The following is a 173,535-nucleotide window of genomic DNA, read 5'->3' as shown; positions in this document are numbered from 1 at the left end:
CAGCGCTGCGCGCTGTGCAAACGAACCACCGCGCTACGCGCGGATGACCGCGCTACGCGCGGATGACCGCGCTACGCGCGGATGACCGCGCTACGCGCGGTGGTTGACGCCGCGCTTCGCGCGGATGACCGCGCTACGCGCGGTGGTTGACGCCTCGCTTCGCTCAGCGTGACCGCGCTTCGCGCGGTCTGTCCGGCTCCGCCGGACCATCAATCCCTCCGCTTCGCTTCAGGATTGATGGTCCGTCACCGGTCCTGCTCCGCAGGAGCGGTGACGGACTGTAGGCCCGCGCTCCGCTTGGGCCTGGCGGTGCACTCCCTAGGGGGGTGCCTCGATTTCCTTCGGTGCCAGCGCTTCGCTCCGGAACGGGAGTGGGCGTATCCGCGAGTGCGGGCTGTACCCCTCAACTGGTAGTGGATCGTGCGCTGACCCACACTCGAAATGATGCCGGGGAGAGGACAAGCCGGGCTGAGCACGTGACGGGGCCGCCGATCGGTGTCAGCTCCCACCGGCCCAGCAGGGATGCCAGGATCACGGTCGCTTCAGCCTCTCCGAATTCTTCCCCGATGCACTTGGTGGCGCCCGCGCCGAAAGGCAGGTACGAGCCGCGCGTGGCCGGCGGGCTCGCGAGCCAGCGGTCCGGCTCGAAGCGGGCGGCATCGTGGTAAAAGTCCTCCCGGCGGTGCAGGAGATAGGGGCTGATCAGCACCATACTGCCCGCTTCGAGCCGGTGGCCGCCCAGTGTGGTGTCGTGCGTCGCGGTCCGCAGCGTCAGCCAGCCCGGCGGGTATAGCCGCAGGGTCTCTTTCACGACTCGGCCGGTCAGCCCCAACTGCGGCAGATCCGCGGCGCCCGCCGCCCGCCCGCCGAGCACCGCGTCCACCTCCGCCCGCACCGCGGCGAGGACGTCCGGCCGGCCCGACAGCAGGTGGACGGCCCACACCACGGCCGATGACGTCGTCTCTCCGCCGGCCAGCAGCAGCACGGCAACCTGGTCGGAGAGCTCCTGGTACGACAGCGCGTGACCTTCCTCGTCGCGAGCAGCCAGCAATCGCGACATCAGGTCGTCCTGCCCGGTACCGAGTTCGCTGTAGCCCTCGATGAGCCGCCGGACTTGGGTCTGCCAGTGGTCGAGGGCCCGTGCGTAGCGGCGGTTGCCCGGCGTGGGCAGCCGGCCGATGCCGGGCAGTGCCGCCCGGGAGGTGAGGCCGCCGAGGAAGACGTCGAGGGCGCTCCGCAGCTCCCGTGTCTCCTGTCCGCCCAGCCTGGACGAGAACAGGGCGGTGAGTGCCACGCCAGTGGTCAGTTCGAACATGGCTTCGGTGAGGTCAAGTTCCTGGCCGTCCTGCCAGTCGGCGGTGGCCGCCGTCACCTGCTTGCGCATCACCTCGACATAGCCGCTCAAGTGTTCGTGCCGGAAGGCGGGTTGCATCACCAGTCGCTGCCGGCGGTGGTCGTGGTATCCAGCGGTGGCGAGGCCCGCGCCCATGGCCTGGCGCACTTTGTCGTAGACGGGGCCGGTGCGATCGAACCGCCGGAAGTCGGTCAACACCTCGTGAGCCACGTCCGGGTGACAGGCCACGAACGCCCGCCACGGCCCGAGTCGCACCCGCGCCAGATCCCCGTACGCCGGCAGCGACTCCAAGAATCCCAGCGGGTCCCGCCGTAGCCGCAGGAGGTGGCCGACCACCGGCCGTTTTCCTGGCACTCGCGTGAATTCCGTACCGCCATTGCCCACTGTCAGGCTCCGTTTCCGCTCGAGTCGCCCGGGGCTCATCCGTCCCCGGTCTCCCGGGGCGGCCTGGTCCTCTTCTGTCGGTTCCGGCGGCGACGGGATGCCGCTACCGGAGTCGCTGCGACCGGAGCATAACCATGCCAGTAGGGGCAGTTGCGCCGCCGTCACCACGCGGTGGTGGCTCAGGGCGCGGTGGTGAGAGTCGCCGGTTGGGTGGTGGGGTGTGCGTGCGTCAAATATTGATGTGCGCTAGCCTCTGGACCCAGGTTCTGCACCCGGTGCATGTGCGGGTTTCCGCTTCGCCCGGGATGGGGCGGCTCAGGGCAGTGGTGGTGGACATGGAACCGCTTCCGCATCAGATCGAGGCATCCGATGCGGCGGTGCGGAGACTCGAATTGCAGCCGGGGCAGGAAATTCCTGTGCAGGGGCTTCGGACTCGGGTCATTGCGGCGACTGGTGAGAACTCTCGAATCTGAGACAGCGTCACTCACCATGAGATAACGCCCTCACGACAGCGTCCGCCCACCCGGTCTCCCACAACCGTTGAGGTGACCGATCCGGGTCAGCTCGCTGTGGGTGCCGGTGTGGTTCGCGGTTCATCGGCGAGCGCGGGGGTGTCGTTAACGCCCAGGCGGAGGTGTTCGACGTGGTAGAGGGCCTGGTCGAGGAGTTCCGCGACGTGGTTGTCGTAGAGGGCGTAGACGATGGAGCGGCCCTGGCGGGTGCCGGTGACCAGGCCGAGGTTGCGCAGCAGCCGGAGCTGGTGGGAGCAGGCGGACTGCTCCATGTCGACCGCCGCCGCCAGTTCGGTGGCGGGCAGGGGGCCCTCGCGCAGGCGGGCGAGGATCAGCAGCCGCGACGGCGTAGCCAGGGCCTGGAGGGTGGCGGCGACTTTCGGTGCGTTCTGCGCGGTGAGCGCGGCCTGCGGCACAGCGCTGTCGGTCGGGGTGTTCGCTCCGTGGCCCATGGGAACCATTGTACGGAAATGAACGAATGAATGACTGTTCATGTTTTCCTGTACGGTGAAGGCGTCGGACAACTCTCCTGAGAAGGGCTTGCCTCGCCATGTCCACCACCGTGACCAAGCCCGCGCCGGCTACCTCCGCCGGTATGCCGCCGCGGCGGCGTACCCGGGTGCTGGCGCTGCCGGAGGCCCGCTGGGCGCTGGCGGCGCTGGTGCTGTTCCTGGGTGCTCTGCCGCTGAACCTGCTGGGTGCCTCGGTGTGGTCGTGGGGTCCGCTGTTCGCCGCCGCCTATGTCTCCGGCGGCTGGGAACCTGGCTGGGCCGGGCTGAAGGCGCTGCGGGAGCGGACGCTGGACGTGGATCTGCTGATGGTGGTGGCCGCGATCGGCGCCGCGGCGATCGGCCAGGTGCTGGACGGGGCGCTGCTGATCGTCATCTTCGCCACCTCCGGGGCGCTGGAGGCGCTGGCGACCGCCCGTACAGCGGACTCGGTGCGCGGCCTGCTCGATCTCGCGCCGGCGACCGCGACGCGGATCAGCGATGGGGAAGATGAGGAGACGGTGGCCGCCGACCGACTCACGGTCGGCGACACCATCCTGGTGCGGCCCGGGGAGCGGGTCGGCGCCGACGGCCGGGTCCTGGACGGAGCGAGCGAGGTGGACCAGGCCACCATCACCGGCGAACCGCTGCCCGTGGCCAAGAGGTACGGGGACGAAGTCTTCGCCGGCACCCTGAACGGCACCGGTGCGCTGCGCGTCAAGGTCGAACGTGACCCGTCGGACTCGGTGATCGCCCGGATCGTGAAGATGGTCGAGGAAGCCTCCGAGACCAAGGCGCCCACGCAGTTGTTCATCGAGAAGGTCGAGCAGCGCTACAGCCTGGGCATGGTCGCCGCCACCATCGCACTGTTCGCCCTGCCGCTGGCTCTGGGCGCCGCGTTGCAGCCGACACTGCTGCGCGCGATGACGTTCATGATCGTCGCCTCGCCGTGCGCGGTGGTCCTGGCCACGATGCCGCCGCTGCTGTCCGCGATCGCCAACGCCGGACGCCACGGCGTGCTGGTGAAGTCCGCGGTCGTCATGGAGCAGCTCGGGCAGATCGACGCCGTTGCGCTGGACAAGACCGGCACCCTGACCGAGGGCGCCCCCCGCGTCACCGAGGTCCGCCCACTTCCCGGCTCGGACCTGGACGGCGACACCGTGCTGCGCCTGGCGGCAGCGGCGGAGCACCCCAGCGAGCACCCGCTGGCCCGCGCCGTCGTGGACGCCACCCGCACCCGCGGCCTGGACATCCCCGTAGCCATCGGCTTCACCTCCACCCCTGGAACCGGCGTCACCGCCACCGTCGAAGGCCGCACGGTTTCGGTGGGCAGTCCCGCCCGCCTGCTCGACACCGCGGAGAACAAGCCCGCAGCGGTAGCCGCCGCCGAGCTGGAGAGCGAGGGCCGAACCGCGGTCCTGGTGTTCGTCGACGGCATCCCGGCCGGAGTGCTGGGCATCGCCGACACGCTCCGCCCCGAGGCCGCCGCCACCGTCACCGCGCTGACCGCACTGACCGGGAGCAGCCCGATCCTGGTCACCGGCGACAACCCGCGCGCCGCCGCCCGCCTGGCCGCCGACGTCGGCATCACCGACGTCCGCGCCGGACTGCTGCCGCAGGACAAGGTCAGCGCCGTTCGGGAACTGCACGACGCAGGGCGGAAGGTGCTGGTGGTCGGGGACGGTGTCAACGACGCCCCGGCGCTCGCCACCGCCCACACCGGCATCGCGATGGGCCGCGCCGGATCGGACCTGGCCCTGGAGACCGCCGACGCCGTCGTCGTCCGCGACGAACTGGGCACCATCCCCACCGTCGTGGGCCTGTCACGCGCCGCCCGCCGCCTGGTCGTGCAGAACCTGGTCATCGCCGCAGCGTTCATCACCGGCCTGGTCGTCTGGGACCTGGCCGGCCACCTGCCGCTCCCGCTGGGTGTCGCCGGCCACGAGGGCTCCACCGTCGTCGTCGGCCTCAACGGCCTGCGCCTGCTCGCCGACCGCGCCTGGCAGCGCGCCTGAGCTGTCTCTGGTCGACGTGCCGACCATGCCGAATGTTCGGGGTCCCCGCACTGCCGCCGGCAGCCGTGACCAGGCGCTTGACCACGGCCCGCAGTCGGTCGGCCGTGACCGCCGCGGCGTCGTCGGCGGGCCCCGGCCGGACCACGTCCAAAACCTGCGTCCACGAGGTGCGGTCCGGGGGGAAGCGCGGCGACGAACGAGTACGGCCGGCCCGGCACCGCATGCTCCGATGAGCGGCCGTTGCGGCCGTGAACGAGGCAGAACAGCCGTTCCGGCGAGCAGGCAGCATCCGAACGCGGCCACGGCGAGACGTGCACAGTGAGCGCGAGCCGGGCCGGGCAGGACGCCTTCTCCGGCGGGCATCGCTCAGCTGGAGAACGCGTACCGGCCCCTGTCGGCCGGCCACGGAGGGGCGTGTGACCGACCGACCGTTCACTGGATCAGGTCAGTGTGCGGATGCTCGGGGGAGGCCGGGCAGACGTAGATCTGCATGTTGTCCGCGCTGCCTACTTCCACCTCTGTCGGCTGCGCGGGGTCCTGGCCCGCGTAGTGAGAGGCAGCCGCGGCGGCCCGGTCTTCCTGCGGCGCCCAGCTGGGGCCTTGGTCGCCGTCCCACTCCCAGGAGGCGATCGTCAGCAGTGGGACCATCTGCGCCTCGCACACAGCGCAGTAGCAACGGTACGGGTCGGTGCGGCCCCACGGGGGCCAGCCGCCGACCTTCCAGCCGGGTGCGTTGCCCAGATGGGTGGAATAGAACTCGCGCGGATCGTCGGCGTAGGAACTGTCGATGTCGGCCGGCTGCCACCTGTTCCAGTCATCCAGGATGAGCTGCAGCTCCGGGCTCAGGTCCAGGCTGTTGGGGTACTCGGTGATCTTTTCCGGTGCCAGTACGCATGGCTCCGGCACGTACCCCGGAAAGTCCGCCTCGTACGGTTCCGGTGGTGTGGCGAGTATGTCGCCGACCTCTGCGGCCGATCGCCAGAACAGTGCGGTCGAGGGCTTGTTGTCCGGTTCGTGCTCGTACGGGCACCAGAGAATCTGGAGCAGATCAGCCTGCCCGGGCGGCTGCAACAGCGGTATGTCACGCAGGAAGAGCTGAGCCACCGGCAGCATCGGGACCGGGCATTCGGCGGGCCCGGGAGGTCCGGCGTCGGAGCGTTCCGCGAGCCACGCGGCATTGCGCTCTTTGAGTGCCTCCTCCTCGGGCGTCAGCGTGGCAGCGGGGCCATCGGGGCGTCACCGGTGTTGCAGGCGTCTTTGGAGCCGCACTTCGGTCGGCGACTTGCGGAATCCCGTGTCCACGTGCAGATGCGCGTCCTCGCAGTGAGGCCATGGCTCCTCGGCCGGCCATAGCAACGGCCCGCCGACCGAGCTGTCCCTGACCGAAGGCGATCCCGGGCGCGGATGCAGCCGCACCGCAGGCCGCGCCAGAGAAGCCAGTTCAGGAAAGACCGCGCTCACATCCACAGGCCGTGGCGGAGTAGTACGTATGAAAACCATGCCGTTGATCTTGTCACCAGCCACCGACAGTCCCCTGCCGTCTCGACCCGCGCCGGCGTTCGACTGGCTACGACGCTCACAGTCCCGTCCCGATGACAACGGGCAAACCTACGGGGTCTCCGGGACGTTGAGGATCAGGTGGGAACCTGTTTTCAAGCCCAGCCCGTATTGATCTCCGCTTGGAGTGACGTGCGGTGATGGCTGTCAGGTCGCCGGGAGAGTTCGGGGCGGTGTAACGGGAAGGCCCTTGGGCGCGGACGGGTACCGGGCGCTGGTCTCCTACGGCGGGATCGCTCCGGGCTCCGGCAACCGGGGCGCGATCCTGGCCGTCGAGCAGGACGGGCAGCGCGGGGCGGACCCCGGCTGGTCGTGACCGGCGAGGTCACCGGTGGGTGCGACGTCGACGACGTCCACGACGTCGTCGAGCCGGACGTCGTGCGCGTCGAGCCCACCGGCTAACCCCGAGCGACCTCAGCAGTGTGCGCGGGGGTGTAGCGCTCGCCCGTCACCTGGTCGCTCAGCGGGTCCAGCGCGGCCAGCGCCTCGGCGTCCAGGGTGAGCTCCAGCGCGGCCGCGTTCTGCTCCAGCCGGGCCGGGCTGCGGGTGCCCGGAATGGTCGCCACCGCCACCCCGAGCCGCTCGGCCTGGGCGTGCACCCACGCCAGCGCCACCTGGGCGGGTGTGGCACCCAGCCGGTCGGCCACCTCACGCACGGTCTGCGCGATCTTCTCGTTGGCCTCGCCCGCCTCGCCGGCGAAGCGGGGGTTGGTGCGCCGGAAGTCCTTCTCGCCCAGCGCGGAGCGGTCCAGGGCGCCGGTCAGGAACCCCCGCCCCAGCGGCGAGTACGGCACCAGCCCGACCCCCAGCTCGGCCATCACCGGGGTGACCGCCTCGACGTCGCGGGTCCACAGCGAGTACTCGCTCTGCACCGCGGTGATCGGGTGCACCGCGTGCGCCCGGCGCAGCAGCTCGCCGTCGACCTCGGACAGGCCCAGATGGCGGACCTTGCCCGCCTCGACCAGCTCGGCCATCGCCCCGACGGTCTCCTCGATCTCCACGTCCTGGGGCGGGCGGTGGGCGTAGTACAGGTCGATCACCTCGACGCCCAGCCGCAGCAGCGAGGCGTCGCAGGCGCGCAGCACGTAGTCCCGGGCACCGCGGATGCGGCGTGCCCGGTCGCCGGCGCTGCGGTCGATGCCGAACTTGGTGGCGAGCTGCACCTGGTCCCGGCGGCCGTGGATGGCCCGGCCCACCAGCACCTCGTTGTGTCCGGTGCCGTAGGCGTCGGCGGTGTCCAGGAACGTGATGCCCAGTTCCAGGGCCCGGTCGATGGTGGCCAGGCCGCCGTCCCAGTCGGCGGCGCCGTAGCTCTCGCTCATCCCCATGCACCCCAGGCCCATCGCGCTGACGGTGAGACCGGGCGAGCCGAGCGTGGTTCGGGTGATCATGCGCGGATACTCCTCCTGCCCGGCGGACCGGGCGGTACCTTGAGGGCTGACGGACGCTTCCGACGCTAGGACTTGGAGCGCGCTCGAAGTCAAGCCGGAGGAGCGGCTCCCGCCGGCGGGTCAGGTCCCCTGGATGATCAGGTCCGTGGGATGCCTGCGGAGGGTGGGGGAGTGGGCGGCGGACGAAGCCACCGCGAGACGGTCAGGCGGCGGGCCGGCGGCCCTGGTTGTCGAGGTGGCGGCGGGCGGTCAGGCGTCAGGGTCGACTTCGGGGTGCGTGAACCGCACGGGCTTGCCCAGCGAGCGGGCGTAGGCGATTTCGGCTCGGGTGCTGTCTCCGATGTAGGCGCCGACGACGAGCACCTCGTCAGCGAGCCGGATCTTCGCCCGGTGCAGCTCGTCGAGTCGAGCCTTCAGCGCCTCGGCCTCGACAGGATCGGACCAGAGTTCGTGCGGCGACTTCAAGTCACAGCCAGGTTTGACGACGATCTTTCCGGCTTTGGTCTCCCGCAGATCGGCCTCGTTCATCTCGGTCATGAAGCGGGTGGAGCCGCAGATCGCGACGATACGCGGGATGCTCAACAGCTGCTTCGCGTCGGCGAGCTTCTCCTCGGGGGTGAGCGGTTCCGGGTACGACACTGGTTCCTCCTGGTGGTGTCCTGAGTGCCCGGCCTCTCAGCCGCGCTTCCGTGTCGGGGCCGGGCGAGCCTGCCGGAAGCTGGTTGGCTCTTGAGGTGAACATCCTCTGGAGGGTGCCCCGTTGGGCGGCTTGGAGATCGCGCTTCGACCGGCGAGCACCGACCAGCGACCGGCGCCAGCGTTCAGGGGCGGGGTGGCCCCTCCACCAGGCCGCGCTGCTCCAGGCCCAGGAGTGTCAGCCCCATCGCCCGCGGGGAGATCCCCTCGGCCCTGGCCGGGGAACCCACCGTGGACGCCGCGGCACGACTCGCGGTATCGACTGGCTACTCCTCGGGCTCCCAGGCGATCAGCTGCTCGAACACCTGCTGGTCGCCGTCGATCTTCAGGTCGCTCAGCGTGAGGCGGCCCCAGACGAAGAGGAGCAGCTGCTCGGCCGTGCCCGTGGCCGAAGCGGACGCGGGTGCGGCGTCGTCCGTGAGGGGTGCAGGCCAGGCGCCGGTTCCGTCCAGGGTGAGGAGCCAGGAGCGGCCCTCGGTGGCGTGGTAGTGGATGGTGGCGGCCTGGTGCGGCCAGGCCGCCGGGGTGGAGTTGCAGGTGTCGAGAAACTCCGCCACGCCGTCGATCGCGACGTCCGCCGGCATCGGCTGCACGGCGCCTGCGGCGAGTTGGGCGTCGTAGGTGTGCACCAGCACCTCGTGCACCCGGCGCCGGGCAACGCCCCAGGCATTCGCCGGTGACACGCCGGCGCTCCACCACGCCCAGCACTCGCGCTTCGGGCCGGCCTCGCGCAGCGCACTCAGCAGCAGCTCGTTCGACTCGGCGTACCAGGCGAGCAGCGCATCAAGCTCGCGCGGCGCCTCCGGGGCGTCCTTGGCCGGCGGAGCATCGGCCGGGCCCGCGGCGACGATCGCGGCCCACCAGCGCTGGCCCGTACCCAGGTGCTGCACCAGATCGAACAACGTCCACTCGGGGCAGGACGGCACCGGCGCGTCAAGGCTGGGCGCGGCGGCAACCGCACTCCGGAACGCGGCCGACCGCTCGTCGATCAGTTGCAGCAACGCGGAATACTCAAGACTCTCTGTCACATCGCATACCTATCAACCCAGATCAGCCGGCCACACCCCATTTTCCATGCTGTCAGCTGCGGGAGTTGAGAGCAGGAACACCCCGTTCCCGTCGGTCCTCCCCCGGGTCTGCGGGTCCGCGGCGCACGGTACGGCGATACGGGGTCACTCCGCCCAGTTCCAGAGCCGAGCACAGCTCCACCCGGTCCGTCCCCGCCTCACAGGCGATCCGGGCGGCGCCGGCGAGGACGTTCTTCTGCAGCAGGCTGAAGAAGGACTCCAAGGCCGCGTTGTCGCCTGCCGCCCCGACCCGCACTGTCGAGCTGACGATCCGGTGCCGGTCCAGCGCCCGGACGAACTTACGGGAACGAAATGGCGATCCGCGATCGTCGTGCGCGGGCGGTCCGCCTTCCTGACGCTGCCACGCTTCGTGGCGAACACGCTCCACCAGCGGTTGTCCCGGCAGATCCGCCACGCGGTCACTCCAGGTTCCCCGTGACCAGGGGCAGCCTCAGAGGCCGTTGCCATACCGATCAAGGAGGCTGTCGATCGATCGGGGGTCTCGATCGGGTGATCGCGGGCGCTGCCCGGCTTGAGAGCGGGGCCTGGCGGTATACGGGGAAATCCAGGGGAGCGGACGGCCGCGCGCTGCTACGGTCGGGCGCTATGAGCTGGCTCCCCGATGACTTCGTCCATCCCGTCCTGGTACCGCTGCCGGGCAGCGGTCATCACCTGCGGCCGATCCGGGAGGCGGACACCCCGCTCGACTATCCGGCTGTGATGGGTTCGCGCGAGCGGCTGTGGACCATCTTCGGCCCAGCCTGGGGCTGGCCCGCGGCGACCATGACCTATGAGGCCGACCAGGCCGACCTGTTGCGGCACGAGAAGGAGATCGCCGCACACCAGTCCTTCAACTACGCGCTGCTCGACGCGGCGGAGACAGCTCTGCTCGGCTGCGTCTACATCGACCCACCGGAGAGGGTCGGCGCGGACGGCGAGATCTCCTGGTGGGTGGTGGACGAGCTGGTGGGCAGCAAGGTCGAGCAGGCCCTCGACGAGTTGGTGCCGCAGTGGATCGCCGCCGACTGGCCGTTCGAGCAGCCGCGCTTCCTCGGCCGCGAGATCCCCTGGTCGGACTGGCTCGCCCTGCCGGAGCACCCCGACGCGTAAGTAGCTTTTGTCGTCAGGCTCCAGGCACTTGGTGCTCGATCGCGCCGAGCTCCGGCGGCCGACCGCCGCCTCCGGTAGGAGCGTCGGCGGTCGCGGTCCTCGGCGCGGCGACGGCCTTGCCCGGCGTCTACTCGCCTTCGCCGAGCCCCGCGTCCCGCTGTCCGCTGCCGCCCGCAAGGTCATCGACATCGTCGGCTTCGTCGACGCCGGCGATGTGGATCTGCTGCTGTAGGACCGCGGCTACTACGCCGCCCCCGACGGCCCGGCCGCCATACGGCCGTACGCCCTGCTGGGCGAAGCCCTCGCACGCGCCGGCGCCTTCGGCGCGGCCAAGCCGGCGGCGCGCACCCGCGAGCGCCTGGCCGTGCCGCGGCCGCGGCGCGGTGTCCTGGTCGTACAGGCGCTGCGGTGGTCACAGGAGATCCGCGACCCTGCCGACGTCGACATCACCGAGCTTCACCATGACCACGGAGCTGCCCGAGCCGTAGCCGGGCCGTCGACCTGATGCAGGCCGTCGCAACGAACGTAGTCGCCGGGTCCGTTCGGGTGAGGTGCCCCCACCGAACATGGGTCGTCCGCCACCGGCCCCGCCCCGGGGAACGCCAACCCACCTCGATCGAGGGCGGCTTGGGCCTCGCGGGCGGCGGGCGGTGGGGATTTTCCGCACCGGGAAAGTCTCTTGTCCGACTTGTTCACCGGCAACCAGAGTGACCGGTGCTCGCGGAACCTCCGGCAGTTGCCGCGTCCCTCGGACGCGGAGGTGACGGCCGGCCGGCGTGTCCTGGCGAAGGCAGCGCTTGACCCCAGGCGGCCGGCCGGCCGTTGTCCGCGGGCATCCCTACTACCAGCGGAGACCCACATGTCACTGCTCGGCCTCAGGCGCTCGCGCGCGGCGATCGCCGTCACCGCTCTCGCCCTACCGGTGTCCCTCGGCCTGTTCACCTCGCCGGCCCACGCCGCGTCGGGCTGCTGGGACGCCGGTTTCAGGAACAGCGGGTACGAGGCGTACTACTGCAACAACAAGGCGAACACGCCGCTGTGGAACAGCGAGTTCACGGCGGTCGTCGGCCACCTCACCACCACGACGTCGTGGTTCGCGTGCCGCATCGACTACGGGCCCTCCAACGGAGAAGGCAGTCCCCACCCCAACCGCTGGCTCTGGACCCTGGGCGACAACAGCAACGAGGCCTGGGGCTACGCCGACGACCGGAACATCTCCAGCGAGACGAACCCCGTACATGCCTGCTGACCGCCGACGCCCAGCGGGGCGGGCGCCCGGTCCCCCGTCAGGGCTACGCCGCCCGCGGCCCGGGCTGCTTACGTAGCGAGCCGCATCAGAAGGCGAACTGACCGCATGGGAACGAAAACGAACCGATCAGAGGGAGACGAGACATGAGGGTCCGTAAGCGTGCACTGGCAACGATCGTCGGCTTGCTGATGGTCGCCGGGGGAACGACGTTGGCAATCGCGCCCACGGCAAGCGCCACGAACTGCAAGGGATCGTGGTCCCCCACCGCCAATGGGGAGGGGAAGGCCCTGATGAATGCGAACCGCAATCTGAAACTGGGTCCATACGGTGACTGCACCAACGCCTTGTCGGTGGATCACGTCGTGTTCTGGCTCTGGTGCTACTACGACAACACGGTCGGAAACGAGTGGTGGTACGGCCGCGTGAACGGAATCAACGCCATGGGCTGGTTCTCCGCCGACGATCTCCAGATTCAGGGCTACGACGACAACGGGGACGGCTACGTGGAGTATCAAGTCTGCTGAGGGGTCGGCCTCTGCTGATCTCCGGCGGGCATCGAACAAGGACGTGGCCGGCGAGGTGGGTTGGGCACCGCACGCGGTGGGCCGGATGGGCCGCCCGCGCTGCCGAACGCGGCGCCAGGGGACGGGATGGGCAAAGGTCCCGCCCCGCCCCCTGGCGTATTTCCCGTCATATGATCGAGTTCAGCTGATCAGTTGTCGGCGCTCACGGGTACCGGCTCGCCGGCGCCCTTCTCCTGCGGCAGGCCGGCTATCGGACGGGTGCCGGAGGTGAAGCGGCCGAGCAAGCCCTCCAGCGAGAAGGCGCCAGCGCCGAGGACGGCGATGAGCAGGAAAGCCCAGCAGAACATGGCCGCGGGCTCGCCGTGGTTCTGGATGGGCAGCAGAGCGTTGCGCTGGTGAACGTCGAAGTACGCGTACGCCATCGAGCCGGAGCACGCCAGCGCGGCAATCCTGGTGCCGAGGCCGAGCACCACCAGGACGCCGCCGACCAGTTCGATGGCGGAGGCCCACCAGCCCGGCCACGCGAACGCGGCAGGGCCGGGGCCGCCGCCCTCCGGCCCGCCGAGCACACCGAACAGTGTCGCTACTCCGTGGCAGGCGAACAGCATCCCGACGACCATCCTGAATAAACCGATGACCACGGGACGCACCCGTTCCAGATCCAGCGGTTTCATGTGGCTCCTCATGTAAGGCATCCCCCGTTGGGGGACGGGAGTGGGGGGTTGCAGAGGACGCCGGAAGTTACCGGTGAGCGACCGCACCCGCGCAAGAACGCGTTTCCGGCCAGTTTTCGCGCGCCCGGCCCCCTAATCGGCCAGAAACCGCAGTGCGCCTGTCCCTCGGCGCTGCGCCGAGCACCGGGCGGTCGCGACCGGGAACCGTCGGTCGGAAGAGCGGCCATGTCCAAGGGACCACGGCGACACCGCCGCACCGGCCGGGTTCGGCCGCGCCGCTGGGACCCGGCAGGTCATCCGCGCGGGCCGGTCCGGTGTCCGCCACGCGTGAGCGGTGCCGGATGAAGAGGCAGCTCTCCGGCCCGGCCAGGGTCGGCCGGCACCGCACGGACGGTCCGATCGGGCCCCACCGGAACGATCGAAGAGCCGGTCCGCTTCGGCCCCGAGCGCGGTCCAGCCCGCATCGTGCACCGCGGCGACCGCCACGCCATCCCCGGCCTCACCCGCCCGCCACCACCGACCGGGCCCGCGCCATCCCCGAGCGCGGCAACGCGACAACGCCCCACCCCGCGGGCCGTTGCGCAGCCCCGCCCGGGGATACTTCTGGGGTCACTCCTGGGGTCGTTTCCGGGGTTGGGGTCACTTCTGGGGTCGCTCCGGCCTCTCCCCCGGCGCTGGGTGCTTCTGCGGCAGAGCCCGTTCGGCAAGGGCCCGGCGAACGCCGACCGCTCCTGCCGGACCTCCGCCAGGACGAAGCCGGGCGCCGGGTCGTGGTGCACAGGGACGTACCGGCCCCGGTCGCGTCACCAGTCGTGAGGCAGCCCCCGCCCAGGGGGCGTCGGTGGTCTCCGGCTCCCGACGGGCGAGCGGCCGCCCGGAGGTCACGGGTCACTGCGGTGTGAACTCGGGAAGGACGCCCTTGGCGAGTACGAAGCAGCCGTACGGCCTGTCTTCACCGGTGATGACGACGGCGAATGCGGCGCGGGCCCGTTCGTAGAACGCCTGGCGCTCGAGTGCTTCGACCGCGACGGCCCGGCCCGCCGCCTCGTCGGCGACGGCGAGGAACTGTGTTTGCACCGCCGGCCGGCTGTCGGCGTCTCCGACCACCCGCATCCGCGCGATGGGTTCGGCGACGAACGTGTCGAGCGGCAGGAGCCCGAGTACGGCCCGGCCCGCTGAGACGACGTCGGCACCGTCGAGACGGATCACGCGGTCGTTCACGGAGTGAGCGGGGAAGTTCCGGTCGACGAGCGCGATCGTGTCCCCGTGGCCCATGCGGGCGAGCGCGAAGAGCAACTCCGGGGTGAGGAGCGGGTCGAGCCCCTTGAGCATGATGGGCAGCCTTCTGTCGTGGTACCGGTCGGTGGTCAGTGTTCGGGTCAGTGTTCGGTGTCGGGAAGCGGCGGCGCGGCCCGGTGGCGCAGCACGGGCGGAGCGAGCAGTCCGCACGGCTCGGGTGCGGCGCGTAGGCCGGTGCCGGCGTAGTAGCGGTTGGCCGCCGACGGGGTGAGCCGGATACGCAGTTCGTTCGAGCCTGCTCGCAGGTGGCCGGCGGGGATCGTGAAGCGGTAGGGCGACCAGGCGCGTTCAGCGACCCTCGTTCCGTTCACGGACAGGGCGGCCCCTCCGGCGACGGCCGGGAGCGTCAGTTCCACCTCGGTCGGCGTGTCGAGCGTGAACTGCCGTACGTAGTCGGCGGCGCCCGCGAACGTCGAAAGGCCCTGGCGTTCCCAGCCGCGGGTGACCGCGATCTCGCGGCGCGTGCCGGCCTGCTCGTGGGCGTCGTCCGGGATCTCCAGGAGCCATTCGGCCCCGAGCACCTGCGGCCCCGACCACTCAGCACGGCCCTGGTGTCCCGGCTCGTCGACGGCCGGCGTCGGGCCGCACCAGGGTTCCGCGTCGGAGCGCACGCGCAGCAGGCGCAGGGCATTCGGCTCCAGCCGCCATACGACGGTGCCCTCGGCGGACCCGAGGCCGCGCACCGTCCCGTCAGCGGGCATCCACTCCTCGAGTTGCCAGGTCCCTTCGGGCAGCACGAGTTCCATGGTCGCCTCGGCTTCGGCTCCGGGTTCGACGAAGCACGCGAACCTGAACACGCCGGGTGACTCCTGCCCGCCGCGCCGGCGCACCGCCGACCTGTCCGGTGTGCGCACCTCGGGCACGCTCCCGTCGTACGGGGCGAGTCCGTGCAGCACCTCGCTGCCGGGGACCGCGGCGAACACCTCCACGGCCGGGGCGAGTTCCGCCCAGTCCGCCGCGGCGGTCTGCGGTCCGTGCTGGTAGACGGTGGGCGTCGTGCCGCTGGCGAGCACCCGTATCCCCGCTTCGGCGATGCGGCGGACCTGGCGCAGCACCGCGGCGGAGCGCAGCGTGGTCACGGCGGGCAGCACGAGCGCCCGGTACCGCCTCTCGCCGAAGCGGACCGCGCCCTCTTCCACGACGGCGGCTTCGAGGTCGCGTTCGTCGACGAGGTGGAAGCCGACGCCGGCTTCGGTGAGCGACCGCGCCCATTCGCCCGTCGCGGAGGCCTGCATGCCGAGCTGCCCCGCCGTCCACACCGTGCGCAACGGATAGAGGAGCGCTGCGTCGGCCCTGGGGGTCACCGGTTCCAGGAACTCGCTCAGACGGGCGCTTTCGAGCGCGAACCGCGGATGGTGATCGGCGAACCAGGGCTCGAAGTTGATCCCCGGTGGGAAGTCGAAGCGGGGATTGCTCAGCGATTCGTGGTCCGCGCCGTGACCGTGGGTCTGGTAGAACCCGTGGAAGATCATCTGCCGCATGCCTTGCAGATGGTGGTTGATCGCGGTGGTGCGCAGCTCCTGCAGGCTCAGCCCCCAGTGGCCCGACCACGGTGCGCCGCCTTGGGGCGGGGTCAGGAAGTACTGCTCGACCATCGTGCCGCTGCGGCCGTGGTGGCGGGCGACCGAGTCGCCGAACACCGGGCTGAGTTGCGTGAGGGCGTCCTGGGCGTCCACCGCCGTCAGGTCCCGGTATCCGTCCACGCCGAAGTGGTCGAGCCCGAAGTTCACGCGCAGGTCCCAGTCGGTGAACGCGGTGTCCAGCCGCCACCCGCCGACGTGCCCGAGCACCTCGTGTCCGGACTGGCGCAGACCGTGGGCGTGGCTCCAGGCACGGAGCCGGCCGAGGAAGGTCTCCATCGCGTAGGTGCTGAAGTGCTCGTAGAACTGGGCGCGAAGGGCCAGCCGTTCCGGATCGTCGCCTTCGAGTACCGCGGCGAGCACCTGAGGCGTGTGCTCGCCCCACCGTTCCCGGATCGAGGTGGCCAGGCGTGCGTGGAACGGCATTGCCGAGCGCAGATCGCCGGTGCGCGCCTCCCAGTCGTAGTACACGGCATGCGGCTGGTCGAAGAACATGTAGGCGACGGTGCTGCCGAAGAACTCGCCCAGAGCGTCGGCGAACGGCTGGTAGCCGGCCTCGATGAAGCGGTCGACGGCGACCGGATCGACCGGGTTGACCAGCCGGGAGGTGGCGCACCGGGCCGAGACGAACACGATCACCTCGGCTCCGTCCGGCACGGGTCCGGTGAGGTGGACGCGGCACCCGTCGGCATCGCCCTCCGTACGGTCGACGAGATCCGGCCGTTCGGAGACCTCGCCCCGCGGCGATGCCGTGACGAGCACGTACTCGGTCCGCCAGTCGGCCCAGGCGACCGCACCGCCCTCGTAGTGCCACCGCATCGCGGCCGGGCCCAGGTTCTCGGTCGCCGACCGGATCTTCCCGAGCGTCCCCCCGCTCTTTCCCGCGCCGATCCGCATCCAGAACAGGTGCCGCTCGCGCAGCTCGTCATGGCCGTCCACCGCGCGGCCCGCGGCGTGGCCGGTCTGCCAGTTGTAGTCGTCGTAGATGCCCACGATCATGCCGAGTTCCGCGGCTGTCTCGACGGCGCACCGGCAGGCGGCGAGGTAGTCCTCGTCCAGGTAGCCGGCGATCGGGTACGACAGGCGTGCCTGCACCTGGAAGCTGAGGATTCCGGCGTCGTGCATCTGCCGCACCTGGGCGCGGATCGTGTCCTTGTCGGGCAGGTGGTGCCAGAACCAGTAGGTGGCGGGAGAGTGCCACGGGTCGGGCTTCTGGAACCGCTCCAGTGCGGTCTGGCGTGCGGACACGGATGTCAGCTCCTCGGGTGGCGGCGGGGCGCTGTGGGCCCGCCGCCACCGGGTCGGTCAGTGTTCGGTCAGGTCGGCCGCGCCATGGCCGACGATGTCGCGGGAGGGCACCGCCGTCCCGGCGGTGCCGCGCGCGGCGCCGGAGTCGGAGTCGGTGTCGGTGTCGGTCGCGAGCGAGTGATCGGGCCTCGGGTCCAGGTGGAGCCCGAAGGTCAGCAACGCGTAGAGCCCCGCGCCGATCACCATGGCGATGACGATCCCGAGCCCGCTCGCGCCGAACACGCCGTCACGCGCACTCTGCGTGAGCAGGAATCCGGTGATCTTCGCGAAGTTCGGATCGGAACTGGTGACCAGGCCCAGACCCAGGAAGGTGGCGACGACCAGGCTGGCGATCGCCGTCCATCGCCCGTTGCGCCCGCCATGGCCACGCGGGTTGGCCATGGCGGTGTTCCAGCCCAGCCGGCGCTGCCGGACGAAGTCGACGAGTTGGATCGCGCCCATGCTTCCCATCATCACGGCGATGAGCGACAGGAACGACTGGAAGGTCGCGAGGAACGAGGTGGAGACGAACTCCAGGTAGAACGCGCCGGCCGCGATGATCGTCGCGTTGATCGCGGTGGTGGCGGAGCGGCGCAGCGGAACGCCGACCGACATCAGCGCGAGACCCGAGCTGTACATGCCGGTGATGGCCGCCGAGACCAGCGAGATGACGATCACGATGGAGAACGGAACGAAGAACCACATCGGCAGCAGCGCGGTCAGGGCCCCGATGGGATCGGCGGCGGCGGCGTTGCCGAGTTTCGGGTCCCCGCCGACCAGCAGCGCCCCGACGACGAGCATGATGACAACCGGCGTGGCCAGTCCGGCGACCGTCCATCCGATCACCCCGCGTGCCCTGCTCTCGCGCGGAAGATAGCGGGCGAAGTCGCCGCCGTAGTTCAGGAAGCCCAGGCCGACGAGCGTCATCGCCATGATGATGCCGCCGACGAACTCCAGCGCGCCGCCCGCGTGGGCCTCGCCGAGGTGCGACCACTCGATCTTGGGCAGCACGAACCCGAGGAACGCGAGGGTCATGACACCGGTCACCCACGAGATCCACACTTCGAGCTTCATGATCAGCTGGTGTCCGAGCACGGCGACCGTCATGGTCACCGCGAGCACGATCACGAACCACAGCGCCAGTGCGGGGGTGGTGCTCGAACCGTCGGACTTCGCGAACGCCGACGGCCACAGCTTCGCGAACAGATGAGCGCCGGTGTCGGACGCGAGGGTGATGATCGTCACCTTCCAGCCCATATTGGACAGGTAGGCGAAGAACGCGGGAATCCTGTTGCCCTTGATGCCGAAGGCGAAGCGTGTCTGCGTGAGCGTGGGCAGTCCCGTGCGGGGCCCGCCGACCGCGAGGATGCCGACGAGGGCGGCCGAGACGAGATACCCGATGGTTCCCGCGACGATCGTCTGCCAGACGTTCAGGCCGAGGCCGAAGACGAAGATTCCGTAGCTGACGCCGAGGATCGATATGTTCCAGGCGAACCACACGGGGAACAGGCCGCGGGGCTTCCCGCGGCGTTCGGAGTCGGGGACGGGGTTGACGCCGTTCGCCTCGACGGTGGTACCTCGTCGTCCCTGCTGAGCGACATTGCTCATGGACGTGCCTTTCGGTGGAGCTGCGCGGGCGCAGGGGTGGATCAGTTTCGGGACATCGCCGGTTCGCCGGCCATGAGCGCGTCGACGGTCTCCGCGCTCAACGCGGCCCCGCGGGCGCCGGGTGCGGTCACGGCGAGCGCGGCCGCGGCACATGCGCGCTCGGCCGCCGCGCCGAGGTCCTGACCTGCGGCGAGACCGGCGGCGAGCGCGCCGAGGAATGCGTCACCGGCGCCGACCGTGTCGATGGCGTCGACGCGGAACGCGGGCACGTGGGTGATGGCGCCCCGCTCGGAGACGACGGCGCCGCCGCGGCCGAGTGTGACGACGCAGTCGCCGAGGGCGCCGCGGTCGAGGATAGCGGCGACCGCTTCGGGGGTGGGCGGGGTCGGGCCGAGGCCGAGCAGGTCGGTGAGTTCCCCGGCGTTGAGCACGAGGACGTCGACGAGCGCCAGCAGCTCGCGGTCGAGCACGCGCGCAGGCGACGGATTGAGCAGCACACGCGCCCGGCCGGCATAGGCGCGAACGGTGGCCTCCACCACCGGGGCGGGCACTTCGTGGTTGGTCACCACCACGGCCGGCGGCTCCGTGCTCGTCGCGAGAGCGCGGACGTGCTCGGCTCGCAGCAGGTCGTTGGCACCCGCGTCGACGACGATGCAGTTGTCGTTCGGGCCGACCAGCAGGACCGCGGCCCCCGTCACGGTCTCCTCGTGCCGGAGGACCGGAGCGAGATCGACGCCCGCGGCGGCGAGGTCGGCCAGGGCGGGACCGGCGTCGCGCCCGACGCTGGCGAGCAGGGCCACCTGCGCGCCGAGGCGGCGGGCGGCGAGCGCCTGGTTCGCGCCCTTCCCGCCTCCGGCCTGGAAACTCCCGCTCGCGCGGACCGTCTCGCCCTCGCGCGGCAGGCGCTCGAGCCGGTAGCCGAGGTCGAGGTTGACGGAACCGACGACCAGCACTTCCCCACTGCCCGCCGAGCGGCCATCCGCCCGGCGCTCTGGTGGGGTATGCGGTAGATTCTCCTCTGGGAAATGCATTTCCAAAGGTAAACACGGAGCGCTCTCCCTCGTCAACAGTCACTGGCTGTGACCTCCCTGCTAGCATCGATCAGCCGGAACCGGAGGGATCAGGATGGGCGCACGGGTGAGCTTGAAGGACGTGGCTGCCCGCGCCGAGGTGTCGGTCACGACCGCGAGCCGGGTGCTCTCGGGCGTACAGCGCAACGTCGACCCGGAGCTCGCCGAACGCGTGCGCGTCGCGTGCGAGGTGCTGGGCTACAAGGTCAACGCGGCGGCCCGAGCGCTGCGGGTCCAGTCCATGGATGCGATCGCTCTGGTGGTGCCGGCCGTCGCGAACGCGTACTTCGCCGAACTGGTCTCGGCCTACTCACGCCGTCTCGGCCACCTGGGCAAGCGTCTGGTGACCATCGACACCGACGAGAGCCCGGAGATCGAACAGCGCCAGCTCGCCGGCATGGACCGCGTGCTCGTCGACGCGGTGCTCATCGTGCCCGCGGCCTACGAGCGCAGCGGCGCGGCGATAGCCGAACTCTCCCGCTCCGGCCGGGTCGTGCAGGTCGACCGCCGCGCGCGCGGCGTCGAGGCGCCGTCGGTGCGGCTCGACAACACCGCGGGGGTGCGCATACTCGTCGACCATCTGCGCTCGCGTGGGCGCCGCCGCATTCTGATGGTCGACGCCCAGGAGGACTCGTCCTCCAGCATCGAGCGCACCTCGGCGTTCCGCGCACTGGCGGGACCGGGAGACCGGGTGCTGGAGATGCCGAGTTTCACGGTCGCGAGCGGCATCGAGGCGGCCAAGCGCCTGCTCGCGGACCCCCATGAGCCCGACGCGATCATCTGCACGGCCGACGTGGTCGCGCTCGGACTGCTCACAGCGCTCCAGCACGCAGGCAAGCGCGTGCCTGACGACTACGCGATCGCGACCTTCGACGGAACCTTCGTCTCCGCGACGGCCGCACCGGGGTTGACCACGCTCGGCTCCGTCGCCGAAGGCATGGTCGAGGCATCCCTCACGCTCCTCGAAGGCGGCGGGGGCGACGTCGTGTTGACGCCGGAACTCGTGATACGCGGCTCGAGCGGCTGAGCCGCGATCCGCTGAGAGCGCGATGGCGCTCCGCAGCCGGGCGCCGGGGCCCTCGAAACATCCGCCAGGACCCTGTGCGCAGGGCAGGTCCAGGGCGGCGACGGAACTCGCGTCGCAGCGGGGCCGGCGCACCTGTGGCCGGGGCGTCAGCACGGCATCGACCGGCAGAGCGTGGCCTCACCGTGTGAGGCGAGCACTGGCTGGGCCGCCACGAGGCGCCGGAGGCCGAACTAGATGCCGTGCGGGCGGCCCGAGCCCGGTGCCCGCGGTACGGGTCACGGCCGGCGACAGCTCGCGTGGGCCCGGATGCGGGCCCGTGCCCGGGTGGGGGCCCGTGCCCGGGTGCGGGCCCGTGCCCGGCCGGTCACCTGGCGGCGGGCGGCGCGCCGGTCGCGGTCCTGCGCCATCCCCACCCGACCGGCGCCGCGGGAGTCGCGGACGACGTCGCCGCCGTTCCCCGTGAGACGCAGGGGCGGACCCGCTGCTGGACGAGCGCTACGACCAGCGCCCGCGCGGACAACAGGTGGGTGCCGGAACTGGCCGGCTGGGGTGGCGAGGGCGGTGCCGGTTCAGCGGGTACGGGCGGCGCGCTCCGCGTTCTTCTCCTTGATCCGCACCGCTTCCTTGCGGAACTCGGCCTGCACGGCGCGCTCCTGGACCAGCCACTCCGGCTGGTCCTGCTTCAGCGCCTCGATCTCCTCGGTGGTGAGCGCCTCGGTGACGCCGCCACGCGCGAGGCCCGTGATGGACACGCCGAGCTTCGACGCGACCACCGGCCGAGGGTGCGGTCCGTTGCGCCGCAGTTCCACCAGCCACTCGGGGGGCTCGGCCTGGAGTGCGCTCAGCTCGGTGCGGGAGACGACACCCTCCTGGAACTCGGGGGGTGTGGCCTGGAGGTACACACCCAGTTTCTTCGCCGCTGTCGCGGGCTTCATGGTCTGGGTGGTCTGCTGCGACGTCATGCCGTCAAGGGTAACGAGCGCGCGTGCCGCCTCCGACCACCAACGGATAACCTTCTGTGGTGACAGGTTCGGAAGTGCCCCCTCCTTCGTTTTCGTTCCGGCTCGCCTACGTTCCGGGCGTGACGCCGACCAAGTGGACGCGGATCTGGAACGAGCGCCTGCCGGAGATCCCGCTCACCTTGGTGCCGGTGAGCGCCGCGGAGGCGTTCGGCGTGCTGCGGGACGGCGGCGAGTCCGGCGCGGACGCCGGTTTCGTACGGCTGCCGGTCGACGGGCCGGACCTCAGCGCGATCCCCCTCTACACGGAGACAACGGTGGTCGTCGTCCCCAAGGACCACCTCGTGGCGGCGGTCGACGAGGTGACCTTGGACGACCTCGCCGACGAGGTCGTACTGAACCCTCTGGACTCCACCCTTGCCTGGGAGACCCTGCCGGGACAGCCCGCGAAGGAGCGCCCCGCCACCACCGTGGACGCCGTGGAACTGGTCGCGGCAGGCGTGGGCCTGCTGGTCGTCCCCCAGTCCCTGGCCCGGTTGCACCACCGCAGGGACCTCACCTACCGGCCGGTCCTGGACGCCCCCGAGTCCCGAGTCGCCCTGTCCTGGCCGCAGGAGGAGACCACCGACCTGGTGGAACACCTCATCGGCATCGTGCGCGGGCGCACCGTCAACAGCACCCGCGGTCGCCCGCTTCCGGCCCGGAACGCACAGGGCAGGCAGGGAACGCAGGGCACGCAGGGCACGGACAAGGGCAAGGGCAAGCGCCCCGACAAGGCGGCGGAAGGGCGCCGCAAGCCCGCGCGCGGCGGGTCGGGTTCCGGGTCCGGGTCCGGTTCCGGAGCGAAGCCCACCGGCAAGAGCGGCAGTACGGGCGGCGCCAGGCGCGGTAAACCCCGCCGCCGTCCGTAGCCCGTCCAGGTGCCCGGCCCCCGTCCCCCGTACGTCGGCGACGGCACGTACCGGACCGCGCCGCACTCCCCTCTTTCCAGACGGACGGCCCTGCCTCGATGTCGACTTGCGGGACGGCAATCAGGGGCGTGGCAGGTCACCGGCTCTCCCGGGCTCTCCGGAGCATGACCGGCCGCACCAGGAGCTACGTCGTGCAGTCGCCAGGGGCCTCGCGTACGTGCGGCTGACGATCTCGGGGCCGGCCCGGGGGCCCGTGGAGATCCGCGAGGAACAGCAGCAGTTACGAACAGGCCGCGGGCGCACATCGGGGCGGCGGTGGTTGTCACATGCGCGGACCGGGCGGTGTCTTCATGCCGAACAGCCCCACAGGGACGCATGCAAGGAGAGACACCATGACACTGCGACTGCCGAAGGCCGAGCTCCCCGCCGAGCTCGAGGAGAGCATGATCAAGCAACTGGGCGCCGTGCCCGAGAACGTCGAAGTGCTGTGGCACAGCCCTCGGATGGCCCAGGACAATCTGGAGTTCGGCGCCAAGGTGGGGGCGTGGGACGCGGTCGACCCGGGCCTGAAGTCGTTCGCGCACATGGCCGTCGCGTCGCAGGTCGGCTGCAGTTGGTGCCTGGACGTCGGCTATTTCCAGGCGCAGAACGAGAACCTGGACCTGGCCAAGGCGAGCCAGGTGCCGCGCTGGCATGAAGCGGACGTGTTCACGCCGCTGGAGCGCGACGTCATGGGGTACTCCGAGGCGATGACGAACACACCGCCGACGGTCACCGACGAGCAGTACGCCGCCCTTCTCGAGCGGCTCGGGACGTCGGCGATGGTGGAGCTCACCGCGTTCATCGCCTACGTCAACCTGGCGACCAGGGCCAACGTGGCGAACGGGGTCACCTCCCAGGGATTCTCCGACGCCTGCGAGACCCCGCTGGCCAACCGCCCGGCGACGACGTCCCGCGTAGGGTCCTCGCAATGACCGAGGACCCGTTCGTCGCCCACCGCAGCCTGCTGTTCACCGTCGCCTACGAGATGCTCGGCTCCGCGGCCGATGCGGAGGACGTGCTGCAGGAGACCTGGCTGCGGTGGGCCGACGTCGACCGGTCGCAGGTCCACGATCCGCGGGCGTACCTCGTCCGGGCCGTCACCCGGCAGGCGCTCAACCGCATACGCACGCTCTCCCGTCGCCGCGAGGACTATGTCGGCGAGTGGCTGCCCGAACCCTTGCTGACCCATCCCGATGTCGCCGACGACGTCGAACTCGCGGAGACGGTTTCCATCGCGATGCTGACCGTCCTGGAGACGCTCGGACCGGTGGAACGCGCGGTGTTCGTCCTCCGCGAGGTCTTCGACATGCCGTACGACGAGGTCGCCGAGGCCGTGGGCAAGACTGCCGCCGCCGTTCGGCAGATCGCCCGCCGGGCCCGGAACCACGTCGCCGCCCGGCAACCACGCGTCAGCGTGAGCCGGTCGGAGCACCAGGCCGTGGTGGACCGGTTCATCGCCGCTCTGCACACCGGGCGCATCCAGGACCTTCTGGAGATCATGGCGCCGGATGTGGTCTTCATCGCCGACGGCGGAGGACTCACGGCCGCCGCGCTGACCCCCCTCCACGGGGCCGAGCTCGTGGCGACCATGCTCGCCGGCACCGACCGGTCCAAGACCGCGACCACGCCGACGTGGCTCAACGGCAGCCCCGCGATCCAGATCGCATCCGACAGCGGACGGGCCGCGGTCAGCCTCGTGATCGAGAAGGGACGCATCACCCGGATCTACGCGACATCCAATCCGCAGAAGCTGACACGAATCGACAAACCCACTGATCTCATGAGGTAGACCGTGATGCGGGTGTTCCGGGCACGACACGCCCGGAACCCCGCCCACAGCGCCGTGGCAAGCCCTGCGGTGACGTCAGAACGCGTGGATACCACCCGACTGTGACACCGGGCGCCTCCCCAACCCGTGTAGGGCCGACGCCGCAGCTCGTGGATGAAGCCGGCGGCCCCAACTCGCCCTCTCCGCGCCACGGCCACGTGTCCCGATGGTCCAAATCCGGCGCCCTTCCGTACAGACGGCCTGGCCATCCGATCGGCTGCGCCACATTGGAGCGAGCGGATGCTCCGGGACCGGGTATCCGATCCGTCGCTGATCCTGCTACCGGACACGACGCCGCAGCTCCAGCAGCGGCCGTCGATGCCGCCGGTGCGGCCGCAGATCGCCCTCGGGCCGATGCTGAATGTCAGTGCCGAGTACTAGGGTCCGAGACCCGGCCGGCACCCCTGGTGGGCGCGTCGGGCATCTCATCAGGGCACCCCAGGAAGGCAAGGCCATGAAAGCTCTCCTCACGTCATCCGGTATCCAGAACCGCAGCATCCGCGGCGCGCTGGAGGATCTGCTGGGCAAACCGATCGCCGAATCCAACGCCCTGTTCATCCCCACCGCCGTCTATCCCTTCCCCGGTGGCCCCGGGATGGCCTGGCGAGCGCTCAGCGGCCAGGGTTCGTCGCTGCTGGCTGATCTGGGCTGGAAGTCCCTGGGGGTCCTGGAGCTGTCGGTGCTGCCGAGCATCGAGGAGGCCGCCTGGGTACCGACGGTGCGGGACGCCGACGCGCTGCTGGTGTGGGGCGGCGACCCCTTGTTCCTGGCCGGCTGGATGCGCCGCTCCGGATTGACCGACCTACTGCCGTCGCTGCGCCCCGAGGCGGTGTACGTGGGGGTGAGTGCCGGGAGCATCGCCGCCACCACCACTTTCGTCGAGACCTACGACGAGCCGCCCCGCGGGAACGAAGGGCCGGTGAGTTCGGAGAAGGTCGTCTTCGCCACGCCCGACGGGGACGTCGACCGGCTCCTCGTCACGGGCCGTGGAGCGGGGCTCGTCGACTTCGCGGTGATCCCGCACCTGGAGAACCCGCGCCATCCCGACGCCTCCCTGGCCAACGCCGAGAAGTGGGCGGCACACATTCCCGCCCCGACGTACGCGATCGACGATGAGAGTGCCGTCAAGGTGGTCGACGGCACCGTCGAGGTCGTCTCCGAGGGGCAGTGGAAGCTGTTTCAGCCCTAGCCGGCGTGTCTCATTCGAGGTCGTGCCCGCATCATGATCGGTCCAGCGTGCCCCCGACTCGTCGTCAGCCCTGACCGCCACGGGGTCGTCGGCCGCGCCGACTCGCGCGCCTCCTCGCGGACCTGGCCGACGCCACCACCCGGACCAGCACGTTCTGCGAGGCCCCGGGCCAGGTACGGCCGTGCGGAACCGGCGCAGTTGACCTGCGCCCTGCCGAACGGGCACGAGGGGACCGGCCCCGGCCGATTCTCTGACACGCTGCCACATGAGATTGAGGTGCATGTGATGCGCAGCTCCGAAGCGTCACCCGGCTGCGCACAAGCCCGAGTTGCTCGACGGCGACCCCGCCCCGGCCCCCGACGGCGCCGGCGAACGCGGCTCCGATCTGGACTCGGCGATGAGCCACGGCATCCCGAAACTGGCGGAGGCCGGCCACGAGTTCCCCTTCGTGATCGCCACCCCGCAGTGCCCCGAATCCAGCCAATGGATCGCCGAGGTGGACACGCTTGGCGGGCTCCTGGACGACGTCGCCGCCGACTACCGCATCGGTCCCTCCCGCATCTACGTCACCGGCCTGAGCATGGGCGGCTTCGGCACCTGGAGCCTGGCCGTCCGCCATCCCGAGCGCTTCGCCGCCATCGTCTCGATCTGCGGAGGTCTGCGGGACCGAGGCGTCGACCGCATTCGTCACCTACCGGTCTGGACCTTTCACGGCGAGGAGGACACGACCGTCCCGATCAAGTTCACCGAGGAGATCGTGGCAGGGCTTGAGGCCCTCGGCTCGGACGTCCGCTTCACCCGGTACCCGGGGGTGGGGCACGACTCCTGGACCCGGACATACGACGACCCCGATTTCTACGACTGGCTCCTCGCCCATCACCGCACCGACCGGGCTGGTGAGAGCTGACCGCGCGGTCATACGGAACAACCGTCAGGCGTCCACCGACTTGGTGGACGGCCGCACCACCACGGCAGCGATGGTGCGGGTGGCGACGTCGACCAGTCCGTTGTCGAGGTGGCTGGGAGCTGACCGTTGACCGGTGGTCAGGGTCTTCTGGTTGCGGGTAGCCGGGCTGGTGCTGTCATTCCCTGCCGGGCATCCGCTGACTGTCACCGTGAGCCCTGGCATGATGGGTGCCATGACGCTGACCCGAAAGGCCGATGGCGCGTAGGCCGCCCGGCGCCATCCGCGCTCAGCGGTGGCCGGCCCGCACCAGCATTCGTCCCGTCCGTCAGATTCCGGGCATTCCCCGCCGGACTCAGACAGCCATCAAGCAGATCGAAGCCCGCTATCTGGGGCACGGTGTTGTTGCTGACGCCCTGCACCAGTACGAGAGTTTTCTCCGCAGGCCCGGCCGGCACCTGTATCTGCCCTGGCACGATTGCCCTTGTTGCGACCCGTTGGACGCTCGGGACACCCTCGAAGAAGCGCTCCGTCGGCTCCCGCCCGCAGCGCGGGGAGGGCTGGGCGCTATCGTCGCCCGACTCGATGCGGAGTTCCTGCGTCGCACACTGCCCGATCCAAGGGCCGCATCCCTGAGTTCATGGCATGCGGCAGCGTGGTGGCGGCAGCGGATTCGGGAAATGTGACCGTCCTTCCACCCCCGGGCGACGTCCTCCTTGCCTGGGACGAGACGGACATCATCGAGCACGCGCTTGTCATCGCCCTCTATCACCGCCAACGACCTGCGGACGGGAAGCCGTTGGCGGACAGGTGCCGACCTCTCTTCGACGAGCTTCGTCGCGTCAGCTCGACGGAGCAGCCCGCGGTACCCGATCCTCGCGGGCTCGTCGCCGACAGCGTGCGGCTGCGGCCGGGCGGGTAGACCGCGTCCTGGTCTCGGGGCTCTGCACGTCCGCTGCCCGGCCTTCCGCCCGGTTCAGAGCGCTTCCCGTTCCTAGTCACCGCCGCCAGTGGTCCCCTTCAGGCTCCGGCGCCGCTTCCTGTCCGAATCCGAACGACGCACCAGATCGCCCGCAGCAAGCGTCACGGTCGCCACGCCGCGGACCCAGCGGGGCCCGCCGCGCTCCGCCCACACCACACATACGCACCCGCCGACGGCAAGCACCAGAACTCCGAGCAGCACCAGACCGACCACGATCTCCCCCTCTGTTGCGGTCATCCGCATGGTCCCGTCCATCGTCTCAGACCGGCCAGGAGATTGGCTGACACGCCGTTCGGGTCGATCGCGCGGAGCGGGCCCTATCCGATCCCAGCCGTTCCGCCGAGCAGGTCCGGAGCGGGTGAGCGAGGTTGTGGAGTTCGTTCACCTGCTCGTAGAAGTTCACGTTCTCCCGCGTCGGGCGGGCTCGCCCCCGGTTGGGGCCGTGGCCGACCACGGCGTACCGAAAGGACTCGACCGTCCGACCGTCGCGTCCTCGCTGTCCGGCCGGTCCCCCGCCGGCCAAGAAGCGTCGTCCGCAGCAGGCTTCGGCCCCCGTCGTCGCCGAAGCCGTCCTCACCCAGGAGAGGCGACGCTGATAAAGGCGCCGCGGCCGGCGGCGTGGGCCACTGGGCTCACTGAGGTTTTCTCAACGGAGATCACGTCCGCCGGCCGTTGAGGATGAGCGCGTCGGGAGACGTCCCGGGATTGACTCGTTGGGGTGCGGGTGGCAGCCTGCCAGCGATCGCAAACCGTCTGGTCAGGGGGGAGACCATGCCCTGCTTCAAAGCCGTCCTCCTCGACTGGGTCGGAACTCTCATCGTCCCGAAGTGGGGTCCGGGCCAGATACGGCCCAGGGGCGCCCAGTGGATCGAGCGGTCACTGCGGCACCTTCAACGCGATGTATCCGAGTCGGAGGTGCAGCGGATCAGCGCAGCCCTGAGTGTGGCGGGCCGGCTGTCGGAGGTCGAGCAAGGCTGGGCCGGAGCGGACCTTTCAGCCGCGGCACACTGTGAGAGCTACCTGCGGTGGGTGGACGCCGCGGGTATCGACTCGGACCTGGCCGACCAGATGTACGCGGCGCTGTCCGACGCCACCGACAACCCCTTTGCGGTCGATGCCGAGCCGACCCTCGCGGCGCTGAAGGCGGCCGGACTGAAGGTGGCGATCGTCAGCGACATCCACTTCGACATCCGCCCCGGCTTCATGAAGGCCGGCCTGGAGGAGTACGTCGACAGTTTCGTCCTCTCCTTCGAGCAAGGCGTGTGCAAACCCGACCCCGCTGTCTTCCGCGTTGCCCTTGACCAGCTCGGGGTGCGACCCGACGAGGCACTGATGGTCGGCGATCGCTCCAGCCATGACGGCGCGGCCGTCGAAGCCGGAATCGCGACGCTCCTGGTCCCGCCCTTGACGCACGTCACCGAGGAGCGGCTGCACCTCGTCCTCGCAGCCTGCGGCCTTCCCGTGCGTTGACGGGGCGTTACTCGTGGCATGGCATCGAGCGACCCATCGCGGATCGGCTACCGCGGGTCCGGTTGCGATCAGGCGTGAAGCCCCTGGTAGGGCAGGTCTCACCACAAGATCATGTCCGCAACCACCAGAGGCTTCGCGTTGGTCAACTATGGTGCCACGCTCGACGTTCCGCGCCACGTCGTGGAGTACCTGTCCCGCCCGCTGGCAGCGAACCGGCGGCGAATCGGCACTCCGCGCGGCAGTCCTGGAGCGCTGCCGACGCCAGGGCATGACCCACGTGGTCCTCGACGGCACCCTGATCGAGTCAGACCGCCTCGCTGGGGTCCGCGACAACGGCAACGACCTGTGGTTCAGCCAGAAGCACAAGGCATTCGGTGGCCACGTGCAGTTCCTGGCCGCTCCGGACGGCACCCCGCTGTGGGTCTCCGACGTCGAGCCGTTCCACGCCCGATCATCGCCGAGAAACCGTCACTGACTACCTGGCTTCCAATCCCAAGAAGCACGAGAACGTACGGCGCTGGCTCCACGTCGATCACGGTTCCCCGAACTCGGGCCGAAAGAGTTTCTCTCGGCGAACCGCCCAGCGTGTCGGCCGCCCTGACGGGCCGACAGTTCGATCGCGTCACGCGAAGCTCACTCATTCAGTCGATGGGCAGATTTCTCCCGGCCGCATATCCTGTGAGCGAATCAGTGCAGGGCAGGTTCCGGCCGGCTGTTCCGTTTCGCTCACCGCCACGAGCGAAATCATCGGCCACCACCAAGGGAGATCGCGCATGAACGACTCCGGCAACGCGCGCGAGGTGCCGCGCCGTCAATTCGTCGCGCTCTCCGGGGCCGTCGGTGCGGCGGCTCTCCTGGCCGGTGCGGGGCCGCTCGGGGGCGCCGCCTCGGCGGCCGACCCGGCGCACGCGGAGTCGCCGGCCGACTCCTGCCCCACCTCCCCTCCCGGGGCAGGTCCGAGCTCCTGCCCTCCGGCCCAGTTCCAGCCCCTCTGCGGTAAGCCCACCGACAAGGACCCGCTGTGGAACGACGTGCAGTTCTGCGTGCACGGGACCGTTCCGCCCCCGCCGCAACTCAAGCCCAACTGCCTCAAGATGAGCGCGGATTACATCATCCTGCACGGCATGCCCGAAACCCGGCACAACTATCTCCTGGTCCCCACGTGCCGGATCACCGGTATCGAATGCCCGTTTCTCGAGACCTCCGGTGCGGCGAACTACTGGGACGACGCGTGGCAGAACGCCCGGAGCGGCGGGAGCGTTCCGGTGCAGTACCCGAATATCGGATTGGGGATCAATTCGGCGCTCTCCCGCCAACTCCAGCAGTTGCACATCCACATGGCCGGCATCCGGCCGAGTACGCAGGCGCGGCTGCAGGACCTGGAAAAGATGTCCCGTATCGCCACTCAACCCTCGCACTGGGGTTCCCCGCAGTACCAAGCTGCCATCACCGGGGCCGAGGGCTCCGGAGACCGCACGTACCGGGTGCTCAAACTGCCCGACCTCGGGCAGAACCTCTTCACGCTGCTGTACCGGTACGTGGTGAACCCGGCTGGGCTGGACATGGCGAGGCAGACACTGATCGTGGTGCCGAAGATGACGGCCGCCGGGTTCGCCGGGTCCTTCTACGTCCTCAGCAGCGACGACTCGCTCCACGACGGCACGACCACGTGTGACCACCTGCTCGTGTACCGCTGACGCCGCTTCGGCAACGGCCTGCGGCCGGGCAGCGGCGGCCGTGGCCCTCGGGTCCGTACGGACGTGTGACGATGACGCGTATGTCGCGGTGGTGAGGCGGTGAGGCGGTGAGGCGGTGAGGCGGTCAACTGCCGGGCGGGTCGGCGTCGGTCGGTCCACCGTACGCTCGGCCGACCCGCCCGCGGCCCTACGAGTTGTACGGTTCAACGCTCACGGCAGGACCGACAGCTTCCCCACGTACGGCCGCGCGCACGCAAACGCAGGTGCCCCAGCACGCCGATCATCTCGACAAGGGAAACCAGGGTCGCCTACCGTGCGCGCATGGCTCTGCACATCACCGCGGACGACGTACAGCGCCTCATACGGGCCGACCCCGGCGAAGACCCCGGCCTCTACATCGTCACCGACGACGACGGCACCGAACACATCGCGGTGTGCCCCTGCGAAGGAACCCACTACGGCGCGATCATCAGCCGGACCGAGCTCATGGACCGCACTTCAGGGCACCCCGACACCACCGCCATCACCCAGTTCCTACCAGAACTACAAAACCGCACTGAAGCGATACATTCCGGCAAGACAGCCGACGCTTGGTGAGCCCACACCCGCAACGCCCCCACCAGGAAGCCCTCGTCACCGGCGCATGTCAACGGATGCGGCGGCCGGCTGCTGCCGGCGGGGTTTGCTCAGCGCAGGCGATGGTAGACCGCGCCGTCTTTGGTGCGCCCGAGGAAGCCCGCCTCGATCAGGTAGCGGCGCAGCGCGGAGGTGTCGTCGTGCACGGTGGCGATGGCCTCGTTCACCTCTTGCTCGGTGTAGTCACGGCCGGCCGTGAACAGGCGGGCGGTGAGGTAGTCGAGCAGTTGCTCGCGTCGGACGGGGCGACGCGGGATGGCGGTCAGCCGCCCGTGCGCGAACAGGTCGGCCACGCCGTGGGCCGCTTGGCGGACTTCGTCGTCGGTACTCACCAGGCCACCCTGCTGCCACCCGCCGCCGTCGGCAACGCATTTCCGAGCCGGCTCACGAACCGCGTCCGAACGCACACACGCCGCTCATCCGCCGCAGCCGCATGGGCAGAGCTCGGGGTCGGTAGCCGCACGCTCGTTGCGCTGGGGGCCAAGAGGTGTGCGCTGTCGGCGAATGAGGATTGAGGTGGGGGCGCTCAGAATCGGCTGGTGAGTCGATCGGAAGGAAAGAAATGCGCATTCGATCACGCGCGGCGCGGTGTGCCGCGGCTGCCGCTGTCACCGTCGGGGCAGTGACCGCCGCGACCGTCGCTCCGGCTTCGGCCGCGCCGTCCGGCATCAGCACGGGCGCCTGTCCCAGCAAGTACTTCTGCGCCTATCAATCCAGTGGTGACACCCATCCGTGCAAGTGGGAGGACGACGCCCCCGACTGGGACAACTGCTCCTGGGTGCAGGACGGGAAGTTCACGTACGCCGTCTTCAACAACGGCACCTCGGGCGCGGGTGTCACCCTGTATCGGAACCACAACTACAGTAGTCGCATCGGGAGTTGCGTTCCCCGGGGGAAGGTTGTCTACCTCGCCGACAACTACAGCCCCGGCTCATCGAAGTGGAACTGCTGACCGGTTGCCGAACGGTTCCCGGAGGGGGGACCCGGGGGGCAGATCAGGGTTCGGGGTTCCACAGGGGGTGACCGGGCCTGGGGCCGACCAGTTCGTCGAGGAACGCGTCATGCCCGCTGAGGGCGCGGTTCAGCAGGGCGACCATGCCCATGTCGTAGCGGTGCCAGTCCGCCTTGTCCCAGACCACGACCGGCCAGGTGTCCGGGTCCGCGGGCTGGGTCAGCCAGAAGCACTGCTCGCCGCCGACGCCGCCGCCCCAAGCGAGCAGGCCGCCGGGCTCGGGGTGGAAGGGGTACGGGAACGCGTCCGGGTACTTCTCCCGTAGGCCGCGCAGGAGGGCGCCGATCTCGGCGGCCGCGTCCAGCACGGGTCCCAGGGCGGCGATCCCGGTCCCGGTGCCGCACGGGGGCAGCGGGATCAGGGGGGTGAGCCGGCTGCCCACCGTCCCGGGCCCGTAGGCGTCGACGAACGCCCGGTAGTCGGCGGGCAGGTCGAGGCCGTACGCGGCCCGGGTGTCGGCCCAGGGCAGCGCCGGCCCGGCCGTCCCGGGCGCGGCCCCGGTGATCCGCGCGAACGCGGCGATGTCGTCCCGCACCACCGGACCACCACCTGTCAGGGACTGAGGTTCTTTCCGCCCTTCACATTCTGGACCGTGCCGCCGCCGGGCACCGCGAGCGGGTACGGATTCCCGCGGGAGTCCCAGGCGGTGATCTGGAAGGTGAACGCGTACGGGATCACCGCCGCGGTGTCCTTGTACTGGGCGGTCACCGTCATCCGTACGGTTCCGCGCTTGTTGAGGAAGGCGCGGACCGCCGTCTGGATGTCCGTCATCTCACCGACGTTCACGGGCGTGGCCCAGCACGGCGTGAGGTTGCGTTGGATGCCGCGGCCGCCGAACTCCTTGGGTATCAGGTGGCAGCTGTTGACCAGGACCCCCGGCACTCCCGGGAGCAGTGCCTTCGCGCGGTTGCGGGCCGTGGTCATGCCGGGGCTGTTGGAGTTGGAGGCGGTGCCCGTGCCCAGCGGATTCTTCAGGCACGCGGTGGCCGCGGTGGCCCGCTGGTGCGACCCGGTGGGGGCGTAGTAGATCCAGCCCGCCCCGCTGGACTCGGCGACGCCGGCCGGCGGACGCTGCGTCAGGCAGGTCGGCTTGCTGTCCGGCGTGGTGCTGGTCGACGGGGAGGGCGACGGCGAGGTCCCGCCGGAGACGCAGCGGGCGCCGACCTGGCTCGGGTCGGTCCACTGGTGGGTGCCGGAGCCATTGACGATGACGAGGCGGTCGACGCGGGGGCCGCCGCCGTTCGCCTCGCAGAGGCTGTCCCGCAGCTGCTGGAACTGCTGTCCTGTCGACAGGAGATGCTCCAGGTCCTGCGTGGTGGCCAGGTCCAGCAGCGGGCCCACGAACGGTTCGAGGTCGAGGCGCAGCACCCGTTCATATCCGGAGCGCACCCGCTGGCCCCCGCCGGCCGAGGAGTCCGGCTGCTCGCCGTTGAGTTGCGCGGCGCCGATGCGTGCCTGCGATCCGAGTTCGGCCGGGCTGCGGACCGTTTCCGTCTTCACGGCGCGTTTGGCCGGCCGGCCCTGCTCGGTGGTCGTGTAGAGGTAGTCCGCCGGGGGTGCCGCTCCTGCGGTCGTGGACGGCACGCTCCAGGTGACGTGTGCCTGCGGGTCGGCCAGGAGCAGAGCCGCGATCTGCTCCAGCACGCGCTGGTTCTCGACCTTGTCGGTGGTGGGGAGGATCGTCCGCAGGTCCTGCGGGTTGTCCAGCCGGCCGGAGTCGACGATCTCCCCCAGGTCGGGCAACTCGCCCTGGTCGTCGGCCCCTTCGAGCGCGTCGACCGACTTGCTGCCCGCCTCGGTGTCGCTCGTCGGCCGGTCCTTGGTCATCTGGTCCAGCAGTTTCGCCACGGTGGGCTTCAGGGGCGTGCCGACCGAGACGTCGTCCGGCTGGAGGTTGCGTGCGTGCAGCCGGCTGCCGACCTTCGGGTCGGAGCCGTACTCGGCGGCCGAGTACACCCAGGCGTAGTCGGTGTGGGTCACCGTCTTGCCGGGCGGGGCGATGTTGGGGCGGGAGCCGCTGACCGTCTTGGACTGCTTGGGCTGCAAGGTGCCCAGCGGGTGGGGCTGGTCGGGCACCTGCGGAAGGGTCAGGTAGAGCGTGGCCGCGCCCGCCTGGTCACCGCTGTTGGTGACCGTGAAGGAGTACGCGCACGGGTCGGTCGTGCACAGGTACGGCGAGTTGCTGGTGATCGTGAAGTCGGGCCCCATCGTCTTGGACGTCGCCTCGGCCGACGTGGCGGGCGGGACGGCGGTCGCCACGGCCGAGGCGGTGGTGGCGGGGACCGAGCCGGCCTGCTCGGTGGTGGCCGGCTTCGGCTCCAGCAGGAGGTAGCTGCTGTAGTCGCTGTCGTCGGCCGGCACGGCGTCCGTACGGGGGCCCGCCGGCACCGCCGCGTCCCCGGTGCGCCGGGCGGAGTGCCAGGTGGCGGACTTGACGGGGCTGTCGCCGCCGGGGTCGCCGCCGATGGCGAGGACGGAGTAGGGGGCCGCACTGGCGAGGACGACCGTCCAGCCCTGGGAGGTGTACGAGACCGCGTTGCGGCCCTGGAACGTCGCGCCGTCCTCCCGCACCGCCTCGGGGTCGGAGGTGACCTGGCGGACCAGCGCGGCGAGCGAGGCCGGCGTCAGCGAGCCGGCGTCCACCCCGAAGCCGTCGAGCATGTAGTAGCCGGAGCGCTTCTGCGGTGCCACCCAATGGCCGGTGCTGGTCAGGTCCGTGCCGAACAGGGGTTCCTGCTGTGCCCAGAACGCCGAGTCGCCCTTCAGGTAGAGCTGGTCGCCGGCCCACGCGAGGGTGGATTTCCCGGCCACCGGTTCGCTGAGGGTTCCCGACGCCTGTCCTGTGCTGGTGACCGTGAGGTTCGCCCGGGTCATGGACCGGTGCTCGGCCGGGGCGTAGACCATCGACAGGCTCACCGCGGGCAGGGCGCTCAACTCCCGTGCCGCAGACGCGCCCTGCCGGGCCGGTGACACGTGGGGAGCCGATGCCTCGTGCTTGGCGTCTCCGGACCCGCCCGATCCGCTGGACCCGCCCGGCCACAGCACGTAGAGCAGGCTCGCCAGTACGGCCAGTGCGACGCCCGTGGCCGTGAGGGACCGGGCGCGCGACTGCCGTAACCACTTGGCCACCGCGCGCGGGGACCCGGTCGGCGCGCCCGCCGTGGGCGGCCGGGCCGGCGGTGGAGGTATCGCAGGTGGCTGCGGCGGAAGCGACGGCCAGGGCGGCGTGGTAGCCGACGGCGGGTGCGGCGGGTGGGGCGGCCGGGGTGGCGGCGGGGTAGCGGCGGGCGGCTGGGAGGGGAAGGGCGGCGGAGGTGGGGGCGGCGCACCGGTCTCGTCCCGCGCACCGGACTCCGGCTGCTGCCCGTGGCCATCCGTCACAGCGACACCCCCAGTTGCTTCCGCCGACCCTGGAATCCGGGTACTCCACGTTACCGACGGAAGCACCCCTGGGGATGAACTTCCTTATGTTTCAGTTGACGACTTGAGTGACGACTCGGCCGATCCGGCGGGGGCTGCCCCCGTCGTCGTGCCCGGTCAGGATGCGCTCGGGACGGGGCGCTGGGGGCGGCCGTCGTAGGAGGCGAGGGGGCGGATCAGCGCGTTGTGGGCGAGCTGTTCGGTGATGTGGGCGGTCCAGCCGGTGATGCGGCTCATCACGAAGATCGGGGTGAAGGCCGGGATGTCGAAGTCCATGAGGTGGTAGGCGAGTCCGGCCGGGTAGTCCAGGTTGGGGTGGATGCCCTTGCGGTCGGCCATGGCCTGCCGCAGCGCGGCGTGCAGGGCGGCCAGGCGCGCGGCTTCGGGGTCGGTGGTGCGGGCGACGAGGCGGTCGGTGGCCTCCTGCATGATCGGGACGCGCGAGTCGCCGCGCTTGTAGACGCGGTGGCCGAATCCCATGATCTTGCGCTTCGAGGCCAGGGCGTCGTCGAGCCAGGCCCCCGCGCGCTGCGGGTCGCCGATCTCGTTGAGCATGCGCATCACCGCTTCGTTGGCGCCGCCGTGCAGCGGCCCCTTGAGGGCGCCGATGGCCGCGGTGACCGCGCTGTAGAGGTCGGAGAGCGTGGAGGTGACGACGCGGGCGGTGAACGTCGAGGCGTTGAAGCTGTGTTCGGCGTAGAGGATGAGGGAGATCTCGAAGCATCGGACCACTTCCGGCTCCGGTACCCGGCCGAAGCACATGTGGAAGAAGTTCTCGGCGTAGTCGAGAGCCGGGTCGGGCTGGATCGGGTCGAGGCCGCGGCGCCTGCGGTGGTCGGCGGCGACCACGGTCGGCAGTTTCGCCAGCAGGGCCAGGGACTTGGCGCGGTTGGCGGCCGGGCTGCCGTCGTCCTCGGTGGGGTCCTCGGCACCGAAGAAGCTGACGGCGGTGCGCAGGACGTCCATGGGATGGCAGGTCTCGGGCAGCCGGAGCAGGAGTTCGGCGGTGGTGCGGTCCAGCGGGCGCAGGGCACGCTCGCGGGCCCGGAACTCGCGCAGTTGCGCGCTGTCGGGCAGATCGCCGTACCAGAGCAGGTGGGCGACCTCTTCGAAGGAGCGGTTCGCGGCAAGGTCCTGGACCGGATAGCCGCGGTAGGTCAGGGAGTTCGTCTCCTGGATGACCGTGGAGATCTCGGTGGTGTCGACGACGACACCGGCGAGACCGCGGTGGATGTCCGGGACCGCGGACGAGGTCGCGGGCGGCGTCGCGGGCGGTGTCGCGGGCGGTGCGGTGCGGGGCATGGGGCCTCCAACGAGAGTGCGGCCGGGCGGGGTTCAGGTGCCGGGCGGGAGGGTGAAGTCGAAGACGGCCGAGTCGAAGGCCGTGTAGTCCTCGTAGCCGAGGACTTCGTAGAGCCGGGAGCGGGTCTGCATGCGGGGCAGCAGGGACTCCTGGGTGCCCTCGGCGGCCAGCGTGCGCAGGCCGTCCTCGATGGCGCCGCTCGCGAGGCGGAAGAGGGTGACCGGGTAGAGGGCGATGTTGTACCCGAGGTTCTCCAAAGTGGCCGCGGTCAGCAGCGGGCCCTTGCCGAACTCGGTCATGTTGGCGAGCAGCGGCACGTCGAGGGCTTCGCGGAACGCGGCGAACTCCGCCTCGCCGGCGAGGGCTTCGGGGAAGATCGCGTCGGCGCCGGCGTCGACGTACGCCTTCGCCCGGTCGATCGCCGCCTGGATGCCCTCGACGCCACGGGCGTCGGTACGGGCCATCAGCAGGAAGTCGCCGTCCCGCCGGGCGTCGGCGGCGGCCCGTACCCGCTGCACCATCTCCTCGCGCGTCACCAGTGTCTTGCCGTCGAGGTGGCCGCAGCGCTTGACGCTGATCTGGTCCTCCAGGTGCATTCCGGCCAGGCCCGCGTCCTCGAAGAGCTGGATGGTGCGGGCGGCGTTGACCGGCGCGCCGAATCCGGTGTCGGCGTCGATCAGCACCGGCAGGTCGGTGACGCGGGTGACCTGCTGGGCGCGGGCGGCGACTTCGGTCGAGGCGGTCAGGCCGATGTCGGGCAGGCACAGTTCGGCGGCAAGCACAGCGCCGGAGAGGTAGACCGCTTCGAAGCCGTGTTCCTCGATCAGCTTCGCCGAGTAGGGGTTGATCGCGCCCGGCATCCGCAGCAGCCGCCCGGAGGCGAGGTGCTGCCGCAGCGCGCGGCGGCGCTGGGCGGGTGTGGTGCGGGTGTGCAGCATCAGAACAGGCCCTTCGGGAGCCGCGCGTCGTAGGCGGCGACCGCGTCCGTGTCGACCGCCGGGAACAGGCCGGTCAGCGCGGCGCTGTCCAGATCGGCGAGCCGGCCGGCGGCGTCCAGGAACGCCTCCTGCGCGCCCGGCGTGGCCACGCCCTCGGTGAGAGCGCGGAACTTGCCCGTGTAGCCGGCCCGGTCGAAGGGGCGGGCGCCGGCGGGATGGGCGTCGGCGACGGCGAGTTCGTCCTCGATCACCGTGCCGTCGGTGAGCGTGATCACCACCCGCCCGCCGAACGCCCGGCGCTGCGGGTCGGGGTCGTGGTAGCGGCGGGTCCAGGCCGGGTCCTCCACCGTGGAGACCTTCTGCCACAGTTCGACCGTCTCCGGCCGCCGGGCGCGCTCGGGCGCGTACGAGCGCTCGTGGTGCCAGGTGCCGTCCTCCAGGGCGACCGCGAAGATGTACGGCACGGAGTGGTCGAGGGTCTCGCGGCTGGCGTGCGGGTCGTACTTCTGCGGGTCGCCGGAACCGGAGCCGATCACCTGGTGGGTGTGGTGGCTGGTGTGCAGCACGACGCCGGCCACGTCCCTCGTCGAGCCGATCCGCTCCCGCAGCCGGCGGGCGAGGTCGATGACCGCCTGGGCCTGGTACTCGGCCGAGTGCTCCTTGGTGTAGGTGTCGAGGATCGCCCGGCGCGCCTCGCCGGGCTCCGGCAGGGACACCGTGTACGAGGCCTTGGGCCCGTCGAGCATCCAGGCGAGGAAGCCGTCCTCGCCCTCGTAGATCGGGGAAGGGGCGCCCTCGCCGCGCATCGCCCGGTCCACCGCCTCGATCGCGGCCTTGCCGGCGAAGGCCGGCGCGAACGCCTTCCAGCTGGAGATCTCGCCCTTGCGGGACTGCCGGGTCGCGGTCGTGGTGTGCACCGCCTGCCCGACCGCCTGGGACACGACGCCGGCCGGCAGCCGCAGCATCGCGCCGAGGCCGCAGGCGGTGGCGGCGCTGAGGTGCGCCACGTGGTCGATGCGGTGGGCGTGCAGGCAGATGCCCTTCACCAGGGCGACGTGGATCTCGTAGGCGACGACGATCCCGCGCAGCAGGTCGGCGCCGGAGCGTCCGGTGTGCTGGGCGACCGCGAGCAGCGGCGGGATGTTGTCGCCGGGGTGGGAGTACTCAGCGGCGAGGTAGGTGTCGTGGAAGTCCAGCTCGCGCACCGCTGTGCTGTTCGCCCACGCCGCCCACTCGGGTGACACCCGCCGGCCCGGGTCGGTGCCGAAGACGCAGGCGCCGGGCGCCGCCGAACGCGCTGCCGCCCCTGTTCCGGCCGCCGCAGCCGCTGCCGCCCCCGTTCCGGCCACCGGGTGCGCGGCCGCCTGGGACCTGGCCACCGCAACCGGGCGGCGGCGCAGGGACGCGACCGCGACCGACGCGTTGTCGATCACCCGGTTGACGGCCATGGCCGCGGCTGCCGGGTCCAGGTCGGCGGTCTCCTGGGTGCCGGTCGCGACGGAGGCCAGCTTCCAGGCGAGCTGCTCCTCGCGCGGCAACCGGTCGGCGCTGGGATGGACACGTACCTGATGGTCGATCACGGGACTCCTCACGGTGTTCGTCGGACGGGACCGGCGACGCCCGGGAACTCGCTCGTCCGGCGCGGTCCCGTCGGCCTCCACCGCCGAGCATTCACCCGGCCCGCGGTCCGGGCGAGCGCTCCACATTGCTGAATCCGTACAGCCGCACCTTGCGGATCTGCGAATTCTGCGAAATGTGCGGATGGTATCTTCACAAGGACGACGGGGACGACGGGGACGACGGGGACGACGGGGACGACGGGGACGACGGGGACGACGGGGACGGCGCAGCGGCACCCGGCACGCGTCCGCCGCGGCGGAGAAGCGGGCGGAGGGCACATGGCGCGAACGGCCGGACGGAAGATCTACGCGCACGCCAAGCTGCGGCGGCTGCGTGCCGAGCGCGGCATGAACCAGGTCGAACTGGCCCGCGCGCTGGGCATCTCGACCAGCTACCTCAACCAGATCGAGCACAGCCAGCGGCCGCTGACCGCCCCTGTGCTGCTGCGGATCGCCGAAGTCCTGGGCGTGGAGCCGGAGTTCTTCTCCGAAGCCGCCGAGGAGCGGCTCGGCACCGACCTGCGGACCGCGCTCGGCGACGAGGCCACCGATGTGTCCGTCCCCGCCGAGGAGGTCGCCGAGGTCGTGCGCGACCATCCGGAGGTGGCCCGCGCCCTGGTGGCCCTGCACCGCCGCTACCGGGACGCAGCGGAACAGGTCGCCGCCCTCGCCTCCGCCGACGCCCCCGCCTCATGGATCAGCACCCTGCCGCCGGCCGAACCCCACGACGAGGTCCGGGACTTCTTCTACGCGCACCACAACCACTTCGGGCAACTCGACAGTGCGGCCGAACGCGCCGCCCGATCCTGGGGGCTGGACTCGGCGCGTACGGCGGCGGACGTCCTGCGCCGGCGTCTGGCCGAGCGCCATCACGTCACGGTCGTGCAGGCGACCCGCCGGCGGTCGGCGGACGTGCGGCACTTCGACGCGGCCCGCGGCCTGCTGATCCTCTCGCCGTGGCTGACCGACGGCAGGCAGGCGTTCCAACTCGCCACGCAGATCGCGCTGCTCGAACACCGCCCGCTGCTCGACACCCTCATCGACTCCGCCGACCTCACCTCCCCTCAATCCGAGGACCTGGCCCTGATCGGACTGGCCAACTACTTCGCCGGTGCGCTGCTGATGCCGTACACGGCGTTCCGCGCGGCCGCCGAGGAGGTGCGGTACGACATCGAACTGCTCCAAGCACGCTTCGGCGTCGGCTTCGAGACCGTCTGCCACCGGCTCAGCACCCTGCAACGCTCAGGAAACCGCGCCCGCGGAGTGCCGTTCTCCTTCCTCCGCGTCGACCGGGCCGGGAACGTCTCCAAACGCCAGTCCGCCACCGACTTCCACTTCTCCCGCTTCGGCGGCACCTGCCCGCTGTGGACGGTCTACGCGGCGTTCTCCTCCCCCGGCCGCATCCTCACCCAGGTCGCCGAAATGCCCGACGGCAAACGCTACTTCTGGGTCGCCCGCACCGTCTCCCGAGGCGGCGCGGGACACCACGCGCCCCGCGCCGAATTCGCCGTCGCCCTGGGATGCGAGCTACGCCACGCCCACCGGCTGGTCTACGCCGAAGGCATCGCGCTGGACGATCCGCGTGCCGCGACCCCCATCGGACTCGGCTGCCGGATCTGCGAACGCCGCGACTGCGCCCAACGCGCCAGGCCGCCGGCCGGCGGCCGGCTCGCGGTCGACCCCGACCGCCGCACCTACGTCCCCTACCCCGTGGAAAGCTCCGACAGCGCCACCTGACACCGCGAGGGGACGATCTCCGCTTCGCGGTCCTCGCCGTCGCGTCCCGGGTGGGGAGCCCTCAGTAACCGCTGGAGCCGAAGTCGTTCTTGTGGGCCTGGTAGTGAGCGTCGTTCGCGGCGATGACCCGGTCGACGGCCTTGGCCACGTCGCTCTTCTCCGGGGGCTGCCGACGCCGGTCGCTCGCCGGCGCCCCGAACGTCGGCCCCGAACTCCGGCGCCGGCTGCGGGCATTGCGCAGCTCGTCCCACTTGTGTGTCGGCCACCACCAGTCGGTGTTGTCCCAACGCCCCGGCACGCGGACGCGATGGTCGTGCCACTGGAACGGGCGCATCGCGGTGACGCGTCCGTCCGAGGCCATCCGTCGCAGCACCTCGCGGACGGCGTCGGCGGATGTCCTCCCGGCAGCCGGGGCGTCCGCGGCCAGGCCCCGCTCGACGTCGATCGCCGCCGCGATCGCGTCGGCCGACGCGGGTGTCTCCAGCGCCAACACGACGCGCACCACGACGTGTTGCGCGGGCCGATACCGCGGCTGCCGCACCACGGGGTCATCCGGTACCGCCTGCTGCGCGCGAGGCCGCAACCACCTCGGCATCCTCATGGCCCCTCCCCCTCCGGCGAGTCGACACCACTGCGTACCAGCGTAGCCCGCGCGTCTCACCCGGGGCCGTGTCCGCATGCCCAGGAATCAACCCTGACCCGTCGTCGAGGGGGACACTGGTCTCGTACGCACGGCAGCGCCGGCGTGCCGGGGGAAGGGGAGACGATGACTCGGGGAACGCGTGCGGACGAGGCCGACCGCGAGGCACTGGCGCGCGCACGGCGGGCGGCCGAAGAGCACCGCCTGGGCGGCCACGTCCTGACAGAGCAACTCGGCAGTCGTACCGGTGGACTCGGATGCGCCTCGACGGCACTGGCGGTCCCCCTGACGGTGGTGGGTATCGGCTTGCTCCTCGGCCCCTACCCCACGACGGCCCGTACGATCGCGGCCGTGCTCCTCGTCTGCGCGGTGGCGATCCCCGTCATCGGCATCCGGGCCGAAGGCCGGCTCCACCACCGCGACACACGGCTGCACATCTTCGACCACGGCCTCGTGGTCACCAGGTCCGGCCACCACGCCCTGTGCGCCTGGCCGGACCTCCGCATCGAGGAGCGCACGGAGCACGGGACGTACGGCAGCGGCGGACAGCGGTTCACCGCGCACTGGCTCCACCTGTCCGCCCACGGCGACCCCCTGTGCCGGCTCAACACCCGAAGCCCCGCCGCCCGGCACGTCACCACCGGGCACTGACGCCGCGGGCAGCGGCTCGGGCGCCGTCCGCGGTCAGCAGGGTCAGTGCCTCGGTCAGCAGGGCCACGACCACCGGATCGGCGACCAGGTCCGGGCCGAAGACCTCGGTGACCGCGAGGAGCCGGCCGACGACCTGGCCGGCCGAGGTGCAGCCCTGGACGGCGGTGCGCAGCTCGGGGGCGAGCGGGTCGTCCAGGTCGCGCGGGGCCCCGGTGTCGGTGCGGTCGGTCCACACCCAGCGCATCCAGGCCGCCACGGCGAACGCGGTGCGGCGCGGCTCGACACCGGCGGCCCGGCAGGCACGGATCGTGGCGAGCAGCCGCTGCGGGAGCTTCTGCGAACCGTCCATCGCCACCTGCGCCGTGCGGTGCCGCAGCGCGGGGTTGGCGAAGCGCCGCAGCACCCCGTCCGCGTACTCCCGCAGGTCCATACCGGCCGGCGCGTCGAGGGTCGGGATCACCTCCTCGGCCAGCATCCGCTCGACCAGGCCGGCGAAGCCGTCGTCGGCCACGGCCGCCGCGACACTCGTGTCGCCGGCCAGCGCGCCCAGGTAGGCCAGCGCCGAGTGGGCGCCGTTGAGCATGCGGAGCTTGACCTGCTCGTAGGGGTGGACGTCCGCGGTCAGTTGCGCGCCGACCGCCTCCCATGCCGGGCGCGGGCCGGCGAAGTCGTCCTCGATCACCCACTGGCGGAACGGTTCGGTGACCACGACACCGGCGTCCTCCACGCCCAGCAGCGCGGCCACCCGCTCCCGGTCGGCCTCGGTCGTGGCCGGCACGATCCGGTCCACGACGCCGCTGGGGAACCGGACCTGGGCGGCGATCCACGCCTGCAACCCGGCCGCCTCGGCGGCAGGCAGCAGGTCGACGAACTCCGCGACCAGGCCGCGCAGCGTGGCCCCGTTGCGGGGCAGGTTGTCGCAGCTCAGTACGGTCATCGGACCGGCGTCCGCGCGCATCCGTGCCTGCAGGCCCCGCACCAGCAGGCCCAGCGCGCTGCCCGGCCGGGACCGCGCCACGTCGGCCCGGACCCGGGCGTCCGCCCGCAGCAGCCGGCCGGTCGCGGGGTCGTGGCAGTAGCCCTTCTCCGTGACGGTCAGCGTGGTCACGTGCACCGCCGGGTCCGCGATCCGCGCCAGGACCTCGCCGGCCCGCTCCCCGGCGAACAGCACCTCCCGCACCACGCCGGACACCCGCGCGGACGCCCCCGCGCCGCTGTCGGCCAGCACCGTGTACAGCCCGTCCTGCGGGGCGAGCCGGTCGACCACCGCGGCGCTGCGCATGGTGACCCCGCAGATGCCCCACGGGCCGCCGGCCTCGACGATCGCGTCCTCGGTGAACGCGGCCTGGTGCGCGCGGTGGAACGCGCCGAGGCCGAGGTGGACGACGCCGGTCCGCAGGCCGCGCGGGTCCACCGGGGGCCGCAGCCGCCGGGGAAGGGTGTCCAGGGTGCGCAGGCTGAGTCGCTCGGCCACCTACATCACCGCGCCGAGCTGCCAGGGCGCGAACTCGTTGTCGCCGAAGCCGAGGCGTTCGCTGGCGGTCTCCTCGCCGGAGGCGACGTCGATCACCGCGTCGTAGATGCGGCGGCCGACCTCCTCGACGGTCACCGACCCGCCGACGATCCCGCCGCAGTCGAGGTCCATGTCGTCGGGCATCCGCCGGTACAGGTCGCTGGTGGTGGCCAACTTCAGGCAGGGCACGGGCTTGCAGCCGAACACCGATCCGCGGCCGGTGGTGAAGCAGAGCACGTTGGCCCCGCCGGCGACCATCCCGGTGACCGACACCGGGTCGTATCCCGGGGTGTCCATGAACACCAGGCCCGGGGTGCGCACCGGTTCAGCGTACTCGTACACGCCCGCGAGCGGCGCCTGGCCGCCCTTCGCCACCGCGCCCAAAGACTTCTCCAGGATCGTGGTGAGGCCACCGGCCTTGTTGCCCGGCGAGGGGTTGTTGTCCATGCTGGCGTCGTTCGCCGCCGTGTACCGCTCCCACCATTGGATTCGGTCGTACAGGCGCTGTGCGACCTCGGGTGTGGCGGCGCGGCGCGCCAGCAGGTGCTCGGCGCCGTAGATCTCCGGTGTCTCGCCGAGCACCGACACCCCGCCGGCGGCCACCAGCAGGTCGGACGCGACGCCGAGCGCGGGGTTGGCCGAGATGCCCGAGAAGCCGTCCGACCCGCCGCACTGGAGGCCCAGGACGAGCTCGGAGACCGGCAGCGGCTCGCGGCGGACCGCGTTCACCTCGGGCAGCAGCGCGCGGACCTGGGCGACGCCGTCGCGGACCGCCGCCCGGGTGCCGCCCGCGGCCTGGATCGTGAGCATCTGCGCGGAGCCGACGCCGTCGCGCGCGAAGCGGTCGGTCAGGTCGGCGACCGCGTTGACCTCGCAGCCGAGGCCGACCACGATGACGGCGGCGAAGTTCGGGTGCGCCGCGTATCCGCTGAGGGTGCGGCGCAGCATCTCCATGCCGCTGCCGTCGGGTGTCATCCCGCAACCGGTCGGGTGGGTCAGCGCCACGACGCCGTCGACGTTCGGGTGGTCGGCGAGCAGTCCGGAGCGGGTGACCTGGTCGGCGACCAGCCGGGCCACGGTGGCCGAGCAGTTCACCGAGGACAGGACGCCGATGTAGTTGCGCGTGGCGGCCCGGCCCTCGGCGCGGCGGTACCCGTCGAAGGTGAGCCGCAGGCCCGCGGGCAGTTCCGGCAGCCGGGCCACCAGGTCCGCGCCGGCCGCGTCGCGGGCGAGCGAGCCGATCCGGAGGTTGTGGGCGTGGACGTGCTCGCCACGGCCGACCGGGCGGCTGGTGACGCCGATCACCTGGCCGTACTTGCGGACCGCCGCGCCCGCCGGCAGGTCCCGCACCGCGATCTTGTGCCCGTGCGGCACCGGGTCGGCGACGGTCAACTCCAGTGCGTCCAGGGTCAGTCCGGGGTCGAGGGTGCGGAGTGCGACGGCGACGTCGTCGTCCGGGTGCAGTCGCAGCACCGCCGGTGCAGGGCCCGGGCCCGCGGTGGTGGTGCCGGTGGTGGCGCCTGTCGTGTTCATCGGCCTTCCTCGGTCATCGGTAGAGCCAGCAGCGGGCCCAGTGGCCGGAGCCGACGTCGATCGGTTCCGGCAGCTGCTCGGCGCAGATCGGCTGGGCGTGCGGGCAGCGGGCGCGGAACGGGCAGCCGGCCGCTTCGGTGGTGTTCAGGTCGGGCTCCCGCGCCGCGTCCAGGCGGTCGGCGCCGGTGACCGTTCCCGTGCCGGAAGCACCCGGCGCCCCATCGGTACCGTCGGCGCCGGCCGAGCCGTTCGTACCGTTCGTGCCGCCGGCGCGCAGGCGGTCCGGGTCGGGCGAGGCGGCGAGGAGCAGTTGCGTGTACGGGTGCCGGGCGTGCTGGGTGACCGCCTCGGCCGGGCCGCCTTCCACGAGTTGCCCGCTGTACATCACCAGGATGTCGTTCGCGACGTGACGGGCGCTCGCGATGTCGTGGGTGATGTAGAGCATCGCCAGGCCGTCGCGGTCCCGCAGTTCGGTGAGCAGGTTGAGGACGTCCAGACGGATCGAGACGTCCAGCATCGACACCGGCTCGTCTCCCAGCAGGACCGACGGGTCGGCCGCGAGCGCCCGCGCGATGGCGGCGCGCTGCCGCTGCCCGCCGGACAGTTCGTGCGGGTACTTGTCGATGAACTCGCCGCCCGGGGTGAGGTTGACGCGTTCCAGCAGCTCGACGATCCGCGCGTCGAGCTCGGCCGCCGGCAGCCCGCGGAAGTTCCGCAGCGGCCGCGACAGGATGTACCGCAGCCGGTGCAGGCGGTTCAGCGACGCGAACGGGTCCTGCATGATCATCTGCACCTCGCCGAAGTGCCGCCGCCGGTCCCGCCCGCGTGCGGCGTCGACCACCCGGCCCTCGAAGCGGATCTCGCCCGCCGTCGGCCGGTCGCCCAGCGCCAGCAGCCGGGCCAGCGTGCTCTTGCCCGAGCCGCTCTGCCCGACGAGCGCGAGGATCTGCCCGCGCCGCAGGGCCAGATCGACCCCTTCCACGGCGCGTACCACCTGGCCCCGGCGCCGCCCGTGCACCGGGATGTGCCGGGTGAGGCCCACGGCTTCGAGGATCGGGGCCGCCGGGCCGGGCGTGTCGCTGGTCATGGCTGCTCCTGTGCCCTCGGCCGGCCGGGTGGGGCGACCGGACGAACTCGCCGGTTCGGTCATGCGCGCTCCTGGATGTCGGTGGCCCTCGCGGCGGGCCCTGCCGGCGGCGGGGCCAGCAGGCAGGCGGCGCCGTGGCCGTCGAGGGTGAGCAGGGGCGGCCGGGTCGTCTCGCACCCCGCTTCCCGCTGCGGGCAGCGCGGATGGAACGCGCAGCCGGCCGGCAGGTCCCACAGGTCCGGCGCCGACCCGCCGATGGCCCGCACCGTTCGCTTCGGGCCGTGCAGGGTCGGCGAGGAGTCCCGCAGTCCGCGGGTGTACGGGTGCAGGGGCGCGCGGTGGATGGTGGCGGCGGTGCCCGTCTCGACCACCCGGCCCGCGTACATGATCATGATGCGGTCGGCCAGCTCGACGAGCAGCGACAGGTCGTGGGTGATGAAGACGATCGCGAACCCGAACCGTGCCTGCAACTCCTGGAGCCGTCCCAGGATCTGACGCTGCATCACGACGTCGACCGCCGTCGTCGGCTCGTCCATCACGATGATCTCCGGGTCGCACGCCAGCGCGAGCGCGATCGCCGCGCGCTGCCGCATCCCGCCGGAGAACTCGTGCGGGTAGCCGCGCGCCCGCTCCCCGGGGATGCCGACCAGCTCCAGCAGTTCCGCCGCGCGCTGCCAGGCCTGCCGGCGGCTCATCCGCCGGTGGGCGCGCAGCACGTCGACGAACTGGGCGCCGACCCGCATCACCGGGTTCAGCGCGGTCATCGCGCTCTGGAAGACGACGGCGATCCGGTCCCACCGCAGCGCGCGCAACTGCCGGGAGGACGCGCCGATCAGGTCCACCGGCGCCCCGCCGCTCGGGTGGTAGCGGACCTGCCCGCCGATGACCCGGGCGGGTGGCCGGTCGAGCCGGGTGACCGCGGTCATCAGTGTCGACTTACCGCTGCCGCTCTCCCCCGCGACGCCGAGGATCTCGCCGCGGTGGAGCCGGAAGCTGATGTCGTCGACGGCCAGGGCCGACCGGCCGGTTCCGTAGGCGACCGCGAGGCCGTCCACGTCGAGTACCAGGTCCGCGGTCATCGCGCCTTCTCCGGGGTGAGGCCGCCGGTACGGCGGGAACGGCCTGCGGCGGACCCGGTGCCGGCCCGGGCGCGCAGTCGGGGGTCGGCGAGTTCGTCCACGCCGAAGTTGATCAGCCCGGCGGCCGTGCCGACCAGGGCGATGCACAGGCCGGGTGGCAGGAACCACCACCAGGCGCCGCTCTGCAGCGCGCCCTGCGACTGGACCCAGTACAGCATCGTGCCCCAGCTGACCGTGCCCGCGTGGCCCGCGCCGATGAAGTCCAGTCCCGCCTCCGCCGCGATCGAGCCGACCACGGAGAACAGGAAGGTGGACGCGATGACCGGCGCGAGATGCGGGACCACCTCGATCAGCAGGACCCGCGCCCGGGACTCCCCGGAGTAGGTGGCCGCGGTCACGAAGTCCCGGCCGCGCAAGGACAGCGTCTGCGCGCGCTTCGCCCGCGCCCCGCCGGCCCAGCTGGTCAGGCCGATGATGACCGCGACGGTCAGCCAGCCGCCCCGACCGCGGGTGTAGCCGGCGACGAGGATCAGCAGCGGCAGTCCGGGGATGACCAGGAAGATGTTGACGAACGCGGTCAGGCCCGCGCCGGAGCGCCCGGTGCTGTAGCCGCTCAGCACGCCGAGCAGCACGGCGAGGACGGTGGCGATGGTGCCGCCGACCAGCCCCACCAGCAGGGATGTCCGCGTCCCGGCCACGAGTTGGGCCAGTACGTCCTGCCCGGAGGAGGTGGTGCCGAGCCAGTGCCCGCCGGACGGTGGTTCCAGGGTGCCGCCGGCGTGCAGCCGGGTCGGCGACTGGCCGAGGACGTGGCCGACGAGCAGCGGCCCGAACGCGGCGACCAGCACGAGCGCCAGCAGGATGAACAGCCCGCACCGCACCTTCCGGTTCGCGGGCAGGCGGACCGGGAGCCGGCGGACGCGGGCGGGGTCGCGGCGGACACGGGCGGGGTCGCGGCGGACACGGGCGGGGAGTCGACGGGTCATGACGCCGCCTCACGGGTACGGGGATCGAGCAGGACGTACAGGCAGTCCATGACGAAGTTGGCCACCAGGACCGTCATGGAGATCACCAGGAACAGCGCCTGCATCAGCGGGTAGTCGAGGTTGAGGATCGCCTGGTTCAACAGGCTGCCGAGCCCTGGGTAGTTGAACACCATCTCGGTCAGCAGCGAGCCGCCGACGACCAGCCCGATCGACACGGCGAAGCTGCTGATGCTGGGCAGCACCGCGTTGCGCGCCGCGTACGCGGTGACCACCCGAGTCTCGGACAGCCCCTTGGCCCGCGCGAGCAGGACGTAGTCCTCGTTCACCACCGAGGCCATCATGTTGCGCATGTGGATCAGCCAGCCGCTGATCGAGGTGAGCACGATGGTCGCCGCCGGGAGTAGCGCGTGGGTGAGCGCGCTGTTGACGAACGTCGCGTTGAAGCCCGGGGCGAGGTCGGGCCCGGCGCCGCCGGACAGCGGGAACCAGTCGAGCCGGAAGGCGAAGACGTACACCAGGATCAGGGCCGCCCAGAAGTACGGCAGGGAGTGCACGAAGATCGACAGCGGGCTGATGACCGAGTCGAGCCAGCCGCCGGGCCGCCGTCCGGCCAGCGCGCCCAGGGCCGTGCCGACGACGAACGCGATCACCGTCGAGACGCCGAGCAGCAGCACCGACCACAGGAATCCCGAACGCACCACCGTCGACACCGGGGTCGGGTAGAACGCGAGCGACAGACCGAAGTCGCCGTGGAACAGGCCGCCGAGGTAGGAGAGGTACTGCCGCCACAGCGGCTCGCTGTTGGCGCCGCCGAACAGCCGGTGGACCAGTTGCACCCGGTCGGGGGTGACCGGTCCGAGCTCGGACATCTTCAGCAGGATCGCCGCCGCCGGGTCACCCGGCATCAGCCGCGGCAACAGGAAGTTCAACGTCGCCGCCGCCCACCCCGCCACCACGTAGAACCCGACCCGCTTGAGCAGGACGCTGCCCCAGATCCGCCGGATCGCGCTGCCGGAGGCGCGGCCGCGGGCCGTGTGCGCCGCCGGGACCGCCGGGGCCAATGTCACGCCGCCCACGGCTACTTCTCGGCGTTCGCGGGCCGCAGCGACAGGAACAGCTTCTGCGCGTAGACGCCGCTCACCGCGCCGGGGTCCGGCGTCGTGTAGGGGTTCTTCTCGGTGGGCCAGCCGACGTACCGCGTCGTGGAGTACATGTACGGGGTGCCCTTGACCACGACCGGGATCGTGGGCACCTGCTCGGTCATGATCTTCTCCAGGGCCTGCGTGGCCTGTGTCTGGCCGGCCGGGTCCGCCTTCGCCAGGGCGTCCAGCGCGGAGCCGGTGGCCGGGTCCTTCCAGCCGATGATGCTCTGCGTGCTGTCCGGCGAGAGCATGCTCCAGTAGAAGTTGTAGAGGTTGGCGCCATAGGTGAAGGCGTCACCGAAGACCGCGTCGAAGTTGTGCTTGCCCTCGTCGGCGACGTACGCGCTCGGCGCCTCGCCGGGCACGCTCGCCTTGATGCCCAGTTGCGACAGCTGGTCGGCCAGTTCCTGCCCGTAGGCCATCGCGTCGGCGAAGGTGCTGACGGTCAGGATGCCGAGCGTCAACTGCTTGCCGTGGGCGTCGACCAGGCGTCCGCCCTTGAGGTGGTAGCCGGCCTCGGCCAGTTCGCCCAGTGCGGCCTGCCGGTTCCGGGTGAGCGGTTCCCTGTCCGCGGCCGGGATCACCGAGCCCCAGTTCTGCACGGTCAGGCCGGTCGGCCCGACGGCCTGGTAGACGCCGGGGTTGTAGGCGTTGGCGATCGCGCTCCGGTCCAGGGCCAGCGCGATGCCCTTGCGCACATGCACGTTGTCGAACGGCGCGCGCCGCAGGTTGAGCAGCAGCGGCTTCATGCTCGCGCGGATCGGCCAGAGGTGGTTGTGCGCCGGGTCCTTGTCGAGGTACTGGGACTTCATGTTCGGGATGCCCGCGTAGGACAGGTCCACCTCGTGGCGCACCATCTGCTGGGCCAGCAGGTTGGTGCTGCTGGTGGTCACGTAGTTGATCTGCTTCACCGGGACGGCCTGCCGCCAGTAGTCGGTGCGGGCCTTGAAGCTCACCTGCTGGCCGGTGACGCGTCCCAGGGTGTAGGGGCCGCTGCCCATCGGGGCACGGTTGATGTACGTGTCGGGGTTCCGGGTCGCCCACAGCTTGCGCGGGACGACCGCCACCCGGCCGATCTGCTGGATCTGGGAGTAGCCGGGGGCGGAGAAGTCCAGCCTCACTCCGTCGCCCTCGGCGACGGCGGTGGTCAGCGGCAGGGCGAGCAGCTTGTGCGCCTTCATGTACGTGAAGGTGAACACGACGTCGTCCGCGGTCAGCCGGCTGCCGTCCGACCACTTCGCGCGGGAGTCCAGCGACAGGTGCACCGAACGGCCGCCGGCGTCCCAGGTGTACCTGGTCGCCAGGCCCGGCATGAACTGGTTCCTGTCGGCGGTGTTGAAGTCGAAGAGCTGCTCGTAGATCAGGCCCGTCGTGCCGCGCAGCGCGTTGGGCGAGAACGGGTTGAAGTTCGCCTGCAACGTCGGCTGGGAGTACGCGGCGACGGTGAGCGCCGAGGAACCGGAGCCGGCTTCCTCGCCGGATGTACAGGCCGCCGTGCCGACGCCCAGCACCGCTATGGCGGAGACGATCGACGCGACGGTGCGCGTTCTTGCCAACACTCTGCCTCCTCTCGTCTTTCACCAGGCCGGATGCCCGTGGGAGGGAGCGATCTCGGCCGGAATGCAACGCATGCTGCCAACGATTGCAGCAACTGTCAATGCAATGTGCAGCAACAAGGAGCGGACCTCAGCGCGGATGACAACAAGCGATTGCAGTACACTGGCAGGCCCAGTAGAGAGCTCACCAGCGGAGGGGCCCCCATGACCGTGACCCTCGCGGACGTCGCGGACGCCTGCAATCTGTCGACCTCGACCGTGTCGCGCGCGCTGTCCGATCCGGGCAAGGTCAACGCCGCGACCCGCAGCCGGATCGAGCGGGTGGCGCGGGAGATGGGCTACGTCCCGAACCGGGTGGCCCGTTCCCTGGTGTCCGGGCGGACCGACACCATCGGGCTGGTCGTCCCCGACATCGCCAACCCGTTCTTCCCGCCGGTCATCAAGGCCGTGCAGGCGCGCGCCCGGGACAAGGGGTACTCGGTGCTGCTCGCCGACACCGACGAGCACGCCGCCGACGAGATCGATCGCGCGCGCAGCCTCGGCAAGCAGGCCGACGGGCTGATCCTCGCCTCGCCGCGCACGTCGCTGGAAGGGCTGCACCAGTTCGCCGGCGGCGGGCCGGTGGTGTTCGCCAACCGGGAGGTGCCGGGAGCCTCCAGCGTGGTGATCGACGAGGCCGAGGGGATGGCGCAGGCCGTCGAGCATCTGGTCGGCCTCGGCCATCGCCGCATCTGCTACCTGTCGGGGCCGCGCCGCTCGTGGTCGAACAAGCAGCGCCATGACGCGGTCGTGGCGGCCAGCAAGGAGTTCGGCGCCGACCTGCTGGAACTCGGCCCGTTCGAGCCGCAGATGCAGGCCGGGATGCGCGCGGCCGACGTGCTGCAGTCCGCCGGGGCGACGGCGGCCATCGCCTACGACGACCTGATCGCGCTCGGGGTGATGGCCCGGCTCAGCGAGCAGGGCATGACGGTCGGCCGCGAGGTGAGCGTCATCGGCATCGACGACAGCCCGATGTCGCAGACGGCCTACCCCATGCTCACCTCGATCCACGTCCCCGGTGTGGAACTCGGCACGACCGCGGTGGACCTGCTGCTCGCGCAGATCCGGGAGGCCGACGGCGACGAGCCGGCCGACGGCGCGGCTCCCGGCACCGCGCTCCGGCTGGAGACGCGACTGGTCATCCGCGGGTCGACCGGCCTGCCGGTCGGCTGACCGGGGCTCCGCCGGAACCGGTTCCGGCGGCACGGGCCCTGACCGCACGTCACGCTGCCGGCCCGCCTCAGGGCGGGCCGGCAGCGGCATCGAGCGGAGATCGGCGGCGCTCAGCGGACCGGGCTCAGCACCAGCCCGGTGTTCGGGGGCACGCTGATCCGGCCCGAGTAGCGGACGCCGTGCAGGTCCGCCCAGGTGCCGGGCAGCCGCAGGTGCCGCGTGACGGTGCTCGACGGGTTCACGACGGTCAGGCCCTGCTGGTAGCGGCGCAGCCACAGTCCGGTCCCGTGCCCGATCGGACCGGTGACCGGCTTCCCGAGGTCCACGTCCAGCTCGGGGATGTCGTTGTACTGGGCGTAGTCCTTCAGCCCGGTCATCACCATCATGGTCGGCTGCTCCCGGTACAGCAGGTAGTTGGCCACCACCCACTGGCGCTGCTCCCCCGACGCCTGGTCCCAGGTGTCGGTCGGCAGCTTGTTGTCGATCACCATCGACTTGCACCGGAACTCGCGGATCAGGTCGTACATCATCAGCCACTCGTCGTCCGTGACGTTCTCGGTCCGGTGGACGGTGAAGCCCTGCTCGTTGAGCCAGATGTCGGAGGTGGCGATGGCCTTGCGGGTCGCCGCCAGCCAGGCGGCCGTCTTGTCCTGGCTCGCGTCGTGCAGGCTGGCGTTGAAGGTGATGTTGAACGCGCCGGCGGCGCCGCGGGCGTGCAGTCCCCTGGACAGGGCGGACAGCCAGTCGTTGACGTAGCCGAAGAACGTCGCGTCGTCCGGGTCAGCGCTGAACTGCTGGACCCAGGTACCGCTGTCGTCGTAGTGGCCGCTCATCCCGAAGTCGTTGCGCAGGCCGATGTTGTCCACCGCGATCACCCGGTAGCCGGCGGCGATCGCGGGGTCGACGATGGTGGTGAAGTACCACTGCCGCACCTCGGGGTTGCCCATGTCCAGCGGGGTGTAGACGTGGTTGCCGAACTCCCACGCCGGTGTCGTGCGGTCCGCGGTGTACTCGATCCAGGACGGGTGGTTCGCGAGGAACCAGTCGTAGGTGTACGTACGCTGCGGGGCGTTGCGGAAGCCCGTCGCGTAGGAGCTGCCGACCACTCCGGCCGGCTGCTGCGCGACGAGCGACCCCCAGACGAAGTAGACGTGGCCGGCGTAGGCGGTGGGGTCGGTGACGCTGCGGTCGAAGACCTGCGCCTGCGCGACGCCGTGGTCCGGGGGGTCGGGAAAGGTCAGGCCCGCGGCCGGCGCCGGGCATCCGGCGGCGCCGGACGCCGGTACGGCCGATGCGGGGGACGCGGCCGGTGCCGGGGGCGCGGCGGATGCGGTTTCCGACACGCCGCCGGCCGCCGCTGCGAGCAGCCCGGCGATGACGGTCGCGAGTATGCGTCTGCGTTTCACGCGTGTTCCTTTTCTGTTGGTGCTCCGCGGAGGCGGGCGTCCGGTCAGGAGGGGCCGGCCAGGACGGTGCCGGAGTTGGGTTGCAGCACGATCTGGCCGGTGTGGGCGGTGCCGCGCAGGTCGGTCCAGGTGCCGGCCGGCAGGGCGGTGGTCGTCGCCTGCGTCGAGGAGGGGTTCACCAGCGCGAGCCCGCCGGTGTAGGAGCGTGCCCGCGCTCCGCCGGCGTCCGCGTACGGCGCGGCGGCGGGCGCCCCGATGTCGGTGTGCAGTTCGGGCCGGTCGAGGAAGACGTGGTACTGCTGGTCACCGCAGAGCGCGAGCATGCTCCGCTGCTCGCGGTACAGCAGGTAGTTGGCGATCACCCAGTCGACCTGGGCGGTGCTCGCGTCCGCGAGGTCGGCGGTCGCGGTCTGGTTGATCGAGACGTACGCGGTGCTCGGCGCGACCTGCCGTACGAAGTCGAACCGGTCCTGCCACGCCTGGTCGTTGTAGTTCTCCACCCGGTGTGCGGTGAAGCCCTGCTCGTCGACGTAGACGTCGACCAGGCCGACCGCCTGCAGCATGTCGGCGGTCTTCACCGACGCGTTCCAGGTGATGTTGGCCGCGATGCCGGCGCCGGCGGCGTGCAGCCGCCCGGCCAGGTGGTCCAGCCAGTCCAGCACGGCGGCCGCCCAGACGTCGTCCACCCGCGCCCCGCTGTACTGCTGCACCCAGGCGCCGGTCGCGTCGAAGTGCCCGCAGCTGCCGTAGCCGTTGAACGTCACGACGTTGTCGAAGCCGACGAGCGGATAGCCGGCGTCGATCAGCGGCTGGACGTAGGTGTCGTAGTAGTAGGTGCGGACGGCCGGGTTGGTGAAGTCGATCGGCAGGTAGGTGGTGTTGCCGAACTCGTAGGCCGGCGTGGCCTGATCGGCCTGGTAGACCACCCAGTCGGGGTGGTTGGCCTGGTACCAGGCCAGGTCGTGGCCGCGGTCGTAGTCGCGGAAGGCCGGCAGGTAGCCGCACGGGACGGCCCCGGCCGGCTGGGCGAGGCTACTCGCGCCCCAGACGAAGTAGGTCAGTCCCGCGTAGACCGTGCGGTCCGGGATCTGGTTGTCGAAGATCTGCGCGCGGGCGATTCCGGAGCCGGGCGGGTCCGGGAGCACCGGGCCGGCCGCCGCCGCGGCGGAGGCGGTCCCGGGCGGCTCGAAGGCCATCGCGGCCGCGGCCGCCGCCAGCGTCGAACCGGCCAGGAACGTCCGGCGGGTCATGCCCCGCCCGGTTCCGACATTGCGTCCACCACTCATACCGTGCCCCTTCAGGAGGGTCCTGCATACGCTTGCCGAGTTGTCACGGAAAGTCGCGGGAGACCAGCAGGGAGCCGGTCGCCTCGCTGATGTGACGGCAAGTTAAATCACTGCAAACGATTGTTGCAATAGCTGCACGCGGCTAAACTGCGCGGCGTGACGGCTCACCACGCACCCGCCCCGCCCCCATCCGGCAGCAGCGCGGCGGCTCTGGCCGCCCTGCTCACGGCCGATCGACCACTCACCTGGGTGACCGCCGGCGACAGCGTCGCGCAGGGCGCCCGCTGGACCGCCGGCGAACGCGACTACGCACAGATCCTGGAAGAGCGGGTCCGCTACGAACTCGCCCGCCATCGCGACGTGTTCGCGCGCACCGCGGTCAGCGGTTGGCGGGCCCGCGACGTCGCCGACACGCTCGCCCGCATCACCCGCCTGGCACCCGACGTCGTCTCCCTGGGTGTCGGTCTCAACGACGCGAAGCTCGGCCCCGACCACCTCGCGGACTTCTCCCGCACCCTGCGTGAGGTCATCGCGCGGCTGCGGTCGGCCGGTGCCCTGGTCCTCCTCCAGCTGCCCAACCCCGTGCGCCCGGACGCGCCGCCCGAGCAGATCGCCCCCCTGCCCGACTTCGTCGAGGCGATGCGGGAGGCGGGTCAGGCCACCGGCAGCGTGGTCGTGGACCACTACACGCCGTGGCTGCGCGCCGGCGACGGGTGGGCGCCCGCGCGGTGGATGGGCGACAGCACCCACCCCAACGGCCGCGGCCACCGGGTCATGGCCGGCGCGATCCTGCGCGCCGCCGGCGCCTGGGACGACGCCAGCGAATGCTGCGCGCTCGGCACGGCCGCGACTCCCCGACCCGTCCCCGCATCGCGGGACCAGAAAGGACCTCCTGTGACCACAAGGCGCTATGCGGTCTGCGGCCTGTCCAACCGCGGCCTGGCGGCGTTCGTGCATCCGCTGATGGGACTGACCGGCGGCCGCCTGGACGGCGTCCTCGGCTACGGCGGCGCCGGCGACGACCTGTCCGGCCACGGCACGGTGGTGGCGCTGGTCGACAGCGACCGGCAGCGGGTCGAGGAGTTCAACGGCCAACTGCGGGCCGCCGGGGTCGGCGAGCTGCCGTTCCACTCCCCCGACGGATTCGACCGGATGCTCGGCGAACTCGCCCCCGACGCGGTCATCGTCGCCTCCCCCGACCACACGCACGAGGCGTACATCGTCGCCGCCCTCGCCCGCGGCGTCGACGTGATCACCGAGAAGCCGATGGTCAGCACGGCCGCGGCGGCCCGGTCGGTGCTCCGCGCGGAGAGCGCGAGCAGCGCCCGGGTGAAGGTCACCCACAACCTGCGGTACGCCCGCACCCACCGGGTGATCAAGCGGATGATCCTCGACGGCTCGATCGGCTCCGTGACCCGGGTGACGCTGGACTACCACGTGGACCTGCGGCACGGCGCGAGCTACTTCTCCCGCTGGAACCGGCAGCGCGCCCACGGCGGCCTGGCCGTCCACAAGTGCTGCCACCACTTCGACCTCGTCAGCTGGCTGGTCGGCCAGGAGCCCCTGGAGATCTTCGGCTACGGCGCCCTCAACTACTACGGGCCGCGCAGCCCGCACCGCCCGCAGCAGGCCACGGCGTCCGGGCAGCCCGAACCCGACCCCTACCTGCGGGAGTTGCGCGCCACCGGCCAGCTCACCGACGACGGCGGCCAGGAGCCGCGGACCGGACTGTTCGGCCTGCACTACGCCGAGCAGTACCCGGCCGACCGCCCGATGTACATCTACGACGACGAGATCGACATCGAGGACACCTACAGCGCCGTGGTGAGTTACGCGGGCGGCGCGTCCCTCGCGTACTCGATCGACTTCTCCAGCACGTGGGAGGGGTACCGGCTCGGGATCAGCGGCACGCACGGCTCGATCGAGATGCTGCACGGGCGCGGGCTCGACGGAGAGCCGCTGCCGGGCAGCGACACGGTCGTGCTGGCGCCGCTGTTCGGGGAGCGGTCGACGGTGCACGTGGACGCGCCGAGGGGCGAGCACGCCGGGGCCGATCCGGAGATGCGCCGTGACCTGTTCGTCGAACAGAGCGCCGAGTCAAGGGAGTTGGGGCTGGCCGCCAGCAGCCTGGAGGGCGCGTGGGCGGTGGCCCTGGGCGAGGGGCTGTGGCGCTCGGTCGTCGAGCACCGGCCGGTCGGCGTCAAGGAACTGCTCGACTGAGCGGTCGCGGCGCAGGTCGGGCCGGCCCGCCCGGCCCGACCTGCGCCGCGACGCGCGGTGCCCGGCGCGCCGACGGTGGGAGTTCGTCAGCGTGCCGAGCACCTGGGGGTCCTGCCTGCCGGCGCCGCGCCGCGCTGCAACGGATCACCGGATCACCGGATCACCGAGTCACCTGGCCGCGGCACCTGCCGTACGCCTGTCGCCCTATCCCGCGGCGGCGAGTGAGTCGATGACCTCCTTCGACTCGGCCGCCGACTCCGCGTCGAGGAACAGGCGGGCACGGGGGGTGCGGCGCAGGATCGTGGACGGCCAGTCCGTCGTCGGGTCCAGCGTCAGGGTGCTCCGCACCGCCTGCGCCTTGCGGGCCTCGGGCGCGGCGACCTGCACGGTCCCCGCCGCCAGCAGCGCCGGGATGGTCAGCGAGATCGCGGTCGCGGGCACCGTGGAGCGGTCGGGGAAGTGTCCCTCGCCGATCTGCTGGTCGATCGAGCGGGTGGTCAGCCGGACGACCCGCGCCCATCGCGGGTCCTCGAAGTCGGCCTCGCCTGGCTCGTTGAACGCCAGGTGGCCGTTCTCCCCGATGCCCATGCAGGTGAGGTCGATCGGCGCCTCGCGGAGCAGCGCCTCGTAGCGGGCGCACTCGGCCTCGACGTCGCCGGCCATGCCGTCGATGTACTCGACCCCGGCCGGCTGGAACGGCTCGGCGATCCGCTCGCGTATCCACCGGCGGAACGAGGCGGGGTGCTGGTCGTCGACGCCGATGTATTCGTCCATGTGGAACACGGTGATCCTGCTCCACGGAATGTCCTGGGCCGGCAGCGCGGCGACGAAGGCGAGTTGCGAGTTGCCGGTCGCCATGATCACGCGCGCCGAGCCCCGCTGATCGACCGCCTGTCGCAGCACGTCGGCGGTGTGCCGGGCGGCGGCTGCCGCCATCTCGGCGGTGGTCGGGTGAATCTCCACCGGCAGGCTGCCGGCGCGGACGAGTCGAGCCGTGGTCAAGGGTTCCTCCTCGGAACGGGGTGCGGGCACCGCAAGGTTAGCAATCGCTTGCAGCAATGTCACTCCATCCATCCGCGAGGTCACCGGCGTCCGCGTCGAGTGCCCGCAGGAACCCGTTGAATCAGGAGGCCGATACCCACTACATTGCTGCAACAATTGCAGTGCGCCGCTCACCCACCCCTGAATCGAGGAACGATGACGCAGACACTCGAGGGCTTCGGCCCGGAAGGCGTGCCTCTGCGGGTGCGGTTCTCGCCGGCCGGCATCGAGGAGGTCAGCCGGATCGGCAGCGCGCCCGACCTGCTGCTCGCACCCGGCCTGATCGACATCCAGCTCAACGGCTTCGGCGGAGTGGACGTCAACGACACCGACGGGGACCGGTCGCTCGCCGAACTCCCGCCGCTGCTGTGGGCGCACGGCGTGACGACCTTCTGTCCGACGGTCATCTCCGGGTCGCGCGAGCGCGTCGCCCGCCTGCTGACCCGCGTCACCGAGGCACGTGCGGCCAACGCCGACTTCGCCGCCTGCGTGCCCGGCATCCACCTGGAGGGTCCCTACCTCTCCGCGCACGACGGCTACCGGGGCGCCCACGACCCCGATGTCCTGCGGGACCCGGACATCGCCGAGTTCACGGAGTGGCAGCGGGCCGCGGACGGCCTGATCAGGATCGTCACCCTGGCTCCCGAACGCGCGGGGGCCGAGGAGTTCACCCGGTACGTGACGCGGCGCGGGGTGACCGCGTCCATCGGGCACTCGGCCGCCTCCGCGGCGGACGTCGAGTCCTTCTGCCGGGCCGGCGGCCGGCTCTCGACCCATCTCGGCAACGGGCTCCCGGCGACCGTCGAGCGCCACGACAACGTGCTCTGGCCGCAGTTGGCGGCGTCCGGACTGTGGGCGACCTTCATCGCCGACGGCCACCACCTGCCGGCTCCGGTGCTCACCGCGCTCCTGCGCGCGAAGGGGCCCGGTCGCAGCGTCCTGGTCAGCGACGCCGTCACGGTCGCCGGCTGCCCGCCCGGCGACTACCGGACCGCGGTCGGCGGGAACGTCACGGTCGAGGACAGCGGCCGGGTCTCGCTGCGGGGAACGCCCTACCTCGCCGGCAGCGGCGCCTCGTTGGCCCAGTGCGTCAGGTGGGCCTGCGCCGGCGCCGGCCTGCCGACCGCCGATGCCGTCGCCATGGCCACCCGGCACCCGGCGGACCTGCTCGGCCTGGCCGACCGGGGCCGCCTGGCGGTCGGTGCGCGCGCCGACCTCGTCCAGTTCGAGCGCGACGGCGCCGGCCGGCCCGGCGCGGTCCGCACCACCGTCGCCGGCGGCGTCGTGCGCTACTCCGCCGCCTGAGGTCCGTCGCGTGCATCTCCGCGGCACCGGCCGCGCCGCCCGGCGCGCCACGCCACCACCGCCGGCCGCACCTCACCGCCGCCGGACCGCTCGCCGCGGTCACCGCCCGCTGCCGCGTACCGCGTTCCGGCTCCCGACGCCCAACTGCCCTGCCCTCCCTCCGCGTTCGGCGGCGCGATCAGCGACATCGGGCGCCGCGCACCTGGCAGGATGGCCACCGCGGGGTGCAGGTGCGCCGCACGCCTGACGACCGCCGCACACCTGGGAAGAGGGGCATCGTGCACAGCGCCGACCACCGCAGGGCCGATCCCGCATCGGGCGAGGAGGGCGCGGGAGCGGTCCTCGACGCTGGTGACGGCAGGACCGTGGTCACCTCGCCCCCGCCCTCCGTCCTCGGCGACGGCCCCGTGAGCGTGGAGTCGCTGCGGCACAACAAGGTGAACGCCGCCGTCTTCGGCATCTGGCGGGTGCGCGGTCCGCGACGATCGGCGGTGGTCAAGGTCGCCCGCCCGCCCGGCGTCGAGACGAGCAGGTACTGGCCCACCAGCGGCGACCCCGCGCACTGGAACTACTGGCGGCGCGAGGTGTCGGCCTACGAGTCGGGCCTGGCCGCCACGGCCTACCGCGACGCCGGCATCGTGGCACCGGAGCCGCTGAAGATCCACGCCCGTGCGGACGGCCTCGTCGAGGTGTGGCTCGCGGACGTCGAGGGCAGCGAGGGTTTCGCGTGGTCGGGGCCCCGGATCGCGCGCTTCGCCCGTGAGTTGGGCGCGGGCCAGGCCCGGTGGGCCGGCCGGGTGCCCGAGACCGCCTGGCTGTCGCGGGGATTCCTGGCGCAGTACCTGGCCGAGGGCCCGGCGCTGTCCGTGGACGTGCGGGACGCCGACTGGGACCACCCGAGCGTGCGGGTGTGGCCGGATCGGCTGCGGGCGGGGCTACGGCGGTTGTGGACCGGGCGGGAGCGGGTGCTCGCGGCGGCGCGGTCGGCGCCGCGCACCCTGTGCCACCTCGACGTGTGGCCCGCCAACCTCATCGACGACGCCGGCCGATCGACCCTGCTGGACTGGTCGTTCACCGGGGAGGGCGCGGTCGGTGAGGACCTGGCGAACCTGGTCCTGGACTCCTTCAGCGACGGGCTGATGGACATCGGCCTGCTGCCCGAGGTCGCGCAGGCCGCCACCGACGGCTACCTCGAAGGGCTGCGCGACGGCGGCTGGTCTGGTTCGGACGCCGATCTGCGCGGCGCCGTCGCGGCGTGCGGCGCGGCGAAGTACAGCTGGCTGGGCCCCGCCGTACTCGGCCGGGCCGTCCGCGACGACCTCGGCACGTCCTCCTACAACAGCGACGGGTCGGCCGCGGAGTCGGCCGCGCGCCTGACGCCGCTGCTCACCCTGATCGCCGAGTGGGCGGAGGCGGCGGGCAGTTGAGGCCCCGCTCGCTCCCCCGCCCCTCCGCCGTGCACGGCTCGCCGCGGGCCGCTTCGGCGGCCGCCACGATGCGGCGGGCGCGATGACCGGCCGACCCGACGGCACCCGGCCGGCGTTCGTCCGCCCTCGTCAGTCGGGTGCGCAGATGTCCCGCGCGGTGCGGGCCGCGCGCTGCGCGGTCAGGTCCAGGGCCTCCGCCGAGACGCCGAACAACCCCTGGCGCAGGAAGACCGCGATCCCGTGGGCCGCGGCGGCGACGCGCAGCAGCAGGTCGTAGGCCGCGTCGTCATCGGGGGCGAGTCGTACGGCGGCCGGCATCAGCGCGGCCAGCAGGTCCTCCCCCGCGGCGGCGAGTTCCGGGTGCTCCGCCTTGTCCAGCCCGGTGGAGAAGGTGACGTCGAACAGGGCGCGGTCCTCCGCCGCGAAGCGGACGTAGGCGGCCGCGAAGGCCGCCATCTGCTCCACCGGGTCGTCGGTGCGGGCCATCACCCGGGTGAATCGCTCGCGCTGTTCGCGGTAGCCGCGCTCCGCCAGCACGGCGAGCAGGGCGTCGCGGTCGGCGAAGTGCTTGTAGGGAGCGGCGGCGCTGACCCCGGCGCGGCGGCTGGCCTCGGCCAGGGTGAAGCCGTGGGGACCGCGCTCGGCGACCAGGACCAGCGCGGCCTCTTCCAGAGCGCGCCGAAGGTCACCGTGGTGCCGGCCGGTGGGCCGCTTGCCAGGGGGAGCCATGGCGGTAAGGTTAACAGCATTCACCAGGTAAAGAGGATTAACCTCGGAGGTGCCCGCCATGCCGTCCCCCGCCGCCCGCTTCCATCACGTCAGCCTCTCGGTGGCCGACCTGCCCGCCCAGGAGCGCTGGTACGGCGCCGCGTTCGGCCTCGACCAGGTCGAGGAGCGCGTCGACCTGCCCTCCGCCGGGGTGCGTACCGCCGTCCTGTCCGACGGCCGCGGCCTGCGCGTGGAACTGATCGAGCGCAGCGGGTCCCGGCCGGTGTCCCACCCCGATCCGATGGCTGCCGCGGCCGACCGGACCTTCGGCCATCTCGCGCTCCAAGTCCCCGACCTCGACGCGGCGTTCGCCCACCTCACCGGGGACTGCGGGGCGCGGACCGTCTCTCCCCCGGCGCCGGGCGCCACCGCGGGCATGCGCTACGCCTACGTCCACGACCCGGAGGACAACCTGCTCGAACTCATCGAGGTCCGGTAAGGCCGCGCGGGGCCGTCGGGGGCGGGTCGGCCGGGTCGCGCAGGGGGCGGATGATGATGTCGCCGCTGCCCTGGTCGGCCAGGGTGAGGGCCTCGGCGTGGTCGCGGGCCGCCTGCTGGAGCGCGTCGACCGCCGCTTTGGCCGCGGTGGCGCCGTCGCCGTGGCCGGTGCGGTAGAGCGTCCGCGTGATCTGGCTGCCGGTGACGGGCAGTCCGGTCACCGTGACCTGGTCGAGCCGCGCGGCGAGATACGCGGGCAGCACCGCCGCTCCGACCTGCCCCGCCAGCAACGCCTTGACGGCGATCACGTGGTCGGCGAGATGCTCGACCGAGGGCGTGACCCCGTGGGCGGCGGCGAAGCGGGCGAAGGCGCGGCCGCGCGCGGAGTGGGCCGGGGCGCTGATCCAGGGGCGGCCGGAGAGCTCGGCGGCGGTGGGCATGCCCCAGGCGGCCGGGACGACCACCCGGTACTCGTCCTCGCTCAGTACCTGCGCGCGCACCGCCGGCGGCAGCGGCAGCGCCGTGTCCCGGTCGTCCACGACGACCAGGACGTCCAACTCGCCCAACCGCAGCCGCCGCAGGCCCTCCGGCGGGGAGGTCTCGGTGAACCTCGGCTCGACCTGCGGGAACCACCGTTCGAGCAGCCGCAGCGCGGGCACCGCGATCCGGGCGAGCACTCCCGAGGGGGCGCCGATCTCCACCGGGCCCTGCACGAGCCCGCGGTTCGCCGTACCCAACTGCTGTGCGGCGGAGGTGAGTTCGTGGGCGATGCGCTCACCGGCCGCGGCCAGCAGCCGTCCGGCCGCGGTGAGTTCCAGCCGCGGGCCGGAGCGGTCCACCAGGGCGAGGCCGACCTCCCGTTCCAGGCTGGCCAGTTGCTGCGAGACGGCCGACCGGGTGTGCCCGAGGGCCCGCGCCGCGGGGGCGAGCCCGCCGTGGTGCGCGATCGCGTGCAGGACCAGCAGGCGCCTCGGATCGAGGTCCATCCGCGTGCGCCCTCCTCCGGCCCGGTCGCGTTCCTCCGACCCGGCTCCAACTCCGGCTCCAACTCCAGCTCCAGCTCCAAGTCCGGGTCCGGGTCCGGCTCCAAGCCCGAGCCCGAGTCCGGAGTTCGAGTCCGGCTCCAACTCCGGCGACATCGTGCCATGGGGTCGCGCCCGGCACCAGTTCCGCTGGCGGGGGGTGGAAAGCGCCGCTGTACGAGGGAGCTGCCCCGCGGGCGTACCGGTGCCAGACTTGCCGGCGACCCCAGGGCTCCGGCCGGCAACCGCCCTGGTTCCGCCCGCCCGGAAACGGGTCCCGCCCTGAGGAGGCCGCACATGGCACGTACCTTTCCGCCGCGCCGACGGACATCGGCCGCTGTCGTACTGGCCGTGGCGTGCGCGCCGTTGTCGGCCTGCGGCCCGGCCCACCACGCGGCCGCCGCCCCCGCCGGCTCCACGGCCCGGCCCAGCGCCGCCGCCAGCGCGGGGGGCTCGACGGGCGCGGGCGGCTCAGGCGGTGGCAGCGCCGGTAGCAAGCCCGGCGCCGACACCAGCTCCGGCGGCACCTCGTACGTGCTCACCGCCCCGCGGACCGCGGCCGGCTACCCGCAGGGGCAACCGTCGGCCGACGTCATCAAGCGGGTGAACAGCGACCTCCAGCAGTCCGCCAAGCAACTCGACGTGTCCGGCACGGCGGTCCACGCTTACTACGACGACCGCGCGGACGGCGCGTGGATCTTCTACAGCGGCGTCAACGGCACCGGCTTCGACCCCGGCCATCTGCACGACGCCCTCGACCGGCCCCCGGCCGTCAAGGAGGACGGCGCGGGCGACCGGGTCACCACCAGCGCCGCCGACGCCGACCCCGGACCGCACGGCGGGCGCGCGATCTGCAACACCTACATGATCGAGAACGCGATGCTCGCCACCGCGGCCACCACGTGCTCCTGGTTCACCCCGACCACGGCCGCCGCCGTCACCCTCGTCATCAAGGGGGACGGCACCAACACCAAGATCGGCTTCACCGCGGCCGACGTCGCCCCCGTCATGCGCGCCATCCGCGCGGCCGTGGAAAAGCCCCGGCCCTGACCCGGCGGGTGCGCGGTGATCGAGCCGGCCGGCCAGGAGTGCCGCCGACGACCAAGCGGCGCCCGCCAGTTGTCAGGGGCCGCCCGTGTCCGTGGCCACCCGTGTCCGTGGCTGCCCGTGTCCGTCTGTGTCAGTGGCCGAAGTCGAGGCTGTCCCCCGGCGCCGGCTTCAGTCCCAGATCCGCGGGCCCGATGCGCGTCGGCGCTGCGGTGCTGAGGCCGGCGGGTCCGCTGCGCAGCACCCGCACCGCGTCGTCGGCCGCGCTCGCGTACGACGTGCCGATCGCGAGTTCGGCCGCGCCGTCGCCGTTCAGGTCCTGGATCGCCAGCGTGGGCCGCGTCGAGAGGCCGGGCACGCTCATCGCGTTCTCGACGGTCAGGCCCTTCGGTCCGCCGCGCAGCACCAGTGCCACCATCGTGCCGTCCTTGGCCGGGACGGCGAGCGCGACGTCGGTGTAGCCGTCGCCGTTCACGTCACCCGTCGCCGGCGCGTACCCGAAGTCGCAGCGGGAGGGGTCCGGTGCACCGGGTAGCCCTGGTGTCTTCGCGCTGATCACGGTGGGCTTCAGGCCGGCGCTCTGTCCGCTCTGTCCGCTCTGTCCGCCGTACGCGACCATCAGCCGGCTGCCGCCCTCAGGCGTGGTCTCGTCGCCGATGCTCTCGCAGGTGAGGCCGACGATCACATCGGCGTAGCCGTCGTGGTTCACGTCGGACGTGAGGGTGGACGCGCCGTACAGGTCCTTGCCGTTCGCGTCCTTGAGGCGCGGGCCCTTCTTCAACACGCCGTCGGCCGCCCCGAGGTACACGACGGTGGCGCGGGGGGTCGGGGCCTCGTCCGCGAACACGTGCGACCAGGTGACCACCACATCGTCCTTGCCGTCGCCGTTCACGTCGCCGATCGCGGTGGGCCGGGCGGTGTAGTACGACGGGTTGTCGGGGGTGAGGTCGAGTGTCGTGGTGCGGGCGGGTTTGCCCGCGCGGGTGAACGGGCCGAAGCGGATCGTCGCCTGGCCGTCCGTGCCGCCGGTGGTGCCGCCGGTCGTGACGAGGTCCGCGTGACCGTCGCCGTCGAAGTCGCCGACGAGCGGTGCGGCGCCGGTCAGCTCGACCGCTCCGGAGAGTTCCTTCGTTCCGCCCCAGACCACGAAGACCGTACTGCCGCCGGCCTGCGTGATGAGGTCGCTGCGGCCGTCGCCGTCGAGGTCGGCCGTGACCGTGTCTCTGCCGAACCCGCCGCCGGTGCCCGCCTTGCCCAGGCCGAGGCTGTCCTGCGTGATCACCTGGTGGCGCCGGACGTCGGGGCCGGCCGCCGAGCCGTACACCACGGCCACGTAGCCGGCGGCGTACTTGCCGTTGACCGTGGCGGAGGTGTCGGTGAGGACGAGGTCGGCGTGGCCGTCGCCGTCGAAGTCGGGGTGGAGTCCGGTGGTGGCCGTGGCCGTGGCGGAGGGCGGGGCCGTGACGGCCGTGGTGGCCGTGCCGGTCGGGGACTCGCTCGGTGGGGCGGCGGAGCCGGGCCCGCCACCGGGAGCGCCGCAGGCCGCTGCCGCGGTCAGGGCCAGAACGGCGAGAAGTCGCTTCCGCATGCGGGTTGGACCCGGGCCGGCCCCGAAGGGTTGTGCGGGCGGCCCGGATCAGCGCTGGTCGCTAGCCGCGCGTCGCGATGAGTTCCGCGGCGTGCGGCAGTCGTACTGTCGAACCCGCTACCTAGGAGGAACCCCGATGCGCAAGGTGACCTATTCGATGGGCGTCTCGCTCGACGGCTACATCGTGGGGCCGGACGGCGACCTCGACTGGGGGGCGCCCGACGGGGAGCTCTTCCGCTTCGTCACCGACGAGTTGCGGGGTATCGGCGTCCACCTGATGGGTCGGCGCCTGTACGAGACGATGCTGTACTGGGAGACCGCCGACCAGGACCCGTCGCTCGACGACTCCATGCTGGAGTGGGCCCGGCTCTGGAAGCCGCTCCCGAAGGTGGTGTTCTCCACCACGCTGTCGGAGGTGCAGGGCAACGCCCGCCTGGCCTCCGGCGGCGTGGCCGAGGAGATCGCGAGGCTGCGGGCCGAGCCGGGGGAAGGCGAGATCGCGATCGGCGGTGCGGCGCTCGCGGCGCAGGCGGCCGCGGCGGGTCTGATCGACGAGTACCGGCCCCGGGTGCACCCGGTGCTGATCGGCGGCGGCACCCCCTACTTCTCCCGGCACGAGCACCGGGTGGACCTCGAACTCCTGGAGACCCGCACGTTCGGCTCGCGCGTCGTCTGCTTCCGCTACCGCGTTCCGCGCTGAGGGCGCTGCCGCGTATCCAGACGCGGCTCCCCCGTATCCGGGCGCGGCTGCCGTTGTCGTCCTGGCCGGCGGAGCACCGGCCCCGTACGGCTGTCCGGGCCTGCGTGGAGACAGGTGATGACGCCGGAGTGGACGGCGCCGGCCAGCCACCTGATCGGCACCACGGTGCGTCCACGGCCGGTGGGACATCCGTGCAGGACGACCATCACCGTGTAGAGGAAGAAGCAGGGACAGGTGAGATGGACGTACCGGGTGATGACCTCCCGGGTGGCCGGGTCCTGGGTGAACACCTCGGCGATCGGGCCGGCGGCGGCGACCACCGCGAGCGGGAGCGCGAAGGTGGCGCCCAGCGCGGCGAGCAGCGAGCAGCGAGCAGCGAGCAGCGAGCAGCGAGCAGCGAGCAGCGAGCAGCGAGCAGCGAGCAGCGAGCAGCGCAACCCTCGCGCACCCGGGCGTGCAGGCCCGCGGCCCGGTTGCGCGACGAACGTCGTCGGTGCGGACCACAGGTCCAGGAACGCCGTCGCGGTGAACGTCCAGAGCTGCCGATGGCGGGTGCGATGATCTTGCAGTGCCTCGGGGGATCTCGGCGCCGGAGCCGTCCTGGTCAGCCCCGTTCACCGGGCTGAGCCCGCGAGCTTTCGGGAAGCCGCTCGCCCAGCTGGGACGCGAGGGGGCCCGACGCGGCACCGCCGGACAGGCCCCGGTCCCGGCCGCTGGAGGACCGGGTGCTGCTCGTCGCCGCATACTGGCGCACCCACCGGACTCTACGACAACTCGCCCCGCTGTTCGGGGTGTTGAAGTCGCCGGCGGATCGGATCGTGGACCACACGGGGCCGCTCCTGGCACCGAACCAGCGGCCCGTCACGGCACTGTGCCCATCGTGGACGGGACGCCGGTGCCGGCCCGCGACCATCAGGTAGCGGAACAGTCGAAGCATCACCGCTGCTCAACCAAGCACCGGGTGGTCATCGACGCCGACGAGTACGACGCCGAGGTGGCCCGCGCCGAGGCAGATCACGGTGGTGCTTCCCGGCTTGACCTCGCGTCGTGGGCGGGGCGGCAGGTCCGTTTTCCCCCGGCGACCGGGTCGTTGGGCCGGGTGTGCCGTTGCCTGATACGCGGTGGGCGCGGATCGAGCCGTTGTTGCCGGACCGCGCGCCGAAGAGGGGTGGCCGTCACCGCGTCCGCCGGCGACCGTGACGTGAACGGCCGCCAGTTGTCGGCAGCGGCCGGGGAGTCGCCCGCTCGGGTGGAAGGATGGCGGGTCATGAGGTCGCGGATGCCGTTCGGGGACGAGTTGCGGGCTTCGCTGGGCTCGCCCGGGAGAGTACGGCGGCTGGGCAGCAGTCCGCGCTCGCGTGTGTGGCGGGTGGAGCTGCCCGGGGCAACCGCGGTGGTGAAGCAGATCGTCGGCGGTGCCGACGCCGAGGAGCGGTACGCCCGCGAGGTGGCCGCGCTGCGGCTCGCCGCCCGGGCCGAGCCGCCCGTGGTGCCCGCGCTGCTGGGCACCGATCCCAGCGAGCGAGTGCTGGTTCTGGAACATCTGGACCACCGGCACCCGTCCGGCGACTGGATCGTCGGCTACGCGGCGGCCCTGGCCCGGCTGCACGCCGCCGCCGGCCCCGAGGACGCCGGGGTGCTCCCCCGCTGGTCGGGCCCGGGCGCGGCCGACGTCGCCTCCTTCCTCGGGCTGGCCGAGGCGCTGGAAGCGGCCGTCCCGCCGGGGGTGTCCGGCGAGCTCGACGACCTCGTGCGGCGGCTCGGCCGGGCCTCGGGGCACGCCCTCCTCCACGGGGACCCGTGTCCCGGCAACGACCTGCACACCGCCGACGGGATCAGGTTCGTCGACTTCGAACAGGCGTCGACGGGCAGCGGAGTGGTGGAACTCGCCTACCTGCGCGTCGGCTTCCCGACGTGCTGGTGTGTCACCGCGGCGTCCGCCGAGCTGCTGGAGCGGGCTGAGCTCGCCTACCGTACGGCGTGGCGCACCGCGACCGGCACGGAACCGGACGGCGACCTCACCGACGCGTGCGCCGGCTGGCTGCTGCGGGGCGACGCGCTGGTCGAGCGGGCTCGCCGCGGCGCCGCCGACCACCTGGCCCTGATCCCGGACCAGGACTGGACGTGGGGCACCGCGACCGCCCGGCAACGGCTCGTCCACCGGCTCGGTGTCGTCGGCGCGCTGACCGCCGAGCGCGCCGACCTCAGCGGGCTGAGCAGGCTCAGCACGGAGATGCGCCGCCGCATGCTCGCCCGCTGGCCCGCCCTCGCTCCGATCCCGACCCGCCGCCCGTAGGAACCGGGCCCGTAGCTGCCGGCGGTCAGCCGCAAAGGGTTCGACGCACGCGGCGGCGCGGACGGGCGTCGCTCGATGTCTCGCCTGACGCGTCACCCGGCACCTTGTCCGGGGGCCCCTTGTCCGGTGGCACCTTGGCCGGCAGCGCGTCAACGGCCGTGCTCCCGGGTCAGCGGGCCTCGACCGGTCCCTGGGTGTCGAGCCGGTAGTCGGCGGTGCGGCTCGGGGCGTGGGGCGCGCTGATGTGCATCACCGTGTAGCCGCCGTCGAGCAGGCCGCTGACGGTCACCGTGGCCGCGTAGGGGACTTCGGTGCCGCTCGCGCAGTCCGGTACGCAGCCCACGGCCAGGTACTTCCCCGTGGCGCTGGCGGTCGGCCGACCCCAGTCCGACCAGACCAGGCTGCCCAGGCTGATCTTGCCGTCGCCGCACGCGAGGGTGAACGTCGTGGGCGAGGTGACCGGTTGCCCGCCGCAGCCGTGCAGCACCACCGGCGTGGCGGCAGGCCGCGTCGTGGCGGCCACGGTGCGCGGCGCCGTTGCCGGATGCGGTGACCCGCCGTCGGAGGAGGAACCCGAACCGCCGCAGCCCGACACCGAAGCCAGGGCCACTCCCGCGGCGCCAAGGGTGAACGTACGTCGACGCCACCCCTCGGTCATACGCATCATCCGCGCCCTTCCCCCGTTGCGATCGCCGATACGGCGCCGAGCGAGAACCAGCCCTCAGGATACGTATACGGGGCCGCCCGACGTGGCCGCCCTGCCCTGGCGCGGGGCCGGGGCCGAAGCCGAGGCCGTCGATGTGACGTGCGGCACCGTCCGGGTGCTTCGGGTCGGGCATGCGCGATCATGACCGGATGAAGGCGAGTTTCCTCGGTATCCCCGATCTGGTCGAAGTCCCGTCCGTGGCGGTCGTGGTCGACGTCATGCGCGCGTTCACGGTGGCCGCGTGGGCCTTCGCCCGGGGGGCGGAGAAGATCGTTCTCGCCGGGTCGCTGGACGAGGCCCGGGCGCTCAAGGCCCGCCACCCGGACTGGGCGGCGCTCAAGGACGGTCCGCCCGCGCCCGGCTTCGACCTGGTCAACTCGCCTGGCCTGCTGCGCTCCGTCGACCTGGGCGGACGGACCGTCGTGCAGAAGACCACCGCGGGAACGGTCGGCGCCCTCGCGGTCAAGGAGGCGTCGCTGGTGCTGTGCGCCGGGTTCGTGGTGGCGGAGGCGACGGCTCGGCTGCTGCGGGCCCGCGGCTGTGACAGCGTCACCTTCGTGGTCACCGGTGAGGACGGGCGCGCCGACGAGGACCTGGCGTGCGCCCAGTACATCGCCCGGCGGGCGACCGGAGCGGCGACGGACGCGGCCGCGTTCCTGCGCCGCGCCGCCGAGTCGCGCGCCGCCGCCGAACTGGCCGCGGGCGTACGTCAGGGCGTCCATCCCGATGACGTGGCCCTCTGCGTCGAGCTCGACCGGTTCCCCTTCGCCATGGCCGCGACCTCGGAGGACTCGCTGACGGTCCTGCGTCCCCTCCCCGTCCCCGTCCCTTCGCCGACGGACGCGGCCTCGACCTGACCCATCCGCTCGTCAGGGCATGTCGCCCTCCCAGTGCCAACTGCCCTCGCTGCCCGGCCGCGGCCCGTAGTACGCCCGCCCGCCCGGCCCGAACGCGCCGATCTCCGTGGGCAGCGCGACACCGCCGGACCGCTCCGCGTCTGCCAACCCGGTCAGGTCGAACAGCAGCCCGTCCAGCGGGCCGCCCACCAGCTCCACGTACCGACGCCCCGGCCGCGGCCCGGGATCGGGGTCCTCGTGATCGGCGCCGTACACCCGCCGCTGCATCCACCGCGCATCCATACCCACCACCTTCCCACCCACCACCGACAACCCCCGGCCCCCAGCCCGGCCCCGGCGCCCGTCCCGGAGGAACACCGGCGCCGGGTGGAAGCATGAGGGCGACTCACCTTCCGGCGGAGGAGTGCGCATACCCGCAACGGTCGAACTCGCGGCCGTCACCGTCGACTGCCAGGCCCCGGGCCCGATCGCGGCCTTCCACACCGGGCTGCCGCCGGGGGCGAGAGCGTTCGATCAGAGGCCGACTCGGCCTGGGTCGAGATCGCCGGGATACGTGGATCTTCCGCCGGGTCGAGGACTACCGGCCGCCGACCTGGCCCTCGGCCCGGGTGCCGCTGCGGATGCACATGGAGTTCTCCGTCGACGACCTCACCGCGGCCGAGGAAGAACTGATCGGTCTCGGCGCCACGGCGGCTGAGTACCCGTCGAATCGTGCGGCGGGACTCCTGGTGATGCTCGACCCGGCCGGTCACCCGTTCTGCATCAGCGAGCGTTCGGCGAAGCCGAACGGGCTGAAGGGCCGACCGGCTGACGGGCTGAGGGGCTGACCGGCCGACCGGCCGACGTAGGACGCTTCGGGCGACGCGGCGGCGGTTCAGGGCCCACCGACCGCGAGGTGGCGGCTTCGCTCCGGCCTCGGGGCTGCGGCCGGCGCCTCCGGGGAACCGGGGACGGTAGTCTCGGGTCATGCCCGGGATGTCGGTGGCGCGTTTCTACGACGAGTTGGCCGATGACTACCACCTGATCTACTCGGACTGGGACGCGAGCATCCGTCGGCAGGGTGCGGCTCTGGACGCCCTGATCGGCCGGGCGGGTGCGGACGTGCTCGACTGTGCGTGCGGGATCGGCACGCAGGCGATCGGGTTGGCGCTGCGCGGGCACCGCGTGACCGGGACGGATATCAGCCCTCGCGCCGCCGCCCGCGCGGCACGGGAGGCCGCGCGCCGGAGCCTGCGGCTGCGCACGGCCGCCGCCGACATGCGGCATCTCCCCTTTGCTGACGGCCGGTTCGACGCCGTCGTCTGCGCCGACAACTCGCTGCCTCACCTGTTGACCGGGCAGGAGGTGCGCGCCGCCCTGGCCGAGATGCGCCGCGTGCTGCGTCCCGGCGGCCTGCTGCTGGTCAGCACGCGCCCGTACGACGAGCTGGTGCGCGAGCGCCCGGCTTCGACTCCCCCGCAGGTCCACCGGATCGCCGAGGGCGACGGCAGCGGCGAGGAGCGGGCCGTCACCTTCCAGCTCTGGCACTGGCACGACGACGGCGAGCGCTACGACTTGGAGCACTTCCAGCTCGTTCCGGCGGGCGGCGAGTGGCGTGTCGAGGTTCGGCGGACCACCTACTGGGCGCTCCCCCGGAACCGGTTGGCCGGCTTCGCGGCCGAGGCGGGGTTCGTCGACGCCGGGTGGCGGTTGCCGCCGGAGACCGGCTTCTTCCAGCCCCTGCTGGTGGCCCGCGCCGGCGAGTAGGCGGTCCGCCGGGAGCGGGCAGCACGCCGGAAGAGGGCAGTACGCCGCCGGCAGCGAGCCCGCGGCGGTCAACCGGCCGCGGACCGGGGCCCGTTCCATGAACCTCCGGAATCGGACGGCGGCTCAGGGCAGGTGCGTGCGCGCCCACGTCCAGGTGACAAGCCGGTCCCTGACCGGTCCCGGCGGCACGAAGTCCACCAGCCGGTCCAGGTGGGCGGTCATGTTCTTGTGCCGTCTCAGTTCATCGATCTGCCCGACCGGGAGGTCACGCCACCGCGCGGCAAGCGCGACGGCCCGGTCGGGGTCGAGCGTGAGCGCCGCCAGCGTGTCGGCGGCGAGGACCGCGGGCTGCCAGTCCGGGTCGGTGTCGGGGCCGAGGTGATCGATGACCCAGGTGCGCAGCGCGAAGTTCTGCCGGGTCTTCCGGGCCCGGCTCCACGAACTGTCGCCGGGGAGGCGTGCGTTGGCGTGCAAGGACAGCTTGGCCCAGCGCAGCCGGGCCGGCCGTGGTTCACCGGATCGGTGGAGGTGGGCCTGGGCGACGACCCTGATCCGCTCCAGCTCGTGGCCTTGCCGCGTGGCCGTGAGGGCTTCGAGGCGGCCGACCGTCCAGGTACTGAGGTCCCGGACCGGCCGGTCCGGATCTGCGTCGCTGCTCAACGGTCCCCCGCTTCGGACGCCATCGAGGCCGGGAACCACCGTAGCCCTGTCGAAGATCCGCCGAGCGAACGCGGGGCCGGGGCGGCGGAGTTACCGGCCGGGCTTGTGGGCGAACACCCAGCGGTTGCCCTCCAGCGCGTCGTTCTGCTCGGGCAGCGGGCCGCGGCCGTGCTGGCGGGTGAAGTCGAAGGGGGTGCGGACCGTGGTGGACCAGCCCTTGGCCGCCAGGGCGCCCGCGGAGTCGGGTCGCGCCTGGCGGTCGAACAAGGTGAGCAGGTCGATGCCGATCTGCTGACGCGTCGAGAGGTAGATCGGGCTGTCGCGGTAGGCCAGCAGGTCCTTCTCCAGTTTGACCTCGAACGCCAGGGCGCTTCCCCCCGTGGTCAGTTGGTCCACGGTGTCGATCAGGTACGTCTCGGCGGCGTGGGGCAGGTAGAAGAGCACGCCCTCGGCCAGCCAGACGCTGGGGGCGGCCGGGTCGAAGCCGGCGTCGGTGAGCGCGGTGACCCAGTCGTCGCGCAGGTCGATCGGGATCGGGACGCGCGTCGCCTTCGGGGCGGCCGACAGTCCGGCGAGGACCTGGTGCTTGAACGCCAGGACGCCGTCCCGGTCGATCTCATAGACCACGCAGTCGGCCGGCCACTTGAGCCGGAACGCCCGGGTGTCCAACCCCGCACCGAGCAGGACCACTTGGCGGGCGCCGACGGTGTGCACCGTTCGGTGCACGAAGTCGTCGAGGACTCTGGTCCGCAGCCCGAAGTAGCGTGCGAACCGCCCCCACAGCGGGTTCGCGTCCCCGTCCCGAACCTGCTCGATACGCATCGGCCACTCCGCGCAGGCCGGCGCGGCCCGCACGAAGTGCTCCGCGTAGACGTCCTGGGCCAGGCTGTCCGGGCGGTGGGTCTCGATCGCGCGCGCCGCGGCGACCATGAGAGCGGTGAGGCCGACGCCTCCTTCCACGTCCTCCACCCCGGCGTCCTGCCGCGCTGTGCTGACCATGTGTGTGCTCCCTTGGTGTGAGTGAGAGTCCGGCGGACCCGCATGCCGGATGGTGGGCCGGCCACGGCGGCACGGCAGTACGGCACTTCGGCAGCACGGGAGTTCGGCACCTGGCCACCCGAACGTCGCGCCGCCGCAAGCAATGTGATAGGCCGTCAGATACGCGCGCCCCCGCTACCCCCGCCCCTCCGGGATCAGCACGGGCTTGACCACCCGCCCGGCGTCGCAGTCGCGTTCGGCCTCGTTGATCGCGCGAAGCGGATACGTACGGATCAGCTCGTCGAACGGGAACCGCCCGGCCCGCCACAACCCGACCAACCGCGGAATCAGCAGCCCCGGCACCGCGTCCCCCTCGCAGATGTGGGAGATCCGCCGGCCCCGGTCCAACGCCCCCACCTCCAGCGGCAGCGGGGTGTGCAGCCGCGCCACCAGCCCGAGGTGCCCGGTGGGGCGCAGCGCCCCCAGCGCGTCGTTGATCAGTCGGGCCGAGCCGGTGGTGTCGAGTGCGAACCGGGCCCCGCCGTCGGTCAGTTTGCCGATGCGGCCGGGCAGGTCGTCCACCTCGGCGTCGACCGGGACGGCGCCCAGCCGCTCCGCCAGGGCCAGCCGTTCGGGGTACCGGTCGACGGCCACGGCCACCGCCCCGGCGGCGGTGGCCGCCATCACCGCCGCCAGGCCCACCGCTCCCGCACCGAAGACCGCGACGCTCTCGCCCGGGCCCGCGCCGAAGGAGTGGAAGACCGCGCCGGCGCCGGTGAGGAACCCGCAGCCGAGCGGCCCGAGCAGCTCGATGGGCAGAGACGGATCGACCCGGACGGCGTTGCGGGCCGGGACCATCGCGTACTCGGCGAACGACGACTGCCCGAACCACCGGGGCGCCAACTCGCCCCCGGCCGCGTCCGTGAACCGTTCCGCGCTCTCCTTGCGCCCGCCGAAGAGGTTGAGCGCGGCGAAGGAGTCGCAGTACGCGGGGGCCGCGCCCTGGCAGTTCCGGCAGCGTCCGCAGGAGTCGAAGCTCAGTACGACGTGGTCGCCGGCGTTCAGGCCGGTGTCGGGACCGCCCGTCTCCAGCACCACCCCGGCCCCCTCGTGGCCGAGCACGGCCGGCAGCGGTGAGCGGCCCGCGGAACGCCGCACCGCGAGATCGGTCCGGCACATCCCGCAGCCCGCGACCCGTACCAGGACCTCGCCGTCGGCCGGCCCCGCGGCCAGGACCACCTCCTCCACGGTGAACGGGCTCTCGTACGAGCGCAGGACCGCCGCGTCGAACCTCAACGCCACGCCTACACCTCCAACGGGCGGTGCACGACGAACGGTTGGAGGTTCCCGTACAGCCCCCACGGCCCGCCCGCGACGCCGACTCCGCTGTCCTTGGTGCCTGCGAAGGGCTGGGCGAGGGAGAGTTCGGCGTGGTGGTTGATCCAGGCCGTCCCGCACTCCAGCCGTTCGGCCACCGCCTCGGCCCGGTCGAGGTCGGTCCCCCACACCGAGCCGCCCAGCCCGTAGCCGGTGGCGTTGGCCGCCGCGACGGCGTCGGCGAGGTGGTCGTAGGGCAGCACCGGCAGCAGCGGGCCGAACTGCTCCTCCAGCACCACCGGGCTGCCCGGCGGGACGTCGGCCAGCACCGTCGGGGCGAAGAAGTAGCCGGGCCGGTCCAGCCGGTGGCCGCCGGCCACGGCCCGGGCGCCGTCCGCCAGGGCGCGGGCCAGGTAGCCCTCCACCCGGGCCAGTTGGGGCGCGTTGTTCACCGGTCCCAGTTGCGTGCCCGGGTCGAGCCCGGGGCCGACGACGACGGACTTCGCACGCTGTGCGAGCGCATCGACGACCTGGGGGTAGAGCCGGGCCGGGGCGTAGACGCGTTTGACCGCCATGCAGACCTGGCCGCAGTTGCGGAACGCCGCCCAGAACAGCCGGTCGGCGATCCGTTCGACGTCCACGTCGTCCAGCAGGATGGCGGCGTCGTTGCCGCCCAGCTCCAGGGTGACCCGGGCGAGCGAGGGCGCCGCGCCGGTCGCGACGGCCCGCCCGGTGGGAATCGAGCCGGTGAAGGTCACATGGCGGATGCCCGGGTGGGAGGCGAGGCGGGCGCCCAAGGGTTCGTGGCCGGTGACGACCGTCAGGACGTCCTCGGGCAGGACGGCCGAGACGACCGCGCCCAGCAGCCGGGTGGCCAGGGGCGTGAACGGGGACGGCTTGAGCACCACCGTGTTGCCCGCGGCCAGCGCGGGTGCGAACTTCGCCGACGCGAGCTGGAGCGGGAAGTTCCACGGGACGATCGCGGCGACCGGCCCGAGCGGACGCCAGCGGACTTCGCTGCGCACCGGGCGGCCGTCGGTGATCGGCAGCCGCCCGGGGTCCAGTTCGGCGAAGTAGCGCAGCCGGGCCGCCGCGCGGGCGATCTCGGCGTACGACTCGGCCAGCGGCTTGCCCTGTTCGCGGGTCAGCAGCGGGGCGAGGTCGGCGCCGGCCGCCTCGACCGCGTCGGCCGCCGCGAGCAGCGCGCCGGCCCTGGCCGCGGGGTCGCGCCGCCAGCCGGGCCAGGCCGCGTGCGCCCGGTCGACGGCGGCGTCCAGTGCGTCCGGCCGCTGGTCGGGGGCCTCGTCGAACGCCTCGCCCGTAGCGGGGTCGACGACCGCGAAGCGCTCACCTCGGCCCTCCGGCGCGCGAAGGGGCTGGTACGTCGGCATGCCGGCGGTCAGCTCGCGGCGGCGACAGTGGCGACGGTGCCGTGCTCCCGGGCGTGCCGGTCCATCTCCGCCCGGAACGCGGCCACCAGATGCGGCTGAATCCTGCCGGTGTTGCGGTCGCCGCCCTCGCAGACCGCCCCGCGCACGCCCACGATGTCCGTGCCGATCCGGGTCAGCGCGCCGAGGTCCGCGACCTTGACGCTGCCCGCGAGGGCGGCGAGCAGTCCGGCGTCGTGCGCCCGCCGGACGAACTCGCCGCAGACGTCCGGCGGAACGTGGTCGAACAGCCCGCTCCCGTCCTTGATCGCGGTGTCGAGCATGGCCGCGTCGGAGCCGGAGCGGTGCGCGATGTCGGGCAGCGCGAGCGGGTTGACGCAGCCGATCCGGTGCGCGTCGGCGTAACCGGAGGCCACCACGAACGCGTCCGGCCGGTGGTCCTTCACCGCGCGGACGACTCCGCGCATCACCTCGACGGCCTGTGCGGGCGTCGTGCATCCGTAGAGGCCGACCTTGATGTACGACGCCCCGGACACCACCGCGCCGAGCGCCGCCTGGGCCACCGTGCCGGGCTTGTACGGCACGTCGCCCACGGTCGCGGAGACGGGCTTGTCCGCCGGGACCGCGCCGCGGATCTCCCGGATCACCCACGGGTAGTTCGCGCCGAGCGATCCCTCGTCGGGCTTCTTGACGTCGACGATGTCGAGGTGCTCGGCCGCCTTCGCGCAGTCGAGTGCCTCCTCGACGCTGTCCGGGGAGATGAGAAGCAACACCGTGGACTCCTTCTTCCTCGCATGGTCCACCTGCCACACGGCAGTGACGCTGAGCCGCCCGGATCACGTGCGGTCTGCTCATCATTACGGCGGCTCCCGGCCCCCGGCAGAGCGCGCAGAACCCGTACGGGTCACTGCCCGCACCGCCCCGCGCCCTCCAACGCGCCGTCCACGCCGGTCCGAACGGGCGGCGCGCAAACGGCGCTTGGCGACCGGCCCGCGGCTCGCCGCTCGCGGTCCCCTGCTCGCGGTCCCCGGCCCGCGCGGGTCAGTCCTTCGGGGTCGAGCGGGGCAGCCGGATCGCCGAGACGAGGAAGAAGATCCCGCCGAGCGCCGCGTAGCCGGCGAGGCTGGTCAGCGAGGGGTCGTCCTTCGAGGCGCTCGCGACGAACGACGCACCGGCCAGCACGGAGATGCCGCCGCTGGCGATCATGGCCCACTGGCCGCCCATCGCCCGGCGCGCGACGCCCACCAGGAGCTGGACCAGGCCGGAGACGATCGCCCAGGCGCCCCACACCCGCAGCACGTCGGCGACGCCGGAGGCGGTGGCGACCGCGACGCCGACGGCGGCGAGCGAACTGACGGCCATGTTGGCGTACAGGCCCTTGACCGGCCCGGCCTCATGGGCCGAGCGGGCGTCAACGACGGCCGCGACCACGTCGAAGGCGGGGTAGACGAACAGCAGCAGCTTCGCCCCGGCGGTGAGGTCGGAGCCGTACGCCAGCAGGAGCGCCGCCCACGCGGCGGCGAAGACGAAGCGGATGACGTACAGCCGGCGCAGCGCGGGCGTGGCGCCGAGGTGCTGGGCGGCGGAGGCGGCGGATGCCATGGGGTTCTCCAGTGAGTGGGAGGGGCACGGGGAGCGTTCGCCGAGCCTCCCCGCAGTGGTAGAGCGAACGTTCTCTCTATCGAGACGCAGCTTGGCACACCCTCGGCGGCGAACACAAGAGAGAACGTTCTACCTCAGCCCAAGAGAGACCGTTCTACCTGCTACGATGGGCAATATGACGCAGACGGAAACCGGCACCGGCACCGGCCGGAGAGTCTCCGAGGCCCGGGAGCGGCTGCTGAGGACCGCCGGGCAGCTCTTCTACGCGGAGGGCATCCACACGGTCGGGGTCGACCGGCTGGTCGCCGAGGCCAAGGTCACCAACGCCACCTTCTACCGGCACTTCCGCAGCAAGGAGGACCTGGCGGTCGCCTACATCGGAAGCGTCGACCAGGCGATCCGCGCCCAGATCGGCTCCCTGACGGCCGCGGACCTGCCGACCGACGACATCCTGCGGGGCATAGGCGCGTCCCTGGTCGAGCAGATCCGCGCGCCCGGCTACCGCGGCTGCGCGTTCCTCAACGCGGCAGCGGAGTTCCCCGCCCCCGACCACCCGGTGCACCAGGCCGTCGTGCAGCACCGCGAGTGGTTCCTGCAGACGATCACCGGGCTGTTCGCCGAGACCTCCGACGCTCCCGCCGAGCACGCCGGCCGGCACTTCGTCATGCTCCGCGACGGTGCGATGAGCGCCGGCTATCTCGGCGACCCGGTCCTGGCCGGTGAGACCCTGATGCGCGGCATCGCCGGACTGCTGCGGGTGCACACCGGCCGCGCTCGCGACGGCGCCGCCGCCCCCGCGCCCGCGCCCGGCCCCGGCCGGGAACCGTCGGCGGCCACGGCCCTCTCCGGCATCGACTGCGCGCCGCCCGGCCCGTAGCCGGTCGCCGGAACGGTCAGGCGCCCGCGCCGAGCAACTTCTCCAACTCGCCGGCCGAGTCCTCGGTCAGGCGGTAGAAGCCCTGGAGGCTGATCGAGCGTTCGAGGCGGCCGTCGGCCACGTACTTCAGAACGCGGGTCCGGCCGCGCCGATTGCGCCAGGTCAGCCGCTCCAGGAGGTCTCCCGGGACGGCGAGGTCGAAACGTACGGGTGTCGCCTCCACGTGGATCGCCGCCGCACCGCAGCCGTGGGCGCCCAGCATCGCCCAGTCGTCATGTCCGGGGAACGCGGGTTCGTTCCACGCGGCCGGCGCCACCCCGCAGCACTCGCGCCGCTCCAGGTCGAGCACGCGCATCCGGCTCACCACGTACACGACACACCGGTTGACGTGCAGCGCGTACACCTCGTCCCCGGGGCCGGCACCCGACCAGGCGGGCAGGGACGTGTGCACGCCCCCGAACGCGACCGGCGGCCGCTCCCCCACCCGCCCCGCGCGACGCAACGCGCGGCAGGTGTCATGGGTCCACAAAACGGTGAAGGCATCAGGCATACCGCCGATGCTACGAACCACCACCGACAGCGCCGCTTCCCCGCAAGTCGGGCCCGGGCAGAACCGGTTGGCCGGAGCGGGCCCGTCCCGCCACGGTGCGGCACATGGGGTGGAGACCATGGCGCCGCGACGGCCGCGCCTCGACCACGAGGTCCGGCCCGCGCTCCCCGCGGCGCGGCCTGACTGGTCCGCCCGCCCGCCTGAACCCACCCAGTGAGTTGCTCGGGAGCGGTCAGGGCCCACCACAGCCGGCGCCTCCCGCACCTGAGGGCGACCTTGGCGTGCCTGGTCGCAGCCGCTTGGACGACGACCGACCGGCTCGTGCGGTGGCTTGACGAGAAGGCCAACGCGACGCCGGAGACTGTGCGGCTGCTGTGGCTGCGGCTGCTGAAACTCTCGGAGGAGGTCGGCGAGGTCGCCCAGGCGGCGATGGGCGCCACGACGGCCGACCCCACGAAAGGACAGTTCGCACACGTGGGAGGGCGTCCAGCACGACCTGTGCGACGTCATTCTCAGCAACATGGCGACCCTGGCCACGCTCCCCCCGGACGCGGGCAAGGTGTTTCAGGAGCGGCTGGGCATCGTCGCCGCGCGGTCGCCGTCCCAGCCGGATACGGCGGGCACGGTCTGCACCCCGACTCCTGGTAGCCGCTGCTCGGGGCGGGTGAGGCGGCGGTTCCGGATCTGGCCCGCTACCGGGACGGTTCTTCTCCGTCCCCCACGGACTTTTCCAGGAGCGTGAACGACTTGGGCGTACCGCCCGGTTGCGGCTTGCCCTCCTTGCGTCCGACAACCCGATATCCGGCAGCGAGGTAATACGCGTTCAGCGGTGCGTTGTCGGCCAGGCAGTCCAGACGTACCAGCGGTCGGCCCGCCTCGGCCACGCGGCGCTCCGCGACTCGCAGAAGCCGCCGTCCCGTACCGGGCGGGACACTGCCGCGGTCCACCATCAGCCGGTGCACATAGCCGGCCGTCGACGGCTGCGGCCCCCATGCCTCCTCGTCCTGCCACCACAACTCCCAGGCCCCGACGGCACGCCCGGCGGCCTCCGCGAGCCATACCTCCCCGTTCTCCATGATCCGGCGGAAGTGATCCACGCCCAGTTCGCCGGGCCGCCACTGACCGGTGACGCCCTGGGCGAGCATCCAGTGGGCGGCGTCGTCGCGCAGGCGCACGACAGAGGCAAGGTCGGCGTCGGTGGCGAGGCGGAAGCGGAGGGCGTTCACGTCTCGATCTTCGCACGCGCGTTCCTGCAATCGGGCGTCCGAGCCCGAACTCCGGGTGACGGTCCGGTGGCCCCAGCCACAGTCTGTCGCAGCATCCAACTGGACCCCACCGGACCGCCGCGGGCTCGGTGCCTACATGGTTTCGAAGGTTCGGGCCGAGCGCGCGGTCTGGGACATCGGCCGACCGAGTTCAAGGTTCAGCGGTCTCCGGATCGCACGATCAGCGCTTCGACTCCGTCCAGCATGCGTGCGAGTCCGAACTCGAAGAGTGTGTCGAGTTCGAGGTCGAACTCCTCCTGGTCGAAGAGGGTGGACAAGGTCGGGTAGGACCCGGCGGTCTGGATCGTCTCCATCCGCGGCTCGTTGGAGGCCATCCACTCCTCGGGCGTCATACCGGTCTCCTGCCACGCCTGCGACTCCGACTCGACGGCCGCCGCCACGCCCTGGGCGTAGCCGATGAGAGCGAGGTGGACGTGGATGATCTGGGGCGGAGTCAACCCCACACCCTTCAGGGCGCTGAGGACCCGCTCGATGTAGCGCATCGCGTGGGGGGAGGCCGTCGGCCTGGTGAGAGCCGACATGGCTCGCGCCAGCCAGGGGTGGCGCCGGTACCGGCCCCACAACCACCGTGCCTCCCGCTCCAGTTGCGCTCGCCAGCCGGGTGGTCGCGGACCCGGCGGTTCTCCGTCGAGCACTGACTCCGACATCAGCCGTACGAGTTCGCCCTTGCTCGGGACATGGCGGTACAGCGCCATCGTGGACACTCCGAAGTCGGTGGCGATTCGGCGCATCGACAGTGCGGTGAGCCCTTCGACATCGGCGAGAGCGATCGCCACGTGGATGATGCGATCTCGGGTGAGTCCGTGGTGGGGCGTCGAGCGCCGTTCTCGTCCCGGCTCGGCCACCACCGTGCCGACGCCGGGCACGGCCCGCACCAGGCCCTCCTGGTTCAGGGTCGCGAGCGCCTTCGTCGCGGTCGCCATGGCGACGCCCCATTCCCGGGTGAGATGCCGGGTGGAGGGGACGCGGGCACCGGTCGCGAGCTCGCCCGAGGCGATACGTCGACGGATGTCACCGGCGATGCGGAGATAGGGCGGTTCCATGGCCATGACCGCACTGTACTAGTGCACTTGCGAGTGATTCCGGCTGTTCAGGATGGCAGAGCGCGGGGTGCACTAGGCCCCTGCTTGCGGTGTACGCCTCGTGCTCGGTTCCCTGCCGTTCATGGAGAACACACCCGGCCCCCGCGCGGGGCGCAAGGAATGGACCGCCCTCGGCGTCCTGATGCTGCCCCTGGCACTCGTCTCGATGGACGTCTCCGTCCTGTACTTCGCGATCCCCTCCATCAGTCAGGACCTGGAGCCCAGCGCCACGCAGCAGTTGTGGATTCTCGACATGTACGGCTTCGTCCTCGCCGGGCTGCTCATCCCGATGGGTGCGCTCGGCGACCGGATCGGCCGACGCAGACTGGTGCTCATGGGCGCGGTCCTCTTCGGAGCGGCCTCGGCTGCCGCCGCGTACGCGCACACGGCCGAACTGCTCATCGCCGTACGGGCGCTGCTGGGTCTCGGCGGCGCTGCCTTGATGCCCTCGACGCTCGGCCTGATCCGCAACCTCTTCCTCGACGACAAGCAGCGCGGCAAGGCGGTGACCTTGTGGACCGCCGTCATGACGACGGGCATTTCACTGGGGCCCGTGGTCAGCGGCCTGCTGCTGGAGCACTTCTGGTGGGGCGCGGTCTTCCTGATCAACGTGCCCGCGATGACGCTGCTCCTCGTGCTGGTGCCGTTCCTGGTGCCCGAGTACAAGTCGGCGAAGCGCGAGCGCGTAGACCTGCTGAGCGCGGTGCTGTCGCTCGGCGCGGTGCTCTGCGTCATCTACGGAGTCAAGGAGTGGGCGCGGAACGGGTACGAGCCGCTGCCCGCTCTCGCCGTCGGCGTGGGGCTCGTGCTCGGCGTCGTCTTCGTCCGCCGGCAGAAGCGCCTCGCGCATCCGATGGTCGACCTCGGGCTGCTCGGCCGGCGAGCCTTCGGCGGCCCGGTGCTCGCCGATCTCCTCGCGATGTTCGCCACGGTCGGGATGGCCGTCTTCCTCACCCAGTATCTGCAGTCCGTCCTCGAGTTGAGCCCGTTCGACGCCGCGCTGTGGACCCTGGTGCCGTCCGCAGGAGTTGCCGTCGCGGCCCCAACCGGAGCCGCGCTCGCCCAGCGTGTCGACCGCGCGTACGTCATGGGCGGCGGCTTCCTCCTGTCCGCCTGCGGGTTCCTCTGGATCGCCCAGGTACGAACCGACTCGGCGCTCTGGTTCGTCCTCGCCGGCGCCTCCCTCTACGCGGGCGGCCTGGTCGCCGCCATGACTCTCGCCAACGAACTCGCCCTGGGCGCGGCCCCACCGGAGCGTGCGGGATCAGCCGCAGCGGTGCTGCAGTCGGGCCAGGAGCTCGGCGGGGCATTGGGGATGGCGATCCTCGGCTCCCTCGGGGCAGCGGCCTACAGCCGCGACATGGCCGGCGCGCTGCCCCCCGGAGTACCGCAGGCCGCAGCCGCGCGCGAAACGCTGGGCGGAGCCACAGCCGCCGCGACCAGGTTGCCGAACGGGACCGCGGATGCCGTGCTGGCGGCCGCTCGGGGCGCCTTCACGCACGGGATGAGCATCGCGGCGGTCGGTGCGGCCGTCGTCATGGCCGGTGCCGGGCTCCTCTCGTTCACCTGGCTGAGGGGCGCAGGCAGGACGAGTCGCCCGACGGCGCAGTCCGCCGACCCGCGGCCCACGACGCTCGCGCGGTAGAGCCGCACGCCGTGCGCGGAGGTGAGCGATGCTCGCGACCCGTACGTACCGCACGCGGCGTTCGTCCGCAAGCGTGCGGATATCCCCCACCGCGGCGCCCGGGGGGTCAGGGGGTCGCAGGTTCGCATCCTGTCGTCCCGACCGACGGGGAAGCCCGCCGGTGGAGCACATCGCTCCAGCCCTGCGGGCTTCTTCGCCTCCAGGGGCACTTCGGCGCGCGATCCGCACACGCCGCCGGGGCTCCGGCCTTGGGACTGCTTCGGGAGCAGCAGCGTGCTGAAGTGGCCCCTCAGGTCGCCTGATCTGCTCACGTCGACGATCCTGTCCCTGCCCCTGTCGAGCGTGGCCGGGGCAACCGCCCCTGACCACGCGGCCGTCCAGGAGTAAACCGCCAACCGCCCCCTCCTGCCCGCCTGCCGATGCCCTGCCCCGCACCGCGCTCCCCCGCGACGGACTGGTCGGCGTCAAGGTTTCTTCGGCAGCCGCGCCGGCAGCGACACCGGCGAGGTCCGCCTGGACGGACACGTCCACGAACGGACGACCTGCGCCCTGCCGCCCTGCTCTGGCCGCGTCAGGCCACGGACGGCGCCGACGCCGACCGGACCTCGGTGACGGGCATCGGAAATCCTCGTTCCGCCTTGCCGATCGATCGAGAGGTCGGTGCGCCCCGCGGGCGCGCGGCGCGTCGACCAAGCTCAGTGCAGTTGGCCGAACCAGCGGACGATGGCGGCCGTGCCTGCGACATTGGAGCCCAGGTGCCGGGACCCCTCGTAGTCCGGGCTGCCGAGATCGACGACTGGTGCGTGCGCGCCGTGTGATCGCAGGGCGGCCTCGCAATGACCGGTGTTGGCATTCGCCGCCTGCTCGTCCGCGTCGGCGTCGTACAGGCGGACCGGGACGCGCGGCTTCCAGGCGCACGTGTTGTCAGCCACCCGCAGCGCTGCGGCCAGTTGGCCGGTCGGGTGGCGCAGCATGTCGAGGCCGTGTGGGGTGAGCAGCGGGCCGAGGGTGTCGGGTGTGCCGGCGAGAAGCTGCTGCCCGGTGTGCGCACCGTCGAACAGTGCCTCGATGATGCTGTCGTACGGAGCTTGGAAGACTTCGTCCGGTGAGTCGTACAGGTGGTGCAGCCGATTCCACGCGACGAGAAGATACGCGGTGTACAAGACGCTGGATTTCGCGTCGAGGGAGCCGGCGAGCAGCGCCGGCAGTTCGGCGTGCTGGAAGTCGTACGCGCCGCTGATCGGGGCGACGGCTTCGAGCCGGAACCATCGATCGCCACCGGCTTGGAGGGTCCGCGCGAGTGCCATGGCCGCCGAGGCTCCCTGGGAGAACCCGGTGACCAGCACGTCGTGTCCGAGAACCCGGCCGGTGCGTGGCACGAAGGCGCGGGCTGCCCGCAGCATGTCCAACGAGGCGGTCGTCTCGGAGGGCACGTCCATCCAGGGGTGGGGTCCGGGACCGGCGCCGAGGCCGAGGTAGTCCGGGGCGACAGCGGCAAACCCGGCGGACGCGTAGGTGACGGCGGGTGCGGACACGAATCCGACCTCGGTCACCGAGGACGGTGCATCGGACCGGTAGCTGGCCGTGCCGTGGTCGAACGAGACGGTCCGCAAGGCGTGTTCGCGGCTACGGGGGAGCACCAGCAGGCCGCTGGCGGTGGTGGGCCGACCCTCGGGGTCCACGGTGCGGTACACGAGCTGGTAGGCGTCCACCCCGAACCGGATCGTGCCCGTGTCGAATCCGGCAGCGGCCACTGCCGCGGCGACGTCCTGCTTCGTCGCCAGTGTGCTCACCTGCCGAGCGGACACCAACTGGCCGCGATCGCTCGGGGCCGTCCCAGCCGCCGACGCGGTACCGGACGTCAGCGTGGTAGCGGCTGACACCAGCCCGAGCAGGACTGCCACGGCCCTGACCTGACGGAACGCGGAGCGCGAACCGCCTTTCGCATCAACGGATTTCATGTCGCAGACGCTAGTGACGACCCCTCTCGCCCACTGCCCGGCCAGCAGGTGTGTCCGTCCTGGGGCCAGCCCCACCACGCCACCGAGGTCCAGCCTCGCGCCGACCCCCGGCCGACACACTCGACGGCGCTCCACCGTCCGGCCTCCTCGATCACGTTCCGTCCACAACCACGACTCAGACCTTGACGTCGCCGACCTGCGATGCCAGCATCACGGTAATCCAATGTTTACGTAAACAGGAGCGGTTCCGCACCGTCCATGGTTACGTAAACATTCCCTCGCCGCGAGCCCGCGGCGAGGTTGTGACGCCGAGCGAAGGGATGAGCCATGGCGGTCCTCTCGCCCCCATCGGCCGCGGGTCGGCCCGCCACCGGGCGGGTGCGCGGCGGCAGGGGGCGCGTCGGTAGGCGGCGACTGGCCGGGTGGGGCTTCGTCGGCCCGTTCCTGGCGGTCTTCGTCCTCGTGTTCCTGGCCCCGATCGTCTACTCGATCCATCTGAGCCTGTTCCGGGACCAGTTGATCGGCGGCAACCACTTCGTCGGCCTCGACAACTACCGGCAGGCGTTCCAGGACCACGAGTTCTGGTCCGGCCTGGGCCGCGTCGGGCTCTTCCTGGTGGTCCAGGTGCCGATCATGCTCGGCATCGCCCTGCTGGTCGCCCTGGCGCTGGACAGCGGGCGGCTGTACGGGCGCGACTTCTTCCGGATCTCGATCTTCCTGCCGTACGCGGTGCCCGCGGTGGTCGCCACCTTGATGTGGGGCTTCATGTACGGCAAGCAGTTCGGCCTGGTCGCGAGCGTCAACGAGCACCTGCACACGTCGATCCCCGACCCGCTCGCCCCCGGCTGGGTACTGGCGAGCATCGGCAACATCGTGACCTGGGAGTTCGTCGGCTACAACATGCTGATCTTCTACGCCGCGCTGCGGGTCGTCCCGGAGTCGCTGTACGAGGCGGCCGAGATCGACGGCGCCGGCCAGTGGCGGGTCATCCGGTCGATCAAGATCCCGGCGATCCGCGGCGCGCTGGTCATCGCCACGATCTTCTCGGTCATCGGCAGCTTCCAGCTGTTCAACGAGCCGAGCATCCTCAAGAGCCTCGCGCCCAACGCCATCACCACGTACTTCACCCCGAACCTGTACACCTTCTCGCTGTCCTTCTCCGGCCAGCAGCACAACTACGCCGCGACGGTCGCGATCGTCATGGGAGTCGTCACGATGATCGTCGCCTACGTCGTCCAACTGCGCGGCATGCGAAAGGAGGCGTGAGCGATGGCCGCCGACACCGCCACGGCGGGCACCGGACCCGCGCCCCGGACCAGGACCCGCCCGCTGCCGCGCACGTCCCGCTCCGCCCGTCGCCACACCCCCGGCAGACCGCGGCGCAGCGTGCTGCTGACCGTGCTGACCTCGATCGTCGTGCTGTACTCCCTGGTGCCGCTGGCCTGGCTGGTCATCAACGCGTGCAAGACCCAGCCGAAGCTGCTCGACTCCTTCGGCCTGTGGTTCAGCGGCCGCTTCGCGCTGTGGGACAACATCAGGGAGACGCTGACCTACAACGACCACATCTTCGTCCGGTGGCTGCTCAACACCCTGCTGTACGTGGTGCTCGGGGCCGGCGGCGCGACGTTCCTGGCGGTGCTCGGCGGCTACGGGCTGGCGAAGTTCGACTTCGCCGGCCGGCGGGCGGTCTTCGCCGTGGTGATCGGCGCGGTGGCGGTGCCGAGCGCGGCGCTGGCGGTGCCGACGTTCCTGATGTTCAGCAAGATGGGGCTGACCAACACCCCCTGGGCGGTGATCATCCCGTCGCTGATCTCGCCCTTCGGCCTCTATCTGATGTGGGTGTTCGCCGCCGAGGCGATCCCCGACGAGTTGCTGGAAGCCGCCCGGATGGACGGCTCCGGCGAGTTGCGCACCTTCTTCCGGATCAGCCTGCCGCTGCTGGCTCCCGGCATCGTCACGGTGCTGCTCTTCACCACGGTCGCGACATGGAACAACTACTTCCTGCCGCTGATCATGATCAAGAACCCGGACTGGTATCCGCTGACCATCGGCCTGAACTCCTGGAACGCGCAGGCGGCCACGGCCGGCGGCCAGCCGGTCTTCAACCTGGTCATCACCGGGTCGTTGCTGACCATCGTCCCGCTCATCGCGGCCTTCCTGCTGCTCCAGCGCTACTGGCAGTCCGGGCTGGCCGCCGGAAGCGTGAAGGAGTGACCGCCGGCGCTGTCCACGACCGCAGCGCTCTCCCTGTATCCCCCTGACTCCCCCCGCTTCCCGGTTCCGGGACATCACGCACAACGGAGTGAAAGAGATGACGAACACAGCACTTCGCCGCTGGGCGCCCGCGGTCGCGCTCCTCGCCGCCGGCGCACTGGGGCTCACCGCATGCGGCTCCTCCGGTGGCTCCGGGTCGAAGAGCGGCGACACCGGCGCGGGCGCCGTCACGTCCGCGCTGGCCAAGGGCGGCTCGATCACAGTGTGGGCCTGGGAGCCCACCCTCAAGCAGGTGGTCACCGACTTCCAGGCCAAGTACCCCAAGGTGCACGTCAAGCTGGTCAACGCCGGCACCGGCAACACCCAGTACACCGCGCTGCAGAACGCCGTCCAGGCGGGCAAGGGCGTGCCCGACGTTGCGCAGATCGAGTACTACGCGCTCAGCCAGTTCGCGCTCGGCAAGTCCGTGACCGACCTGAGCGCGTACGGCGCCAAGGACCTGGCCAAGGACTACTCCCCCGGCCCGTGGAACTCGGTGAACGTCGACGGCGGCGTCTACGGCCTGCCGATGGACTCCGGCCCGATGGCGCTGTTCTACAACAAGAAGGTCTTCGACAAGTACAAGCTGCCAGTGCCCACCACCTGGGACCAGTACCTCGACGACGCCCGCAAGCTCCACAAGGCCGACCCGAAGGCGTACATCACCAGCGACACCGGTGACGCGGGCATGGCCACCAGCCTGATCTGGCAGGCCGGCGGCAAGCCGTACAAGGTCGACGGCACCAAGGTCTCGGTCGACTTCGGCGCGGACGCGGGCACCGCGGCCTACACCAAGGTGTGGCAGCAGCTGGTCTCCGAGCACCTGCTGTCGCCCGTCTCCGGCTGGAGCGACCAGTGGTACAAGGGCCTGGCCGACGGCACCATCGCCACGCTGGCGACGGGCGCGTGGATGCCCGCCAACTTCAGCTCGGGGGTGGCCTCGGCGTCCGGTGACTGGCGGGCGGCGCCGCTGCCGCAGTGGCAGGCCGGGCAGCACGCCAGCGCCGAGAACGGCGGCAGCTCCCTCGCCGTCACCAAGGCCAGCAGCAAGAAGGCCCTCGCGTACGCGTTCCTGCAGTACGCGAACCAGGGCGCCGGCGTGCAGGCCCGGATCAAGGGCGGCGCGTTCCCGGCGACCACCGCGGACCTGGACTCGCAGGCGTTCCTCGACACGAAGTTCCCGTACTTCGGCGGGCAGCAGGCCAACAAGATCTTCTCGCAGTCGGCCAAGGACGTGGTGCCCGGCTGGTCGTACCTGCCCTACCAGGTCTACGCGAACTCGATCTTCAACGACACCGTCGGCAAGGCGTACGTCTCCTCCACCACGCTGACCTCCGGGCTGAACGCGTGGCAGGACCAGTCCGTCTCCTACGGCAAGCAGCAGGGTTTCAGCGTCAACTGACGCTTCGACAGGTATCAGGTACACGGCAGGAATTCGGCGGGGGGCGAGTGGCGGGGTCCGGTGGGTTCACGGCCCCGTCGCTCTCCCCCCTCGCGCCCGACACGTCGGGCGGCCGATGCCCGGCGGGTCCGTGCGCGTGGCCCGTATGATTGCGCGATCACAAGCGCCGCCCCCGGCCGCTCGCCGGACCGGGCCGGGCGCGCGAGGACGACGACCAGCACGGCCGCCCGCGCACGGCGGCCGCGGCAGCGAGGTGTACGACCGCGGTGAGCGACAGCACGAAGGCCGGGCGGGGCAAGCGCGTCGCCCGCGATCAGTCCCGGGCGAAGGCCGCCTCCCGTACCGAGCCGGCCGCGGAGGGGGCCCGGCGCAAGCGCGGCGCGTCCATGGGCGACGTGGCGAAGCTCGCCGGGGTGTCGGCGCAGACGGTCTCCCGGGTCTCCAACGGCTTCCCGGGAGTGGTGGACTCCACCCGGCAGCAGGTGCTCGCGGCCATGAAGGAGCTCGGCTACCGGCCGAACAGCGCGGCGCGCGCCCTCAAGCGCGGTGAGTTCCGCACGCTGGGCGTCATCCTGTTCAACATGTCGACCACCGGCAACATGCGCACCCTGGAGGCGGTCGCGACGTCGGCGGCCGAGGAGGGCTACGCCACCACGCTGCTGCCGGTGACCGTGCCGACGCAGGACGAGGTGCGCGGGGCGTTCACCCGGCTGGGCGAGCTGGCGGTCGACGGCATCGTGATCATCATGGAGGTGCACCTGCTGGACTCGGCGACCGTGGCGCTGCCGCCCCACGCGCAGGTGGTCGTCGTGGACTCCAACGCCGGCGACCGCTACAGCGTGGTCGACACCGACCAGGCGGGCGGCGCCGAGGCCGCGGTGCGGCATCTGCTCGACCTCGGGCACTCCACGGTGTGGCATGTGGCCGGGCCCGAGGAGTCGTTCGCGGCGGAGCGCCGCGTCGGCGCCTGGCGCGCGGTGCTGGGCGCGGCGGGCCGGGCCGAGCCGGAGGTCCTGCGGGGCGACTGGTCGGCGGAGTCGGGGTACCGGGCCGGTCTGCGGCTGGCGGCGGACCCGGAGTGCACCGCGGTGTTCGTGGCCAACGACCAGATGGCGCTGGGCGTGCTGCGGGCGCTGCACGAGGCGGGCCGCCGGGTGCCGGAGGACGTCAGCGTCGTCGGCTTCGACGACATCGCGGAGGCCGCGTCCTACATGCCGCCGCTGACCACGGTCCACCAGGACTTCGCCGAGGTCGGCCGCCGCTGCGTGGCGACGGTGCTGCGGCAGATCCGCGACGACGAGGCGGCGCGCGGCACCGACCTGGTGCCGACCCGGCTGGTCCCGCGCGCCAGCACCGCGCCACCGCCCGCCGGCGCGCGCTGAGCGGACCCCGTCCAGCACCCCGGTTGCGCCCCCACCGGCTCCCGGCCCGCGCGCCGGTTGCGCCCCCACCGGCTCCCGGCCCGCGCGCCGTACCGGCTCCCGGCCCGCGCCGTACCCGCGCCTGCCCGCGGCCGGGCCGGCGCCTGCCAACACCCGTGCCGCCGCACGCCCTTGGGCTGCCGCGCACCCGCCCTCCGGCTGGAGCCTTGACACGGCACTCCGCGCTGGTCAGACTCGCATCAGGTCGATGGTTACGCAAACATCGATCATGCGTGCACCGATGTTCGAACCACCAAGGCGGAGGACCTGGACCCCATGCCTGTACTGCGGATAGACCGGGAAGGGTTCCGTCTCGACGGCGAACCCTTCCGCATCATCTCCGGGGCCCTGCACTACTTCCGCGTGCATCCCGGCCAGTGGCGGGACCGCCTGCGCAAGGCCCGGCTGCTCGGCCTCAACACCGTGGACACGTACGTGCCGTGGAACCTCCACGAGCCGCGGCCGGGCGAGTTCCGGGCCGACGGCGGCCTGGACCTGGAGCGCTTCCTCGAACTGGCCCGCGACGAGGGCCTGTACGTCCTGCTGCGCCCGGGCCCGTACATCTGCGGCGAGTGGGAGGGCGGCGGGCTGCCGGCCTGGCTGCTGGCCGACCCGGACATCCGGCTGCGCAGCACCGACCCGCGCTTCCTCGGCGCGGTCGAGCGCTTCCTCGCCGAGCTGATGCCGCGGGTGGCGCCGTATCTGGGCAGCCGGGGCGGGCCGGTGCTCGCGGTGCAGGTGGAGAACGAGTTCGGCGCGTACGGCGACGACCAGCCGTATCTGCTGCGGCTGGCGGAGATCCTGCGCGAACAGGGCGTGGACGTCCCGCTGTTCACCTGCGACCAGCCAGGCGACCTGGCCCGCGGCTCGCTGCCGGGGGTGCTGGCGACCGCGAACTTCGGCAGCCGGGTCGCGGAGAACCTCGACCGGTTGCGCGCGCACCAGCCCGAAGGGCCGCTGATGTGCACGGAGTTCTGGAACGGCTGGTTCGACCGCTGGGGCGGACTGCACGCCGCCAGGCCGGCGGAGAGCGCCGCCGCGGACCTGGACCGGCTGCTGGCGGCCGGCGCAAGCGTCAACCTGTACATGTTCCACGGCGGGACCAACTTCGGCTTCACCAACGGCGCCAACGACAAGCACACCTACCGGCCGACCCTCACCTCCTACGACTACGACGCGCCGCTGGACGAGGCCGGCGATCCGACGCCGAAGTACGCGGCCTTCCGCGAGGTCATCGCCCGCTACGCGCCGGTCCCCGACGCGCCCTTGCCCGAGCCCTCCAAGAAGCTCAGCCAGCTCGGCGTCCGACTCCCCCAGCGCGCACCGCTGTTCAGCCGGCTGCCGGCCCTGGGCACCGCGGTCGCCGCCGACCGTCCGCTGACCATGGAGGAGCTGGCGGCCGGGCACGGCGCGGGCGACGGCCTCGGATTCGTGCTCTACCAGGCGCGGTTGGACGCGGCAGGCCCGGTCCTGCTGCACGTGCCCGCCGTACGCGACCGCGCCCAGGTCTTCCTCGACGGCCAGCCGGTCGGCGTCCTGGAACGCGAGAGCCACGAGCACTCCCTGGCGTTCACCGTGCCCGACGGCGGCGCCGAGCTGTCGCTGCTGGTCGAGAACCAGGGCCGGGTCAACTACGGTCAGGCGGTCCACGACCGCAAGGGCCTGCTCGGGCCCGTCACCGCCAACGGCACGCCGATCACCGGCTGGTCCAGCCGGTCGCTGCCGCTGGACGACCTGACCGGGCTGGTCTTCGCGGACGCCGGTCCGGGCCCGGCCGTCGGACCGGCCTTCCACCGCGGCGAGTTCGACCTGGCCGAGCCCGCCGACACCTACCTCGAACTGGACGGCTGGACCAAGGGCTGCGCCTGGGTGAACGGTTTCGCGCTCGGCCGCTACTGGTCCCGCGGCCCGCAGCGCCGCCTCTACGTCCCCGGGACGGCGCTGCGCCGGGGCCGCAACGAGATCGTGGTGCTCGAACTCCACGCGGCGCTCCGAAACGTGGTGGACCTGCGCGACACGCCGGACCTGGGACCGACCGAGGAGTGAGCCCGTCCGCGGGGCCGGGGGGCCGGCGGCGCCGCCGCGCCGTCCCCGGTGTTCCGCCCGGCCGCAAAGTCGTTTCCCTCCGCGCGGGGCGGCTTGAAATCATGCGGTCATGACGGATGGCGGGTTCGAGGCGCACCTCACCGTGCGCGGCGCGGACGACCCCGCTTCGGCCGCCCGGCTGGAGCGGTGGTCGGCCGCGCGCGGGTGGAAGTTCACGCACATCGTGCTGGCCCGTGGCCGTACGCCCTCGCAGCCGATGCTCACGCTGCGCGGCCGCGGCCCGTACGAGGAGCAACTGCGCGTCTGCCGCCGGGCGTCGGAGGCACTGCGCGGGGCAGGGTTCCGGCCGGTGCGGGTGAAGATCGAGGTCGCGCCGTGGGAGCCGGTGGTGCCGCGCTGCGACGCGCAGGCGCGGCTGCTGAACGGCGCGGGCGACCCGGGACGCCAGGCCGGCCGCTACTTCGAGCACCACCTGAAGGTGCTGCTCGACCCCCTCGGCCCGGGCGCCGCCGCCACTCTCGACGCGCTCACCGCGGCCGCCGTCGCCCACGACGCGCACGTGTCGTGGAACGCGCGCCGCACCCACGGCGGCACCGGCCGGCAGGAGCGCTTCGTCACCCAACGCTGCCACGGTGTCGGCCTGCCGACCGCCCGGGCACGGCTGACGGCTCTCACCCGCGCGGTGCGGGAGCTGTCGGTGGAGATCGCCGAGACGGAGGAGGAGTTCGTGGTCTACGACAGCAACGCCGCGATCGACGACGGATGGATCATCGCGGCGCGGGACCGGGAGGCACGCCGATGACCGACCCGTGGGAGTCCCTGGGCATACGCGAGAGCGAGATGGCGCGCGGGCGCCCGACCGAGGCCGCGCGCGACCGGCTCGACCTGCCGCTCACCCTCCGCCTGGTCGACGACGAGCGCGCGGTCCAGCAGCCCGTCTTCGACCCGGCGCTCAAGCAGCACACCAGGGCCTACCGGGCGAGCGACCCGGAGTTCGCCGACCCGGCCGCCCGGGCGGCATGGCTGGCGGCCCGCCGCACCGCGATGGACCTCATGCTGGCCGCGATCGCCGGCTCGCCCTGGCGGGACCACCTCGTGCTGCGCGGCAGCGTGCTGCTCTCCCGGTGGTTCGGCGAGGCCGCGCGTGAGCCCGGTGACCTGGACTTCGTCGTCACGCCCGCGCGGTGGCGGATCGAGGAGGAGCGCACGGGCGCGATGCTGCACGACATCGCGCGCGCGGCCGAAGACGTGGCCGAAGACGTGGCCGATCACGGTCCCGATCACGCCGCCGACCGGACCGCCCCGTCCGGAGCCGTCTCCACCACCGCGCCGCACACGATCCGCTTCCACGCCTCCGACGCGGTGAGCGAGGACATCTGGACCTACGACCGGGTCCCCGGCCGGCGGCTGGTCCTGCCCTGGACCAGCGGCACGACTCCCGGCGGTATCGTCCAACTCGACTTCGTCTTCAACGAGTCGCTGCCGGTTCCGCCCGAGGAGGTGACGATCGGCGGCGCGTGCCTGCTCGGGGCGACGCCCGAACTCTCCCTGGCCTGGAAGCTCGTATGGCTCGTCGACGACATGCACCCCCAGGGCAAGGACCTGTACGACGCGGTGCTCCTCGCCGAGCACTGCACCGTCGACTACGAGACCCTCGCCGCCGTGTTCATCGCGGCCGACCCCGCCAACGTCGCGCACCCGTTGCGGCCCGACATCACCGACGAGCTGCCGCCACCCGCCTACGAGTGGCAGCACTTCGCCGACGAGTACCCCCATCTCGCCGGTGACCCGGCCGAGTTGGCCGACCGGCTCCGCGCCGCCCTGGCGCCCGCCTTCCGCACCGCCGACGGCGACCCGCGCACCCTGCGGCACCGGTGGTCGGCGGACTGGCTCGCCACCTGCCGCGCGAGCCTCGCCGCCGGCGGCCTGCCCGGCCTGCTCACCGACCTCGCGGAGCGACGGACCACGGCGGTCGTGGCGGCAGCCGTGACCCGTGAACTCCTGGGCCCCCACAACTGCGACGCCGCCACCGCGCTGGACCAGGTCCTGGCGCACCCGGCCTGGTCCGCTCTCGGCGAGCATCACCGCGTTCGGCCCGAATACATGCGCCGCCTGGTCGAGGCGGTCGCCGGCATCGACATCGGCGCCTGACCCGCGGCTTCGCGCCGTAGCCCGGACCGGCCTGCCCGCGGCGCAAGGGCCCGCCGCGGGCAGGCCAATCCGGACTACGGCGCGGGCGGGAGGCGGTAGACGGAGACGTGGGAGGGGGAATCGGCGGTGAAGGGGGCGCCGGACCAGTCCGCGTGCCTGGACTCCAGCTCGAACCCGGCCAGTTGGGCCATCAGGTCGAGCTCGGCCGGCCAGATGTAGCGGTGCGGGCTGCGGAAGAGCTCGGCCTGCGGGGTGTCGTCGAACCGGAAGTGGTGCGAGACGACGTGCTGCCGCAGGACGTCGTAGGTGTCCAGGAGGAAGTAGCCGGGTTCGGAACGGCAGATGACGGCACCCTGGCCTGGCGGCAGCTTGCGCAGCTCGGGCACCCAGAGTTCGATCACGAAGCGGCCGCCGGGGGCGAGGTGGCGGGCGGCGTTGCGGAAGCAGCGGACCTGCTCCGGCTGGCTCAGCAGGTTGGAGATCGTGTTGAAGACGAGGTAGACGAGGGTGTACTCCCCCGGCGCGACGGTGGTCGACATGTCGCCCATGACGACGGGGATCGTCGCCTCGTCTGCCTTCGTCCGCAGCTGCCGCACCATCGGTGCCGACAGTTCGACGCCGGTGACGGGAACTCCGCGTGCGGCGAGCGGGACCGCCACCCGGCCGGTGCCGATGGCGAATTCAAGTGCCGCCCCCTCCCCCGCGAGTTCGGCGAGGCGGTCCACGGTCGGCCCCACGACCTCGGGGGCGAACATGCCGATGCCCGGCGTGTCGTAGCGAAGCGCGGTCTCGGCGTCCCAGATGTCCACCTGCTGCATCCCCCCACGCTCGTCCCCGCCCGGAGCGGTGTCCAACGGTTTTCCGACCCGGGCACCGCCGCCCCTCACCGGTGCCGCACCCACACGTTGGGCTCGACCAACTCGCCCCGGTCCGCCGTGCGGTCGACCGCGAGCGGGGCGAGGGCGCCGGGGACCACGTAGCGGCCGGATGCCGGCAGGGGGAAGCCGACCCACCGCTCCCAGTCGGCGACCGAGCCCGCCATCGTCATGGACCGCTCGGCGACGCCCAGCACGCGGGCGCCCATCCGCTGGTGGGTCCGCAGCCACGGGTCCGACGGGGCGCCGTCGGCCCGGGTCCAGCGGATGAACTCCTCCATCGCGGTCAGCGGGTAGCGGGCCTTGGAGGTCGGCCGCACCGGGGCGATCACCCGTGCCAGACCGGCTCGTTCACCGGCGGAGGCGAGCCGCCCGAGCACTTCCGCGGCCAGGCCGCGCCCTCGCAGGTCGTCGCGGACCTGGGCCGCGGCGATCACCAGCGTGTCGGCCCGGCCGCCCGCCTCCCGCAGCGTCACCGCCCGCACCAGCGCGTCGTCGTAGCCGCCGGGCAGGTCGGCGGGCGAGCCGTCCCAGCGCACCGGAACGCCCCACCCGCCGGCCGCGATCCGGTCCGCGTCGTCGACCAGCAGGAGGTTCAGCTCCCCGAACCACCGCCGGACCCGGTCCATCTGCCGGTCGGCGAGGGGGTCGTGGAAGATGAACTCCGGCCAGCCCGCGCTGAAGACCTCGTCGGCCTGTGCGTGCAGGTCGGGCCGGTCGTCGAAGGCAAAGGTCCGCAGGTCCACAGGGGCGGAGCCTACGCCGCGGCGCCCGCCGGACGCCCCGGATTTTCGACGGCCCCCGAAGGCCCCCGAAGGCCCCCGCCGGACCTCGACGGCCCCCGAAGGACCCCCGCCGGACCTCGACGGCCCAGGCCCGCCCCCGCAGGAACCCGGCCGCACCCTGCGCCGTCGGGCACCCGGTCCCATAGGCGAGCCGCCGTGGGAACTACCGCTCCGCCTCCCCCGCTGCGGAGACCCGCCGGCCGGCGAGCCAGACCCGCGCCGGCGTGAGGTCGCCGTCGAGTTCGACCAGGTCGGCGCGCAGGCCCGGCCGCAAGGCCCCGCGGTCGGTGAGGCCGAGCAGCCCCGCCGCCGTGCCCGCGGACATCCGCGCGGCGTCCGCGGCCGGCAGGCCGACGACGTCGACCGCCCGGCGGAACGCCTCCGCCACGAAGAGCGTCGAGCCCGCGAGGGTGTCCGTGCCGCGCAGCCGGGCCACCCCGCCGGTCACGGTGACCTCGCGGTCGGCGAACCGGTAGGTGCCGTCGCCCATGCCGGCGGCCGGCATGGCGTCGCTGACCAGCATCAACCGGTCGGCGCCCGCGGTGCGGTGGGTCAGCCGTACCGTGTCGTCGGCAAGGTGGTGGCCGTCGACGATCAGCTCGCAGCACAGCCGCGGGTCGAGCAGTGCCGCGGCCGCCGGGCCGGGCCGCCGGTGTTCCAGGGGCGGCATCGCGTTGAAGAGGTGGGTCACCGAGCGGGCGCCCGCGTCGACGGCCCGGACGAACGCCGTGGCGGAGGCGTCGGTGTGGCCGAGGCTGATCAGGAGTTCCCCGGCGTACTCCTCGATCAGGCCGAGCGCGCCCGGCAGTTCGGGCGCCACGGTCATCGACACGGCGTGGCCGCCGGCCGCGTCGAGCAGCCCGTGCAGCACCTCCGGGTCCGGTGTGCGCAGCGCGCCGGGGGTCTGGGCGCCCCGGCGCTCCGGGGACAGGAACGGCCCCTCGAAGTGGATGCCCACCAGGTTGGGCGCGGTCCCGTCGTCGATGACGGCGGCGATCGCCCTGACGGCGGCCCGCATCGCGGGTGGGTCGACGCTGGCCACGGAGGCCAGCATCGACGTGGTGCCGCGGGCCAGGTGCCCGGCCGCGGCGGCGCGTACGCCGTCGGGGTCGCCGGTGTAGACGGAGTGGCCGGCCCCGCCGTGGCAGTGCGGGTCGACGAACCCGGGCACGACCAGCCGGCCGCCGAGGTCGGACCGGGGTTCGGGCGCCGCGGGCGGGTCGCCCGCGCCCATGGCGTGGATCAGGCCGCCGCGGATCAGCAGCCAGCCCGCCACCACGCGGCCGTCGGCCCGTACGAACCGCCCGCCGGCCAGCAGCCGCCCGCCGTCCCCGGTCCCCTGCCCACGGGCACCGGACCCCCGATCCCCGGTCCCCCGTCCTCCCCTGCTCCCGGTCACGCGCCCGCCAGCAGCGTGTCCACCGCCGCCTGCGCGCACACCCGGGACGCGCCGAACGTCCGCACCCAGCCCCGGAATTGGCCGAAGTCGTCGCCGGGCACGCCCATGTCGACCACCACGCAGCCCGGGTACTTCGCCAGCAGCTCGTCCAGGACCGGTCGCTGCCAGGGGAAGCGGTGCGAGCTGCGGACGAGCAGCACGACGTCGGCATCGGGCCCGAACTCGTCGAGGTAGAGGCCGACTTCGGCCTTGATGACGCCTTCCGCGTTGTACGTGTCGCCGGCCACCGCCAGTGTCTCCACCTCGACGCCGGCCGCGCGCAGCGGCTCCGCGATACCCCAGGACGCGCCGCCCTGGGCGGGGGAATGGGTCGGGTCGAGCCGCACCACCAAGGCCCGCTTGCCGCGCAGCACCGGGTCGCCGTGTACCTCGACCACGTCGCGGGCCAGCCGGGCGCCCACCGTGTCGTCGTGGGCGGCGCCGGTGGCCCGCGGGCGCGTCCCGAGCCTGGCGATACGGGCGTTGGCCTCGCGCAGCCGCTCCTCGGGGAGGGTGCCGTCCTCCACCGCCGCGACCAGGGCCGCGGCCGCCGTGTCCACGTCGTCGCCGAACGCCCACGCGCCCAGGCACAGCGCGTCGGCGCCCGCGGCGATGGCCCGTACCGCCGCCTGGGGAAGTGCGGCGACGTCGCTGATGCCGCGCATCTCCAGGGCGTCGGTGATGACGACCCCGTCGTAGCCGAGTTCGCCGCGCAGCAGGCCGGTGAGGACCGCGGGGCTGATGGTGGCGGGCACGGTGTCGAGCTGGGTGAGCCGGACGTGGGAGACCATGATGCTGTCGACGCCGGCGGCGATGGCGGCGCGGAACGGGTCGAGGTAGTGGTCGACCAGTTCCTGCCGGGACAGGTCCACGGTCGGCGTGCCCAGGTGGGCGTCGGTGGAGCTCAGTCCGTGGCCGGGGAAGTGCTTGGCGCAGGCGCTGACCCCCGCGGCCTGCAGTCCCTCCACCCACGCGGCCGCGTGCCTGGCGACCAGGGCGCGGTCGGCGCCGAAGCACCGGATGCCGTTGGGGCTGAGCGGGTTGACGGCGGTGTCGACCGCGGGCGCCAGGTCCCAGTCGATGCCGGCCGCCACCAGTGACAGCCCGATCTGGTAGGCCGCCTCGCGGGTGAGTTCCGGGTCGTCGAGCCGGCCCAGCGCGTGGTTGCCGGGCACGGACGTACCGCCGTGCGGCTCCAGGCGGTTGACGTCCCCGCCCTCCTCGTCGAGGGAGAGCAGCACGTGGTCGCGCAGGCCGTGCAGGTCGGCGGTGAGCTGCCGGATCTGCTCGGCGGAGGCGATGTCCTTGCCGAACAGGACGAAGCCGCCGAGTCCCTCCTCGACGCGGGCGCGGGCCCACCGGGGGACGGTGCGCCGTCCCAGTGCGGGGAACAGCACGCCATGGGCAAGGCGTGACAGCTCGGTCATGGAGTCCTCACTCTTTCGTTCGGGAAGTCGTCTGGCGGGGGCCGGCCCGGTCCGCGGTGCGCGGGTCATCCCTTGACCGCGCCGCTGGTCATGCCGCCGACGAGGCGGCGCTGCACCAGCAGGAAGAAGATCAGGACCGGCAGGGAGAAGATGGTGGAGGCGGCGATCATCGCGCCGTAGTCGACGCTCTCCGAGGTCTTGAAGGACACCAGCCACACCGGGAGCGTGTAGTTGCCCTGCGATTTCATGATCACGTAGGCGAAGAGGTAGTCGTCCCACGCGTTGACGAAGGCGAAGATGGAGGTGGCGACGATGCCGGGCATCAGCAGCGGCAGCAGCACCCGTACGTACATCTGGAACCGGCCGCAGCCGTCGACCAGCGCCGCCTCCTCCAGTTCCACCGGGACCCCGTCCACGAAGCCGCGCAGCGTCCAGATCGTGAACGGCAGCACGAACGTCATGTACGTGAGGATCAGGCCGGGCACGTAGTCCAGCGCGTTGATGGACCGCAGCATCAGGTAGACGGGGATGACCATCGCGGCCGCGGGGATCATCTGCACCAGCACCAGGATCGCCAGCAGCACCCTGCGCCCGGCGAACCGGAAGCGGGCGATGGCGATCGCCGCGAAGAGCGCGATGACCAGCGAGAGCACCACCGAGGACAGGGTGACCGTCAGGGAGTTGCGCACGAACACCCAGAAGTGCGGCTTGGCCAGCGCGCGTTGGAAGTTGCCCAGGCTGATCGGCCAGGGCAGGAACTGCGGCACCGCGCTGAGGATCTTGCCGCGCGGCTTCAGCGCGGTGGCCACCATCCAGTAGACGGGGAAGAGCATCACCGCGGACAGCGCCACCGCGATGGTGTTGTTGACGCTGCGGCGACGCCGCGCGGGGGTCATGCGCACGCTCATGCCTTCTCTCCCTGCTCGTCTCCCTGGTTCGACATCCTGCGGACGTAGGCGATGGAGAACACCGCGAGGATCAGTACGGTCACCACCGCGATCGAGGCGCCGCTGCCGTAGTCGTTGCGGCTGAAGGCGGTGATGTACGCGTACACGCCGAGGGTGGTGGTCTGCCCGTCCGGCCCGCCCTGGGTCAGCACCCAGATGGGGGTGAAGGAGTTCACCGACCAGATGACCTCCAGCAGCGTGAGAATCGCCAGCACCGGCCTGAGCACCGGCACCGTGATGTGCCGGAAGGTCTGGAGCGTGCCCGCGCCGTCGAGCCGGGCCGCCTCGTACAGCGACTCGGAGATCTGCCCGCGCGCCGCGTAGAGGGTCAGCGCGACGAACGGCAGGCCCTTCCACACGGTGAGCAGGATGACCAGCCCGAGTGCCTGGTGGGGATGGGAGAACCAGTCGTACGCGGTCAGGTCGCCGAAGATCCGCGTCTTGGTGAGCAGCCAGTTGGCGACGCCGTACTGGGGCTGGTACATCCACTGCCACACCAGCGTGGCGGCGACCATCGGCATCGCCCAGACCAGCACCAGCGAGACGGTGGTGACCACCCGGGCCCAGGCCGAGACGCCCGTGAGCAGGTGCGCGATGAGGAAGCCGAGCACCATCAGCAGCGCCACGCACACCACGGTGAAGACCACGGTGCGCAGCAGGACCGAGCGGAAGTCCGGGTCGCCGAACAGGTGGGTGAAGTTGTCGAGGCCGACGAAGTCGGCGTGCCCGGTGAACAGCGACCGGGGGCCGAAGTCCTGGGTGGAGAGCACCAGCAGCCGCACCAGGGGGTAGCCCTGGATCAGCACCAGCGCCACGACCGCCGGGGCGATCATCGCCCAGGGCAGCATCCGCCGCCGGGTGGCGCCGGCCCGGACCTGCGGCCGGGAGCGGGCACCCGCCGGAGCGCGCTGCGCGCTGCGCTTTTCGGTAATTGCCATCGGGTTCCCGCCGTACTAGTGGAGCGAGTTGAATGCGTCGGTGGCGTGCTTGTCGTAGTCGGCGGCCGCCTTGGCGATGTCGGCGCCGCCGGCGATCTTCGAGAAGAACTGCTCGTTGTACCGCTCGGTCTCCAGCGTCGCCTCGCCCGGGCTGCTCGGCAGCGGCTGGCTGTTCTGCGCGGCCTTGGAGGCGACGGTGAGCTGCTCGGGGACTCCGGCCGGGGTGAACGCGGCGGAGATCGGCAGCAGGTTGAGCTTCAGCGCCATCTTCTGCTGGAACTGCTTGCCGGTGACGATGCGCAGCCAGTCCTCGGCCGCCTTCTTGTCGGGGCTGTTGGCCGCTATGCCGACGGTGGAGCCGGAGACGATCACCGGCATGGACTTGTCCGCGCTGTAGCCGGGCATCGCGAAGAAGCCGATGTCGTCCTTGAGCGCGGGGTTCTTCTCCAGCACCGCCGCGGGCTCCCACGCCTTGACGTACTCCATCGCCGCCTTGCCGTCGGCGAAGAGCTGGTCCTGGTCGGGGCTGTCGGTGTTGACGCCGACCGAGGACTTGGTGGAGCAGGTGTTCTGGAAGGTGCGCCAGGCCGCGAGGCCGGCCTGGTTCGCCGGCGAGGACATCGCGGCCTTCCAGGTGTCGCCCTTCTGCGTGGCCACGGTGCCGCCCTTGCCGAACAGGAACGGCATGCCGTTGAACCAGTACTGGCCCGGCAGGTAGAAGCCGGAGAAGTTCGCGGTCTTCTTGTTGGCCGCGGCCAGCTTGCCGCAGTCCTGCTGGAGTTCGGCGATGGTCGTCGGCGGCTGCTGGATGCCCGCGCCGGCGAAGAGCTTCTTGTTGTACATGACGACCTTGGTGCCGCCGTAGAGCGGTGTCGCGTAGAGCTTGCCGTCGTACGCGGACGGGCCCGACAGGCCGGCCAGCCAGTGCGCGGAGTCCTCGAAGGACGCCTTGTCGGCGGTGAGGTCGGCGAGGCCGCCGGAGTAGGTCTGCAGCGGGGTCTGGGTGTTGCCCATCTCCACGATGTCGGGCGGGTTCCCGCTGGCCAGCGCCGTGGTGATCTTCGTGGCGATGCCGTCCCACTGCTGGATCTGGACGTCCACCTTCATGTCCGGGTGCTGCTTGGCGAACTCGGCGTTGACGTCCTTGATGAGCGGGCTGTCGCCGGGGCCGCCGGTCATCATCCAGACCGTCAGCGTGCCGTCGGAGGAGGCGTGCGAGCCGCCCCCGCTGCCGCCGCAGGCCGTCAGCGCAAGCGCCATGACCGGGATCGACGTGACCGCGTACCGCCACCGTGCACGGTTCATCCTTCTCACCTTTCTGCTGCCTGGGTGGACTGGTCGTCCTGCGTGGTGCTGGTTGTGGGGCATGTGTTGAGCCGGTCGATCACCTGGTGCCGGTCCACGTCGATGCCCGCGACGTGCCCGGTGCTGATGCCGAGGGAGCCGTAGAGCCGGCCGAGCGAGGACGCCATCGCGCCGAGCAGCCCGGCGGAGTTGCCCAGGTCGGAGTGGCGGACCGTGCTGCGCACGCCCACCGTTCGGGCGACCTGGCCGCTGATGGCCGTGAGCGTGCCGGCGTCGAAGGACTCCGAGAACCCGCCGGTGAGCACCACGGTCTTCGGCTCGTAGGCGAGCGCGACGATCGAGACGAGATGGGCGAGGGCCGCGTGCACCTCGGCGAGCAGGTCGGCGTACGTCTCCGGTGCGGCGAACAGGTCCTGCGCGCCGGAGACCCGCACGCCGCGGCTGCGGGCGTACGCGACCAGGTCCGCGCCGGACAGCAGGTCGCGCAGCCGCTCCGGGCGGCCGGGCAGCGGGAGCCGGCCGAACTCGCCCAGCAGCCCCTGCTCGCCGAGCAGCACCCGGCCGTCGATGGAGACCGCGGAGCCGAGGCCGGTGCCCAACGCCAGCAGCACCGCGGTCTCCCGGTCCGGCAGCGATCCGTACTGGAGTTCGCCGAGCATGGCGACGTTGGAGTCGTTACCTACGGTGATCGGAACGCCGACGAAACCGGAGACCGCGTCGATGAACGCGGTGCCCTGGATCTGGCCGAGATTGTGCGATGCGAGCACGGTGCCGCCGTCGCCGCTGACCACACCGGGCAGGCCGATCGTGACCGCCTGGAGCGGGGTGCCGTTGCCGTACCGGGCGACCAGGCCGGTGACCCGGTCGGCCACCCAGCGGGCCAGTTCCCCGGCACTCGCGCCGCGCGGCGTGGCGTCCCGGCTCCTGATCACGGCGCGGCCCAGCGCGTCGGCGACCACGACGCGGCAGTTGGTGCCGCCGAGGTCGATTCCGCAGACCAGAGCCGATCCGGCGTTGAACCCGACCGCGGTGGACTGTCTGCCCGGGCCTTCGCGCACCAGCCGCTCGCCTTCGTGGACGAGGCGGTCGGCCATCAGGTCGTCGACGATCCGGAACACGGTCGCCCGGCTCAGGCCGGTGGCCGCGATGAGCTGCTGGCGGTCCATCTGGGCACCCGAGAGCAGCGCCGCGAGGACCGCGCTGCGATTGGACTCCCGGGGGAGCGAGGTAGTTGCCACAATTCCTCTCAGGCTGAGACTAATTCGATGGCGCTTACCCTAGCGACGGATCGGCGAGCAGATCCAGACATGCGGGTTACATTCCGGTAAAGCACGAGCGGTCACGCAACGTGATCTCGCTGGGGCATGCGGGAGCGGCGGGGCCGGGCGCTCGCAGGGCGCTGCTCCCCCGCTGCGGGTGCCGTCGGGCCGTCGGCGGCCCGCGCGAGGGCAGCCGTCAACCGGCCGCCGGGCTAGGCCGTGTTTTGGAAGTAGCGCCGTCCGCCCAAAGGGCGGGGCCCGTGGCGTCTGGTGCGTGCGATCGCAAGGCGGAGGGTTGTCCTCGTAGTGGGCCTACTCGGACAAGCCCGACAACGAAGCGAGCGTGCGTGCCAGGCGCCACGGGCCAGGCGGGACTTCCAAAACACGGCCTAGGGGACTTCGGGGTGTGCGGGGCACCGGTGACGGGCGGGCCGGTCTCGGCGCGGGCCGGCGGAAGGGCGCGGGGGTGCTACGCGTGGGGCCCGGTCGCACAGGGCCCGTCGAACCGGAGCCGAGCGGTGGTCGCTCGGCCCGGTGTCACGGCCGGAGCCGCGATTGGGCCGACTCGCTCCCCGCCGGGCCGGCTCGCTCCGCGCCCGGGTGGGCGCTCGGCGGGTGGGTCGAGGCCCGGCGGGCAGGTCAGCAAGGGTCGCGTCGGCGCGGTCGCGCCCCCGACGCGCCGCGCCCGGCCGGGGCGAGCCGGGGCGGGGGCGCCGTGCTGGCGGCGGCGCGAGGCGTGCGGAGTGCGGCGGCTCAGCAGCCGTCGCTGCCAGCGGCCGGCACGACGTCGGGGTGCCGGCCCAGGGTCGCGCGGAGGATCAGCTTGTCCGCCTGCCAGGTGAGGGGCGAGGAGTAGGAGGTGTACTCGTAGCAACCGCCCTGGTAGAGGCCGCCGATGACACCGACCACCTCGGTGACATGGGTGCCCGGCACCTTCGCCAGCCACGGGCTGCCGCTGCTGCCGCCCACGAAGCCATGGCAGTTGAAGCCGGGGAACCCGTCCGTGTACGTGGCGGTGGTGGCGCAGTGGATCGGCAGGTCGTCGATGCCGGAGTTGTACGCGACGTCCGTGATGCTCCGGCCCGCGCGGGGCGCGGGGGCGAGGACGTTGCCGCCCGTCACGTCCTGGATCGCGGTCTTGACGCCGCCGATCGACTGGTCGGCGACCTGCAGGATCGCGTAGTCGTAGTGCGGGTCCTGGCCGCTGGCCCACCGCGGGTCGATGTAGGCGTGCGTCACGGTCCACACGCCGTACGGGGTCTGGCCGCCGCGGTAGCCGGGGGCGAACTGCCAGCCGGCGGCGGTGCCCGTGACGCAGTGCGCGGCGGTGACGAGAAGGTCGTGGCGGGGGCTCGCCACCACGCTGGCGGTGCAGCCGTGGTGCTGGTCGAGCCCGTTGCGGAACAGCGGGCCCACGGTGGGCGTCCCGTCGAACGTGGTCGCGGTGGGGGTCTGCGGCGGCGGGGGCGGGTCGGCCAGCGCGGGGACGGCGGACATGATCCCCACCGCCGCCAGCGCGGTCGCGATCACCGTCATCACCCTCGCGCGGGAGAACCTGACCATGGGAGGACCCTTCGCTCGAACGGCCGGTCGGACGGGTGCAGCGGAGCCGGCGGGTGGGCTGGTCGGCGCACCGGGGGACGGGTACCCCCTGGACCCGCGAACTCACGGACGATCCTCCCGCCCGCACGCCCATCCGCACGTGCCGCCGGACCGACCACCCGGCGTGTCGCCGGTTCCGCGGCACGACCCGGAACGCTACCCCCCGATCCCCACCCGGAACAGCAGTCCCGCGACTTCCGCCCGGATGAAACCACCCCATCCGGGTGAAACGGAATCGGTGCACGGCGCGCCCGGCGCTCCGGGGTGAACCGGGGTGGCACCCGCTCGGCCTCCGGGGCGGGCGTCCTCCGGGTCGCCCCGCCGGGAGCCGTCACCGCCCCGCCGGGATGAGCCGTTCAGTGGCCGAAGGCCGATCCGAAGCCCGGGCCGTCGGGCGGGACGGCCGTACCGAGGTCGCCGGAGCCGATCGTGACCGGGCGCCGCAGGTCGAGGCCGGTCGCGCTGCCGCGCAGCACCGTCAGCCGCTGGGGTCGCAGGTAGGGCGCCCCGGTGACGAGGTCGGCCCGCCCGTCGCCGTCGGTGTCGAGCATCGCCATGGCCGTCACACCCTTGCGGGGCGCGTGCTGGGCACCGGACGTGGTCAGTCCCCGCGGGCCACCGAGCAGCACCAGCAGCTCGGCCGAGTCCTTGCCGGCCTGGGCGACGAACGCGAGATCCGCGTAGCCGTCCCCGTTCACGTCCCCCGCCACCGGCAGGCTGCCGAAGCCGTCCGCGACAGGCGCCCCGGGCAGCCCGGGAGTCCTGGACGTCACGGTGACCGGCTTGCGCGCGGTGCCGTGCTTGCTGCCGTACCACACGGTCAGCCGGCTGCCGCCCGTCGGCGCTACCGGCTCCTCGTCGTTCGAGCGCAACTCGTCGGGCAGGCCGACGGCGATGTCGTCGCAGCCGTCGTGGTCGAAGTCGCCGACGGTGACGGGCTCGCCGTAGGAGCTGCCGTAGACGTCCCTGCCCTGGGCGTCCTTCAGCCGCGGGCCCCGGCTGATCCCCTTGCGCGTGCCGTACCAGACGACCGTGGCGCGCGGGGTGTGGGCCACGTCGGTGTACTCGGCGGCCCAGGAGGTGATCAGGTCGTCGCGCCCGTCCCCGTTGACGTCGCCGACCGCCACCACGTTCTCGCTCTGGAAACCCTTCTCGTCCATCGGCATCTTCACGGTCGCGGTGCGGGCCGGCTTGCCGGAACGGCTGAACGGCCCGTAGAAGATGGTCTCGGTCGAGGACCCGTCGTCGTGGCCGCCGCCCACGGTGGCGATCAGGTCGGCGTGGCCGTCGCCGTCGAAGTCGCCGGTGAAGGGCCGGGTGCCGTGCAGCCGCGCGGGCTTGCCGCCTGCCGCGGAGCCGCTCCACACCACGAACAGCGTGCTGTAGCCGGCTTGGACGACGAGGTCGGCCTTGCCGTCGCCGTCCAGGTCTGCCGAGGTCGCGTTCGCCCCGAAGTAGGCGCCCTGGCCCGCGGGGCCCGCGCCGACGCCGTTCTGCGTCAGCATCCGCGCGTGCTTCGGGTCCGGGCCGCGAGAGCTGCCCGGTAGTACCGCGGCGTACCCGCCGTACCGCAGACCGTCGACCGTGGCCTCGCTGTTGGTGACGACGAGGCCGTCCTTGCCGGTCCCGTCGAAGTCGTACGGAGCCGCGCCCTTGCTGCCTCCGGACGAGTCGCCCGAGCAGCCCGCCAGGCCCAGGATCGCCCAGCACACCGTGGCCGTGACACCCGCGGCAATCCGCTTGCGCATGGGAACGCAGACTCGGGACGGCCGGGAAAGGTTGCCCTGCGCCACCGATCCACCCGGGCTGACGGGGCTGACCGAACACCCACGGACCCGCGCCCGCGATCGCGGGACGAGCCCGAGCATGGCGGTCCTCGACTTGATAGGCAAGTGAACACTTGCCTATCCTGAGGTGGTGGCAGACGACCTCTTCAAAGCCCTGGCCGACGCCACCCGTCGCACCATCATGGACGAGTTGGCGGAGAAGTCCGGGCAGACGCTGTTCGAGATCTGCGCGCGGCTGACCATGAAGCACCAGCTCGGCATCTCGCGTCAGGGGGTCTCCCAGCACCTCGCCGTACTGGAGGCCGCCGGGCTCGTCGTGACCAGGCGGGAGGGCCGCTACAAGTTCCACGACCTCGACACGGCCCCGCTGCGGCGGATCGCCGAGCGATGGCCCGTGCCCGACGCCTCCGCACCGGAAGAGAGCGCCCCGTGAAGATCCATCTGACCAGTGTCTTCGTCGACGACCAGGCCGAAGCCGAGCGCTTCTACACCGAGATCCTCGGCTTCGTGAAGAAGCACGACGTGCCGCTCGGCGAGCAGGACCGCTGGCTGACCGTCGTCTCGCCGGACGAGCCCGACGGCACCGAACTCCTCCTGGAGCCCGCCGGCCACCCGGCCGTGCAGCCCTACCGCGACGCGCTGGTCAAGGACGGTATCCCGCTCGCCCAGTTCGCCGTCGACGACGTGCGGGCGGAGTACGAGCGGCTGCTCGGCCTCGGCGTCCGGTTCACCCAGGAGCCCCTGACGATGGGCGCCGTCACCACCGCCGTCTTCGACGACACCTGCGGCAACCTCATCCAGATCGCGACAGCGCCCCAGTAGGCGGCCGGCCGAAGGGGCCGCAGTCGACGCCGCCCCACCGAAGGCGCGGCCTCGCCGCCCCATACGGCAAGACCGCGACCATCGCCCTGGCCGGACGGAACTCTCTGTCCGGTGCCGTGGCCGGAAGGGTTTGCCTGGTTCGCCTCGTACGGGGCGTACTCGGACGACTCCGACAACGCGGCGAGGTGCCGTGCCGGGCGCCGCGAACCGGTGAACCCTTCCGGTCACGGCACTAGCTCGCGCCCTCCGCCGCGCGTCCCACGAGGTACTCCGACAGCCCCGCGCCGGTGAGCGGGTAGTAGTCGGACAGCCGTCCGCCCTCGTCGAGGCGCTGCCGGGCGAAGATCTCCCGGTCCTGGTGGGCCAGCGAGTCCTCGCCGAGCGGAACCGCGTTGGCCTGCGGCACCGCGACCGCGCCGTCCTCGTCGGCGACGATCAGGTCTCCCGGGGTCACCAGGACACCGCCGACACCCACCGGCACGTTGAAGGCGGACGGGAACAGCTCCGTCTGGGACGCGTAGTGCGGGGTCACCCCGGTGCACCAGACGGGTACGCCCAGCGCCCGTATCCGGGCCGCGTCGCGGACCCGTCCGTCCACCACGATGCCCGCGCCGCCGCGCAGCTTGAAGTAGCGCACCAGCATGTCGCCGAGGCAGCCGGTGAAGTGGCTGCCGTGTGCCGACACCACCAGCACGTCGCCGGGCTGGATGGACTCCAGCACGCCCCACAGCGCGGTCTTGCGCTCGGCGTCCTCCTGTTCGGCGCCGGAGAAGACGTCCTCGCGCTGCGGGAGGAACTCCAAGGTCACGGCGCCGCCGATGACCGTGACGTCCGGCTCCCTGTGCAGCGGCACCGGCCCGTCGATGAAGGTCCGCGTGATGCCGCTCTGGTGCAGCTTCGCGCAGGCCGTCGCGGCGCTCACCCCCTTGAGTGCCGTGAGCATGCGCTCGGTCGGCCGGACGTAGGACGCGGTGTGGACCGGCGCCAGCATCGAATCGTACGTCTGCATGTCCCCCACCTTCGGCGCTCCCTGATCCCCTGTCGGGTTCATCCGCCACGCCTTTCTGCGCACAGCTCTGCACGCAACCATCAGTGACATTATCGCCTATCGATGGTAGATAACAGCCGACCGACAAGAACTGTCAACCACAGCAGGAGACTTCAGTGCCCACCCCAACCCCGGCGTCCCTCGCATGGTTCAGGGCCGCGCGCTTCGGACTTTTCGTCCACTTCGGGCTCTACAGCCTCGCGGCGCGCCACGAGTGGGTGCGCAGCCGGGAGGCCATGTCCCAGGAGGCGTACGACCGTTACCTGGAGCACTTCGACCCGGACCTGTTCGACGCGAGGAAGCTGGCGCGGGCCGCCCGGGAGGCCGGCATGCGGTACGCGGTGCTGACCGCCAAGCACCACGACGGGTTCTGCCTGTTCGACTCCTCGCTCACCGACTACACCTCGGCACGCGCGACCGGCCGGGACCTGGTGGCCGAGTTCGCCGACGCGATGCGGGCGGAGGGGCTGCGGGTCGGGCTGTACTACTCGCTGCTCGACTGGCACCACCCCGACTTCCCGGTGGACCGCCACCACCCGCTGCGCGGCACGCCGGCGGAGCAGGAACCCCGGGACCTGGCCGAATACCGCAGGTATCTGCACGACCAGGTAAGGGAGTTGCTCACCGGCTACGGGCAGATCGACCTGCTGTTCTTCGACTTCAGCTACCCGGGGATGGGGCCCGCCGAGTGGGGCGCCGAGGAACTGCTGAGCACGGTACGGGAGTTGCAGCCCGGCATCGTCGTCAACGACCGGCTCGGCATCCCGGGCGACTACGTGACGCCCGAGCAGTACCAGCCGGACGAGCCGCTGGAGCGGGACGGCGTGCCGGTCATGTGGGAGGCGTGCCACACGCTCAACGGGTCGTGGGGCTACGACCGGGACAACCACGACTACAAGGACCCCGGCCTGCTGGTCCGGATGCTGGTGCAGTCGGTGGCCTGCGGCGGCAACATGCTGCTCAACGTCGGCCCGACCGGCCGCGGCGCGCTGGACCCGCGGGCCCGGGAGACGCTGCGGCAGCTCGGCGAGTGGAGCGCCGTGCACGCCCGGTCCGTGCACGGCGCAGGCCCGAGCGCGTACCAGCCGCCCAGCCAGGGCCTGTACACGCAGGCGGGAAACCGGCTCTACCTGCATCTGCCGACCTGGCCGCTCAAGCACGTCCACCTGCCCGGACTCGCGGGCCGGGTGCGCTACGCGCAGTTCCTGCACGACGGGTCGGAGGTCCGGTTCAGCCGGCTCGACGGCGCCCAGCACGAGCACAACAACCTGGCTCCTCCCGGCCGCAGCGCGGACACGCTCACGCTGACGGTGCCGATCGCCCGGCCCGACGTGCTGCTCCCGGTGATCGAGCTGGCGCTGGACGGGGAGGGCTGATCGCCGTGACCGGCCCCCTGTACGAGCGCCTGGCACCGGCCCTGGACCAGCACCTCGACGACGCACCCGCACATCCGCTGTCGGCCGGCCCCGCCGCGCGCTGCGGTGTCCCCGACGTGACCGACCGGTCCGTGTGGGACGCCGTCCCCGAGCCGATACGCGCCGAGGTCCTGTCCCTGGCCGGCGCCGAACTGGGCCGCCCGGCACCGTCGTTGACCGCTTCGGCCTGGGCCAGGGCGCTGCGCGACGGCGATCGGGACGCCTACGAGGGGCGGGCCAGGGCGCTGCGGGAGCGGGTGACGCTGCTGGTGCTGGCCGCCGTGCTCACCGGCGAGGTGGCGGACGCGAACGCACCCGGGGGGTGCCCGCACCTGGATGCCGCCGTGGACGGGCTGGTCGCCTTCGCCGAGGCGAGCACCTGGTGCTGGGCGCCGCACGACCGCCATACGTCCTCCCGCGGGGAGGTGGTCCCCGATCCGGAGCAGCCGTTCCTCGATCTGGGCGCGGCGGAGGTCGCGGCACTGTTCGCGTGGGCGGACCGCGTGCTCGGGCCGCACCTCGACCGGAGGGCGCCCGGCGTGCGGCGCCGGCTGCGCCGCGAGGTGGACCACCGGGTGCTGACACCGTTCGAACAGGTCCGGGACTGGCACTGGATCGGCGCCGACGGCAGCGCCAACAACTGGAACCCCTGGGTCCACAGTGCCGTCGTGGCCTCGGCGCTGCTGCTCTGCGACGACGACACCCGGCGCGCCCGGCTGGTCCACCTGGCCGTGCGGGACCTGGACCACTACCTGGTCGCGCTGCCCGACGACGGCGGGATCGACGAGGGCATCGCGTACTGGTTCGCGGGGGCGTGCCGCGTGCTGGAGACGCTGGACCTGCTCGCCGACGCCGGCGGCGCGCGGCTCGACGCGCGAGACCTGCCGCTGCTGCCGCAGGTGCTGCGGTACCCGCAGCGGATGCACTTCGGCGCGGACTTCTATGTCAACGTCGGTGACGCGCCTGCCCGGTTGGGGGGCGGGCGGCCCTGGCAGGTGGTGTTCCGGTGGGGCGAACGGCTGGGCCAGGAGGAGACGGCCGCCCACGCGGTGGCCGCGGCCCGGCAGGCGGGTGGCGTGGCGGACGTCGGGGGCCTCGGGCGCTCGCTGGCCGCGCTGGCGGACGCGCGGTGGTGCCGTGCCGTCACCGCCGAGGCCGCGGTCACCGCCGGGGCTGCCCTCTCCCCCGAGGCCGCCGAGCGGGCCGAGCGCGCCGAGCGCGCCGAGGACGGTGCGCCGTGGCTGGCGCGCGCCTCCTGGCTGCCGCGCCTGCAACTCCTGGTGGCCCGCGAGACGGCGGGCACGTCGTCCGGGCTGGCGATGGCGGTGAAGGCGGGGCACAACGGCGAGCACCACAACCACCTGGACGTCGGCTCGTACTGGGTGGCGGTGGACGGCCGGCCGCTGGTGGTGGACGTCGGGCGGCCGGTCTACACCGCGCAGACCTTCGGGCCGCGGCGCTACGAGGCCTGGCCGTTCCAGAGCGCGTGGCACAACGTCCCCGAGCCGGGCGGCGGGCAGGCACCGGGCGCCGAACACGGCGCTCGCGAGGTGACCGTACGGCTCGACGACGCGGTCACCGCGCTGCGCGCCGAGCTGAGCGGCGCCTATCCGCCGGGCCTGGTGGCCCGCTGGGAGCGGGAGGTGCGGCTGGTCCGCGCAGCCGGCGGCGAGCCGGCCGAGGTGGTCGTGGAGGACCGCTGGGAAGGGCCGAGCAGAGAACTGACGCTGCGTCATGTCGTGTCGGGAGACGTCGAGTTGGGTGAGGGGTGGGCGCTCGTGTCGGCGCGCTCGGGTCCCGCCCTGCGTATGGAGTGGGACCCGCGCATCGCCGTCGCCGCGATCGAGCCGCGGGAGCTGGACGACGCGCAGGTGCGGCTGAGCTGGGGCGACCGGCTCACCCGGCTGACCCTGACGGTCCCGGAGCCCGCCGACTCCGGCCGGATCTGCGTGCGTTGGCGCCGGTCCGACGGAAGGTAAGGGCTTGCTGCACGGCTCTTGAACATGCGGGGCGGCCCACATAGCATCAGTAATCGATAGACGATAATCCTTGGGGGTGAAGGTCCATGCGACTCCACCAGAGGCCGTGGGCCGTCACTTCGTGGCCGCGCGGTGCGGCCCTGACATCCGCACCGCGCACCGGGCCGGTTCCCGCGTGCGGCCGGCCCGGACGAGAGGCCGGCACGGGACGCGTGCCGGCGTCCGGGCCGCACCCGCCCATGCGGCGGCCGGCGTCCCGCGTCCCGCGGGACGGCACCGCGCCGGGCGGACGGGTCCCCTCCCCACCGGTGAGGGGACGGCCGGAAGGCCCGCACCACACGCGAGCCGTACCGCTCCCCCGCGGAGCCGGCTCGCCCAGGACCGGCCGGCGGGCCACGCCCGCCAGGCCGCAGCAATTCCCACCGCCCGCACCACAGCCGGTCGGTGGCCCCACGGGAATCGCCGCACGGCGGTTCCGGCAGCAAGCGACCCTTTCGTCGACGCAATAAAGAACCCTGCGGTCGGGACCGCCGGAACCGATTTCCCGGTCTCCTGCGGGCAGTTGACCCCGCCGAAATCGTGTGCTTCGATCTCGGCCGTCTGTGTTCATGACTACGCAACGGAGCGTGTCTCTGATGAGAAAGATCTGGCGCCGCACCTGCGCTCTCGCCGCGGCCCCTTTGGTAATGGCATCGGCCGCGGCCTGTGGTGGTAACGATTCCGGGAGTTCCGCCGGGGGCACGACCCTCCGCGTCATCGTCAACATCACTCCCAACCTCACCGAGCAGTACTGGGACACGCTCTTCGACACGTACGAGAAGGCGCACCCCGGCACGAAGGTCAAGCTGGAACTGACCGGCACGATATCGGCGAACGCCAAGCTCACCCAGGACCTCGCCGCGGGCGACCCGCCGGACATCGCGCAGCAGATCACGCCGACCGCGGACGATGTGGACCTGTACACCGACCTGACCGACCAGCCCTGGACGGCGAAGACCCCGCTGGCCGACCAGTACGCGATCGACGGAAAGCGGTACGTGGTCGGTGTGGGCGAGCAGATCCAGTCGCTCGTCTTCTACGACAAGGCCGCTTTCACCAAGGCCGGCGTGGACGCGTCGGGTATCAAAACGATGGCTCAGTTCACCGCCGCGATGGGCAAGTTGAAGACCGCGGGATACACCCCGTTGCAGACCGCCGGGCAGTGGGTGACGGGTGCCCAGTTCTCGATGATGGCCGACGCCGGCGTGATGACCGCGGACCCGGAATGGGTCGCCAAGCGCAATGACGGCAAGGTCAAATTCGCCGACAGCGGTTACACGTCCTATTTCCAGGACTACAAGAACTGGATCGACTCCGGTTACCTGAACAAGAGCGCGCTCGGTCTGACCTACGCGGACGGCCAGACGGCGTTCCTCAACGGCAAGTCGGCGATGTACATCATGGGTTCGTACTTCGTGCCCGCCGCGGACCAGGCCAAGAAGAGCGACGGGATCGGCGTGTTCTCCATGCCGACCGACGGCGCCTACCCCTCGGGCCAGTTCGGCAACATCTCCGACCCGTACGTCGTGGTCAACCACTCCAAGCACAAGGCCGCGGCGATCGACTTCGTCAAGTGGCTGGTCACCGACCCCGCGGCGGTCAAGAGCCAGCTCGCCGCCGACGGCAACCTGCGGCAGGGCTTCGACTACCCGATGTCCAGCCTCGGCAAGTCCGTTCAGCAGATCCTGGACAAGGCGCCCTCGGTGATCGTCAAGTCGGGGAAGAACCAGCCGATCGCCGGCTACAGCGACCAGCTCAACACGACGATCCAGTCGCTGTTCTCGGGTAAGTCCGCGAAGAGCGCGGCGTCCGGATTGGACAAGTGGTGGAACTCGCAGAGCTGACACGGCGGGGGCAGCGCTCCGGCGCTGTCCCCGGCCCGGCCAGACCCGCGCCGAGCCGCCGGGCCACCCGCATCCGGGGGGCCGCCGTCTCCGTGGCCATGATGGGCCCGGCGGTGGTGCTGTACACGGTGCTGACCGTCGTACCGGTCGGGGTCGCGATCTATCTGAGCCTGACCGACTGGAACGGCTTCTCCTCCGCCGACTTCATCGGCCTGGCCAACTACCGGCACCTGTTCGACGACCCCAACTCCACCCAGTCCTGGTACGTGACGGCGCTCATCGCCGTCTTCGGCACCGTGTTCGAGGTGGGTCTGGGCCTGGTGTACGCGCTGATCCTGAAGGGGCGTTCCCGCGGCAACTCGTTCTTCCGTGCCGTGGCGTACTTCCCGCATGTGATCAGCGCGCTGATCCTCGGCTATCTGTGGGCGGCGATCCTCGGCACCAACGGCGCCATCAACAACACGCTGGCCAAGTTCGGCGTCGACCCGGTCGGTTTCCTCTTCGACGAGCACATGGCGCTGATCTCGCTGATCGCCGTCATCGTGTGGGCCGGGTTCGGGTTCAACGTGGTGCTGTTCGTGGCGGCGTTGCAGACGGTGCCCGCCGAACTGCTGGAAGCCGCCGCGATCGACGGCGCGAACCGGCGCCAGACCAACCTGCGGGTCGTCATCCCGATGATCGCGCCGGTGGTGACCATCGCGACGGTGCTCAACCTGGTCGGGCTGATCCGCGCCTACGACATCGTGGTGAGCCTCACCGGCGGCGGGCCGGCCGGTTCGACCCAGACGTTCTCGTACCTCATTCTGGCCCGCTCCTTCGAGAGCACCAAGGTCGGATACGCGACCGCCCAGGCGGTGTTCCTGATGGTCGTGTCCGCCGTGCTGGCCCTCGTGGTGACGGCACTGCGCAACCGCCAAGATCAAGCTGCGACAGGTTAGGAGGCGGTGATGGCCGTGCTGGAGGCGGAGCCCCGGGACAAGAGCAGGACGACATCGGTCGCCGGAGGTGACGGTCCCACGCGCGAGGAGCGGCGGGAGGCGCGCTCCCCGCTGCGCTGGCTGCTGCTGACCTTGTTGTTCCTGGTCATGGTCGTGCCGGTGTACCTGCTGGTGGTCAACAGTTTCAAGTCCCAGACCGACATTCTCAACAACCCCTTCTCGCTGGTGCCGAGCCGTCTGACGTTCGCGCACCTGTCGGCGGCGATCCACAGCCCGCAGTACAACGTCATCGGCGGCTACGGGTTCACCCTGTTCCTGGTCGTGGCCGTGGACGTGCTGTGCATCGTGTTCGCCGGTCCGGCCGCGTACGCGATCGCCCGGAGCATGAAGCGGCGCACGCAGGTGGTGATGCTGTACTTCCTCGCCGGGACCTTCATCCCGGGCGCGGCGGTGATCATCCCGGTGATCTACGTGCTGCGGGACCTCGGGCTCGCCAACACCGTCACCGGGCTGGTCGCCCACGACGTGGCGTCCACGCTGCCGGTGAGCATCTTCCTGTTCGTCGGCTTCATCCGCACCATCCCGGTGGACATCGACCACGCGGCGACCATCGACGGCGCGGGCCGGTACCGGACCTTCTGGACCATCATCTTCCCGCTGATGCGTCCCGCGGTCGTGACCGTGCTGATCCTCAACTCCATCGGTATCTGGAACGACTTCATCAGTCCGCAGATCCTGCTGAGCCCGTCGTCCGGGCACTACACGGTGACGACGGCGATCTACGCCGGGATCAGCCAGTACTCGACCGACCTGACGAAGGTCTTCCCCAACCTGCTGCTCGCGGTGGCCCCCGTGGTCATCTTCTTCATCTACATGCAGCGCCACATCATCAGCGGTCTCACGGTCGGCGCGGTCAAGGGATGACACCGCCCGGCCGGTTCCCATCAGTCCAGTCAGGAGAAAGGACAGTGGAGTGCTCAACAGATCGCACACCCGCACCCGCCGGGGCCTGCTCATCGCGGTGACCGCCGCGGCGGCCGTCCTGTCGATGGTGGCGGCCGCCCCGGCCGACGCTCGCGGTGCCCACCGGCACGCCGCCGAGACGGGCCAGACGTACTACGTCTCGCCGTCGGGCAGCGACACCTCGGGCGGCCTCAGCTCCGGCACGCCGTTCCAGCACATCCAGAAGTGTGCCGACGTCATGGTCGCCGGCGACACCTGCATGATCGAGTCGGGCACCTACCAGGAGACGGTCGTGCCCGCGCACTCGGGCAGCTCGGGCCTGCCCATCACCTACCGCGCGGCCGCGGGCGCCAAGGTGACGATCAGCGGCGCGTCCAGCGTCGCCGGCTGGACGCAGGTGACCGGCGCCGACGTCACCACCATCGGCCAGAGCGACCCCTACGCGCTGAACTCGGCGTTCAGCGACGCGGTGGCCGCCGGCCATGTCTGGAGCACCGGCGTCGACCTCGGCAGCGACCCGTCCACGGTGCAGGTCTTCACCGACAAGCAGATGGACATCGAGGCCCAGTGGCCCTACCCGGGCCTCGACCTGCTCAACCCGACCATCGAGCACGCCGGTGCCGGCAGCGCGGACGCCACCATCGACGACGCCTCGCTGACCCGCCCCGCGGGGTACTGGAACGGCGCGCGGGCGCTGACCGGCTACTGGTACGTGTCGGCCACCACCACCGTGGCCGCTTCCGACGCCGGCTCGGTGACGCTGGCCGCCGCGCCGCCGTGCGTCCACAAGGTGGTGCCGACCGACACCCGCTACTCGCTGTCCGGCAAGATCGGCGAGCTGGCGAACCCCGGTGAGTGGTTCTACGACCCGACCGCGCACCGCCTGTACCTCTACAGCACGGACAGCCCGGCGCAGCACACCGTCGAGGCGAAGGCGCGGCAGCTCGCCTTCGACCTGACGAACGCGTCGTACACCTCGGTCGTCGGGGTCGACCTGTTCGCCTCGACGATCAGGACCGGGTCGACGACCAGCCACGACACGCTGGACACGATCACCGGCAGCTACCTGTCGCACTACACGGACATCACGCAGGGCACCACGGACTGCGGTTCCAGCGTGGACCGCGGCATCGGTGACACCGGCATCGTGCTGAACGGCACGAACAACACGATCGTGAACAGCGACCTGTCGCTGAGCGCCGGCAACGGCATCGCGCTGGGCGGGCAGAACAACACCGCCACCGACAACATCATCCACGACGTGGACTACATGGGCACCTACGCGGCCGGCATCGCCGTGATGGGCAACTCCCAGACGGTCATGAACAACACGATCTACCGGGTCGGCCGCAGCGGCATCAACCTGCAGTGGGGGACGAACGCGGGGCTCACCGCCGACAAGGACCGGATCGCGTACAACGACATCTCGCAGTACGCCCGGCTCAGCCTGGACACCGCCGGCATCTACACCTGCTGCGGCGCCGACATGATGGGCACCTCCGTCGACCACAACCTGCTGCACGACGGCACGCCGACCCCGGGGGTGACGCCGTTCGCGGTCGCCGGTGTCTACGCGGACAACGGGCAGAGCGACCTGGTGATCGCGAACAACGTCGGCTGGAACAACCTCCAGGGCACGGTGATGCTGAACGGCCTGGGCTCCGGGTCGTACAACAACGGCGTGTACAACAACACCGGCGGCATGACGATGATGTACGTCAAGGGCACGAACCAGTCGACCGGGACCAAGATCTACAACAACATCGGGACGATCACGGGCTCGGACGGTGCCACCGACGGTGGGCTGCTGATGTCCAACAACCTCGATCCCACGGTCGATCCGCTCTTCGTGGACGCGGCCGGCCACGACTACGAGTTGACCGCCGCGTCGCCGGCCCGCAGCCAGGCGATCCCGCTGGCGGGGATCAACGACGGCTCGACGGACGCGGTTCCGAGCCTCGGCGCCTACCAGTACGGTGCGCCGAAGTGGACGGCGGGCGCCCGCCGTTGACGGCTGGAGACAGGTGTGCCCGGGCCGGCGGAGTTCGCCGGCCCGGGCACCTGGGCGTCCGGTTCAGCCGCGGCGCTTGGCCGCAGCGGTCTTCTTGCGGGCCTGCTTCGGCCGCGCGTCGGGGACCGGGCCGCGGCCCGCGGCGTGGTCGGCGAACGCGTCGGCCGCCTGCTCGCCGTCACCGGCGCGCAGCAGGCCCACCAGGCGGCCGTGCTCGTCGGCCATGGCGTGCCAGTCGCCTTCGAACAGCGGGTCGGCGATGGCCCGCAGCGTCCGCAGGCTGGGCTCGATGACCTCCCACATCCGGGCCAGGAACGGGTTGCCCGCGCTCTGGCTGATCAGGGTGTGGAACTCGATGTCGGCGTCGCGGAACCGGCCGACGTCGTTGGTCTTGACGGCGCCGTGCATCTGCTCGACCAGCTCGTCGAGCGCGTGCAGCTGCTCCTCGGTGATGTGCTCGGTGGCGAGCTGCGCGGCCAGGCGTTCCAGCGGTTCCCGCACCTGGCGGGCGTACTCGGCGTCCTGGGAGGAGATCTCCACGACGAAGTGGCCGCGGCGCGGGACGTGCATCAGCAGGCCCTCGCGGGCCAGTTGCTTGACCGCTTCGCGCACCGGTGCCTGGCTGACCCCCAGCCGCCGTGCGATCTCCGATTCGACCACCCGGTCGTTGGGGCCGAGTTCGCCGTCGACGATGGACTGGCGAAGGAGCCCGTATACCTGGTCCGAGATCAGGGTCTTTCTGAACCGGTCCTTGTTGGTGGCCAGCGTGGAGACGAAGTCAGCCGACGGGTTCGATGCCATGATTCCCAATCCTGCGCTCTGAGGGCGAGTCTTCCATGGTACGCACTTTTATCGTCTATCGATGGATAACCGCCCAAGCTCGCACACCTGCCGCCGGGCTCGCGCACCGCGCGGCGCCCGGCTCGGGTCCGACCCGGGTGGCAACCCCGCGTACGGCGGCCTCGCCCGGGCCGTCCGATCGGATGTCGATCGGATTCCGGTCGGCCCGCCGGCCCGCCCGGGCCGCGCGGACGCGGCGAGCGGGGCGGCGGCGTGCACCGGCCCGGGCGGACAGGTGTCCTCACCTATCGCCTATCGATCGACTGAATCGAAGCAGGATGGCCCGAGCACTGTCAACCGCGCAACCCGTAGACGCGGACGGCTGTCGCGTGCAGGACGTCCTGCTGCCGCGCGGCGGGCAGATGGGCCAGGCCGGCCCGGGCCGCGTCCAGCGACTGCGCCCGGGAGCCGCGCGGCAGGCAGATCGGCCAGTCCGAGCCGACCAGGCAGCGGTCGGGGCCGAAGGCGTCCACCACCTGCCGGACCAGGCGCGTCGTCCGGTCGGCCGGCACGCCGTGCTGCTGGGTGAGCAGGCCGGAGATCTTCACGTGCACGTTCGGCACCGCGGCGGCCAGTTCCAGGTCCTGGTACCAACTCCCGGGCGCCTTGAGGAGGTTGGGCGGGTTGCCGAGGTGGTCGACGACCACGGCGAGCGCGGGGTGCGCGGCGGCCACCTCGGCCGCGGTCCGCAAGGCCCCTTCGCCCAGGTTGAGTTCGAGTGCCACGCCGGCCTCGGCCAGCACCGGGACCAGCCGCCGGGCCGGTTCCGGGGTGTCCTTCCAGGCCGGCCCGCCGATCCGCATGCCGTTCGGCCGGGTGTCGCCCCACGCGTCGAGCAGGGTGCCGAAGCGGTGCGGCCCGGCGTCGCCGTGCACATGGAGGTTGCCGACGTATCCGGCGACCAGATCCGGCCGGCGCAGCCGCAGTTCGCGCAGGTCCAGGGTCTCGGCCGCGTCACCGCGGGAGGCTTCGACGAGCACGGTCCCGCGCAGGCCCGCGCCCTTGCCCGCGCCCGCGTCCGCGTCCGCCAGGTCGTCCGCCGTGAAGGGCCGGTAGTGCGCGGAACCCGGCCGTATCCAGGGGAAACCCCGGCGCGGGTCCCACAGATGGGCATGGCAGTCGATCATGGTCGGCTCCTTCTCCAGGGTCGTCGACGGCTCTTGACACAGCCGTCCCCGCACTGAAGTCTAGTAATCGGCTATCGATGGGCGATTATGGGAGGCCGGGTGTACCCGATACTCGGGGTTGAACGGATCGACGGCACGGACCGCGGGACGGCGGGCCGATGACCGCCCCCGAAGCCGCGCGCGTACCGGAGCTGACCGCCACCCGCCAGGTCACCGCCGTACCTCGGTGGGCCGCGCTGGAGCGGGAGTTGTTCGCCGTCCAGGACAAGGCGTGGCGGGTGTTCGCCGAGCGCTACACCGAGGGCGACGGCCGCCTCGTCTTCCGCGACTCGCTGGGCCAGGGCCTGGACGACCGCGACGGGGTGGACGACTTCTACGAGCCGTTCTTCAACTGGCCGACGCTGTACCTGCTCGGCGGAAGCGCGGACCTGCTGCCCGCCGCGCGCCGGCACTGGCGCGGGGTGACGCGGCAGCTCACCGAGATGGGCCTGGTCGTGGACGGCCTGGAGCGGGGCTACGACTGGTTCCACCAGGGCGAGGGCATGCTGCTCTTCTACGGCCTGTGCCTCGCCGACCCGGGCGACGCCGAACTGCGGGAGCTGGCCTGCCGGTTCGCCGACGTCTACCTGCCCGGCGGCCCCAACTACGACCCCGAGCACCGGGTCGTCCGGGCGCCGCACACCGGCACCGGCGGCCCGCGCCCCGGATTCAGCGACCACGACGTCCACTTCCCCTGGAGCCTGGCGCTGCGGCCCTACGGCCTGCCGCTGGACTGGGGCACCGGGGTCGCCTCCTTCGACGAGCTGGCCGACTCGCCGGAGAAGGCCCGGGCCTACGGACGCGTGATGTGGGACCGGATGGGGCGCGGCGACACGCTCGTCAACGTGGCCTCCACCACGCTCGCCACCAACGCCTGGCTGCTCGGCGGCGACCGGCGCTACGCGGACTGGGTGGCCGAGTACGTCGGCGCCTGGCGGGAGCGGCTGGCCGGCCGCGAGGTCGTGCCCGACAACGCCGGGCTCGGCGGCGAGGTCGGCGAGTACCTGGAGGGCCGCTGGTACGGCGGACACTACGGCTGGTCGTGGCCGCACGGGCTGTCGTCGGTCGCGTCGGCCGCGATCGTCGGCTCGGTCAACGCGAGCCTGGTGACCGGCGACGACGGCTTCCTGGAGCTGGCCCGCAACCCGCTGGACGCGGTGCTGCGCCACGCCGAGCAGCGCACCGCAGGCGAGATGGGCACCCTCGGCAGCCGTTGGCGTCCGCACCTGGGCACGATCCCGGGTGAGCGCACCTTGATGGTGCCGCAGCGCCACAACGACTCCGGCTGGTTCGACTTCACCGTCATGCCGACCCAACTCCCCCTGTCGCTGTGGCATTTCAGCCGCGACGCCGGCGACGCGGAACGGGTCGAGCGGCTGCGCGAGGGGTCCCGCTGGGACTGGGCTGCGGTGCACACCCAGCGCACCAAGGACGAGTGCGGCCACGAGGAGCCCTGGCACGAGTTCCTGAACGGACGCAACGCCGACTTCCCCGAGCGGATGCTGGCCAGTGCCCTCGCGGTCTGCGCCCAGCGGGTGGAGGCGATCGAGCGCGACGACGTGGACCCGGCCGTCGGCCCCGACGCCCTGGGCATCCACCACTGGCAGAACCTCAACCCGGTGGTCACCGAGGCGCTGCTCCAACTGACCACCGGCGCACCGCAGGTGCTCTACAACGGCGGCCTGGCCCAGCTGCACGTGCGCTACCACGACGCCGTCGAGCGGCGCCCCGGGCTGCCCGCGGACGTCGCCGCGCTGGTGTCCGACATCCGGCCCGAGCACACCGTGGTGGAACTGGTCAACCTCGGCGCCGCCGCACGCACGGTCCTGCTGCAGGCGGGCTCGTTCGCCGAGCACGTGCTGCACACCGTCCGCGCCGACGACGGCGCCGCTCTCCCGGTCGAGGGCCGCTACTGCAAGGTGGTGCTGCCCGGCGGCACCCGGGTGCGGCTGACCTTGACGATGACGCTGCGCGGCGCCGATCCCGCCCGCAACTCCCCCTGGGAGGTGGCCCGATGACCGCGCCCCTGGCCCGAAGGACCCCGTCCCGGCTGCCGTTCGACCTGCCCCCGTTGGGGATCGGCACCGCCCCGCTGGGCGGGCTGTTCGAGGAGGTGACCGAGCAGGACGCGGCGGCGACGCTGCGGGCCGCGGCCGAGGCCGGCATCCGCTACTTCGACACCGCGCCGCGCTACGGCCACGGCCAGGCGGAGGAGCGGCTGGGCCGGCTGCTGGAGCCGGCCGGGGTGACCGGGCCGGTGATCTCGACCAAGACCGGCTGGCTGCTGCGGCCGCGGGCCGACGGCTCCGGCACCGACGTGGTCACCGACTGGACCGAGCGGGGCATCCGCGAGTCCCTGGAGTCCAGCCTGGAACGCCTCGGGCGGGACGCGGTGGACATCCTCTACCTGCACGACGCGGACGACTACGCCGACGAGGTCCGTGACACCGCGTACGCGGCCGTGCGGCGGCTGCGGGACGAGGGCCTGGTCAAGGCGATCGGGTTCGGCATGAACCACAGCGCGCCGCTCGCCGCGTACGTGGCCGGCTACGAGGTGGACGTCGTCCTGATCGCGGGCCGGTTCTCCCTGCTCGACCACGACGCGAGGGACACGCTGCTGCCGCTGTGCGCGAAGACCGGCACCGCGGTGGTGGTGGGCGGGGTCTTCAACACCGGTCTGCTGGCGGACCCTTCGGACGACGCCATGTTCAACTACCGTCCGGTGCCCGCGGAGGCGCTCGCCCGGGCCCGGCGCTGCCAGGCCCTGTGCGACGAGTTCGGGGTGCCGCTGCCGGCTGCGGCCGTCCAGTTCCCGTACCTGCATCCGGCGGTCACCTCCGTCGTCGTCGGCTGCCGTTCGGCCGCCGAGGTGGCGGCGAACGCCGAGGCGGCGCGGACGCCCGTGCCGGACGAGCTGTGGCGGCGCCTGGCCGACGAGGGCTTCGTGCCAAGGGAGTTGGTGGCCGGATAGTCCAACGGTGCGAGCCGGCGGTTCGGTCCGGTAGCGTGCGGGGCATGGTGAGCCCCGAGTCGGACCCGGTGGGGGCTTTCGGTCACGCCGTCAGCCCCCTGAACCGCTGAGTTCGCAGCCCTGATCGTCCCGCCGCGCCGCGCGGCCGGACGAAGTGCCTGCCCGTGGGCTGACCGCGGTGACGAGACGTCCTGTTCACGTTTCGCCTCACCTCGGAGCCACTCCATGCCCCTCGCGCTGTATCTGCTCGCCCTGGCCGTCTTCGCCATGGGCACGTCCGAGTTCATGCTCGCCGGCCTGCTGCCGGACCTCGCCGCCGACCTCGGCGTGACCGTGGCCACGGCGGGCGCGCTCACCTCGGCGTTCGCGGTCGGCATGACCGTCGGCGCCCCGCTGACGGCCGCGCTCGCCCGCAACCTGCCGAGCCGAACGAGCCTGCTCGGGTTCCTCCTGGTGTTCGCGGCGGCCCACGCCGCGGCCGCCACCACCACGAGTTTCCCGGTCCTGTTCGCCACCCGGGTCATCGCCGCGCTCGCGAACGCCGGGTTCCTCGCGGTGGCCCTGACGACGGCCACCGCCCTGGTCCCGCCGGACCGCAAGGGCCGCGCGCTCGGCGTGCTCCTGTCGGGCACGACGCTGGCGACCGTCGCCGGTGTCCCCGCGGGCGCGGTGCTGGGCACGCTGCTGGACTGGCGGGCGACGTTCTGGGCCGTCGCCGCGCTCTGCCTGCCCGCGGCGCTCGGCATCCTCAAGGCGGTCCCGGAGCGAGCAGCGGGGCGCGCCGGGCCGGGTACGCCGGGTGAGCCGGGTACGCCAGGTGAGACGGCTACGCCGGGTACGCCGCCGCTGCGGTCGGAGCTGGCCCAACTGAAGAGCCGTCAGCTGATCCTGGCGATGCTGCTCGGCGCGCTGGTGAACGCGGCGACCTTCGCGAGCTTCACCTTTCTCGCCCCCGTCACGACCGGCACCGCCGGCCTGGGCCGGCTGTGGGTCCCGGTCGTCCTGATGCTCTTCGGCGCGGGCTCCTTCGCCGGGGTCACCGTCGCCGGGCGCCTGGCCGACCGGCGGCCCGGGCTGGTCGTGGCGGTCGGCGGTCCGATGCTGCTCATCGGCTGGCCCGCCCTGGCACTGCTCGCCGGCTCCCCCGTCGCCCTGTGCACCCTCGTGTGCGTCCAGGGCGCGCTGTCCTTCGCGCTGGGCAGCACCCTGATCACGCGGGTCCTCTACGCGGCCGCGTCCGCGCCCACCATGGCCGGTGCGTACGCGACCGCGGCGCTGAACGTCGGCGCCGCGCTCGGGCCGCTGGTCGCAGCGGCCGCCCTCACCACCCCGGCCGGGGACCTCGGGCCGCTGTGGGCGAGCGGGCTGCTCGTCCTGCCGGCCCTGCTGGTCGCGCTCCCCCACCGCCGCGCGATCGTGACGAGCCGAAGCGACGAGGTGCGCCGCGACGTCGCCAGGACCATCGAGCCGGACGGCGCGCATCGCCGCGCGGGCGAGCGGAGTTGAGGTACGGGCCGGCCGCCGCGGTGCGGGCTCAGAGCGCGATGAGCCCCGCGGCCGTCGGCCGGAACCCGCAGGCGTCGAGGTAGAACGCCCGCAGGTCCTCCTCGAAGTCGACGTGCAGCCAAGCGCATTGGGCGGCACGCGCCTGGCGGGCGGCCTCGGCGACGAGCCCGGCGCCGATTCCCGTACGGCGGTGGCTGCCCGCGACCACGGTGTCCAGGATGAACGCGTGGACACCGCCGTCCCACGCCACGTTCACGAACCCGACGAGGTCACCGTCGTCGCGGGCGCAGACCCAGCCCAGGCTGTGGCGCCGTAGCTGCGCCTGCCAGTCGGTGCCCGAGGGGCCCGAGGCGCCCGCGGCCGGGTGGCCGAAGCCCGCCGCATGCAGCGCGTCGACGGCCGCGTTGTCGAAGTCGTCCCGCCACGCGTACGTGATCGTCATGGCGCGAGCGTATGCCGCCCGGCTCGCCCGACGCCTCCCGGTTTTCCGCCGGCGTCAGGTCGCCGGTGCGACGGAGGTGCGTCGGGTGCGCCGGTGGCGGACCGCCGCGGAGCCGATCGCGACGACCAGGCCGCCGAACGCCCACGCGCCCAGCACCCACAGGGAACCGGTGGTGGCGTGGCCGTCGAAGTAGACGGTGTTGCGTACGACGGTGGTGCCCGCGCCCGGGGGCAGCGCCTGGCCGATCGCGCGCCAGAACGGCGGCAGCAGGGCGGCCGGGTAGACGCCGCCCGAACTGGGGTTGCCCAGGACGGTGAAGATGAGGATGGTGACACCGAGCCCGATCGTGCCCAGCAGTGACTGGAGCGCGACGCCCACGGCGCCGGAGGCGAAGACCACCAGGGTGCCGATACCGACCAGTTCCCAGAACGCGCCGGGCAGGCAGTCCAGCACCGGGCCGACGATGACCGCGCCTCCGATGCCGGAGATGAACGCGTAGGGCACCATCGCCGCGAGCCGCACCAGGATGCGGCGGAGCGTCGGACGGGCCGAGCCGGTCGCCATGCTCAGCGCCGACGAGGCGAGGTATCCGCCGATCGTCCAGCTCAGCACCAGGTAGAACGACGACAGGCCGCGCGAGTCGCCCGACGCCGGCGGGCGGATGTCCCGCACGGTGATCCGGCGGCCCTGCTTGCCGTCGACGACCTGCACGACCTTGGTGGCGGCGTCGGACGCCGACGGCCCGCCCGCCGAGGCGACCAGGACGGTGTCCGTACGGCCGGTCGCGTCGACGAGGAACACCGCGTCGGCACGCCGGTCCAGCAACCGCTTCCGGCCCTGCGCCCGGTCGGCGACGGCGGTAGCGGCCAGCGGCGTACCCGGAAGCGCGTTGAGCCGCGTGACCGCACTGCCTTCGAGCGCCGCCGGCGCCACCACCGCCACCGGCACGCGGTGCGCCTTGGGCGCGTGGAAGGCCCCCATGTACGACAGCGCGAACCCCAACTGCAGGAGCAGGACGCCCAGCATGATCAGTGCGGCCCGGACGGTGATCGCGTCCCGCACCTCCGCCACCGCGCCGCGCGCGCCCACCTCGTCCTGTCCGACCCGATCTCCTTCGCCCGGCAACAGCGTTCTCCCTCCAGCGGCACGCCCGACCGCACCAGCACGACCGGGCCCGGCACATCCTCCGCCGCCCGCGCCGCCCGACGCCTCGGACGCGCCCGCCGCACCGGCCCACACGCCCCATTCGGTGGAGGCGGGCACCGGTGAAACCCTCCGAACGGGCAGCGGGCCAGGCCCCTCTGGCGTCCACCTGCCGGGGACGGCAGGATGCTCGGCATGGATCAGGGGGTGGCCGCGATCCTCGCGGCCGGCGTGGCGGGCGCGGCGGGCGCGCTGGGGGCGGTCGCGGGGGCACGGGCGGCGGGCCGGGCCGCGCGCGGACAGGCCGCCCACGAACAGGCGTTACGCGCGCGCAGCGCCGCCATCGAGGCGATCGACACGGCCTGCAACGCCTTCCACCAAAAGGGGTACGTCGCGATACAGGCCGTCGTGGAGTTCGAGGCGGCCGTCATCGGCGGTCACGACGGCACCAGCCAGGAGCGGGAGTTCAGCGTCTCCATCAGCGCGGCCCTCATGGCCACCCACGAAGTCCGCTGGTGCAGCGCCGAGTTGGAGGAGCCGGCCCGTCAATGGTGCGACGCGATACAGAAGATCGGGCAGGCGATCCGCGCCCTGCGCGCCACCCCCGACGCGACCACCGACCCGGCCTCCCCCACCCACCACCGCCGGCACGCCGCCTGGCTCCACGAGAAGGAGGTCCTGCACGCCTTCCAGTGCCGGGTCCAGCAGGTCAAGGAGTCCACGTCCGCTTCGTTCCTGGCCTAGGGAGTCTCATTCCTGGCCTGGCTGGCGGGCCCGGACAGCGCGGACATCAGGCCGCGCATCGTCGCGACGAGGGCCGACCGGTAGCCGGCCTGGCGGGGTGGCCGCTGCGGGATTCCGTCGGCGTCCGGGGGCGGTACCGCGCCCGGGCCGGTCCACTTCTCCTGGACGTCGACGGCGACCGTGAGCACCGCGCCGCCGTGCAGGACGGTCAGGGTCTCGTCACGGCCGCTGGTCAGCAGGTAGGCCCGGTCCCCGAGATCGGGCACCCGAACGACGTGCGTCGACCCAGCGGTTGCCAGGATCGCCGTGGTCGTACCCGAGCCGTCGTCCGAGGGCGCGACCGGCTCCAGGATGTGCCGGCTGCTGCCGACATCGTCGAACTCGGCAGCGGGGTCGGTCTTCTTGTGCAGTTGCACCGTGACGACGGTGCTGTACGAAGCCTGCCAGTGGGTCCCGACGGAACGCTGCGCGGTGAGCGTGCACGCGGCCTGGTCGAGCGCCGGACCGGTCTGCGTATCGGCCGGGAACACCTCGACGTGGCCCGCGCCGAGCGCGTCGGTCAGCGGCTTGAGGCTTGAGCCGCCGCAAGGGCTCCCGGAGATCCGGTAGTGGTGAAGGGCGGGGACGGATTCCTTCCCGTACCCGGACAGTTGCAGCACCAGCGCCCATACGGCCGAGGTCGCGACGACCGCCCCCAGCACCCACGGCCACGGCCGCGTTCGAGCACCCCTGACGCCGCCGCGCACCACGTCCGCGGACGCGCCTTCCGTCCACGCGCCCTCCGGGTCTCCCCCGTCGCCCTCGACCTCCGGTTCACCGATCAACGGCTCGACCGCCTACATGGACCCGGAAACCGTCGAGGAGGACCCCGACACGCTCGTCCCCCCGCCCCGGCAGTGCGGTCACTCTTCCGTCGACGCTGACCATGTTCCCCCCTGGACACGCAGCCACCCCCGCGCGAACCATCCGCGCCCGCGCCACGCATCCGTGACACGTCGTCAGACGAGTCTAGTGCCGTGGCCGGAGAGGGTTGCCTGGTTCGCGGTGTCCGGTGCGGTGCGTCGCACGGCGGAGGATCGTCCTCGTACCGGGCGTACTCGGACGACTCCGACAACGCAGCGAGGTGCCGTGCCGGGCGCCGCGAACCGGTGAACCCTTCCGGTCATGGCACCAGCCACCGCTCCACGCGTCCACCCCGTGCTCCTCGCACCGAGGGCAACCTCAACCGGCTCCCCGGCGGGCACTGGTCCCCGCCGGGAGGCCCGCCAACTCCTCGACGGCTCCGGCATCGCCTGGACCTCGCTCCGCAACGGCTCCACGCCCGCGGCCTCGCCTGGCTGCTCGGCCGCTGGCAGCAGAGCGGCACCATCACCGCCCCGGCCAAGGGGCCGGCCCCCTGGACCGACCGCGCCGACGCAGCCGAGGGGGCCGCGGCCCTACTCAGCGGGGAGCGGACGTTCGAGGAGCCGGTCACCCTCACCGCCCGCCGGGCCGTGACGTTCGACGCCGTCGGCGCCCTGGCTTCGAAGGCCGGCCGGCCGCGAGGTCAGGCGCGTCGTGCTCGACGACGAGCAGTGGGTCGCGGCCAAAGTCGCGGCCGGCGCGCCGGAGGCAATGGCCCGGATGACGCTCACCACCTTCCAGGCCGCCCCCGAAGGCCGCTTCGCCGGCACCGACCCGCTGCCCGCCGAACTCCTCGGCCGTGAACCGCGCAGCGTCGCCCACCAGTTCGCGCACCCCCCACCGCCTGACCGCAGCGCACCAGCCCCCGCCGGGTTCGCCCCATCGGCCCCGGCACGCGGCAACAAGGTCGAACCGCCGGGGGTCGGCGGACCGTGTCCGTGCCGAAGCGCGTCTCGTCGCCCGCGTGGAACCGCAGAATCGTCCGCCTGCTCCCCGGCCGGGCCGCAGCGCCGTACCGCCTGCGGAAACGGCGGCGGCCGGGTCGCGCCGTCCTGGCGCGACCCGGCCGTCCGTACGTACGGTCCCCGGGCTGTGGGGGTGTCAGCTCGTATCGGGGAGCGTCAGCTCTTGCGGCCGGGGAGCATGGCCAGCGCCTGGGAGCGCTGCGCGACGAGGTCGTCGTAGGTGCCCTCGCGCTCGGCCCAGCGGTGCATGAGGACCCGCTCGACGAGGACCTCGTCCGGGGTGGGGTCCTGCGCGAGCAGCCGCATGACCTCGGTGGCGAAGGCGTCGAGCGGCAGCGCGCTCGGGTTGACCTGCTCCTGTCCGGCCGTGGCGACGGCCGGGGGGACCAGCTCCACGACGCCGACGCCGGTGCCGTCGAGCTGGGCGCGCAGCGCCTCGGAGTAGGCGTGCACCGCGGCCTTCGAGGCCGCGTAGGTGGGCATGGGCGGGAACGGCAGGAAGGCGATGCCCGAGGTGACGGTGACGAAGGTGCCGGCACCGCGCCGGACCAGGTGCGGGGTGAAGGCGTCGATGACCCGGATGGTGCCGACCAGGTTGGTGTCGATGGTGGTCAGCGCCGCCTCGAAGTGGGCGGGGTCGCGTAGGTCCTCCAGGAGCATGACGCCCGACATCGTCACCACGGTGTCGAGGTCGGGGTACTTCGCGAGCACCGCGTCGCGGGCCCGTGCGACGGAGGCGCCGTCGGTGACATCGACGGCGAAGGTGCCGAAACCTTCGGCGGACAGTTCGGCGAGCGCCTGCTCGCTGCGGCCGCCGACGGCCACGGTGCTGCCTGCCGCGGCGAACCGCCGGGCCAGCTCCCGGCCGATGCCGGACGTTCCGCCGACGATGAGGACGGTGCGGTCGGACAGATCCATGAGGTGCTTCCTTCGGTTCGGAGCGCCGCCGGCGGTCGGACCCGCGGCGCCTGTTCTGCGATGGTCCCTGTCCCTCTCGAACAGCGATGCCGCAAGTCTTGACGGCATCCGCCGGGCGTGGCAGAGCCCCGATCTTCCAGGGTCCTGACAGGGCCCCCGCTGAGACGCGCGGACCGCATTACGGTGGTCGGTATGAACGACGAGGAATCCGGCAACCGGCTCGGCGGCTACCTGCGCGCCCGGCGCGAGCTGGTCTCCCCCGCGCAGGCGGGTCTCCCGCCCGGCGGCAACCGCCGCGTGCCCGGCCTGCGCCGCGAGGAGGTCGCCCTGCTCGCCGGGATCAGCGCCGACTACTACCTGCGCCTGGAGCGGGGCCGCGACAAGAACCCGTCCGTCCAGGTGCTCGAATCGCTCGCCCGCGTGCTGGGCCTCGACGACGTCGAGCGGACCTATCTGCTCGGTCTCGCGGCGGCCCGGCCCAGGGCGCCGCGCCGCAAGCGACCCGAGCAGGTGCCGGCACGGGTGCACCAGCTCCTCGCGCAGTTGCCGTTTCCCGCGTTCGTCGAAGGTCGCGCCTTCGACGTGCTGGCCTCCAACCCGATGGCCGTCGCGTTCTCCCCGCGGCTGCGGCCGGGCCACAACCGGCTGCGCTCCCTCTTCCTCGACCCCGAGGAGCAGGCCTTCCAGCAGGACTGGACGAAGGCCGCCGCCGGTTTCATCGCCGCCCTGCGCACCACCATCGGGGACGACACCGACAACCCCCGGTTCGTCGAGATCGTCGGCGAACTCGCCCTGGCCAGCCAGCGGTTCCGCACCCTGTGGGCCCGGCACGACGTCCGCAACCTCGACGGCGGCACCGCCACCGTCCACCACCCCGTCGTCGGTGAACTACGGCTCCACCGCGACAAGCTCCCCATCGAGGACGTCATCCTCGTCGTCTACTACCCCGACAAGGACAGCGACAGCGACGAGAAGCTCCGCCTCCTGGCCGCCCTCGCCCACCCCGAGACCACCGCGCACCCGGACACCGCCCACCCCGAGACCACCGCGCACCCGGACACCGCCCACCCCGAGACCTCCGCCCACCCCGACCACGCCACCGCCGCACCGCCCGGCCCCCCGCCGGACACCGCCCTGCGCCCGTCATCCCGGGGGCACCGGGCGGAGGGCCCCGGCCGGGCGTGACGGCCGGCCCGCTGTTCCCGGCTTCCCCGCACGCGCCCCCTGCGCGTCGCCGGACGATCGTCACCCGGCATCGGGAGTGTCCTCGTCTGTCCGAAGCATGCCCTGCCATCTGGCGAGGTTGTTCCGGGCCGTACGGGTGCTGGGGTGGTCGGGGCCGAGCACCCGCACTATGTCGTCCAACAGCTCGGCGAAAGCAGCCGCGGCACCCTCCGCATCCCCCGCCTCCCCCCGGAAGTAGGCGAGGTCGTTCCGCGCGATGAAGGTGTCCGGGTGGTCGGGGCCCAGCACGCGCACCGAATCCTCCAGCAGCTCGGCGAAAGCAGCCACAGCGCCCTCCGTGTCCCCCGCCTCCCCCCGCGACTTGGCGAGATTGTGCCGGATCGTGAGGGTGTTGGGGTGGTCCGGGCCCAGTACCCGCAGCGAATCGTCCAGCAGCTCGGCGAAAGCGGCCGCAGCGGCCGCCATGTCCCCCGCCTCCAGTTGCAAGTAGGCGAGATTGTGCCGAACGGCGAGGGTGTCGGCGTGGTGGTCGTGGCCCAGTACCCGCACCATGTCGTCCAACAGCTCGGCGAAGGCAGCGGTGGCACCCTCCACGTCCCCCGCCTCTTTTCGACGCGAGGCGAGATTGTGCCGAAAGATGAGGGTGCTCGGGTGGTCGGGGCCCAGTACCCGCAGCGAATCGTCCAGCAGCTCGGCGAAAGCGGCCGCGGCGGCCTCCACGTCCCCCGCCTCCCCGCGGAAGTGGGCGAGGTTGCTCCGGACGATGAGGGTGTCCGGGTGGTCGGGGCCCAGTATCCGCACCATGTCGTCCAGCAGCTCGGCGAAGGCCGCGGCAGCACCCTCCACGTCCCCCGCCCAGCCCTGCCACTCGGCGGAGTTGTTCCGGGCGCCGAGGGTGAAGTAGCTGTCGGGCCCCAGGTAGCGGGCGACGGTCTGCGCCAGCCGGCCGAAGTAGTCCCTGGCGGCTGTCGCCTGACCGACCCCGCCGAGGCTGCCACCGGCCTCGTACAGCACCTTGTGCGCTTCCGGCTGGTACAGGGCCTGCTCCGAGTGTCCGGCGAGGACGGCGGTGTTGGCGCGGAGCGCCTGGGCCAAGGCGGTGCCGTACTCGTTGTCCGGCCAGGCGGCGAGGAGGGCGTCGGCGGCGGCACGGGCGAGGTGGTCGTGCCGGCCGAGGGTGAGCGTGTCGCGGACGGCGCGCTGGACGAGCTGGTGCACGCGGACGGCCTGGTGGGGGGTGCCGGGGGTGTGGTCGATGAGGCTGAGGCGATGCAGGGCGCGGAGCGCGAGCGTCGCCTCCCTCGGTGTCACCGGGTCCGGTTCCCCGGCTGGGTCCTGCCCGGTGGGAGTGCGGTGCGCGGCGAGGTGGGTGCGCGCGGGTTCGCTGGTCAGGACGGTTTCGGGGATGCCGTTGGGATCGAGCAGGGCGGTGAGTCGGAGCATGGGGCGGGCCAGGCCGACCGGGCGGAGGGTGTCCGCGCGATCGACGGACAGGGACCAGGCGGCGGCCAGGGCCACCGGCTGGTCGTCGGGGAGCCGATCAGGGGCGGCGTCGGCGAGTGTGGTGGCGCGATCGGCCAACTGCTCGCGGTAGGCGGCGACATCGTCTCCGGAGTCGACGAGGTAGGCGGCTGCCTGGGACAGGGCCAGGGGCAGGTGCCCGAGATCGCGGGCCAGGGCGGCGAGGCGGTCCGCGGGCTCGGTGCGGTGGTGGGCGTGGAGGGACGCGGCGAGGTAGGTGACGGCCTCGTCCGGGGTGAACAGGCCGACCGGCACCAGGTGTCGGCCCGCTCCGGTCAGGGCGGCGTCGCGGCGGCGGGTGGTGACCAGGGTGTGGCCGTACGGGCTGTCGGGCGGCCACAGCCCGCGCAGGTCGTCGGGGTCGGCGACGTCGTCCAGGACGACCAGCCACCGGCACGGCCTGGCCGCGGCCTTGGGCGTCAGCCAGGCCAGGAAGGCCGCCGCTGCCTCGTCGGGGGCCTCGGGGTCGGCTCGGCACAGTTCGACGCCGGCCTGCGCATAGCTGCTCACCACCGGGGAGCGGTCGCTCGCGGTGACCCAGACCAGGACGTCCACGCTGCCGTCCTGCCAGGCGCGGCGGGCGTGGTCGGCGGCGATCTGGGTCTTGCCCACCCCGCCCATGCCGGTCAGGACCTGGCCGGGCACAGCCGTGGCGCCGCCGCCGGCCGTCATCCGCAGCAGGTCCGCTTCGGTGCGGCGCTGGAAGGGCCGCGCCCTGGGCGGGATCGTGCCGATCTGATGCGGCCAGGGAGCCGGTTCCCGCGGGCCGCGGTGCTGGTGGACCACGGTCATGTTCCCGCTGATCGCGGTCGCGCCGGGACCGGTCGCGGTCGCGTCCCCGGTACCGGATACCTCCTGCACCGGGGAGGCCGGCGCCGTACCGGAGGAACTGCCGGGGGCGGGGCCGCGGTAGCCGCTCACCGCGTTCCCGCCGTCCTCGGCGTGTGCGTCGCCGGTACCGGTCACGCGCACCGCGGCCCCCTGCGCGCGATCTCCGGGCCCATCCCGACCATCCCCTCGTCCCCCTCGCCCCACTCGCCCCACTCGTCCAACGGCCGTGCGGCATAACGACGTTACCCGGGAAGAGCCGACACGGCAGCCGCTCGCCCCGGGTCCCTCGGGCGGCAGCCCGCCTTCACAGTCCGGGAGCCGTCTCGGGGAGCGCGCGGGACAGCCGCTCGACTCCTTCCACGATCTCCTCGGGGCCCGCGGTGGCCGCGAAGGCGATCCGCAGGTGGGGCGCCGGGGCCTCTGCCGGGAAGTAGGGGCGGCCGGGGGAAATGGCCACGCCCGCGCGGAGGGCGGCGTGCGTCAGCGCGGTCTCGTCGGTGCCGTCGGGCAGCCGCAGCCACAGGTGGTAGCCGCCGAAGGGTACGGGTTTCGGGACCAGGCCGGGGAGTTCGCGCTCCAGGGCGGCGACCATGGCGACGCGCCGCTCGCGCAGACCGGAGGCGACCGCGCGCAGGTGGCGCGGCCAGGCCGGGGCGCCGACGAGTTCGAGAGCGGCCTCCTGGAGGGGGCGCGGCACGAAGAAGTTGTCGACGAAGTGGACGGCGCGCAGCCGCTCCAGCGCGGGGCCGCGGGCGATCATGGCTCCGACCCGCAGGTTGGGCGATGTCGGCTTGGTGAGGGACGTGATGTGCACGACGGTGCCGTGCCGGTCCTCGGAGATCAGCGGGGGTGGCAGCGGGTCGCCGTGCCCGAGGTGGCGGGCGAAGTCGTCCTCGATGACGAACGCGCCCGCGGCGTGCGCGATGTCGAGGACCACGCGGCGGCGCGCGTCGGCGAGGACTGCGCCGGTCGGGTTCTGGAAGAGCGGCTGGCACAGGAACACCCGGGCGCCGCTGGCGGAGAAGGCGTCGGCGAGCAGGTCGGGGCGTACCCCGTCCGCGTCGATCGGTACCGGTACGAGTCGCAGGCCGGCGGCGCGGGCGACGGCCAGCACCCCCGGGTAGGTGGGCGATTCGACGAGAACCGGTGCTCCCGGGGGTGCCAGGGCTCGCAGCGAGGCGGTGAGGGCCGCCTGCCCGCCCGCGGTGACCAGCACCTGGGCGGGTCCGACGCCGGCGCCTCGGCCGAACCAGGTGCGCAGCGCCGTCAGCCCGTCCACGGGCGGCCGTTCCCAGGCGCCGGCCCGGCGGGCGGCCCTGGCCAACGCGGTGCCGAGCTCCCGCTCGGGCGCGAGAGTCGGGTGCAGGTAGCCCTCGTTGAAGGGGATCACGTCCTGTGCGTGCGTGGCGAAGTTGGCCAGCACCCCGGAGGCGTCGACCACGCGCGGCGGGCCGTCCGGGTCCTGCGTGGCCAACGCCACCTGCTGCCAGGAGGTGTCGATGCTGTCGATGCGCGCCGCGTGGTTCGGCGCGCGGTAGGTACCGGCGCCGGGGCGGAGGATGACCAGGCCCTCGGCCGCGAGGGTCGACAGCGCGCGGGAGACGGTGACCGGGCTGACCCGGAACCGCTGCACCAGTGTCCGGCTCGACGGCAGTTTCTCGCCCGGGGAGAAGCGGTTCAGCTCCGCCCGAAGTGATTCGGCGACGGCGGTCGCACTGCTATCGTCGTTCATGAGAGATAAGAATAGCGCTACCATAGCGGCCGCGGTACCGGTTGCCGGTGCCGTGCCAGGCGATTCGACCCCGCGCGGCACCCTGCTCGCCTGCCTCGGGGTCGCCGTCTTCTCGCTCACCTTTCCCGCCACGCACTGGGCGTTGAGCGGCCTCGGGCCCTGGAGCACGGTGAGCCTGCGTGCGGTGCTGGCGGCCGCGGTGGCCGGAGCGTTCCTCTTCCTGGGCCGCGTCCCGCTGCCGGACCGGGAGCACTGGCCGGGACTGGCCGTGGTCGCCCTCGGGGTGGTCCTCGGCTACCCGTTGCTGACCACGCTCGCCCTCGGCACCACCGACACCTCGCACGCGGCCGTCGTGGTGGGCGCGCTCCCGCTGTGCACCGCGGTCTTCGGCGCCCTGCGCACCGGCGTACGGCCGTCCCTCACGTTCTGGGTCGCGGCCGTCGCCGGCGGAGCCGTCGTGGTGGGCTTCGCCCTGGGGACGGGCGGCGGGGCGCTCACCGCGGGGGACGGCTACCTCTTCGCCGCACTGCTGGTGTGCGCGGCGGGCTACGTGGAGGGCGGTCGGCTGGCCGCGGTGATGCCCGGCTGGCAGGTGGCCGGCTGGTCGCTGGTCGGCGTACTGCCCCTGACGGTTCCGGGCGCGGCGGTTGCTCTTGCCTGTGAACCGGTGCGGCTGACCGGCGAGTCGGTGGGCGGGCTGGTGTGGCTCGCGGTGGTGGCGCAGTTTCTCGGTCTGCTGGTCTGGTACCGGGGGCTGGCTGCGATCGGGGTGGCCCGGGCCAGCCAACTCCAGCTCGCGCAGCCGGTGTTGACCCTCGTCTGGTCGGCGCTGCTGCTCGGCGAGCACCTGGGGGCCACGACCCTGCCCACGGCCCTGGCGGTGCTGGTCTGCGTGGCGGCGACCCAGCGGGCGCGGACGAGGACGGCACCCGCGGACAGCCCCCACCTTCCCGCCCGGTTCGACGAGGAGCCCGCGCGGGTCGGGTCCGATGATGCGGGTGTCGGCGGTGCCGGTGCCGATGCCGGTGCCGGTGCCGATGCCGGTGCCGGTGCCGGTGCCGGTGCCGGTGCCGGTGCCGGTGCCGGTGCCGGGGACCGCCCCGGCCTCGATACCCGGCTGGACCCCGACCGCTGATCCCGAAGCGAGCGCTTTGACCACGCCGAGCCCCCACGTGATGCGCCCGGTGCGGCGGCCCCGGCCGCCCATAGCCCCGGCGGGCTCCCGGAGCGGCATGAGCGCCGCACAGGCCGCCGGAGACGGCGTGCTCTCCGGGAACGTGGCGGGCTCGCTGGCCTGCCAGTGGAGCAACACCGGCCGAACAGCGGACGCCGTGGGACTGGCCCGCGCCGCGCTGAAAGACGCGGGTCCGCACGCCCCGGCGAAGGCTCGCGCACTGTACCTGGACCGTGTCGCCTGGGCGCATACCCGGGCCGGGCAGGACCGCCCGGCGATGACTGCGCTCTGGGAAGCGGCCGAGGCTTTGTCCGAGGACTCGGTCGGCACCGAATCGCCGTCGTACCTGTACTGGATGAACACCGGGGAATTGCAGGTCATGGAGGCCCGCGTCTACACCGAACTACGGCGCCCGCTGCGCGCCGTGCCGCTGCTGACGGACGTGCTCGCACGTTACGACGCCAGTCACGCCCGGGAGTTGGCGCTGTACCTTTCCTGGCTGGCGGTGGCCTACACCGACGCCAACGAGCCCGAGGCCGCAGCGAGAACAGCGGGTCGGATGCTCGCCCTCGGGCAAAGCGGCAGCAAACGCACGGCGGAACGCACAAGGATCGTGCTCGATCGGCTGCGGGCCTATCGCGACGTGCCCGAAGTCGCCGAACTGCTGGTGTCCTGAGCGCCCTCGGAGCTGGCCGTCCGCCGGCCGGATCAGCCTCCGGCAGAACCGGGGCCTAACGAGCTCGTGCATGGTTGGCGGTAGCGCGTCGAGACCTTGATCGTTGATCATGATCCGTGTGGTGGGGAGCCGGACACGTGCAGCAATCATCCGTAGCCAGCGGATCACCGGGCTGGCGCCCGACGTGATCGCAGAACTCGTCGCAGAGATCGGTCCGTTGTGGCACGAGCGGCACCAGGCCGTGCTGACGTCCCGCCCTCGCCGCCGGGCCGTCGGTGCCGGGGCCAAGTACAAGCTGGTCTTCGTCGACCGCCTGTTGGCCACGCTCGTGCATCTCCGCCATGCAACGACGCACGACGTGCTGGCCTGCTGGTTCGGCGTGGACCGCTCCACCATTACGCGTGCGATCGGTGAAGTGCGGCCACTGCTCGCCGAGCGGGGCTGCACCGTCGCGCCTGACATCCGACTGTGCACACTCGCCGAGGTCATCGACCATCTCGGCGCGAGCGGGCAAACCGGAATCATCGACGGCACCGAGGTCCGGGTGCGTCGCCCGGCTGTCGGACGCAAGGACCGGGAGAAGTTCATCTCCGGGAAGAACAAGCAGAACGCCGTCAAGTCCATGGTCGTCACGGACGCCGAGGGGCGGCTGCTGTTCTGCAGTCCGGCCGAGCCTGCGAGCTGCGCGGACATCACGCACGCCCGGAAGCTGGGCCTGGTCAAGCTCCTGGCCGACGGTCCGGCCGTAGAGATCCTCGCCGATGCCGGCTACCAGGGCCTGGGCGCCCAGACCGGCGGCCGCGTGGTGACGCCACCGCACCGCAAGTTCAAGAAGAACCCGCCCGAGTGGTACGAGGAGATGCACGAGCGCCAGCGCAAGGCCCACTCCTCACGCCGCATCCGGGTCGAGCACGGCATCGGCCATCTGAAGAACTGGCGATCTCTCGCCCGCCACCACGGCCGTCGCGAGCACATGAGTGACATCATCCAAGCTGTCGCCGGACTGCTCTCGCACCAGCAGGCGGCCACGGCAAGCGGTACACGAACGTGAACACGGCGGACAGTCCGCGGCCTTCGACGCGCTACCGCCAACCATGCACGAGCTCGTAACGAGCTCGTGCATGGTTGGCGGTAGCGCGTCGAGACCTTGATCGTTGATCATGATCCGTGTGGTGGGGAGCCGGACACGTGCAGCAATCATCCGTAGCCAGCGGATCACCGGGCTGGCGCCCGACGTGATCGCAGAACTCGTCGCAGAGATCGGTCCGTTGTGGCACGAGCGGCACCAGGCCGTGCTGACGTCCCGCCCTCGCCGCCGGGCCGTCGGTGCCGGGGCCAAGTACAAGCTGGTCTTCGTCGACCGCCTGTTGGCCACGCTCGTGCATCTCCGCCATGCAACGACGCACGACGTGCTGGCCTGCTGGTTCGGCGTGGACCGCTCCACCATTACGCGTGCGATCGGTGAAGTGCGGCCACTGCTCGCCGAGCGGGGCTGCACCGTCGCGCCTGACATCCGACTGTGCACACTCGCCGAGGTCATCGACCATCTCGGCGCGAGCGGGCAAACCGGAATCATCGACGGCACCGAGGTCCGGGTGCGTCGCCCGGCTGTCGGACGCAAGGACCGGGAGAAGTTCATCTCCGGGAAGAACAAGCAGAACGCCGTCAAGTCCATGGTCGTCACGGACGCCGAGGGGCGGCTGCTGTTCTGCAGTCCGGCCGAGCCTGCGAGCTGCGCGGACATCACGCACGCCCGGAAGCTGGGCCTGGTCAAGCTCCTGGCCGACGGTCCGGCCGTAGAGATCCTCGCCGATGCCGGCTACCAGGGCCTGGGCGCCCAGACCGGCGGCCGCGTGGTGACGCCACCGCACCGCAAGTTCAAGAAGAACCCGCCCGAGTGGTACGAGGAGATGCACGAGCGCCAGCGCAAGGCCCACTCCTCACGCCGCATCCGGGTCGAGCACGGCATCGGCCATCTGAAGAACTGGCGATCTCTCGCCCGCCACCACGGCCGTCGCGAGCACATGAGTGACATCATCCAAGCTGTCGCCGGACTGCTCTCGCACCAGCAGGCGGCCACGGCAAGCGGTACACGAACGTGAACACGGCGGACAGTCCGCGGCCTTCGACGCGCTACCGCCAACCATGCACGAGCTCGTAAGCGTTGTCCCGTAACTGCTGGCCACCGGTGAGATGATCATGCTGTGTCTGGTGTGATCACGGCGTCGGAGCCCTCCTGGATAGCCCCGTTCAGTGGGTTGAGCCCGCGGCAGTTCAGCAAGCTGATCACTGCACTGCGGCGGGAGGGTGCAGACCCGGTGCGCAAGGGCCGGCCCTGGAGCCTGCCGCTGGAGGACCGGGTCCTGCTGGTCGCCGCGTACTGGCGCACCAACCTCACCCTGCGCCAACTCGCCCCGCTGTTCGGGGTGTCGAAGTCCGCCGCGGACCGGATCGTCGACCACCTCGGACCGGCGCTCGCGCTTGAGCCCCGCAAGCGGTTCCGCAAGGACACTGTGCTGATCGTGGACGGCACGCTGGTCCCCACCCGCGACCACAGCGTCGCCGCGCAGTCCAAGAACTACCGCTACTCCACCAATCACCAGGTGGTCATCGACGCCGACACCCGGCTTGTCGTGGCAGTCGGCCGGCCGTTGCCCGGCAACCGCAACGACTGCAAAGCATGGGAGGAGTCCGGCGCCAGGGCCGCGGTGGGCCGCGCCACGGTCATCGCCGACGGCGGCTACCAGGGGACCGGCCTGATCATCCCGCACCGACGAAAAGCCGGCCAGAGCGAACTTCCCGCCTGGAAAGAGGAACACAACACCTCCCACCGCAAAGTCCGCGCCCGCGTCGAACACGCCTTCGCCCGCATGAAGACCTGGAAGATCCTCCGCGACTGCCGCCTCAAAGGCGACGGCGTCCACCACGCCATCCTCGGCATCGCCCGCCTTCACAACCTCACCCTGGCCGGGTGACGTAGGAGTAGGCAGGTCAGCAAGCGCACCGTAGATCATTTACGGGACAACGCTTACGAGCTCGTGCATGGTTGGCGGTAGCGCGTCGAGACCTTGATCGTTGATCATGATCCGTGTGGTGGGGAGCCGGACACGTGCAGCAATCATCCGTAGCCAGCGGATCACCGGGCTGGCGCCCGACGTGATCGCAGAACTCGTCGCAGAGATCGGTCCGTTGTGGCACGAGCGGCACCAGGCCGTGCTGACGTCCCGCCCTCGCCGCCGGGCCGTCGGTGCCGGGGCCAAGTACAAGCTGGTCTTCGTCGACCGCCTGTTGGCCACGCTCGTGCATCTCCGCCATGCAACGACGCACGACGTGCTGGCCTGCTGGTTCGGCGTGGACCGCTCCACCATTACGCGTGCGATCGGTGAAGTGCGGCCACTGCTCGCCGAGCGGGGCTGCACCGTCGCGCCTGACATCCGACTGTGCACACTCGCCGAGGTCATCGACCATCTCGGCGCGAGCGGGCAAACCGGAATCATCGACGGCACCGAGGTCCGGGTGCGTCGCCCGGCTGTCGGACGCAAGGACCGGGAGAAGTTCATCTCCGGGAAGAACAAGCAGAACGCCGTCAAGTCCATGGTCGTCACGGACGCCGAGGGGCGGCTGCTGTTCTGCAGTCCGGCCGAGCCTGCGAGCTGCGCGGACATCACGCACGCCCGGAAGCTGGGCCTGGTCAAGCTCCTGGCCGACGGTCCGGCCGTAGAGATCCTCGCCGATGCCGGCTACCAGGGCCTGGGCGCCCAGACCGGCGGCCGCGTGGTGACGCCACCGCACCGCAAGTTCAAGAAGAACCCGCCCGAGTGGTACGAGGAGATGCACGAGCGCCAGCGCAAGGCCCACTCCTCACGCCGCATCCGGGTCGAGCACGGCATCGGCCATCTGAAGAACTGGCGATCTCTCGCCCGCCACCACGGCCGTCGCGAGCACATGAGTGACATCATCCAAGCTGTCGCCGGACTGCTCTCGCACCAGCAGGCGGCCACGTCAAGCGGTACACGAACGTGAACACGGCGGACCGTCCGCGGCCTTCGACGCGCTACCGCCAACCATGCACGAGCTCGTTACGAGCTCGTGCATGGTTGGCAGTAGCGCGTCGAGACCTTGATCGTTGATCATGATCCGTGTGGTGGGGAGCCGGACACGTGCAGCAATCATCCGTAGCCAGCGGATCACCGGGCTGGCGCCCGACGTGATCGCAGAACTCGTCGCAGAGATCGGTCCGTTGTGGCACGAGCGGCACCAGGCCGTGCTGACGTCCCGCCCTCGCCGCCGGGCCGTCGGTGCCGGGGCCAAGTACAAGCTGGTCTTCGTCGACCGCCTGTTGGCCACGCTCGTGCATCTCCGCCATGCAACGACGCACGACGTGCTGGCCTGCTGGTTCGGCGTGGACCGCTCCACCATTACGCGTGCGATCGGTGAAGTGCGGCCACTGCTCGCCGAGCGGGGCTGCACCGTCGCGCCTGACATCCGACTGTGCACACTCGCCGAGGTCATCGACCATCTCGGCGCGAGCGGGCAAACCGGAATCATCGACGGCACCGAGGTCCGGGTGCGTCGCCCGGCTGTCGGACGCAAGGACCGGGAGAAGTTCATCTCCGGGAAGAACAAGCAGAACGCCGTCAAGTCCATGGTCGTCACGGACGCCGAGGGGCGGCTGCTGTTCTGCAGTCCGGCCGAGCCTGCGAGCTGCGCGGACATCACGCACGCCCGGAAGCTGGGCCTGGTCAAGCTCCTGGCCGACGGTCCGGCCGTAGAGATCCTCGCCGATGCCGGCTACCAGGGCCTGGGCGCCCAGACCGGCGGCCGCGTGGTGACGCCACCGCACCGCAAGTTCAAGAAGAACCCGCCCGAGTGGTACGAGGAGATGCACGAGCGCCAGCGCAAGGCCCACTCCTCACGCCGCATCCGGGTCGAGCACGGCATCGGCCATCTGAAGAACTGGCGGTCTCTCGCCCGCCACCACGGCCGTCGCGAGCACATGAGTGACATCATCCAAGCTGTCGCCGGACTGCTCTCGCACCAGCAGGCGGCCACGTCAAGCGGTACACGAACGTGAACACGGCGGACCGTCCGCGGCCTTCGACGCGCTACCGCCAACCATGCACGAGCTCGTTAGGCCGTGTTTTGGAAGTAGCGCCGTCCGCCCTTTGGGCGGGGCCCGTGGCGTCTGGTGCGTGCGATCGCAAGGCGGAGGGTTGTCCTCGTAGTGGGCCTACTCGGACAAGCCCGACAACGCAGCGAGCGTGCGTATCAGGCGCCACGGGGCAGGCGGGACTTCCAAAACACGGCCTAAGCGGGTGGGGTCCCTCGTCGGTCGGGCAGCTTCGCCGGACCAGGGTTCTCCGGGGGCCGCCAAGACTCACCTCGTGACGCGTGTGCTCGGCCTGGGCGGGCCCCCGGGGGTTCCTGGTACGCCTCCGAGGACCCGGCGGCGAGGGAGGCCCCCACCCGCGACCCCGCGTCCCACACCACGACGAAGCCGCACCCGACGCACGGCCCTCTGCCCGTCAGAGGGAGGGCCGGGGTCTGGGGCGGAGCCCCGTAAAGGGGTTTGCTGTGTGGACTGTTGCGCGCCCGGTCCGGCGGGGTCGTCGGCGAGCGGGGCGGAGACAGGAGCGGGCGGCGGCCCCGAGGAGCCGAAGCGCGCGGGCCGAGACAGCGGGCCGCCTTGATCAAGTAAAGAAGCTCCGAACAGCTCACCGTCTGGTCGATCTGTCAGCCTGGTTGTCAGGGGCCCTGCTGGCGGCGCTTCTTCGCGTCGGCGAGTCTGTCGTTGAGTTCCTTGCGGGCGGCTGCGGGATCTTCGTGGAGCGGTGGCGCGAGTTGGCCACGGCGGCCCAGTTCGCAGGCTATCTTCCGGCCTTTCTCGACCGCTGCTTGGTACGCCGTGCGGGCCTGGTTGAGCTCGTCATGGATTTGGTCGGCAAGCGCTTTGAGCTCGGCGTCGGAGAGATGCGCGAATTCGCTGGCGGTCCTGGCCAAGTACGCCACCAAGTCCGCCGATGCCTCCGGCGCCCTCGACTGAGCCCTGTTCTGCCGCCCCTACCAGGGACACGGAGCCACCCTCCTGCCCCACGGAACCCCGCTCCCCTGCACGGCGTGCGACGGCCGCCGGGAACTAGAACGCCGGTTCACCGCCGAAGGGGGCTGCGGATAACGCGCAGGAACCCGCCCCGACCCGTCTGAGGCAGAGTGCCTCGGAGGAACTGCTGACCGTGCCCCAGGCCATGGCCCGACTCCAGCTCGGCCGCTCCGCCGTCTACGACTGCTCCGCTCCGGCCAACTCGCCTCGATCACCCTCGGCCGCGCCCGCCGCATACCCGCCCACGCGCGGGCCGACTTCATCCACACCCGCCTAGAACAGGAACCCGCCGCCGGATGACCACACCCCGCGACACCCCCACCTCCCGCCGTGTACGCGCCAACGGCGACGGGACCGTCTACCAGCGCAAGGACAGCCGCTGGGAAGCCGCCGGATATGTCCGCACCCCCGGCAACACCCGCAAGGAAGCCCCGGCCAAGCTCACCGGGAAGATCGTCGCCTGCAACTGGGGCCTTCCCGTCCCCTCTGCGCAACCAGCGTGGCCATGTACCTGACGTACTGGCTGGAGAACATCGCCTCCACCACCTGCGCGAGAACACCCACACCCGCTACACCGCCTGTGTCCACCGGTACCTCATCCCCGGCCTGGGCAAGAAGAAGCTCACCAAGCTCACCGCCAAGGACGTACGCACCTGGCTCAACCAGTTCCGCACCACTTGCCAGTGCTGCACGCGCGGCATCGACGCCCGGCGCGACCAGCCCCTCTGCTGCGCCGCCGGTCAGTGCTGCCACAAGCTGCTCTCCCCGCTGACGCTGACCTACATCCGCTCCGTGCTCAAGTCCGCCCTGGAGCACGCCGTGCGCGAGGAGGAGATCCCGCGCAACGTGACCCGTAACGTCCGTACCGGCACCCCACGGCCGCGGCGCTTCGAACCCCTCACCGCCGACGAAGCCCGCCCGCTCCTCACCACCACACACGGTCACCGATTGCACGCGCTGTTCGAACTCGCCCTCCACACCGGACTCCGCAAGGGCGAACTCCTCGGCCTGCGCTGGGGAGACCTCGACCCCGGCGCAGGCACCGCCGCCATCCGCCGAACCTTGCAGCGCACCAGCACCGGCGGACTCACCACGCTGCCCACCAAGACACGGGCCTCCGAGCGCCGCATCGCCCTCCCCACCCGCTGCGTCCAGTCCCTGAAGCACCAAGAGCAGCAGCGCGAGCGGGAGGCCGCAGACCTGGCATGGCAGCACAGCGGGCATGTGTTCACCACTGCGCAGGGCGATGCGATCGACCCGACCAACCTCACCCGCACGTTCCTTGCCCTCCTCCAAGGTGCTGGCCTCCGCCGCATCCGCTTTCACGACCTCCGCCACTCGACCGCGACGCTGCTCCTAGAGCAGGCAGTCGAACTCGTCGTGATCAAGGAACTCCTCGGCCACGCCCACATCGGCGTCACCGCCACCGTCTACGCCCACGTCCGACTCCGCCTCCAACGCGAAGCCATGACCGCACTCGGCAACGACCTCAGCCACCCCTGACTCCGCGCACGGGCGCACGGCAACGGCGGCGAACACCCCTGGTGTTCGCCGCCGTTGCCGTCAACTACTGCCGTCAGCGCGGAGCGATCCCGATGAAACCAGCACCCCGAGAAGCCAGAATTCGCCGAAGCGAATCCTTCAGATCGGAATCAAGGACGTTGCGTCACTCCTCTTCGAGCAAATCGCCCCTGATTTCATGATGAATGAACACCTGATCGCTAACGCTCGTGCGCAGTAGCGACTTCAAACCCTGAATATTCTCAATCGGATTGACTGCCCGCGCCAGTGGAGTTGCAATCTTCTCGACGAGTCCCACTCGAAAGCCATCCTCTCCACTCGCCTCTGCCGCTTCTCCGGATAGGAGGTCGAGATCTTCGCGAGAAATAGACGCGATTGCGTCCGCCCTGAACCTGACGAGGCATTTCGACTCTGGGAGCCATCCCGCCTTGACCTTGACCGCTGGGGCGAATCCGACATTCACGTAGAACGACTCGTCCCAGCGGGACTCCTGAACGCCAACTACGCAGTAGAGATCGCCCGACACTCTGTACCAATTTGCTGACTTCTTTCGAAATCCCAGCGGCTTGAAGACCTCATTGAGAGCCTCCAGGAGAATCGAGTTAACCATCAGCCGAACCTCTTATACGTATCGAGATGGCCAGTCCAACTCTGACCGGTCATATCCTCCAACTCGGCGACGTACTTCTGCAACTGTCGCCGCCCCGTCGCCTGGCTGCTCTTCGCGTCCGACTTCAACTCACGCACGACTCGGTTCTTCCAGTCGACCGCATCAGGCCGGAGCCCGCTCGGAAGCGTGACCTCGAAGTCGTACCCAGCCCCCAGAGCATTCCTGTAGTTCAAGTGTGTCTGGCGCCCACGGGCCGCGTCCGAATTCTCTCCAGATGTGAACTGCCCCTTCTCGTTGCGGGCGACACCGCATCCGTTGGTGTTGTGAACGAGTACCGGCGTGGCCCCCGCCAGCACATAGTACGTGTGCTACGCGGACCCGTATGCGACAACGCCGCAGTGGGCGCCCTTCAAGACCACTCCGCGCTTCGGGGCCGGGCTGGCACCCATGTGCACACTGGGCGCCAACCCTTCAGCCCGACCCGGGACCACTCTTGCACTCGATCGAAGATCGGAGAATCCAGCAAAAACGATTACTATCCCCAGGTGTCCAGATTCTGCCATTGAACGCAGGTAGGACGCTTACCGCCCGAAATTAGAAACTCTTTGGCCGCCCGCCGCACGAGCGAAATCGGAATTTCCGAGTATGCCGAGAATTCCGTCAAGTGTCCCTGCTGGAAATACACAGGATCAACTCGGCCGCTAGAAGATCCACGAGACACGAAGTTCCCGCTTGCATCACTGAAGGCAACGAGACCAACTTCAAGTTCCCAATCGACCCCAATCATGAATTCATGATCCGGGGTCCCAAAAGGCAGCCTCTCTCGTTCCAGAGAATAGACGGAAGCTAGATTTTCTTTGAGGACCCCTGTCGCAGGAACCAAGAGATCATCGATCACGGAGTCAACTCCCTGGGCGGAATCGATGATTCGTGGCTCTTCACCGTGCTCACGCCGATACTGCGCTTCAGCGCGCACCGCCATCAACCCACTCCTTCATACGTCTTCGACCCTCCCGGCCAATGAACAGTAAGAGAACGATTCGGCCCGAGCAGAACGGGCAACATCGAATCGCACCCTAGCTTCACCGTGCATGGCCCACCGGGATGATTAATGTACAGATTCGCATTAGCTATGCCATCCCGATCCATGACGGCTGCAAACTTCTGCTCCACATCCATGGCGCGCCCCGAATTTGCGTTAGTGGCACCAATTTTTTTCAGCCTGCCGTTGACCCAGGAGACCAAATCGCTATCTTCACCTCTATTGAGACCACTAGTCAGATCGTACCTCCTACCGTCACTCGCCACCGCAGAACCTGTTGTATGCCCGCCGCTGTACTCCGGGAGAGCAGCCAACTCCTCAGCGGCATCGCAATTGTGAACGAGAACGGAAGCACCGCCGACGAGCACATAGTACGTGTGGAGTTCGTTGACGGTGAGGTTGTACATGTCCGCGGTGCCGGGGCGGGTGGTCTTGCCGGCGAGGCGGACGTGGGTGTTGGTGGCGGTTTCGAGCGCGTGGCCGGGGGTGAGCTGGGCTGCGGGAAGCCACTTGTGGAGGGTGTCGTCCCAGAAGGGGTGCTTGGAGGTGGTGTGCAGGACGCTGGCGTGGCCGCTGCCGGTGTCGATGGTCAGGTCGACGAGGTCGTCGTCGTGGTTGATCCAGGTGGCGGTGACCTTCTCGGTCTTCTGGTGCTTGCCGGTGCCCGGGTCTGCTGCTTCGACTTCGTCCCCGGGCTTGATTTCCCCGATGGGCTTGGTTTTGCCGCCATCCATGAGGACTTGGGTGTCGGGGCTGAAGCTGCAGCGGCCAGGCTTCTTTTTGCCGATGCCGAGATCGGGCATAGCCTTCTTTGAGAGCCAAGCAGCGATGAGCGTGCCGGCGAGAGTTCCGAGCACTTGCGCCGAGTGGCCTTGCCGGGCCTCCCTGTATGCCTCTTTCAGATTGGTGATGGTGTGGGCCCACCCGCTGACCGTGTCCTTCGCGTCCTGTACAGCATCGGCACAGTTAGCCGCAATAGCGCATTTTGCACCATCCCACACGGTGTTGGCGCCATCTTCGATGCCGCCCATGATGGACTTACCGGCGCTGCTGGAGAACAAGTCGAGCCACTTGCTCAAACCGTCTGTCTTCTGAAGGTGTTTGTCGCTGAGGATCGATTGCGGGGTCGGCTTCCCGTTCTCGCAATAAATCCCGCTGTTGTACTTCGCGCAGTAGTTCGTCTGCTCCTGGTCGGCGATGCAGTACTGATCGCACGCTCCGCCGTATAGGCGGCTGGTCTCCAGCATGAGGCCGTCGGGGTCGGCGCCGGTGATGGGGTTGCCGGCCGCGTAGGAGTAGCCGTTGACCTGTTGCGGGTCGGTCAGTTCGAGAACGGGGTCGAGGGAGACGAATCGTCCGATGGTGGGGTCGTAGTCGCGTGCGCCGAGGTGGGTGAGGCCGGTGGTGTCGCTCTCGACGCCGCCGACGAAGCCGTGGTCCCCGGTCCAGGCGGTCGGTGCGGTGCCGCGCTCGTTGCCGAAGGGGTCGCTGCGGCGGTAGGTGACAGCTTGCGTGGTGGCGTCGATCTGGGCCGTGGCGGTGTTGTGCGCGTCGGTGAGGACCCACTGGAAGGAGCCGTCGGAACTGCGGACGGCGATGTTCTGCCCGAGCCACGAGTAGTAGCGGGTGGCGGTGGTGTGGGTGGTGTCCTTGTCGAGGTGGACCTCGGTGTCGCCGAGGTAGAGAGTGGTGCCGGTGGAGTCCCGCGAGAGGATGCGGTTGCCGTCGGTGTCGTAGATGTAGCTCTCGCCCGTGCCGTCAGCCGCCTGCTCGGAGTCGAGTTGGCCCTGGTCGTTCCAGATGAGGTTCTCGGTCGTGCCGTTCAGGTCGCGGCTCTGCGTGTTGCCGGCGGCGTCATAGACGTAGCTGTTGGTGGTGGTGCTGGTCGCAGTCGTGGTGGTGGAAGTGGTGAGCGTGTGTGGCTGCGAAGCGTGAGGGGAGTCGGTCGGGGAGCCGTAACCGTAGTCGGTGGTGGTGTCGGTGCTGCCGGCGGCTGCGGCGTGCTCGACGAGCTTCTTGCGGTTGCCGAGGGCGTCGTAGGTGTAGCTCTGCCAGTAGGGTGCGGGTCCGTTGCCGAGGGTGGTGCTGGTCGGGGCGGTGCCGCAGGCGTTGGCGGTCTGCCAGGTGGCGGCGGTGGTGAATGCCTCGGTGAGGCGGTCGTGGCCGTCGTACTGGTAGCACTGGGTGTCGTCGACGCTGTCGGCGCGGGTGTCGACCAGGGTCGGGTTGCCGGCGTTGTCGTACGTGTAGTGCGAATCCTGGACGATGCCGCTGCCGGTGTCGTCGCTGACGAGTTGGTGCAGGAGTCTGCCGGTGCCGTCCTCGTAGGTGTTGGTTTCCTGCACCTGCTTGGCCGTGAGCATGGTGAGCTGCTTGACCTGGCCGATGTCGGTGTAGTTCGTCCCGTTGATGTAGTGGTAGTCGCCCTGCAGGGACGTGGGCATCAGGAGGCTGTTGTAGCCGTAGAGAAGCGATTCCTGGTCCAAACCGCCGGCGGCCGGATCGGTGGTGGACTCCAGCGTGCCGTCGAGGTTGTAGGAAGCGTCGATCTCGTAGGACCCGGCCAGCGCCTGCTCACCAGGTGCGGAGGGGATGACCACGCGGCTGCGGAGCGGGTTGTACAGGGCGTCGTAGGTGCCGACCTGGGAGGTGTAGGCCAGGCCGCCTGTTCCGGACCCGCTGACGTAGCGGGTGGAGGCAGTGGGCAGTCCCTTGGCCACCGTGTCATAGGTCCACTTGGCGATCTGGTTGGCGGGTGCCTGCTGGTCGGCTGCGGCGTCGTACTCCGCTGTGGTGCGGCCGAGCTCGTCGTACGTGTAGCTGGTCGTCTTCCCGCGGCTGTCGGTGGTGGACAGCACCTGGTCGAGGTCGGTGTAGAGCGTGTGGCTGGTGCCGGCATCCGGGTCGGTGGTGGTGGTCTTTCGGCCCATGAGGTCGTACTTGTAGGACCACTCGTTGTTCCCGGCGTCGACGACGTCGGTCATCTGCCCCTTGGGGTTGTACGTGTACTTGATCGACGTGTAGGGGCCGGTGCCGGTTGCCGAGTCGTACTGGCGGGTCTCGACGGTGCGCCCGAGGGTGTCGGTGACGGTCGCGGTGGCGATCCCTCCGGTGGGCGGAATGACGGTGGTGATGTCACCGCCGTAGACGGTGGTGGTGGACCAGCGGTAGGTGTTGTCGGCGTAGAAGGCCGCCACGGTGGGTCGTGCGGCTCCGTCATAGGTGGTGACGGTCTGCGCCGGGTACACGTCGTTGATCGACTGCAACGCGCCGGAGGGCGCATCGGTGTTGGAGTAGTCGGAGTCGGAGACCACGGCCAGGCCGCGGGAGTCGTAGGTGGTGTCGGTGAAGACGCGTCCCCCGCCGGGCGTGGGGTCCTGCGTCTGCCGGGCCCGCAGCAGGGAGTCGTAGATGTCGAAGGAGTAGGTGTAACTCGTGCCGTCGTTGCGCAGTAGGCCGGTGCGTACGTACGGCGCCGCGACCCGCTGGGGATCGAACACGTAGTCGTAAGTGGTGTTGGCGTTCTGCTTGTTGGCCTTGCTGCGGGTGGGCAGCCACACGCCGGTCAGCCGGCCCAGCGGGTCGTAGGAGAAGTCGGTGCGTTTCCCGTTCGGATCGACCGAGGCTGTCTCGACGTTGCGCGCCGGGTCATAGGTGGTGGTGTTGCTGAACTGTTTGGAGTTCTTCGTCACCACACTGGTCACGGGCCCGCCGGTCGTCGGCGTGTAGGTGGTGGTGGCAGTGTGCTGGTCGGCGTCGGTGGCCGTCAGCAACCTTCCCTGCCCGTCGTAGGTGTTGGTGGCGATCGTCTGGAAGACGGGTGTGTCGCCGTTGTAGGAGGACAGTCGCTGGGTCGAGGTCTCGTTGCCGAGGGTGGGTGCGCTGCCGTAGGGCAGGTCGTCATACAGGCTGCGGGTTTCGGAGACGATGTCGTCGGGGACCTTCGGTGTGGTGCCGCACGGTACGTCGACGGTCCGAACGTCGATGGGGAGGTTCCTGATCCACACCGAGGTGTTGTCGGAGTACTTCGTGGTGGTGCACTGCTCGTCACCTGTGACGGCGTCGTCGCCGTGGTCGTCGATCGAGGTGTCCGCGCCGGTGGCCGAGTCGTAGGTGGTGGTCACCGTGGAGGTACGCGGGGCGCCGCTGGCACGGTCGGTGCGAGTGGTCACCGTGGTGGGCCGCACGATGAACGCCTTGCGGCTGCCGTCGGTGGCGGTGTTGGACGTCCACTGGTCGGTGATGGTGGAGGAGACCTCGTCGGCGCCGTTGAAGGTGCGGGTCTCGCGGACCTGCCCGGCCAGTTGGTCGGCGTCGGTGACGTGGGTTCCGTTGGAGTCGACGACGGTGGCGCTGCGGGTCCCGCCGGCGGACTTCTTGTCGCCGTCCATCCCCTGGTAGTAGGTCGTGACGGTCTTGGTGCGGGTGGTCTGACTGTCACCGGTGGTAGTGGTGACCAGGCCGTATCCGCGCCACTGCGACCAGCTCACGTCCTTGGCAGGGCTGATGACGTCGTCGGTGTCGTAGTGCCAGGCCGGGTTCTGGTAGCTGTAGTCGGTCTCCATGTTGGCCGATCCACCGGACGGGTCGGAGACGATGACCGTCTTGACGACGTACTTCTGGAACCAGTCGGTCTGTTTGTCCTCGAACGGCGGGGCCCACGTCACGGGGTAGCACAGCATGGTGTTGCTGTCGGCGGCCGAGGGCATGTGAGAGCCGGCGAGGCACTGGGTGGCCGTGTCGGGGAACTCGTCGCTGTAGTTGGCCGTGATGACCGAGCCGGTCTCCGACGTGATGGTACGTACGCGCCACTTGATGAGTGCGGCGATGTCGTCGTGGGTGGTGTCCACCCGATTGGTGAGTTGCTTTCCCGCGAACGTCACCGGCGGCATGGGCTGCTCTCCGCCGTCCTCGCCAGTGCGGGTGATCGACTTCAGCCACAGGCCCGCGGAGGTACCGTCTCCCGGGTCGGGGAAACTCTGGTCCAGCGCCCAGGAGTCGACCTTGCGGTAGTCGGGCGTGGTAGCGAGGGCGTCCCACACGTCGGTGGTGATGCCGGTGAGGCGCTTACGGGTGAAGAACGACGGCGAGGTCGTCTTGCACACCGCGTTCGCAGCGCAGATCTGGTCGAAGGGAACGTCGGGCCAGTCCTTGGCCGCCGCCGCGTTGAGTGTCGCGCAGGTCTCGCCGTCCTTCACCGGCAGGCAGCGCTCGGCGGTGGTGAACTTCACCTGGTCAGCGGGAGTGCCGAAGAACGTCGAGTCGGTCTCGCCGTAGTCTATGCGGCTCAGGTAGGAACCGCGGTCGTAGGAGGTACCGGCGGTCGTGGTGTTGCCGTTCTTGCCGTAGGAGTTGGTCTCCTTGGTGTACCAGTACGACATGGCGTCGTGATGGGTGTCGACCACGTAGGAGAGGTTCCAGCGCCACGCCTGGGTGCAGGCGCTGTCGGCGAAGGTGCCGGCGTGGCAGGGCTCGCCGCTGTCGTCTCCGAAGACGGGGACGGTGAGCGTGGAGTTGGTGGTCGGCTTGCCGGAGGCCCATCCGGGCAGCCGGTCCATTCCGAAGACGTACTGGGTTCCGTCGGTGGTGGTGACCTTCCAGTACTCGCCGTTGTCGTCCCCGTTGGTGGTGCCGGGGCAGGCGTTGGTGTCGTCGTCGGTCTGGCCGGAGTAGGGGTTCCAGCAGCGAACGACGCGTTCGCCGTCGTCCTCCTTGGGATGCCACGTCTTGGTGTCGGCGTTCCAGAGCAGTGGGGTGGCCTTGCCGTTCAACACCAGGTTGATGTTGTTCCCGGCCCAGCACTGGTCGTACTTCCCGGAGGCGTTGGTGCCGTCCTCGTCGCAACTGTCGTAGGACCGCTCGACGTACGACGTGCCCAGGTCGAAGCCTTCACCTACCCAGGAAGGCTGGTTGTTCGTCGACGGCAGGCGGCCGTCCACGCTCTGGGCGTCGTAGCTGATCGCCAGATCGGGAGTCGGTCCCGAGGCCGGAGGCGGGGTGGTGATCGGGTAGGACCAGGTGAAGTCACCGCTGGAATTTCCGGCGTTCCACGTTGCGGACGGGGACAGCGACGTCGCCTGGTAGGAGCCGGCTCCTGACTTGGCCGTGGAGTCCGCGGCGACCACCATGGTCGTCGCCGCGGTTGCGGAGGTCTCGGCGGGCAAGGTGGCGCTGAGCGTCTTCGCTGTGACGTCGTTGTCGACACCGGTCAGTGGGGTGCGAGTGCGGCACTGCGCTTGGTCGGGCGTGGTCAGGGAGCAGGCGGGGAGGGCGACCAGGGTCAGGCGGGCGCCGAAGTCCCCTCCGTAGGCGTGGGCGAAGCCGGAGTAGTCCAGCGACACCCGAGCCTGGTCAAGGCCGGTCGCCGCGCGGGGCCGGGTCACCTTCATCAGCGCCCCCGAGACGCCGGCGGCCTGCGCAGCGACGCGGGAGGCGACAGACACGGTGGGCGCGGCATGTGCCGTTCCGGAATCGTTGGTTGCCGTCGAGGTGGCGGCTTTGGTCCCGTGCGTGAGCGTGACCTGGGCGTCAGAGGCCGTCGCCCACGCGACCGGCTTCTTGAGCAGATCGGTCGTTCGCTTCGCGGCGGCTACAACAGGGTCCTTGGCCGTCTTCGCGTGCGAGGTGAAGGGAACCGTCTTGGTGTACCTCTGCTCGGGTGCGGCGACGCTGTGGTGCCCGTGGCCGCCGGCCCATCCGGGTGGTGCCGCCCCCAGACCTGCTGCGGTCAGTGCACCAGTAGTGAGTCCGACAACCCACAGGCGCCACCCGCGTGCACGGGCCCGCCGTATGCTCCCCGCCCCGATGTTCCCCATCGCCCCACTCCACATTCCGGACAATCCGCTCAGATGATGGCCTGCAAGCCCGCGCAACAGGGCGCGGATGAGATGTCGCTGGTTGAACGCCTACGCGTCGCCCCACATGTCGGGGCCTTCCGTGGAGTACAAGAACTTGAGCGTCTGCTCGGGTACGACTCCGGTCCACACATGGACCTGGGCGAACATGCCCTGCGCGAAGTCGCCGTAGGACCCAGGCGCGGTCCGGCGCTGGCCGAGGGAGAAGTCGCCCGTGGCCTGCCACGCCGAGGTGAAGGAGGTGCCACCACCGGTGACCTCGTCGCCCGGGTCGTCGCCGACCACACCTACCGGAGTGGCATTCACGTAGAGTTCGAGGCTCTGGGTTGCCGAGTCGTAGACACCGGTGAGCATGGTCCAGTCCCCCGGCGCGGTCAGCGTCGAGGCTGCCACGTCAGCCGGTGCAGTGGTCACCGCGGACCCGGCGGCGTCGGCTGCGGTGCGTCCGAAGACATACGCACCAACGTCGGAACCGGCAGCCTGCTGATACCACAGCCCCCACGAATCCTGCACGGTGCCGGACTGCCCCGCCAGGCGCATGGTGTGCGCCGCGCTGGTGTCCGCCAGCACACCGTCAGGGTCGAGCTTGACCCAGAGGGAGACCGAGAAGCTCCCCTGGGAGTCCACGAGCGGCCCGTGCGCGGTCACGACGGAGGTCGACCTTCCATCCAGGGAGAGAACGTTGCCCATGCCGCCGTCGGTGTCGTCGTACCACTGAGCCGTGGCCCCCAGAGTGGTGTCCCGCGCGTAGCCGGAGGTGTCGGCAGGGGTGCCGTCGGACTCGTCGAGCTTCCAGTGGGCGACTTCGGCGGGCTGGTTCACCTGTGTGGTGGCATCGGTCATGCCCTGGATTCCGGCGACTTCCTGTGGCGACAGAATCCGGTTCCACAGCTGGACCTCGTCGATCTGACCCGGGAAGAAGTTGGTGAAGGTGTTCTTGTACTGCCCGCGGCCGATCTGCAGGTCGCCGCTCGCCTTCCACGGCGTGGTGAACGCCGTCGGTGCTCCCCCGTCACCTTGCGGAACACCGTTGATGTAGAGCTGGATGCTCTGCGCGTTCTTGTCGTAGACCCCGAGCAGGTGAGTCCACACACCGGTCACAGGGACAGTGTTCGAAATCGAGCGCACCACGGTCGGCGCCGCCACGTCGGAGGCGTTGCGGTTGAACACCCACCGCTGGTACCCCGGCGAGTAGTACAGCGAGAACGCCGAGCTGTTCACGCCGTCCTGGGACGTGATCACCGCGGTCTGATCAAGGTTGGACAGGCGGGCCCACGCCGAGATCGTGAAGGAACCCGAAGTGTCCAGAGCGGCCGGCTTCGCGGAGGCGCTGCCCGTCGCGCCGTCCAGGGCCAGCGCGCCGCCGAGGCGACCCAAGGTGGACCAGGAGGCGGTCCCGCCCAGAGTCCCATCGGCAGCACCGATCGAGTCGGCCGCCTTGGTTCCTGTGCCTTCGTCGAACGACCAGTTGTCCAGGGCCGGCGCTCCCGGCGCGACCCGGAACCAGTACTGACCGTCCTCCGACTTCGAGCTGTTCCCCGCCGCGTCGTACGTCGTCACGCTGAGGGTGTTGAGACCGAGTTGATCAGGAACCGCGGTGAACGTCAGCGACGCGGAGTCCGAGGTGACCGAACGGGTCACGGCGGTGTTGCCGTTGAGGGTGTAGACGTACTTCACTACGTCGGAGGCACCCGGCTTGACGGTGAAGAAACCCGCCTGCCCCACGCCCCCGTTCGCGGTGCAGGTGTCAGGATCATCCACCGCCGCGCACTCCGGATAGGAGGACGAGGTGATCGCCGGCGCCGGAGGTGCCGAGGTGTCGACCGTGAACCAGCAGCCCGAAGTCCACGCCGAATACAGCGAAGCGGACTTCCCGTCATAGGTGTACTTGTACTCGGTACGGGCCCGGAACCAGTAGGTGCCGCCGTTCGCGAGAGACGGCGAGGTGAACCGGCCGGCAGTGCCGGAAGCGGTATATCCCGACGGACTCCCGGAGCCCACCAGCGGGTCGGCGGTATTCGGGTCGTACTTGCGGATCTCGAAGTTCGGTCGCAGCGTCGCCTGGGACGAGTCGGCCGACTTCGGTACGGCCGACACCGCGGGAGTCTGTGTGTGGATGTGGACCGCGGCCGCCTTGTTGACGCCGCAGATCAGGTTCGGCGAGGCCAGCCGCAACGACGTGGGAAGCGAAGGCGCCGACACGAACGTCACCGACAGCACCGGCTTGGTGTCCGACGGCGAGGCGAACTGCTTCCAGGCGATGGGATCGGACTCGTCCGCCTTCAACCCGAGCGTCGTCGTGGCACCGTTGCGCTCGGCGCCGTAAGCCACGGCACTGGTCGCGTCGAACTCCACGTTCCCGCCAGGGCAGTTGGACGACCAGCCCTTCGCCGTGGTGACCGAGTCCACCACCGACATCCACTTCGGAGGCTTGTTGTACGTCGTCGACGACGAGATTCCCCCGGTGTGCCAGAGGTTCACCTTCTTTTCAGTGCAGTTCGCCGACCACACCTCAAGGGCCGTGAAGGTCGCATGCAGGACCTTCTTCCCCTCCACGCCGTGCGTGTCGAACTGGTAGAGCGACTGCACCTTCTTGTTGTTGACCGGGTACTCCCAGCCGACGCCAAGGGTGTGCGAGGTCTTCCAGAACGACGTGGACGGTTCCGTGGACCACAGCGCCGTCCACCCGGCCAGCGACTGGCTCACCGTCTGCGGGTCCAACACCACCGGATAGGTCGTCGAAGGATCGGTCAGGAAGCCCTGATCAGGCGTCACCGTCATGGCCGACGAGGTCACATCCACGTCCATGGTGGTGACCCGCGCCCCGGGTCCTGGGGCAACAGCGGTGTCGGCAGGTCCTGCGAACGCCTCGCTCGACGAACTCGAACGGCCCTGGACCTTGTTCGAGGGCTGCTGTTCCGTCTCGGTACCGGTGCCGCTGTCCCACGCCACGGCCGCACCGGTCGACAGCACCGGCCGCCCCTCGCCGTCGACCAGGGCCGCACCGCCCGAATCCTGTCCGCGTACCGCAAGTCCGTGTAGGGACACCGGAAAACGCAGCGAGGCGATCTCGGGCGACAGTGCGGCCTCACGCGTCTTGACGACCAGGTTCTCGGTGAACCCGTCCGGGACCGCGGAGACCACCAGGTCCACGTCCGGAAGCACCGACCGGTACGTGGCCGTGGCCCCCGACACCTCGGGAGTCGGCAGCGACCACGGCACTGACAAGTCATAGGACCCGTCACCGGCGGAGACCCTCACCAACGGGCCCGACCCGCCGCCGGAGAAAACCACTCCGACCGCGCCCGCCTTCGGCTTCAGCGAACTATCCGCCTGAGCCTGCAACGTCGTGTCGATCGGCACCCAGGCGTCACCCTGGCGGGCCCGCACCGGCCCTGCCGCCGCGTCCAGCCGGAACGTCCCATCCGGCAGGGCCGTCACCGTATCTGTCGGCGTGGTCTCCTCACCGACCACCACAGGGTCTCCACTCGCCATCGCCTTCTTCGACGCGGCGTCCTCCGGTGACACGTGCTCCGACTGGGCAGCAGAAGCCGCACCATCGCCATGCGTATCCGCCGCAGCCCCGTGCGCACCGGCGACCATCAACGCCTGGCCCGACAGCACGATTGCTGCCAGCCAAACCCCGCCGACAGGCACACGCCTGCCCCCCAACGTCCACATCAGGCCCCACCCCAGACGTCACGCACAGCACTCGAACGTGCTGCGCCAGTAGCCCGGCGATCTTTACATGCACCTTACATTCTTTGCAAGAGCTTCACTGGGACTTTGCCTCCTGCATCCACGACTCCGCTCGGACCCGGGAGGCCATTGGGTGCAAGGTCACCAAGTGAAGTGACACATCATCACTTCCGTTGCTCGGACTGATGAGTTGATCGGGCACCGCGCGATCCGGCCGCGGGTCGATGGGACGGCGTCCGCGGACGCCGTCCCTACGTTCTTCTCGCCAGGCGCGAGAACTTCAGGACACGGAATCGGCGAGGGCGGCTCTCATCAGAGGTCCTTCGTCTCGGACTCATACCCAAGGAGAGCCTTGAGGAGGACTCGACCGGGGTATTCGTCGTACGGATGCACGGGCGCGTCGAAGATCTCCGGGTCGTCGAAGACCGGCTCGCCGTTGGGGCGTCGCGCGTAGGGGACGTGACCGTAGTCGACGCCGTCCTCGGCGTCGTGTCCCGTCCACGCGAGGACCTCGCGCTCGCACTCGCGTCGTGGATGGTGGGAGACCGTTCGGCCGGCGATCTCCTGGCCGACGACAAGCCGGACCTGCGGGATGCCGAAGACGATGCGGACGTGTGGAGTTGCCGCGGCTTCTCGGCAGCCGGCCACGCAGGTTGCCGGTGTCGGTTGAACAAAGGCCGGTCAGGCGCCCTTCTCGCGGACAGGGGTGATGATCTCGTCGACGAGCCAGCGGGCGGGCTTGTCCGGGTAGGGGCGGGGCAGCGCGAGGACGACGTGTCGGATGCCGGCAGCGGCGAGTGCGTAGACGTGGGCGCGGGTGGTCGCGGGGTCGGCGTAGTCGACGATGATCTGCGCGGAGCGGGTGATCTCGGCGGGATCGCGGCCGATCGCCGCGCAGTGCGCGTCCAGGACGCGGGCGCGCTCGGCGATCCGGTCGGTGCTGTTGTGGGGCGGGCCGGGGATGTTCCAGATGTCGGCGTGCTCGGCGATGATCCGCAGGGTGCGGTCGCCCCAGCCGCCGAGCAGCAGCGGTGGGCCGCCGGGCTGGACCGGGCCGGGTCCGTTGCGGGTGCCGCGCAGGGTGGTGAAGGCGCCGTCGTGATCGAAGACCTCCTCGGTCCACATGCTGCGCAGAATGGTGATCGTCTCGGTGAGGCGGGCCAGACCCTCGCCGGGGCTCGGGAGCGGGAGGCCGTAGGCGGCGTACTCGGCGACGGCCGGGTTGGGGCCGTCGGGCTGCCGGGTTCCGCCGACGCCCAGGCCCATGATCAGGCGTCCTTCGGAGATCACGTCCACGGTGGTGGCGATCTTTCCGAGGTGGGCGGGGGCGCGCAGCATGTTGCTGGTGACGAGCAGGCCGAGACGGAGCCGGGTGGTGCGAGCGGCCAGTGCGGCCAGCAGCGTCCAGCCCTCCAGGACGGCGCCGCCGGGCGGCCCGGCCAGCGGCATCAGGTGGTCCCACAGCCAGGCGTCGTCGAGTTCGGGCAGTTCGTCGGCTTCTTCCCAGACGCGGAGGATGTCGTCGTAGGCCAGGTGCATGGGCGTCGTCTTGACGCCGAAGCGGAGCGCGCGGTGAGGTGCGTCAACAGGCATGACCATCAGCTTAGTTGATCGTCAGGACTGCTGATGATCAGATGATGGTTAAGGTTTGGGGATGGCGGAGAATGACGACGACGGGGCCGCGGTCGAGGAGTTGCTCGGCACGCGGCTGGGCTACCTGCTCAAACACGCGCAACTGCGGCTGGCCGAGCACGCCGGGCCCGCACTGGCCCCGTTCGGGCTGGACGCACGGGAGTTGGCGGTGCTCGCGGTGCTGGCGGCGGGCCGCCCGCTGTCCCAACTGGAGGCCGCGCGGCGGCTGGGCGTGGACCGTACGACGATGGTCGCGCTCGTCGACGCGCTGGAGGGCAAAGGGCTGGTGGAGCGGCGCCGCAGTGCGGAGGACCGCCGCCGCAACGTCGTTGAGTTGACCGAGCGGGGCCGACGGGCGCGGGCCGATGCGGAGGACGCCCGCGAGGCGGCGGAACGCGAGTTCCTCGCCCCGCTCGGCGAGAAGGACGCGGCGCGCCTGGTGAAGTCGCTGCAGGTGCTGATCAGAACGCCGAACGGGCCCTGAGCGGGCCCTCGTTCAACCGGAATGCCTCGGCGGAGGCCCGACCGACGGGTGCTCGCCGAACCGGGTCTGGGCGAGGAGGCTCCCGAACGAGGACCGGCACGGCCCGGCACGGACCGGCCCGGCCCGACCCGGCCCGGCCCGACCCGACCCGGCCCGGCCCGACCCGACCGCGCTCTTCCGGTCGCACATCAACCCGTACGGAACCTTCCGCCTCGACATGGACGAACGGCTCGGCCTCGCGACGGCAGCCACTCCCCGATCAGTCCGGCCTGTCAGCCCAAGCGTTGCCGGGTGCCCGTATCCGCGGAGAGCCTGATCGCGTCAAGCAGGCGGTGCAGCCGCAGGCCGGCATCGAAGTCCGGGACGCTGCGTGAGCCGGTGCGGAGGTCGAGGGCCAGCCGGGCGTACATCTGCGCCACGTTGAAGCCCTCGGCGGCGGGATCGAGCCCGGGTGTCCAGCGGTATCGGCTGGGAACGGGCAGCTCTTGAAAGGTGCCGTCCGCATCACCTGGCCCTTGCACGCGCAGTTCACCGATCTGGATGCCTGCTGGGCCGGCGGCCCCGGTGGAGACGATGGCCAGGTCTCCCTTGGTGCCGGAGATTTCCAGTCGGGTCCCGGCGCCGGTGACCTTGGCGTCGTGGACGTGGGCCGACACGACGGCACCGCTGGTGAGGGTCGCGTGGAGAAGGAGGTGGTCGGGGCTCGTTGCCTCCACCGTGTCACCGGTACCGGCGATGGTACGGACCGGGTGCTGGCCGGACACCATCGCCGACAGGTCGCTGATGCCACCGAGCAGGTACTGCACCGCGTCGAGCGTGTGCCCGCCGGCGACCTCAAGCGTCCCGGCACCGTTGTTGCGATCGAGGGTGTACGCCGCCCAGGCGGGAATCCGCTCCCCAGGTCCCTTCCCGCGGGCGGCGTGAACGGTCGCCGAGGTCACGCGTCCTACACGACCATCGGCGACCAGTTCGCGGGCGTAGGCGATCGCCGGGGCATACCGCGCCTGGAGCCCGAGCACGTGGTGCACGCCCGCGCCGTGGGCTGACTTCGCGAGGGCCGCGGCCTCCTGGGTGGTTCGGGCCAGCGGCCACTCGCAGTACACGTGCTTGCCGGCTGCCAGCGCCGCCTCGACCAGTTCGGCGTGCGCAGGAACCTTCACGGTGATGACGACCAGGTCCACCTCAGGGTGCTCGGCGAGTTGCCCGGCGTCGGTGAAAGCGTGCGCGGCCCCGAACTCCCGCGCCGCGGCCCGTGCGCTCTCGGGGCGGCTGGTGCCGACCGCGGTGATGCGGTACTCCGGCAGGGCCAGCAAGGCCGGGACGTGTGCCCGGGCGGCCCAGCCTCGGTCGGGGCTCGCCCCGATGATGCCGACGCGGATTCTCTTCGCTTCCATGGCAGCCCCCCAACCAAACGGACCGATCTTGTCCGGTTGAAGACTCTAGCTAAGCGGACAAGATTGGTCCAGTTATCGCTAGGATCAGCGCATGGACCAACCGCGCAGCACAGTGGACCGCCTGCTCGTCGACGAGTCGGGCCGTCGCCCCCGCGCCGACGCGCGGCGCAACGTCGAGCGCCTGGTGGAGGCCGCGCGAGTCGCGGTTGCCGAAATAGGCGTTGAGGTGTCCGCCCACGAGATCGCGCGCCGGGCCGGCGTAGGTGTCGGCACCTTCTACCGGCGCATCCCCTCGCTTGACGCGCTCCTGGAGATGGTGCTCGTGGAGATCCTCGACGAGATCTCGGACGTGGCCGATCAAGCCCTGGAGGACCCGGACGCCTGGAACGGACTCCGCACGTTCGCCGGGACTTACGTGCGCCTGCGGGCAGAGAGCTGCGGCGTCAGCGAGGCACTCGGCGGGGCCTGCGGGGTCACTCTCACCCAGCGCCTGGAGGACCTGCGAGGACGGATTCGGCGTCTCGTGGAGCGCGCCCAAGCGGTCGGCGCCATGCGGACGGACGTCGCCTGGCAGGATGTCCCCTTCCTGCTCGCCGCCGCCGCGACTGGTGAGCGCACCCTGGACATGCGAGCGGGCGGTCGGCAGTGGGAGCGCAATCTCCAGATCATTCTCGACGGACTGCGCACGACTCAGCCGAGCACGCTGCCGGGCACTGCGCCGACCTGAATTCGGACCCCGACGTCTCCAGCTGGGGCGGAGTGTCGGCGAACGACCGTCAGCCGACACTCGCGCCGGTGATCACGAACCCGCAGGTGGACAGTGCCGGCAACACGCGTCGACGATCAACGGCGGTGAACGGTCCGGCCGATGGATTCCGACGACGCTCCTCGGCTGCTGCCGCACATCGACGGCCGACCGGAACCCCGATCATCCGATCGACGCACCTCTCCCCCACGGCCCGCCCAACGGCTCTACGGCACGCGAGTAGTGCTCCGGCATCTACCGGGAGGCACGGCCCCGGAGGTACGGCGCCGGAGGTACGCCCCGGATCTCGCGGATGGTGCGGCCGGATACGCCCGCGTGCGCGATTCGTGTGCCGCACGGTCCCACGGGCCGGGCGGGCGCGAACCGGAGCCGCGGCGTCGTACTCGGTGACGCCGATCCACCGGCCACGCGAGTGCGGGCCGTTCCGGTCGGCGAGGTGCAGGTCACGCAGGCGGGACAGGCCGCCCGAACAAGGTCATCCGCCGACCCGGCAGGAAGCCACGTCCAGGCTCGGCCCGTCCCGCGGTCGCGACCTGCCCTATAGGTGCGGGTAGTCGGTGTAGCCGTGGTGGTCGCCGCCGTAGAAGGTGGCGGGATCGGGTGTGTTGTACGGGCCCTGGGCGGCCAGCCGGGCGGGCAGGTCGGGGTTCGCGAGGAACAGCGCCCCGAAGGCGATCATGTCCGCGGTGCCGTCCTGGATCAGGGTGAGGGCGTCCGGGCCGGTTCGCTCGGGAAGGGTGAACGGGTTGAGGATGAACGTCGAGGGCCAGGTCTTGCGCAGGCGTGCGGTCAGCGTTCGGTCGACTCCTTCGAGCATGTGCAGGTAGGCGAGGTTCAGCTCGCCGAGCTTGGCGACCAGGGTGGTGTAGGTGTTCTCCACGTCCGCCGCGTCCTTCTCGGCGATGTCGTTGTAGGGGTTGCCGGGTGAGATGCGGAAGCCGGTGCGGTGGCCGCCGATCGCCTCCGCGACGGCGGCGGCCACTTCCAGGCCGAAGCGGACACGACCGGTGACGTCGCCGCCCCAGTCGTCGGTGCGCTGGTTGGTGTTGGGTGCGAGGAACTGGTGGATCAGGTAGCCGTTCGCGCCGTGGAGTTCCACGCCGTCGAAGCCGGCGGCGATCGCGTTGCGTGCCGCGTCGGCGAAGTCGGCGATGGTGCGGGTGATGGCGTCGGTGTCCAGTTCCCGCGGGGTGACGAAGTCCATCGGACCCTGGTGGGTGAACACCTGGCCCTTGGCGGCGACGGGTGAAGGCGCGACCGGGCTCAGACCGGCAGGAAGCAGGCTGGGATGGCTGAGGCGGCCGGTGTGCATCAACTGCGCGAAGATCACTCCGCCTTCGCGGTGGACGGCATCGGTGACCCTGCGCCAGGCGGCCACCTGCTCCGGCGCATGCAGGCCCGGCGTGTCGGGGTACCCCTGGCCGACCGGCGAGGGCTGTATCCCTTCGGTGACGATGAGGCCGGCACTCGCGCGCTGGCTGTAGTAGGTCGCCATCAGATCGGTCGCGGTGGCCCCCGGCCCGTAGGCCCGGCTACGGGTCATCGGAGCCATCACGATGCGGTTGGCCAGCGGGCGGCCGGCGACGTCGATCGGAGCGAATGCGTCCATCATGGAATCTCCCTGTGGTCACGGAGGAGGGAAGAAGGGTCGCCTGCGGCACGGCCGAGGCCGGCGGGGAACCCGAGTGGCGCGCGAAGGCGCGGGGCTCCCACCTGCTCGGGCGTGTGTGGCGGGCGTGTATGTACGTGCGTTTCCTGGCTGTTGCCAGGCGCGTGCGACGCACCGGTGAGACGGCCGCTCGGACACGGCGCTCACAGATCCGCGCGGAGCGATGCTTTCTTCTTGGGCTGCCCGGACTACCCGGACTACCGGACTGACTGGACGGCCTGGGCTGACTGGGCTGCCCGTTGGACGATCCCGGGCAACCCTGGAGAACCGGGCCGCTCAGCCGAGTTCGCCGCCAGGCACGGGGCGCCCGTGATCCCCGATCGACTTCTCGATCGTGTACGCACACGCGGTGAACGCTTCGATCTGATCAGGGGTCAGGTCGCGCACGGAGAGCTGCTCCAGGGTGCGCCACATGTCGGCGATGGGCTCCTGAAGGGCCCGGCCGGCATCCGTGAGGCTGACCACCATGACCCGCCGGTCATGGGCGGCCGGTTCCCGCGTGAGCAGTCCGGATTCCTGCATGCGGCGCAGTGACTTGGAGACGGTGGAATGGTCCAGGCCGACACAGCCCAGCAGTTCGGCCTGGGTCTGGCCGTCCTTGTCGAAGAGCTGCATCAGCAGCAGTTCCTGCCCAGGGTGCAGGTTCATGGCGCGCAGCATGGCGGCGGCGCGGGCGCGGTGGGCGCGAGCGAGCTGGAAGATGGCGTAGCTCAATCGCCCGTCACGCGCCGTGGCCGGCGGCTCGGGTGAAGTGCTGTCGGGCATCGCTACTCCATGGGCATGGTGAGTGGACAAGGTGCGGAGGCAGGCGGCGTGTGCGGCTACGGGGATCGTACGAGCCGGCTCGCGTGCGGTGGCATCCGCACGGCCGTGTTCTCAGCAAGCCGGCAATCCGATACGCCGGTACGCCGCCTCAGGAGCCCGCACCTGCTGTTCAGTTGACGGTGAGGACGATCTTGCCGCGGTTGTGGCCGGCATCGCTGGCCTGCTGCGCCTTGGCGGCTTCCGCGAGCGGGTAGGTGGCCCCGACCGTGGTCACCAGGGTGCCGTCGCCGGCCTGCATGGCCAGTTCGGCCAGCCGGGCGGCGGAGCGGCGCTGCGGGCCCTCGGCGAAGACGACACCGAGTTCGCGGGCGCGGAAGTCGGCGGTGGTGACGATCCGGTCGGTGCCGCCGCGCAGCGTGATGGAGTCCTCCAAGGCGCCCTTCCCCGCGGCGTCGAAGACAGCGTCCACCCCCTCGGGGGCGAGGGCCCGGACCCGTTCGACCAGGATCTCCCCGTAGACCAGCGCGGTGGCGCCGAGCGAGGCGACGTACTCCTGGTTGGCCGGGCCGGCGGTGCCGATGACGCGGGCGCCGCGGGCGACGGCCAGTTGGACGGCGATGGTGCCGAGCGCACCGGACGCGCCGTGGATCAGCAGCGTCTCGCCCGAGGCGAGGCCGAGCAGGTCCAGCACTCGTTCGGCACCGTCGCTCGCCACGGGCAGCGCGGCGGCGTGTGCCCAGTCCAGCCCGGCCGGCTTGTGGGCGAGAACGGACGCGGATGCCACGGCGTACTGGGCGTAGGAGCCGGTGTCGGACCAGCCCAGCACCTCGTCGCCTTCCTTCAGGTGGTCGACCCCCTCACCGACGGCGTCGACCACACCGGCGATCTCCCCGCCGGGCACGGCGGGGAGCGTGGTCGGGAAGATCGCCTCCATGCCGCCGGAGCGGATCTTGCCGTCCACCGGGTTGACACCGACGGCCCTGACGCGGACGCGTACCTGGCCGGGGCCCGGCTGCGGGACCTCGATCTCCGCCTCGTGCAGGACCTCGGTGCCGCCGAACGTGTCGAAAACGATGGCCTTCATGACTGCTGCCTCCCCAAGGATGACGTCACCGGCCACCTTTACGTGGCCAGCCACATAAAAAGTACCACCGTTTATGTGGCTAGCCAAGTAATGGCTCGGCGATGAGGGCGCGGTCGCGGCGAAGGGGCTCCCCGAGGGGTGCCGATCTTGGCCGTGCCGCGGCGACGCGCGAACCCGTTCGCGGACCGGGCTGCGTGGACCGGGCGGGCCAGGCGGCGTGGACCGGGCCGGGCGGCGCCCGGGAGTTACGGCCGGCGAGGTGCCGAACGTGGCAGCGACGGTGTCGCCCTCGAAGCCGCCGCCTACGAAGCCGACGTCATCGACGGCGAGGCGCCCGGCGGCCCTCCGCGCGCAGCGGCTCCCCCGCACTCCCGCGACGCGCCAGGTGGGCGTCGTGCGCCACGCGGGCGGCTGCCACGTCGAGGGCGGCGTGCCCGGTGGACTTGAACAAGGTCAGCTCGGTGGCGTCGCGGCGGCCCGGGCGCGAGCCGCTGAGCACGGCGCCGAGGAGGGTGAGCCGGGACGGGTCGAGGCCCTGGAGTTCGTGGGCGCCGGCCGGGGGCGGGGCGGCGGCCGCGCCGTCCCACTCGGCGAACAGGAGCGCGTCCCGGACGGTGGCCGGGTCGACCTCAGGACCGCCCGAGCCGCCGACGGAACTGACGTGGGCACCGGGCCGCAGCCACGCGCGGTCCACGACGGGCTCGCGGGCCGCGGTGCAGCACAGGACGGCGTCGGCGCCGCGGACCGCCGACTCGACGCAGGGCGCGGCCACGACGCCGTGCCGGGCGGCCAGCGCGCGGGTGCGGTCCGGATCGCGCCCGGCCACGGTGACGGTCGGCGCGGCGCCGGCCGGCCAGGGGAGGCGACGGGCCGGCAGGTCGCCCTCGGGCGCGCCGAGGACGGCGGTCAGCAGGGTGAGTTGGGCGTCCGCCTGGGCGCCCGTGCCGATCACCGTGACCTGCTCGGTGCCCGGCCGGGCCAGGGCCAGCAGGGCGGCGGTCGCGGTGGCCGCGGTACGCAGGGCGGTCAGCGGTTCGGCGTCGACCAGGGTGAGCAGGCGCCCGTCCGTCTCGTCGAACAGGGCGACGACGCCTTGGTGCGCGGTGCGCCCGGGGTGGGCCGGGTCGTCGAAGACGGTGACCAGCTTGGCGGCCAGCCCGAGGCCGGGGACGTGGGCGGGCATCGCCCCGAGCAGGCCGTGCGGCCCGAAGGCGGCGATACGGGGCGGCGCGGAGACGGTCCCCGCGGCGATCGCGGCCAGGGCGCCGCCGACGGCGTCCAGCAGCCGCAGCGGGTCGAGCGCGGCCACGGTGGCGTCGTGGCCGAGGACGGCGGGCCCGGCCGCCCGCTCCCCCGCGGTCATGCCGCGCCCCCCGGAACGCCCAGAGCGGCGGCCAACTCCTCGGCCGCCGAACGCAGTTCGTCCCGCAGCCGGGAGAGGTTCGGCTCCTCGAACTCCGGAGTCGGCCCGACCAGGGTCAGCGCGCACAGCGGCCGGCCGTCCGGGGTGAGGACGGCACGGCTGACGGACGCCACCATCCGCTGGGTGCGGCCGATCTGCACGCCCCAGCCGGTGCGGGCCGTACGGTCCAGGTCGGCGAGCAGACCGTCGGGGCCCTCCAGGGGATGGCCCGCGGCGGCGGCCGCCGCCAGGTAGGGGGCGCGGGTCCGCTCGTCCATGGCGGCGACCAGGGCCAGCGGACCGGCGAACCGGTGCACCGGCAGGAGTTCGTCGCGCAGGTCGCTGATCATCTCCAGCCGTGCCGGGCGGACCACGTCGACCACACGGGACCGGTCCTCCTCGGGGACCTGGAGGTTGACCATCGTCGCGGTGGCCGCGGACAGCCGCTCCAGTACCGGCCGGGCGATGCCGACCAGGGAGTGCGCGGCGGTCGCCCGCGAGAGCTGGAGCACGACGGTGCCCGGCAGGTAGCGGTCGCCGATGCGCATCACCCAGCCGCGGCGGACCAGGTCGGCCAGCACCCGGTGGGCGGTGGGCCGTTGCAGGCCGAGGGGGTCGGCGATCTCGCTGAGCCGCAGCGGGCGGCCGGACCGGGCGACCGCTTCCACCAGGTCCAGGGCCTTGTCCACGGCGGAGTTGCCGGACGCGGGCACGGAGCGGTCCTCTCGTTGTCGGCGCCGGGCGCCGCGTTGCCGGCACCGGGCGGCCCGGACGGGTCCGCGGACGCCCGCGCGCTCCGCGCCGGCGGAGGTCGCCGGACGCGCGGGGCGCCTCGGCGTCCCCGGCGGCTCGCGGGCGGGTCCGCCACCCCGTCCGAGGGGCGGGTAGGGTGGCCGCTGTTCCGACCAACGGATCACCTGTTGCAAGCAATGTAACAGTCCGGGCCTGGAGGGAGAACCGACCCATGAGTGACGAGCCCGTCGCCGCCCCGACGCCTTTCGCCCCGGCGCCGGCCGGCACCGTGGTGCTCTACCGTGGCGCGACCCTCGTCGACGGCACCGGCGAGGCCGGCCGCCCCGGGACCACGATCGTGGTCGACGGCGAGCGGATCGTACGGGTCGCCGCCGACGCCGAGGTCGACCCCGCCGACTTCCGCGACGCCGAAGTCGTGGACGTGACGGGCGCGTTCGTCCTGCCCGGCCTGATCGACTCGCACCAGCACCTGGCGACACCGCCCAACCGCCCGGTCGCCGAGGCCGTGTTGCGCCGCGACCTGTTCGGCGGCGTGACCACGGCCCGCGACATGGCCGACGACCTGCGCCAGGTCGGCGACCTGGCCCGCGCCTCCCGGGTCGGCGAGATCCCCGCCCCGGACCTGTACTACGCCGCGCTGATGGCCGGCCCGACCTTCTTCGACGACCCGCGGACCTGGCAGGTCTCCCAGGGCGCGATACCGGGCCGGAACCCGTGGATGCAGGCGGTGGACGAGGACACCGACCTTCCGCTCGCCGTCGCCATGGCGCGCGGCACCTCCGCCACCGCGATCAAGATCTACGCGGACCTGCCGGCGGACCGGGTCGCCGCCATCACGGCGCAGGCGCACCGGCAGGGACTCCTGGTCTGGGCGCACGCCGCCGTGTTCCCGGCGAAGCCGGGCGAGGTGGTCGCCGCCGGAGTCGACAGCATCTCGCACGCGAGCCTGCTGGTCCACGAGGCCGCCGAGGGACCGCTGATCCGCTACCGGACCAAGCCGCCGGTGGACGCGGCCCGGTTCGAGCGGGGCGACGACCCGGCGATCGAGGCCCTGTTCGGGATGATGCGCGCCCGGGGCACGATCCTGGACGCCACCGCGTCGATGTGGGGCAGGATCGCGGCCGAGGCCGGCGACGCCGCGGAACCACGCGAGCGCGCCCTCGCCAACGACGCCGTCACCGCCGCGATCACCGCCCAGGCCCACCGGGCCGGTGTGGAGATCTCCACCGGCACCGACAGCGACCCGGACCCCGCCTCGGCCTGGCCGCCCCTGCACGACGAGTTGGTCCACCTCCACGAGCGGTGCGGCATGACGCCCCTTCAGGTCATCCGCAGCGCCACCCTGATCGGCGCGCGCAGCCTCGGAGCCGAGCACGAGCGCGGCACCGTCGAGGAGGGAAAGATCGCCGACCTGGTCATCCTCGGCGCCGACCCGGCGGCCGACCTGGCCGCCGCCCTGCGCAGCGTCCGCACGGTCGTCAAGCGCGGCCGCCCGCACCACCGTGCGGACTTCGTCGAGCCGGCCCCCGCCGCGGGAACGGCGGTGGCGAAGTGAGCACCCGCACCCCGCTGATCGTCAACGCCCTCGGCGAACTGCAGAACCCGAACGCGTCCGCGGAGACCGCCGGGTCCCTGGTCCAGAGCAGCAGCGACATCCGCGTCGACGAACGCACCGTCGCCGACGCCCGCGCCTCGGGGCTGACCGCCGTGAACATCACGCTCGGCTACACCATCGGCGACATGGAGCCCTACCCGCACACCCTCGCCGAGATCGAGGTGTGGGACGGCATCCTCCGCGACCACCGGGCGGACCTGCTCAAGGTGCTCACCGCACGGGACATCCTCCGCGCCCGCGAGGAGGGCCGGATCGGCGTGGTCTACGGGTTCCAGAACGCGGTGGCCATCGGCCGGGACCTGGACCGGGTGGCGGAGTTCGCCCGCCTCGGCGTCCGGGTCGTGCAGCTGACCTACAACCAGGCGAACCACATCGGCGACGGCTCCATGGCACCGCAGAACCGCGGGCTCAGCCCCTTCGGACGGGAGGTCGTCGAACGGCTGGGCGAGCACCGGCTGATGGTCGATCTCTCCCACAGCGGCGAGAACACCTGCCTGGAGGCGGCCCGGATCGCCGGCGCGCCGGTCTCGATCAACCACACCGGCTGCCGGGCCCTGTGCGACCTGCCGCGCAACAAGACCGACGAGGAACTGCGCCTGGTCGCCGAGCGCGGCGGCTTCGTCGGGATCTACTTCATGCCCTTCCTCGCCGCCTCCGGCCACCCCACCGCCGACGACGTGGTCGAGCACCTGGTCCACGCGGTGAACGTGTGCGGCGAGGAGGCGGTCGGCATCGGCACCGACGGGCCGGTGACCGCGATCGACGACCTCGACGGCTACCGGGCCACGCTGGCCGAGCACGTGGCGGAGCGCCGCCGCGCCGGGGTCGGCGCGGCCGGGGAACGCGCCGACACCTTCCCCTTCGTGGTGGACCTGCGCGGCGTCGACCAGTTCCGCAGGCTCATCGGGTTGCTGGAGCGGCGCGGCTGGTCCGAGGAGCGCATCGCCCGGGTCATGGGCGGCAACTTCGTCCGCTACGCCGAGCGGATCTGGGGAAGCTGACCGCACGTCGGTTCCGCGCGCCGACCGCGACGGCTCACGCCTCGGCGTGCAGCGGCCGTACGCCCGCGGGCAGCGGTGTGTGCTCCTGGGCGTGCAGGAAGGCGCAGACGGCCGCGTTGCTGGAACGCCGCCGGGTCCAGAACAGGGCGACGTCGCGGTGCGCGGTGGGCGACTTGATCCGGCGGACCGCGAGCCCGTCGACCGGCGTGGTCTGCACGGCGAGTTGGTTGATGACGCCGATGCCGAACGCGGAGCGGACCAGGGCGACGAGCGTCGCGGGGTGGTCGGTGAGGTAGGCGACGTCCGCCTTCGACTCGTACTCCCCGAGCATGTGCCGCAGGTCGAAGCCGCCGCCCTCCTCCTCCGAACCCGCCGGGTTGCCGATCAGCGGCCGGGACAGGATGTCGTCGATGCCGATCAGGGGTTCCGCGGCGAGCGGATCGCTGTCGCGCATCACCGCGACGATGTCCTCCCGCCAGATCGTGCGGTGGCACAGCGTGGGTTCACGCATCTTCGGCAGCGTGGGCCGGAACGCGATGTCGACGACACCGGTCGCGACGGCCTCCTCCAAGGTGGCCGCCGTCCCCTCCCACAGCTCCACGGTGAGCCCGGGGCACTCGGACTTCAGGACCTGCAGCAGCGCCGGCAGATAGGTGGAACTCACCGACGGGTAACTGGCGACGGTGAGGTGCGCGACGAACTGGTCCTGCGTGCTGCGGGCGGCGTCCACACCGCGCTGCAACTCCTGGAGCGCCGCCTGGGCGTGCCCGTAGAAGAGCTCTCCGGCCGGGGTGGTGCAGATCGGGCGGGCCTTGCGGTCGAAGAGCGAGACGCCCAGGGCGTGTTCCAGCGCGGCTATGTGCGCGCTCACCCGCGACTGCGAGAGGTGCAGGGTGTGCGTCGCGGTGCCGAATCCCCCTCGGTCGGCGACCGCGAGGAAACTGCGCAGCCACGCCGTCTGCAGAGACATCGCGTCGCGCGTCACCATGGTTCCCTGTTCTGACGGGAGACCATCGTCGCCGGTGGAAAGGGTCACTGGAGTTCCTTTCGTGTGCGGGCCAAGCTACCCCCGCCGACGCCGACGCCTCTAGGGATGTGCTCGCGGACGGCTGGGCCGGGCCGGAGCCGTCAGGCCGCGGTGAGGCCGCCGTCGATGATCAGCGCGGTCCCGTTGATGAAGCGGCCCTCGGGTCCCGCGACGAACGCGATGGTGGCCGCGACCTCCTCGGGCGAGCCGAGCCGCCCGTCCAACTGCCGGGCGGCCATGGCCTGCCGGGCCGCGGCCGGGTCGGGTGCGTTCGCCACCATCGTGTCGACCCACTCCGTCGCCACGGTGCCCGGGCAGATCGCCACGCACCGGATGCCGTCCTTGGCGTGGTCGACCGCGATGGCCCGGGTGAGGCCGACCAGCCCCGCCTTGGAGGCGCAGTACGCGGCCCGCCGCGGCAGGCCCACCTGGCCGGCGACCGAGGCGACGTTGACGATCACCCCGCCGCCGCTGTCGAGCATCAGCGGCAGCATCGCGCGGGCGGTCAGGAACGGCCCGGTGAGGTTGACCGACAGCACGCGGTCCCAGTCCTCGTCGCTGGTCTCCAGCACCGTGGCGGCCAGGCCGGTGCCCGCCACGTTGACCAGCAGGGCGGGTGCGCCGCGAGTGACGGCGACTTCACGGGTGACCGAGCCGACCTCGTCCGGGTTGCGCAGGTCGGCGGGGAACGCCCGCGCCGCGCCGCCCGCGTCCTCGATCTCCGCGCGGGTCCGGGCCAGGCCCTCCCGGTCGACGTCCATCAGCGCCAGGTCGTATCCCGCCTGCGCCAGCCGGTGCGCGGTGACCCGGCCGATGCCGGAGGCCGCGCCGGTGACCACCGCGACCCGCGGGCGCGCGGCGCTCACGTGTACGCCAATCCGGGCAGCGCGCCGTCCATGGCGTAGCCGCCGTCGACGTCGAGGCAGGCGCCCGTGGTGAAGCACGCCTCGTCGGACGCCAGGTAGCAGATCGCCGCCGCGATCCACTCGGGTGGTGCGATGCCCAGGGGCACCCGGGAGGCCAGTGCCCGCTCCACGTCGAGCGTGTAGATCGGCGCGCTCATGCCGGTGCGCACCGGCCCGGGCCGCACGCAGTTGACGGTGACGCCGTGCGGCGCGAGTTCGGAGGCCATCGTGCGCGTCATCGCTTCGAGGCCGCCCTTGGTCGCGGTGTACGGGGCGGCGCTCGGTTCGGAGACCACCGCGTGCACCGACGAGACGTTGACGATGCGGCCGCGGACGTCCGCCTCGACCATCATCCGGGCGACGGCCTGGGCGAGGAAGAACGTGCCGGTGAGGTTGACCGCCATGACGCGGTCCCAGTCGGCGCGGCGCACGTCGAGGAACGGCGCGATGTGCAGGACGCCCGCCACGTTGGCGAGCACGTCGACCCGCTCGTAGCCCTCGCGCAGGGTGGCGGTCAGCACGTCGGCGGCGTCCTCGTCGGCGATGTCGAGGCCGAGGGTGCGCAACCGGTCGGTGCCGGCTTCGGGCCAGGGCTCGTCATGGCGCAGGTCCACGGCGAGCACGCGGGCGCCTTCGGCCAGCAGCCGGACGGCGGTGGCGCGGCCGATGCCGGAGTTGGCACCGGTGACGACCGCGACTTTGTCGGTGAATCTCATTGATCGCCTGCTTCTTCGGTCTCTTCGATCGTGAGGGCGGTGGTGAAGACGTGTCCGGGCAGCCCGGGTGTGGTGGCCTCGCGGCGCAGCACGGCGCCGGACAGCGGCCACTGCCGGAGCTGGTCGTCGGTGAGGCCGTGCGAGGCGGAGGTGATGTACATCGTGCGCAGGCCGGGGCCGCCGAAGGCGACGCTGGTGGGCCGCAGCACCGGCAGCGCGACGCTCTCGCGGACCGATCCGTCCGGGGCGAAACGGGTGAGGTGGGCGCCGTCCCAGAACGCGCACCACACGTCGCCGGCCGCGTCGACCCGCAGCCCGTCGGGGACGCCGTCCAGGCCGGTCGTGTCGGCGAAGACCTCGCGCTCGCCGATCGAGCCGTCGGCGAGGTCGAAGCGGTAGGCGTGAATGCGGTGCTGCCGGGAGTCGACGAAGTACATCCGCCGGCCGTCGGGCGACCAGTCGATGCCGTTGGAGCAGTGGAAGCCCTCGTCGGCCGTGCGGTAGGTGCCGTCGCCGTCGAGCCGGTAGAGCCGTCCGTCCGGGCCGGACTCGCTGTCCTCCAGCGACCCGGTCCAGAAGCGTCCGGTCGGGTCCACGCCTCCGTCGTTGAAGCGGCACGACGGGCGGTCCGCCTCCGGGTCGGCCAGCAGCCGCCGCCGTCCGGTGCGCACCTCGACGAGGTGCCAGCCGTCGCGCAGGCCCGCGACCAGGACGCCGGGGTCCTCGGTGAGCCCGAGGCAGCCGACCTGCACGCCCAGCCGCAGGACGTGCGGGGCGTCGTCGCCCTCCGTACGGCTGAGGATCTCCCCGGCCACGATGTCCACCCAGTACAGCGTGCGGGTCCGGGCGTCCCACAGCGGCCCTTCCCCCAACCGGTACCGACCGGGCGAGAAAACGTCCGTCACAGTACGGCTCCCATCCGCCAGGGCGCGATCTCCTCCGCGCCG

Annotated in this window: 148 protein-coding genes and 7 pseudogenes (1 of these 155 only partly in view); 68 read left to right on the top strand and 87 right to left on the bottom strand. The window is 71.6% G+C overall.

All coding sequences use genetic code 11. The features are described from left to right. Positions 1-403: 403 nt before the first annotated feature. Entirely contained in the window at positions 404-1,777 is a 1,374-nt protein-coding gene (locus OG896_RS40370) for a cytochrome P450 (RefSeq protein ID WP_329373581.1), read from the bottom strand. A gap of 520 nt (positions 1,778-2,297) precedes the next feature. Continuing rightward, entirely contained in the window at positions 2,298-2,702 is a 405-nt protein-coding gene (locus tag OG896_RS40365) for an ArsR/SmtB family transcription factor (RefSeq protein ID WP_329373579.1), read from the bottom strand. 98 nt (positions 2,703-2,800) lie between these two features. On the opposite strand from OG896_RS40365, the gene OG896_RS40360 reads away from it, so the two are divergent. Beyond that, positions 2,801-4,753 carry a heavy metal translocating P-type ATPase gene (locus OG896_RS40360; RefSeq protein WP_329373577.1) on the top strand — a complete coding sequence of 651 codons (1,953 nt, stop codon included), beginning with the start codon at positions 2,801-2,803 and terminating at the stop codon, positions 4,751-4,753. Positions 4,754-5,185: 432 nt separating this feature from the next. On the opposite strand, the pseudogene OG896_RS40350 reads toward OG896_RS40360, so the two are convergent. Further along, a pseudogene (locus OG896_RS40350) lies at positions 5,186-6,253 on the bottom strand (hypothetical protein). Positions 6,254-6,500: 247 nt separating this feature from the next. Here OG896_RS40350 and OG896_RS40345 point away from each other — a divergent pair. Then, positions 6,501-6,626: a hypothetical protein gene (locus OG896_RS40345; protein ID WP_329373575.1), complete on the top strand. Its 126-nt coding sequence runs from the start codon at positions 6,501-6,503 to the stop codon at positions 6,624-6,626. 82 nt (positions 6,627-6,708) lie between these two features. Here OG896_RS40345 and OG896_RS40340 read toward each other — a convergent pair whose 3' ends face one another. The 5 genes and pseudogenes from OG896_RS40340 to OG896_RS40320 form a co-directional block, all read right to left on the bottom strand. Next, the gene (locus tag OG896_RS40340) at positions 6,709-7,701 is read right to left on the bottom strand and encodes an aldo/keto reductase (RefSeq protein ID WP_329373573.1); all 993 of its coding nucleotides are present in this window, start codon (positions 7,699-7,701) and stop codon (positions 6,709-6,711) included. Between the two features lie 249 nt (positions 7,702-7,950). Further along, on the bottom strand, positions 7,951-8,340 hold the full coding sequence (locus OG896_RS40335; RefSeq protein WP_329373572.1) for a hypothetical protein: 390 nt from the start codon (positions 8,338-8,340) through the stop codon (positions 7,951-7,953). A gap of 323 nt (positions 8,341-8,663) precedes the next feature. Further along, complete coding sequence (locus OG896_RS40330; RefSeq protein WP_329373570.1) at positions 8,664-9,425, bottom strand: maleylpyruvate isomerase family mycothiol-dependent enzyme; 762 nt, start codon at positions 9,423-9,425, stop codon at positions 8,664-8,666. Positions 9,426-9,477: 52 nt separating this feature from the next. Then, positions 9,478-9,606, bottom strand: a complete 129-nt coding sequence (locus OG896_RS40325; RefSeq protein ID WP_443057294.1) for a hypothetical protein — start codon at positions 9,604-9,606, stop codon at positions 9,478-9,480. A gap of 42 nt (positions 9,607-9,648) precedes the next feature. Further along, positions 9,649-9,810, bottom strand: a pseudogene (locus tag OG896_RS40320) (IS3-like element ISAar45 family transposase); the annotation flags it as partial. A gap of 260 nt (positions 9,811-10,070) precedes the next feature. On the opposite strand from OG896_RS40320, the gene OG896_RS40315 reads away from it, so the two are divergent. From OG896_RS40315 to OG896_RS40300, 5 genes and pseudogenes are all read left to right on the top strand, one after another. Continuing rightward, the gene (locus OG896_RS40315; RefSeq protein WP_329373568.1) at positions 10,071-10,574 is read left to right on the top strand and encodes an N-acetyltransferase; all 504 of its coding nucleotides are present in this window, start codon (positions 10,071-10,073) and stop codon (positions 10,572-10,574) included. Between the two features lie 28 nt (positions 10,575-10,602). Beyond that, positions 10,603-10,806: a hypothetical protein gene (locus OG896_RS40310; protein ID WP_329373566.1), complete on the top strand. Its 204-nt coding sequence runs from the start codon at positions 10,603-10,605 to the stop codon at positions 10,804-10,806. Positions 10,807-10,824: 18 nt separating this feature from the next. After that, positions 10,825-11,079: pseudogene (locus OG896_RS40570) on the top strand (Ku protein); the annotation flags it as partial. Positions 11,080-11,433: 354 nt separating this feature from the next. Further along, on the top strand, positions 11,434-11,823 hold the full coding sequence (locus tag OG896_RS40305; RefSeq protein WP_329373564.1) for a hypothetical protein: 390 nt from the start codon (positions 11,434-11,436) through the stop codon (positions 11,821-11,823). Positions 11,824-11,966: 143 nt separating this feature from the next. Continuing rightward, on the top strand, positions 11,967-12,347 hold the full coding sequence (locus OG896_RS40300) for a hypothetical protein (RefSeq protein WP_329373562.1): 381 nt from the start codon (positions 11,967-11,969) through the stop codon (positions 12,345-12,347). 188 nt (positions 12,348-12,535) lie between these two features. On the opposite strand, the gene OG896_RS40295 is transcribed toward OG896_RS40300, so the two are convergent. The 5 genes from OG896_RS40295 to OG896_RS40275 form a co-directional block, all read right to left on the bottom strand. Continuing rightward, positions 12,536-13,021 (bottom strand): DoxX family protein, encoded by a 486-nt coding sequence (locus OG896_RS40295; protein ID WP_329373560.1) that lies wholly within the window; start codon positions 13,019-13,021, stop codon positions 12,536-12,538. Positions 13,022-13,909: 888 nt separating this feature from the next. Next, a complete protein-coding gene (locus tag OG896_RS40290; protein ID WP_329373558.1) occupies positions 13,910-14,353 on the bottom strand; it encodes an RbsD/FucU family protein in 444 nt (147 codons plus the stop codon). 47 nt (positions 14,354-14,400) lie between these two features. Then, entirely contained in the window at positions 14,401-17,148 is a 2,748-nt protein-coding gene (locus OG896_RS40285; RefSeq protein WP_329373556.1) for a hypothetical protein, read from the bottom strand. 57 nt (positions 17,149-17,205) lie between these two features. Further along, complete coding sequence (locus OG896_RS40280) at positions 17,206-18,795, bottom strand: purine-cytosine permease family protein (RefSeq protein ID WP_329373555.1); 1,590 nt, start codon at positions 18,793-18,795, stop codon at positions 17,206-17,208. A 41-nt stretch (positions 18,796-18,836) separates the two neighbouring features. Further along, positions 18,837-19,748 carry a PfkB family carbohydrate kinase gene (locus tag OG896_RS40275; RefSeq protein WP_329373554.1) on the bottom strand — a complete coding sequence of 304 codons (912 nt, stop codon included), beginning with the start codon at positions 19,746-19,748 and terminating at the stop codon, positions 18,837-18,839. Positions 19,749-19,920: 172 nt separating this feature from the next. Between OG896_RS40275 and OG896_RS40270 the strand changes: the two genes are divergently transcribed. Beyond that, entirely contained in the window at positions 19,921-20,892 is a 972-nt protein-coding gene (locus OG896_RS40270; protein ID WP_329373553.1) for a LacI family DNA-binding transcriptional regulator, read from the top strand. Positions 20,893-21,461: 569 nt separating this feature from the next. On the opposite strand, the gene OG896_RS40265 is transcribed toward OG896_RS40270, so the two are convergent. Beyond that, positions 21,462-21,854: a DUF5997 family protein gene (locus OG896_RS40265; RefSeq protein ID WP_329373551.1), complete on the bottom strand. Its 393-nt coding sequence runs from the start codon at positions 21,852-21,854 to the stop codon at positions 21,462-21,464. Positions 21,855-21,913: 59 nt separating this feature from the next. Here OG896_RS40265 and OG896_RS40260 point away from each other — a divergent pair, with 59 nt between their 5' ends. From OG896_RS40260 to OG896_RS40235, 6 genes are all read left to right on the top strand, one after another. Next, positions 21,914-22,762, top strand: coding sequence for a LysR family substrate-binding domain-containing protein (locus OG896_RS40260; protein ID WP_329373549.1), 849 nt, complete (start codon positions 21,914-21,916; stop codon positions 22,760-22,762). 392 nt (positions 22,763-23,154) lie between these two features. Continuing rightward, positions 23,155-23,736, top strand: coding sequence for a carboxymuconolactone decarboxylase family protein (locus tag OG896_RS40255; protein WP_329373547.1), 582 nt, complete (start codon positions 23,155-23,157; stop codon positions 23,734-23,736). Continuing rightward, positions 23,733-24,593: an RNA polymerase sigma-70 factor gene (locus tag OG896_RS40250; RefSeq protein WP_329373545.1), complete on the top strand. Its 861-nt coding sequence runs from the start codon at positions 23,733-23,735 to the stop codon at positions 24,591-24,593. Before OG896_RS40255 ends, OG896_RS40250 begins: the two co-directional genes overlap by 4 nt. A 279-nt stretch (positions 24,594-24,872) precedes the next feature. After that, complete coding sequence (locus OG896_RS40245) at positions 24,873-25,013, top strand: hypothetical protein (RefSeq protein WP_329373543.1); 141 nt, start codon at positions 24,873-24,875, stop codon at positions 25,011-25,013. A 73-nt stretch (positions 25,014-25,086) separates the two neighbouring features. After that, the gene (locus tag OG896_RS40240) at positions 25,087-25,821 is read left to right on the top strand and encodes a Type 1 glutamine amidotransferase-like domain-containing protein (RefSeq protein ID WP_329373541.1); all 735 of its coding nucleotides are present in this window, start codon (positions 25,087-25,089) and stop codon (positions 25,819-25,821) included. A gap of 328 nt (positions 25,822-26,149) precedes the next feature. Continuing rightward, the gene (locus tag OG896_RS40235; RefSeq protein WP_329373539.1) at positions 26,150-26,728 is read left to right on the top strand and encodes a dienelactone hydrolase family protein; all 579 of its coding nucleotides are present in this window, start codon (positions 26,150-26,152) and stop codon (positions 26,726-26,728) included. Between the two features lie 24 nt (positions 26,729-26,752). Here the strand turns inward: OG896_RS40235 and OG896_RS40230 are convergent, their stop codons facing one another. Both OG896_RS40230 and OG896_RS40225 read right to left on the bottom strand, forming a co-directional pair. Then, positions 26,753-26,935, bottom strand: coding sequence for a hypothetical protein (locus OG896_RS40230; protein ID WP_329373537.1), 183 nt, complete (start codon positions 26,933-26,935; stop codon positions 26,753-26,755). A gap of 784 nt (positions 26,936-27,719) precedes the next feature. Further along, the gene (locus OG896_RS40225; protein ID WP_329374585.1) at positions 27,720-27,920 is read right to left on the bottom strand and encodes a hypothetical protein; all 201 of its coding nucleotides are present in this window, start codon (positions 27,918-27,920) and stop codon (positions 27,720-27,722) included. A 465-nt stretch (positions 27,921-28,385) separates the two neighbouring features. Here OG896_RS40225 and OG896_RS40220 point away from each other — a divergent pair, with 465 nt between their 5' ends. From OG896_RS40220 to OG896_RS40205, 4 genes are all read left to right on the top strand, one after another. Next, positions 28,386-29,177, top strand: a complete 792-nt coding sequence (locus OG896_RS40220; protein WP_329373535.1) for an HAD family hydrolase — start codon at positions 28,386-28,388, stop codon at positions 29,175-29,177. 268 nt (positions 29,178-29,445) lie between these two features. Continuing rightward, entirely contained in the window at positions 29,446-29,652 is a 207-nt protein-coding gene (locus OG896_RS40565) for a hypothetical protein (RefSeq protein WP_443057219.1), read from the top strand. Between the two features lie 298 nt (positions 29,653-29,950). After that, a complete protein-coding gene (locus tag OG896_RS40210) occupies positions 29,951-30,874 on the top strand; it encodes a CDP-diacylglycerol diphosphatase (RefSeq protein ID WP_329373533.1) in 924 nt (307 codons plus the stop codon). Positions 30,875-31,195: 321 nt separating this feature from the next. After that, the gene (locus OG896_RS40205; RefSeq protein WP_329373531.1) at positions 31,196-31,471 is read left to right on the top strand and encodes a hypothetical protein; all 276 of its coding nucleotides are present in this window, start codon (positions 31,196-31,198) and stop codon (positions 31,469-31,471) included. An 89-nt stretch (positions 31,472-31,560) separates the two neighbouring features. Here the strand turns inward: OG896_RS40205 and OG896_RS40200 are convergent, their stop codons facing one another. Further along, positions 31,561-31,842 (bottom strand): DUF2087 domain-containing protein, encoded by a 282-nt coding sequence (locus tag OG896_RS40200; protein ID WP_329373530.1) that lies wholly within the window; start codon positions 31,840-31,842, stop codon positions 31,561-31,563. A 230-nt stretch (positions 31,843-32,072) separates the two neighbouring features. Here OG896_RS40200 and OG896_RS40195 point away from each other — a divergent pair, with 230 nt between their 5' ends. Next, positions 32,073-32,462 carry a peptidase inhibitor family I36 protein gene (locus OG896_RS40195; RefSeq protein ID WP_329373527.1) on the top strand — a complete coding sequence of 130 codons (390 nt, stop codon included), beginning with the start codon at positions 32,073-32,075 and terminating at the stop codon, positions 32,460-32,462. A gap of 43 nt (positions 32,463-32,505) precedes the next feature. Here OG896_RS40195 and OG896_RS40190 read toward each other — a convergent pair whose 3' ends face one another. From OG896_RS40190 to OG896_RS40170, 5 genes are all read right to left on the bottom strand, one after another. Further along, positions 32,506-33,060, bottom strand: a complete 555-nt coding sequence (locus OG896_RS40190; RefSeq protein WP_329373525.1) for a hypothetical protein — start codon at positions 33,058-33,060, stop codon at positions 32,506-32,508. A 14-nt stretch (positions 33,061-33,074) separates the two neighbouring features. Beyond that, positions 33,075-35,651 carry a DNA/RNA non-specific endonuclease gene (locus OG896_RS40185; protein ID WP_329373524.1) on the bottom strand — a complete coding sequence of 859 codons (2,577 nt, stop codon included), beginning with the start codon at positions 35,649-35,651 and terminating at the stop codon, positions 33,075-33,077. A gap of 408 nt (positions 35,652-36,059) precedes the next feature. After that, complete coding sequence (locus tag OG896_RS40180; RefSeq protein ID WP_329373523.1) at positions 36,060-37,244, bottom strand: bifunctional 2-methylcitrate synthase/citrate synthase; 1,185 nt, start codon at positions 37,242-37,244, stop codon at positions 36,060-36,062. A 33-nt stretch (positions 37,245-37,277) separates the two neighbouring features. Continuing rightward, the gene (gene prpB / locus OG896_RS40175; RefSeq protein WP_329373521.1) at positions 37,278-38,183 is read right to left on the bottom strand and encodes a methylisocitrate lyase; all 906 of its coding nucleotides are present in this window, start codon (positions 38,181-38,183) and stop codon (positions 37,278-37,280) included. Continuing rightward, positions 38,183-39,763 carry an MmgE/PrpD family protein gene (locus OG896_RS40170; protein ID WP_329373519.1) on the bottom strand — a complete coding sequence of 527 codons (1,581 nt, stop codon included), beginning with the start codon at positions 39,761-39,763 and terminating at the stop codon, positions 38,183-38,185. Before OG896_RS40170 ends, prpB begins: the two co-directional genes overlap by 1 nt. Positions 39,764-40,081: 318 nt before the next feature. Here OG896_RS40170 and OG896_RS40165 point away from each other — a divergent pair, with 318 nt between their 5' ends. Continuing rightward, positions 40,082-41,539, top strand: a complete 1,458-nt coding sequence (locus tag OG896_RS40165) for a short-chain fatty acyl-CoA regulator family protein (RefSeq protein ID WP_329373518.1) — start codon at positions 40,082-40,084, stop codon at positions 41,537-41,539. Between the two features lie 61 nt (positions 41,540-41,600). Here the strand turns inward: OG896_RS40165 and OG896_RS40160 are convergent, their stop codons facing one another. Further along, a complete protein-coding gene (locus tag OG896_RS40160) occupies positions 41,601-42,041 on the bottom strand; it encodes a hypothetical protein (protein WP_329373516.1) in 441 nt (146 codons plus the stop codon). Between the two features lie 264 nt (positions 42,042-42,305). On the opposite strand from OG896_RS40160, the gene OG896_RS40155 reads away from it, so the two are divergent. Beyond that, positions 42,306-42,830, top strand: a complete 525-nt coding sequence (locus tag OG896_RS40155) for a hypothetical protein (protein WP_329373514.1) — start codon at positions 42,306-42,308, stop codon at positions 42,828-42,830. Here the strand turns inward: OG896_RS40155 and OG896_RS40150 are convergent. The 7 genes from OG896_RS40150 to OG896_RS40120 all read right to left on the bottom strand — a co-directional run bounded on the left by OG896_RS40150 (position 42,814) and on the right by OG896_RS40120 (position 51,729). Beyond that, entirely contained in the window at positions 42,814-44,304 is a 1,491-nt protein-coding gene (locus tag OG896_RS40150; protein WP_329373512.1) for a mannitol dehydrogenase family protein, read from the bottom strand. The two genes, OG896_RS40155 and OG896_RS40150, sit on opposite strands and share 17 nt — an antisense overlap. Then, a complete protein-coding gene (locus tag OG896_RS40145; protein ID WP_329373511.1) occupies positions 44,305-45,876 on the bottom strand; it encodes a UxaA family hydrolase in 1,572 nt (523 codons plus the stop codon). 13 nt (positions 45,877-45,889) lie between these two features. Further along, positions 45,890-46,963 carry an ABC transporter ATP-binding protein gene (locus tag OG896_RS40140; RefSeq protein WP_329373509.1) on the bottom strand — a complete coding sequence of 358 codons (1,074 nt, stop codon included), beginning with the start codon at positions 46,961-46,963 and terminating at the stop codon, positions 45,890-45,892. Between the two features lie 59 nt (positions 46,964-47,022). Continuing rightward, positions 47,023-48,042, bottom strand: coding sequence for an ABC transporter ATP-binding protein (locus OG896_RS40135; protein ID WP_329373507.1), 1,020 nt, complete (start codon positions 48,040-48,042; stop codon positions 47,023-47,025). Next, complete coding sequence (locus OG896_RS40130; protein ID WP_329373505.1) at positions 48,039-49,028, bottom strand: ABC transporter permease; 990 nt, start codon at positions 49,026-49,028, stop codon at positions 48,039-48,041. Before OG896_RS40130 ends, OG896_RS40135 begins: the two co-directional genes overlap by 4 nt. Beyond that, positions 49,025-50,023 carry an ABC transporter permease gene (locus tag OG896_RS40125; RefSeq protein WP_329374583.1) on the bottom strand — a complete coding sequence of 333 codons (999 nt, stop codon included), beginning with the start codon at positions 50,021-50,023 and terminating at the stop codon, positions 49,025-49,027. Before OG896_RS40125 ends, OG896_RS40130 begins: the two co-directional genes overlap by 4 nt. Before the next feature lie 83 nt (positions 50,024-50,106). Then, complete coding sequence (locus OG896_RS40120) at positions 50,107-51,729, bottom strand: ABC transporter substrate-binding protein (protein ID WP_329373503.1); 1,623 nt, start codon at positions 51,727-51,729, stop codon at positions 50,107-50,109. Between the two features lie 201 nt (positions 51,730-51,930). Here OG896_RS40120 and OG896_RS40115 point away from each other — a divergent pair, with 201 nt between their 5' ends. Beyond that, positions 51,931-52,938 (top strand): LacI family DNA-binding transcriptional regulator, encoded by a 1,008-nt coding sequence (locus OG896_RS40115; RefSeq protein ID WP_329373501.1) that lies wholly within the window; start codon positions 51,931-51,933, stop codon positions 52,936-52,938. 110 nt (positions 52,939-53,048) lie between these two features. Here the strand turns inward: OG896_RS40115 and OG896_RS40110 are convergent, their stop codons facing one another. Both OG896_RS40110 and OG896_RS40105 read right to left on the bottom strand, forming a co-directional pair. Then, positions 53,049-54,344, bottom strand: coding sequence for a putative glycoside hydrolase (locus tag OG896_RS40110; protein WP_329373499.1), 1,296 nt, complete (start codon positions 54,342-54,344; stop codon positions 53,049-53,051). Between the two features lie 44 nt (positions 54,345-54,388). Next, positions 54,389-55,594, bottom strand: a complete 1,206-nt coding sequence (locus OG896_RS40105; protein WP_329373497.1) for a putative glycoside hydrolase — start codon at positions 55,592-55,594, stop codon at positions 54,389-54,391. A 192-nt stretch (positions 55,595-55,786) separates the two neighbouring features. Here OG896_RS40105 and OG896_RS40100 point away from each other — a divergent pair, with 192 nt between their 5' ends. Continuing rightward, positions 55,787-57,850, top strand: coding sequence for a GDSL-type esterase/lipase family protein (locus OG896_RS40100; RefSeq protein ID WP_329373496.1), 2,064 nt, complete (start codon positions 55,787-55,789; stop codon positions 57,848-57,850). A 204-nt stretch (positions 57,851-58,054) separates the two neighbouring features. Here the strand turns inward: OG896_RS40100 and OG896_RS40095 are convergent, their stop codons facing one another. Then, positions 58,055-58,852, bottom strand: coding sequence for a glucosamine-6-phosphate deaminase (locus tag OG896_RS40095; RefSeq protein ID WP_329373495.1), 798 nt, complete (start codon positions 58,850-58,852; stop codon positions 58,055-58,057). 195 nt (positions 58,853-59,047) lie between these two features. Here OG896_RS40095 and OG896_RS40090 point away from each other — a divergent pair, with 195 nt between their 5' ends. After that, positions 59,048-60,196, top strand: coding sequence for an N-acetylglucosamine-6-phosphate deacetylase (locus tag OG896_RS40090; protein WP_329373493.1), 1,149 nt, complete (start codon positions 59,048-59,050; stop codon positions 60,194-60,196). 278 nt (positions 60,197-60,474) lie between these two features. Continuing rightward, entirely contained in the window at positions 60,475-61,623 is a 1,149-nt protein-coding gene (locus OG896_RS40085; RefSeq protein WP_329373491.1) for an aminoglycoside phosphotransferase, read from the top strand. Between the two features lie 129 nt (positions 61,624-61,752). Here OG896_RS40085 and OG896_RS40080 read toward each other — a convergent pair whose 3' ends face one another. After that, complete coding sequence (locus OG896_RS40080) at positions 61,753-62,352, bottom strand: TetR/AcrR family transcriptional regulator (protein ID WP_329373490.1); 600 nt, start codon at positions 62,350-62,352, stop codon at positions 61,753-61,755. Between the two features lie 58 nt (positions 62,353-62,410). On the opposite strand from OG896_RS40080, the gene OG896_RS40075 reads away from it, so the two are divergent. Continuing rightward, positions 62,411-62,830, top strand: coding sequence for a VOC family protein (locus OG896_RS40075; RefSeq protein WP_329373488.1), 420 nt, complete (start codon positions 62,411-62,413; stop codon positions 62,828-62,830). On the opposite strand, the gene OG896_RS40070 is transcribed toward OG896_RS40075, so the two are convergent. Further along, entirely contained in the window at positions 62,814-63,815 is a 1,002-nt protein-coding gene (locus OG896_RS40070; RefSeq protein WP_329373486.1) for a LysR family transcriptional regulator, read from the bottom strand. The two genes, OG896_RS40075 and OG896_RS40070, sit on opposite strands and share 17 nt — an antisense overlap. Before the next feature lie 333 nt (positions 63,816-64,148). Between OG896_RS40070 and OG896_RS40065 the strand changes: the two genes are divergently transcribed. Then, positions 64,149-64,901, top strand: coding sequence for a hypothetical protein (locus tag OG896_RS40065; protein ID WP_329373485.1), 753 nt, complete (start codon positions 64,149-64,151; stop codon positions 64,899-64,901). A gap of 130 nt (positions 64,902-65,031) precedes the next feature. Here the strand turns inward: OG896_RS40065 and OG896_RS40060 are convergent, their stop codons facing one another. Further along, a complete protein-coding gene (locus tag OG896_RS40060; RefSeq protein WP_329373483.1) occupies positions 65,032-66,486 on the bottom strand; it encodes an FG-GAP and VCBS repeat-containing protein in 1,455 nt (484 codons plus the stop codon). A gap of 136 nt (positions 66,487-66,622) precedes the next feature. On the opposite strand from OG896_RS40060, the gene OG896_RS40055 reads away from it, so the two are divergent. Further along, positions 66,623-67,186, top strand: a complete 564-nt coding sequence (locus OG896_RS40055; RefSeq protein ID WP_329373481.1) for a dihydrofolate reductase family protein — start codon at positions 66,623-66,625, stop codon at positions 67,184-67,186. Here the strand turns inward: OG896_RS40055 and OG896_RS40050 are convergent. Further along, positions 67,168-67,623, bottom strand: a complete 456-nt coding sequence (locus tag OG896_RS40050; protein WP_329373479.1) for an MATE family efflux transporter — start codon at positions 67,621-67,623, stop codon at positions 67,168-67,170. The two genes, OG896_RS40055 and OG896_RS40050, sit on opposite strands and share 19 nt — an antisense overlap. A 131-nt stretch (positions 67,624-67,754) precedes the next feature. On the opposite strand from OG896_RS40050, the pseudogene OG896_RS40045 reads away from it, so the two are divergent. Together OG896_RS40045 and OG896_RS40040 are read left to right on the top strand one after the other, a co-directional pair. Further along, a pseudogene (locus OG896_RS40045) lies at positions 67,755-68,165 on the top strand (helix-turn-helix domain-containing protein); the annotation flags it as partial. Positions 68,166-68,453: 288 nt separating this feature from the next. After that, the gene (locus OG896_RS40040; RefSeq protein WP_329374582.1) at positions 68,454-69,482 is read left to right on the top strand and encodes an aminoglycoside phosphotransferase family protein; all 1,029 of its coding nucleotides are present in this window, start codon (positions 68,454-68,456) and stop codon (positions 69,480-69,482) included. 169 nt (positions 69,483-69,651) lie between these two features. Here the strand turns inward: OG896_RS40040 and OG896_RS40035 are convergent, their stop codons facing one another. Beyond that, a complete protein-coding gene (locus OG896_RS40035; RefSeq protein ID WP_329373477.1) occupies positions 69,652-70,005 on the bottom strand; it encodes a hypothetical protein in 354 nt (117 codons plus the stop codon). Between the two features lie 332 nt (positions 70,006-70,337). On the opposite strand from OG896_RS40035, the gene OG896_RS40030 reads away from it, so the two are divergent. Further along, entirely contained in the window at positions 70,338-71,045 is a 708-nt protein-coding gene (locus tag OG896_RS40030) for a 2-phosphosulfolactate phosphatase (protein ID WP_329373475.1), read from the top strand. A gap of 12 nt (positions 71,046-71,057) precedes the next feature. On the opposite strand, the gene OG896_RS40025 is transcribed toward OG896_RS40030, so the two are convergent. Beyond that, positions 71,058-71,327, bottom strand: coding sequence for a hypothetical protein (locus OG896_RS40025; RefSeq protein WP_329373473.1), 270 nt, complete (start codon positions 71,325-71,327; stop codon positions 71,058-71,060). 92 nt (positions 71,328-71,419) lie between these two features. On the opposite strand from OG896_RS40025, the gene OG896_RS40020 reads away from it, so the two are divergent. Continuing rightward, positions 71,420-71,872 (top strand): VOC family protein, encoded by a 453-nt coding sequence (locus tag OG896_RS40020; protein WP_329373471.1) that lies wholly within the window; start codon positions 71,420-71,422, stop codon positions 71,870-71,872. 139 nt (positions 71,873-72,011) lie between these two features. Continuing rightward, a complete protein-coding gene (locus OG896_RS40015) occupies positions 72,012-72,791 on the top strand; it encodes a class I SAM-dependent methyltransferase (RefSeq protein ID WP_329373469.1) in 780 nt (259 codons plus the stop codon). Positions 72,792-72,914: 123 nt separating this feature from the next. Here the strand turns inward: OG896_RS40015 and OG896_RS40010 are convergent, their stop codons facing one another. The 6 genes from OG896_RS40010 to OG896_RS39985 all read right to left on the bottom strand — a co-directional run bounded on the left by OG896_RS40010 (position 72,915) and on the right by OG896_RS39985 (position 78,736). After that, positions 72,915-73,451 (bottom strand): hypothetical protein, encoded by a 537-nt coding sequence (locus OG896_RS40010; protein ID WP_329373467.1) that lies wholly within the window; start codon positions 73,449-73,451, stop codon positions 72,915-72,917. A 90-nt stretch (positions 73,452-73,541) separates the two neighbouring features. Next, the gene (locus tag OG896_RS40005) at positions 73,542-74,450 is read right to left on the bottom strand and encodes a class I SAM-dependent methyltransferase (protein ID WP_329373466.1); all 909 of its coding nucleotides are present in this window, start codon (positions 74,448-74,450) and stop codon (positions 73,542-73,544) included. Between the two features lie 174 nt (positions 74,451-74,624). Continuing rightward, positions 74,625-75,725 (bottom strand): NAD(P)-dependent alcohol dehydrogenase, encoded by a 1,101-nt coding sequence (locus tag OG896_RS40000; RefSeq protein ID WP_329374581.1) that lies wholly within the window; start codon positions 75,723-75,725, stop codon positions 74,625-74,627. 8 nt (positions 75,726-75,733) lie between these two features. Further along, positions 75,734-77,137 carry an aldehyde dehydrogenase family protein gene (locus OG896_RS39995; RefSeq protein WP_329373464.1) on the bottom strand — a complete coding sequence of 468 codons (1,404 nt, stop codon included), beginning with the start codon at positions 77,135-77,137 and terminating at the stop codon, positions 75,734-75,736. Between the two features lie 8 nt (positions 77,138-77,145). Then, positions 77,146-77,907: a (5-formylfuran-3-yl)methyl phosphate synthase gene (locus tag OG896_RS39990; RefSeq protein WP_328459473.1), complete on the bottom strand. Its 762-nt coding sequence runs from the start codon at positions 77,905-77,907 to the stop codon at positions 77,146-77,148. A 268-nt stretch (positions 77,908-78,175) separates the two neighbouring features. Next, positions 78,176-78,736, bottom strand: a complete 561-nt coding sequence (locus tag OG896_RS39985; protein WP_329373461.1) for a hypothetical protein — start codon at positions 78,734-78,736, stop codon at positions 78,176-78,178. 166 nt (positions 78,737-78,902) lie between these two features. Here OG896_RS39985 and OG896_RS39980 point away from each other — a divergent pair, with 166 nt between their 5' ends. Then, a complete protein-coding gene (locus OG896_RS39980; protein WP_443057218.1) occupies positions 78,903-79,613 on the top strand; it encodes a TetR/AcrR family transcriptional regulator in 711 nt (236 codons plus the stop codon). A 16-nt stretch (positions 79,614-79,629) separates the two neighbouring features. Here OG896_RS39980 and OG896_RS39975 read toward each other — a convergent pair whose 3' ends face one another. From OG896_RS39975 to OG896_RS39965, 3 genes are all read right to left on the bottom strand, one after another. Beyond that, positions 79,630-80,163, bottom strand: a complete 534-nt coding sequence (locus tag OG896_RS39975; RefSeq protein ID WP_329373457.1) for a hypothetical protein — start codon at positions 80,161-80,163, stop codon at positions 79,630-79,632. Between the two features lie 692 nt (positions 80,164-80,855). Then, positions 80,856-81,389: a GNAT family N-acetyltransferase gene (locus tag OG896_RS39970; RefSeq protein ID WP_329373455.1), complete on the bottom strand. Its 534-nt coding sequence runs from the start codon at positions 81,387-81,389 to the stop codon at positions 80,856-80,858. A 197-nt stretch (positions 81,390-81,586) separates the two neighbouring features. Beyond that, the gene (locus OG896_RS39965; protein ID WP_329373453.1) at positions 81,587-82,498 is read right to left on the bottom strand and encodes a TetR/AcrR family transcriptional regulator C-terminal domain-containing protein; all 912 of its coding nucleotides are present in this window, start codon (positions 82,496-82,498) and stop codon (positions 81,587-81,589) included. Between the two features lie 115 nt (positions 82,499-82,613). On the opposite strand from OG896_RS39965, the gene OG896_RS39960 reads away from it, so the two are divergent. Continuing rightward, a complete protein-coding gene (locus tag OG896_RS39960; RefSeq protein WP_329373451.1) occupies positions 82,614-84,176 on the top strand; it encodes an MFS transporter in 1,563 nt (520 codons plus the stop codon). A gap of 695 nt (positions 84,177-84,871) precedes the next feature. Here OG896_RS39960 and OG896_RS39955 read toward each other — a convergent pair. Further along, positions 84,872-85,969 carry a lipase gene (locus OG896_RS39955; RefSeq protein ID WP_329373449.1) on the bottom strand — a complete coding sequence of 366 codons (1,098 nt, stop codon included), beginning with the start codon at positions 85,967-85,969 and terminating at the stop codon, positions 84,872-84,874. 495 nt (positions 85,970-86,464) lie between these two features. On the opposite strand from OG896_RS39955, the gene OG896_RS39950 reads away from it, so the two are divergent. The 7 genes from OG896_RS39950 (at position 86,465) to OG896_RS39920 (ending at position 95,410) form a co-directional block, all read left to right on the top strand. Then, positions 86,465-87,403, top strand: coding sequence for a carbohydrate ABC transporter permease (locus tag OG896_RS39950; protein ID WP_329373448.1), 939 nt, complete (start codon positions 86,465-86,467; stop codon positions 87,401-87,403). A gap of 3 nt (positions 87,404-87,406) precedes the next feature. Then, on the top strand, positions 87,407-88,351 hold the full coding sequence (locus OG896_RS39945; protein WP_328459509.1) for a carbohydrate ABC transporter permease: 945 nt from the start codon (positions 87,407-87,409) through the stop codon (positions 88,349-88,351). A 97-nt stretch (positions 88,352-88,448) separates the two neighbouring features. Then, a complete protein-coding gene (locus tag OG896_RS39940) occupies positions 88,449-89,792 on the top strand; it encodes an ABC transporter substrate-binding protein (RefSeq protein ID WP_329373445.1) in 1,344 nt (447 codons plus the stop codon). 386 nt (positions 89,793-90,178) lie between these two features. Further along, entirely contained in the window at positions 90,179-91,174 is a 996-nt protein-coding gene (locus OG896_RS39935) for a LacI family DNA-binding transcriptional regulator (RefSeq protein WP_329374579.1), read from the top strand. Positions 91,175-91,489: 315 nt separating this feature from the next. Next, on the top strand, positions 91,490-93,259 hold the full coding sequence (locus OG896_RS39930; RefSeq protein WP_329373443.1) for a glycoside hydrolase family 35 protein: 1,770 nt from the start codon (positions 91,490-91,492) through the stop codon (positions 93,257-93,259). A 109-nt stretch (positions 93,260-93,368) separates the two neighbouring features. Then, positions 93,369-94,061, top strand: coding sequence for a hypothetical protein (locus OG896_RS39925; RefSeq protein WP_329373442.1), 693 nt, complete (start codon positions 93,369-93,371; stop codon positions 94,059-94,061). Continuing rightward, a complete protein-coding gene (locus tag OG896_RS39920) occupies positions 94,058-95,410 on the top strand; it encodes a nucleotidyl transferase AbiEii/AbiGii toxin family protein (protein ID WP_329373440.1) in 1,353 nt (450 codons plus the stop codon). Before OG896_RS39925 ends, OG896_RS39920 begins: the two co-directional genes overlap by 4 nt. 74 nt (positions 95,411-95,484) lie before the next feature. On the opposite strand, the gene OG896_RS39915 is transcribed toward OG896_RS39920, so the two are convergent. From OG896_RS39915 to OG896_RS39870, 10 genes are all read right to left on the bottom strand, one after another. Continuing rightward, complete coding sequence (locus OG896_RS39915; RefSeq protein ID WP_329373438.1) at positions 95,485-96,228, bottom strand: class I SAM-dependent methyltransferase; 744 nt, start codon at positions 96,226-96,228, stop codon at positions 95,485-95,487. Between the two features lie 65 nt (positions 96,229-96,293). Beyond that, positions 96,294-97,031 (bottom strand): hypothetical protein, encoded by a 738-nt coding sequence (locus tag OG896_RS39910; RefSeq protein ID WP_329373437.1) that lies wholly within the window; start codon positions 97,029-97,031, stop codon positions 96,294-96,296. Between the two features lie 202 nt (positions 97,032-97,233). Continuing rightward, positions 97,234-98,469: an N-acetylglucosamine-6-phosphate deacetylase gene (gene nagA / locus OG896_RS39905; RefSeq protein WP_329373435.1), complete on the bottom strand. Its 1,236-nt coding sequence runs from the start codon at positions 98,467-98,469 to the stop codon at positions 97,234-97,236. Next, on the bottom strand, positions 98,466-99,935 hold the full coding sequence (locus tag OG896_RS39900; protein ID WP_329373433.1) for a glycoside hydrolase family 3 protein: 1,470 nt from the start codon (positions 99,933-99,935) through the stop codon (positions 98,466-98,468). The genes nagA and OG896_RS39900 overlap by 4 nt, the downstream gene beginning before the upstream one ends. Before the next feature lie 65 nt (positions 99,936-100,000). After that, entirely contained in the window at positions 100,001-100,843 is an 843-nt protein-coding gene (locus OG896_RS39895) for a carbohydrate ABC transporter permease (protein WP_329373431.1), read from the bottom strand. Beyond that, positions 100,840-101,820 (bottom strand): carbohydrate ABC transporter permease, encoded by a 981-nt coding sequence (locus tag OG896_RS39890; RefSeq protein ID WP_329373429.1) that lies wholly within the window; start codon positions 101,818-101,820, stop codon positions 100,840-100,842. Before OG896_RS39890 ends, OG896_RS39895 begins: the two co-directional genes overlap by 4 nt. 15 nt (positions 101,821-101,835) lie before the next feature. Further along, positions 101,836-103,125, bottom strand: a complete 1,290-nt coding sequence (locus tag OG896_RS39885; protein WP_329373427.1) for an extracellular solute-binding protein — start codon at positions 103,123-103,125, stop codon at positions 101,836-101,838. Positions 103,126-103,130: 5 nt separating this feature from the next. Then, positions 103,131-104,363, bottom strand: a complete 1,233-nt coding sequence (locus tag OG896_RS39880) for an ROK family protein (protein WP_329373425.1) — start codon at positions 104,361-104,363, stop codon at positions 103,131-103,133. Positions 104,364-105,137: 774 nt separating this feature from the next. After that, positions 105,138-105,947, bottom strand: a complete 810-nt coding sequence (locus tag OG896_RS39875; RefSeq protein ID WP_329373423.1) for a trypsin-like serine peptidase — start codon at positions 105,945-105,947, stop codon at positions 105,138-105,140. A gap of 395 nt (positions 105,948-106,342) precedes the next feature. Then, positions 106,343-107,734: an FG-GAP repeat domain-containing protein gene (locus OG896_RS39870; RefSeq protein WP_329373421.1), complete on the bottom strand. Its 1,392-nt coding sequence runs from the start codon at positions 107,732-107,734 to the stop codon at positions 106,343-106,345. Positions 107,735-107,903: 169 nt separating this feature from the next. Here OG896_RS39870 and OG896_RS39865 point away from each other — a divergent pair, with 169 nt between their 5' ends. Together OG896_RS39865 and OG896_RS39860 are read left to right on the top strand one after the other, a co-directional pair. Further along, positions 107,904-108,206, top strand: a complete 303-nt coding sequence (locus OG896_RS39865) for an ArsR/SmtB family transcription factor (RefSeq protein WP_329373420.1) — start codon at positions 107,904-107,906, stop codon at positions 108,204-108,206. Beyond that, positions 108,203-108,595: a VOC family protein gene (locus tag OG896_RS39860; protein WP_329373418.1), complete on the top strand. Its 393-nt coding sequence runs from the start codon at positions 108,203-108,205 to the stop codon at positions 108,593-108,595. Before OG896_RS39865 ends, OG896_RS39860 begins: the two co-directional genes overlap by 4 nt. Before the next feature lie 232 nt (positions 108,596-108,827). On the opposite strand, the gene OG896_RS39855 is transcribed toward OG896_RS39860, so the two are convergent. After that, entirely contained in the window at positions 108,828-109,604 is a 777-nt protein-coding gene (locus OG896_RS39855) for a ribonuclease activity regulator RraA (RefSeq protein ID WP_329373417.1), read from the bottom strand. A gap of 155 nt (positions 109,605-109,759) precedes the next feature. Between OG896_RS39855 and OG896_RS39850 the strand changes: the two genes are divergently transcribed. The 6 genes from OG896_RS39850 (at position 109,760) to OG896_RS39825 (ending at position 118,832) form a co-directional block, all read left to right on the top strand. After that, positions 109,760-111,019, top strand: coding sequence for an alpha-L-fucosidase (locus OG896_RS39850; RefSeq protein WP_329373415.1), 1,260 nt, complete (start codon positions 109,760-109,762; stop codon positions 111,017-111,019). Positions 111,020-111,024: 5 nt separating this feature from the next. After that, entirely contained in the window at positions 111,025-113,037 is a 2,013-nt protein-coding gene (locus tag OG896_RS39845; RefSeq protein WP_329373413.1) for a heparinase II/III domain-containing protein, read from the top strand. Between the two features lie 635 nt (positions 113,038-113,672). After that, positions 113,673-114,920: an ABC transporter substrate-binding protein gene (locus OG896_RS39840; RefSeq protein ID WP_329374577.1), complete on the top strand. Its 1,248-nt coding sequence runs from the start codon at positions 113,673-113,675 to the stop codon at positions 114,918-114,920. Beyond that, positions 114,899-115,858: a carbohydrate ABC transporter permease gene (locus OG896_RS39835; protein WP_329373411.1), complete on the top strand. Its 960-nt coding sequence runs from the start codon at positions 114,899-114,901 to the stop codon at positions 115,856-115,858. The genes OG896_RS39840 and OG896_RS39835 overlap by 22 nt, the downstream gene beginning before the upstream one ends. Positions 115,859-115,867: 9 nt before the next feature. Continuing rightward, positions 115,868-116,782 carry a carbohydrate ABC transporter permease gene (locus tag OG896_RS39830; protein ID WP_329373410.1) on the top strand — a complete coding sequence of 305 codons (915 nt, stop codon included), beginning with the start codon at positions 115,868-115,870 and terminating at the stop codon, positions 116,780-116,782. 49 nt (positions 116,783-116,831) lie between these two features. Next, positions 116,832-118,832 (top strand): right-handed parallel beta-helix repeat-containing protein, encoded by a 2,001-nt coding sequence (locus OG896_RS39825; RefSeq protein WP_329373409.1) that lies wholly within the window; start codon positions 116,832-116,834, stop codon positions 118,830-118,832. A gap of 63 nt (positions 118,833-118,895) precedes the next feature. On the opposite strand, the gene OG896_RS39820 is transcribed toward OG896_RS39825, so the two are convergent. Next, the gene (locus OG896_RS39820; protein WP_329373408.1) at positions 118,896-119,633 is read right to left on the bottom strand and encodes a GntR family transcriptional regulator; all 738 of its coding nucleotides are present in this window, start codon (positions 119,631-119,633) and stop codon (positions 118,896-118,898) included. Between the two features lie 332 nt (positions 119,634-119,965). Further along, complete coding sequence (locus OG896_RS39815) at positions 119,966-120,799, bottom strand: amidohydrolase family protein (protein WP_329373406.1); 834 nt, start codon at positions 120,797-120,799, stop codon at positions 119,966-119,968. A 158-nt stretch (positions 120,800-120,957) separates the two neighbouring features. On the opposite strand from OG896_RS39815, the gene OG896_RS39810 reads away from it, so the two are divergent. The 3 genes from OG896_RS39810 to OG896_RS39800 all read left to right on the top strand — a co-directional run bounded on the left by OG896_RS39810 (position 120,958) and on the right by OG896_RS39800 (position 125,315). Further along, positions 120,958-122,856 carry a hypothetical protein gene (locus tag OG896_RS39810; protein ID WP_329373404.1) on the top strand — a complete coding sequence of 633 codons (1,899 nt, stop codon included), beginning with the start codon at positions 120,958-120,960 and terminating at the stop codon, positions 122,854-122,856. Further along, complete coding sequence (locus tag OG896_RS39805; RefSeq protein WP_329373403.1) at positions 122,853-123,809, top strand: aldo/keto reductase; 957 nt, start codon at positions 122,853-122,855, stop codon at positions 123,807-123,809. The genes OG896_RS39810 and OG896_RS39805 overlap by 4 nt, the downstream gene beginning before the upstream one ends. A 225-nt stretch (positions 123,810-124,034) precedes the next feature. Then, positions 124,035-125,315 carry a Cmx/CmrA family chloramphenicol efflux MFS transporter gene (locus OG896_RS39800; protein ID WP_443057217.1) on the top strand — a complete coding sequence of 427 codons (1,281 nt, stop codon included), beginning with the start codon at positions 124,035-124,037 and terminating at the stop codon, positions 125,313-125,315. Between the two features lie 28 nt (positions 125,316-125,343). On the opposite strand, the gene OG896_RS39795 is transcribed toward OG896_RS39800, so the two are convergent. Further along, the gene (locus tag OG896_RS39795) at positions 125,344-125,757 is read right to left on the bottom strand and encodes a GNAT family N-acetyltransferase (protein WP_329373401.1); all 414 of its coding nucleotides are present in this window, start codon (positions 125,755-125,757) and stop codon (positions 125,344-125,346) included. Positions 125,758-125,811: 54 nt separating this feature from the next. Next, entirely contained in the window at positions 125,812-126,819 is a 1,008-nt protein-coding gene (locus OG896_RS39790; protein WP_443057293.1) for a DUF3533 domain-containing protein, read from the bottom strand. A 276-nt stretch (positions 126,820-127,095) separates the two neighbouring features. Between OG896_RS39790 and OG896_RS39785 the strand changes: the two genes are divergently transcribed. Further along, entirely contained in the window at positions 127,096-127,644 is a 549-nt protein-coding gene (locus OG896_RS39785) for a hypothetical protein (RefSeq protein ID WP_329373397.1), read from the top strand. Here the strand turns inward: OG896_RS39785 and OG896_RS39780 are convergent. Together OG896_RS39780 and OG896_RS39775 are read right to left on the bottom strand one after the other, a co-directional pair. Then, the gene (locus tag OG896_RS39780; protein ID WP_329373395.1) at positions 127,641-128,468 is read right to left on the bottom strand and encodes a hypothetical protein; all 828 of its coding nucleotides are present in this window, start codon (positions 128,466-128,468) and stop codon (positions 127,641-127,643) included. The genes OG896_RS39785 and OG896_RS39780 overlap by 4 nt on opposite strands. Before the next feature lie 1,200 nt (positions 128,469-129,668). Next, complete coding sequence (locus tag OG896_RS39775; protein ID WP_329373394.1) at positions 129,669-130,430, bottom strand: SDR family oxidoreductase; 762 nt, start codon at positions 130,428-130,430, stop codon at positions 129,669-129,671. Between the two features lie 192 nt (positions 130,431-130,622). Between OG896_RS39775 and OG896_RS39770 the strand changes: the two genes are divergently transcribed. Next, positions 130,623-131,615 carry a helix-turn-helix transcriptional regulator gene (locus tag OG896_RS39770; RefSeq protein ID WP_329373392.1) on the top strand — a complete coding sequence of 331 codons (993 nt, stop codon included), beginning with the start codon at positions 130,623-130,625 and terminating at the stop codon, positions 131,613-131,615. A gap of 60 nt (positions 131,616-131,675) precedes the next feature. Here OG896_RS39770 and fxsT read toward each other — a convergent pair whose 3' ends face one another. Together fxsT and OG896_RS39760 are read right to left on the bottom strand one after the other, a co-directional pair. Beyond that, on the bottom strand, positions 131,676-134,108 hold the full coding sequence (gene fxsT / locus OG896_RS39765; RefSeq protein ID WP_329373390.1) for an FxSxx-COOH system tetratricopeptide repeat protein: 2,433 nt from the start codon (positions 134,106-134,108) through the stop codon (positions 131,676-131,678). Positions 134,109-134,271: 163 nt separating this feature from the next. Next, positions 134,272-135,699 (bottom strand): aminotransferase-like domain-containing protein, encoded by a 1,428-nt coding sequence (locus OG896_RS39760; RefSeq protein ID WP_329373388.1) that lies wholly within the window; start codon positions 135,697-135,699, stop codon positions 134,272-134,274. Here OG896_RS39760 and OG896_RS39755 point away from each other — a divergent pair. The 7 genes and pseudogenes from OG896_RS39755 to OG896_RS39725 form a co-directional block, all read left to right on the top strand. Then, positions 135,698-136,615 (top strand): annotated as a pseudogene (locus tag OG896_RS39755) (DMT family transporter); the annotation flags it as partial. The gene OG896_RS39760 and the pseudogene OG896_RS39755 overlap by 2 nt on opposite strands. 316 nt (positions 136,616-136,931) lie before the next feature. Next, positions 136,932-137,549, top strand: a complete 618-nt coding sequence (locus tag OG896_RS39750; RefSeq protein WP_329373384.1) for a hypothetical protein — start codon at positions 136,932-136,934, stop codon at positions 137,547-137,549. Between the two features lie 109 nt (positions 137,550-137,658). Next, entirely contained in the window at positions 137,659-138,600 is a 942-nt protein-coding gene (locus OG896_RS39745) for a transposase family protein (RefSeq protein ID WP_329364549.1), read from the top strand. Positions 138,601-138,709: 109 nt separating this feature from the next. Continuing rightward, positions 138,710-139,651: a transposase family protein gene (locus OG896_RS39740; RefSeq protein WP_329364549.1), complete on the top strand. Its 942-nt coding sequence runs from the start codon at positions 138,710-138,712 to the stop codon at positions 139,649-139,651. 102 nt (positions 139,652-139,753) lie between these two features. After that, entirely contained in the window at positions 139,754-140,524 is a 771-nt protein-coding gene (locus tag OG896_RS39735; RefSeq protein ID WP_329373382.1) for a transposase, read from the top strand. Between the two features lie 106 nt (positions 140,525-140,630). Next, positions 140,631-141,572 carry a transposase family protein gene (locus OG896_RS39730; protein ID WP_329367936.1) on the top strand — a complete coding sequence of 314 codons (942 nt, stop codon included), beginning with the start codon at positions 140,631-140,633 and terminating at the stop codon, positions 141,570-141,572. Positions 141,573-141,681: 109 nt separating this feature from the next. Then, the gene (locus tag OG896_RS39725; RefSeq protein ID WP_329367936.1) at positions 141,682-142,623 is read left to right on the top strand and encodes a transposase family protein; all 942 of its coding nucleotides are present in this window, start codon (positions 141,682-141,684) and stop codon (positions 142,621-142,623) included. A 671-nt stretch (positions 142,624-143,294) separates the two neighbouring features. On the opposite strand, the gene OG896_RS39720 is transcribed toward OG896_RS39725, so the two are convergent. Then, on the bottom strand, positions 143,295-143,549 hold the full coding sequence (locus OG896_RS39720; protein WP_329373380.1) for a hypothetical protein: 255 nt from the start codon (positions 143,547-143,549) through the stop codon (positions 143,295-143,297). A 245-nt stretch (positions 143,550-143,794) separates the two neighbouring features. Here OG896_RS39720 and OG896_RS39715 point away from each other — a divergent pair. Beyond that, positions 143,795-143,949 (top strand): annotated as a pseudogene (locus tag OG896_RS39715) (helix-turn-helix domain-containing protein). Next, positions 143,946-145,152, top strand: a pseudogene (locus tag OG896_RS39710) (tyrosine-type recombinase/integrase). Before OG896_RS39715 ends, OG896_RS39710 begins: the two co-directional pseudogenes overlap by 4 nt. Before the next feature lie 163 nt (positions 145,153-145,315). Here OG896_RS39710 and OG896_RS39705 read toward each other — a convergent pair. From OG896_RS39705 to OG896_RS39675, 7 genes are all read right to left on the bottom strand, one after another. After that, positions 145,316-145,780, bottom strand: a complete 465-nt coding sequence (locus OG896_RS39705; protein ID WP_329373378.1) for a DUF4304 domain-containing protein — start codon at positions 145,778-145,780, stop codon at positions 145,316-145,318. Next, on the bottom strand, positions 145,780-146,136 hold the full coding sequence (locus OG896_RS39700; RefSeq protein WP_329373376.1) for a hypothetical protein: 357 nt from the start codon (positions 146,134-146,136) through the stop codon (positions 145,780-145,782). Before OG896_RS39700 ends, OG896_RS39705 begins: the two co-directional genes overlap by 1 nt. Positions 146,137-146,315: 179 nt before the next feature. Beyond that, complete coding sequence (locus OG896_RS39695) at positions 146,316-146,762, bottom strand: Imm1 family immunity protein (RefSeq protein WP_329373374.1); 447 nt, start codon at positions 146,760-146,762, stop codon at positions 146,316-146,318. Further along, positions 146,762-153,265 (bottom strand): polymorphic toxin-type HINT domain-containing protein, encoded by a 6,504-nt coding sequence (locus tag OG896_RS39690; RefSeq protein WP_329373372.1) that lies wholly within the window; start codon positions 153,263-153,265, stop codon positions 146,762-146,764. The genes OG896_RS39695 and OG896_RS39690 overlap by 1 nt, the downstream gene beginning before the upstream one ends. Before the next feature lie 462 nt (positions 153,266-153,727). Continuing rightward, complete coding sequence (locus tag OG896_RS39685; protein WP_329373370.1) at positions 153,728-157,171, bottom strand: LamG domain-containing protein; 3,444 nt, start codon at positions 157,169-157,171, stop codon at positions 153,728-153,730. A gap of 516 nt (positions 157,172-157,687) precedes the next feature. Next, complete coding sequence (locus OG896_RS39680; RefSeq protein ID WP_329373368.1) at positions 157,688-158,023, bottom strand: hypothetical protein; 336 nt, start codon at positions 158,021-158,023, stop codon at positions 157,688-157,690. A gap of 33 nt (positions 158,024-158,056) precedes the next feature. After that, complete coding sequence (locus OG896_RS39675) at positions 158,057-158,968, bottom strand: LLM class flavin-dependent oxidoreductase (RefSeq protein ID WP_329373366.1); 912 nt, start codon at positions 158,966-158,968, stop codon at positions 158,057-158,059. Positions 158,969-159,029: 61 nt separating this feature from the next. On the opposite strand from OG896_RS39675, the gene OG896_RS39670 reads away from it, so the two are divergent. Continuing rightward, entirely contained in the window at positions 159,030-159,491 is a 462-nt protein-coding gene (locus OG896_RS39670) for a MarR family winged helix-turn-helix transcriptional regulator (RefSeq protein ID WP_329373365.1), read from the top strand. A 272-nt stretch (positions 159,492-159,763) separates the two neighbouring features. Here OG896_RS39670 and OG896_RS39665 read toward each other — a convergent pair whose 3' ends face one another. Continuing rightward, positions 159,764-160,885, bottom strand: coding sequence for a Gfo/Idh/MocA family protein (locus OG896_RS39665; protein WP_329373363.1), 1,122 nt, complete (start codon positions 160,883-160,885; stop codon positions 159,764-159,766). Positions 160,886-160,976: 91 nt separating this feature from the next. Between OG896_RS39665 and OG896_RS39660 the strand changes: the two genes are divergently transcribed. After that, on the top strand, positions 160,977-161,612 hold the full coding sequence (locus tag OG896_RS39660; protein ID WP_329373362.1) for a TetR/AcrR family transcriptional regulator: 636 nt from the start codon (positions 160,977-160,979) through the stop codon (positions 161,610-161,612). A 577-nt stretch (positions 161,613-162,189) separates the two neighbouring features. On the opposite strand, the gene OG896_RS39655 is transcribed toward OG896_RS39660, so the two are convergent. The 5 genes from OG896_RS39655 to OG896_RS39635 form a co-directional block, all read right to left on the bottom strand. Next, positions 162,190-163,263 carry an alkene reductase gene (locus OG896_RS39655; RefSeq protein WP_329373360.1) on the bottom strand — a complete coding sequence of 358 codons (1,074 nt, stop codon included), beginning with the start codon at positions 163,261-163,263 and terminating at the stop codon, positions 162,190-162,192. A 333-nt stretch (positions 163,264-163,596) separates the two neighbouring features. Next, positions 163,597-164,085: a MarR family winged helix-turn-helix transcriptional regulator gene (locus OG896_RS39650; RefSeq protein WP_329373359.1), complete on the bottom strand. Its 489-nt coding sequence runs from the start codon at positions 164,083-164,085 to the stop codon at positions 163,597-163,599. A 169-nt stretch (positions 164,086-164,254) separates the two neighbouring features. Next, entirely contained in the window at positions 164,255-165,169 is a 915-nt protein-coding gene (locus tag OG896_RS39645) for an NADP-dependent oxidoreductase (protein WP_329373358.1), read from the bottom strand. Between the two features lie 316 nt (positions 165,170-165,485). Further along, on the bottom strand, positions 165,486-166,532 hold the full coding sequence (locus tag OG896_RS39640) for an ornithine cyclodeaminase family protein (protein ID WP_329373356.1): 1,047 nt from the start codon (positions 166,530-166,532) through the stop codon (positions 165,486-165,488). After that, complete coding sequence (locus OG896_RS39635; RefSeq protein ID WP_329373354.1) at positions 166,529-167,284, bottom strand: IclR family transcriptional regulator; 756 nt, start codon at positions 167,282-167,284, stop codon at positions 166,529-166,531. The genes OG896_RS39640 and OG896_RS39635 overlap by 4 nt, the downstream gene beginning before the upstream one ends. Positions 167,285-167,535: 251 nt before the next feature. On the opposite strand from OG896_RS39635, the gene OG896_RS39630 reads away from it, so the two are divergent. Together OG896_RS39630 and OG896_RS39625 are read left to right on the top strand one after the other, a co-directional pair. After that, a complete protein-coding gene (locus OG896_RS39630) occupies positions 167,536-168,879 on the top strand; it encodes an amidohydrolase family protein (RefSeq protein WP_329373352.1) in 1,344 nt (447 codons plus the stop codon). Then, on the top strand, positions 168,876-169,940 hold the full coding sequence (locus tag OG896_RS39625; protein WP_329373350.1) for a dipeptidase: 1,065 nt from the start codon (positions 168,876-168,878) through the stop codon (positions 169,938-169,940). The genes OG896_RS39630 and OG896_RS39625 overlap by 4 nt, the downstream gene beginning before the upstream one ends. A gap of 34 nt (positions 169,941-169,974) precedes the next feature. Here the strand turns inward: OG896_RS39625 and OG896_RS39620 are convergent, their stop codons facing one another. The 5 genes from OG896_RS39620 to OG896_RS39600 form a co-directional block, all read right to left on the bottom strand. Continuing rightward, positions 169,975-170,910: a LysR family transcriptional regulator gene (locus tag OG896_RS39620; RefSeq protein WP_329373348.1), complete on the bottom strand. Its 936-nt coding sequence runs from the start codon at positions 170,908-170,910 to the stop codon at positions 169,975-169,977. A 158-nt stretch (positions 170,911-171,068) separates the two neighbouring features. Further along, positions 171,069-171,833 carry an SDR family NAD(P)-dependent oxidoreductase gene (locus OG896_RS39615; RefSeq protein ID WP_329373346.1) on the bottom strand — a complete coding sequence of 255 codons (765 nt, stop codon included), beginning with the start codon at positions 171,831-171,833 and terminating at the stop codon, positions 171,069-171,071. Next, complete coding sequence (locus tag OG896_RS39610) at positions 171,830-172,588, bottom strand: SDR family NAD(P)-dependent oxidoreductase (protein ID WP_329373344.1); 759 nt, start codon at positions 172,586-172,588, stop codon at positions 171,830-171,832. Before OG896_RS39610 ends, OG896_RS39615 begins: the two co-directional genes overlap by 4 nt. Beyond that, a complete protein-coding gene (locus OG896_RS39605) occupies positions 172,585-173,493 on the bottom strand; it encodes an SMP-30/gluconolactonase/LRE family protein (protein ID WP_329373342.1) in 909 nt (302 codons plus the stop codon). Before OG896_RS39605 ends, OG896_RS39610 begins: the two co-directional genes overlap by 4 nt. After that, positions 173,490-173,535: the 3' end of a UxaA family hydrolase gene (locus tag OG896_RS39600; RefSeq protein WP_329373340.1), read on the bottom strand. The gene runs 1,484 nt beyond the window's last position; the window shows 46 of its 1,530 coding nt (coding positions 1,485-1,530); the start codon falls outside the window, past its right edge; it ends in the stop codon at positions 173,490-173,492. Before OG896_RS39600 ends, OG896_RS39605 begins: the two co-directional genes overlap by 4 nt.

Origin of the sequence: Streptomyces sp. NBC_00669, from assembly GCF_036226785.1 — a bacterium.
In the GTDB taxonomy this organism is placed as follows: Bacteria; Actinomycetota; Actinomycetes; order Streptomycetales; family Streptomycetaceae; genus Actinacidiphila.
Note: the sequence above shows the minus strand (reverse complement) of the source record. Positions and strands in the feature narration are given on the sequence as shown.

What these genes read in the sequence shown, in the direction of transcription:
- OG896_RS39655 (WP_329373360.1), bottom strand. Translation starts at nt 163,263, where the DNA reads ATGATGGACGCATTCGCTCCGATCGACGTCGCCGGCCGCCCGCTGGCC.
- OG896_RS40290 (WP_329373558.1), bottom strand. Translation starts at nt 14,353, where the DNA reads ATGCTCAAGGGGCTCGACCCGCTCCTCACCCCGGAGTTGCTCTTCGCG.
- OG896_RS39760 (WP_329373388.1), bottom strand. Translation starts at nt 135,699, where the DNA reads ATGAACGACGATAGCAGTGCGACCGCCGTCGCCGAATCACTTCGGGCG.
- OG896_RS39960 (WP_329373451.1), top strand. Translation starts at nt 82,614, where the DNA reads ATGGAGAACACACCCGGCCCCCGCGCGGGGCGCAAGGAATGGACCGCC.
- OG896_RS39815 (WP_329373406.1), bottom strand. Translation starts at nt 120,799, where the DNA reads ATGATCGACTGCCATGCCCATCTGTGGGACCCGCGCCGGGGTTTCCCC.
- OG896_RS40105 (WP_329373497.1), bottom strand. Translation starts at nt 55,594, where the DNA reads ATGACCCGCCGGACGTTCCTGGCCGGTTCGACGCTGGCGGCGGCCGCG.
- OG896_RS39915 (WP_329373438.1), bottom strand. Translation starts at nt 96,228, where the DNA reads ATGCAGCAGGTGGACATCTGGGACGCCGAGACCGCGCTTCGCTACGAC.
- OG896_RS40305 (WP_329373564.1), top strand. Translation starts at nt 11,434, where the DNA reads ATGTCACTGCTCGGCCTCAGGCGCTCGCGCGCGGCGATCGCCGTCACC.
- OG896_RS40300 (WP_329373562.1), top strand. Translation starts at nt 11,967, where the DNA reads ATGAGGGTCCGTAAGCGTGCACTGGCAACGATCGTCGGCTTGCTGATG.
- OG896_RS39650 (WP_329373359.1), bottom strand. Translation starts at nt 164,085, where the DNA reads ATGCCCGACAGCACTTCACCCGAGCCGCCGGCCACGGCGCGTGACGGG.
- OG896_RS40250 (WP_329373545.1), top strand. Translation starts at nt 23,733, where the DNA reads ATGACCGAGGACCCGTTCGTCGCCCACCGCAGCCTGCTGTTCACCGTC.
- OG896_RS39995 (WP_329373464.1), bottom strand. Translation starts at nt 77,137, where the DNA reads ATGCCGACGTACCAGCCCCTTCGCGCGCCGGAGGGCCGAGGTGAGCGC.
- OG896_RS39810 (WP_329373404.1), top strand. Translation starts at nt 120,958, where the DNA reads ATGACCGCCCCCGAAGCCGCGCGCGTACCGGAGCTGACCGCCACCCGC.
- OG896_RS40370 (WP_329373581.1), bottom strand. Translation starts at nt 1,777, where the DNA reads ATGAGCCCCGGGCGACTCGAGCGGAAACGGAGCCTGACAGTGGGCAAT.
- OG896_RS40315 (WP_329373568.1), top strand. Translation starts at nt 10,071, where the DNA reads ATGAGCTGGCTCCCCGATGACTTCGTCCATCCCGTCCTGGTACCGCTG.
- OG896_RS39940 (WP_329373445.1), top strand. Translation starts at nt 88,449, where the DNA reads ATGACGAACACAGCACTTCGCCGCTGGGCGCCCGCGGTCGCGCTCCTC.
- OG896_RS39745 (WP_329364549.1), top strand. Translation starts at nt 137,659, where the DNA reads ATGATCCGTGTGGTGGGGAGCCGGACACGTGCAGCAATCATCCGTAGC.
- OG896_RS40245 (WP_329373543.1), top strand. Translation starts at nt 24,873, where the DNA reads ATGCTCCGGGACCGGGTATCCGATCCGTCGCTGATCCTGCTACCGGAC.
- OG896_RS39750 (WP_329373384.1), top strand. Translation starts at nt 136,932, where the DNA reads ATGAGCGCCGCACAGGCCGCCGGAGACGGCGTGCTCTCCGGGAACGTG.
- OG896_RS40340 (WP_329373573.1), bottom strand. Translation starts at nt 7,701, where the DNA reads ATGATCACCCGAACCACGCTCGGCTCGCCCGGTCTCACCGTCAGCGCG.
- OG896_RS39675 (WP_329373366.1), bottom strand. Translation starts at nt 158,968, where the DNA reads ATGCCTGTTGACGCACCTCACCGCGCGCTCCGCTTCGGCGTCAAGACG.
- OG896_RS39800 (WP_443057217.1), top strand. Translation starts at nt 124,035, where the DNA reads ATGCCCCTCGCGCTGTATCTGCTCGCCCTGGCCGTCTTCGCCATGGGC.
- OG896_RS39875 (WP_329373423.1), bottom strand. Translation starts at nt 105,947, where the DNA reads ATGGTCAGGTTCTCCCGCGCGAGGGTGATGACGGTGATCGCGACCGCG.
- OG896_RS40195 (WP_329373527.1), top strand. Translation starts at nt 32,073, where the DNA reads ATGCGCATTCGATCACGCGCGGCGCGGTGTGCCGCGGCTGCCGCTGTC.
- OG896_RS40020 (WP_329373471.1), top strand. Translation starts at nt 71,420, where the DNA reads ATGAGGGCGACTCACCTTCCGGCGGAGGAGTGCGCATACCCGCAACGG.
- OG896_RS39695 (WP_329373374.1), bottom strand. Translation starts at nt 146,762, where the DNA reads ATGGCGGTGCGCGCTGAAGCGCAGTATCGGCGTGAGCACGGTGAAGAG.
- OG896_RS39975 (WP_329373457.1), bottom strand. Translation starts at nt 80,163, where the DNA reads ATGCCTGATGCCTTCACCGTTTTGTGGACCCATGACACCTGCCGCGCG.
- OG896_RS40060 (WP_329373483.1), bottom strand. Translation starts at nt 66,486, where the DNA reads ATGCGGAAGCGACTTCTCGCCGTTCTGGCCCTGACCGCGGCAGCGGCC.
- OG896_RS40025 (WP_329373473.1), bottom strand. Translation starts at nt 71,327, where the DNA reads ATGGATGCGCGGTGGATGCAGCGGCGGGTGTACGGCGCCGATCACGAG.
- OG896_RS39640 (WP_329373356.1), bottom strand. Translation starts at nt 166,532, where the DNA reads ATGACCGCGGGGGAGCGGGCGGCCGGGCCCGCCGTCCTCGGCCACGAC.
- OG896_RS40240 (WP_329373541.1), top strand. Translation starts at nt 25,087, where the DNA reads ATGAAAGCTCTCCTCACGTCATCCGGTATCCAGAACCGCAGCATCCGC.
- OG896_RS39980 (WP_443057218.1), top strand. Translation starts at nt 78,903, where the DNA reads ATGGGCAATATGACGCAGACGGAAACCGGCACCGGCACCGGCCGGAGA.
- OG896_RS40075 (WP_329373488.1), top strand. Translation starts at nt 62,411, where the DNA reads ATGCCGTCCCCCGCCGCCCGCTTCCATCACGTCAGCCTCTCGGTGGCC.
- OG896_RS40070 (WP_329373486.1), bottom strand. Translation starts at nt 63,815, where the DNA reads ATGGACCTCGATCCGAGGCGCCTGCTGGTCCTGCACGCGATCGCGCAC.
- OG896_RS40365 (WP_329373579.1), bottom strand. Translation starts at nt 2,702, where the DNA reads ATGGGCCACGGAGCGAACACCCCGACCGACAGCGCTGTGCCGCAGGCC.
- OG896_RS39670 (WP_329373365.1), top strand. Translation starts at nt 159,030, where the DNA reads ATGGCGGAGAATGACGACGACGGGGCCGCGGTCGAGGAGTTGCTCGGC.
- OG896_RS40155 (WP_329373514.1), top strand. Translation starts at nt 42,306, where the DNA reads ATGACTCGGGGAACGCGTGCGGACGAGGCCGACCGCGAGGCACTGGCG.
- OG896_RS39820 (WP_329373408.1), bottom strand. Translation starts at nt 119,633, where the DNA reads ATGGCATCGAACCCGTCGGCTGACTTCGTCTCCACGCTGGCCACCAAC.
- OG896_RS40140 (WP_329373509.1), bottom strand. Translation starts at nt 46,963, where the DNA reads ATGACCAGCGACACGCCCGGCCCGGCGGCCCCGATCCTCGAAGCCGTG.
- OG896_RS40135 (WP_329373507.1), bottom strand. Translation starts at nt 48,042, where the DNA reads ATGACCGCGGACCTGGTACTCGACGTGGACGGCCTCGCGGTCGCCTAC.
- OG896_RS39705 (WP_329373378.1), bottom strand. Translation starts at nt 145,780, where the DNA reads ATGGTTAACTCGATTCTCCTGGAGGCTCTCAATGAGGTCTTCAAGCCG.
- OG896_RS40115 (WP_329373501.1), top strand. Translation starts at nt 51,931, where the DNA reads ATGACCGTGACCCTCGCGGACGTCGCGGACGCCTGCAATCTGTCGACC.
- OG896_RS40280 (WP_329373555.1), bottom strand. Translation starts at nt 18,795, where the DNA reads ATGAGCAATGTCGCTCAGCAGGGACGACGAGGTACCACCGTCGAGGCG.
- OG896_RS40145 (WP_329373511.1), bottom strand. Translation starts at nt 45,876, where the DNA reads ATGAACACGACAGGCGCCACCACCGGCACCACCACCGCGGGCCCGGGC.
- OG896_RS39950 (WP_329373448.1), top strand. Translation starts at nt 86,465, where the DNA reads ATGGCGGTCCTCTCGCCCCCATCGGCCGCGGGTCGGCCCGCCACCGGG.
- OG896_RS40090 (WP_329373493.1), top strand. Translation starts at nt 59,048, where the DNA reads ATGACGCAGACACTCGAGGGCTTCGGCCCGGAAGGCGTGCCTCTGCGG.
- OG896_RS39770 (WP_329373392.1), top strand. Translation starts at nt 130,623, where the DNA reads ATGAACGACGAGGAATCCGGCAACCGGCTCGGCGGCTACCTGCGCGCC.
- OG896_RS39885 (WP_329373427.1), bottom strand. Translation starts at nt 103,125, where the DNA reads ATGAACCGTGCACGGTGGCGGTACGCGGTCACGTCGATCCCGGTCATG.
- OG896_RS40360 (WP_329373577.1), top strand. Translation starts at nt 2,801, where the DNA reads ATGTCCACCACCGTGACCAAGCCCGCGCCGGCTACCTCCGCCGGTATG.
- prpB (WP_329373521.1), bottom strand. Translation starts at nt 38,183, where the DNA reads ATGCTGCACACCCGCACCACACCCGCCCAGCGCCGCCGCGCGCTGCGG.
- OG896_RS39645 (WP_329373358.1), bottom strand. Translation starts at nt 165,169, where the DNA reads ATGAAGGCCATCGTTTTCGACACGTTCGGCGGCACCGAGGTCCTGCAC.
- OG896_RS39900 (WP_329373433.1), bottom strand. Translation starts at nt 99,935, where the DNA reads ATGACCGAGCTGTCACGCCTTGCCCATGGCGTGCTGTTCCCCGCACTG.
- OG896_RS40080 (WP_329373490.1), bottom strand. Translation starts at nt 62,352, where the DNA reads ATGGCTCCCCCTGGCAAGCGGCCCACCGGCCGGCACCACGGTGACCTT.
- OG896_RS40065 (WP_329373485.1), top strand. Translation starts at nt 64,149, where the DNA reads ATGGCACGTACCTTTCCGCCGCGCCGACGGACATCGGCCGCTGTCGTA.
- OG896_RS39930 (WP_329373443.1), top strand. Translation starts at nt 91,490, where the DNA reads ATGCCTGTACTGCGGATAGACCGGGAAGGGTTCCGTCTCGACGGCGAA.
- OG896_RS39620 (WP_329373348.1), bottom strand. Translation starts at nt 170,910, where the DNA reads ATGTCTCTGCAGACGGCGTGGCTGCGCAGTTTCCTCGCGGTCGCCGAC.
- OG896_RS40015 (WP_329373469.1), top strand. Translation starts at nt 72,012, where the DNA reads ATGCCCGGGATGTCGGTGGCGCGTTTCTACGACGAGTTGGCCGATGAC.
- OG896_RS39855 (WP_329373417.1), bottom strand. Translation starts at nt 109,604, where the DNA reads ATGCAGACGTACGATTCGATGCTGGCGCCGGTCCACACCGCGTCCTAC.
- OG896_RS39730 (WP_329367936.1), top strand. Translation starts at nt 140,631, where the DNA reads ATGATCCGTGTGGTGGGGAGCCGGACACGTGCAGCAATCATCCGTAGC.
- OG896_RS39795 (WP_329373401.1), bottom strand. Translation starts at nt 125,757, where the DNA reads ATGACGATCACGTACGCGTGGCGGGACGACTTCGACAACGCGGCCGTC.
- OG896_RS39985 (WP_329373461.1), bottom strand. Translation starts at nt 78,736, where the DNA reads ATGGCATCCGCCGCCTCCGCCGCCCAGCACCTCGGCGCCACGCCCGCG.
- OG896_RS40255 (WP_329373547.1), top strand. Translation starts at nt 23,155, where the DNA reads ATGACACTGCGACTGCCGAAGGCCGAGCTCCCCGCCGAGCTCGAGGAG.
- OG896_RS39805 (WP_329373403.1), top strand. Translation starts at nt 122,853, where the DNA reads ATGACCGCGCCCCTGGCCCGAAGGACCCCGTCCCGGCTGCCGTTCGAC.
- OG896_RS39920 (WP_329373440.1), top strand. Translation starts at nt 94,058, where the DNA reads ATGACCGACCCGTGGGAGTCCCTGGGCATACGCGAGAGCGAGATGGCG.
- OG896_RS40565 (WP_443057219.1), top strand. Translation starts at nt 29,446, where the DNA reads ATGACCCACGTGGTCCTCGACGGCACCCTGATCGAGTCAGACCGCCTC.
- OG896_RS39965 (WP_329373453.1), bottom strand. Translation starts at nt 82,498, where the DNA reads ATGGCCATGGAACCGCCCTATCTCCGCATCGCCGGTGACATCCGTCGA.
- OG896_RS40040 (WP_329374582.1), top strand. Translation starts at nt 68,454, where the DNA reads ATGAGGTCGCGGATGCCGTTCGGGGACGAGTTGCGGGCTTCGCTGGGC.
- OG896_RS40270 (WP_329373553.1), top strand. Translation starts at nt 19,921, where the DNA reads ATGGGCGCACGGGTGAGCTTGAAGGACGTGGCTGCCCGCGCCGAGGTG.
- OG896_RS40130 (WP_329373505.1), bottom strand. Translation starts at nt 49,028, where the DNA reads ATGACCCGTCGACTCCCCGCCCGTGTCCGCCGCGACCCCGCCCGTGTC.
- OG896_RS39665 (WP_329373363.1), bottom strand. Translation starts at nt 160,885, where the DNA reads ATGGAAGCGAAGAGAATCCGCGTCGGCATCATCGGGGCGAGCCCCGAC.
- OG896_RS39660 (WP_329373362.1), top strand. Translation starts at nt 160,977, where the DNA reads ATGGACCAACCGCGCAGCACAGTGGACCGCCTGCTCGTCGACGAGTCG.
- OG896_RS40165 (WP_329373518.1), top strand. Translation starts at nt 40,082, where the DNA reads ATGGCGCGAACGGCCGGACGGAAGATCTACGCGCACGCCAAGCTGCGG.
- OG896_RS40265 (WP_329373551.1), bottom strand. Translation starts at nt 21,854, where the DNA reads ATGACGTCGCAGCAGACCACCCAGACCATGAAGCCCGCGACAGCGGCG.
- OG896_RS39935 (WP_329374579.1), top strand. Translation starts at nt 90,179, where the DNA reads ATGGGCGACGTGGCGAAGCTCGCCGGGGTGTCGGCGCAGACGGTCTCC.
- OG896_RS40205 (WP_329373531.1), top strand. Translation starts at nt 31,196, where the DNA reads ATGGCTCTGCACATCACCGCGGACGACGTACAGCGCCTCATACGGGCC.
- OG896_RS40210 (WP_329373533.1), top strand. Translation starts at nt 29,951, where the DNA reads ATGAACGACTCCGGCAACGCGCGCGAGGTGCCGCGCCGTCAATTCGTC.
- OG896_RS39890 (WP_329373429.1), bottom strand. Translation starts at nt 101,820, where the DNA reads ATGGCAATTACCGAAAAGCGCAGCGCGCAGCGCGCTCCGGCGGGTGCC.
- OG896_RS40180 (WP_329373523.1), bottom strand. Translation starts at nt 37,244, where the DNA reads ATGCCCCGCACCGCACCGCCCGCGACACCGCCCGCGACGCCGCCCGCG.
- OG896_RS39630 (WP_329373352.1), top strand. Translation starts at nt 167,536, where the DNA reads ATGAGTGACGAGCCCGTCGCCGCCCCGACGCCTTTCGCCCCGGCGCCG.
- OG896_RS40005 (WP_329373466.1), bottom strand. Translation starts at nt 74,450, where the DNA reads ATGGTCAGCACAGCGCGGCAGGACGCCGGGGTGGAGGACGTGGAAGGA.
- OG896_RS39830 (WP_329373410.1), top strand. Translation starts at nt 115,868, where the DNA reads ATGGCCGTGCTGGAGGCGGAGCCCCGGGACAAGAGCAGGACGACATCG.
- OG896_RS39610 (WP_329373344.1), bottom strand. Translation starts at nt 172,588, where the DNA reads ATGAGATTCACCGACAAAGTCGCGGTCGTCACCGGTGCCAACTCCGGC.
- OG896_RS39725 (WP_329367936.1), top strand. Translation starts at nt 141,682, where the DNA reads ATGATCCGTGTGGTGGGGAGCCGGACACGTGCAGCAATCATCCGTAGC.
- OG896_RS40220 (WP_329373535.1), top strand. Translation starts at nt 28,386, where the DNA reads ATGAGCGCGTCGGGAGACGTCCCGGGATTGACTCGTTGGGGTGCGGGT.
- OG896_RS39740 (WP_329364549.1), top strand. Translation starts at nt 138,710, where the DNA reads ATGATCCGTGTGGTGGGGAGCCGGACACGTGCAGCAATCATCCGTAGC.
- OG896_RS39895 (WP_329373431.1), bottom strand. Translation starts at nt 100,843, where the DNA reads ATGAGCGTGCGCATGACCCCCGCGCGGCGTCGCCGCAGCGTCAACAAC.
- OG896_RS39775 (WP_329373394.1), bottom strand. Translation starts at nt 130,430, where the DNA reads ATGGATCTGTCCGACCGCACCGTCCTCATCGTCGGCGGAACGTCCGGC.
- OG896_RS39945 (WP_328459509.1), top strand. Translation starts at nt 87,407, where the DNA reads ATGGCCGCCGACACCGCCACGGCGGGCACCGGACCCGCGCCCCGGACC.
- OG896_RS39840 (WP_329374577.1), top strand. Translation starts at nt 113,673, where the DNA reads ATGAGAAAGATCTGGCGCCGCACCTGCGCTCTCGCCGCGGCCCCTTTG.
- OG896_RS40295 (WP_329373560.1), bottom strand. Translation starts at nt 13,021, where the DNA reads ATGAAACCGCTGGATCTGGAACGGGTGCGTCCCGTGGTCATCGGTTTA.
- OG896_RS39870 (WP_329373421.1), bottom strand. Translation starts at nt 107,734, where the DNA reads ATGCGCAAGCGGATTGCCGCGGGTGTCACGGCCACGGTGTGCTGGGCG.
- OG896_RS39925 (WP_329373442.1), top strand. Translation starts at nt 93,369, where the DNA reads ATGACGGATGGCGGGTTCGAGGCGCACCTCACCGTGCGCGGCGCGGAC.
- OG896_RS39785 (WP_329373397.1), top strand. Translation starts at nt 127,096, where the DNA reads ATGGATCAGGGGGTGGCCGCGATCCTCGCGGCCGGCGTGGCGGGCGCG.
- OG896_RS39685 (WP_329373370.1), bottom strand. Translation starts at nt 157,171, where the DNA reads ATGGCGAGTGGAGACCCTGTGGTGGTCGGTGAGGAGACCACGCCGACA.
- OG896_RS40030 (WP_329373475.1), top strand. Translation starts at nt 70,338, where the DNA reads ATGAAGGCGAGTTTCCTCGGTATCCCCGATCTGGTCGAAGTCCCGTCC.
- OG896_RS40055 (WP_329373481.1), top strand. Translation starts at nt 66,623, where the DNA reads ATGCGCAAGGTGACCTATTCGATGGGCGTCTCGCTCGACGGCTACATC.